Below are 230,686 nucleotides of genomic sequence, written 5' to 3'. Positions count from 1 at the left end.
GTCGTTAAAAGAGAAAAGATAAACGTACTGAATCAAATCTTCAGAGCAGGAATGCTCTGAAGATTTTTATAAAAACATATCGTATGAAACGTAATGAAAATATAGTATTGTTGTCACGCGACCACCATTTTGGACTACTGTGTGCATGGAAGATACGTCAGGGATTAAAAAAAGAAGCTGAAATTGAACGCATAAAGAATTATGTACAATACTTCTGGGCTTCTCATCTTAAGGAACACTTTCGGGAAGAAGAAGAAATTTTGTTTCCTTATGCTAATGATGAAATGGCTGATCAGATCAGAAGAGAGCATCAGTTAATCAAAACTCTTGCTTCTGATATTGAAACAACTGTAAGCACTGAGTTATTAACAGCTTTTGCAGATGCTCTGGAACAGCACATCCGCTTTGAAGAGCGGACGTGGTTTCCTCATTTAGAAGAGATTTTGGATACCCAGACACTGGAAGAAATAGGAAAGGCTTTAGATCTTATTCATGAAACAGAAGCCGATACCTATCATGATGAATTCTGGAAATAATATTTTCAGAATCTGGTATTCCCGGAAGGATCAATATATAAACATTTGCTTCTATGGCATTAGGATTTATTTTTCAGAAAGTTTAACATCAGTTCATTTAGTTTCTCAGGCTGTTCAAACGGAATATAATGTGTAGCATTTGGGATGATAGCCAATTCTGAGTTGCGGATAAGTTTGTGGATAAGTCTGGTATGCTCATCTTTAATTACATCATCACTTCCGGCAACTACCAGGACAGGATTGGTAATAAGGCTGAGTTGATTAGATTTAATATCCGGATGATTCAGCATAAGCTGTATTAGCCGCTGATTGGTTTTAGGATCATTGCCTGCTACTTGTTTTTTGAGTTGCTCAATTAATGTTTCTTTTACACCTGCGGGATTCATATTGGCACCAATAGTAACAATACGGTTAACCATTTCCGGATGTTCATAGTTAAAAATTAAAGCTGTATTACCACCGTCACTCCAACCAATAATATCAACCTGCTCCAGATTAAGACTTTTGATAACCTGATACAAATCTGAAGCGAACTTTTCGTAGCTATAGGCGTCTTGTGTAAGATCTGTACTTCTTCCCTGACCTCTTGTATCTACAGCGATTACGCGATAATTCTTGGCAAAAAAGGGAATTTGTTTAGAGAAATCAGAAATACTTCCATTATTTCCATGCAAAAGGATCAAAGGCTGCCCTTTTCCGTATTCTTCATAATAGATTTTAGCATCTTTCAGATCTATATATTTTCCTTCTTTATTTTTACCATATACTGTTTTCTGTGCAGTTTTTTTATGTTCATAATAACTGATAAGAGCTTTGGTATCTGTATCATTATTGTTATCCGTTTCCTGTTCTTCGGTAATATCTTTTTCTCCTTTAGCTTTATCATAACGAATATCGAGATTGGTAATAAAACTTCCTTCACTAGCTTCCCAATTTCCCTGGCTTTGGTATCTGAAAAGCAGATTTTTTGAAAGAGACTTTTTAGCAGAAACACCAAATACGAAATCTATATCTGGCAACGCTTTATGATCTACCAATTGCAGAGTAACTGCTATTTTGTCCAGATTATTGAAGTTTAATTTATATTCCGACAGGTCAATTTTCTGCCAGCCTGTAGTTGAGGTTTTGTAGATAACATTTTCCTGTAAAAGAGATCGGTCCGGTTCATTGTTTTTTACACTGTAAATATTTAGTTTCATTGTTATCTGTTCAAATTTTGAACTTGGGATAATGTAGAAATTGTAAGCAACTAGCCTTGTCTTTTGGTATACAGCAAAAATATTGCCCTGTTCTATAGTGGGAACATTCTGATTGAACATTTTAGAGAAAGTAAGGAAGGGACGGGATTTTTGACCAATTGTTTTTTCTTTCAACTTCTTAGCGCCCATTACAACAGTTTCAATGTTAGTAACTTTGTAATCCATCACAATATTGCTGTTGGTTTTTAAATCATTTGCAGGAATACTTTTGTCTGAATATCCGGCTGCAGCGAAGATAATTTCCTTATTCTTGGCTTCATCAGGGATCTCAAGTTTGTAATTCCCATTCCCGTCAGTAATAGTTCCGGTTTTGGAATCTTTTATTCCTATTGAACAATAAGGGATTGTTTTGTTGTCCTGATTTTTCACAGTTCCTGTAATAGCGGACTGGGCATGAGCACTGATACTCAATAAAGATAGTAGTGTTATACATCCAAATTTGTACATGTTTCTATGGTATTTTAGATATATGACACCGTATAGTGAAAAAAGTTTCACCAGATTTTAAACTTTAACTATTCTTAACTAAAATGAAATGTATTGTATTTTAAAAAAAAGTATGCAGAATAATTATTCTGTGTAACGTTTGGTTTATTTGGTTACTAACTAAGTAGAAAATTAACCATGGGATTGAAAGAAAAGGAATTTTTAGAAAAAATTGAAAAGCATAAAGGCATGATTTTCAAAATTTCTAAAATGTACCTGGAAAATCAGGAAGATCGTGAAGATCTGTTTCAGGAGATTATTCTTCAGCTTTGGAAATCTTATCAGGCTTTTGAAGGTAAAAGTCAGTTTTCCACATGGCTGTACAGAGTTAGTCTGAATACGGCAATTACATTTTTGAAACGGGATAAAAAAAGGACGGATAAAAATGAACTGCACGAAAATATAGATATAGAAGACGAACAGAATACCGATAAAGAACTGCAAACTGAATTTCTCTATAAGGCAGTACAGGAATTAAATCCTATAGAAAAAGCGCTGATATTTTTGTTTCTGGAAGGACAAAATCATAAACAAATCTCTGAAAATATGGGAATTACAGAAGTAAATGCACGTGTTAAGCTTAACAGAACTAAAGAAAAATTACAACAAATAATTAAAAACTACGGTTATGAATTTTGATAAACTACAGGAACAATGGAAGAGTGAGCCGCAGAATATTCCGGAGATTCCGAAAGAACTAGATAAAATAAAAGAAGCGCATAATCCTATAGATAAGGTACGGAGCAACATGAAGAAAGAGCTGATTGTACAGTCTGTGCTTATTATTGCTGTAGCTTTTTTTCCTTTCCTGAATATTGGGAAATGGGACAGTCAGCTCATAACAATGTTTGTTATTTTCTACGTACTTATGGTGGGGTTTATGCTGTATTACGGACTGAAATTTTACCGTTTTTATAAAGAAAGTTATAACCTGGCTTATGATAGCAGGAAAAACCTGATGTGGTTTTCTTATGAATTGCGATTGTTTATAGAATTATACAGAGCACTTACTTTTATTATGATGTTTTTGGGAATGGCATTTGGGCTTTATTGGGGAACTCATCATAAAGAACCTTCAGAGCATATTCATTTAGATCAGGATAATTATCTGAAGTTGCTGGGAATAGTATTGTTGGTAATGGTGGCTTTACTTGGATTTATCGTAACATTTGCAGAGGTATTTATTCGCATGGCCTATGGAAGATATCTGAAACAAATTAATAAGATTTTGGCCCAGCTGGATGAAATTTAAGACATAAAGAAAGCAGCCTGATAAATTGATCAGGCTGCTTTTTATTTAATCGTCCAGATTTCCGCCAAGTGCTTTGAATAAAAGAACATTGTTTCGGGTATTCTGATGCTGAAATTCCAGTAAATCTAATTCAGCCTGTAGCTTATTCTTCTGAGAGTTGATTAGTTCCAGATAATTGGCATATCCTGTAACATATAAATCGTTGGATACTTCAATTCCTCTTTCCAGGAAGCCTACTTCTTCAGATTTTAATTTTAAAACTTTTTCATAAATCTTAGTTTGCTTTAAAATTGACTGAAGCTCATTATATGCTGTAGTAATACTCTTCTGATAATTAAGGAAAGCGATTTCCTGTTCTTTGTCAGCGACATTGAACTCATGCTTTAGCTGACCTTTGTTGAATATAGGAACAACCAATCCGCCTAAAAGTTGAGCTGCTAATGAACTGGGTTTAAATAATGACTCTGCAGAAAATGAATTAAAACCTATACCTGCACCAATATCTATACGGGGATAAAATGCTGCTTTTGCAGCTTTTGCATCGGCATGTGTCGCTTCCAGTACATAATAATTTGAAGCAACATCCGGTCGGGAATGGATAATATTTTTTACATCTATAGATTTATTGAGAATATCCATATTGCTTGTTATAAGTACTTTGCTACGCTTTACTTCGCCGCCGTAAGATCCGGTAAGTGTCATTACAGCCTGTTCCACTGCTACGATTTCAGCTTTAATGTGCTCTACTTCTGCCAGCCAGTTGTTGTTTTGCGCTCTGAACTGTTGTACAGCCAGTTCGGTTGCTTTTCCTACTGCACGTTGTGCCGTAATAATTTCGAAAGCGCGTTGCTGGAGCTGATAGTTTTGTTTATAAATTGTTAGTTTATGATCCAGCGCTACAAGTTGATAATATAAATTGGCAATATCTGTAAACAATTCTACCTGTAGCAAACGCAAGCCTTCTGTGGAAGCCAGGTATCTTTTCTGTGCTGCTATCTTTTTATTTTTCAGTTTTCCCCATGCATCTATTTCCCAGCTGCTTCTTGCGCCCAGCCAGTAATTGGGGGTAAAATCACGATTGATTTTCTGCTCATCTGTAATATTAGGAGAGAGGTTGGTATCGTAGTTACCAACACCCTCCATTGTATATTTACCATAATGATCTCCGGACACGGATGCACCAATATCCAGAGAAGGCAGTAAATCCATTTTCGATCTTCTGAGGAAACTGTTCGCAATTTCTACACGCTGCTGTGCAATCTGAAAATCGGGATTGGCATTAACAGCCTGATCGAACAACTCAATTAAAGCCTGATCATTGAAATAAGTCTTTATGTTCACCGGCTTAAATTCTGTTTGCTGATCTTTTCCAGTCGGCAGAATATTTACGGGTAATGCCGGTGCTTTTTTTATTTCAGAAACCTGCGGAGTAGTACATGAGTTTAGCCCCAGCACTACAAGAGGAATGTATATAATTTTATGAAACTTTTTGTTCATCTTTCTTCTTGTTTTCTAGTTTGGCAAAAAATATGTAAAGTCCGGGGATAATGACCAATCCAAAGATGGTTCCGATAAGCATACCACCAGCTGCTGCAATACCAATGGAACGGTTTCCTGTGGCACCTGCACCTGTTGCAATACATAGCGGAATAAGTCCGGCTACAAACGCAAAAGACGTCATAAGGATCGGACGAAGACGCTGACGGGCTCCTTCGATGGCTGCAGGAATAATGTCATAACCTTCCTTATTTCGAGCTATAGCGAATTCCACAATCAAAATGGCATTCTTGGCAAGTAATCCAATCAGCATGACGAGTGCAACCTGTGCATAAATATTATTGTCCAAGCCGACCAAAACCAAAGCAATATAAGATCCGAAAATACCTGTTGGTAAACTCAGAAGTACCGGCATGGGGAGAAGGAAACTTTCGTATTGTGCAGCAAGCAGCAGATAAACAAATAACAGACAGATTCCGAATATATATACCGTTTGATTACCGGAGAGAATTTCTTCCCGGGTCATACCAGACCATTCGATATCGAAACCTCTTGGAAGTGTTTCTGCTGCTACACGTTCCACAGCTGCAATAGCATCTCCGGAGCTGTAGCCCTCAGCAGGCTCACCATTGATCATTGCAGACATGTACATATTGTATCGGGTAAGAACTTCTGGTCCGTATACTCGTTCTATCGTAATAAATGTAGAGAACGGAACCATTTCACCTGCATCGTTTTTCAGGTAAAGATTCAGAATACTTTCCGGAGTGTCACGGTGTTCCGGGCTTGCCTGTACCATTACCTTGTACATCTGACTGAAACGAATGAAGTTGGTCGCATAGTATGATCCGAGCATAGTTTGCAGAGTAGACATCGCATTATCAACAGAAACTCCCTTTTTAGCAGCCATATCATAATCGACATGGATCATATATTGTGGAAAAGTAGCGTCGAAACTGGTAAAGCTATTCTGAATTTCAGGAGCTTCATTTAGTTTTTTAATAAATTCCTTAGTGACTTTGTCAGTATTGACAATATCTCCGCCCGAACGATCTAATAATCGAAGTTCAAAACCACTGGTGTTACCAAATCCCGGAACTGTAGGTGGTGCAAAAATTTCGATCTGCGCATCGGAAATACCTTTTGTTTTCTTGGATAGTTCTGCAATGAATTCGTTAACAGAGATATTCCGGTCTTTCCAGTCCTTCAGGTTAATCATGGCCATACCATAAGATGCACCTGCAATTTCCGTAACAATGCTGTATCCGGCAAGAGTTGTTACGTTTTCTACACCCTCAATTTTCTTAGCAATTTCGGTAACTTCATCCAGAACTTTTTCAGTTCTTTCCACTGTTGCGCCTTGTGGGGTTGTTACACTTACATAAGCCATTCCCTGATCCTCCATTGGGATAAATCCGCCTGGTAAAAATTTGGATGTAGCCCACGTAAGACCGATAAACAGGAATAGTAGCCCGAAAGTTACCGTTGTCCTTGTGGCGAATTTGGAAAGTACATTCGTATAGCCTTTGGTTAGTTTATCAAATCCATTGTTAAATTGCTGAAAGAGTTTATCCACAATATTTTTCTTTTTATTGTGGTCGTGTGGTTTCAGGATAATAGCACAAAGTGCCGGTGTTAGTGTTAATGCATTAACTCCTGAGATTACAATGCTAATCGCCAATGTCAAAGAGAACTGTCTGTAGAAAACACCTACGGGACCGTCCAGAAACGCTACAGGAATAAATACTGCGGACATTACAATTGTAATAGCGACTACAGCACCTGCAATTTCCTTTGTTGCAGTAATAGTAGCATCCAGAGGGCTGAGACCTTCTTCCATTTTAACATGGACAGCTTCAACAACGACGATGGCATTATCCACTACAATACCAATGGCCAGAACCAGTGCAAATAATGTTAGTAAGTTGATTGAGAAATCCAGTGTCTGCATAAATGCGAATGTTCCGATTAGGGCAACAGGTACAGCCAGAACCGGTATTAATGTGGAACGCCAGTCCTGCAAAAAGATAAAAACTACAATTCCTACAAGGATGAAGGCTTCAATCAATGTATGCAATACCGAGTCTATGGATGCATCCAAAAATCGGGATACATCGTAAGCCATGTTGTATTCCATACCTGGAGGGAAAGAGGTTTCTTTCAGCTCCGCCATTTTTGCTTTTACGTTTTTAATAACCTCCGAAGCATTGGAGCCCGGACGCTGTTTCATCATAATCGAAGCAGATGGTCTTCCATCTGTTTTGGATACCATTCCGTAGTTCATGGCGCCAAATTCTACTTTGGCAATATCCTTTAATTTTAGGATTGTACCGTTGGCGTCCGAACGGATTGGTACCTCCTCATATTGTTTAGGATCAAAGAATTTTCCGGTATATTTTATAACATACTGCAGCTGACTGGATGTCTTTCCGGATGTTTCTCCTACTTTTCCGGGAGCGGCGGCAATATTCTGTTTTTGCAAAGAAGTAATGACTTCATCTGCGGAAATATGGTAGGCTGCCATTTTCTGAGGGTCCAGCCATACCCGCATGGAGTATTCTTTCTGACCCATGATCTCTGCACGGCCTACACCATCAATACGTTTTAGCTCCTGCAGGATATTGATATCCGTGAAGTTATAAATAAATTGCTCATCCTGACTTTCGTCCTTACTGGTGATGTTAAGGTACATCAGCATACTGTTTACCTCTTTTTCAGTCGTTACCCCTGCACGGATAACTTCCTCCGGTAGTTCATCGAGAACAGTGGTTACCCTGTTCTGTACGTTAACAGCTGCTACATCGGGATCTGTTCCTACTTCAAAGAAAACCTGAATAAGGGTTAATCCGTCATTGGAAGTTACTGTCGACATATACGTCATCCCGGGTACACCATTGATGGCTCTTTCCAATGGAAGGGCAACTGCGTTAGCGGATACTTCGGCATTGGCACCTGTATATCTTGCTGTTACAGTTACAGAAGGAGGGACGATATCCGGAAATTGGGTAATGGGTAATTTTAATAAAGCCATTATACCCAACAGGACAATAATTATAGAGATTACGAGCGAAAGAACCTTTCGCCTGATAAACATTTCTACCATTTCTAGTTGATTTTATAGGTTATGAAAGGATGTTAATAAGTCTTTTTTACGCGGATAGATTCACCATCTCTTAACGACTGTGTACCTTCATAAACGATAATATCACCAGCTTTTAGTCCGCTGTCTACAATATAAGAGTCTCTAAGCGTTGTACCGATGCTGATATTCCTCATTTTGACTTTATTCTGTGAATCAACTATAAAAACATAGGTTTTATCCTGAATAGAAAATGTAGATTTTTGCGGAATAAGTATAGCATCCGGCTGGTCTTCTGAAATAATAAGTTTTCCAGAGGTACCATGTTTGATGAGGTGGTCAGGATTTGGAAAAGATACTTTGTATCTGATAGATCCTGTAGCTTTGTCAATTTCGCCCTCAGCAGTTCTTAGTGTTCCGTTGTATTGGTATTTAATTCCGTTTGGCAGCATTAACTCGATTTTCTGATGAGCTCCTATCTTGTCATTAGCCAGCATCTCGAAATACTTGTTTTCAGGAATAGAAAAATATGCATAGATTTCATTAAGCTGGGATAATGTTGTAAGGAGAGAACCATTTTCTACAAGACTCCCTTCTTTATAAGGAATGACGTCTATAACTCCATCGAAAGGTGCTACAATGTTGGTAAAGCTTATTTTCTGCAAAACAGTTTTACGCTCAGCATCGGCATAAGCTAATTTGGCTCTTGCGGAAGAAAGTTTAGCTTTTACCATTTCCAGTTCATTGCTAGCAACAAACTTTTTGTCGTAAAGGCTCTGAATTTGTTTTACCTCTACTTCGGCAATGCGTACGTCTGCTTCCGCTTGTTTCAGGCTGGCATTAGATTTTAAAAGTTCCATTTGTAATTCGGCATCGTTAATTTTAAACAGACGCTGACCTTGCTTTACAAACTGCCCTTCATTGACAGGTATATATTGCATAATTCCTGCAATCCTGGAATGTATCTCTACATTTTTCTTTGCCTGAATATCGGTTACAAACTGGTTGCTTACTAAGGTGTCTTTTTTGGTGATTCTTAATACGGGTACATTTTTTACTTCTTTGTTTCCAGCGTCTTTGGCTTTACTACATGAAGCAATAAGTAATACTGTAACAATACAGATTATTACATGTTTTAAATACATTGTTAAATATTTTAGTTGAAAAGTGAATTTTATAAAATTGATTATAAGTTACTTATCGCTAAAATAACTGGAGCAAATGTAAAAAGGATTTAACCGAACATTTGATGTGGATCGGAAGATCTGTAACATAAACCTTCTTACCAATTTTAGAAGGAACTAAAAGGCTGTAAAAATAGGAATCGTCATAGAATACTTTTTTCAGAACATGAATTGTTCTGCCAGATACAAGTATACTATTGTCCGTATCCTCACCTATGTCTATGGTGTGAACAACGATACTGTCGTATGTATAGGAGATATTCTTAGCAGTGGAATTTGTCCAGTCATTGCTAAAAATACTTATAAAGGACAGTAAAAATAATAAGATGTATGAATTTATATTCTTCATATTAAATTCACTCAGTCGTATAACTATTAGTTTCAGCAGCAAAAGTAGTGAGTTTATTTTAATTTACCAGAATAAGTAAAAAGCTGTACAGAATTTACTTTGGCTTTTTCTGGCTTATAGAGCATTCTGTCGGGGATTTACAGGAGTGTAATTATTTTATTGAAATATATCATGTTCAAATACAGCATACCAGAATTTAAATAATTGCAAAAAAAATGCACTGTTTTGTTTTTTGAAGTTAAAAGTGAAAATAATTCGCGAAATTTAATAATATATTTAAAATATACTTTGTATTACTGGAGATCCCTGATTGATATATTTACAATTAGAGCTTATCTTAAAATTTGATAATATCAATTTTAGATCATATATGAAATTATTTTGTAAAATAATTTTTCATTTAATTGTTTTATTGTTTTTACTATTTATATTTATTGCTTATGTTGATATTTGAAAAATATGGTTTTTAGCTGTATTTAAACTAAATAAATGAATTTAGGAGTGAAATCAGTAAGTGATAATCGTAAAACTTATGCATAATTGTACAGATTTAGATATATGAAATAGATTTTATACACTTCTGTATTTGCCTGTTATTAGCTATTGTTTAATCTTTTTGCAAAAAAAATGCATTTAATTGCAAAAAAAATGCTTTGTGTGTAAAAAATTTATATACATTTGGTTTTATATTAAAAAACTAAAAAATAGCTATGAAGAAAATATTGTTTTTAACATTTATTGGAGGAATGGCATATATGGTGAAGGCAAATGAACTGGTCGTAAAAAAATATGCAACAGAGCGTGGACTTATCCAAACAGGGGTTACGGGAAGAGTCATTAATCAGGAAAATAATACACCTATAGCAGGTGCAAGTGTTTATGCTAAAAGTAATCCTGAAATAAAGACGCTTACGGATGAAAAAGGAAATTTTGTATTGAACCTGCCTGAGGGTGAAACGCATGTAGTGGTAAGTGCTGATGGATATACGACTTTGGAATACAGGGCTGATGCCGGAAATGAATTACTTGTTAAACTGAAATCATCTGAAAATGTAATAGAGCAGGTTGTAATTACAGCTTTGGGTGTAAAAAAGGTAGGTAAGTCTGTTACTTATGCTATTACAGAGCTTAAAGGAGATCAGTTTGATAAAGCCAAAGAAACAAATGTTGCTAATGCGCTGACTGGTAAGATTGCCGGTGTGAATGTAAGCAGTACAGCGACCGGTCCAAATGGTTCGAGCAGAGTAGTTATAAGAGGTAATGGCTCGCTGAATGGTAACAACCAGCCAATGTATGTAGTGAATGATTTGCCTATTGATAATACCCAGCTCAATCTTCCCGTTATTGGCAATGGTGCAAATCTTACCAGAATAAATGTGGACAGAGGCGACGGTACTGCGGTGATTAATCCGGATGATATACAGAGTATAACAGTTCTGAAAGGAGGTACTGCCGCTGCGTTGTATGGTGCTAATGCTGCAAATGGTGTAATCCTTATCAATACAAAGAGAGGGGCACCACAAAAAGGAATCGGAATAGATTATAATACATCCTTTACACTGGAAAATGTGGCTATTGTACCAGACTGGCAGTACGAATACGGAGCAGGAGATAAAGGTAAAAAACCACTTACGCAGTCTGAAGCTGTTAGTACAGGGCGCTGGTCATGGGGGGCTAAGATGGATGGAAGTGATGTTATTCAGTTTGATGGAGTAAAAAGGCCTTACAGTCCGCAGAAAAATAATATCCGTAATTTCTACAGAACAGGAAATACGTTTACCAATTCGGTTGCTTTGTCTGGTGGAACTGAAAAGGCAGCAGGCCGTCTTTCTCTTTCCAATATGGATAATAAAAGTATTGTTCCGAATGCTGATTTTAACAGAAAGACAATTAATATAGCAGGTAATGTTAATCTTACGAACTGGTTGAAATTTGATGTTGTAGCACAATATAACATCGAAAAGTCTAACAACAGACCTACGGTATCTGATGCAGAAGCTAATCCTAACTGGGGTGCTTACATGATAGCCAATACTGTTGATATAAGAAATTTGGCTCCCGGATACGATGCGAACGGAATGGAAGTAGCCTGGAATCCTGTTCCTATAGCAACCAACCCACAGTATGTGATCAATAAAATAAAAAATAACGATACCAAGAATCGTTTTATCGGGATGTTGAATGTGAAATTGAATTTTACACCTGATTTGTTTTTGGTAGGGCGTGTAGGACAGGACTATACCAATTATAACTTCACGGGATATATTCCCAAAACAACACTGAATAATCCTATAGGTTATTTGCAGAGCTCAAAGATGGCTTTGTCTACACTCAATTCAGAAGCAATACTGAACTATACTAAAAAGAATATTTATAAAGATTTTTCACTGAACGCTTTACTGGGAGTCAATTCCCGTACAACCCTCAGGGATGAAACCCGGATAGAAGGTTCCGGATTTATTCTGGATAATGTTTATTCCCTGACCAATCTGTCCACTGTAAGTTATACATATCCTTATGGTAAAACCAAAACCAATTCTGTGTATGGGGCTTTGGATCTGGATTACAAAAATGTATTCTTCTTAAACTTTACAGGACGTCAGGACTGGTTCTCTACGCTGTCCCCAAAAAATAATTCGGTTTTCTATCCTTCTATAGGAACGAGTTTGATTGTATCGGACATCTTTAGAATGCCGAAATGGATTTCGTATGCGAAGTTCCGGAGTTCGTGGGCGCAGGTAGGTGGTGCTACGCCGGATCCATATGCATTGCAGCCTTCTTTTATTTTGTCACAAGGTGGACACAACGGACAGCAACTTCAGGGATATACCAACTACAGAGTACCTAATGCTACTTTAAGTCCGTTAACATCTACAACCTTCGAAATAGGAACAGATTTAGGGTTTTTTAGAAACAGACTGAATGTTGATTTCGCGTGGTATGACCGCTCTACAACTAATGATATTGTGGAAACAACAATTTCTAATTCGTCGGGGGCAACAACTTCATTATTGAATATTGGTAAAATGAGGAACAGAGGGATAGAATTGTTGATTAACAGTAAGGTTTATAAATCTAAAAATTTCTCATGGGATGTTACGCTAAACAGTTCTTATAATAAAAATACAGTAGAGGCGCTTACGGATCAGTTAAATTCTATTTCTATGGCGACTTCAGTAAATGGTTATGCAATAGTAACAAGTGATGTAGGCAGGCCATATAGTATTATAAAAGGCTACAGACCTCTTACGGATGCTAGCGGGAATATTGTTTATAATGTTAGTGGTGGCTCTGCAACTATAGCCAGGGGACCTCTTGAAGAATTAGGGCTGGGAGTGCATCCATGGGGTATAGGATTAAGTAATGACTTTAAATACAAATCGTTTACACTTAGCTTTTTAATAGATGCTAAATTTGGTGGAAGTCTTTTCTCCGGTACAGATTTATACGGAACCAGAATGGGGCTTACAAAACTTACTCTGGAGGGACGTGAAAATGGATTGCCGATAAAAGGAGTAGATGTAAACGGAAAGCCTGTTGATATGGTTATTGCTCCGGAAAATCTGCGTACTTATTATGATGGAATGAGAAACATTACTTCCATGTTTGTTTATGATGCCAGTTTTATAAAACTAAGGCAAGTTGTTATCGGATATAAATTACCTGCTATAAAAAGACTGCCTGCAATAAGAGAGATATCTGTTTCATTTGTTGCCAGAAATCTATTCATTCTTTACAAGAAGACACCTAATATTGACCCGGAATCAGTATTTAGTGCAGGAAATGCGCAAGGTATAGAGCAATTTGGCGTGCCAAGAACCAGAAGTTTCGGATTAAGCTTAAATGTCAAATTGTAAAATTTTCATCACATCTAAATTACATAATATGAATAAGATAATATTATATACGCTGTTTGTACTGTTATGTGTATCGTCCTGTACAAGAGGTTTTGAAGATATCAATACCAATCCTAATTCAGTAGATACTCCCAATCCGGATTTTGTGTTTAGCAAATCTCAATTGGATGGACTGAATAACAACTATTTTTATACTTCTATCCTTCAATGTGGACAAATGATACAGCATTATGCTTCCTATAAAGAAGCGTCGGGAGTTGGAGATAAATACCTGGATAACGAAGTGTATTATTCGGCTTATTTTTCACAGGCTTATCCAAATGCTATAAATCAGGTAACACTGGTGATAAACGAATTGAAAAAAGATCCGAAGAACATTAATAAGCTGAATACGGCTAGAATATGGAAAGTATACCTGTATCATCGTATTACCGATTTATACGGAGATATTCCTTATACAGAAGCAGCAAAAGCATATTCGGATAAAATATTTCTGCCTAAATACGACAGTCAGGAATTAATTTATAAAGATATGCTGAAGGAGCTTGAAGAAGCTGCAACAGCATTGGATGCATCAAAAACCGGATTTGGTAAGGCAGACTTAATTTATGACGGAGATATAAATAAATGGAAGAAATTTGCCTATTCGCTTATGCTTCGTTTAGGAATGAGGTTAACTAAAGCGGACCAGAATCTTTCCAGAGAATGGGTGACTAAAGCAATTAATGGTGGTGTTATTCTGAATAGTGCTGATAATGCAATAATGAAATATACCGATGGGCCAAATGACTTTAACAGAAATCCCTCTGCATTTGATCCTATAAGATGGGACTTTTCCAGAGGATCGAACGGAAGAACAAACAATGAAGGTGGTAAGCTGGGTAAAACTTTTATAGATTTTCTAAAGTCTACAGCGGATCCCAGAATAAGTGTGTATTCCGGAGTATGGGAAGGTTCGGCACAGAACACAGCTCCGGCAGTACAAAAGGGTTTCCCAAATGGGACAAATGTAGCGCCGAGTCCTGCAGAACAGGCAACTTATTCGGAACCTAATCAAAGTACGGTTCTCCGTATGGATGCACCAATGTTATTATTGGGGAATGTTGAGACCCAACTGTATCTTGCAGAAGCTTCTTTGCGCGGATGGTATGGAGAAGCAGCTAAAACACTGTATGAAAAAGCGGTAAAAGCCTCTTTCCTTAATATGGGAATATACGGTGCTTCTTATGCGATAAGTGATGCTGCTCCTTATCTTACGGCTAATCCGTTTAAAGATGCAGGAACGTTTGAAGAGAAAATGAACCAGATACATACCCAATTATGGGTGGGATTATTTGTGGATGAACAGGAAATTTATGCTAACTGGAGGAGAACAGGTTATCCACAGTTGACACCAGTGAATTTCCCCGGAAATGTAACTAATGGGACAATACCAAGACGTATTAAATACCCTACAAGTGAATATTCTGTCAATTCTTCCAATCTTGCAAAAGCAATAGAGCGCCAGGGTAGAGATGTTTTTACAACAAGAATCTGGTGGGATAAATAATAGACGGATAATGAGTATTCTTATTCTTTCATTATGTATTGTTGCACTGACACTGCAAATTGTCAGGTTAAAAATTAATCCTTTTATTGCATTTATTACAACATCTCTGTTGGCGGGGCTTACGTTGGGAATTCCTGTTGATAAACTGGCTGATACTATTCAGAAGGGTTTTGGGGATATGCTGGGGTCTATTACGCTGATCATTATTTTTGGTACGTGTATTGGGAAGCTAACGGTTTCTTCAGGAGCTGCGTCTGTAATTGCGGATACGGTTATGAAGTGGACGGGAGAGAAATATGTGCGACTGGGGCTTATGATAACAGGGTTTATTGTCGGGATACCTTTGTTTTATAGTGTTGGATTTATATTGCTGGTACCTCTTATTTTCTCAGTTGCATATCAGTTTAAGCTGCCTAAGGTTTATATTGCAATTCCTATGCTGGCCTCCTTGTCTGTCGCACACGGATTTTTGCCGCCTCATCCTTCGCCAATGGCTTTAAACAGTATGCTGGATGCGGATGTAGGATTGGTACTTATATACGGAATTATTATAGCGATACCGACTCTTTTTATTGCGGGTTTATTATTCTCCAATACACTGAAAAATATTAAAACTACTGAGACCAGTGCCTTTAATTCTACAATGAATGCATCTGCTATTCAGTCGGAAAAACCAGGATTCGGGATAAGTATTTTTTCTTCATTGTTTCCTGTTTTTGGTCTTAGTGTTACGACGCTGCTGCCTCTGATATGGAAGAACGAATATGTAAACCTGATATGTAAAACAATAGGGGAGCCTGCTATTATCATGCTGTTGTCACTGGTGATATGTACTTATACTTTGGGTATCAGGACGGGCAAGGATATGAAGACTATTATGAGTGAATTTACAGAGGCCATTAAAGATGTTATTCTGATTATACTCATTATCGGCGGTGCCGGTAGCCTGAAAGAAATAATGATGGTCAGTGGTGTTAGTCAGACTATTGTAGAGAGCCTGAGTCAGATTAATGTTCACCCTTACTTGCTGGCATGGTTAATGGCAGCGTTGATAAGAATATGTGTAGGGTCGGCTACAGCTGCAGGCTTAATGACAGCAGGCGTTTTGTTGCCCATGCTCCAAATGAGCAGTCTGGATCCTAATCTTTTGGTACTCGCTATCGGTGCAGGTAGTCTCATGTGCTCTCACGTAAATGACCCCGGATTCTGGTTGTTCAAAGAATACTTTGGAACCAGTATGAAGGATACTGTGAGATCATGGACTGTTATGGAATCTCTGGTTTCTGTACTTGGAATTGTTTTTATTTTTATACTTAATACTATTATACATTAAAAAAATATGATGAATTTGTTACCGCAGGAAAAATTTGAAACACTCGGATTGTCCTTACCTCCGGCTCCTGCGCCGCTGGGAATATACAAACCTTTTTTAGTAGATGGTAAATATCTGTATCTGTCCGGACATGGTCCGGTGCAGGATGATAAATCACTTATCATCGGAAGAATAGGGGAAGATATGGATATAGAGCAGGGGAAACTTGCCGCAAGACAGGTAGGTTTGACAATGTTATCCACAATTGTTACGAATTTCGATAGTCTGAATGCTGTAAAAAGAGTAGTGAAAGTATTCGGTATGGTTAACTGTAGCCAGGATTTTTTGAGGCACCCCTACATCATCAACGGGTGCAGCGATCTTTTTGCAGAAGTGTGGGGAAAAGAGAATGGTATAGGTGTGAGAAGCGCAGTGGGAATGGGGTCATTACCGGATAATATTCCTGTTGAGGTAGAAGCTGTTTTCGAATTGTATTAAATAATTTTTGAATGAAAGATAGTACCTCTTCCATAAAAATAACAACATTTGGTGAATTGCTTCTGAGGATGCAGGTTTCCGGAGGAAACAGATTTACACAGGCTAAAGAACTACAGGTTTATACAGGTGGTGCTGAAGCCAATGTATGTATCTTACTTTCACAATTGGGACTCAATACTCATTATGTTACGAGGTTGCCGGATAATGATCTTTCAAAACTTGCACTGAGTGAGCTTTATAAATACAAGGTTGATACTTCGGACTGCATATTTGGTGGTGAAAGAATGGGATTGTACTTTGTAGAGTCTGGTAACTATATAAGAGCATCACAGGTAATTTACGATCGTAGTAATTCTGCGTTTTCTACTATTCACGAAGATGAAATTAACTGGGATGCTGTATTGGCAGATTCTACCTTATTTCACTGGTCGGGAATTAGCCCCGGAGTTTCTCTTAATGCAGCATTGATGTGCAAGAAAGCGATATTGTCTGCTCACGATAAGAATATTGGTATATCTTCTGATTTTAATTTTCGTTCCAAATTATGGCAATATGGTAAACATTCTTCCGAGATTATGCCGGGATTGCTTTATTACAGTACAATAACAATAGCCGATTTGGATTCAGCTGAAATATATTTTGGAATTACCACGAGTAAGAATGATTCGCATTCCGACAGGTTCCTTAAGGTATATGAGTCTCTGAAAGAAAAAATGCCATACCTGAAGACGCTGGCTATGAGTTTCAGGAGTTCGGAAGATGCAACACAGGTATATTACGGAATGTTGTTACATGAGGGTCAGTTGTATGAATCTAAAAAAGCAAAGCTGCATGTAATTACAGATCAGATAGGTACCGGTGATGCTTTTTGTGCAGGCCTGCTTTACGGTCTTACCAATAGTTTGTCCGGACAGGAAACAATTGATTGGGCAATAGCCTGCGGAGCACTAAAGCAGAGTGTCCCTGGTGATTTTGCCATTATTACTCCAGCGGAAATACAGCATTTTATTAATCACAATTCCAGTAACCGAATTAACAGATAAAGACTTATGTATGATATTTTAAAAGAACAGGGAGTACTCCCTTTGATTACAAAAATTGGAACTGAAACAGCTAAAATATTAGTACAGTCTGCTGCCGATTCAGAAATTAAAATAATAGAGTTTGCAGCCCGATCCGAAGATTCAAAAGAAGTGTTTGCCCAAATGGTGCAGTTCAGAAATGTACGTAACCTGAATGTTAAATTAGCTGTGGGTTCGGTTCTTAGTGCAAAAGATGCAGCAGAGTATCATAAACTTGGTGCTGATTGTATTGTGTGTCCGCATATTGATCCTCAGATTGCGGCTTATTGTAATGAAAATAATCTGTACTGGATTCCGGGGGCAGCAACGTTAAATGAAATTTTATATGCTAACAAACTGGGGGCTGAAATAGTGAAGCTTTTCCCGGCCGATGCAATAGGTGGCGCGAACTATGTGAAAGCAATAAAATCTCCGTTTCCTCAATTGAAATTGATGCCCACAGGCGGAGTCCGTCTGGATGAAGATAATTTAAATGAATGGTTTTCAGCAGGAGTTGTGTGTGTAGGAATTGGATCGCATTTGTTTTCAGCAGAAACTTTGGCTAATCTGAATTATCAGAAAGCACTTGAAGTATTTAAATATTTAAAAGACACGGTACAAAAAATTAAGAATCAGCATGGAACAAAAATGGTGGGAAATAAATCCTGATATCCTTATAGATACCCCTTTTCTGGCAATATATTCAGATCGTGTCCGGTATAATATAGAAACGCTTATCGCATCTGTGAACGGAGATCTGACAAAGTTAAGGCCACATGTAAAAACGCATAAGCTTGGTGAAATTTTGCAATTGTTCAGAGATTATGGAATTGAAAAAGTGAAATGTGCGACGATTCCAGAGGCAGAATTGTGTGCGCTATATAATGTACCTGATATATTATTGGCTTATCAACCAGCTGGTTTATTAAAACAGCATCGCTGGCTGAAGCTATTACAGAATTATCCTGAAATTAGCTTTTCCACTATTGTGGATAACTTTGAAACGGTATTTGAGCTTTCCAAATTGGGACAAGATAATAATCAGACATTCGGAGTCTATATTGATATCAATACAGGGATGAACAGAACAGGTATTGATTTTAAAAGTAACTGGGATGAAGTGATGTGTAAAATTGCAGAACTTTCCAATATTCAGCTTTTAGGAATTCATATTTACGACGGACATCTACATGGTACGGAAGAAGAGAGAGCATACGCTGCACTTGAAGCGTTTGAGATAATTAAAGATAAACTTTATTCAGTTGAGCAAAAACTGAATTATAAACTTAAGATTGTTGCGGGTGGCTCGGGTACATTTCCGTTTTATGCAATTCAGGAAGGGGTGGAATGTAGTCCCGGAACGTTTGTATTCTGGGATACGAATTATCAAATTAATTTGCCAGAGCAGAAATTTCTACCTGCAGCAATAATAGCTGGGACTATTGTTTCCAAGCCAACAGAAAATACTTTATGTATTGACATTGGTTATAAGGCCGTGGCTTCGGAAAATTCACTGGATAAGCGGTTTACAGTTCTTAATGATGTTAATCTTATTCCTGTATCACAGTCTGAGGAACATTTAGTACTTCAAAACAATGGGGGTAAACAATATAATTTAGGTGAAATAATCTATGCGGTTCCTTATCATATATGCCCGACCTGTGCTTTGTATGAAACAGTTCAGGTAGTCAATGCACAACATGATATCTATGATCAGTGGGTAGTACTGGCGCGTAAAAGAAAAATCAATATTTAAACAGAAAACTTATGTTCATATTCGATGCACATCTGGATCTTAGCATGAATGCTATGGAATGGAACCGAGATATTAGAAATAATGTAAACCTACTTCGTCAGCTGGAACAGGGAATGGATGATAAACCAGACAGAGGCCGGGCAACAGTGTCATTCCCTGATCTGCGAAAAGGAAATATTGGTATTGTAGTCGCAACACAAATTGCAAGATTTGTAAAACCAGACAGCCTTATTCCCGGGTGGAACTCTCCGCAACAGGCATGGGCACAGACTCAAGCCCAGATTGCATGGTATAAGTGCATGGAAGAAGAAGGTGAAATTGTTGCTATTACAGACCGGGCATCCCTGCAGAAACATGTTGCACTGTGGAATGACGGGACACCAAATGATGATAAGCCTATTGGTTATATATTGAGTTTGGAAGGTGCAGATTCTATTGTTGATATCTCTTACTTGGAAAAGGCCCATAATTATGGACTGCGAGCTATTGGACCTGCGCATTATGGACCTGGTCGATACGCTAACGGAACTGATTCTACAGGAAAAATGAATAAAAAAGGAATAGAATTGTTAAAAGAAATGGAGCGTCTTAATATTATCCTAGACGCGACTCATTTATGTGACGATGCATTCTGGCAAGCGTTAGATCATTACAATGGTCCTGTCTGGGCAAGTCATAACAACTGTAGGACTTTGGTGAATCATAACAGGCAATATGATGATGAGCAAATTAAAGAACTTATTGCCAGAGGGGCTGTTATAGGAGGAGCTTTAGATGCCTGGATGCTGGTTCCGGACTGGAAGAGAGGTGTATCAACACCTTTGAATATGCAGTGTAATCTGGAAACTGTTTTTAAGCATATGGATCATATCTGTCAGTTGGCCGGAAATGCACTTCATGTAGGTGTAGGTTCTGATCTGGATGGAGCTTTCGGAACCGAACAATGTCCTTATGATCTGGATACTATTGCCGATCTGCAGAAACTGGTTTCTGTATTCAGAGATCATGGCTACTCAGAGAATGATCTCAAAAATATCTTTCATCAAAACTGGATAAATTTTTTGATGAAGAATTGGAGTTAGATAAATGTGAGATTGGGAACTGCATTCTTATAAGGCTGCAGTTTCTCATTATCGACATTAGCTTCAGTAACAACGTAATCTACTTCAGATAGGTCGGCTATTTTCATTTTTAATACTGTATTTAGTTTTTCAGATATGGTGAGAATAGCTACTTTTTGTGATACTTTGATCATCATTTTTTTTACCTGAACTGTATCCCAGTCTGAATCTGAAAAACCTCCTTCTATGTCAAGTGCATTGGTGCCCAGAATCAATAAATCAGCTTTAATACTTCCTAATGTATTATAAACATCACCGCTAATGCACATCTGGCTGTAGGGAGAGATTGCTCCACCTATCATAATTGTTTTAATATTAGGTTTGTCCAGTAATTCTATAGCTGAGGTTACAGAAACAGTGAATATTGTAAGGTGTAAATCATTTGGGATTAAACGGATAAATTCTCTAACTGTAGTACCCCCACCCATTAACAAGACCATGCCGTCGTGTAATAATTCAAGCGTTTTTTGTGCTATAATCTGTTTAGCTTCTCCGGAATAAACCTGAGTGGTAGCAGAAGAGTGATGGTAAGCCTTTGTCATAGCACCACCTTTTATTTTTATAATTAACGATTCTGCTTCCAGTTCGTTAATGTCCCTTCTTATAGTATCCTCAGAAACAAAAAGCTGATTAGAAAGTGTATCAAAACTAACACGGGTGTGCAGGTTAATTTCTTTTAAAATATGTGCTTTTCTTTCTTCTTTGGTATAATTGGCTAAATGATTATTATCCATGTTTTTTTATTACATACAAATTTAAGTAATTCAGACTTGCTGAAAAACACCGATATAGAATTTTAATCAATATTATTAATGTATAAGAGTGTTATTATATTTCCCTTTTTGGTGGTATTTTGTAAAAATACTTGCGCATGTCATCTGAAAAAATCATATTTGTATACCAACCAAATAAAATATTACATTATGAAAAAGTTACAAAAAGACGAACTTAAAAAGGTTAATGGAGGAATGGCTCCAAAATGCTGTATTGACTGGGACCCTATAAAAAGGAGATGTGAAATGTGGGATGGCGGCTGTCTAAATCCTTAATAAAAAACTGAAGGCAGGTATTTATATCTGCCTTTATTATTCAATTATACGCACAAAGAATATCTGAATACATTACTAGAGTCAGATATAAAATATCCAAAATAAAAAATAAGAGGTAGAGTATAGATTGTTCTTTATTTCTACATTTAGTGAAAAAATGTTCTACTGAATTAATTCTGACTGGTATATTGAAAATTACTTAATATCAACGCACTATCAACGTATTTCCCTTTTTAGTGTTATTTTGTAAAAATACTTGTGCATGTCGTTTGAAAAAATCATATTTGTATACCAACCAAACAAAATATTACATTATGAAAAAGTTAAAAAAAATAGAGTTAAGATCTATTAATGGAGGTCGTCAACAATGTGGAGGTGAGCTACCTCGTTGTCCTGGTGAGTCATGTTGTAATGGATCTTTCTGTATTCCTTTGGATTCCATTCCTAAGTATGGGTATTGTAAAGCAGAACCTGTATTTGATTAATACTTTATAATATTATAATTAAACTTATATTATTTATAATAGTAGGTTTAAAATATAATATGGCTTTGAGAAGTACCAAACTATTATACAAAAGAGTGTCTGATACACTCTTTTTTCTATATTTCGTGAAAAAATATTAGTATTGAAAAAATTTCCATTCTATAAGCAGCCTGATGCCAAGGACTGTGGTCCTACATGTTTGCGGATTGTAAGTAAATATTACGGAAAAAGCATACCATTACAACAGATACGTGGTCTTTCTGAAACCACACGTGAAGGAAGCAGTCTATTGGGACTAAGTGATGCTGCAGAAAATCTCGGATACCGCACACTGGGTGTACAGATTAATTTTGAGGATTTAGCGTCCGAAGTTCCGCTGCCTTGTGTTGTTCACTGGAACAAAAACCACTTTGTCGTGGTTTACAAAATTGAAAAAAAGAAAAACGATTATACAGTATATGTTTCTGATCCAAGTTATGGGCTAATTACTTATACACGGGAAGAGTTTATTAAATTCTGGATCGGAGAAAATGCAGATGAAAAAACAGAAGAAGGTATTGCTCTTATTCTGGAAACTACCCCTGCTTTTTATCAGACCGAGTGGGATGATAAAGAAAGTAAAGCCAGTTTTAAATTTCTTTCAAAATACTTATTGAAGTATAAAAATCTGATTTTGCAGCTGGCAGTCGGGCTTCTGGCCGGAAGTTTACTTTCACTTATTTTTCCTTTTCTTACACAGAGTATTGTCGATGTCGGAATTCAGAATCATGATATAAATTTTATTTATCTGGTTTTGTTAGCACAAATAATGCTTTTCGTTGGGAGAATGGGGATAGAAGTTATCCGCAGCTGGATCTTACTTCATCTTTCTACCCGGATTAATATTTCTATTATTTCCGATTTCTTTATCAAATTAATGAAACTGCCAATTAGTTTCTTTGATACAAGGATGACCGGAGATATCATGCAACGGATAAATGACCACCATCGTATTGAACAGTTGTTAACCAACTCTTCGCTCAATACTTTATTTTCATTGGTCAATCTTATTATATTTAGTATTGTACTATTATTTTATGATTACCGTTTATTTCTGATTTATCTTTTAGGAGCAGTTCTTTATATTGGATGGATTACTTTTTTCCTGAAAAAAAGAAAAGAGCTTGATTATAAAAGGTTTTCACAGATTTCGCAGGAGCAGAGTAAGGTGATAGAGCTTGTTAATGGGATGCAGGAAATAAAAATGCACAATGCTGAGAAACAAAAGCGTTGGGGATGGGAGTTTCTGCAAGTAAAATTATTCAAGCTTCGTATCAAATCACTTTCATTAGAGCAATGGCAATCTGTAGGAGGTAATTTTATCAATCAGATGAAAGATATTCTGGTTAGCTTTTTATCAGCAAAACTTGTATTAGATGGTAATTTGACTCTGGGGATGATGCTTTCCGTACAGTATATCATCGGACAGTTAAACGGCCCGTTGATGCAGCTTATTGATTTTATCCGCCAGACTCAGGATGCAAAAATATCATTAGAACGTTTGGGCGAAATTCATGACAAAGAAGATGAAGAGAATGCAGAAGAACAATATGCAAGTGAGATACCTCAAGAAGATATTGAAGTTAGAGATCTTTCTTTCCGTTATGTGGGTTCTGACGCTTATGTTTTTGAACATCTTAATCTGAGTATTCCTTATCAGAAGACAACTGCAATTGTTGGAGCCAGTGGAAGTGGAAAAACAACCTTGCTAAAATTGTTGATGAAGTTTTATGAACCACAGGAAGGTGAACTAAGAATAGGTAATACACCGCTAAAGAATGTTTCACCTCGTTTTTGGAGGGATCATTGTGGTGTTGTTATGCAGGAAGGTTATGTATTCAATGATACTATAGCCAATAATATTGCAGTCGGAGAAGATTATGTTGATAAGCAAAAACTTCGGAAAGCAGTAGATATTGCTAATATCAAAGAATTTATTGAAGGACTTCCGCTAAGCTATAATACCAAGATCGGAAATGAGGGTATTGGTGTTAGTGGTGGACAAAAACAACGTCTGTTTATTGCGCGTGCAGTTTATAAATCTCCGGAATATATCTTTTTTGATGAGGCTACCAGTGCATTGGATGCCAATAATGAAAAAGTTATTATGGAAAATCTGGAACAGTTCTTTAAAGGAAAAACGGCTATTGTTATTGCTCATAGATTATCGACTGTAAAGCATGCTGATAAAATTATTGTTCTGGATAAAGGAAAAGTAGTAGAGGAGGGGAGTCATACAGAATTGGTTGCACTGAAAGGAGAGTATTACAGATTAGTGAAAAACCAGTTAGAGCTCGGAAACTAAAAATTATTGATAAATAATTTTTCAACATATTGTGAAAAATCTTATATTAGAATTACTAATCAATAAAATATTTATTATGAAAAAACTAGAAAGAAAACAACTAAAAAAATTCTCCGGAAGCGGTCCTAAAGTATGTAACGATCATCTTGTTCCAGGAGATCAACTTCCAGAAGAAGGAGGGTACTATGATTGTCCATGTAATACCCAGGTATTTTGCAGAAATATGGGAGCTTGTATAGCAGTTTCAGCAAATGGTATTCCTGATTTTTGTGAGTTTTAATTAACCACTCCAGATTTATATTATGAAAAAGCTAGAAAAAAAATCTTAAATATTTAAAATCACCAAATTAAAACATTATGAAAAAATTAGTAAGAGACCAATTAAAGGTTATTACAGGAGGATTAGCTTGTAATCCCAGTGCTGGAGTAGATTGTCCTAGAAATTCTAAATGCTGTGCTTTAGGCTTTGATAATCCTTCAGGAATTTGCAGAGGATTGTCATATGAAGGAGCTTGTTGGGCACCTAACCCATAAAAATAAAATATAAACTAAATAAAACAACCAAATTAAAATATTATGAAAAAGATTGAAAGAAAGGGACTTAAAGAAATCGTAGGTGGTGGAGAGCCATTACCTGAAGGATGGGGAATTTGTATTGTGAATAATGAACATATTCTAACACCTTGCGATGAGTTCTGTCCGGATAAAAGGAAAACTCAGCCTATCTGTATGGCTCCCAATCCGGGAAATCCTTTTTAGTATCTATTAATGGATGTTAATAAAGAAAAAGAATAAGTAAAAGTATTCAATCTAAATAATTATGAATCCTTTTCAAGAAAGGATTCATAATTTTATTATATGGAAGTAAAGAGAGATATTTTAGACGAAATAGAATTGCGTTCCGAAGGTGTGCAGGACATTTTAACCCGTCCGCCACACTGGATGATCCGCTGGGGAAATACTATTATTTTTATCATTTTGTTGCTCATACTACTCATGAGTTACATCATTAAATACCCTGAATTTGTACCTTCTCAGGTTGTGATATCTACGCAGAATCCACCAGAGAAATTAGAATCAAGAATTAATAGTAAAATAGAAGCTCTTTTTGTAAAAGATCACCAGGTGGTTAGCAAAGGACAACAATTATTAATCCTACAGTCTACAGCCCGTTATCAGGATGTATTAAAACTCCGGAATATAGTTAATAATTTAGACAACAAGCAGCTGCAGAATTTTCCTTTAGATGAAACTTCCGGCTTTAAATTAGGGGAAGTTCAGGGAGATTATAATGCTTTTGCCAAAGCTTTAACAGATGAGCAGTTATATACACGTCTTCAGCCGTATGCTCCGGATAATGTAGCTGCAGAGCAGAGCCTCTCTGAATCCAGAAACAGGATTCAGGCGTTGCAGCAGCAGAAAAGACTGGAACAGGCTAAGTATGAATTGTCTAAAAAAGAATTTGAAAGATCACAACAATTATATAATCAGGGAGTAATTTCTGCATCGGAGCTGGACCAGGAAAGAATTAAGCTTCTACAAGCTGGTCAAAGTGTGGAAAATGTTAATATGTCAATTTCACAGCTACAGGAAGGTATTTCCGGAATACAGAAGACAAGAAGTGGAGTTTCTATTAATGCACAGAAAGATAAAGTTAATTATTCCTCTCAGACAATACAATTGTTTGAGCAGCTGAGAAAATCTCTTAACAGTTGGGAACAGAACTATTTATTTACTTCATCTGCAGACGGAACAGTTAGCTTTCAGCAATATTTGGGAGAGCATCAGTTTGTGAAAGCTGGAGAAGTATTGATTACAGTGATGCCTAAAGAAAGAGAAACCTTGATAGGCAGACTAACAATTCCTTCAACCAATTCCGGGAAAGTTAAGCCGGGACAAAAAGTTTTAATAAAATTAGATAATTACCAATTTCAGGAGTTTGGAATAGTAGAAGGTCGTGTGCGCAATATGTCTTCAGTACCGGACAAAGATGGTAATTACTATGTTGACGTAAGTCTTCCTAAGGGGCTTATAACTTCTTATAACAAAAAACTGTCTTTTGATAAAGAGTTAAAAGGTAATGCGGAGATCGTGACACAGGATCTCAGACTGATAGAACGTTTCTTCTATCAATTCAGAAAGTTATTAGGCTACCAGAGCTAAATAATACACAACACCAGAAAAACACCAAAAAATTATAAATTAAAAATCACAACAGTATTGATATGAATTTTGATCAGCTAATACACCAGTTAAAACTCGATAAAGAAGAATTTTATTTCCAGTTTAATTCACATCCCGATTATCCGTCGGCTCTAGCCTTGAGTGATACACTGGACTTTTTCAGAATAGAGAATGATGCTTACGAAATAGAAGAAGATATATGGGGAGAACTTCCGGATAAATATGTAGCTATAGTAAAGCAGGACGGACAGAGTAAATTTACACTGGTACAGCGCACAAAAGATGGTTATGATTTGTTCTCGGATAAAAAATACCATTATTCTGAAAAAGAATTTTTAGAAAATGTTGGGAACTTCGTTCTGATTATGAATGATCAGCATCAGGAGAAATCTGATAAAATAGAAAAAAAGAACATATTCTATATACTTATTGGACTGTTTCTGTTAATCAGCTTGCCATTTAATACATTATGGAGCAATGCTTTTAATGTTCTAAGTGTTATAGGTATTATGCTGTCTTATGAGCTCTTCTTTCAGGATCTGGGACAGACTTCGGCTATCATTAGTAATATTTGCGGAGGCGGGGCAGGCCAGGGACCTGATGTGCGCTCTTCCTGTGATAAAGTAATTGGATCCGGTACTTTTAGCTTATTTGGATTAAAGTTACAGGATTACAGTTTTATCTATTTTCTAAGCTTATTTTTCATTGGTATATTAATTCCGTTTTCCGGAACTGTTTTATTTGTATTCAGTACAATATCCTTACTTGTGGTTGTCTATTCTTTGTATATGCAGTCTGTAGTGCTTAAAGCTTTTTGTAAAGTGTGCCTTTTTATAGCGGCAATTCTTATAGGGCAGTTTGTATTAAGCCTTCTGAAATTAAATGGAGGGTACCATATTTATCCGTTCCTGATCTCATTGGTACTTATGGGAGGAATCTTTGGGCTCGTTTATTATCTTAAAAATTTAAATATGAAATATGATGAACTGAAGAAGAATCATATGAAGAATATAAGATTTAAAAGAAATTTCCAGTTGTTTAAACGAGAGTTGGAAGCTGAGGAACCTATTAGTTTTGAAAATCCTAAAGAATTATTTTTTGTGGGTAACCCTGGAGGTAAGCTTCATATGGCAATAATTTCGAATCCTTATTGTGGCTTTTGTAAAGGAGGACATGAAATTATTCAGAAATTATTGGCTAAATCAGAGGATATTTCGGTTCAGATAAGGTTTAATTATCGCGATTTCCGTGCTGACGAGAATTTTAAAAAGCTCTTGTCCAAACTATATGAAATCTATTTAAAAGATCAGAAAGAATTTTTAAATGCATTGCACTTCTGGTTTGAAAAAAGAGACCATGATGAATTCTTTAAGACTTATGGTGAGGCAGAGATTAATCAGCCTTTCCTTCATGCATTGGAAATCCAGACATTGGAGAACGATAAACATTCACTGAATTTCACGCCGATATTTATTGTTAATAAGTATAAATATCCGAGTGTATATGAGCGCGAAGATATTTATTATTTTATCGACGATTTAATGGAAGAACAATAGTTTCTATTTTGGATAATAGACATTAACGATTAACAACCAATTAAATAAATATTATTATGAAAAAGCTAACAAGAAAACAAACGAGTGCCATTGCCGGCGGGCGGGCTTGCGGAAATGACGATTTTTATTGTCCTGGTAATTCTTATTGCTGCTTAAGCAGTATGCGCTGTATGACTTCAAGTCAGACTTGTAAAGATTAAATCTGCTGAAAATATTCAATATTTTTAGATGGGAAAGGAGCCTTAAGGCTCCTTTTTTATTGATTGTTTTCAAAAAATGACTATAATCATTTATCAGAAATTATTCTGGTCATATAGCCAAAATAATTATTTATTTTTCTTAAATTCACAAAAATGGCTTTCAGAGCTTTTATAAATATTGACAAATTAAAATAATATGAAGAAAATTATTTTAGGTATTATAACAGTACTTGTTCTTCTGGTTATAATTGTATTGGTAAAGACTTATACTTATCCGTTTAAGAAAGTAAATGTAAATGCAAAATCAGCAATGAATATTCCGCAGAATGATTCAGCAATATATCGATTTTCTGGAGGATTGAAAATTCCGACTATTTCTACGGGAGAGTTAGGTGATTTTGACTATACCAGTTTTGACCAATTTAAAAAATATTTAAAAGAGACTTACCCTCTTATTTATCAGCATACAGAATACCAGGAAGTAAACGGTTACGGATTGGTTTTTAAGTTGAAGGGAAGTAATTCAGGTTTACAGCCTATTCTGTTTCTTTCCCATATGGATGTTGTGCCACCCGGTGATGCAGATGTTAAAAATAAAGAAGAAAATATTTTCAGACCTCAGGATAAGCCAGCAGCTTCTCCAAAAGAAGTAGCAGAGGACTGGGATTATGCACCTTTTTCGGGGGCTGTTGCAAACGGTCGTATTTATGGCAGAGGAGCATTGGATATGAAGGGGATGCTTTTCTCTTTAATGGAATCTTTAACCACACTTATTAAAGAAAAGCATGTACCACAACGGGATATTTATCTTGCATTCGGTTTTGATGAAGAAGTAGGCGGAAGAAAAGGTGCAGTGAAGATTGCCGAATACTTTAAATCGAAAGGATTGGAGTTTGATGCTGTTTATGATGAAGGCGGAATTATTGTAGAAAAAGGCAGTATATCCGGGATCAACTCTGATGTTGCATTAATAGGATGTGCAGAGAAAGGCTTTCTTTCAGCCAGAATAAAAGTAAAAGGATTGGGAGGACATTCTTCCATGCCGCCTATGGAAAGTGCAATTGGAAAAGCCGCTGTTATTATGCAGCGATTGGAAGATCATCAGATGAAACCAATGATTACTCCGCTGATACAGGAGTTTTTTGATAATGTTGGCGGAGCAATGCCTTTTACTAACCGTATGGCTATTGCAAACCGTTGGCTGCTGAATCCTGTTTTGCTTTCACAGCTTACTAAAAATAATTCTACAAATGCATTAGTGCGCACGACTACAGCTCTTACGATGATGAAAGGGAGTGATGGAACCAATGTGCTCTCTCCTGAAGTAGAATTTGTAGTGAATTTCAGATTACTTCCCGGAAATACTGTGAAAGACGTTAAAGATCATATCGCTAAGGCTACTAAAGGCTTTGATGTGGAAATAGAAGAAGTTGATAATACCAGAGAAGCTTCTGCAGTGTCTTCTACAAAAACAAAAGCTTATAAAGTAATAGAATCCGGAATTAAGGAATTGTATCCGGAAGCTTTAGTTTCCCCTTATCTTACTGTAGGTGGTACAGATGCTTATAAATATCAGATTGTAAGTAAGAATATTTACAGATTTATTCCATTTAAAATAAATCATGCCGAACAGCAAAGTATCCACAGTACAAATGAATATATCAGTATTGAAAACTATATGCGGATGATTCGTTATTTCGAATATGTGATGAAAAATTATGATAAATAACGTATAGTCCTCAATATAGAATATATTACTCTTAAAAAGAATCTTCCGAAGGAAGGTTCTTTTTTTTTAATAAATAAAACTAAATGTTATATTAGAGGTTTGAATTATACTCAAGTTTAAATATTAAAAATAATAAGATTGGAAGATAAAATTATTGATTTTTTTAGAAGAGGTTTGGCTTATATATTTGATATTTATTTTATTACAACATCTCAGATAATTATTTTTTCATTGTATAGATATATTTCTTCAGATCTTTTTCGATTAAGTTTGTTGTATATAATTCAAAATTTTAGATTTTTATTTTTAATTAATGCTTTGTTATATTTCTTTTTGTGTGAATATATTTTTTCAAAAACATTAGGAAAGAAAATTTTTAAACTAAAAATAGTATATAATAAAAATCGGCTTTTATCAGCTATTATTCGCACACTTATAAGATTATTTCCATTTGATTTGTTCTTTATTCTTATTCCTAAATATAAACCTTTACATGATATTCTGGCAAAAACTGAAGTTATTAAACGAGGTTGACAGAGTATTTATGAGAGTATTAATATTAAGTTATCTCCACAGGATATCTTCAAAAACTTTCTTCATGTCATTGCATTGGTCGGCATTGGTGAAAAATACATAACCGAATTCTTTTTCCGGGTTAATCATAAATGATGAGGTAAAGCCAAGGTTATTTCCGCCATGCCAGTAATTAATTGAATTTTTAATTTTGACCACAGCCAGCCCCAGTGTCCAGTTTTGTATTCCAAAGTAGCTTTTTATTGGGTCATTATCATCCAGACGGGATGCTGAGGTGAACATCTCTTTATAATCCTTTTTTTGCTTCATGAGTTTAATAAGGAATTGTGTATAATTTGATGTGTTGGCATAAAGGCCACCAGCGGGGTCAAATATTGCTCGATCTCTGATATCTTTTACTTGTTGTCTATTTTGGTATCCAGTTGCCTGATTGTATTCAGCTTCTTTTGTTATTACAAAATGAAAATTTTCCAAACCAAGTTTTTTGGCAACCTTTTGTTGGAAAACCTGATCGAGATTCTGAAGATTGGTATTGGTAATTTTAGCAATGACTTTGGCCAGGTATACAAACGCTTCACCGGAATACGAGAATTTTTCACCAGGATTGAATAGTAATGGGATTGGTGTGGTTTCACTCCAGTTAGGTAACCCTGTTGTATGGCTCAGAACCATTCTGGCTGTAATTTTTTTATAACGTTCGTCACTGATATTATCAGCCGGTAAATATTTATACAAAGGATCGTCTAAATTTAGTTTTCCCTCATGTACAAGCTTTAAAACAAAATAGCTGAAAATAGGTTTGGATAGAGAAGCGGCTTCAAAAAAGGTGTGATTGGTAACTTGTTTTTTCTGCTTAATGTCTGAAACTCCAAATCCTTTATTGTATACAATTTTACCATTATTAATGATTGCGACAGACATTCCAGGTACTTGCAGGGAATCCATAACCTTTTTAATTCTGTTTTCGAAATATGGTATGCTAAGATTTTTCTCAGTATAAGTTTTTATTTGGGCTGAATAAAATATGTGACTCAGCACAGTTAGAAATAATAGCTTTTTCATATTGGTACTTGGAATATCAAAATTATGAATAAAGCTAATATGCTTGTACACAATGTATAACAAAAGGAGATAAAAATTTATCTCCTTGTAAAAACTATTTTTGTGATAAAATTTATATAAGATTTATTAGTCTCTTACACATTTTGGTTTGCAGTCATCACTTGGATTTACATCAGGATCACAATAAGCTACACTTTCTTCCATATGCATATATTTAGGGCATTTTGGACCGATGCCTCCGCCACCAAGTTCTACGAAGCCAGGCTGGCCTCCCAAAACAGACTTAAGTTCATTTCTTGTGATCTTTTTTAGATTTTTCATATTGAATATTTATTTGGTTGAAAAGTAAATATACTAATTATTCACATGGTTGTGATAAAAAATTAATAAAATATTAGTAGAGAAATAAAAAGCCTTTACTTTCCGGGAATAATAGTCGTATTTTTGCAGAATGGAACTGGAAGAAAAGATTATTGAGATTCTAAAAGCAAAGAAGACTAATACTGGGGGGAACTGCGGGACCTATGCTGCTGCGATGTGTTATGATCTGGATATCCCTTTTCAGGAGGTAAAACCAATTTTGGAAAAGCTGGAGGGCGAAGATAAAATCTTTTACCGCATCGGAGTTGCCGGAAGACTTATTTTCTGGAAATAAATCAGCATTATTCTATAAAAAAATAAAGGAACTTTTTGAGTTCCTTTTATAATGCAATTCTATGCTGTAATAGGCGTATTTGAAGAAGAGTCTTCTTCCTGTAAGCGTGGTAATTCTTTTCTTTTTCTCCAGAAATAGAAAGCTACTATTGAAGTCGCAATAGGCAGACCAATTCCAAATTCATCTATATAATACATCGTTTTTCCATTATCTATTGTAAGTGGTGTAAGTATAGCTTGTATAAATAGATTATGACTGGCATGTAAAATAACACCAGTCCATAGGCTGCCAGATTTCATGCGGAACCAGGTGAAAATAAAGCAGCAGGCAAAGATCATAACCGTGAAACAGATTAATGCCAGCCATTTAGGACCACCTGTATTATAGTTGGAAAAAAGCAGAAGTGGATAATGGTAAAGAGACCAGATAACACCCATCCATAAAGAAGTAGAAGTATAGGAATTCATTTTTGCCAGTTGTGGGGTAAGGAATCCCCGCCAGCCAATTTCTTCACCCAGAGCAGAGCTCATAGACCGGATCATTCCAAAACTACCCATTAACAGAATGTATAAAAAGATTACAAGTCCGTCAGGTAAATTCCATCCCATTCCTTTAGCTGTTTCAGCTACAAACTCATGATTGTAAAAACCACCAACACCACTTATCCAAACCACCAGATAAGGTACGGCTGAATAGAGTAGTGGGATTGCAAAAGCCAATAACTGATATTTTGTGAGCCCCCATTTCCAGCCTAAAGATGCAATAGGAATTTTCCGGATACGACAGGTAAGCAGAGCAGCAATAGCAGGACACCACATTATAATCATAGCGTAAGATATAGCACCGCCACCAAGTTGTCCGGTCCGGATGCACATATAATAAACGGGAATACATAAGAGAAGTGTTAGTCCCAGATAAGTAGTAATATTCTTTCTGATCTCCGGCTTGGAGGTTAAAGTATTTTCCATAAATAGATTTGGTGTGATTAATTTTATTAAAATTACATTTATTTTATTGATTGACTTGTTTTTTATATTAATGTTTTTCTGTTACACATATATCTGTCAGGAATATTGAAAAAACTGTAATTTAGTCTGCAGAAACATTTCTGAATTATGTCCAAATTAAAAACTGCCAGAGAATTGAAAAACCTGACACAGGAAGAGTTGTCGGAGAAATCAAAAATATCTGTCAGAACCATTCAGCGTATTGAAGCCGGAACCGAACCTAAAGGCCATACATTAAGGGCTTTGGCTAGGGCATTAGATGTAGAAGAATATTCACTGCAAGACAAGATGATTGTTTCTGAAACAGAGATTTCTAAAGATGAAATAAGACTAAAAGAAGAGTTTACCGACGTAAACTACACCTCTGTAAAAATTATTAACTTGTCTTCTGTACTTTTTATTTTGTTGCCGCCTCTCAATATTTTAGTTCCTTTATTACTCATGTTTACAATGAAACAAAAAAACAATCTGGTGAAGCAGATTATTTCTGTTCAGATTATGTGGACAGTATTAGCACCTGTTATATTTATATTGGGAGTATTTCTAAAGTTGGGCCGTCAGTTTACATTAGTGTTGATGATTCTCATAGTGCTGTCTAATCTGTTTATTATTTTGCGTAATGCTGCAGAAATAGATAAGAATAAAAAATTATTCTATAAGCTGAATTTCAGCATGATGTAAATTCTGTCAGGGCTTTGTCGGGTTTTTGTCGGGTTTGTTTTCAGCGGAAATTTATCCCAAAATAGAATCTTTGTAAAAAAATAACAATGACAAAATATGCCCGTTTTTTCATTTCTGCCGGTATCGGAATTTTTAGTGTCCTTCATGCGCAGGCAGATCAGAAGAGTACATTGTATAAAGCTATTATGGCTAAAGACAGCCTGCTTTTTTCCGTAGGATTTAATACATGTAACTTAGAACAGACAGAACGTTTGCTAAAGGAGCCTTTTGAGTTTTATCATGATAAAACTGGCTTTGCGGATAAAAAGAAATTTTTAACAGATCTCAGAAATAATTTATGCAGTAAACCGGAAACATTTCGTGCAAGACGTGCTCTGGTTAATGGAAGTACAATTATTTATCCGCTGTATAAAGACGGGAGATTATATGGTGCTGTTCAGAATGGTGATCATTGGTTTTACGAAACAATAAACAAAGAGCCAGAAAGATTAGCGGGAGCAGCTAAATTCACACACTTGTGGCTTCTGGAAAATGGAGAGTGGAAGCTTTCCCGGTCATTAAGCTTTGATCATCAACCCAAAGAAAATATTAATGAGGGATCTGGCTTCGAAAACGATCAGAAGCTCGAATCATGGTTGAAAGAAAACAAAATTCCGGTTTTAGGATTAGGAATTATTGAGGAAGGGGTATTGAAACAAGTAAAAGTTTTTGGAGAAATAAAGAAAGGAATTTCTGCACCTTATAATACTTATTTCAATGTAGCTTCGCTCACAAAGCCTGTAACAGCAATGGTGGCGTTACGTCTCATCAGTCTTGGAAAGTGGAAGCTGGATGAGCCTCTTTATCAGTATTGGACAGATCCGGATATTGCAAATGATCCGAGAAGCAAGATGCTTACCACAAGAATTGTTCTTTCACACCAGACAGGATTCCCGAATTGGAGGTGGAATAATAAAGATAAAAAACTAAATTTTGAATTCACCCCCGGAACTAAATACCAATATTCCGGGGAGGGTATGGAATACCTGAGGAAAGCTCTTGAACATAAATTTGGAAAACCTTTGCCGGTACTGGCTAATGAACTTATTTTTCAGCCTTTGGGAATGAAGGATACAGATTATATTTGGAATAAGAGTTTTGATGAATCAAGGTTTGCTATTGGATATGATAAAGAAGTTAAACCTTACCCGATTGAAAAGAGTACAACTGCCAATGCTGCAGATGACCTGATCACGACGGTAGAAGATTATGGGAACTTTTTAGTGAATGTATTAAAAGGAGGCAATTTAAAACCGGATGTCTATCAGGAAATGATAAAAAAGCAGGTGGAAACAGGGACGGACAAATATTTTGGGTTAGGCTTTGAAATATATGATTTGGGAAATGGCGAATTTGCTCTGTCACATGGCGGATCCGATAACGGGGCACGGTGCCTTGTTTTTGTATTGCCAAAAACAAAGAACGGAATTCTGATATTTACTAACGCTGATGAAGGCTATAAAGTTTACGAAAAATTGATTCTCCAATATTTGGGGAAACAAGGAAGAAGAATTGTAGATATTGAAATGAAGAAATAATGTTATTTTTATCTATAGAAATTACACTGAGATGAATAAGATTATTTCTGTTATCCTGTTTTGTACAAGTCTTTGCTATGCACAGGTTATACCTGCTGTAAAAGAGAGGAATATAATGCACAATTCTAATCACTTACGTCTTTCAGATAGTATACATTATACACCTGGATTTTCTGTATCTATAAAACCTGTTTCAAAGGATAATAGCTGGTTTCCTGAGGGTAAAATGTATAAGGATAATTTTACCGGGCGGACTTATTTTCAAAATGGCTACGACAGAACACAAATCTATCCCAGATATTTAATCATAAAACCTCAGGGAGTAAATAAATAAAAAATAGTTTTCTATAAAATATAAAACAGGCTGTTTAAAATTTAAGCAGCCTGTTTATCGTATGATGAATTAAAAAGTCAAATTAATCCTTGCAAAAAGGAATCTTCCATTCATACCAAACTGAGATACATTTCTGGAGTATACAAACTGATTCTGATTGGAAAGGTCAATTGTTGCAGGTGTTGCCGGGTAAGTGATATTTCCGTTAGCATCAACACCCGATGGTCTTTTTGCATTTACAGGGCCATAATTAAGATCCGGATAAACATCGAAAATATTGTTAGCGCCTACTGTTAATCTTATAGATTTATTGAATTTATAACCAACAGATAGGTCTGTTACGACCCTGCCTCCCCACACCGGATGTTCTGTTTCTACAGCTTGTCCGTTAATTACCTGAGCCTGAATAATACCATCACCATTAACATCAACAGTATTAGGATCTGTCACTTTTCCAAAGTAAACATTTCGCATCAGGAAGCTTAGATTTCCTAAATCTAAAGTATTGTTCAGGGACATCTTCAATCTTGGGATAGCTTCTTCCAGATAGACTCTGCTGGTTTCAGAGTAATATCTGTTGATTTGCCCTGCATTAACTAATATGTCTGAACCCTTAATATCTCCGATTCTGTTTGTTTTGGCAACCATCAAAGCGAAATCTGAATTAAGCATTGTTTTGGCTCCAAATCTTGCTTTATGCGAAATTACAGCTTCAATTCCTTTGGTTTGAGTATTAATAGCATTGGCAAAGAATGTCGCTGCATTGGCGCCTGCCTGTTCAAAAGCATTGTAAAGTTTTTCCTGATTAGATCCCGGTGTACCAGGTGCCGACGGTTTGGAGAACTGATCCGTAAGTACAACTCTATCATTAATGCGGATGTAATAGCCATCTACGGTGAAGGTAAGATTGGCTTGCGGAATTTTAGCCGTAAATCCTACAGAGAAACTTTTAGATTCCTCTTGCTTCAGAGATGGGATTCCGAGAATTTTGGCTGCTTCAGAATCGTTAGAGAAAGTTCCCACTTCATAAGGTACACCGCCAACAAACTGAGTAGAAGTAGAGTTAAAATAAATCTGTTGTAAGGAAGGTGCACGGAATCCGGTAGAATGAGCTGCTCTGAAGTTCAGATTATTTGTTATTTTGTAACGTGTTGCAATTTTATAATTAAAGGTAGAGCCGAAGTCCGAATAATTTTCGAATCTTAGAGCAGCACTTAATAACCATTTGTCAGTAATATCCAATTCTGAGTCTATATAAGCGGCGACTGATTGTCTGCTTTTATTCAAAGCATTTTCCGGGCGAAATCCCGGGAATACCTGTGCGCCGCCAGGTCTGCTGCTGCCGTAAAAATCTGTTGGTTTTAAGGAAGCATCAGTTTTAGGTGTTACCAGATTTCCATTGATATCATAACTCGCCCATGAAGATTCCTCACCCTGAATTATTTTAAAATTTTCAAAACGAGCTTCTGCACCAAATGCGAGATTAAAACCATTCAGCCAATTGAACTTGGTATCAAAATCAGCATTAATTGTGTTCTGGGAGAAACCTAATGATCCAGCTTTAAACTCTGTTTTATCCGAGAAGGACATTGTAGAATTGGTAGTGTTTTTAATCGTATAATCAAATGTGTTTTGTCCAAAAGTATTGCTTATATCATAGTTTACTTTGCCTATTTTTCCTTTAAATCCCGCAGCAAAAGAGATGTCGGTAACTGCGGATGCAATCTCTGGCAAGAATCCGTTAGGAAAAACAGAAGTAAGAGTCCTGCTTTGGTTAGGTCTTCTAAAGAAACCGGCTGCATTCCCGTCTCTATATGAATAACCTCCGAATGCATAACCTCTTATACCGGAAGTAATGTCGAATTCGGAATTGACGAATAGCTGACCGCTTTTCAGTTTAGACTGACCGATTCTCATATTGAAGTCATTTCTTGTAAGTCCTCTGTAGGCCAGTTCGTTTTCGGTAACATCAAAATTAAGAGCTGATTGTAATGCTGATATAGTGTTAGCCGATTGAATAGCCGATTGTTGCGCACTGGTGAAATAACCTACATTTCCGGCATACTGGTGTATGTAATCAATAATACGTTGGGAATTTGGTGTATTGCTGATATTTGAAAACAGAGAATTGATATTTACTCCATTTTGCAAAGCCCTTTGTTCAATAGCGTTATAGGCATTGAAAATAGTTCCGGTAGCAGCATTAGCTCTTCTGGTGTCACCCCGGCTCATTAATGATCCTGTAAAGTTGATAAAGCCATTAGAACCTATTTTTGTTCCATAGTTCAGGTCTAGCTGGTATTTATCTCCATCCCATCCTTTCTGGTGGTCGTTAGATCCTTTGGAATTGAATGCTCCAGCGGTAATAGCTGCTGTAAATTGATTTGTGTTTTTCTTCATCACCACATTAATAACTCCGGCAATTGCATCGGAGCCATATTGTGCAGATGCACCGTCTCTCAGTACTTCAACTCTTTCAATAGCAAAAGAAGGTATGGCATTAAGGTCAGTACCTACAGAGCCTCTTCCGGGAGTACCATTGATGTTCACCAGTGATGAGGTATGCCGCCTTTTACCATTTAATAATACTAATACCTGGTCTGGTCCTAAACCTCTGAGCTGAGCCGGGTCGATGTGATCTGTTCCGTCTGCAACTGTGGAAGAATTAGAAGTGAAAGAAGGTGCTGCATAATTCAGAATCTGCGTTAGATCTGTTTGCGGACTTAAAACTGATTGCTGGCCAATATTAATAACATCAATAGGAACAGGTGTGTCAGTAGCAACTCTGGCTTTGTTTCGGGAGCCAATTGTAATTTTTACTTCCTCAATTGTCTTGCTTTTCAAAGTGTCCTTTTCCTGTGCGTAGATACAGAGGTTTCCGGCGAGAAAGCATACGACCCCCAGGGCCATACTTTTTTTGTGATTTGTGTTCATCTTAGTGTAGTTTTAGAAATAATTATTTATAAAAATATTAAAAAAATAGTAAAATCAAATTTTTAATATCGTTTTGTCAGATTATTTTAGTTTTATTTAATTTTATTATGTTAAATTAATTTAATTGTTATTGATTTATGTTTATCCATTGCATTGTGTTTTTATACATGAAAGAAACAGATAATTGTATTGGTTTGGCCCAATGAAAATATTGCAGACAGATATCGGATTTCTTAGTATTATTGTCCCAAGATAAAAACAGATGATAAAGTAATTTTAATGCCTCAAAGAATATGAGTTTAGAAGAAATTTTTCAGGACAAATCTATAAAAGCTAAGGCTAAAGTTGCACAAATTGGAGAGTGGCTTATTAGTCGGGAACTACCAGTAGATGAATTATTGGCATTTGCAGACACACAATCTTCAACTAATAAGGCAACCTGTATAGAAGCTGTAGAATATGCTACTAAAAAATCTGTGATTACATCGGATGATTCTTTGTTAAGTTATGTTACAAAAACTTTGGCAGAGGAAGAACCGAGAGTTAAATGGGAGAGTGCTAAAGTAATCGGGAATATTTCGAAGCAGTTTGCTGACAAATTAGCCCCGGCAATAGCGGGGCTTTTACAAAATGCTGAAAATAAAGGAACGGTAGTTCGATGGGCTACAGCCTACGCACTGGCTGAAATCCTGAAACTAAAAATGGATTACAATAAAACCTTACTTCCCAAAATCGAAATCTTATCCGAGAAAGAGGAAGACAATGGTGTAAAGAAAAAATATCTTGATGCACTAAAAAAAGTGAAGAAGTAAAAATACAGCTTACCCTGATTAAAATTCTGGAGGAATATTGCGTTGGGAATATACTTACAGACTAAGTTTTTAATCTGTTCAAATTGCTTAATAGTTATATTTTATCAATATAACTGAAGCTTGCCCAAATGGCTCCATAACCGATTTTTCATGTATGGCAAATCCGGATTCTTCAAAAAACGGAATCAACGGATCGTTCTCCAGTGTTTCTATCCAGCAAGCTTCATCAAAAGTACGGGCTATGGAAAGGCATTTTTTCCACAAAGCCTGCCTTGTTTCCATATTGTCATATTCGGGTAAAATATAGAAAGAAGCATAGTTAATCACTCTTTTTCCTTCCAGAACTGCTGGCCGCTGAAAAGAGTTTCGGATAATAGTATAACCTGCAGGTTTATCTTCAACAAACAAGATGAGTAGCTGAGTACTAAGATCGTTTAGTTCATTAATTGTATTGCGATGATTCAGGTGTTCTTTAATATAATCATTGAGTTGTTCAGTATCCACTACATTTTCATATCGTCCTTTTATTTGTGCATTCTGAAGCATTAAAAGTTGATTAACTCCTTCCTCGGAACCTATAGTAAACCTTACCGCTATATCCATTCTTGTTTTAAATTTTGATGTAAAATTAGAGGAAGTTCTGTTTCGGTACAAGGTACAGAATGTTACAAAATAATCGGTACAGCTAGTTAGGTAATAAAGCTCCAATCTTTTGTATCGATTGAAGATCGGAATCAGTTATCCTTTGTGAGAAGATACTCCGGAAATGATGGTCATAAATATTGGTAAAAGAAAATGTTTTTCCCGGAGTGAAATGCAGCCGGTATTTTTCACAATAACTGTAAAATTCTTTCATGTCAACCTTTTCAGGAAGTCTGCTCCATATACTATAGCCGCCTTGCGGAACCGGTGTATAAGAGTCAGTCAAATATTGGTTAAAGGTATTTATCAAGGCTAAAGCCTGCTGTTCCAGTTGAAAACGGAAAGATCTGAGATGCCTGTCATAACCGGGAGAATTGAGAAGCTGATTAATGACTTCCTGATTAAACGGAGACACAGATCTGCCAAGTGAAAATTTTATACGTTCGGCTTTCGGGAAAAATCTGCCGGCAGACATCCAACCTAACCTGATACCGGGCGCCAGACTTTTTGAAAATGAAGAATAAGTAATGACATTGCCTGTAGTATCAAGATTTTTGATATTGGAAGGTCTGGAATTGCTGAAATGCAGATCGCCATATATATCATTTTCTATAATTGGAATATTGTATTGATCAGCAATTATCAGTATCTCTTTCTTCCGGTTATCGGATATTAAAATGCCTGTAGGATTGTGAAAATTAGGGGTCAGTACAATAGCTTTTATGCTATTCTTTTTGCAGGTATTTTCAAGATAATCGATATCGAAACCGTTTTTGTAACTTACCGGAATTTCAATTGTTTTTAGCCGAAGATTTGCGATAACTTCCAGAACGGAAAACACACAGGGGCTTTCAACTGCAACAATATCTCCCGGCTCTGTCGTAGCAGCCAGTGCAATGTACAATGACTGAAGAGCTCCGTCTGTAATGATTATTTCATCGGGGTTAATCATCGCGCCATGTCGGGCAGACCGTCTGGATAGTAGGTCTCTTAATTGTTCCGATCCATTCGCCGGGTAATACCGAAGTAAGGTAGCTCCTTTCTCACGAATAACTTTTTGCATTGTGCTCAGCAGGAGTTTCTGAGGAATCAAAAGATCTGAGGGAGCAGCTGTATTCAGTGACGTAAATTCAGTATGGCGACCAATGTCAGAGGTCAGAGTTATATTTTCATGAAAAACCGGATCTCTGGGAACAGGAGTAGGTATAGGATGTTGTTCATCTGCTGTGGATATATATGCTACTTTATAGCCACGTCGAGGAAGATTAATTATAAGGCCCTTGAATACAAGATAATCATAACCGCTTTGTACAGAGCTTGTACTCAGGCTAAATTCCTGTTTTATATTCCTAACCGAAGGAAGCCTGTCTCCTGGTTTTAATATTCCTTTATTGATATTCTCTTCAATAGCAGATGTAAATATATTATACTTATAATCCTTCATTATACAGGCAAAAACTCCGAAATGTAAATGTAGTAAATATAATTCCGGTTGTATCCGGAAATCTGTTAGAATATAAACAAAAACGACAGCACAAAAGAATACTTGTACTGTCGTTTCTAGGTATAATTTATTTCTATTTTACTTTTTCCAGAAGATACAGTTTTGCTCCTGAGAAAGTTAATTTAGGCATCAGGTTTCCTTCCAGTACCATAGTTTTGTTATTGACATCAATAACCGAAATATAATTGTTGGAATTGTATTCTATATAGTTTTCTTTTTCTTTGGTTACAGGATTTTTCCCAAACTCCATAGCGTATTTCTGCCACTCTTCTTTATCCGAACTGCAGTGCACCGGTTTGAATTTTGATTTTCTGGAATTGAAAATAATCTGATCAAAGCTATCGTTTGTACATTCAGATGTAAAGTTGCTTTCCGGATTCTGATCTTTTGTAAAGTCTTCAAAAGAACCACGGTATACACCCACAACTTTCCAGGTGCCATCTATGCGGTCTTCATCTATCTTTCCTTTTGCTTTGCTTACTGCCCAGCTAATTCCGTTTACGGTTCCTTTTACCGCTTTGTAACTTACATTTACCGCTCCTTTTACCACCTTTGCAGCAGTAGATACAACACAGGAATTCAGTAAAAATGCAGCTGAAATTATGAATACAATCTTTTTCATCTTGTTTGTTTTTTGTTTCCGGTTACGAAGATAATGTTTTATAAAAAACTCAATGCAAATAATTATTTCTGCAACGGATATTAATGTTTTCACTAATATGTGAAGAATAATATATTGATTCGTATTAAATTAGGAATGTACTTTTGGTCTGTTTAAAAACTATTTAACTATATGAAATTCAAGTTGATAGCTGCGTTGGTTGTTGCTGTTTTTGCATCTGCACATCTTTATTCTCAAAACACTTATGTATTTTTTGGTTCCTTCAACTGGGATAAGAATGCTGAAGGTCTTTATGTATATCAGCTGAATACCAATAGCGGAAAACTTTCCAAAGTGACGAGCGTAAGCGGAATTCTGAATCCGTCTTATTTAACCTTATCATCGGACGGAAAATATGTTTTTGCGTGTACCGAAAGTAAAACCGAAGAGGCCGGGAGTGTAAGCAGCTTTGAATTTAATCCGGATAAAAAAACGCTTACCTATATCAACAGTCAGAAAAGCGGCGGTGAAAATCCGGTATATATTACAGTTCATAAAAGTGGAAAATGGCTGATTAATGGTAACTATACGGAAGGTAGTGCTTCTGTATATCCGGTTTCAGAAAATGGGATAATACAGCCTTATGTCCAGAATTTTCAATTTTCTGAGGGTAGTGTGGATCCTGGCAGACAGGATCGCGCTCATATCCATTCAACTGTATTTTCATCAGATCATCGCTATGTTTTTATGCCTGATTTGGGTGCTGATAAAATAAGAGCTTACCGATTCGATCAGAATAAGAAAGAACCATTAACAGAAATTCCTTTTACTCAAACAGTTCCCGGAAGCGGACCACGACATTTTACATTTCATCCGAATGGTAAGTTTGCCTATTGTATTGAAGAAATGGGTGGTGCTGTAAGTGCTTATACTTATGAAGAAGGAAAGTTAAATAACCTGCAGAGAATTAATACCCATTCAGATCAGTATAAAGAAGGTTTTGAAAGCTCCGATATTCATATTTCTCCGGATGGTCGCTATCTCTATGCTTCAAATCGTGGTAAAGAAAATAATATTGCCATATTTTCTGTTCAGGCAAATGGTACACTCAAAACAATAGGCTATCAGCCAACGGGAGGAAAGCACCCGAGAGTATTTACAATTGACCCTACAGGACAATTTTTAATTACCGCGAATACAGGAAGCGGGAATGCTGTCGTATTCAGACGTAATGCTGAAACCGGATTGTTGACAAAAACAGGAAGAGGAGCCAAGATAAAAAATGTATCGACGGTGCAGGTAAGGGAGTATTGATAAGTTTAAGGTTTTGTATCTCGTAAACCTTGTCAAGGTTAATATAAAATTAGTAATGAACCTTGACAAGGTTGAATTATGAAAAAACAAATTCCATGACAAAAGAAGAATTAACTCATGTTATATTAGGAAAACAACTAATATGTGACTTTGATAGCAAGGATTTTGTAGATTGGGCAGTTACTATTATGCAACAAGGCTATGAAAGTGATAATCTATTTATCCTTGCAGGCTTGGATTATGAGAGAACAGAAGTAAGAGAAAAATATTTCTATGATTCGATTCGCGATCTGAAGATTGATATTAATAAGACCAATCAAGAACTTATCGAAATTTATGCGAAATCTGTAGCCGAAAAAGCTGTAAATAATGAAATAGATATTGAATATGCTTTTCGAAAGATGTGTACTATTACATGTGAAACAGATTATGACCGAAGATATATAGGTTTTTATATTATAGAGGAAGATTTGGAATGTTTGGAATATGGCAATAGAACATGCTTTACAACTGATCTGACTTTAGATAATTATAAAGAATATATTAAAAATGAATTTCAGATTTTTTTGGAAATGTTTGAAGTTACGATTCCGGATACTGAAAAAGATAAATGCTATTGTACAGATTGTGAGAGTCTTATTAGAATTAAGGCTGAAGTCAGGTATCAGTTGAAGCAGCCGTTCAAATACGAAACTAATGTTTGTGAAAATTGTGGTTCTGAAAATTTAAAATATCCTGAAGATCAAATAACTAAAAAGAAGTTGATTGAGAAGTACAGATAACTTTATTTTTATTGCCAGTTATTCCAATTCAATAGGATTATACGGCTTTGCTTTTAATTTTACCGAAGTACCATCTTTGTCATAGGCTCCACCGTAGAAAAAACCGGGATTGTCATGGTAACTTTTTTGGACTTTTCTGAAGCGTTTTCTGTCTACATGGAAAATTTTATCCTCATTTCGCAAATAGATTTCTGAAGTCTTTTTATCCATAGCAACGGCTATAAAATGATAATGTTGCTTTTGATCTTCGATTTCCATAATTAATCCCGGTAATCCCTGAAATACATAGGGACCATTATTAATCGGAATGTCTGTGGCGTACCATGCTGTATATTTTCTGCCTCGGTATTGGGTTGTTGCTTTTCTGCAATTGTATCCCAAAATATCTTTAGTGTCATTCTCTATTTTCCATTCAAAAACAGGTTGTTTTTCTTCATACTGATAGTCTTCAGCCATATCCTCCTGATGTATATTCTTTTGCTCAGGAATATTTTTTACCAGAACATTTTCCCAATGATTTCTCAGTCTGAGCATCTTGTTCATATCATCTGCATTTATTTTGTTTTTATGACTAAGCTTTTCCATCAAAGAATCCCTTTTCAGCTTGTTTAAATCGCTGAATTTTGAATAATCTTTTCCAAGCTGTAATACACATATTACCTCTGTTTTTTTATCTGTTTCGCGCGGCTTTTTAACGAAGTTAAGCTTATAATAAATATTCTGAAAGCTTTTATCCAAAACAGCAGTGCTATAAGGATCAGAATTTAGGGTGAAATTACCGGATACTGTTGAAAACTGTGCTTTTAAGTAGATAAAAGAGAATGCAAATAACAATTGAATAAACTTCATAATAATTAGAATGTAAAAGAGTCATTGGGTGACTCCTGGTTTAACATTTTGCAGAATCAAATCTTTTAATCGCTTTAAATAACTGATCTCCGGATTGATAATTATCTGCACATAAATAATACTCTGCTCCACAAGGTGCTGTTACAGGAATCCAGAAGCTGCAGGCAGCAGAACCTTTTACCTTTTTTAAATCTGTTTTGGTAATTTTTTTTAATTTTTTCATAGGAAGCGTGTTTTTTTTAATTTATACATTGCTAATGTATAAAATATTATTAATTAAACAATTTAACATAATTTATTTTCTAAATATACTTTGTTTTTATTTAAAAAATTAATTTAAAATTAACTTTGCTAAATTATACCCAAATCATTTCTTGCCATAAGACAAGACCATAAAATTAGGTTCCTTACTAACTTTACTCAACCAGATGAAGTGATGCGGATCATCTAGAATAGAAACCTAAAATCTCATACAATATGGACAATAAGAGTTACACTACAGAATTCTCTGTCGATCAGACACCCGGCGAATGTTTTAATGCTATAAAAAACTTTAGGGGCTGGTGGTCTGAAGAAATAGAAGGCGAGACGGATAAATTAGGTGAAACATTTCTCTACCATTATAAAGATGTTCACCTTTCGAAACTTAGATTGAGTGGAGAAATTCCGGATAAAAAACTGGTTTATGATGTTTTGGATAACCAGTTTAGTTTTACAGAAAATAAAAACGAATGGCGGGGAACAAAACTGGTTTTTGAAATCTCCGAAAATAATGGTAAAACAACTGTAAAGTTTACCCATGACGGATTGGTGCCGGAAGAGGAATGTTATAATATTTGCACCGATGCCTGGGGTAATTATATCAACAATAGTCTGCATCATTTGATTTCTACAGGAAGGGGAGTACCCAATCCAAAAGAGGCAGAAGGATTCAATGCTGAGATTGTAAAAAAATGGAAACTGAAATAGATGTTGAGGTTATGGCAGATTGTCTAAGTATTAATAGAAAATTATAAAATATGAATCCGGAATTTGAAGCGGGAATCAATATTGCTATAAAAATCCCTAAGAGCAAGTATGAGAAGACAGTAACTTTTTACAGAGATATTCTGAAGCTGGAAGTCGAAGAAAAACCTATTGAAAATCCAACTGTTTCCAGAACTCATCAGGTAAAATTTGGACATAATATTATCTGGTTGGATTGTGTGGATAATTATACCCATTCAGAAACATGGCTGCAACTCACGGTTCCGAATGTAGAAGTAGCTACAGACTATTTACAGGCAAAAGGTATTGATACTTGTGACGAGCTTGAGGAGCTGCCAGAAAATATGCACTGGATCACCGATCCGGCAGGAACAGTTTTCAATCTGCAACAGCAGGAAATAAGGTAAGTATCATAAAGTAAATGATAATTTACCTCCATTCTTTTTTAGAACGCTTTTTGATTATTGAAATATAAAAATAGGTTAACAGGCAAAAGTTGTATTTTTATATCCTGAATTTCTCCTTCTATACAGAGGTGAAAAGAAAATAATTGATAAGATGTATAAACTCCCGATAAAGCTTTTTTGGTGTCTGCTATTGTTAAGCACTTTCTTATTTCCCCAACTGACTAGAGCAAGTGCATACTGGATGGAAGTTCATGGAGCTGGAAAGTTGAACGATCCTGTAAAAATACAGTTATGCTATGGTCATATTGATGATCTTAGCGTGCGGCATCGCACAACAGGTTCTGAATACAAAGAAATTCAGAATTTTCAGGTTTTTATCCTTAATGATAAAGGAGAGAAATTAAATATCAATATAAAGCAGAACGCAGATTGCTGGGAAGGAACTTTTACTCCGAAGAAAGAAGGAAACTATAGAATTTATGGTATAAACGATAAGTTACCGGTTCTGGTGCGTTCCGCAAATTCTCAGGAAAACATCCGGCCTGTAGATTTTTTATGCAGCTCCTATCGTGTTGGCAATATTTCAGATACTCAGATATTACCTACTCAATTTATGGATATTATTTTGCAGGAGCAGAATGGCATTTATAGCATTTTTCCTTATCGTGATAAGAAAGCTGCTGATAAAGGAACGTCGTTACGCATATTTAATCCGGAAAACTGGGAAAAGAATATTCAGGTGGACGATAAACATCCTGCTGTTTTTAAACCAACAATATCCGGACTTTACGTAATACGGCAAGACTGGTACGATAATACACTCGGAACTTTTGGTGGGAAAGCCTATGGTAAAATACGCTATCGCAATAATTATTGTTTGTGGATTAATTAAAGATTCCTTTTACATATAATAAAAACCCGGACTTATAAATCCGGGTTTTATATTGATGTAATTTTAAGATTAGAACTTTAGAGATACACTTCCAAGAAAACGAGCCGGAGCCTGTGGTGTTAAGCGTACCGACCATGCTTTTTCATTCGTGATATTATCGAATTTAAGTCCTACTCTATATTTTGGCTGATCGTAGAAAATACCAATATCAAACATTTTATATGAAGGTATAATTACTTTTGAGGTTTGTGTATTCGTTTGGTAAGAGGAAGAACCCATATTGGCACCGGTACCTATTCCCAATCCCTTCAATTTTCCCTGAGGGATCCGGTAGCTTATCCAGTAATTGAACATATTTGCAGGTCCAGATAATGCAGGCCTAAGTCCGTTAACAGCAGGATTGGCTTTGGAATATTTACTGTCATTATAAGCATAACCGGCAACAATATTTAATCCGTCAAAAGGATTAACTGTTATTTCGGCTTCCATTCCTTTGCTCAGCTGTGTACCATCCTGTATGGAATAATTAATATCATCAGGATTTGTTCTTAGTACGTTGTCCACACGGATGTTATAATAGCTTAGTGTCCCCACAAGTTTGTGGTTGAAAAGATCTGTTTTTACTCCAAATTCCAGCTGATTGGCATACTCAGGTCTGAAAGAATTACCGTTAATATCAACACCACTTACATTATTAAAGCCATTCATATAATTCCCGAAAAGTGAAAGCTTATTTTTAAGTACTTCATAGACAATTCCAAGCTTTGGTGAGAATGCAGTCTGCCCGTATGGACCAGCCTGTACACCGCTATTGCTTAATCCACCTTTTATCTCACCGGTGGTGATGTCATAGACCCCTTTAAACTGAAATCTGTCTACCCGCAAGCTGGCCATTACCATAAGCTGATCGGTAATATTGAACACATCCGATACATAAGCAGCGTAGGTATTGTCACCATTATTCTCTTTCCTGACAGCAGAAGTGGCTGTCAATGCATCGATTGTATTACGGTTTACCCTGAAGTCAGCAGACGGATGAACAAAATTGAATATCTTGGTATTGGTGTGATAGCGGTCAAAGTGATTTGAATTGTTATAATAATCCAATCCTACAACCATTCGGTTTCTGAAGCGTCCGATATGAAAGTCACCAATGAAATTCTGCTGAATATTGGTGGCAATAAAAGAAGTTGTGCCTACCATTACCTGCGCACTTGCAGTAGAGTCTGTTTTTCCGTTAATGGCGGATATGTAACCATTAATAGTGGACCTGGCACGTGATATAATTGTTTGGGAAGTCCATTTATCAGAGATTTTATAATTCAGCTGTGCGAAAATATTCATCATCTGTGTTTCATAGGCAAGATCATCGCTCAGGAAATTTTTATAATATGGAAACTTCATATCGGCAATAGACTGTGTTTTGTTGCTACCTGTATAAGGATTAAAGCGTACTACGGAAGTTCCCTTTGCCTGATTAAATTCAACATCCAAAAGAAGCGACATACGGTCTGTTATCTGGTAAGAGAAACTTGGTGCAATGGCTAAAGAATTGGTAAACCCAAGATCCTGAAAACTCTTTTCGTAGGTGCCGGCAGCATTCAATCGGAAAAGGGCTGTACGGTCTTTGTTAACAGGAGTATTAACATCCAGTGTCAATCGGTTATAATTCCAGCTTCCACCAACATAACCTACTTCACCGCCAAAATCATTGTAAGGTTTTTTGGTGACACGGTTGTATACACCACCATAGCTGCTGGCCACACTTTTCCCGAATAATGTTGCGGAAGGTCCCTTTATGGCTTCTATACGTTCCAGATTTACCGGATCGATTACTGAAAATGCAGCTCCGGCTACACCGTTGCGAGCATTGGGTTCGGTTTCAAATCCTCTTGAACGAAATGTTACTCTTCCCTGATTGGCAATCATAGGAACTCCGGCACCCGGTACATTTTTCGAAATGCTTCCCAGATCTACCGCTACCTGTTCCTGAAATAGCTCCTTTGTAACAGTGTTGTATACCTGTGGATTTTCCATGTTTTTTAGAGGGAGTCTGGCGACATAAACACTTTCCTTTTTAGAAAAGCGGTTGGTGTTTTTCATAATGACCACCTCCTGTATGGCCATAATATTTTCTTTGGTCAGCTGATAGTCCAGTTGTGTATTTTCTCCGGCTTTCACTTCAACAGGAAGACGAACTTCTTTCGAACCTAATATTTGCAGTTTTATGGTATACTGGCCAGCATTCAGATTTCCGAATTTGTATATACCGGCATCATCTGTAAGGGTTTGCCTGTCTGTGCCGAGTAAAGAAACAGAAATAGACGTTAGAGGCTCACCATCCACCATTGTCACTTTTCCGGTTAGTGATCCCTGTGTAGTTTGGGCATCAACTCCTATCAAGCTTAATATAGAAAAAAGTATAATCAAAAACGGCTGTATTCTGTCTGTAATTATATTTTGGATTGTGTTTTTTTTGTGTTGTAATCCTTTTGTATCAAGGGATTTAGTTTGATTTTGAAAGAACAGGTCTTCATTACATTGCATCATTATTAACCTTATTTAAAACTATTATAAATAAAAATGCAAAATAAAGGAAAAGTGAATTATTTTACAATTTTATTTTAAATCATTCTAAATAAATATTGAAATGCTATTGACTGGATAGCGCTACCAGCGCTTAATAACAGCTATTACGGTTATTAAATTTTCTTTCCTGTAAAAATACTGTATTTATTCCCCAGTTTGTCTTTATAAAAGTCACCTTCTTTCTTAAAGCTTGGTGCATCTACTTCTTTTAGAAGTTCGTTTTTATAATAGGCATTTTTTGCATCTTTCCCGAAATTATTATCCATGAGTATAAATGACTTTACATCCGCACCCGGAATGACTTCCTCGTCATAATAAACATTGTTCTTATCTTTTGAATACGGATTGTCTGCATATACACTATTTTTTTTATCAATAGGAAATAGCTGGAATGAACTAACATCAACTTGATCATATTTAAATTTTTTGCCTCTGGATAATATGGTGCTATTGTTTATACCAATAATGTCCTGATTAATGACTCTGATCTTGTCGATCTTATCAAACGAACTGGTCACGACACCTGAGTCTTTTCGAAATGGTGGAAAGTATATAGTGTTCCCAATTCTTATATATTGTTTGTTTATAGCTTCAACATTTCCGTGATTAGGCAGAATTGACTTAAATTGTCCAATATTAGGAGAGACATAAACAGAGTCTTTATCTTTCAGGAAATAATCATTGATGAATGCAAAAGTATTCCGGTCGGCGTTTATCATGCGATCGGCATAGAAGTAATGATCCTTGTCCCGGGCCCAGTTGATATGGTCTTTTACCAGTTCATATGTTTTGGGATCTGCCCCTTTAATAATACCAAAGCCGAGAGTCTGATCAATATAATAAACGTGAAGACGATCTTTCGGAATCTCATTGTCAACATAAAAGGAGTTTCTGTCAACCAGCTTTTGAGTCATATTACGAAAGTATACCGAATCTTTGTCTTTGGCTATATCTTCTGCCAGAACTTCAAATGATTTTGGATCAGCATAATCCATATGCGCGATTCCTACACCAAACCAGCTGCCACCCTGACAATAAACTATTTTTCTTTTGGAGTCGATAAAGTAAGAACCCGATTTCTGTTTATCAACTGGCTTACCCACAAAATACTCTTTACAAGAGATACAAAAACTCAGTAGAACAAAGGCCAGAAAGAAGGTGTATTTTTTCATTTGTATATTGTTTATCAACCAACAGAATAACTAATATACGCATTATCTGGTATTTGAAGTGCTGAAATTTTATATCTACCCAGTGATCTGTTTTGTACTTTTGCACAGCATAAAACGATCAGACACTTTTACTTAAAAACATGGATAACAGATTTTCTGATAACAATCAGGTTGGAGTAGTTTCTACATTTTCTGAATTGGTAAATACCGATTTTCAGGGAAATACCAATGCGCTTTGCTGGCACAGAAATTTAGACGGAGATTTTAAAGAGATTGTAACTCAGATTCAGTTAAAAGAGAATATTACAGAAGTTTCCATTGAAGATCTTTTGGCATTACAATTATCAGAAAAGGGGAGTGCTGCCAGAAAAATTATACTCAATGATCTGCAATTATTAACCGATTTTGGAGCGTCGCCTTCCCTTAATTTGCTGAAACGCTATGAACGTGATGATGAGTTCAATTTTATTTCGACCGATGTCTATTCCTGGCATGTAGATCGATCACCTGTGGGTACAGATACTTTTTTATGCACTTACTATGGTGCCGCTAGCGATATTGTTTCCAATGACCAGGTAATACAAAAAATCCTTATTCCGGAAGTTCGTGAAAAGCTGAAAGAATTACACGACGGACCCGAATCAGAATTTGAAGATTTTTTAAAGGAAAATTATTTTGATCTGCATTATCAGGCTAAACCAAATGCCGAGCCTGTTAATTTAGGATTAGGGCATCTTTGGAGATTGGCTGTAGACCATCCGGATCAACAAGTTTTGCCATGTGTGCACAGGGCTCCTGTGGAAAATAATGAATATCGGTTGTTGTTGATTTGCTGATTATCTGAAAATTAAGGTTTGAATAATTAATTTTAATAAATAAAATAAATTAAAAATATAAATTTAAGGAAAAATATTTGTGTATTTATTTTTTTTGAATAACTTAGCGAAGCAGATGAAAATAAAATTCATCAATCGCTTGTAACATATATGATCTTGACCGTCTGTTATTATCATGTATATCTGAATTTTTCAAATGAATTCAGAATGCCCACTTTTAGGGATTTATGGAAAATTATTCAATATTTAAAACCCAAAAACATGAAAAAATTATTTACTTTAAAACACACAAACACTAAAGTACTAACGCGAAAGCAACTGAGAAGTGTAGTGGGTAGTGGAATACCTATGGCGATGCTTATGTGTAAAAGCTCAGTGGAAGGAGAGGTTCCCATTTTAATTTCTTTTCAGGGTTGTGACGATGCGGGTCAATTCAAAGATCGTAGTGGTATTTTTTGTAAGAGAGGAGATGCAATGTACGTTAAAACATGCTAAGGTTTGCTCTTTTATTTTGTGCTTTTATAGCATTATCAGGACAAAATACCCGTTTTGTTTATAAACATTCCTATTTAAAAGATTCGCTAAAACCGGAAACAAAAACGGAAGATGTTGCTTTTCTGGATGTTTCGCCAAAAGGATCTTTCTATTACAAGTACGAAGAATATAAGCGTGATTCCGTGCTGCAAAAATTCAGAAAAAATAATATGTTTATTTCTCCCAAAACATATTATAAAACTTTTATTGAAAAACAATACGCAAGCCTGGAAACCGATATGTATACAGAATTATTAGATACATATTATAAAATAAAAGAGGAAAGGTCTCTGAAATGGGAGATACTTCAGGAGAAGTCGGTTTATGAGGGCTACAATATTCAAAAAGCTTCCACTGTTTTTGCGGGACGCAAATGGACAGTATGGTTTACAAATGAAATACCTATTTCAGACGGACCTTATAAATTCCGGGGATTGCCGGGATTGATTCTGAAAATCTCTGATGACAAACAACAGCATAAAATGGAGTTGGTAAAGACTTCTGATGTCTTTATTATGTTTGAAAAGCCAGAACCTCGGTATATAGAAATACCGGCTAAGAAGTATAATAAATTATATCAGGATAATGTAAAAGATCCCTTAGCATGGCTTAGAGAAAGGGGAACAGATCCTGACAGAATTAATAAAGTGGTTGTCAATGGTCAGGAAGTCAATGCAAAGGAATTTTTTAAGAGTGGTAAAATGAGTTTTCAAAAAGAAGAAAATCCCATTGAGCTGGTGAAGGAGTAGGATATTCAATTTTGTGAAGTATTTTTTGTAAGATATAGATACTTAGAGTAGCTATTATGAGCAAAGTACTGGTTAACCAATATTTGCACAATGTAGCTACTCTATATAAATTCTTCTTATTTTGACTACATTTCCTTTAAATTCACTTCTTTCTTTTCACCATCTTTATCAATAGTGATCCGTTTCTCGATATTGGCTTTATCTGTATAAGATGATCTGCCGGTACCGTAATTGGTTGTGGAACCTGCATAACCCCAATAGTTGTAATAGTTTGTATAACCGGATACATACGAATAATTGTACGAATTGGTAAAATCAAAGCTGGTCATAATGATATAGTTACCAGGCATTAGGTCTGCAAACTCAAAGTGCCCTTCATCATCATAGATTTTGGTTCGCTTGATGGAATGTACAAAATCTGGATCCAATGGCACCTCAGCAACTTTCTTTTCTTTTCGGATTTTTTTATTGACATTGAGCCATTCATCATAATAAGCAGAATTAGGGAAAAGCAGAATCTCAGTCCCTTTTGGAGCATATTGTTTTTTTGCCGTATTCACCAGGCCTCCTAATTTTTTGCCAGAACGCGACCTTGCAAAGGCGGTGCCGATAACTACACTGTTACCATTGGAGATCTGCCGAATCGCCTGATCCTTGTTGAATTTATTTTTGATTGGTTGATAGTCCAGTTCCTCGTTGACTGTAATCTCCCACATGCCTTTGCTCATAGACATTTCACGCTGCCATAGCCTTCTGTCTTTTTTGTCGATAACAAAATTGTAAATAGCATTAGTGCTTTCTTCCAGTAAGGTGACCAGCCAGGTTGCATGTTTACCTGTTTTTGGAGAATTGTAACTATAGCTTTTTACTTCCTTAATGGTGTAGTATTCTACATGTACATTGGAACCATCATTATAATAGAATTGTGGGATTCGGGCTTTATAGCCAACATCCAAAGGAAGTGTTCCGATCATCAGATCTGTCCAGTTGAAGTCAATAAATGCTTCGGAAGGACGAAAATTTACCTTTTTATCTTTTTTAGTTTCTTTGGAATAGTAATTACCTGTGATGGTCTCACCAAAGTTGAGGTTTAGTTTTGTTTTCCTTTCATCACCAACATAGCTGATAGATTTTAGCGTCTGGGGATCCACAACACTTGTCCGAACATTGACCCTGGAATTGTCTTTGGGGGTGAAGGCATTTTTTAAGGTCAACTCATTACCCGTTGAGGTAACATCATAGATCAATGATCCCTGTTTGTCCCAATTGTTGTCCTTGACATAGTATACAGTATAAAGCGATTTTTCGGGTTTAATGTACTTTGTATTAATGTCCGGACTGCCGGGAGCAACCATTTTTTGGCCCCATACAGCGAAAGGGAATAGGCTGATCCCTAAAAGGATTGGGTTTAATTTCATATTCAGTGCAATAGTGTTAATGCGGAACTAAAAGGAGTTTCCTGCTCGGTTCCGTAGTCGAAGATAAAAAAAATCTTAGTACAATAAAAATTTTGCCATATCAATGATTTTTTGCGGGGTATTCATTAATTTTTGAATTATTAAGAGCCTGTTTAAATTTTGATTAAAAAATATTAGACTTCGACAGGCTCAGCCTGACACTCCTAAAAGGAAGATATATTGGACGAGAAATGTCACTCTGAGTTAAGTCTATAGTGAGCTTGACGAACTATTGAAGAGTATTAACAATAAAATTTAAACAGGCTCTAAAAGTTGGCTAGATATACATTTTCATGTATGGCAGATGTTAAAGAGTATAAAGATATTTATGGTTAGAATTCTAACATCCTGTAATTTATATAATATTATATCTGTTTTAAAAAGAGTTGGATCAAAAATTTCCTTATATTTAATTTTTTCCATTAAAATACATTATCATTTGTTTCATGCTTATTGGCTTATAAATTGATGATAAGAATCTCATTGAATTTTTGATTATTAATGAACAGGTCGATTATAGTTTTAATTTTCTTTTTATGTGTTTTTTTCTCCTTAAAAGCACAGGAAAAAAAAGATTCGCTTTATTATAAAATAGAAGAATTTTCGGATCAGAGAAAAGTTACCAAATTCTTCCATCGTCTAATATTCCGAAGGGAGGCAGATTCTACTTCCGTGAAGTCACGGACAGAAAAGCTGTCTCAGGAAACCTATAACAAAAAATATATCAGAAATATACTAATAGAAACCATAGATCCCTTTGGATATGGCTCAAAAGACAATAAAGAAAAATTGAAATGGTATGATTGGCTGACAAATCATCTTCACTCCACAACAAGAAATTCTACAGTTGATAATTATTTACTTTTTAAAGAAGGCGAAGAATACAATGCTCAGAAGCTCTACGAATCCGAACGTTTGCTGAGAAGGATGCCTTTCATCAACAGAGTTAATATCAGTGTTTCTGATAGTGCTTCCGGTAAAGATTCTATTGATGTAGTTGTTAAAGTTCTTGATTCCTGGAGCCTGAAGCCAAGAATGAGTTATTCCGGGAGTAAAATTGGGTTGGGTGTGACAGAGGAAAATGTGTTGGGATTGGGGCATACATTTGACTTCCTTTATAGAAATGATTCTAAAGAAAGACAGAATTATGTTTTAGGAAGCTATACCACATACAATCTTTTCGGTTCTTATATCAATGCCCAGATTCTGGGCGAACGTGATTTTTCGAGAAATGAAAGAATCAATTTCAATGTCAGAAGAGATTTCTTTTCACCTCTTACAAAATGGGCAGGAGGTTTTAGCTTCGACTATTTTATGAGGAATGTTTTACTTCCCATAGAAACAGATACTACTTATCCGGAGGTTCAGATTAAAGCTTATAGCCAGGATCTGTGGGGAGGCTATCAAATTCCTGTTTCATCGGATACAAGCGAAAAAGTATCGAGTAATATTGCGGTGATAGGAAGGTTTCAGAATTACCAATACAAAGACAGTCCCGAAATTGATAAATACAAATATTTTAATTCTTACAACAGTTTTCTGATGTCTGTAGGATTTATCCGTAGAAATTTCTCGGTGCAGAGGAATATTTTCCAATATGACCTGCCGGAGGATATTGCCTATGGCAATTCAGTGAATTTTACTGGCGGCGCCTTATCGCGAAGTAATGATGTTAAACCTTATGTGGGTATTTCTGCATCTTATGGAAGTTTTACAAAGCTTGGGTATTTCACTCTGAAAGCACAGTTTGGAAGATTTTTTAATGAGAATAGCCGAAACCGCGAGTCTTTCCGTTTGGATGGTACTTATTTTACTAACCTTATAGACTGGAAATTTGCCAAAGTAAGGCATTTCTTTTCTCCAACTTTAGCATTGGGAAACCCACAGCATAATTATTCTTACATTGACAGGATTAATCTTTCATCTCCGGATGAATTTCCTGTGTACAACTCAGATTATATCGGAACTAAAAAACTGGTTTTAAGATATCAGCTTCAGCTATTTATTAATAAGACATGGAAGAATTTCCATTTCAGCCCTTATCTGACGGTGGCAGCCGGATGGCTGGGTATGCCTGATGATAAATTGCTGAGTACAAAAACAAATACTAAGATAGGAATCGGAGTTTTGATTAATAATCCTTTTCTGGTTTTCAACAGGATTCAGATTTCGTTTACCTATTATCCCCGTGTTCCTTTTGATAATAATTCGGTCTTTGATTTTAACAGTAACCGGAATAATCTTTTACCAATGAACAGTTTTGCCACAGAAATTCCACATTTTGTGAATTTTGGAAACTGATAATGAAATAGAGTAGCATGTAAAGAATGTTGATAGAAAATATTGGCTTTTTTATTTTATTGTTGGAAGTTATTGCCCAATGCAGAATCTAAAAAAGTTTTTATTACTAGTGGTTAACATGTTTTGAGGTATACAAAAGTAGTACGATTTTATGCTTCAATTGATCAATTTAGACGATTGATTTCGAATGTTATTTTTTGGCACGTAAGGAGAAGGAATCATGATATGTTTATTTGAATAGTTGGTAATTTTACACCTAATTTATAAACCTTGTGATAAGTAGTGATGGGTCTGCGATTTTCCATGATGGCTTCTAATGTTAGCTTTTCGATTCCATTTTCCATGTCAGGATAGATAATCAAGCAATCTATAGTGCTATCATCTGTGACGTTTAGTTGTTTTCTTACTTTGTTTAAACGCGCATAACCAGCAACTTGCCTAATATCTTGGTGCAAATGACCACCTCCATAAATCAGTTTGTATTTCGCATCAATAACCATTTGGTGACTGGGCTTGGCAACCAAAATGTCTAAAGCATTTCCGTAGGTGCTAAATTGATAATGAATTTCCTTTTTGTATTCCGAATTATGTTCAATCATTTTACTATAAACATAAAGCTCGAATAATCGAGGCATATCAATCCAGAAGGGAGGAGTTGTTATTGATTGTGTTGTAGCATTACTGATGTTATAGGCAAATCTCTTCAGTATATAGCCTCCCATCTCCAAGGCATCCTCGTAATCCTTGTAAAATGGGTTCTTTTTGGTTCTTTTGATTTCTGTGTCAGTACATATATCGCTGATTTGTTCGAAGGCTGGACGGCAATAACAAATAACTTGCTGAAGGATCACATAATTATGGTCAAAGAGGAGCTTGCGGTTTTCTACATAGGTGATCACAAAACGCAAAACTTTTTTTAGGAATCTGTTTTCCACATGATCTTCACCAAATACCTGGTACTCGCAATAAGTGTTTGTTAATTCGTTTTTGAAAACATTTTGCTTGATGTGGCTGCCTACTAAAATTTTCCCCTTAACCTTATTTGACAGATTTTCTGTTGTCTTATAATAATTTTTCTTTAGTCCCTTTTTTACTATTGATTTCAAACTTTGCAAAAACTGTATCACCAAGAAAGGAGTGAGTTTGTCGTCTTTTTGTTCGATCTTGATATGTTTTGCCGTCCAATCGATTTGTAACAGGTTGTTAGCTTCAAGACTACTTTCTTTAATTGCTGTCACCTGAAATAGCATCTTGAGATAATCAAGCTCTAATAATTCGGGTGATTTTTGATCGTCATTAGTTAATGACTCTTCCTCATTTTCACTATTAGTGGCGTCATCAAAGATTCGAGCTGTTGATTTGTTAATTTTTGGCTCTACATAGATATATTCTTCTGTTGATCCTAGCCAATCAATGCCAATACAATAATCTGCTTTAACCTGAAACGTTGATTCCTTCTTGTCAACTACAAATCGATTGCTGCTATTATTAAATACTTTGGTTTTCAGTGACTCCAATTTTTCAAAGAAAGACGAGGGCACAGTCCAGCTTGCCAAAGATCGCAAGATTTCCTCTTGATCGCCAGCATAAAAACTAAAGCTCTGATGTTCGTATAAACGAATCCCCATTAGATGCTTGGTGTAAGACGATTTATTTTCTCTACAATTTCATCACCTATAAGGATGCCATCTTTGACATACTCTTGTAATATTGGTTTGATCTCATAGTCTAATCTTACCTGCATGTTGCCGCCAGTTGCAGACTTGTCAATAAAGTACGAATGTCCCAATTGTATATCCTTTTGTTGGAACTCGGGTGATGTATGCTCGTTGAATAAGTTACTAACCTGTGTAAATAGTGTACTGTCAAATTTTATACCCTGCTCTTGTGACAGGTCTTTCGGTAAGATATCCACAAAGGCAAACCTCCTGCGTATTGCATAGTCAATGTGTCCAACGGAACGGTCAGCGGTGTTCATAGTACCAATTATGTAAAGGTTAGGAGGGAGTATCAAATCTCTTCCGTTAACTTCATACACGCTATCTACAGCTTCACCGCGATATTCTAGCGCATAAATTAACTCTCCAAGAACCGATGAAAGATTTGCACGGTTAATTTCGTCTATTACTAGCATGTATTTTCGGAGCGGAACGTTTTGAGTTTCTTTAGTTTGATTTTTAACTTTGAATTCTTGGAACAATTCTATAAATTTTTGATAATAAGTTGCGTGCTGCCTAGTTAATGCATTCAGATTTTCATTTTTGCTAATTTCCTGTCTTGTAGTGTGTCTAGCGTCTAATATTTTCTGTATTTCAGAAAAGTTCATATTTAGCCCATTAGGATGAGCCGTCCAATTGTCACCCTTGTATTTCAGTCTTTTTTCATCAACATAATAGATGTACACTTTGTCGGTTAATTGGTATTTTTCCTTTTCGTCAATTTCTTCGATTATGATATTTATAAAATCTTTTAGTGTAGGAATAGAAATCGTATCAGAGTTGTTATATGCCTTGTAGTTTTTAAGTGCTTTCTCAGCAAAATCTGCCAAAGTCTTGTTTTCCGCATCGTAAATAATTCCTTCTCCTTCAGGATTAGGCTTGGCAACAATCCCTCTTACAAAATCTTCATACGTATAACTAGGATGAAACTGAATCAGCTTGAATTGCTCTTCTATTTTGCTTTTACGCAATTGTTTTATAATAAAAAGTAATAGTGAACGAATCGCATTTGGTGTATAATCTAGATGGTTTCTATCTAAATACGCTTTACTTTCAAAAAAAGCAAAAACTTCTTTAATTGTAAAGTTTACAGGAGGTTGATTAGGGCTTGCGATATCCAATGTAATCCTTTCTCCAGTTTTGCTAACTATCTTAGCGACAGTAATTGTACTTAATTGGTAATTATAACCGGGGATAAGTAGATTGTTTAAAAATTCTTGATTTATTTCATCTTTTATTTCACTATCAAAAATATCATCAACAATCAATTTCGCTTCTCTAGTTTTTCCTGTTCCTGGAGGGCCTTGTAAGATAATTTGTTTTTTGTATTGAAGTAAGTTTATTTTATTTTGTAAGTTTGAATCCATTTGGTTAAAATTATTTTTTTTATAAATTGATAGGAATAAAGTAGTAGAGTCATTAATTTCTTTGATTTTTAAAAAACCAAAATCATCAGCTATAGTCTTTACGGTACCATACTTTCCTCCTCCAACTGTATTTGCATCTATGCCCCTATAAGAAATTCCAATCTTTGGATTTTGCTGATTATAAAAATGCCATTCTTCAACAAATGCCCAGTGATTCCATCCATCATCGTTAGTAATTTCTTTTTTTATAACCTTTCCGTAAGCTATAAATGTTCCATTATATTTTAAAATTAAAATATCATTTACTCCAATTTGCTTAAAAGTACCTTTTTGTTTGGTGTCTGTATGTAAAACGAAACCTTTATTGTCAATAATTCGATTAAGATTTTCCTCAACATAATCTTCGTTAGGTTTTCCAGCACTACATGTAAAATATTTCATGTTTATATCGTCATTTAATAATAAGGCTATTTTAGAATAACTATTTGCTGTAAATATAACCAAAATCACTACTTCCCCCAATACGGTAAACCGTAAAAGCTATTTTAATGAAAAAAATATAGATTTAATTGTTGGGTTTTAGGGCGTGTTTTTATAGATATTTTTTTATATTTAACCTCATTATAAAAGGTACTTGCCATGGAACACAAAATACATCAGGGTCGCAATGTGAAACGCTTTAGGGAAATGCTAGGCATAAAGCAGGAGGCTTTGGCTTTTGATATTGGTGGCGACTGGAACCAAAAGAAAGTTTCTCTCCTGGAACAGAAAGAAGTAATTGAAAACAGTCTTTTACAACAAATAGCCGAAGTCCTGAAAATTCCCGTGGAAGCCATCCAAAACTTTGATGAAGAACAGGCGGTGAATATTATTTCGAATACGTTTGGCGAACATGCTTTCAGCAATTCTTTTAATTATGGTACAATTAATTTCCATCCTATTGAAAAAATAGTTCAATTGTATGATGAAAAAATTGAACTTTATGAGCGTATACTGAAAGAGAAAGATGAAATGATGGCAAGGCTGGAAAAGTTGATTGATAAGAAATAAATGCGCAATAGTATAAATGAAAAGCTCAACATTGTTGAGCTTTTTTAATTTAGTGCAATGATTTATCCCATTTTCTCTTTAACAAAAGTTGAGACGGTTAGCCTATGAACACCTAAGATACGTCCGATTGCAGAGTAAGAAACTTTCTTTCTTAATAATTCTTGTATTTTTTTTTCTTGACCTGTAAGTTTGGTTTTTATAGATTTACTACCAATAGGTCTTCCTAAAATGACTCCCTCTGCTCTTTTTCTAGCTAAGGCCTCTTTAGTTCGTTGAGAAATTAGATTTCTTTCTATTTCTGCCGATAAACCAAATGCAAATGCTAGTACTTTGGAGTTAATATCGCTTCCTAGTCGATAATTATCTTTTATAGTCCATACTTGTATATCACGATTCATGCATTCATTAAGGATACCCATGATCATCAATAAGTTTCTTCCTAATCTGGAAAGCTCGGAGCAAATAAGAATATCTCCTTTTCTCATTTTTTTTAGAAGCTTACCAAGCTTTCTCTCATCTACATTTTTTGCGCCAGAGATGGTTTCCTCAATCCATTTATTTACCACAATTTCTTGGTATTGGCAAAAATGATTGATTTCAAAACGTTGATTCTCCACTGTTTGTTTGTCCGTACTTACTCTGATGTATCCGTAAATCATTGTATTTTTTGTTTAAAATTATTAAAATTAAATGTAGGATTAAAGTAACATGTATGTTGGATATTACTTTTTTAAGGTATTAATTTGAATGATGATAAATTTTATTATTGGGAGGTTAAAATCTGATAATTTTTGGTATAGATATATATACCCAAAAAATTTAACATTATTTGACCAAGTCAAATTAGTAGCGCCTGAAATTTCATTAGGAGGAAACTTTTCGTATGATGTAAACGGTCATTTTTATTCGACAACAAAGATATATGGCTATATTAAAAAAAGCGAAATTAAAGAAAGCTACTTATTTTGGCTAGGATTATTCAATTCAAAGTTATTCTGGTACTTTATTCAAAAAACTGGATATGTTTTAAGAGGAGGTTATTTTACATTTAAAACTAACTATATTTTACCTTTTCCTATTCCTGAGCATATATCAGAAATAGATTGTTTACAAATAGAAAATTTAGTTCAAAAAATTTTATTAGAAAAGAAAAATAAAAACATTAAAACGGATATTTTTGAAAAAAATATTGATGAAATTATTTATAATATATATAATTTAACAGAAGATGAAATTTCTGAAATTAACACGTAAGAGTCTTATACACTATTGTTTATAAATTGAACTTCTAATTCGTCTAAGTTGTAAAGTGAGTATATTATATTATTAAGTTTTGTATTAAGGACATCGAATTCTTTTTCATTATTTGCATTTTTTAATAAAATTATTTCATTAGTTAACTTCTCAATCTCAGAATTTATTACGAAGGAGATTTCGGGAATAGGAAAAGCAAAGAGGTAATTTGGCTTAAATCTAAAATAACCATTTGTTAAAACGGTTCCAGTGTTTACTAAATACCACCAAAGTAATTTAGAATTCATGAATGCCAGTAATGTTAAATATGATTCAGAAATTGTTTTTTTCTTTATATAACCATACACTGTAGTTGTCGAATAAAAATGACCGTTTTTATCGTAAGAGAAATTGCCCCCGAGAGAAATCTCGGGAGCAACTAGTTTTTCTCTTTGTGCGTAGGCAATTCCTTGTTTTCGCCCATATTGAAACCATGCATTGTCAATATTAAACCTCCCTTTTTCTCTACCTCTTAAAGTATTTTCACATCTTTTTAGATAAGTATATGCAAAAGGGAAATCTTTTTGGATTTCAGTTTCAGTATATAGCTCGACATTATTATTCGAAAACTTATATGGGAATATCACATATTTATCCGAAGATAAATTTTCATATCTATGGACGTCATCGCCTTTTAAAAGAGGTTTTAAAAAATCTTTTTCAATTTGAATTCTTTCTCCAATTTCTTTTGAAAACCCTTCTATAAAATCGTTGTTTAGCTCACAGTTATATAAAAAATATACATCATCTTTACTGGTAGCTAAACCTTGGAATATCTTATCAAATACATCACTAACTCTACGAGGTTGTTTGTTGAGCTTTTCAATTATATTTAGAACTTTAGTATTTGTGAGTATCCAAGGAGTTTCTGAAAGGTTTTCAAGTGGAATAACACTGTACTTTTCATTCTCAATATTGTATAAAAAATCCCCAAGCTCAGTAATATTTGAATAATCTTTGTCTAATTCGTAATAGTTTAACACTTTACTATTGTTTTCAAACCATTGTAGTCCAGTATATGTTGATGCTTCAAACGCTTGGAAAGCTCCAAAGTTTATTATTTTACTTATTGATTGACTACTTAAAGTAAGTTTTCTTAGGCCAATACCAAATGCTGCATTTGTCCATTTTACCGGCATAATATAGTTTATTATACCTTCTTTTTTTATTATTTCTAATCCTTTCTCAACAAAAAGCGAATAGATATCAAAAGAGCCGGTTGCTGTATTGTAGAAATTAACATAAGCTTCGGCAATTGCATTGTCAATATCTCTTAATCCTTGTATTCTAATATATGGGGGATTACCAATAATAACATCAAAACCAGTGAAGTTTCCATCATTATCCAAGACTTCAGGGAACTCAAAACGCCATTCAAAGGCGTGGTGATAAATAACATTGTTTAGAATTTCTTCTTTTTGTTTTTTTGCTTGTTCAGCCTTTTGTTTGAGTCTTTTAAGTTTATCTTTTTCCGCTTTTTTAATAGTCTCTCCAAAAGCAATTAAATTATTTTGTCTTTGTTCTTCGTTCTGATATTCACCTAATGCTTTAGAAACTTTTTCTTTTTCCTTGTTATCAAGACTGGATTTAAGATTGTTTTTGATGGTGCTGATAATATCTTCAATCTCTCTCTTTTTAGTTTTGGAGTTAGTGGTCTTGTAATCTTTTACAGCTTGTTTATAATCTTCAACAGAGAATCTAATTTCCTTACTTTTAAATGCAGTTTTTAAACTGTCATTCAGTGCAAATTTGCTTATGAGTGAGTTTCCGCATTTGATATTAATGTCAATGTTCGGAAGTGTCTGTAGTTCTCCTTCATCTGTATAATAGGCATTTTTAAGAAGTTCAATCCACAGTCTTAGTCTACAAATATTTACTGAGTTAGGATTAATATCTACACCAAATAGACAGTTTTCAATAATAGTTTCCTTTTCATGAAAAATTGCCTTCTGAATTTTTAAGCTTTGTGAGTCTTTACGGTTATAGTTAAATAACTCTCCATCAGCATCAGAAATATAGATTTCGTCATTATCAATTTCTATTGTGCATGGTAGTTTTTTTCCATCTTCATCTCCTAAAATTCCCAATTCACTTTTAATAACAATCATTTCATTAAGAGCAGAAACAAGGAAATGCCCGGAACCAACTGCTGGATCACATATTTTAATAGAATTAACTACTTCATTGAATTTCTTACGATCCTCTTTCTTGAAAAAAGTATTGCAATAATCAATAACATCTTCAAATGTTTCAATAGTATCAGTAATTTCTTCTTTAAATTTTTGAGTTACAGATTTTCTCAGCGTTTCCTTACACATGAACATGGTAATCGTGCCAGGGGTATAGAAAGAACCGTCTTTATAACCATTTATTTTTTCAAAAATTAACCCCAGGACGGAAGCATTAATTAATGTTTTATTTTGCTGCTTGTCATTAATTTCAACAGAAGCATCTGCAGAAAAATCATAGGCATCTAAGAATTTGAATATATATTCTAAAGTATTAAGTTTTCCTGTTTGTTTTTTTCCGCTGGAACTTTTTAATACTGTTGAAGAGAAAACTTCCATTTTCTCATCCATTAATGCTGTAATGTCAAAAGTGAGATCCTCAAGCTCACTCTTTTCAAACAAGCTACTGTTAAGATAAGGGATATATTCAAATTTTTCTGCGTATCGCTGATGGCGTTCTTTTATTGGTTTTGCTAATGCTGAAAAAAATAGTTCATTGAGTGCATCAAAACTAGGAATGAAGCCGGGATTTAAAAATTTATATTCCGGTGAATCATTATTGTAACTTCTCAGTTGAGATTCTAATAATTTTAAGAAAAGAATTCTGTTGATCCATGTCAGACAGAGTTCTAAACCAACGATAAAAGATTTTTCTTCACTATTAGGGATATTTTTAATTTTGATAAGATAATCCTTATCTTCAAGAGTGAAAATTGTATTCTCTAGCAATGGGCCATAATCTCCTTCTTTATTTTTTTTTCTTTGAATGATCTTTTTACCACTTTCTTTTACTTCCTCAAGTCCTATGATATGAAGAAGCTCATTATAAAAAACTTTATTAAGTTGATTACTGTCGTTACCAAAGCTTTTTCCCAATAAATGAACATCAGAGAATAGTTTGTAAATATTAAGGAGCTCTTTATCTTTAAATTTTGAAACTTCTTTATTTCTAAAGTCAAGATGTACAAATGGAAGTGTATCTTCTACCTTTTCTATATATTTCTTTGCTATTTCATTATAGAAAAGCTCATTTTTTGTAGTATCTTTTAGTCCGTCTCTAAATGCTTTGTATTCTTTAATTAATTCACTGTTTTTATAAAATAAATTATAGAAATCACTTGCATTAAAGAAGAACCATTCAAACCCATTGGTTATGATAAGGTGTTTAATATTGTTGTTTTTGTAATCAACCCTTTCTCGAAGGTAATACAATAACATTTCTTGAAACCCTTTTTTATTGAGTTGTTTAACTGTCGGGAACTCAAATTTATTGCTAGGCTTTTTTGCTTCGATCAAAACTCCTATATCAGAAGTAGCATCATTACCTAAATAAATTGCTAGATCAATTTTTTCCTTTGTATTAATTTCATTTTCAGAATAAAAAGTGGACGAAAGAAATTTTGATATTGGAGATTTTAAATGCTCTTCGCTCTCATTTCTACTGTCAACTAAATTGATAGCATTGATACAGTCTTGAAGTTTTAGTGAAAAATCATCAATATCAGCTCTTAAAGGTTTAAATTTTTTGTAAGCAGGATTTAAAGCTTTTTGAGGTTCTAATTTATTGGTTTTCATGAGTTGTTTTTTCTATAAACAAAGGGTTAATATAGAAAAAAGTACTTAAAGTAACAAACTAAAATATTATTTTATAATAATAAACTATATAATTTGGGAGTTTCAATATTTACAATGAAATTATATATTTTGTACCCAATGAGATATAGTTACTTAGAAATTAACTTTTAGTACAAAGTAAATTATAAAAGGTGAATCTTATTTCCCATCAAGTTTTGAATTTGAAAAATAATAATTTCTCCAAATTAAGGGTAGGTAAAACTCATTAGTCTTTTTTAAGGGTGATTTAATAACCATTCTATTTGCTTTTGCTCAATTTTTTTTGTACTTCAATTGCCAAAGGGACAATAAAAGGGACAAAAATCCTGACATTAAAAAATCCAAAATCACATAATGTATCCAAAATCAATGTGTTACGAATATAACCTTAAAAAACTCAACTAACTGTATACCAGTTGTTTATAAATTCTATTTTCCAATACAGTATCTAAGCTTTCCTTATCCATAGTATGTTACAGTAATTAAGGTGTACAAAAGTAGTACACTTTTAAGATGCTGCAACATCTTTTTTTTCTACATTTCGCCAGAATATCGTCTTCTCAAACCCTTATGAATAAATGATTTATCGATTTTATACTAAAATTAGAATACACATTTGTACTATTTCTGTACACCTATTACCTTATAACTAATTGCAGGTCAAAGATTTAATATTTCCCGATTACAACTGTGATAATTGATACATTTTGCCTGTACACCTCATTTTTTACTAACCTAGAACAAATTTAGACTTTATTTTCTGTAAGCTAAATTCTATATTACTTTTCTTCAAAACTTTCCAACTCCTTATTTACTCCATCAGATAATTGTTGTTTACCGTTTCAACAATAATGAAGTCAATCTTATCTTGACTCCAACTCAATTGCGAATACAGTGTATTCGTATTTGGAAAAGTGCGATAAAACTAATGAAATAGTTCTATTTGTATTTCATTATTTGCTGCTAGCTTTGTTTGCTTATTAATTAGTGTAGTTATATCATTTAATATTTTGATACTAAATTGTCTTAAATCATCTTTTGTAAGTGAATTTTCCATTTTTTTATTTAGAAATGAGGAGTTTTGGTTAACTAATTAGTAAAACTGCTTATTAAGGCAGAATATGTCAGTATAAGACATTTCTATAGAACCCAAATTAAGTTTATATAAGATAAATATTTATGTAGACTCATAGGAACAAATCTCGAAGCATTTTGTTGATGATTTGCAAAAATTATACTCACTAATTTAGTAGAATACTTATTAATAGTATAATCAAATTTCCCTTTATTTTTTTAGTCATTAAAGTTTTATATTCTTAAGGTTATAAGAATTCTAGTCAACTTAATTCTTATAACTAATAAATTCTCCGGTAAGGTATTATGAGAATTTACAAAAGCATTTTTCTAGCGCTTTGGAAAGTATTACAAAAATAAGTATAAACATTAATAAAAACAATAAATCAACCTCTGTCTCTAACAGCTTGATAGCCTTACCCATGCTTCCAAAATTTCAAAGCTTTCCCAGATAATGTTTGTAGGTGCCATACCAGATAATTTTAATGAACGCCTAGAACAGAAGATATTTCAGGCAAGAAATATCTTTTTTTATAATATACTTTCCCTCAGTAAATACCCATGTATAGATCCACGTTCAATAAGAAAATCAAGAATCACAACTATTTTGTTCTTTAGCCTTGCTTCTTCTTTAATTTTCTGCTTATTATGGAAAATAAACGTTCTAAGGAATTTTTCTAAATAATGTAATATTTTTATTTCTAAATTTCCCAATTGCAAAGCAGGGTTATTGGAAATTATCTCATAGATCCAATCTAATCCCTGACTGCCAAATGTACTGCCAATAGAATTTAATACTTTTGCGATGCTATATAAAACTGAAGGATTACTTCCTAAATCTCTTACAATATTGTCGTAAAACAGAGTGTTTTCCTTTCTTAAATTGTGCCAATCTTTTACATCTTCTCTCCACCAATCCCAAGCCAGTAAATAGCTTTTTAAAATAGCATGTACATTTGAGTTATTTTTTATGATTCCAATAACAATGATTGTAGAATAAAACTGATTCCAGATATACCAAAATTGCTTCTGCCGATCATTTTTATCAGCAGCCCCTACAATTTCGTCAAAGAATGATGCCATCTCTTTAGAAATCGTAAACTGCTCAACAAAAGGCTTTAAAAGTAAATCGATTTCTGATAGATCTTGTTCTAATATGAGGGGAGCCAGTTTTCTGAAAATATATAATCTAACAAGATAAATATTAGAATGATTAAAACTTCTTCTTTGTCTGGATTCTTTTTTATCTTCTAATAGCTCAGAAATGATGCTGGGTAATGATCTTTTTATGATTTTCAAGTGACCTAGGTCATTAGTTGTTGTTGGAATCAGCTGATATACTATTTCCAGATCATAAATATCTAGTGAATCAATATTCTCTATATTATAAAATATGTTTGAAAAAGAAAAATCTCCCAAAGCCTCATCTAGTTTTTGAAAGACTTGTTTTTTCTGTGTCCTTCCTATAAATATATTATCTTGTTTTTGATTATCACAAATCTCCTTAAAAAGAGGTTTTAACTTAATAAATCCCAGTAGGATATTATTTGCCGTACCAAAATCTTTATCCCATAAACCTGATTCATATACAGCATTGATTACGTAGTCACATATACGAGCATTTCCTATTGATGTGTCATCAAAAAGAGAAAATATCATCAATAAAATTAAGGTTTCTTTTTCTTCAGGATATTCTTCCATTAATGAAGGAATTGCATGTAAAGCAGCTTCAACACCATCACTAATATGATAATGGTAGCCATCTTCAAACAACCGCGAAATGGATAGCAGAATTAGCTCCTTGCAGTATAATTTTTCATCCTCAGAAAGTTGATCCCTATGATAAATCATTAGGTTGGCACAGACAAAGTAAGGAGTATAACTATCCAAGGGCAATAAGTGTACATTGCTACTTAAATCGTTGAGTAATTGTTTGGCTTCTTCTAAAGCTCTTACTGGATTTTCTTCATATTGCGGATAGCTCTGATTTTGTCCAGAATTCCTTTTCCTGAAAATAAAATCCGACCACATTTTTAGTGGTATATATTTATAAGTATCTTCATATTGCTTAACAACTTTTTCGCTATGTTCTTTTAACTCAGCGGGTAATTGTGGATTCAACTCAATACGATATTCCGTTTCGTTAATCTTTTTCATTTCTGGCTTCATGATACGTCGATCCGCACGGGATAACAATATTTCTGCGGTTATTTTACTATCACCCGATAGTAATGCCACCTCTTTTTTATGGCTGTCAATTATTTCGTATAGTTTGGCTATATACATCTCATTTTGATCCTCTGTAAAACCTTTAACTCCAAAAAATTGATAATTCACCAATAATGATTCCAAATAAGTCCCTCTATGCTTATCCTCACAGGTCTTTAATCTTTCATCTGTATAATACGTATCGGTTAGTCCATTGCCAATGGAATATAAACTTTTAGCCTGATATTCGTTAACAGACCGATGCATATCAATACCAAAAAAATCAAGTGTTTTGAATAATACTAAAGCAACATTATATAATTTATCCGGATACGCCAGAACAATACTGCATACAACAGCTGTTATGGATGTAGATTCTGTTTTGGCTATAATTTGTAACATTATTGCTTCTATGATGGGAGTATCTAAATCCTGAACCAATTCTAAAAGCTTTTTTTCAAGTGCCATATGCATAGACTGCAGTAGATAAGGAACTACTGGACTGCTAACACCACGATAAGCCCCCCAAAAAGCCCAGCATAAATACTGCGTAATTTCTTTTTCGCCCATATGTACAATGACTTCTTGGACATCTTCTCCGTAATCAGAATGACGATAGGATTTAGTAGATGTATTGGTAAAATCAATAATAAATTGCAGTGTTTCTTTAAAAGCATAACGTAGCAATACATAAATGGGTGTCTGGTAGGCACTGGGCGGATGGTAATTGAACCTGTGCTCGTCCGTCAAATCATATTTACTTTCTACACTATAGTTATCATGATAATTATCCTGGTCTTTTTTTTGTCTCCAAAATAATCCGCATAATCCTATAACGGATTCTGGCAACACTTTTATCAGCCTGAATGCTAAATAGGGTTTTTCTAATATTTTTGAGCAGATCCCTTCATAAGGATCATTATATGCAGTCCACTGATTTGAAATTACTTTTTCGAATATCTCTTTCAGTTCTACAACCAACTCTTCTGCTGCATTAAATATAATTTTTACCAGTTCCTCCTCCGCTTCGCTATGAATATAAAAATCCTTTTCATTTTCAACTCTTTGGATGATACTGAGCACTAAGAGCCCTGAAACTTTAGTCGTTTCACCCTGCGGATTATTCAAACACCATGGCTTTAATAAGGGAACTACAAGATTAAGATTTTGTTCAAAAAAATCTTTTTTATGACGGTATATAAATGAGATTAAAACCTCCCAACCTTTCCCCTTTGGTATTATGATACCAAATCCCTTGTTTGTAGAGATATCAGCACATGCAGTTCTAATTAAAAATATAATCCTTCTCAGCAGTTCAAAATCATTGGCAATAATTTCTTTTTCAAAGAAAGTAAAGAAGGTTTGAGAGTAATTAGATAAAAGAACGGAGACAAGCAATTCATCTTTCCAGTATTGATCCACATTATGGTTTTTAAAAATCTCCAAAACGAAGCTTTCGATGGCATTTTCATGATGAAACAGCTGTTCTGAAAGCCATAATCTAAAAGCTCTTCTTATAGGTAAAGAACTTCCTATATCTTCAAAAAAGGTTTCTACATCTTTGTAGTTAGCATATCTCCGGGAAATTATCTTGTTTAATGCCCACTCCTCATAAATATCATGGGTAATAAAATATCCATCATGGGCTTCACTATATCCTAAAATTTCATCTTGCTTTAGCCAAGAAAGTGCCACTGGGGATAAATTATTTGTATTGATATAGAATAATCCTGTTTTACACCTTTCTTTAGTAAGCTCAATAATACATTTGTCTCTTTCCAAATGCAGATTGTCTTTTTGTATGCCGCTATTTTGAATTTTCTTTTTCCATAATATATCAATAAAATTTTCAAAGTTCCCCTTCTTATCAATATTGGTATAATGCCGCAGATATTCATTGAGGTAAAAAAGATTATGTAAACGGTCTGAAAAATTGATATTACCTGGTAAAGAAAAATGATATTTCTGTGATAACTTTTCTAATTCATCAGTAGTAAGTAACGGTACATTGAAAACTTGAAAAGGGAGTTGGTAGCTTTCTTGAATGTGAAAAGATAAATCGTTTAAGTAAGAATATCTTGTGGTAAAAATTAAAAACCATCCATTGTTAGTTAATGTACTGATCAGATGGGTCAAAAGATCAGATTGAGTAAGCTCTGCCAATTTTTCCGCAGAGTCAATAATAAATATTTTTTTTTCTTCTAGTTCATACGCCTGTAAAAAATCCATGAACGAGAAATGATGATCAAGATAAAACAGATCATTAACGTTCATTACATTGAGTTCGGAAGCTTTAAAAATACATATGGGAATCTTTTTCTTATTGTTTTCATAAAATTCTTTTAATATCGCTGTTTTGCCTGAGCCTCCTTCCCCTGAAATTATAATGGATTTGTCATGATTCAATGCTTCTATAATTTGACTCTGAAAATAATTTCGGTCAACTTTGATCTGCTGGTTTTCAAAGGTGATTTCACTGGATATTGATCTTAATAACTTATCATTATGGCTTTCAATATCAAGAATAACATGTTCTTGATTGGGCTGTAAATTAAAGAATAGGTCATAGATATATTTATTTTCAGGAAGAGCCACCTGCAGTTCTAAATTACTTGGCACTCTCCATTCAATTTCTAGTTCAAGCTCTATGGCAGCTTTTTCAATCTCTAATTGATATTGTGGCTTCTTTTGATCCGGCTTGCTACTTTCGGACAACTCTTGATTTACATAGAGGTAAACACTATTTAATTCAGGATTCTTTCTTTTTGCTTTTTTTAGAGAACCCATAATATCCTCTTTATTCAGTGAAAGAGATGTAGTATAGTACTTCGCTTGGAATCCATAGTTTTTTGCATCCTTGGTGAAATACTCTGTTTCTATGCCTGCTTGATTCTTATAACGAAATAAGCCAATTCTATTATTAAATTCTGCACAAAAAAGTAAATATGAAAGTTGCTCAAAAGCCCAGGTTTCCCGGCGATCATATTTCAAATTAAAAACATTCCAATTCATTTTTTTTAACCCATTAAAGTTATCGTATGCAATAGTTCATAAAATGTATAAGTCACATTTTATTCAGAGCTTGCTTTTCTATAATTTATTAAATAGGAACCCAATAAACATTATTTTATTTTCTAAATTATACCATACTTTTAAGAATCAGCATCATTAAAATTGTTCCTCTTAGGGGTTCTTGTTTTCCTTGCCTGAATTGACAACGCCATCGATTAAACCACTATATTTAAGTATCATTGTTTGGGGTAAAAAATGATCAAATATCATTTTGCTAAAAAAACCACCCCCTACAAAAATTTCATGACCATCAATTTCTAGCTTGATTCCCTTATTCTCAAATGAAAATATCGTACGCCTATCATGCTTGAAATTCTCTAAATATTTTTGGAGTTCTTTAGCGGAAGACCAGCTTGCTTTAACGCCTAAACCATTGGAAAATTCAATGAAATTATCGTAGTTAACCCCAATAAAAACTTTAATTCTTCCCATGACCATGTCCATTATAATTTCTTCCGGAAAAGGTTTTAAGAAAATCGGTTCACAGATCAGAGTTCTACTGGACATTAGATCTACAAAAGGATAGGGAGCACATAGTTGCTTCATAGAAAATTGCCCGTAGGTTCGCCATTCATTTTTATAAATACCAATGTGTATAATTTCACCGATACAGGTATATGCATAGTCCTCTGTTTTAAGTTCACCCAATAGACCAACCAAATCTGCATGATAGGTTCCCAGAGGAAAATCATTTTCGACGATATGAACCTCCGCGTCTTTATATTTTGGATCAGGACCCTTATGTTCCTTTACAATTTTAACTGCCCTTTCGTTTTTACCTTTCTGTGCGACCACTCTTTTCATTTGCTTAATAAATTTTTCATCAAATTCTGGTGAAAAATCCTTTTCATCGAAAGAATCATCCGTAAGATTCCGGTCCTCAATAACATCAAGAACTCTAAAATTTATTTCGCCTGATTTAATCTCTGAAATCTTAATTCCCTCTTTATCTTTTATAAGACAATCTCCTAATTGTATATTGCTCGTAATATCACTTATCAGACAAAAAGAATCAGGGTCAGTATTGATCTGATCGTTGAAGTCAATGACGTAATTAAATGATTGATCTGACAAATCTTTAGTTCCTTCTTCTCCTGTATATAATCTACGATACAAATAATGTTCTCCATTAAGGAGTTGCCAGGCTATCGTATCAGCAAGGCTCCTGTAGATACTTTTCTGATATTCAAATATTTTAGATCCCTCCATCAAAACTTTGGCTTTCTTTTTGTCTCCTTCCCTCCTGGCCGTTATTAATTCGGTCTGATTGACTTTTGAAAGAGATTGAAGCAACCTTAATTCGGTCAGAATTTTTTTCTGCCCTATTTTAAAATTCTTTATTATCTCACGGAGAATTTCCTTTTTTTCTTCTTCTTTCAGCTTTTGATCTTGATTGAGGCCATTGCTGTCATATCTAACGTTGCAGTAAATATCTCTTACTTTCGCTTCAAAAGATTTTAGCTCATCTTCCAGTTTCATACGGTGTGTTTTTAGTTATTATTTTAAATTTTCCATATCAAATTCAACAAGCCTAATGGTCTTAAAGAAAAAAGTAGAATACAACAAATGCCGATAGACAGGTAGCAAACATTATCCTTTTCTACTACCCCCTGAGCCATTACTTATTTGGAAACTTTCATATTGGTGAGTTCTTTATTTGGCTTTATCTATATGACAAGAATGTACTTCAATTGCAAATCAAAGGATAAAATATTTTTACAATTTAAAAAAAAAAGTAATATCCCAAGTAATATATCTAAGCCTTATAGTTGAAACAATAAACTGTTTAGAACAAAAGCCCCACACTATTGTCATGCTTATCATAGGTAAAGGTAGCATTGTCATTTATTCAAATGTTGTGAATACTATTTAAGTTGTGACATATCCCAACCTATCATTAATCCCGAAAACATTATATCATGAGAATAGATTAAGTAGATGGAAACCTTGAAATCTCTACTACAAAGGGTATTATTTAATTAAGATATCTCAATCCTGAATATTAATCCAGCAGTCTAGCATGCCGGACATCAGCAGGTACATACTGATGGAGTCCCATCAGTATCTCATGACAGAAGGCTTGATAAAAATGTTGTTGTGAAAGGTTTCGTGGATGGACTCTATTTATTGAACTGAAGCATACTTATCAAGGAGGTCTGCTTATTGTCAACTCAACAAATTCACCACAAAAAATTATTGATTACCTGAAAGATTATACTAAAATCAGCCTATTTCTGGATAATAACAAAACAGGCAAGAAATCACCAGCAAAATTCTAAATGTTGATCCTCATGCAAAGGATTTTCTCAATATTTATTCAAATCCACCAGTACCTCATGAAAAGAAATAGCGACAGGCTACACAAACACTGAAAATAGAAGGTATTTCGAAATACAGAAAACGGGTTATCATGTAAGGAGAGAAAAAACAGGGTAAGGAAAGGATTGTGCAGAAGAATGTAGGACTGTACTTTTTACAAACTTCCTGCAGAAGTTAGAGAGTATTCGCAATTTTGAAAGTCGTTCCTCCTAACCAATTTTCAAATAGGCTTTGTGAGGCTTTTCCATGATTATAATTAAACTAGTATTTTACCACTTCCATTTTCAATACAATTATTTAAAATGCAAGAAGTCCGCTAAAAAGCGGACACCTTACATTTTTTATCAAAAGGAAAAAAAGCTAATTTTTACCTAGCATTGCCTCACCCAATGTAGCACCTTTCAATTTTTAATATGAGAAATTGTTTTTCTCAAAATATAATTTGTTTTGAGTTATAGCTGAAATAAATAGTTTCTAACCTATATCCAATGATATGGTTTATCCTTACGGTTAATATAGCAGTGCATATCCTCTTTCTTAAGTTCCGGAAAAAAAAACATTGCTCGGTCAATGGCGTAATTAGGTAAAAAATGAATTTCTTTCAGAATTGTCTCAACAATTTTTTCTCGACCGTAGTATTTTATAATTTCATAGATCTCATTTTGCCCACCCCTCTCAAGAATTCGAGAAATAATAGGGATGTATGCTTTCTCCCAATCAAGTTTCCTAAAATTGGTATCCCAAAAGAATTTTGGATGTATTTTTGGCAAGACTTTTCTCTTTAATACCATAGTTTAAATATAGTGATTTTATCTCGTTGCGACAACAAAATCACCTTCTAAATCCCTTTCCTTTGTTTTTTAGAACAACTTTTTTTTCGACTGAATTTCCAAATTTTACATTAGGATTTAGTACAGCTTCCTTAAGTCTTTCCTGCATTGTTTTCCATTTGTGCTCTTTGCCGTCAACCATTGAAACATCATATTCTTTTCTAATACCATCAAAATAAACTAACGAGTGTGCTGCTAAATTTGAATTTCCGTTGTATTTTGCTTGGTAGCTATTTAAATATGACTGTAGAGGTTTTTCCTCAAGAAGAAAAATACATATCTACGAAATCTTTTAATCTTTTTCCACTTTGAAATATTGCGTGAAGTTTCATAGCACCAATGTCGTCATTAGAAATCATTCTTATATTTTCTGAGATTTTATCCATTGCTATGACAGGATATTTATGAGCTAAAAGATCAACTTTTATATCATTAATATAAGTCATTATGGTATTCTCAAAAACAATTTCGTTAGTTGCTTCGTATTCTTTTTGTAAGTGGTGTCTTAAGGCGCATGAGTCAAAATCCCTTGTAGTAAACAAATCAATATCTACAGATAATCTATGTCCTAATTTTAAGGCTAAAGCGGTACCGCCTACCAAAATAAAATCTTTTAGCATTTCATCTTTCATCAGTCGCTGTAGAAGTTCTCACATCTCCTTAGTGACAGTTTCTTTATATAGCATATTTCATTTTTCAGAAAATTAAATCTGCAAATGAGGTATGCCTTTACAATGGCGTTGTAAGGAACTATTTGGCTTTGATAATTAATGAAAGTCTAAATTATCAGCCTTTCATTGATGGGGATATTAATGATTGAGTTTAAAAAAAAATTCTGTTGTTAGCTACGTAAGTATATACCTATTTTTAGAAATTCACCTTTTAGTTGCAAACCTTAAAATCGGTTCGTACTTTTTAAACCCTTAATCAAAACTAAGGGAGCTTTGTAAAAAGTAATTTACCTGAAATTTTGTTTTAAATAATGGATCTATTGTCTATTAAAAATGTGTGCGATTTTACAACTATGCGGAAAAGTTAGGAGCTTATTTGCAACTTTGAAAGTCCTGACGTCCTAACAAAGTATCTTCTTCGCTCTTCAAGGATTTGGAATTAGACTTATATTTTAAGAAATTTAACTGATTTTATTATTAAACAATATGGTTTACCGTATTTTTTATTACTATTTCATTTTTACTTTTGAAACCTAAAAATTGTTTTTTATAAATGGTAAAAAATTATATAATCTTATTCTCTGGAAACAAATAGTACAATTAGCAAAGTTAGATCAGTTATCAGATGAACGAGTTTTAAATAGTTTGTGAAAAGATTTAAATGTGATGATGCAATACTTATTTATTTAGAAAATAATTTTGAGAATGGTCTTGCACAATGGACAAAATAAGAATGGAATAAATTGGGATAACAATCACAAGGAAAAATCGGGAAAATTTCGTGATTGGCAAATCTAACTGCCAGTTAAAAGAAGTTTAATTACAAAGTATCATGTATTAAATACAAAATTACAATTTCGGATGTCGCAATTTAATATATTTGTTATTGAAAGTTAGCTGCAACATCTTTCGCTAACCAAAAAACTAATTTAACCTCAACAGCAAATATGCATATCCGAACAATCAAAGTGCGTAATTTTAGACGCCTTAAAAATGCACAGATCGACCTAGAAGATAAAACTTCAATATTTGTAGGGGCAAACAACAGTGGCAAAACTTCAGCTACCTATATATTGCAAAAATTCGTTGATCCCAATTCAAAGGCTTTTTCAATACATGACTTTAGTAGTGACTGTTGGAAAAAAATCAATAGCCTAGCAGAAATTGAAGATGATACACCTCCGGATTTCCCAGCAATCAGCTTAGATATTTGGTTTGCAGTAAATTCTACAGATTTACATAGAATTATTGATCTTTTACCAAATTTGGACTGGAAAGGCATTCCAGTCGGCGTTAGAATTGAGTATGCACCTAAAAGCCCAGAACTTTTACTATCAAACTACAGGGAACTGAATGCAAAAGCCGCTGCTAAAGCAAAAGATGATTATCACCCTTGGCCTAGAACTCTTACCGACTATTTAAGCAAAAACATACGAAGCGAATATGAAACAAAATATTACGTCTTAGATCGGGAACAGTTTGATGATGAAATGAATATAATAGGAGATTATGAGCCATTGCAGCTAGGTAATGATTCGGATCGGCCAGGCGCTAAAATCATCAGATCGCTTATAAGGATTGACATGTTAAATGCACAGCGCTTCCTCGATGACCTCAGTTCGGGTGGACGTGCGGAAGACCTTTCAAAACGTATGAACCGCTTTTACGACAGAAATCTTGAGAAAAAAGAGGATGACTTTGATGCTATGCAAGCTCTTGCAACATCAGAGAGCGAATTGACGAAACATTTAAAAACAGTATTTAATCCTACTCTTCAAAGTCTAAATAAATTAGGTTATCCTGGATTTAGTAATCCAAAACTTGAAGTTAGGGCAACACTCAATCACGAAAGTATAATTGGACAGACAAAACTCCATTACTCGCTTGGAGGCGGTAACGATTTCTTGTCCCTACCCGACCGGTACAATGGACTTGGTTTTAAGAACCTTATTTATATGATCCTTGAAATACTGGATTTTCATGCCCGCTGGTCGGAAGAGGAAGATGCTAGGGCACCACTTCACTTAATTATCATCGAAGAGCCCGAAGCCCATCTTCATGCCCAGTTACAGCAGGTTTTTATAAAAAAAGTTTGGGAAATCATAAATCCAACTGAGGCAGAGGACACCTTCAAGAATCAAATGATTGTTACTACACATTCACCACACATTATTTATGAAAGCGGTTTTCAACCGATCCGATATTTCCAGCGACACATTGCAGACACAGGCGTTCAAACAACAAATGTTCTTAATCTCACAACATTCTACAATAAATCACATGAAGAAAGTAGAGAATTTTTACAGCGCTATATGAAGCTGACGCATTGTGACCTCTTTTTCGCAGACGGTGCTATTCTGGTTGAGGGTAATGTCGAAAGACTTTTACTTCCTCCTATGATCAACAAATGTGCTGAAGAGTTGAATTCATGCTACCTCAGTATTATAGAGGTTGGTGGTGCATACGGTCATATTTTTAAGCAATTGATTGAATTTTTAGGTCTTACAACATTAATCATTACCGATCTAGACAGTATAGAGCCGGTTTCTGCTAAACTAGAAGGTGCTGATAAGGATGCAACTAGTTCAACCGAACTCCTTGTAGAAGCTGATTTGACCGTGGCAGCAACAATCGATTCAAATTTGGATGAACAAGAAATTATTGATGAAGATGATGAAGATATATTAAGTAAACCTGGTAAATCATGCATTTCAGATTTTGAAGGTGCCGTCACTTCTAATCAAACACTTATAAAATGGCTTCCAAAAATCAGAGGCATACGAGAATTGCTAGATGCACCAAATGAAAGTAAAATTCAAAATAAAAGTGCAGATAATAATGCTGATGTATTGATTACCTATCAAACAAGAACAGAAGTATCATGGAATGGCGAGTCAGGTGCTTATGCAGGCCGAACCTTAGAAGAAAGTTTTGCATTGACAAATCTGGAATGGACGCAAGATATAGCACAAAGACATTTGGGACTACGAGTTATAACACTTAAAAATAAAAGGACATTGGAAGAAGTCCGAATCAGGTTATACAAAAGAGTTAATGGAGGATCTTTCAATAAAACTGATTTTGCACTGGGTTTAATGTTAAAAGATCCAGAAAGTTGGAACGTGCCAAATTATATTGAAAAAGGTTTAGAATGGCTTAAGGAAAAAATCGCATTTGTTGATGATGAGCTAGATCCTGTAGAAGAACTTGAAATTGCAGAGAGTAAATCCGAAGTAGAACCAAAGAGTGAAATAGCAGATGAGCAGGAGAATAAATAAACCGAATACCGCTGCCGACATCGAGTTACAAAAGTGTCTCAAGGATAAAACAAGCTTCGTTGTAGTAGCGGGAGCCGGCTCGGGAAAAACTACCTCATTAATAAAGGCACTGAAATATATCGATGAAAACGAAGGTAAAATGCTTAGACAACAGGGCAAACGTATTGCATGTATCACCTACACAACAACAGCTGAAAAAGAAATTTTGGATGACGTTGGGCATGATTATTTATATCACATATCGACAATTCATAGTTTCCTGTGGGAACTTATAAGACCATTTCAGATAAATATTAAAAAGTGGGTTATTAATAAAATCCAATCTAAAATTAATGAGCTTGAAGATGCAGCTGAGGCTTTCGGGCCGCGTGTTCAACAGAGAACGAGAGACAGGAACCAAGCTGATACTCAGAGGTACAAAGAAATGGCTGGATTAATACAAAACGTAGATGGCTTTAATTACGAAACAGGAAGTAACTATCTTGAAGGGATCTTAGGACACAATGACATCATTGCAATGGTACCAGAACTTATAAGTTCGTCTTCCTTATTACAAACAGTTCTAGCTGAAAAATACCCTTATTTCTTTATTGACGAGAGTCAAGACACTGTTCCAAACTTCATTGGTGCAATGAAAGCTGTAGATAAAAATATTAAGAAATTCTGCCTCGGTTTTTTTGGTGATCCAATGCAAAAAATTTACATGACTGGTGCTGGTCCTATCACGTTGGAAGACGGATGGATGCAGATTTCCAAGCCGGAAAATTTTAGATGTTCAACAGATGTATTGAATATCATAAATAAGATAAGAATTGGAGGTGATGATTTACAACAAACTGGAGGCAGGCAAGAGAAAATAGACGATGAATGGAAGGCTGTGACGGGGTCAAGCTTATTATTTGTGCTTGAATCAGATGATCATCGTGAAGAGAAAATACGAATGGTAAGGCAGTATCTTGCTATTACAAATAATGATCAGCTCTGGACTTCGGAAGAAAAAGAAGCCGATGTAAAAATTCTCGTCATGGAGCATAGAATGGCTGCTAAGAGATTAAGATTTGGAGACCTATTTGCAGCCTTTAACGACGGATCTACCGAAAACATAAGCGCAGGTTTTAAAGAAGGTACTTTGTGGGCTGTACAGCCCTTTATCAAATTTATCATTCCAGTTGCTATAGCGCATGGGAACAACAAACATTTTGAGGTTATCGAGTTATTACGGATATTTTGTCCTCAGTTGGAAAAAGATAATTTAAAGCACTTAACAATTGAGCCAAGTGAACTGCTTTCCGGGTTAAAAAATCATGTCGAGAGTCTTGTTGGTCTAATGTCGTCAGACACTGCAACTGTAAAACAAGTATTTCAATATCTTACAGACCACAAGTTAATGGAATTGGATGAACGGATATCTAAAAGGCTAGCTGGAAATGAAGTCGAATTATTGACGGAGGTTGATGAGGCTACAGGAATTACTAATGCAGTAATATCTCGTTTCTTTGATGTGCCTGCGAAGCAATTTTTTGGCTACCAGATTTACATAAATGATGAATCCCCTTATTCTACACAGCACAGTATTAAAGGTGCTGAATTTGAGCGCGTACTTGTAATCCTAGACGATGAAGAGGGTAACTCGAATAGTTATTCTTACGAAAAATTGCTCGGAATCGTACCGCTTTCAGATAGGGACAAGGAAAATATAGAGGCAGGAAATGACAGTACGCCAGCCAGGACAAGGAGATTATTTTATGTATGCTGTTCTCGTTCTTTAAAAGATTTAGCTGTAGTATTGTTTGTTTCAGATGTCAATACAGCGGTAGAAAAGATTAAAAAGGTAAGTATTTTTGATGGTAGCGAAGTACGAACAGAAACTGATCTAACACCTTCATCATCATAAAATTTTAATATTTGTTCAGATCTATTATAGTTAGTAGTAAACACAGCAATTTTATATATAATAATTCATAACTTTCTAGTAAATCTAAAAACCTCTCACAATGACTTTGCTTAACAATGCTATAGAAGCAATACAGATTGGACTTGAAGATTTCAAAAGTACAGATCCTCGACGCGCTTCTTCGGCACTGCGGAACATATTTGCAGGAACCTTGCTTTTATTTAAAGAAAAATTAAGCAGATTGTCACCTGATGACAATTCGATATTAATACAACAAACAATAATTCCTTCACTTGATGATGCTGGAGTATTATTCTTTAAGGGAAAAGGGCACAAAACAGTAGACTTTGCTCAGATAAATCTTACGTACAAAATGTTTATGATTTCGTTTTACACTTTCTATGCTATTGATCAACATAAAACGTATTTTATCAAAATTAATTTTGCCTTAAATTTTGTCACAATAATATTTTTATTGCTTGTTTAAATATGTGTGATTTTTTCAACTACTCGAAGAAGTTAGGAGCTCATTCGCAACTTTGAAAGTCGTTCCTCCTAACAAAGTTGCTGCTTCGTCCTGCCGGAGGCTTTAAATAGATTAAAATACGACTTAACTCAGTCTAAAAATATAAACATCTGAATATGAGATAACTAGCGTAATTACGTAAGTACGTACTTACGTAATGATACAATAACATACAATAAAAATTATTCATTTATTAATATACAGATCTACCCCTTTAAATACAAAAATATTAATATCAGTAAATACATTAGTAATTAGTTTTACTTGTACTCAAAGACCTTTATAGGTATATTAAGTAGTCCTTACATAACTTTGGCTGTTGACATATACAGCAATATTTACAATTAATTTTTAAATAAAAAAGAAGCCCACGCCGTTGTATATACTCCTAAAGTATTTAGTGAGTGTTCATGACCTCACCCTATGGGTGTACAAGCACCCTCGTTATTTTTTTTTAGCTATCCAATGATTAATTCGATACCTGCTTTTTCTGCCTTGTATTGTATTTTGGTCTGCAATTCATAATAACTCCAGTTACGAAGTACAAATTCCTGTTCTTTTGCAATACCAATCTTATCTTCCTGGTTTTTAAGAATAAGTGTACCTGCCTGTTGTTGAATGCAGAAATCAATAAGCTTCTTACTGTATACATGAAGCCTGTGACTTACGTACCGGCTCTCCAAATTTTCTGTTCTATAAAGTACCTTTTGTTTGCGTTTGGCTCCTTTTCCTGAGCGTGCATAGCTGATGCCATCCTGAATCCTTCTTTGACTTGCCTGGATTGCGAGCCTACGGTATAAAAACTCTTCTTTCGAACCAATATTGATTCGAATATTACCCGTTTTTGCTACGATAGGATGTTCCAGAGATAGAGAAGCTTCTGCAATGATTTCAGGTTTTAAAACATGCTCGTCTTTTTCAAATTCAAATGCAGCAAGCCAGTATATTTTCCTATCTTTAAGCTGGATCTGGGATGTGCAAAGCTTTATTTCTCCTCTTAAAAGACGCTCCATTATCAGGCGCTTATCAGTGTAATCCCTCCCTAAATAGGTTTTAACAGGAATAGCAAACATGTTGAAACAAAATGCTTTCTTTTCAGGATCATACCTCATTTTGTTGATGCATTTAACTGGAAGTGGAATAGGAATATCTTTCTTAAAATTCTTCAAGGATTTTAAACCCTGCCAGTAGTCTGCTTTTTCCTTAGAAAATACAGCTTGAATAGTATTGTTCAGACATCCCAGAATATCAGTAGGAATTTCTCCTTTGAACCGGTCGAAGACCATGCGCGCCGTTGTGTTTGTTTTCGAACGGTTAAATATTCCCATTGGGTCTTTGTTTACATCAGCCAGCTTATACTGGATTTCTTCTGTCAGATAGAAGAAATCCTTAATCATTTCCTGAACATACAGATGAGAAGCAATTAGATTAGCAGCTCGGAAACATCGGTTCTGATAACAGTAGAGTTTTTCCCATATCTCGTTTTTTTCATTTGAAGGAAGATCAATAAGTAACTGAATTCTTCGGGTAAGAGTAATCGTAGATTTTTCCATGTCAAAGAGGTATTACAGAGATCTTTTGATTTTCAATGTAACTATAAGCCTGTAGAAATTCCAGGTGGACCTGCTTTTCAGAAAGTTTGAGCTCCTGAGCAATAATCTTGAAAGAAGATTTTTCTTCCATCCTTTTTTTTAAAATCTCGAGCTGCTGGCTACTGAGTTCTTCTACTTTCTCCTTATGATCAGAAGCTTTTTCCTTTGCCTTTTCAAAGGAACTTCCTTTAATTATTTTCCGAAGATCATCTATGGCTCTGCTTATCTCATTGCTTATGGCTGTTACACTGCTTCCCATTGCCTCTGCAATGGGTTTATATTGAAAGCCATATTCAAGACAGAGCTTAATGAGATGTTTTCTTTTGGGGCTTATTACATCTAAACCTTTTTGAACTTCATCAAAATTTCTTTGATCAGATTCCTGACTGAGAAGATACTCTTCATCTTTCAAGGGATCGCAACTAACAAGATAATCCTCGTAATTTTCATAGCGTTCAAGGGAATTAATTAACCGAGTGAATTTACTTTTTGGAGAATTAAAATAGGATATGCAATCTCTCTTCAAAACAAAGCGTAAAAAGCCAAGAATATGATTTGGAGTTTCAATGGAATCACGGTGTAACCATAGTTTAAGAAATGTATCCTGTACAAGCGTTTCCACTACAAAATCATCTTCAATCATTCGTCTTGCGAGCCAGAAAAGTAGTCTTTTGTAGCGTAAATGAATATGTTCTAAAGAGGTCGGATTGCCTATCTTCAGTAGTTCATATAGTTGATGATCAGTCAGTTTCCGGGGCAAAGAGTTTGTTCTTTTCATAAGCAGTGTATTTAGCTAGATTATTGCTAGAAGGGTCTTAATTTTATCTTCAGTATTTTCTAAAGCTCTTCCATTTTAGAAGATCCTTTTAGGTAAATACTGCACCATATATTCAGTAAATCCAGAATAATAAGCTTGTTTTTAATTTGAGGTTAGATTTATAAGCATTGTTTGTCATTTTTGCTCTGGAAGGAAAAGGTATTATAGTTATATTTTTCCTTGTTAAGTGCAAAAAAACTGGTTAATAAGATGATAAGGATTTCACGTGAAAGGATTGCTCCCGCAATGGTTGTACAACCCATTGTATCTGTCATACGAAGCGATACAATATTAATTTTGAAAATTTGCTTAAATGTGGAGAATACCGAAAATAAAATGGCATGAGATCCAACATTATCTGTATTAGAGGTACTGCCATACCTGGAAACAAGATAAGTGGACTCATGCCTAGGTCATGAGCCTCTTACTTATCATCTCGTTTCCTTTTGAAAATTGGCAGTTTTCTAATACAAGATTCTAAGCAATAGCTTCTATATTATCGTTGAAGTATCGCAAAGTTACTGCTATTGTAACTTATATAGCAAATATAAGTAAAATACTTTATATTACCGAATTCGGTAATGAATATTTCTTTCATTAGTCCCAATTTGCACTAAACAGTGCGATTATGAATGAATTTAAGACAGCTGAAATCAAAAGAATGGTAGCAGAAAGAATTAAAGAAATAAAAGGACAGACTCCATATTCAAAGATCGCAGAAAAATGTAATACTACTGCGGCTAGAATTAGTGATGTAGCTAATAATAAAATTGATTGTCAACTCAGTACTTTTATTGAAATTGCCACAGGGCTTAGAATACATCCAAAAGAGTTGTTTGAAATCATATTTGATTTTGAAGAATATTATTCCGAACTAGATGAATAAAAGTTTCTGAAGTAATTTTGAGATGAAACTATTTTTAAACTTGTCTTATTTGTTTTAAAAGACAATCAAGAATTTTATTAATAGGTAATTTTAAACTCCTAAACACGACCTGTGATTTCTAGCGAAGAATAAAATTACGAGATACTATCTCGTAATTTCACTTTATATAATTATGGATACTATAAACAAATAGATTTTACGGTTTTCCTTTTTTTTTATTTTCTTCAATTTTTTATATTTGATGTAATTAATAATATATTTTTTTCTAAAAAATAGTATTTATGTATTCAATTTATAAATTATAAGATTGTGATACCAATTACATTTATTAGCCATGCCGGTGATCTTCTAGGTGATACAAACACTGGATTAACCGGACCTAAAATAGCGGAACTTTTCTCAGAATATGCCGTGCAGTATAATGTTAATATACCCTTTGGCGAATATCCGTTTGACAGTCCTAATAAAAGAACGGCTCTAAAAGAAAACTTAAAGGCTTTTTCCCCAGATCAACAGTTTATTATTCTTAAAGACTTATGTGAATTGGAGCATTTTAAATCTAATTCTGATGTGAGGGATTTGAAGATTAAGTTACTATCCCGTTATGGAAATTTGGGACAGGAAATTAATGAAATCCTTATCCATGAAGTAAGACATTGGCTATCGGATTATCCTGAGAGTTTAAAAGTATATACTGAGGCGCTTAAAAAGTTTGATAACCAGATTTTTGAAAGAAATATTCTGGATGATTTACGACTTTCTTTAGAGTTACTTCTGAAAGGAATTTTAAATAATAAAAAATCTCTTGAAAATCAAATTCCTTTAATTAGTGCATATATTAAAGAAAAACAGGTTTCTAAAGAACTTATTAATATGTTTATAAAACTTGTTGATTATTATTGTCAGTACCAAAATACCTACGTAAAACATAATGACGCAGTTGTAGAGAATGAAATTGAAATTATTTTTGAAATGACCAGTTCATTCATGAAGTTTATTTCAAGAATTAAATAGTTATACTGTTAGTAGCAGTGTATAAAAACTAATAATTAGATATGCAAGAAGAAATAATATCAAAACTAGAAGCATCAAGGAAAGAATTACTTGACTTGGGAATGCGTAATACTTTGCTTAATTATAAAATATCCTCAGCCAGAGGACTTCATATTGTACAGGAAAAATCAACTAATATTTTTGATATACTCGTACGAGGTAATAAAGCAATGACTTTTTTAGGGCGTCCGGGTAAAGATGATGATGAAGATACCATTTATGAACTTCCAGAATTATCGGAGCCAGAATTACAAGATGCTTATAATGATACAAAGCTTCAAACCAATGAAAAAGAACAAAAGCTTCAGACTAAAATTCTTAATACTTATTACTTTGCAAGAACAAGTCTTGAGGAGCAGGGGGTTAATATTCTGTATTTGGCTTTAGGAATGCTAAAATGGTATGAAAAAGGGAATACTGAAGAGCCAAGGTATGCACCATTAATTCTTATTCCTGTCTCTCTTGAAAGATCCAGCGCCAGTGAACGCTTTAGCTTACGATATTCAGGAGCTGATATTGGAACAAACCTTTCTCTACAAGCTAAAATGCTTGCAGAGTTTAATATCACAATTCCTAATCTTGAAGAGCATAATGAAATTGATGTTGATGGATATTTTCATGATATTAAGCAGCGTGTTAGTCATCAATCTAATTGGGAAGTAGAGGAGGATATCATTGAGCTCGGTTTTTTCTCATTCGGAAAGTTTATGATTTATCATGACTTAGATGCTTCGAAATGGCCTGGAGATCGAAAACCTTATGATCATGAAGTTATTAAAGCTTTATTTACCAAAGGCTTCGATCAAGAACCTCTTAGAATAGAGAGCCAATCCTTAGATAAAGAACCTAAAATATCGAACCTTTCGATGGTTGTGGATGCCGATAGTTCGCAGGCTATAGCTATGCTGGGGGTTAATGAGGGACGGCATATGGTTATTCAGGGGCCTCCTGGCACTGGAAAATCTCAAACAATCGCCAATATTATTGCAGATGCAATAGGTAAGGGTAAAAAGATACTTTTTGTAGCGGAAAAAATGGCGGCCTTGGAAGTTGTAAAGAGAAGGTTGGATAATATCCACTTAGGCATTGCCTGCCTGGAACTTCATAGCCATAAGGCCAATAAGAAATCTGTGCATGAGGAATTAAAGAAAGTATTGGATCTTGGAAAGCCTACTTTACAGCATCTGGAAAATGAGATTGGGATGCTTACTCCACTTATAGAAGAGCTTAATAATTATTGCGAAGTAATTAATACAGAGATTCAAAATAGTGGGCATTCCCCTCAGGAGATTATTGGTAATTTACTAAAGATTGCTAATGATTATAAGGATTATAAATTTCCTAAGATTCAGCCTGAAGGCTTTCTTTCATGGAGTCCAAGCAAAATAAAAGAAGCTGAAATTTTAGCTGAACAGGTACAAGCTCGGCTTTCTTCCATTGGAGAGCCGGAAAAATTACTTTTCTATGGAACAGAACTCAATCTGCTTATTCCTAGTGAAGAAGAGGTTTTAAAAAGCAAGTTGGAAGAAATTGGACAATTAGATGAGGAATTCCAATTGCTTAGTAAGGAAATCAGCGAGCACGTTTTCACCGATATCCCAAACAATGATGTTGAATTGCAAAAATCTATAGATCTTTTAGATTTAGCTAAGAGGAATCCAGGTCTTTCAGGTTTTTCTGTTGAGGATGATGCATGGGTAGATGATAAGGAAAAGATTACAGATGCCTGTAAAGTTGGAAAAAGACTTAGTGAAATCTATGATAACTATCAGGACCATTTTATTGCTGAAGCTTGGAATTATGATGTTTTACCTATCAGGCAGAATTTAATAGCCCACGGGTCAAAATGGTATAAGTTTTTAATAGGAGATTATAAAAGAAGTGTTAATCAATTAGCTGGGCTCCTGACTTCTCCAATGCCTGGAAACCTGGAGAAAAAGCTGGAATATGTAAATGCAATTATGGAAGCCAAAAGGCTTTCCAATGACTTGGATTCTTCTAAAGATTTACTGAGTAGACTTTTAGGTAGTCATTGGAAAGGAAACTCAACTAATTGGCAGGAGATTGAAACTGTAGCAAATTATCTTTCCACTGTTCATAAAGGACTTCAAACTAACACAGTACCAAATGGATTTATTAGCTACCTTAAAACAAATAGTTCTACAGATATAGCTAAGGATTTTCAAGAGAAGCTTATAAAACTTTATAAAGATAGAAAGGAGAACAATGAGTCATTGCTTGAGAGGATTAAGTTTAAAGGAGAATTTGATACTTTAAACTATGGAGATCAATCCTTAAAGCTACAAGAGTGGAGAAACAGACTTCCGGAACTGCATAAAGTTATTCAGTGGAACGTATTAAAAGAAAATATGGAAGCTCAGAATGCCGGATACTTAATAGAGGCTTCTGTTAACTGGTCTGATGCTAACGCTTACCTTAAAATTGCACTTCAAAAATCATGGTATGATCAGCTTTTAGAAAATATACTTATTAATAGTAGTGAGCTCAGAAAGTTTGAAAGGTCTAGTCATGAAGAAATTATCGCAAAGTTTGGGCATCTGGATGTTCTAAATCAGCACTACAACAGAGCCTTAATAGCCTTAAAGCATTTTGAAAACTTACCTAAAATAGATGGGGGAGGACAGATAAATGTGCTTCGTGGAGAGTTTAATCGTAAGGCCAGACATATGCCAATTCGTAAATTAATGACTGAAGCTGGACTTGCTATTCAAGCTATTAAGCCAGTTATTATGATGAGTCCGATGTCTATTGCCAATTTCTTACCACCAGATAGTATTAATTTTGATTTGGTCATATTTGATGAAGCAAGTCAGGTAAGACCTGTAGATGCTTTGGGGGCTATCTTGAGAGGAAAGCAAATTGTCGTGGTTGGTGATACTAAACAAATGCCACCTACAAGCTTCTTTGATAAACTCAATACAGATCTTGAGGAGGAGGATAATGTAACTGCTGATATGCTAAGCATTTTAGGGATGTGTGATGCTCAGGGAGCCTGTCAAACGATGTTACAATGGCATTACAGAAGCCGTCATGAATCTTTAATTAGTCTGTCTAATCAGGAATTTTATGAGAATAAATTAGTTATTTTCCCAAGTCCAGGTTCTAAGCACCGCATGGGCTTATTCTTCCATCACTTACCAGATACCTATTATGATAAAGGAAAAACAAGAGCAAATATCAAAGAAGCTGAATATGTTGCAGACGCTGTTGTTGAACATGCCAGAAAATATCCAAAACAAAGTTTAGGTGTAGTTGCTTTTAGTACTTCGCAAATGCAAGCTATTAATACAGCAATGGAGATAAGACGACGTTTGAATCCTGATATTGAAGATTTCTTTAGAAATCATTCTAGCGAACCTTTCTTTGTGAAGAACTTAGAAAATGTTCAGGGAGATGAGAGGGATGTCATTTTTATTAGTATTGGTTATGGCAGAACATTGGAAGGTAATCTTACCATGAATTTTGGTCCATTAAATAATGAAGGTGGAGAACGTAGATTAAATGTTCTTATAACAAGAGCTAAGAGTCGCTGTGAGGTCTTCACTAATATTACCTCAGAAGAGATTAATCCCGGTCCAAATGCTAAGTTCGGCATAAGAGCTCTTAAGAGCTTTTTATACTATGCCCAGTATGGTAAATTCGAAATGGATCATCAAAGGATAGAAACGGTACATAGACCTTTTGAGGAGCTTGTGAGTAAAAGCCTTGAGGCTAAGGGATATATTGTTAGACAAAAAGTAGGAAGTGCTGGTTACTATATTGATTTAGCAGTAGTAGACCCAGATCATCCGGGAAGATATATTTTGGGGATCAATTGTGATGGAAAATCTTATGCTTCAGCAAAATCAGCAAGAGATAGGGATAGACTGCGTAAAGAAGTTTTAGAGGCTATGGGGTGGAAACTCCATAATGTATGGAGTATTGACTGGTTTAGAAATCCACAAAAAGAATTAGATCTTATTATCAGTGCTATTGAACATTCTAAAGCACAGTTACAGCAAGACGATATTATAGAAGAAGAAATGAATCAGGAGCTTGAAGAATTAGTTCGAGAGGCTAAGAAAGAAGAGGTTATTTATGAAAAGGCACCTCTGTATCAAATTGCAGAATTACCAACAGATATTGCAAAAATGGAAATGCATTTACATTCACAGGGGAATTTAGGAAAATGGATTTCTGATATTGTTTTTGTGGAAGGTCCTGTTCATTTTGATGAAATGGCAAGAAGAATGGCAGAGGCTAATGGAATTTCAAAAGTAGGAAGTAGGGTCAGAGCATCTCTTGAGCAAGCAACAGATTATGCACAGCAAATAGGTCTTATTGAGAAAAGAGGAGAATTCCTATGGCATAATGAAAAAAAAGAGGTAGTTGTTAGAAACCGTAGTAATCTTCCGGGTAATTCCAGAAAGATTAATTATATAGCCCCTGAAGAAATTTATTCAGGTTTGGAGAAAATTGTAAAAGATGCTATTGCTATTCAACCAGAAAATGCTGTTGCTTTATTAGTAAAACTTTTAGGATTCTCAAGGCTCACTGAAGATCTTAAAAAATCTCTATTAATTAGTGTCCAGGAATCAATTGAGAAAGGAATACTGGTTCAGGATAATGCATTTCTAAAAATAAAAGAAGTATAGAAGTTTAAACAGGTTGTCATTTATATTTATAGTAGTTTTTTATATAAACTAGAAGTTGAAGTAATAATATTTACATTTTATGGGATTGATATTGCCTTAAAACTTACTTCTGGAAATAATAAAAGGGAGCAAAGTAGCTCCCTTTATATTTTGTATAGGAAAATAAAAGATATTTAAACTAATAATTATATAATCTTTAAAAGATTGACAATAATTCCATAAAGTCCCCCTAAGATCATTATTATTATCAATGTCCATCCTGGAATTTTATACGTGACGAGATCATATATATCGTTCTCATCATTTTTATCGTAGATAAGATTATATGGAAATTTATTCTTAATTCTTAAATAAAATAATAAAACTCCTAAAAGAAAGAATATGATTGCTCCTATCATGATTAATCATTTTTATTAATTTACTGCTCTTTGGATAATACTTAATCTGCTTTAAAGTTATTTAATTGGATTATAACTGTCAGATTAAGTGTTAACTAATTCAAATAATATTATTCCACAAATCAACCCAAAAATTAATCTTATCATTATTTTCCATCCGTTTCTTGTCTTTGGTTATATATTCTTATGGCTGAATTGACTTTTAATTTATCGTGGTCTGAAAGCTCCTGTAGATATTCGTGTATATCTATTGTTGAATTTATCATTTCATTTCGAAAACTCGACAAATTATTAACTTCGTAAGTATCTTGTAACAAAAATATTTCATCAACAATTTTGGTAACAATTCCAATTTTATCTATTTTGATTTTGTAATCATCTTGAAAATACTTTCCTATGGTAAATAGAAGCCTAATAACTCTAATAAATGGATGAGGATGTGAATTTTCTTTAAAATATAATTTTTTATTTGCTGCACCAAAAGAAGATAAATAAAAGAACAAATTTGAACACAGAACCGTTGCTATAATTTCTAAAAATTCAATTCCGAATTCAGAAAAATCCTTTTCGTAATACTGTATTAGATGACGTGCTATAAAAATACCACTGAAAGTATCTGCGTCAATCTCTAATGCATGGCGATATAGTGAAAAATCAGATTTTGAATTTTCTTCAAGTCCCAATTCTAAATAATCAGATTTTTGAAGCAAATGAGCAAACTCATGATAAAATGTAAATAATAGATTTATTTGAAATGATAGTTCTTCAAAAGAATAAAACTGAATTCTTTGAAATACATCATAATGTTTTTCATAATACTCTTTTAACTTCTGATTTTCTACAACATTTTTAATTAACCAAATAACTAAGCCACTATTAACTGAAATCAGATTATAATTATTATGTCTACATGCTTTTGCATTTATAGAAGAATTATTTGCGAAAAAAAAATAACTTTCTTTTAAGTTATAATTCCTCGATTCATGGATAAGAATCGACCAAAGAAAGTTTTGAGTTTTATCAAATCTTTCGCTATATGGGGAATATTCATAATCAAACACATCTGCAGCATTAATTATATTATGCTCAATTATTTTTTTTATTTTGTCACTAAACATATATTGTGTTTTGTTTGATTTATTTACTATGTTTTCTAAAGGCAGCTATAGTTTGGTATACTCCATAACCTATGAAAATTTTAAAAAAGAAAAAGACAAATAAGAGAAACCCGTTTGACTCATAATTTTGATAACTTCTTAAATCAAAAGAAAAAGTAAACCTCAACCACTCTTTCAATATTTCTTGAAGTGATGCCCATTTTGAATTTAGGTTAATTTCATATTTATAACCACTATCAATCAAAAATGTATTGACAAATAATAAGACAAAAAAACCAAACAAGCTTACTTTCAAAGTAAACCAAACAGCTTTTAACCAGCTACTTCCAAAATTATTTGATCTTTTATTAAGTTGAAGTAAAATTTTATCATTCAAATTAAGATTTTTATCATTTAATAAAAGGTTTTGTTCAATAACGTTATAATCAATATAATCAATTTTATTTTCAGTTTTATAAAGTTGGTTTTTAATTATTCTAATTGTTCCTATATCAACTAAGTTTTTTAGCAATATTATAAAATCATTAAAAAATGCCACCTTATCAAAATGAACACTTCTAAATTTTATAATGCTTACTGTTGTTGAATTAAAAGACACTATATCTTTGAAAAAAGCCGCTATTATAGATAGTTCATGGAAATGACTTTCATCAAAATAAACACTTTTATCAAACGTACACTCTTTAAAAGTTAATGAGCTTTTACTATTCTTAGGTACACGTTCTAATCTACAGACATCTTTAAATACTACTTGTTCAAATTCAAGTTCAGTTCCATAAATAGTTCCTTTTCCTATAAATTCATTTATTACGGATTTTTTAATTGTTGAAAACTCAGTTAAAATATTTTTCCAAAACTGAAAATAATTATTGCAATTTAATTTATCAAAAGATAGTCGGTTTATCTTGTTTGCATTTATCATAATGGTATTAAAGGCACAATTATGAATAGCAAATGTTTCTATATCATTTAACCTAAAATCCAAATCCGTTATTTCAGTTTCAGAATTTAAGGAGTTCAACATTAATGATTTAATTTCACTATGTTGCTCAGGACTTCCTATAATGCTTATATATTTGATTTCAGCTGTTGTTATATGAAAACTATTAGAAACAACATGAACATTTAGAAATTCAACTCTATAAAGTTTGCAATCTTTTATAAATAAATCATTTGAAATTGCACAATTTATAAATTGTAATGACTGATAATCAGAGGCTTTTTGTTTTGAAATTGAAAAATCAATTCTTTGACCTGTAAATGTGCAATTTTCAAAATAGAAAGATTGATTCCCCATATCGATATGTATAGCAGTATCTAAATGTATATGGGTATCAAAAATTTTAACGGTTTCAAGCTTCTCTATAGCAGCTAAAGACAGAACTCCTCGAAACCCATCATCATAAAGTGTTTTCATTTAATATTTTTTTAATAGACCCAATTATCTAACCCTTTCCATAAGTAATAACCCTTTGATAATATCTTTCTAATCCTTGTTTTTGTAATTCAGATAACCCCTCAAGATTATTTAATTTTTCTCGAAAGTCGTCTTTAACGTTCAGTGTATTCTGTCCTACTCTTACTCCTGTAATATCAGCTTTTCCTTTCGTAAAAAAAGTTTTACTGTGATTTACAAAAAAACCATTTTTAATAATAATATCTCTTAGTTCAATTGATAACTCTTTAAAATCAGTTGATGATGAAAATGTCATATCATCTACATAAACAGTAAAAGTTATTTCTTTTTTATCACATATAGGCATAATTTCTTTTATGGTATTCCATAATGCTAAATAAGCAATATGGGTACTGTTAGCTCCGCCTTGTATCAGTCCTCCCTTATAGGTTGTCAGTTTCGTTAATACACTAGCAACATCAGCTGAAAATCCATAATTTACAAATGCATTGTAAACCATTTTATTATTAATATGAGGATAAAAATTTTTTAAGTCTGTACAAAACTTGTATGGTTTGCCTTTATGAAAATAAGCATTCAAGATATTATCTTTACTTTTCAGTCCACCAATAAAAGGAGGAGAAGGAAATTCAATTTTTGTCAAAATATTTGTCAAAATAAGTTTGTGAACTTTTTTGAGCAGCCCAACAGCCTCTGTAATTTCTCTCCGTTTAATTCTTCCATCAGGCTTCTTTTGTTTTTTGATAAAAACGTTATAGTATTGTTGTGGATTTTGGGCTAAAGCCTTCAAATCCTTTTCTGACATTTTTAAATAATATTCTGATAATTGTTTAAGACTTTGGATCATCTATATATATTTGTGCTATAAGACCTTTTAAGGAGGGCTCTAATATTTTAAATATATCTTTCTTTTGTTCTGGAACATCATCTTCATCCAAACTTAAAAAAAACAATATAGGCAAAGGAATTTCCAATTGCTCGGCAATTGTTTTAAGCAAAGATAAATTAGGTTCTTTCTGATTATTTTCGATAAGAGAAAGGTATGTTTGTGAAACTTGGCATAATTCTGCAAATTCTCCCTGTTTTATACCTTTCTGTTTTCGGAAATCTTTTATTACTTGACCTATATTCATAAGTATAATTTGAAAATTAAGATAGAGATGTTGGATTTAGAGTAAATTCTCAATACCAAATAAATGGAGCAAATCAATTATTACTCTAATTATTGCTATTGTATCGTTTTTGTCAATTATGGTTTTATCAAGTTTCCTTAATTCTACCAGACTTTCTTCGATTAAACGAATATCATCATCCATGAGCAATTCACGGCTCTTTTCAAGGACTGTTTCAAGACTATTGATAACAGCTTCTACACGAGTTGTACGACTGAAAAATGTTTTTTCCATAACTTTTTTTTATTGTTATTAAAATTTTAATGCAATGCTTAGCTTTACATCGCCTGCTTCAATCAATGTATATTAGCAAATGCATACTCGTAAGTTGCTGTCATCTCTATCAGATTCCTGCTTCCATAAATAAAAATTAATCTTCGATTGATTTTCTAATTAAAAATGAACTCATCTAAAAATTAAAAATGGAAAGCATGTAAAAACATCTATTGTTAATCTCGTAACTGCTTCTATTGTAAAATTTCAAATCCCAAAATACCAACCATAAATTGATCTATTGATTCCTAATCACTTGAAAGAACTGCTAGCTGGAAAAAGTAATCATCCATTGAAATTGTCATTGGAAAAAACTTAAAAGCAGCATGTAAGTCCCAGAGGGGTGCCTCTCGGGGAGTAATGTTGCATGAACAATATGTGTCGCTTAAAAATACCTTTCGGCTGTGAAACTTAATTCACTTCAATTCATACATTTGCTAATATACCTCGTGTAATTCAAAGAACTTCTATTGCAAATATAAAACTTATTTTTTAACTCACAATTAAAAAATATTATTTTTTTTTAACTTTAGAATTTAAATATTCAATAAATATTTAAATTAGCGAAGATCATATCTAAACAAATCATCCAAATCTCTCAATAAAGGGTTTCTTTCTATGATTTTCTTTAAAACCTCTAAATTATTATATTTTTTGACAGAAATCTCAGCTCTTAAATCCTTATAATAAGTTTGGATTGTTTTCTTGTTCTTACCTGTCGCCTCACAAAGTTTATTGATCGTTATTTTACCATTAAGGTTATAATCCCAGCCCTGCATACTATTCAGTATTTCTGATATAGTTTTATCTTTACGATAAGCAAACAAGTTTCGCTTTCTACGATTATAAACACTACGATCTATCCTTGATGATAAATGATAAGGTAACTTTATGAATAAATCCCGCTCTAAATCAATACCCATAAATTCTGAAGTTAAGTCTATGCAAATTAACTCTAGATTTGACAATTTGGGCTTACGGATTTAATTCAAAAAATTCATTTTACTTTCTATTTTTATCAGAGTCTCTAATATTCTTTCATAATTTGCAGTGAAGCTGTTCATATTTAATCGTTTGTTAGACAATTAAATTTAGGTATTTAGCTAATAATGGGCAGCTTCTATTTTTTTCCTAAATGCACCACGGGTATTCGTTTGTATTTATTTAATGTTTGTCATATATTTTCTAATAATCGACAGGTAAAATCTAACGCTAAAAGAAAGAGGAAAGGGTTCAGATTCTTCTCCCTTTCTTCCTTTTCTTCTTCATTTCCATATTATTAGTTTCAGAGTAATCGTTTCCATCGTAGCTTCCTGATCTTAATAAAGTGAAGAATTGTCCATTCGTTTCTGAACTACTGAAAATTTCATTAAATACATTGACAGGAATGTTATTAGCAGTAGATAAGCGAAAGCATATATCTCTCATTTCATTTAATACCTCAGCCTTATCAGATCTGTCTTTATTAGGATTTTTAGATCTTTCTGATAAGATGCTTTTTTCAAGCAGATTTTTAATGGAACTATAATACTTTTCCTTTTCAGCCACATGAACCTCAGCAGTAGTGATTAAGGCAATATTCTTCTTTTTAAGAGCTATAATCTCAGCATTTAGACCTTTATTTTTATTTTCTAGTGCAGCTATATTTTTTATAAGAGCTTCCTTTTCTTTTCCATTTTTCAAAAGCTCAGTATCATATATTTTTAGGGCTTTTGTATAGTTCTCAATTGTTTGATCAGTAAGAATTTTCTTATTACCTAAAAAATCCGTCTTCTCAACAATTAAACTTTCAGATTTCTGAGACTTAAGAGTAGATTTCATTTCATCAATTTTTTCTACCAATTCTTTATATTCTTCTTCTTTCTTCTGTATCTTAAAGGCTATAGCTTCTAATCTTCCAACTGAGCCGGATACTCCTCTTTCCATTTCTAAACATTCCGCTGCAATATCCTGCATCTTAGAATAATGAAATGACTGATGCTTTAGTGTTTTTCCGGTTTCTAAGTCCTGCCAATCCGCCACCAGATGAGCATGATAGTTAGGTTTCCATTCATTTGTTTCTTTGTCATAATGCCCTTCATCTTTATGAATAGCAATCTGAAAAATTCTAATTCTTAATTCTTCTTGTAATTTACTCGCTAAGTTTTGAAGATCCAGCATTGTGGTATCTTCTTTTATGACCACTACAGCTTCACGAATAGGCATGGCATTTTTTTGAAGTTTCCTTCCGGATTTTTCTTTACAGTAATTTTCTATTTTTATAAGTCTAACTGCTATTTTCTCTTCCTGCCAGTATTCATTTTTTGAAGAGAGATCCTTTCGGATATAGTCAAAAGTCTTTTTCCTGAAATTATGGACTTCAGAATCTGGTTTAGCTGCTTTAAAATTAATAGAGGTTTTCATAATGACTTATGTATTTACTGATGTCAGTGTGTTTGTATTTGATGTAGCAGATTTGTATATAGCGGTATACAGATTCTTCTTTGTATGTAATTGCGTAACTACATATGGATGTACTTACATAGTTACGTAACTACGTAATTACACTAGTTGGTTTATATTCAGTTATGTATGTTTTTAGGCTGAATTAAGTCGTATTTAATTTATTTTAAAGCCTCCGGCAGGACGAAGCAGCAACTTTGTTAGGAGGAACGACTTTCAAAGTTGCGAATGAGCTCCTAACTTCTCCATGAAGCTTGTCAAAAAACTAGCCTGCTCATCAAATAATAATCTTAGCGCTTAAGTGTACTTTTACCCTTGTGGTCTAGCGATTTACTGGTTTTAATCTGGTGAAATAAAAACTCATTATAATCTTTAAACTCTCTATATTCTTTAGAATGATCTTTTGCCTTTGGATAAGATTTAATAATTTCAGCGGCACATTTTATTCCTGATTTATCATTATCCAAATAGAGATCTATTTCTAAGTAGTCTTTTAGGTAGTCTATTGTTTTCTTTAAGAGTGCAATAGAGTTCATAACGAGTATATTTCCTGAGTAAAATTTATGCAGTTCTATAAATGAAAGAGCATCCATGAATCCTTCAAAAACTGCAATATTTTTACTTTTGGGAATTTTCGTAGGTAAGTTGTTACCAATACCAATAACTGAAATATCTTTTTTTAAGACAGCACCTTTATAAAAAGAATTTCTGAGCTCAAAACCTTCTGAAAGGTTCTGAAAACCTATTGCATAGAGATTTTTATTTCCGATGGTAAAATGAACCTCTTTTAAGTATTTGTAGATATAAGGAGAGAGCCCTCTTTCCTTAAGATACTTCTTAAGATTTAGATTTTGAAGCCCAGAAACCTTAGCAATTCTATAATTAGGCTCGGACTTTTTAAAAAGTGTTTGCTCATGAAAAGAAGAAAAATTCTGTTTTTCAGCCCACTGTAAAACCTCTGTTAAACTATAATTAAAATATTTCTGAATAAAGTCGGTATTGTTTCCGCCTACTGCTTCTGAGAATAGATACCACTTGTTTTTAAATCTATCAAGCTTAAAAGAAGCTGTCTTTTCACCTGAAAATGGATTTATATACCAGGCTTCTTTCTCGTTTTCTTTTGAGGGATGATGTCCTAATAAGTTAAGGATTTCATCCAGAGCTACTGTGTTAAACTGTTTACAATTCATAATTTGGATGTTTTTTTTAATTGTTCTTACCTACTTACCTTTTTTAGGGTTTTGGAGCAGTAAGCCAAAAAATACTTCCTGCCTGTAGTTACCTTTCTTACCTTATAAAAACTCTTTAGGTAGAGTAGGGTAAGAAAGTTTTTTGTTTTCTTACCTGTAAAGAACTTTTGTAGAATAGCCATATCAGCTATACTTAATGGTAAGTAGGTAAGATAGGTAAGAGGATTTTTAAACTTTTCTTTTAATCAAATACCCGTATATCTGAAGTTTTGGATGTTTAATTCTTTGATACTTTAAATAGGTGAGGGCTTTGCCTATTCTTATGTTATTAAGGCGAAGGCTAAGCGCTTCATTCATGGCCAGCATAATATCTGTGGCCGTTAGAAAATCATCAGTGTTATCCGATTTTTCAAAATACTTAAGTAAAACTTCCTGTTCCGTAGAAATCTGAGTAAACTTCTCGTTTCGTTTTTCATTTTCCAGAATATCCTGAAAGCTAAGCTCCGGATTATAGTTTTCTTTTTTATAAGCGTAGTAATAGGCCTGAGACCATACCTTATCCATATCGATCTCTTCTCTGTATTTAAAGTCTATGCTTTGAATCTCAAAAACAAGCCATCGAACACTTCCGGATTCATCAGTTAAGAAATCTGTTCGGTTTGTAGAACCTACAAACGAACAGATCCTTTCCATATATTCGGCTTTCCTGCCATAGGGTAGGCGTACATTTATATTGCTTTTAGATATATACGCCTTAAGCATATTTACATCTGTTTTTGACAAAACTGCCAGCTCATCAGCATTACAAATCAGATTTTTACAGATGGCAATAATTCCGTCCTTATCAACAGAAATGTTTTCTGTATAATAACTGCGAAGAACAGGAGGAATAAGAAACCTTAGGAAACTTGTCTTTCCTGTGTTTTGCTCTGAGCTGGCCAATACCATACATTGTTTATTAACATATCCATTTTCTAAAGCACATAATACAGCTCTTGTAAACCACTTTTCAAAGTGGTAGTTAAACGAGATATTATCAGCTGTCTTTACGTAACTACAAAGTTTTCCTATATAGTCTTGACCATCCCAGGTATCAAGAGTGGAGAAATATTCTTCTATAGGGTTATACCACTGAATCAGATGGCTTTTGATCAGTATTTCAAGTTTATTCATACTAATATCTATTCCGGACTGGATGAGCTCAATATATAGAGAGTTGATATTTAGATCACTCCATTCTTCGCTAGATTTGGCTAATCTGATCTGGTACTCCAGAGAAATAACATTGAATCTTAAGTCATACTTAGTTTCCATGTAACTAAGGGTTCTGTCAAATATGGTTTTACTTTCTGTACCGGATTGGTACAAACCAGAATGTTCCTGCATAAAACGAGATTTTGTGGAAATACAGTGAATGCTTATTTCCTGATGAAACAGAGAATTTATAGGATAGTAAAAGGATTATACTTTTTTAGATTTAAAAGCAAATTCAATGGCTTCTCTTTGTATTTCTTCTTTTGATTTTGAAGGATTATTTAAGAGCCATTCATCAATTACTTTTCTTTCAAAAAAGAGGACTTTACCATTAGGTTTTGAATAGGGGATGATTTTTTCGTGAACCAACTTGTAGATATAGGACTTTTTAAATCCGGTATACTCTGCAAGTTCTTCTACATTTAAAATTGATTTAAGACCGCAAATATGTTTTTCAATTCGGTCAAGCTTGTGTAAGATAATTTCGTTTTCCATTGCTTTACGATTTTTAATTTTCGAAAGCAAAACTCTAGCATAGGAAAGCTCCAAATGGTTACTTAAGTAACCTTGTTACCATAATTTATGTAAAGGTTACCAAAGTTTTTTATTTATTAAATAAATCGTCTAAGTATTTCTGATCTTTTATAAGTATTGGGAGAGTTCGAAAAATAATAATATAAAAATCAAACTAAAATATAATGCGTCAAGTTTTGTCGCTATGCCCGTTTACATTTGCTTCAGAGATATAAAAATTAGTCCGTAAACAAAAAATCAAAAAAAATAAAACTAAAATATAATACGACGAGTTTTGTCGCCACGGCGGATGATCTTTGTTTCAGAAAGTAAAACACTTAGCACAAAATATAAAAGATGATCATCAGAATATAGAAAAACAAGTTTAACCTTTAAAAACAGAAATTATGAAAAAAGCATTGGAAATTTAATAACCTAAAAAAATCTAACACGGCATTTCTGCCATTAATCAATATTAACCTTTATAGTATTCCACTTAATTGACCTTAGAAAGCTCAACAGGGAATGCTATGCCTAAAATTTAAAAAATTATGAAAAATAATTCATCAGTTCTGATAGCGCAATTATCAGAAGTACAATCTTCAGCGACAGAAGACGAGTCTATTATGATCGTTCAATACGATGACGCCGGAAATCAAATTCTTCGTGAAGTGCAGGTACAATAGTAGAAGAACAAAAAAAATAGAATCATGGACTGAGAATAAAAACAATAATAACACTCCAGATTCTAAATAAAAAGTAACGAATAATAAAAATTAATTAAAAATCAAATTATGACAACAATGACAGCACAAGAAAGTGCTAATATAGAAGCAACAGTCTGCACAGAATACTATGGTGCAGGATCAGGTATCATCAAAATGTACGCTACCATAAAAGTACCGGATACTGTAGATATACTGACAGGAAAATACCGATTAATGAATGGTGATACAATTATCAGAGAGTCTAGTTATCATGACTACAGTCGTGTAAACGGAGAAATAGGATTATCATCAATGTTCGATAATGAGCTTACAGAGCAAGAGCTTAGTCAGGCTACTAAATTTGTATGGGAGGCAACAATTGAAAGTGTTTCCAAGCAATTGGTATTAGAGGGCTATAATTCCGTTCGTTGTGCTACAGGTGCATTTACAAACCCTGAAATCACAACTCCGGTAGGAACTATAGGAAACATTCCATTTCATGACACTCAAGGGAAAATTGATGTAAACGGTGGTGGTCAATTACAGTATACTTTACCAATTGCATTACCTCCGGGCATAAAAAGTGTAGCTCCACAAATCAATTTAATTTATACCAGTGGCAGCGGAAATGGAATTGCAGGCTTTGGATGGAACCTTTCTGGTATTACGAGTATTTCCAGAATGGGAAAGACCATTGAGAAAGATGGTGAAATTAAAGGAATAAAACTGGATTACTCTGATTTCTATCAATTTAACGGACAAAGGTTAATCTTAAAGTCTGGAGACTATGGAAAAGATGGTGCAGAATATGTGACAGAGAAATACTCTAACATTAAAATCAAGTCTGTAGGCAAAAATTCTGAACAGAATGGCCCAGAATACTTTGAGGTAACTTTTGAAGACGGTTCTCAGGCATGGTATGGACAGGCTAGCTCAGCGAGAACACCTTTGGAGTATAATATTGTTAAATGGAAAGATGCTCAGGGGAATTATATTTCCTACGAGTATATTCAGAATAGTAATGTCGCTGTCATCTCTAACATAGCGTGGGGAGGGAATGAGACTGCTGGTACTTCTCATTTTAATAATATTACTTTTAACTATACTACAAGAGAAGATATAGAAATCTCTTATGTTAATGGTAAAAAGTTTATCCAAGCCAATATATTGTCTAGTATTACGGTTAATACTAATGGAAGTCTTTTTAAAAAGTATAGGATAGAATACAAAAAAGATGATAAAGGGAACAAATATCAATTTGTAAAAACAATTACCGAAAGTAATTCAAAGGGAGAAGATGCTACCCCTGTTGTATTTGAGTATCAAAAATCAGATTCCGGAGGCTGGAGAATTTCATGGCCTACCCAGGATAGTAATACTGAAGGGCTATACGGAGATTTTGATGGAGATGGGAAATTGGATATTTTAAAGTACCTTGATGCTTTTACGGACTGTGTAGGAGGATTAAAACAAGTTTGGGTTGAAGGTGATGAATTTATGCCAGGGCATTTTACTCCGGTATGCGAGACAGAATCGGTTGGAAGACCTGCTGGACTTTATCTGTTTAGTAGTGTTTTCGATGATAATAGCCCAAAGCCTGTTTTCACTGAAAGTACGGGAATTACTAAAGAGGATCTTCGGAAAGCTATTCCATTTAATTTGAAAAGACTGGACGGAGAAATAGTACCAAGGCAGGGTTTTGTCATCTATAAAACTCTTTATCCTGGAGGACTGGGAGACAAACAGGACTTGGAGATCAAAGCTTACTCTATTGATCCTATATCAAAAAAGCTCAAAGAGGAGTTTACAAAAGTAATTCCGGGAGACAGGTACGATGAATCTGTGTCGAGAGATTTTAATACAGACCCCAGTGAAAGTCAGTATTGGGCAGAAACCTATATCGAAGATGTGAGAGAGATGGATTTGGATGGTGATGGACTTTCGGATTTGGTTTTTAGCCTCAGGGATACCAGTTATAGAGAAATTAATAATACAGGTCCTAATGGCGAGCTGCAAATACCTGAAGTAGTTTCTGAAACACGTTACCGCTATCTTATCGTGCAGCCCGGAGAAACAGATATTGAAAAATTAGCAAGTACTGTTTCATTAGGTCCTTTTTATGATCGAAACTTTTTTGAAAAAGCCAAGAGAGGGGATTTCAATGGAGATGGTATAGTAGATTTTCTGTATTTCGACTCCGGAGGTAGACCTTATTTAACGACGTTTGCAAAGAATAGTTCAGGAACTTTTTCTACAAGTAATACTTCTTTTTCAGATATAATTATTGAAGGTCTTAGGGATGATGCTGTATTAGGCGATTTCACAGGAGACGGCAAAACAGATCTTTTGGTTCCGTATGGAGTTGATGACTGGAGTTGGAGACTTTATATTTCAACAGGTAATGGTTTTGTGGTGCAAACCTTATATAACTTTTCTTTGTTTAAAAGAAGTAACAGCTTTCAAGGGCAAACGCACAATAGGTATATGAATCGAAAGTTTTTCGCCCAAGATCTCAATAAAGACGGAAAAGCGGATTTTATCGAGTGCTACTCCCATGTTCATACAGGTGATTTTGATGAAAGTAGATTCTTTGTTATTTACCATGAGAATAGAGGGGTAGATGCTAATGGAAATGTAATTTTTGAGGAAAAAAATATTGATGGAAGCTGGAAAACACCAAGGGAATCCTATAAATGGGATTGGTACCCTGATGAATATGGTAATGTACAGACTGAAATCAATCGAAGTTATGCCCTTACCAATACTGCTGCGCACTTCTCACCAGTGGTTGGAGATTTCAGAATTAATAATTCCAATGAAAATATTCTGCTATTCCAGAAAGGCAGATTAATCAAGTACTCCCATTATAAAGTATCGGATGAAGCCAGAATTGTTTCAATTACTCAGGGAGGGCTTACTACAAAAATTGATTACAAGGAACTTGATCCGAATATTAATAAGGGCTTCTATGAAAAAGTAAAAGAGGATGAACACTATTCATATCCATATGTAGAAATGGATAAGATTTCAGGCTCTTATGCGGTTTCCCAACTCCGCCAGGAGGGAAGAAAGCAGGATTTCAAATACCGTGGCTTTACGGCCCATCTTCAGGGTAAAGGAATGATTGGTTTTCGTAGAACGGCAAGATCCTCATGGTATGCCGACGGATATGAAAATACCAAAATCTGGAGCGGAGCGGAGATTGATCCATTAAATGAAGGACTTCCAATAAAGGAATGGTCGGTGAGAACGGTTGATGATAATAATCTGATTTTTCCAAATGATATTTCATTAAGTAATACTCAGCTATTGTCATTTAAATCTACGGATTATGATGTAACAACTTCTGCGGAAGGTATTAAAGCTATTGTTCCTAAAAAGACAATTACTAAGGACTTTTTAAAAGATATTACTACAGAAAGTAGTATCGTTTATGGTGATTATTATCTCCCAAGGGAAACGACAACTAAAGTTAATGGAGATTATTCAGTATCCACTATGGTAATGAACTATGTTCATAATCCAACAGGCTTAGCTTCTAATTATTTCATTGGTCGTCCTGAATCTAAAACTGAGACAGTACAAGCCTACGGAGATGTTAAATCTGTTAAAAATGAATATACTTATGAAAACAATCTTTTAAAGACTCTGAAGAATTACAACAGAGATAATACAGGATGGATACACGAGAGTTATAATTATGATGGTTTTGGGAATATTGTAGAGAAGACTGTTTCGAATAGCGTTGATTCTATAATTCAAAATGAAAAATCTCAATATGACTCAAAAGGGAGATTTGTCATAAAGAAAACCGATAATCTGGGACTTGAAACCATAATTGAATACAATGACTGGGGACAGGTGAAAGTACAAACAGATCCTTTGGGTAATAGCTTGATGAATACTTATGATGGCTGGGGTAAGTTATTAATCTCCAAAACCAACTTGTCAGGTGCAACAACCTATACTTATGAAAAATCTTCTCTAAGTGATACCACAGTTAAAGAATATACTCCGGATGGAAATATTAAAGAAACTTTAACCAATAAACTAGGACAGGAACTAGCGACAAGAACAAAGGTTTTTGGAGAGCAAGAGCTTTATACCGTATCAAGTAGTGGATATGACGCATTGGGGAGAAAAACAAGAGAAAGTGAACCTGTTTTAAGTGGGAACCTTCCTACTCAGTGGAACAGTATCAGTTATGATGATAGTGTATTCCCAGCTATTACAACAGCAACAGCATTCAATGGTAAACAAATGAAGACCTCTGTTTTAGGTAATGTTACAACTGTTGAGGAGCTTAATGGTAATAAGAGAATTACTAAAAAGACCACTGATGCTCTGGGTAATGTGATTTCTTCTGAAGACAGAGGAGGAGTTATCAACTTCTCGTATAATGCGGCTGGAGAGCAAATCAAAGCCCAATATGGTGATAATGTTGTTACCACTAAATATGATGTTTGGGGAAGAAAGTCAGAGTTTTTTGATCCTTCCAATGGTCTTTATAAATATGAGTATAATGGCTTTGGGCAAATAAAAAAAGAGATTAGCCCCGGGGGTTATAAAGAGTACTTCTATAATGATAAAGGTCAATTGGTAAATGAGGTTGAAAAATCCAATACTGTTGGACTTACAGATAAAAGTATTGCTTTTACCTATAATTCAAAAGGACAGCTGGGGAGTAAAACGGGTACTTCGAATGGTAAGAGTTATTCCACCACTATTTCTTATGATGCTTTTGGTCGGGTAAAAGAGAATATAGAGCAAAGTAATGGTAAGGTGTTTTCTCAAAAAAATATTGTTTATGATGACAAATCCCGTATTTCTTCTTATGAGAAAGAGTTGGTCTCTAATGGAATAGTAACAAAAGCATCGATAGAGAATTTATATGATACCTGGAGTGGAACATTATTTCAGATGAAAGATAAAGCTTCTGGTAAAGTCTTATGGAATCTTCAGGAAGTTAATGCTAAGGGACTAGTTTTAAAATCCCGTCTGGGAGAAGTAAATATTGCCAATACTTACGATGCGAATAACTTTTTGAGTGAAACTAAACATTCTTCTAAGGATAGTGTAATACTTGAATGTCAGTATGTTTTTGATGCAATTAAGAATGAACTGAAAGAAAGAACCAGACAAGGTGAATTTGACGGTAATGAGGTTTTTATCTATGATGATAACAATCGATTAGTTCAGTGGACAAATCCTAGATTAGGAAGGCTTTCATCCAATAAGTACGACTTGCAAGGGCGAATCATTGAAAATGATCAAATAGGAGCTATACAGTTTGGAAATACCTCCAAGGTATATCAATCTACGAGTGTAAAATTGAATGCAGACGGAAAACAAAATTATCTTAATGCCCAGACTCAAAGAATTATATATAATGAGAATAATGATCCTTTATATATCCAGGGTAAAATTGGAGATGTACGCTTTGAGTATGGATTAACTAATATGCGTCAAATGGCTACTTATGGAGGAGATTCTGCAATTGGAAATATTACTGACCTTGTTAATTCCACTTGGGAAGGTATCTTTACGAAATATTACAGTGAAGATGGTAGCTTTGAAATAACCCGTAATAACTGGACCGGAGAAGAAAAGCATATTTTATATATTGGTGGTACAGCATATGAGAGTAATGTAGTATATTTGAAAGATTACACACAGAGCAGTGGATCTTTTATGTTTTTGCACAAAGACTATTTAGGTAGCATTTTGGCAGTTAGTGATAAAGACGGATATAAAGTGCAGGAAGCTTATTTTGATGCATGGGGAAATCGGCAAACAGGTGGAGACATTAACTATCTTGATAGAGGTTATACGGGCCATGAACATTTTGAGGATATAGGTATTATTCATATGAATGGACGTCTATACGATCCATTACTCAGAAGATTCTTAAATGCAGATGAAAATATTCAGGATCCCAACAATACTCAAAATTATAATAAATATGGGTATGTACTGAATAATCCTCTAATGTATAATGATCCTAGTGGTGAATTTTTCTTTCTCCCATTCCTTATTGGTATTGGATTAGGGCAGTTTTTTGCAGGTGTATTATCAGCAATAATTGTAGGAGCGGCCATTGGAGCAGCAATGTATTCTATACAAGCAGCAATTTCTGGAAATTGGAGCTGGGGAGCATTTGGAATGTCAATATTAGTAGGAGCTGTTACAACTGTAGCCACAGCAGGTCTTGGGAATGTTTTTAGTACTTCAGGCTTTTGGGCAGCAGTTGGAAATGGTGCAATAGCAGGAGGGCTTAGCGGAGGAATTAGTTCGATTATAAATGGTACCAACTTCCTTCAGGGTCTGATTACAGGTGCTGTTGTAGGAGGAGTTATTGGAGGAATTACTTGGGGAATTAATAGATTATTTAGCAACCCTAATGGAAATCAAATTATAAGTGAAGTTAAGGAAAGTGAATTACCTTCTGCAAATAATGGAACATCTGTAGAACAAAGTTCGAAAAGCGTTCGAGATATAATGAATACAGAGTTTAAAGGAAAAGTTCCAGGTAAAGGAAGTATAAGAGTTTTACATAAACCGAGTGATTTACCAGATTATATGGCAAAGGCTGGTTACAAATTTGATGGGAAAGTATTGACAAATGGAGCTGGTGAAAAAGTGGCTGCTACCACAGGGAATTTTTATAATAATAAATATTTTAGATACGTTTTTGCACCTTATGCATTTCGGTCGACTGAAACACTAACTTTAGCAACTGGCCATGAGCTTATTCATGCAAACCTTTTCTATTATGGTATCCCTGCATCAAATGTTGTTGTTCCTAGTGGGGGGCTTTCAAATACCCCAGACACGGATTTACATCATTTATTTATAGCACCGTGGGAAAGGTCATATATACATTTAAAAGGATGGAATATTGTAGCTCCAACTCCATTGTATAACCTAAATGATATACTACAACAACCGCAAAATCAATTTATAAATAAATATATAGAGAGAGTAAATAATGTAATTAATCGATTTTTAAAATAAAGTTTATGGGTAAAGTATTTATAGTTATAATGTTTTTTTTCGTGTTTTCGTGTCAAAAATATAAAGATGCAGATGCTGTTATTTTAAATTCCAAATATGAAAATAATGACAGCATGCTTCGATTGAATTTCTATAATAATACTAAACAAGCATATATAGTTCTTTTTCCTCGCATGTTATATTTGGAGTCTAATAAAAAAAATAAAGATTCTGAAACTAATATGATTAATGAATCAATCAACGATAGATATAGCAATAAAAATGCTCTCTATGCTTTTTTAGTAACACCGCTAAAGTATAAATCAACTGATGATATTAGAAAGGTATGTATGACAATGTATCATATTAGCCCTGAAGAATATAATGAGATTGAAAATTTGCCAACTGCATTTGAAATTAAATCAGGAGGAAATATAGAACTAAAATACCAATTAAAAAGGGCTCCTCAATCTGAAGGGACTTTTAAAGTTGGTATGATAAAGATGCGAGACCTTCTAAATGATCAGCCTTCTTATTTGAAAATTTTAAACAAAATGATTGAAATGCGAGATAATAAAAAGATCAAAGTATATATTGATGATTTTCAGATAGAAGATAGCATCGTTGTAAAAAAGTGATGATTATAAATAATTCCAATACTTTACAAAACATTCCAGCACAGATTAGTCTGTGCTGTTTTTTATTAAAAAGAATTTCTTCTAAAATCCATTATATTGAAATATAAATATTTGAAAAACTTCTGCATATCATTATACAATTAATGTACTAAATTTTTGGGGAGAGGATTATATAGGATTTTTAAATGGTTTTAATAGGTATGGAGGTTATTTTCCTTGTAGTTTTAATTAGGTTTATGCAATTCAGAAAATTGTTAATTTTAAAAAATGGATTATTAGAATATTAATTAGTCTTATATTTTTTATGTTCATTAGTAGTTGTAATAAACATAAAGAAAGTAGTATAAATGAACAGGATATTGTTAAAATACTATATATAGATGTCGGATGTACAACGGATATAATAGATAATACATATACTCTCAACGAAATGTATAAAGAACCTGGAGTCCATAATTTAATGTTAACCTCGTCAGAAATAAATACAATTAAAAAAAATATTATTGAGCTAAAAATATATGAGCTCGAAGATTCTTTGAAGTTTGTTAAAAATGATAAAGATGTTAGACTAGCGGAATTTTGGATTTATTACAAGTCGAGTAGAAAACAACATTTTGTATATGATTCTTCTGAGGATAATTATAAAAATAAATCTTTTCAGAAAATTATGAGTTTGAAAGGTATTATTACAAATATAATGAAAAGGAAAAAGATAGATCCTGAGACAAAAAATGCTTATCTCTAAGATAGTTTTTGTTAAAATTTATAGTGGCACGGCTAGTTCGTGCTACTTTACTTCATTAAATAATTCATCCAGAAATTCTTGGTTTTTGGGATTTTTCTGTCTACTACCTTCTTTTTTTATTGTATTATAGTCGAATGGTTTAGCATTTTTTTGTAAGAAGTACTCTGTAAATTTTCTCAGATCCATTTTATCATCAATTCTAGCTTTATATAAATAATGGAAATAGTACAATTGTGAATAATTGAGATTTACTTTTAATGGGAAGCTTAAAAATGTACTACAAAAATTATCCCGTTCAATATCATCATCAATAATTTCAAATTGTCTGAATTTTTCAAAAATTTTATGTTTCTTTTCCTCCGCTAAAGATTTCTTCTCAGATACTTTTTGTAAACTTTCTTCTACATCAGGAATAAATTTGGAGATGAACTTTTCTGTCCAGGTAAATCCAAGAAATAAGCAACAAATAAAGATCGAAGAATTATATATAAGAAATTGTATTAACTGAGTAAGAAAAGAATCACTAGCATTTATTGTTTTCAGCTGACTAATAATTAAAAATAGTAAAGGTAGAAATATCAAGTAAATAAGTAGTCTGGGCTTTTCAATGTATTTGTTGTAATCATTTAATTTGACGTTAAACATGAACAGAACAAACCATGTTAAATATTTTTTTAGAATTAATATTCCAAAGATTCCGAGTGAAATATACCCGAGAAAAATTGATGTTTTCTGAGTAACGCCAAAATTATAGTTTAATAAAGTATATGTAAGCACATTAATTAGAAACAGACATACATAGATGTAAATATTATTTGTCATAATTCAATGTTTAATTCTGGGATCATTTCTGCTGCTTCTTTCATTTTTTTATCGACAATTTTTGCATAAATTGCTGTAGTTCTTATTTCCCGGTGTCCTAATCTTTTGGAAACTGTGTAAATGTCTACACCGCCTTCGAGTAGAAGTACTGCATTAGTGTGTCTGGCACTATGAAATGTAATATGCTTAAAAATTCCAGCGCGATTGCACCATCTAACGATTTCAGTATTATATGTCATACTGTATTTTAATCCCTTAAAAACTCTTTCTTCTGGAGACTGTCTTTCAGAGAGAAGATCTCTGGCTTGTTTTGATATATATAGATACTCAACTCCGTCAGTTTTCTCTTGACGAAAATTTATCCTGCTATTTTCTCCTTCATCTCTAACCTCAGACCATGTCATAGCATTAATGTCAGACCAACGAATTCCGGTTAAACATGAAAATATAAAAGCACGTTTTAATATTTCATACTTACAAGGAGATTTTGATAGAGATTGAAGCTCTTCAAATGTTAAATATTCTCTTTGACTTTCAGCCTGATCAAATGATTTGATTTTTGTAGCATAATTAATAGACAAATAGCCATCGTCAAATGCGCTTCTTAATGCAGCTTTAAACTTATTGAAATAGGAATATTTAGAATTTTGAGATAAGGGTAAGTCACTTTTACTTCTAGCATCGTAGTCAATATAATTACGAACCTTTTTAATAAAAGTTTCATCTACTTCCTCAAAGGTCATATTTGGAGAAATAATTTTTTTTAAATGCTGAAAAGTTGAAAACCAATTACCATAATTGTTAGAAGAATCTTGTTTTTGTTTTTCTTCCATTATTTCGGCAAAGTAGTTTAAAAAAGTTCTTTTTGACTTTGTTGTGCTTTTAATATCAAATTTTCCCTGAATGTAGTTTGTTTTTCTAATGGCAAGAATATTTTCTGCCAATTCAAGAGTTTCTTTGTTGTCCTTCTTTTCTTTAGCATTTTTAGGCTCAGCATTTAAGTATAATTTCAAATATTCAAACTCACGTAAGTGTATTCTTTTTCCATTAAGATCTATGGTTGAGCCTTTATAATATTCAATGTAAAGGCTGATTTGTCCATCTTTAAGGTTTTTCCTCTTTAGGGTAATTTTCATATTGTTGTAATTAAGGTGTACACTTGTACATCTTTTTAATATGAAGGTGTACAAATGGTGTGACTAATGTACAAATAAACACTTACAAGAGAAAATAAAATTTACATAAATTGCTGTAAATCAATAAAGAGAAAGAAAGGTAATTTAAAGAAAACCAATATTATTTGCCGATACAAAACTTACTAAAGATATTCCCCAGTACCTCGTCGTTTGTAAATTCCCCGGAGATTTCACCAAGGTATTCTATAGCATTTCGGAGTTCGTAGGCGAGGAGTTCGGTGGTAATCTGAGAAGAAACCGCTTCTTTTACCCGATTAACAGCATCCAGAGATCTTTGTAGGGCTTCGAAGTGACGCTGATTGGTAATCACTACATTGCCTTCTTCGGATTTCATTTGCTCTACAAAAGAGGATAATTCATTTTTAAGCTCCTGAATATTGCGGTTTTCTAGCGCGGATATTTTTATAAAATCAAAAGGATGATTAATCTCCTTGCGGAAGAGATTTTCAATGGCCTCAAACTGTGTAGGGACAACTTCATCTATTTTAGTAAGGCAGATTATCAGTTCCAGTTTGTCACGTAGAAGAGATCTCAGCATCTCGAAATCTTCAGAGAAATCGGTTGTCACTGCATCAGCAAGGTAAACCAGTACTTCAGCTTGTGCTACTTTTTCCTTAGCTTTTTGTACACCAATCGCCTCAATTTCATCCACGGTTTCACGTAGGCCAGCGGTATCAATTAGTCGGAAAGCATGACCTTTGATATGTAAAACCTCCTCAATCGTATCACGCGTAGTTCCGGCAATATTGCTGACAATAGCGCGCTCTTCTTTTAGTAAAGCATTCAGTAATGTCGATTTTCCGGCATTGGGTTTACCGATAATAGCTACGGCAGTACCGTTTTTAATGGCATTACCATATTGGAAACTCTCGATAAGAGAACTGAGTTTATATTCTATTTTATTCAGCAGTCCGCTTAGTGCAGTTCTGTCCGCAAATTCCACATCTTCCTCGGCAAAATCAAGTTCCAGTTCAATAAGTGATGTGAAGTTCAGTAAGTCTGTACGCAATAAAGAGATTTCCTGAGAAATACCACCTTTCAGCTGGTTCAAAGCTACCTTTCTTGAAGCTTCATTTTCCGAAGCGATAAGATCGGCAATAGATTCCGCCTGCGAAAGGTCGATTCTGCCATTCATAAAAGCACGAAGCGTAAATTCTCCGGCTTTTGCCATACGGGCACCGTTTTTAATCAGCACTTCCAGTATTCTTTTGGCGATATGTGGCGAACCATGAAAAGAGATTTCCACAGAGTTTTCGGTGGTAAAAGTTTTTGGAGCATGAAATACCGCAACCATTACCTCGTCGATTACTTCATCTGCATCTTTTATAAAGCCATAATGTACGGTATGGGAAGTTGCCTTTTCCAGGTTTTTACCTTCAAATACTTTATTAACAATAAGAAAAGAATCGTCTCCGGAAACCCGGATCACCCCGATAGCACCCATTCCGTTGGCAGTAGCTAAAGCACAGATAGTCTCTTTATTCATAGGTGCAAATTTACGGCTTTTTTCATTGGTATTGTAAATGGCTTACTTTGGAAATACATATCGTCAGTTCGAGTGGAATTATTATTAGTGAAGCGGAGAATAATTCTGTATCGAGAACTCCTTTTAAACATTAAGGAATTTATTTTTAACACGAAGGCACAAAACAGGTTTATGCTTGTTATATTTTTAAGGCACGAATTGCTTCGCAATATTTTATAGGTTAGTGAGGTTTTCTGTTAGGGCTCAGGGTATCTATTTTAAATCTCTGAAAATCTTTGATTTTCCTGTGCCTTAAAAGCAATGACATATCAACAATACTTTTGTGCCTTTGTGGTTAGACCTGTCTTCTCGATACGTTCTACTTCGTTTCGTACTCGAAGTGATGGAATATATAAACCACATAGATACATAGGTTTTTATACAGTGAAGAGTTACATAGATTACTAAAGTTGCACTACAAAAACTTATGGCCAAGGGAATGTAGACGTTAAGAATTGTGGAATTATTTTCGTTAAAATATGGATCGCGAAGAGCGCAAAGATGTTTTACCCATTGTACTGCTATTTAAGGAGCGCGAAGCCGCTAACGCTTAGCAATGAACTTAACAGCCTTAATATCTAAATGATGAAAATAATTTTACCTTTAGGTGAAATCTTTGTGCCCTAAAAGGATTTCTATGTCAATGTTGCTTTTGTGGTTAAGCAACTTCTCAATACAAAATTCTTTCAGAATTTCACTCGAAGTGACGGATATCGTTCCTTTTTATGGTATTGACAAAACAAAAAATCTCATAGCCAGGCTACGAGATTTTGATATTGTTGAAAAGTCCTATTGACTATAATGGACTTACTAATTCCAGGAACCAGTTTTTAACATCTCCTTCAAGATGAGGAGCCAATTTTTCTTCACAAGTTTTATGGTAGCTGTTCAGCCACTGAATTTCATCTGCAGAAAGAATATCCTTTACAATAGTATCTTTAAAGAACGGACATAAAGTTAACGTCTCAAATTCATAGAAAGTATTCCACTCTGTTGTTTCAGCTTCTCTTACTGCAATAAGATTCTCATGACGAATACCATACTGATCCACCACATAATACCCAGGTTCGTTAGATAGCACCATTCCCGGAAGCAATTCCTGAGGATTAAGGTCTTTACGGATACTTTGTGGACCTTCATGAACATTCATGAAACTTCCGACACCATGTCCGGTTCCGTGATTGTAATCTTTACCTGCCATCCATAACGGTAATCTTGCAAAAGCATCCAGCTGTACACCCCTGGTTCCTTTCGGAAACTTAACCATAGAGAGTCTGATCATCCCCTGCAATACCAATGTAGAGTCTTTCTTGAATTCATCGGTCACAGTTCCTAATGCCAAAGTACGGGTAATATCAGTTGTTCCCTCAAGATACTGACCGCCAGAGTCTACAAGAATACTACTGTCATTGGTTACTTCCTTGCTGCCTTCAGCTTTTGCTGAGTAGTGGATAATAGCACCATTACCTTTATAACCGATAATGCTGCTGAAGCTTTCACCTACGAAGTTTGCACCCTCAGCGCGGAAGCTTCTTAGTTTTTCACCAATGCTGTATTCATTCATAGGTTCTTTGCCTGCCTGATGTGTTAGCCAGTACAGGAATTTTACCATAGCAACACCGTCTCTTTCCATTACGGTACGGAAACCATTTAATTCAGCTTCATTTTTCTGAGCTTTCATCAGGTTCCCAGGAACAGCAGCTTTAATAAAAGTGTTAGCATCTTTCAGTGTATCGAAAACTGACTGATTGCTGTTTGGGGAAACAAGAATATTTTGTTGTTTAATTTGTTTCAGGTGATTGAAAAATTCATCGTAAGGCATCATCTTCACACCAGCCTCATCCATTTGTTTGCGCGCGTCGGTATCCAGTTTTTCAAGATCAGTGAAAAGGATAGCATCGTTTTTAGACAATACAATATAACCTAAGAATACAGGATTAGACTGTACGTCGCTTCCTCTGAGGTTCAGTGTCCATGCTACATCATCCAGACTGGAAATAATATGTACATCGGCATGCTGATCTTCCATCTTCTGGCGGATAGCCGCAATCTTATCTTGAACTGACTGTCCGGCTCTTTCTACCGGATGTACATAGATAGGGTTTTTGGCTGCAGTACCACGATCTGTCCAGATTTCTTTTAGTAAAGGCAAATCTGTAAGACTGATATTTTTAGCGCTGAATTTTGAATCCAAAGCTTCCCAGTTGCTGTGAGAAGTAGCCAGTGCATTTACTGCTACTTTACCACCTGCAGGAATTTCAGAAATAATCCAGTCGATATAGTTTGGTGTTCCTTCGATACCATCTTTGAATAAATCGATACCCGAACCTTCCAACTCAATAGGAGCCTGCGTAAAGTATCTTCCGTCTGTCCATAATCCGGCTTTATCTTTAGTGATAACCACAAATCCTGCGGAACCAGTAAATCCTGAAAGCCATGATCTTTCCTGCCATTCCTGAGGTAAATATTCACTCATATGCGGGTCTGCTGAATAGACAATGAAAGCATCTATATTATTGTTATGCATGGCACTACGCAATGCTGCAATTTTTTCTTTTGAAGTCATAACTAAGATTGAATTTTGCGGGGTGAAGTTACGAAATTACGAAAGTATAACAGTGAATAGAAAGGGATAAAATTTAACAATAATTATTTTTTAAGTAACCCAAATCACCATGTTCAGTAAAGACGGATTTTAGCTTTATATAACTGAAGGTATAAATCTCATGTGTCTAAAGTGTTTAAAAAATAATACTCTGGGTAGTTTATGTTTATAATTTAGATTGTAGATATGTATTATCACCGAATTTTGTAATATTTTAATGGCTCTCGGAGTATAATTTTTGTCGTTTTTAGTCTGCAGGGCGGAATAGATATTTTATCTGAGATATTTTAAAAAGTGGCTTTTATGTCGTAAATTTGTGAGAATAAATCTAAAAAATTATGTCAAAAGCAATTTCGCAAGTGCCTTTTGCACAAAACGAACCGGTAAAAACTTACGCTCCAGGCTCTGAAGAAGTAAAAAGCCTGATCGCTACATACAAGAAAATGTATGCTGAAGAACTGGAAATACCAATGGTTATCGGTGGAAAGAACGTTACGACAAAAGAGAAAGTAACTATCCATCCGCCACATGACCACAAACATACTGTAGGCTTTTATCACCAGGGAACTATGAAGCATGTTGATGAGGCTATTAAAGCAGCATTGGCAGCTAAAAAACAATGGAATGACCTTGGATGGGAGCAAAGAGCAGCGATCTTTTTGAAGGCAGCAGACCTTATTGCTGGACCTTACAGAGATAGAATCAATGCAGCAACTATGATCGGACAGTCTAAGAATGTTCATCAGGCTGAGATTGATGCAGCTTGTGAATTAATTGACTTTTTACGTTTCAATGTAGAGTTCATGACTGAGCTTTATGCTGAGCAGCCGGTATCTGATGCAGGAATCTGGAACAGAGCTGAATACAGACCATTAGAAGGTTTCTGTTTTGCAGTAACACCATTCAACTTTACAGCTATTTCTGCTAACTTACCATCTTGTATGGCATTAATGGGTAACGTTGTGGTATGGAAGCCATCTGATAAGCAGGCTTACTCTGCACACGTTATTATGGAAGTATTCAAAGAAGCGGGGGTACCGGACGGTGTAATCAACATGATCTTCACTGATGGTAAAGAAACAGCGGAGAGAGTATTGGCTCACCCTGATTTTGCTGGTCTTCACTTCACAGGTTCTACAAAAGTATTCCAGGGAATGTGGAAAATGATTGGTGACAATATCCACAACTATAAATCTTACCCAAGAATTGTTGGTGAAACTGGTGGTAAAGATTTTGTAATGGCTCACCCTTCTGCTGATGTTGATGCTTTGGCTACAGCATTGGTACGTGGTGCTTACGAATACCAGGGACAGAAATGTTCTGCAGCTTCAAGAGCTTACGTTCCTAAATCTATCTGGAAAGATGTGAAGAAGGTAATGGAAAAACAAATGAAGACTATTAAAGTAGGTACAACTGAAGATCCATCTAACTTTGTAAATGCAGTAATCGACAGAAATTCTTTCGATAAATGTAAAGGTTACATCGACAGAGCTGAGAAAGCTAAAGATGCTGAGGTAGTTATCGGTGGTAAGTGCGATGATAAGAAAGGTTACTTTGTACACCCAACTGTTATCGAAACTACAAACCCTCACTATGAAAGTATCGAGCAGGAGATCTTCGGACCAATCTTAACAATTTATGTATACGAAGATAAAAAATGGGCTGAAACACTTGAATTAGTAGACAGCACTTCTCCATATGCATTAACAGGTTCTATCTTCTCTCAGGATCGTTATGCTATTAATGAAGCTTACAAAGTATTGGAGAATGCAGCAGGTAACTTCTATATCAACGATAAACCAACAGGTGCTGTAGTAGGTCAGCAGCCTTTCGGTGGTAGCCGTGCATCTGGTACTAACGATAAAGCAGGATCTAAAATGAACCTTCTTCGTTGGGTGTCTGCAAGAAGTATTAAAGAAACTTTTGTTCCGGCAAAAGACTACAAGTATCCTTATTTAGGTTAATATTCAACCAGATATATAATGAAAGCCTCGGATGTCCGGGGCTTTTTTTGTTTTAATAAGTAGGTTATAGAGGTTATATATGTTATGAAGTTATAACTGTTAGTCGCAAAAGCGTAAATGTGTTTAATCGGTTTGGGAATTATATTTAACATTAAGGCACAAGTGGTTTTTATTTTTTACTCGTTATTGAAGGAATGAAATTGCTTTGCAATAGTTTATTCTTTATGGCCTTGTCAAGGTTTTAAACCTTGACAAGGCTTGGTCTTTTAAAATCCTGATTATTGGTATAATGATTTGTGCCCTTGTGTTTTAGCTAGCTGTTAGTGTTAGCAATGACCACTAAAAACTTAACTGTCTTAATATCTAAATGGTGAAAATAATTTTACCCTCAGGTGAAATCTTTGTGCCCTAAAAGCAATGATATATCAACAATACTTTTGTGTCTTTTGTGGTTAAGGTTGAGAATATAAAGCTTTAGTATAAATCGCAAAGAGCGCAAAGGTGTTTTACCCGTTGTTCTGCTATTTAAGGAGCGCGAAGCCGCTAACGCTTAGCAATGAAATTAACTGCTTTAATGTCTAAATGGTAGAAATAATTTTACCTTCAGGTGAAATCTTTGAGACCTAAAAACGGTAATCTATTAAATGAACTTTTGTAGTTTATCCCAACTTCTCGATACACGTCACTTCATTCCGCACTCGAAGTGACGTATCTCTCTTTGAAATATAGGCCGTCAGTTCGAGTGAAATTGTTTGTAGTGAAGTGGAGAATAATTTTGTATCGAGAACTCTTTTTAAACATTAAGAAATTAAGATAGTTTAGCATTAATCGCAAATTCGCCAAGGAATTTATTTTTAACACTAAGGCGCAAAACAGGTTTATGCATGTTATATTTTTAAGACACGAATTGCTTCGCAATATTTTATCAGGTTAGTGAGATTTTCGGTTACGACTCAGAGTATCTATTTTGAATATTTGAAAATCTTTGATTTTCCTGTGCCTTAAAAGTAGTGTTATATCGACATCACTTTTGTGCCTTTGTGTTTATAAACTTTTCTAAACGCAAGGTTTTATTTCTTGTTATACTGTTTTAGAGGAGCGCAAAGCTGCTAACGCTTAGCAATGACCACTAAAAACTTAACTGCCTTAATATCTGAATGATGAAAATAATTTTACCTTCAGATGAAATTTTTGTGTCCTATAAATAGTGGCATATCGACATTACTTTTGTGCCTTTTGTGGTTAAATAAACTTATAACCCTCTACCTTCAAAAGGCTGTACGCCATACGTATTCTTTACTTCAGCCATCACAAAAGTACTATGTGTGTTTCCGATACTGGTAAGTGATCCCAGTTTGTTGAAAACAAAATCTTGATAATGCTTCATATCCCGGGCATGAACTTTTAGCAGAAAATCATAATCACCGGAAACATTATAACATTCCACCACTTCGTCAATATTGTGAATATCATCGACAAAAGTATGACCAATGTTACGGTCGTGCTGCTTCAGGCGGATATTACAAAAAACAATCAGTCCCTGATTCAGTTTTTCGGCATCCAGAATAGCAATATACTTCTTGATATATCCTTCTTTTTCCATTCGTCTGATTCTTTCAAAAACCGGAGAAGGTGACAGGTTCACCTGTGCTGCCAGTTCTTTTACGGTAAGTTTCGAGTCATTATGAAGGATTTTCAGCAGACGTAAATCAATATCATCCAGTTGAAGCATAGAATAATTTTTGGTTAAAGGTACAATATTTTACTATTGAAAGAATAATATTCTGTATAAATTATATTTGTAATTTATTATACTGAATTTAACCTGTTGTTATGGAATATAAATTGGCTAAACTAACTTTGTGGAAAATAAAAATAGATCTGTATAAACTGGTTTTACTTAATAGTAAATGAAAAGGGAATCATGTGAAAATCATGAGCTGTCGCGCAACTGTGAATACCTTACAAAGTTTTATCCACGATCCACTGTGTATACGGGAAGGAGGATAAAATGGTATAAGTCAGGAGACCTGCCAATTTCTGAACAGGCAACTACTCTCGCGATTTGGAGTTGTGGTCTTACAGTACTTTAGTTTGTGGATTATCCGCAGGCAATGGACTTATACTGCTGCTTACGGCCTATGGGCGTGTGAGAGTTGTCTGGCTGTAAATACAGGAGATAACTAATAAAATATAATAAAATGCAAACACACAACCTGGGTTACCCGCGTATCGGGAAAAAGCGAGAGCTGAAAAAAGCCTGTGAACAGTATTGGTCCGGAAAGATTATTCAGAAAGAATTACTGGATGTAAGCCGCAGAATTATCAATGAAAACCTGAAATTACAACAGGAAGCAGGTATAGACCTTATTCCGGTTAACGATTTTTCGTTTTACGATCATGTATTGGATATGACGCTTACCTTGGGAGCTATTCCGCAGCGTTACCACGATGTAATCCTGAATAAGGCAAACAACGAGCTGGATCTTTATTTTGCAATGGCACGTGGTTACCAGAAAGATGGTCTGGATATCACAGCTATGGAGATGACAAAATGGTTTGATACCAACTATCATTATATTGTGCCGGAGTTCAGCAAAGGACAGAGTTTTAAATTATTCTCCAACAAGATTATCAATGAGTTTATAGGTGCCAAGCAGATAGGAATAAATGCTAAGCCTGTAATATTAGGACCGGTTTCTTATTTATTATTAGGGAAAGAAAAAGAAGAAGGTTTTGAAAAATTGGACCTCATTGATAATCTGTTGCCGGTATATCTTGAAATACTGAAATCTTTACAGTCTCATGGAGCAGAATATATACAAATCGATGAACCTTTCTTAGCGCTGGATCTTACAGATAAAGCAAAAGAAGCCTATACTGCTGTATATGCTAAAATTCAGAAAGAACTTCCGAACCTGAAAATTATCCTGGCTACTTATTTTGAAGGCCTGGAAGACAATCTGCCTTTAGCATTGTCCTTACCTGTAGATACACTGCATGTGGATTTGGTGAGAAAGCCTGAGCAGTTAGAAAATATATTAGCGGCTATACCGGAGAATCTGAAACTTTCCCTGGGGGTTGTGGACGGAAGAAATATCTGGAAGAATGATTTTGAAAGTTCACTTCAACTAATCAGAAAAGCAAAAGAGCAACTAGGGGAGGAACGTATACTGATTGCACCGTCCAGTTCATTGTTGCATGTGCCATATGATTTGGATCTGGAAACAAAAGAAGAAAGCTTACCGGCAGAAATAAAACAATGGATGGCTTATGCCAAGCAGAAAATAAAAGAAGTTGCGCTATTAAGAGATCTGTCTTCAGAAAATCCTTCTGCTGAAAGTCTGGTTGCTTTCGGAGAGAATAAAAAAGCTATAGAAAATAAAAGAATTTCGACACTGATTCATGATGCAAAAGTACAACAGCAGATGAATGCACTGGATGCTGTACCGGTATCTCGTGAATCTGTCTTTGCACAACGTAAAGTACAACAGCAGGAAATATTAAAACTGCCTTTATTCCCAACTACAACTATTGGTTCTTTCCCACAGACAAAAGAAGTGAGAAGTTGGAGAGCACAGTTTAAGAAAGGTGAAATATCAGCAGAACGTTATACAGATTTGCTGAAAGAAGAAACAAAAAATACCATCCAGCGTCAGGAGAAAATCGGTATCGATGTATTGGTACACGGAGAGTTTGAAAGAAATGACATGGTGGAGTATTTCGGAGAGCAGCTGAAAGGTTTTGCTTTTACTGAAAACGGATGGGTACAGAGCTATGGAAGCCGTTGTGTAAAACCACCGGTAATTTATGGTGATGTTTCGCGTCCGGAGCCTTTAACGGTATTCTGGTCACAATATGCACAATCTTTAACCTCCAAATGGGTAAAAGGAATGCTTACAGGTCCGGTAACTATATTACAATGGAGTTTTGTTAGAAATGACCAATCACGTAAAGATACCGCGAATCAGATTGCATTGGCTATCCGTGATGAGGTGCTGGATCTGGAAAAAGCAGGAATCAGAATTATTCAGATTGACGAGCCTGCAATAAGAGAAGGATTACCATTAAGAAAGAAAGATGCTGCAGAATATCTGAAATGGGCTGTTCTGGCATTCCGTATTTCGGCTTCTTCTGTAAAAGATGATACACAAATTCATACCCACATGTGTTATTCTGAATTCAACGATATTATCAATCATATTGCGGATATGGATGCAGATGTAATTACGATAGAATGTTCACGTTCTCAGATGGAATTACTGGATGCCTTTGCGGATTTTAAATATCCGAATGATATAGGACCTGGTGTTTACGATATTCATGCACCACGTGTGCCATCGAAAGAAGAAATGGTAAAACTTCTGGAAAAGGCAGCTAAAGTTATTCCTTCCAGTCAGCTTTGGGTTAATCCGGATTGTGGTTTAAAAACCAGAGGTTGGGATGAAACTGAAAAAGCGTTGATTGAAATGGTTAATGCAGCGAAAGAAATGCAAAAGGAATTTGCTGCAATAGTTTAATTTTTAAGTTTCAGATAGGGATAATGTCGGAGATGTATGTTACATTTGTTAATGTTTAAAAGAAATATTGAAAAATGAAAAAACTAATCTCTACATTATTCCTGTTTTTAGGGATACTGGCTTTTTCTCAGGCCGGAATAAAATTTGACGAAGGAAATTTTTCCAGTCTGTTAGCGAAGGCTAAAAAAGAAAATAAGCTTATTTTTCTGGATGCTTATGCCAGCTGGTGTGGTCCATGTAAACTGATGGCAAAAAATATTTTCACGTTACAGTCTGTTGGTGACTATTACAACGGTCATTTTGTGAATGCTAAGATGGATATGGAGAAAGGTGAAGGCGTTGAATTGGCTAAGAAATATAATGTAAGAGCTTATCCTACTTATTTATTTATAAACGGAGACGGAGAAATTGTTCATCGTGTACTGGGATATGTTGAAGAAAAACCATTTATTCAGTTTGCTAAAGATGCTGAAGATCCAAAAAGAAATATTGGTGCACTAAAAGCGAGATTTGAAAAAGGAGATGCAGATCCTGAATTCCTTAAGAATCTGGCAATGTTAACTATCTATGAAGATGCTAATTTTTCGGGTAAAGTAACAAAGAAATACTTTGAAGTAAAGTCTGATAAAGCTTTTTCACAAGAAGATGTCCAGTTGCTTTTAACCGGATTAATGAATACTGAAGATCCGAGATATGAAATCTTCAAAAACAAAAAAGAAGAGATTGTAAAAATAGTGCCGGCTGCGCAATATGAAGCATTAGATAAGAATATCAAAATGAATACTATTGTTAAAAAGGCTTACAATCCGGATACTAAAACTTTGAATACTGAGTATTTCCTTACAGAAACAGAAAAGGTCTTTGGAAAAGAGCAGGCAGAAAAAATGCTGGTAAGAGTTAAGACTAGCTATGCATTGAAAAATAAAGATTTTGCTACTTATGAGAAACTAACACTAGAGCAATACAAAGATTTTTCTAAAGCCAATTCAAATGAACTTAATTCTGCTGCATGGAACTTCTTCGAGAATGTTAAGGATAAAAAGTCTTTACAGACAGCAATTCTTTGGGCACAGGAATCTGTGAAGAAAGATGAAAGCTATGCCAATACTGATACTTTAGCTAATCTATATAATAAAGTTGGAGACAAAAAGAATGCTAGGCTGTGGGCTGAAAAGTCGGTTGAGCTGGCAAAAAAATCCGGTGAAGATGCTGCTGAAACTCAGAAATTATTGGATAGCCTAAAAAAATAAGCTTCTGAAGTATTAAAATATATTAAAAAAGCTGCTTTTAGGCAGCTTTTTTTGTGGGCGAAATCTAAAATCGATAATTTCGTAGCGAAAATTTAAATATGAAAAAAATATTGGCGGTTTTTATTCTGATGCTTTCCTTAAGCGGAATGCAGGCACAGGAGTATAAAAATCAGATAAAAGGGAATATGCTTTTTGCACCTCTTGGGATTTTAAATGTAGGATATGAACACGCTTTTAATCAGCACTGGACAGGTCAGGCTGATGTTTTCATTTCTCCGTGGAAATCTTTTGCAGGAAGGCATCTGCAGATTTATATGGGGCATCTTGAGGCTCGTTATTATTTTATAAAAGCTATGGAAAAGTGGTATGTGGGTGCTAATGCAGGTATGGGAGTCTACAATATGCAGAAATGGAATTATTGGAATTCAAATATGTACCAGAAAGGTTTTAATTTTATGTTGGGTGCTACTGTTGGTTACCAATTGAAGCTTAGCGATCACTGGAATATAGATTTCTATGTTGGAGGTGGTACTTCTCAGAGTTTCTATCATGGATGGTATAAAGACAAAAATCCGAGACAACGATATGATTCTGCACAGGCCTGGAATAAGAGCGGTGAATTTATTCCGTTCCGTGGCGGAGCAATGATTTCTTATAAATTTTAATGATGAAAGACTTATTTAATAATTCTAAATACTACGTTATTATCGTATTGACCTTCGTTATTGTTTTCCTGATGAATTATATAGGAAATAATGCGCCGGATAAATTATCCACCGCATTAATGAATGGAGGTGCCGGAGCAGTAGGAATTGCGATTGGGCTTATTATTTATCAGCGTGGGAAAGGCGGCGATAATAAACATGACGATATAGACTAAAAAATAAAAGGCTCCGGAATTCCGGAGCCTTTTTTAATATTCTTATATTCTAGAATATTTTATGCTTCTGGTAGTGTTATGTAAACTGTAAAATCTCAAAACTGTTTATTTGTAATTTTATTACGAATGTTTTGTATACAAGATTTAGCAATAGATATAATGCAATTAACTTCTAACTTCTAACTTCGTAATTAGTTTGGATAAACAACATATTTCTGTCTTGTTTTTTCAAAGTCTTCAAGTCCTTTTTTCCATGAAGCTTTAATCTGTTCCTGTGATTGTCCGTTTATAATCTGCTTTCTTAATTGATCGGATCCGGCAAGTGTATCGAAGAATAAATTTTTCAGAAAGAAATCACCTTTGCCTGCAGGGCTTTTATAATCTTTATAAGCTTTAATTAACCATTCCAGATTAATTCCGGTTAATGATTCCGGGTAATTTCTCAGGTCTTCACCGAAACATTCTTGACCGTTAAGCGGCGGGTTTTTAGATCCATAAGAAGGTTTTGGTGTAAACTTAAAACTGAAATCTTTTGTATAAGGAGACCCGTAAGCCTGAAAAGGAAATTCTGTTCCACGGCCTAAAGAGATATTAGCACCTTCAAAAAAACAAAGACTAGGATAAAGATTAATTGCTTTATCATTTGGCAGATTAGGTGATGGTTTTTCTAATATACCATAACGTTGTTTCTTGTGGTAATTTGCCATTTTGACAACAGTATATTTAGCTTTGATATTATTTTTAAGCCAGCCTTCACCATTTACCATATTGCCATATTCTCCAATGGTTAAACCATATATAACCGGAATTTCGTGCATTCCTACAAAAGAGGTCCATTTCTTATTTAGTACAGGGCCATCTGTGTAACCATCGTGTGGATTTGGTCTGTCCAATACAATAACTTCTTTACCTGCTTCAGCAGCAGCTTCCATTACATAGGTTAGTGTGGATATATAAGTGTAAAACCTGACACCTACATCCTGTAAATCGAATAGGATAATGTCGGAATCACTAATCTGTTCAGGCTTTGGCTTTTTATTGTTTCCATATAAGGAAACAATAGGCAAGCCTGTTTGTTTGTCTGTATCGCTTTTAACATGCTCTCCGGCATCTGCATTTCCCCGGAAGCCATGTTCTGGTGTGAATATTTTGGTAATATTTACTTTTTTAGAAATAAGAAAATCTACAAGGTGAGTATGTTTGCTATCACTAAGTACACCTGTCTGATTGGTTAGTACAATTACTTTTTTATTTTTAAGTAAAGGCAGGTATACCTCCGGCTGATCGGCTCCGGTTTTAAATGTCATGGTGCTCTGGGCATTAAAAAATGACTGAAAACCAAAATAGATTAGGCAGATCAGAACTAAATTTTTAATTTTGAGGCTAAAATTCATACGCTTGAAATTTCCTTTATATTATTCACGCAAGATAGCATTTTCCAAGGATAACAAAAACAACCTTTCCCGAATTATCATATTCATCGGGAGGCTTTCTGTAGCATTGGGGATTATAGTATCTCTTATTACAGTTTGTACCGGATTGGGAGCGAAGAAAGCGATTAAGGAAAGAATGGCAGATTTTTCCGGGCATATTTCTGTAAAGTCAGCACAATCAGATAATTCTTATACTTCTTCTGTACTTAATAAAGCCGGACTGGATTATAATAAAATTCAAAAGACTCCTTCTGTAGCTTCAGTTCAGTCCTATGCTATGGTAAGCGGTATTATGAGGAATGAAAAAAGTTTTGACGGAGTTGTATATAAAGGAGTAGGGAAAGATTTTGACAGAGAGCGCTTTGAAAAATTTATGATTTCCGGAAGTATTCCGAAATATGATGAAAATGGATATAACAATGAGGTTATTGTATCCGGTAAAATTGCTACAGATCTTGGCTTGAAGGTAAAAGACTCTATAGTAGCCATATTTTCTAAAGAAGATCAAAAACCTGTTTACCGAAAATTTGAAGTAGCCGGAATTTATAAAACAGATATCAAACTGATCGATGATCTTTTTGTAATAGGGGATATTAATCAGGTTCGTAAGATTCAGGGAATGGAAAAGTCCGACATTGGCGGACTGGATATTTATCTGAAAGACATTGATAATATAGACAAGGAATATCCTAAAATAGAGGAGCTGATAGGCTATAAAAACTATGCAGAAAAAGCAACAGAAATGTATCCGCAGATTAATGACTGGGTGAATATATTTGATACCAATATCGGATTGATTATCGCAATTATGCTTATCGTAGTTGTGATCAATATTATCATGGTGTTGCTAATCCTTATAATAGAAAGAACAAACTCCATTGGTGTATTGAAAACATTGGGTGCAACCAATTTCCAGATTCGTTCGGTATTTATTAATAACACATTGCTTATTATGATTCCGGGGCTGGTAGTTGGAAATTTAATCGGGTTAGGTTTGCTATTCATACAAAAATACTTTGGGATCATAAAACTGAATCCGGATAATTACTTTATTAGTGTAGTTCCGGTAGATCTTAATATTCTCTATATTCTTGGGATTTCTATAGGAATCCTTCTGATTGCTGCTTTAGCAATGATTGTACCGAGTTACCTTATTAGTAAGATATCGCCTGTAAAGTCCATAAAATACAACTAAATGTTTTATCTGATCGTTTTTGTATGCAGCTTTCTGGCATTTGGCATAAGTGCAATATGCGGAGGAGGTGCAGGACTAATGCTTATTCCTGTTCTTAACCGTTTTTTACCAGTAGTTCAGGTTCCTGCAGCATTATCAATTGGTACTGCCAGTAGTTCTGTATCCCGGATTGCTATTTTTTACAAAGACATTAATTGGAAAGTTGTTCGTTACTTTTTACCAACAGCTTTGCCGGCTGCATGGCTGGGAAGCTGGATGCTAAGCTATATTAATCCGATTTGGATAGAGTTATTAATGGCAATCTTTCTTATCAGTAATCTTCCACAGGTTTTTAAGAATAAAAAGAAAGATTATGAAGCCGAAAAAGGACTGAAGTCATGGTCTTTGCTTATCATTGGTTTTTTTGCAGGATTTATATCCGGAATTACCGGTGCAGTAGGACTATTGTTCAATAGGTTTTACCTGAGATTTGGGATGTCCAATCAGCAGATTGTAGCAACCAGAGCAGCAAACGAAGTAGTATTGCACATTGTGAAGCTTATTATGTATATCTATTTCGGACTATTTACATTAATGGTGCTAAAGGTAGGATTGGTTGTAGCGGCAGCGGCCGTACTTTCTTCCTATGTTATGAAGAAAGTCTTACCAAAGATCAGTATGAAGTGGTTTCATCAGATCGGTTTCTCGGCAATGGTAATATCAGGAATTATTATGCTGGTAGGTTTTTTCACAAAAGCCCAGAAGGATGAGAATGCCAGTTTGTATACAACGTGGGAAAGAAAAGGATTCAGGAGCCATTTAACATGGTCTGAAGATAACTATACTATTGAATTTAAGTGGTCCGAAGGTTTTGAATTTGAGAAAGTCATTACTTACGACCAATTACCTGAAGACAAGAAACGTTTTGTAGATAGTCTTCCTGTTCAGTACAAACACAGAGTTTTTGAGGTTGTTAAAAGCTTTAAAGGAACAAGCTATGAAGTATATTTCCTGGATGAAAACGGAAAACTGATTAAGAAACTCGATTTCTAAAAAAGTGATATATTTCTTTTAAATTAAAAATTACCCTAATAATAAATTAAATTATAAATGGAATACGCAAATAATATTCTGGAGACTATTGGAAATACACCATTAGTAAAGCTAAACAGAGTGTTGGGTGAAGATTTCCCTGCTTTGGTTTTAGCCAAAGTAGAAACCTTTAATCCGGGCAATTCGGTGAAAGACCGTATGGCACTGAAGATGATAGAAGATGCAGAAAAGGACGGAAGACTGAAACCAGGAGGAACCATTATTGAAGGAACATCCGGAAATACAGGAATGGGGCTGGCTTTAGCTGCAATTATCAAAGGATACAAATGTATTTTTGTGACGAATGATAAACAGTCTAAAGAGAAATGTGATATTTTGCGGGCTGTAGGTGCTGAGGTTATTGTATGTCCAACTGACGTACCACCAGAAAGTAAAAGATCTTATTACTCAGTTTCTAAAAGACTGGCTCAGGAAACCCCTAATGGTTGGTATGTAAATCAATACGATAATCCGTCCAACAGACAAGCTCACTATGAAAGTACAGCACCTGAGATCTGGAAGCAGACTGAAGGAAAACTTACTCATTTTGTTGTAGGGGCAGGTACCGGTGGTACTATTACAGGTTGCGGAAGATTCTTCAAAGAACAAAATCCGGATATTCAGGTAATCGGTATAGATACTTATGGTTCTATTCTGAAGCATTTCCATGAAACCGGAGAAATTGATAAGTCTTTAATTCATACTTATATTACAGAAGGTATTGGAGAGGATATTATCCCGGAGAATTATGATATGAGTGTTATCGATCATTTCGAGAAAGTGACTGATAAAGACGGCGCAATCTATGCCAGAAAGCTGGCTCTGGAGGAAGGTATCTTCTGTGGGTATTCTGCGGGCAGTGCTATCGCAGCTATGGTACAAATGAAAGACCGCTTTACAAAAGACGATGTTGTTGTTGTATTATTGCACGATCATGGCAGCCGCTATGTCGGTAAAATATACAATGATGAATGGATGAAAGCACAAGGCTGGTTATAAAATAAAAAAATCCCCGAAGATTATCTTCGGGGATTTTTTATTATGAATATCTGAATCATATTGTAGTTGTGCATAGAAATATTAAGGTTATTTTAATCTGATTTATATTTTCTTTTAAAAAATGGCTTTTTTATTTTGATTATTGTATAATTAAGTTAAATTTGCGTTAAATGTATTGGCGGATGTAGGAGTGGATTAATTTTTTCTTGAACAAAGTATCACCAAAATCAAGTGTGATGAAAGCAAAGATTATACTCTTAATTTGTTTTTTTATAATAACCGAAGGCTTTTCACAATCCGGAGGTTATCCTGCACAATGGACACTGGAAAATTGTATCGATTATGCCAGAAGTAATAATATATCAATTAGTTCATTGCGGCTTTCCGGAAATTCTGCCCGCCAGGATTTACTACAAGCACAACAGGCTAAGTATCCGAATCTGAATGGTTCTGTTTCACAGGGGCTGGCAGGTATAAGTTATAGTAATGGATTACAATTTACCGGAATTCCTTCTCAGAGTATTGGTTTAAACTCATCAATGACCATTTATCATAATGGTTATATCCGAAATAATGAGTCTTCCAAAAATCTGTTGGTACAAATGGCGGATTTGTCTGTACAGGAAGCGGAAAATAATATCACTCTGAGTATTACCCAGGCATTTTTGAATATCATGATGGCTAAAGAAAACATCGTTTCTTTGCAACAGGTACTCTCTACGACTCAGGTATTATTGAAACAGGGGCAGCAGCTATATGATGCCGGAAGTATTTCTAAGCTTAATTTGCTACAGCTGCAATCTCAGGTAGCACAGGATGAATATAACCTTACTCAGGCACAAAATAACCTGCGTACAGATATTGTTAATCTGAAACAGCTGTTACAGTTACCTTCAGCATATGACTTCCAGATTCAGGCGCCAGATAGTATAGGAGTTAGCAACGAAGTAAGAGCACTTCAGGAAGCCGAGAATATGGCTCAGAACCAACGTCCGGAAATCAGATATGGGGAACTGAATATACAAAATGCGAACCTGCAGCTTAAAATGACTCAGGCATCTACTAAGCCAACGCTGAATGTTATAAGCAGTGCTTCTACAAACTATACTAACGGAAACGGAAGCTATACATCACAACTGGGGAATAATTTCTATTTACCAATAGGGCTTAGCCTTGCTATTCCAATATATAATAACCGAATTTATAAAACTGGTGTTGAAAAATCTAAAATTGCGATTGAGCAGGCTAACCTGGATTTATTGAATACAAAAACAATTCTGAATCAACAGGTGGAGCAGTCTTATATAAGTTTTCAGAATTCTCTGGCGCAGTTTACATCAGCCAAAAAACAGATGGACATCAGCAAACAGAGTTTGGATATTGTAGAGGCTCAGTTAAAGCTGGGAGCTATAGATTATGTACAGCTTCAGCAACAGAGATTGCTTTATATACAGGCATTACAAAGTTTTTTACAGGCCAAATATGGTGCTGTTCTCAATAAACAGATTTACGATTTTTATACAGGAACTCCGATAACATTGACTAAGTGATGAAAAAGAATAATAAAAAATGGTTAGTATGGACTATTTTGGGAGTCCTGATAGCCGGTGGACTTTTCTATTGGATTAAAAGAGATACTGCTCCCAAGATTCAGTTGGAAACAACCTACCCTGCAATAGGAGATCTTTCTCAGTCTATTACTGCTACAGGAAAAATAGAACCTGTAGATACAGTAGCTGTGGGTACACAGGTATCCGGAACTATTAAAAATATATATGTAGACTTCAATTCCAAGGTAAAAAAAGGGCAGCTTCTTGCTGTATTGGATCCGGAATTATTGAGAGACCAAATGTTACAAATGAATGCTAATCTCCAGAGTGCTAAAAGTAATCAGGCATATAATCAGATTAATTTCAACAGACAATCTCAACTGTATAAAGTCGGAGCAATAAGTAAGGCGGATTATGATAATGCACACAATGCTTATAATGCTTCAGTAGCTCAGGTTGGAGCGGTGAGTGCACAGTTGGCTGCAGCCAATAAGAATTTGTCTTTAACCAGTATTTATTCCCCTATAGACGGTACTGTCCTAAACCGGAATATCAGCGAAGGGCAGACAGTTGCAGCAAGCTTTAGTACACCAACTCTTTTCAGTATAGCTAAAGATTTGTCGAAAATGCAGGTTCGTGCAACAATCGATGAAGCAGATATAGGCAATGTACAGGCCGGACAGAAAGTAAGTTTTACTGTGGATGCATTCCCCAATGAAAATTTCAACGGAACTGTTTCTGAGGTAAGATTACAACCTACTGTTTCTGCTAATGTTGTAAACTATATTACCATGATCAATGCAGATAATACCAGTCTGAAACTAAAGCCGGGGATGACTGCAAATATCACGGTGACGACAAAAGAGCTTCCTAAAGTGATGAAAATTCCTACACAGGCAATTGCCTTCCATCCGGATAGTTTGGTTGCCAAAGGTTATGTTATAAATGCTCCGGCATTCAAGAATAAAAAACACAAAGGAGCCGGAAAACAAGGGTTTAGTAAAAAAGGAGCTGCAGATGAAGCCGGAGTCTGGATACTGAATAAGGATAATACAATTGTGCATAAAAAAATAAAAACCGGAATAGATAACGATACCGAAATTCAGGTAATATCTGGCCTGGAGAAAGGAGATAATATTATTACAGGCTATAAAGTACTGACAAAAAAATCATCTAAAAGTGCTGCTAAGAGCCCATTTCTCCCACAAAGATCAGGAGGCAGAGGTAATAATGCCGGTGGTGGAGGCCCAAGATAAAAATATACGTCATGTCAAAAATTTTAGAAATAATAGATTTGAAACGGAACTTTGTAATGGGTGAGGAAACTGTCCATGCACTGAAGGGCGTAAGCTTTTCTGTAGATGAGGGTGAGTTTGTAACCATAATGGGAAGTAGTGGTTCGGGTAAATCTACAATGCTGAATATTTTGGGATGTCTTGATAAACCTTCGGAAGGAGACTATATTTTGGATGGTGTAAATATTAAGGAGCTAAGCAGGGATGAGCTGGCAAAGCTAAGAAACAGAAAAATAGGCTTTGTATTTCAGGCTTATAATCTTTTACCCAGAACAACAGCCAAAGAAAATGTAGAACTTCCGCTGTTATACAATCCCGAAGTTTCTGCAGAAGAAAGAAACCAGCGAGCAATAGAGGCACTTACGGCTGTAAAGCTGGAAAGCAGGATCGAGCATTTGCCTAATCAGATGTCGGGGGGGCAGCAACAAAGAGTAGCTATTGCAAGGGCGCTGGTAAATGAACCTGTTATGATTCTGGCAGATGAGGCTACAGGGAATCTTGATACCAGAACATCTTACGAGATTATGGCACTGATGCAGGAACTAAATAAAAATGGCAAGACAATCGTTTTTGTAACCCATGAACCGGATATAGCTTCTTTTAGCAGCAGAACAATAACACTAAGAGACGGGAAGGTAGTTAAAGACACGAAAAATCCGGAGGTGAGATCGGCTAAAGAAGCCCTCGAAAATCTTCCTGTAAATGACGATTATAAATAACAAACGGTAAAATGAACCTTGTAAACCTTTTTAGAATTGCATGGAAGGCCCTTCTCAGAAATAAGCTAAGAGCTTTCCTTACTATGCTGGGTATTATTATCGGTGTAGCTTCGGTTATAGCTATGACGGCTATAGGGGAAGGTTCTAAAAAAAGTATCAGCGATCAGCTGTCCTCCATGGGATCTAATATGATTACAATACGGCCAACCAGTAATGTAAATGTCTCTGGTGGAGCAAGGATTGGTGCTACCGGATTACAGTCCCTGAAACCAGCAGATGTTGATGCTATAGCAAAAGGAGCTTCTGATGTTTCTTATGTATCACCTGCAGTACAGACCAACGGACAATCGATAAGCGGAGCTAATAACTGGCCTACACAGTTACAGGGAGTTAATGCAGATTATTTTAATATAAGAGACTGGAATGTATCAGACGGAATGTTATTTACACCTAAGGATGTAACATCTTCCAATAAAGTTTGTCTTTTGGGACAAACAGTTGTGGGTAATCTTTTTCCTAATGGGGAAAGTCCTGTAGGAAGTATTATCCGTTTTAATAAAGTGCCGATGAAAGTAATTGGTGTGCTAGAAGCTAAAGGAGCAAACGCATTTGGGCAGGATCAGGATGATGTTATTATAGCACCGTTTAATACTGTTCAGAGAAGATTTTTAGGAATTACCTATGTGCAGACCATTTATGCTTCTTCTGCTACAGCAGATGTTTCGCAACAAGCCAGTGACGAAATATCACAAATATTGAGAAAGCAGCATAAACTAAATCCGGATGGCACCAATGATGACTTCAGTATACGTACACAAGCCGAATTAATCTCTACAATGGGGTCTACAAGTCAGTTGCTTACTGTATTGTTATCTGCTATTGCAGGAATTTCTCTTATTGTAGGCGGAATTGGTATTATGAACATTATGTATGTTTCCGTTACAGAGAGAACAAAAGAAATAGGTTTGCGTATGTCTATCGGAGCCAGAGGTAAAGATATATTGCTGCAGTTTCTTATAGAAGCTGTGCTGATAAGCCTTACAGGTGGGATTATTGGTGTAATATTAGGAATTGCAGTCTCAGAGATTGTTACTGTATTTCTTGCATGGCCTACTTATATTACTGAATCTTCAATTCTTATTTCATTCTTTGTATGTGCGGTTACCGGTGTTTTCTTCGGTTATTATCCTGCCCAAAAAGCTTCGCGCCTGGATCCTATAGATGCATTGAGGTACGAATAATAAGATTTTATTTCTTTCTGATGAGGAATAATCCTATAAAGGTTAGCAATCCATTGATAAGCAATAGTTCTAATCCTATTTTAAAATCTCCGAAAATCTGCTCCTGATACTTGTCTATAAAATAACTGATCACAGGTGCTGCAATACATACATAAGGAACCAAATGGTCTTTGACTTTGTATTTTGTGAATATTCCGAAGACGAATAAACCTAATAGTGGTCCGTATGTAAAGCCTGCTAATTTCAAGATTATCCCGATCATGGAACTGTCATTAATCCATTTAAAGACAAGTACCATAATAAGGAAAGATATGGCAACAATAATGTGTACTCTTTTTCTTACTTTTTCCTGCTTTTTTTCTTCCCAGCCTTTGTTTTTAATATTCAGAATGTCAATACAGAAAGAGGAGGTTAGGGCTGTCATAGCACCATCTGCACTTGGAAATAAAGCGGAGATTAAGGCAATAATAAAGATAACAGAAATTACAGGAGACATATGCTCCAGGGCTATAGCCGGAAACAAGCCATCTCCAACAGCTGCAACATTTTCTCTGGCGCCATACAGATGTAATAATCCACCCATATAAAGGAAAAGTCCAATAACCACAAGCATAATAAAACCAAGGCTTACCATATTTTTCTGAGAGTCTTTCAGGTTGGTCACAGAAAGGCTTTTCTGCATCATTTCCTGGTCTATACCCGTCATGGTTATCGTAATAAAAGCGCCGGCAATAATCTGTTTAATAAAGAAATTCTTCTCCATAGGATCTGTACCGAATATTTGAGTATAACCCTTTTCATGCATTGCTGTAAAGCTTTCACCTACACTTAGCCCCATATGAGAAAGCATATAAATTGTGCAGATAATTAATCCGCCCAGCATGCAGGAAGTTTGGAGTGTATCTGTCCATACAATAGTTTTTACACCACCTTCATAGGTGTACAGGATAATCATTCCAAGGATAATAATAGTTGTAGCAATAAAAGGAACACCTAGTTTATCCAGAATTGTCATCTGCAGGATATTAACAACAAGATAAAGCCTCGCAGTAGCACCTACTAAACGGGAAATAATGAAAATTGTAGCTCCGGTTTTTTCGGATAATTTTCCCATTCGCTGTTGCAGGTAACTGTATATAGAGGTGAGTTTTAAACGGTAGTAGAGTGGAAGAAGTACATAAGCGATAATAATATAGCCTATAAGATATCCCAGTGTAATCTGTAAGTAGCCAAAATTATCTTTACCAACGGCACCTGGTACGCTCACAAATGTAACACCGGATAAAGAGGTACCAATCATCCCGAAGGCAACAAGCATCCAGTTGCTGTTACGGTTTCCGATAAAAAAACTTTCATTATTACTTCCCTTTCCGGTTCTGTACGAAACGTAGAGTAAAATAGCGAAATAGGCGAAAACAATTAATAACAGTACAACTGGTGACATTAATGAAATTTTAAATTTCACAAATGTAGTTTTTTTTGAATATACAGACGAAGAACTTTAAAATGAAATAAATAAATGCTCTGGAGTTACCATTAATTCACTTAAAATTGAAATAGTTTAAAAATGTTTATGATATTAATATAAAAAAATATATTTTAGTAAAGTTTTAAAATTGTAGATCTTATATATTTGGATTTATAATAATTAACTCAACAACCAATCTAAAATAAAATATTATGAAAAATTTAAAAAAACTTTCCAGAGAAAATCTGAGATCTGTTGCCGGAGGTTTGCGTAGTTGCATGGATGGCTGTGGACCAGGAGAATGTTGTTCAAATGGGGCTTGCAGACGAGGACCTAATACAGGGCCAAGACCATATCTTTGTGATCCACCAATCCTTGACTAAATCTTTAACTAATAAAATAGCCAGAACTTATTCTGGCTATTTCATTTATGCTAACTGTATATTAAAGTTTTCATCAAGTGACAGAGTACCTTCTTTCAGGTCTGCAGGATGCTCTGAGAAACCTTTTAGTTTAGACGTCTTTCCTTTTGAAACTAAATCTTGTATTTGTTTTTCGGTAATTTTCTTACCAAACAAAATGAAAGGAACTTTGAAACCACAATTTTTAAAATCGGAACAGCCAATAGCAGTTTTGCCTTTCATCAAGTGCTGATCTTTACATTTAGGGCACTTTTCCTGCTCCCATTCAATAACTGTACTTTTTCTCGGAGCTCTTTCTTTTTTCTCTTTAACTTCCGGGATCTGGTGTAGCGATATCACCTTGGCTTTTTCATTAATAACTTTCCGGGTAAGATCTGTAACCATTTGAATCAGTTCTTCCTTGAAATGGTTGGCCTCATATGTTCCGCTTTCTATTTTTCGTAATTTAAATTCCCATTCCCCCGTAAGTTCGGGACTTTTCAGAAGTTCATCCTCAATAGTATCAATAAGTTCTATACCTGTTGTAGTTGCGTATAGGTTCTTTTTCTTTTTGTCAATATATTTTCTTTTGAAGAGCGTTTCAATAATATTCGCACGGGTAGAAGGTCTCCCGATACCATTGTTTTTCATTAATTCGCGTAACTCTTCATCCTCAACCTGCTTTCCTGCAGTTTCCATAGCCCGTAGCAATGTAGCTTCGGTATAGGGTTTTGGAGGTGATGTTTTTCCCTGATGAATCATTGGAATATGCTCTCCACTTTCGCCAACTTTAAACTCAGGAATATTTTGCTCTTCTTCTTTATTTTTTTCAGAGCTTTCCTTTTTATCCTTGGCATAAACAATTCGCCAGCCGGGTTCCAATATCTGCTTTCCGTTTGCTTTGAAAGGTATGGTACCAACTTTTCCTTCTACCAATGTATTGGATATTTTACATTCCGGGTAGAATACCGCAATAAATCTTCGGGCTACCAGATCATAGATAAGTTTCTCTTCCTTACTCAGGTTTTGTGAAGGTGGTACCTCTGTCGGAATAATTGCGTGGTGATCCGTTACCTTGGTATCATCGAATACCGTTTTGGACATAGGTATAGGCTGTGATAGTAAAGATTCTGTATATTCTCTGTAAAAATGCATACTGCGCAGAATACCGCCAATTTTGGGATATAAACTTTCAGATAAGTAGGTGGTATCTACACGTGGATAGGTAGTATGCTTTTTTTCGTATAGACTCTGGATATACTTCAGTGTGCTTTCTGCGGAGAAGCCATATTTTCTATTGGCTTCCACCTGTAATCCGGTAAGGTCAAAAAGACGCGGGTTCTTTTCTTTTCCCTCTTTAATTTCAAATGAAACGATTTCAAAAGGATGCTGCTTCAGATATTCCAGCCCTTTTTCTGCTTTTTCCTGCGTTTTTAAACGATCGATAGCCGCATTAAATAATACTTCCCGATAAGTCGTTTTCAGTTCCCAGTATTCCTCCGTTTGGAAAGCATCTATTTCTTTTTGTCGCTGTACCAGCATAGCCAGTGTTGGAGTTTGTACCCTCCCGATAGAAAGAACAGCCTTGTTTCCACCAAATTTCTTGGTAAATAATCGGGTTGCATTTATGCCCAACAGCCAGTCTCCTATAGCACGGGCATTGCCGGCAAGATATAGGTTTTTATAGTCTTCAGCTGGCTTAAGGCTTGCAAAGCCTTCTTTTATAGCATCTTCGGTAAGTGAAGAAATCCATAATCTTTTTACCGGTTTATTGCATTTTGCTTTTTGTAATACCCATCTTTGTATCAATTCTCCTTCCTGGCCGGCATCACCACAGTTTATTACTTCTTCACAGTCGCCGACTAATTTTTCAATAACCTTAAATTGTTTTTGTACACCGCCATTGGAAATAAGTTTTATACCAAAATTTTGCGGGATGATTGGAAGAAAAATTAAATTCCAGGATTTGTACTGGGGACCGTAATCATGAGGCTCTTTAAGTGTGCATAAATGACCAAAGGTCCAGGTTACCCAGTAGCCATTGCCTTCAAAATAACCCTGCATAGGAGTATTAGCACCTAATACTTTGGCGATATCTTTAGCTACACTTGGTTTTTCGGCAATACACAACTTCATGAGAGTCAATTAAGGGGATGCAAATTTCCGTATTTTTTCCAGAACTTTTAGCTCCATTAGGGCGGAAAAATACGGAAATTTATTTTAACTACTCATTATGAGTTACTCACAAACTGATTTATTTTTGAAAAATAAGATTCCCTTCATGGATTAGAGAATGAACGGGAGCCATCCTGGAAACCGCTTCAGCAGAACAGCTGGCATCTACCAAAACAATATTGGCAGCTGCTCCGGCTTTTGGCCACTGCATATTTCCTTTATCATCCAGAGGGGTAATATTTTGGGTTGCCAGTTTTAGCATTCTGGAAAGATTGTATTCGGTTCCGTAACCATAGAGTTCGGCAGCCAGTTTTGCTTTTTGAAGCATATTGCCTGAACCAAAGGTTCCCCAATGATCCTGTACATTATCATTACCGATTAATAGATTTACACCATGCTTCATTAGGGTAGGAATAGGCATAATAGTATTTTTGAATGGTATAGAAGAGGCGATTCCCACTTGTGCTGCTGCCAGTCGCTCCGCTATTTTCTCTGTTTCAGCAGAAGAAAGATGTCCTAATGCAAAGGCATGACTCACAAATGTCTTGCCTCTCAGTTCCGGATTTTCCAGTGCTTTATTAATCAAAAATTCTATTGTTTTTATTCCCGATTCTCCCGTCTCATGAAGGTGGATGTCTATTCCTTTATGGTTATCCAAAGCCAGTTGTACAATAAAATCCATTTGCTTTTCAATGCTACCGTCTATGCTGAAAGGATCTAAGCCGCCAATAAAATCAACACTTTTTAGCTGAGCGACATCTTTCATTAAAGAGGCTGTATTGGTATAGTATATACCATGTTGAGGAAAGGCCACTAATTCTGCCTGAAAAGAATCTTTTTTGTTCTTTAATGCCAGTTCCAGATGTTCCAGAGATTTTAATCCGGAAGTAGGGTCTACATTAAAATGTGTTCTGGCATAATGAGTGCCATAAGATTGTGTAAACGCTATCAGTTTTTCTGCACGTTCTGTAGAAGTCTTTAGTAATTCAGGGATAATTTTTTGTTCATAGGCAATCATATCCTTTACGGTTCTTCTGGTTTGCGAAACGGCTTTCCATGGTAGTCCGAATAATGTTTTGTCGATATGAATATGCATATCCTTAAATGCAGGAAGCATCAGACGCTTTTTGGCATCTATAGCTTTTGCATGAGGATTGTTGGGGGTAACAGCCTTTATTATATTGTTTTCAATTTCTACGCAGAAAAGATCTGTTTTAGTTCTGATAACCTCTTTCTGATCATATTCAAAGCCGGTTTCTAAAAGAACGTTTTTTAAAGTATAATTATTTGTTTGTGACATAGGAATGTAATTAACAATGACAAAGTTATTACACCCAGCTTTTGCGGAAGGTGTACAGATTATGCTTTGTGGTGTATAATTTATTTCTTCTCCTTGAACTGTGAAGGAGTCATTTCGGTATGCATCTTGAAAAACTTGGAAAAGCTGGCGTGGTCATAAAAACCTAGCTCGTATACAATTTCTTTTACAGATATATCAGTAGACATCAAGAGTCTTTTGGCCTCTAATAAGGTACGGTTCTGGATGATCGATGATGCAGATGTATTCAGGTGCTTTTTGCAGATAATGTTGAGGTAATTAGGGGAGATACTTAGCTTGTCTGCATAAAAGTTAACAGAACGTTCCTGTCTGAAAAACTGATCCGTTAGATCAAGAAATTTTGATAACAGAGGGGAGGAACTGTATATTTTAAAATCATTAAAAATACCCTCAGCAATCCGGCTAAGAATAAGTGCAATAAGTTTGCAACGGGTGCTGATAACATCCCATAGAATAGGTGTTGTTTCCAATTCTTTGCGGATAGCACTGAATTCATAGAGCAGTGTTCTGAATTCTTCTTCTGAAATACTGATAACAGGATGTTTATGGTAATAAGCCAGTGGGAAACGCAGTGAAGGAGACATTCCTTCAAATAAAGTTCGGCCTATCATAAGCTGATAACCTATAGTCTCTGGTTTTATTTTCCATTGGTGTACCTGCTCCGGAAATAAAAGATGAACCTGATAATCTGATAAAGAATAGTCGATAAAATCTATATTGTGAACACCTTCACCATTTTTGAATAACAGAATAATAAAAAAATCGTGTTTATGGGGAGAGTCAATAGATCTCTCTCCATGCAATTCATGGAAGAGTAAATCACAATCGGCAGGAATTCCCTGATTGAACTCCTGAATACCTAATACAGGAAAATGATCGGACTGATCATTCATATGCGCTATTTTATTTTTAAAAATAGTGATTTTTTATAGTATTTAGTGATATTTTTATGTTGAATTGTGATATGTATGAATCTTAAAATCCACGCAGAAACATGATTTATACAATATCAATCTAAACTGTCTCAGTATTTCTGCATGGATGAAAAAAACTTTAGAATATCACATTCAGGAGAATTCTAAGATTCGAGTATTTTAACAATTTCTTTAAAACCTAAAGATTTTGCGTGTTGCAAAGGAGTTCTTCCGTCATGATCCGGAATAGTAAGATCGGCCCCGGCATCTTTTAATATCTGTACTGTCTGCTGATGTTTTATACCACCGTTACCCAAAATCACAGCTTCCATTAAAGCTGTCCAGCCTAATCTGTTGACATGATTTATAGGGAAGTTTTTTGTATTAGCCAATACTCTTACTGTTTCTACATGTCCGCGTTCACTGGCCGGAATAAGTGCTGTTCCGTAGTATCGGTTAAAAATATCAAAACGGGCACCATGAACGAGGTATAATTTTACAAGCTCAGTTTGTCCGGTAGCTCCGGCATACAAAAAAGGGCTGTCTAACTTATCATCCTGCTGATTGACATTCGCACCATACCGAACCAGTAATTTAGCGGTATCTGTTGCTCCGGAAATAGTGGCGATGAGTAGCAAAGAGCGCTTGTTTTGATCTACTGTATTAACGTTAATTCCTTCTTTTAAGGCTTTTTCAAATAGTTCTGGCTGATTATTTTTGACAGCGTCTGTAATATGTATTGATATGCTTTCCACTTTATCTTCTCTTACCTGAGAGTGGCAGTTACTTAGAATGCCAAAAGAAAGCAAAAAAAGAATGACTCTCATATATTTTATTTTACTGATGACTAAAAAACAACATTTCCCTGATGGATTAGAGATTTTACCGGTGATATTCTGGATACAGCTTCTGCGGAGCAGCTGGCGTCTACAAGTACAACATCCGCTGTATCTCCAGCTTTAGGCCATTGTTGTGTACCTTTATCATCCAGAGGTAATATATTGTAAGTTGCCAGTTTTAAACTTCTGGAAAGTAAAAACTCTGTTGAATAGCCATAAAGCTGGGCCATAAGGTTTGCTTTTTGCAAAACGCTTCCGCTTCCCCATGTATTCCAGTGGTCTATGATGCTGTCGTTTCCGGTACCAATGTTTACACCGTATTTATATAATGTAGGTATAGGCATAATCAGTCCTCCGAAAGGAATTGTGGACATAATACCGATCTTTGCATTAGCCAGTTTTTCAGCGATTTCTTCCTGTTTAACTTTGTCCAGTTTTGCCAGAACAAAACAATGACTCAAAAAAGTTTTGCCTTTCAATACAGGATTTTCATTTACCTTGTTAATCAGATATTCCACTGTTTTCAGACCCGATTCTCCTGTTTCATGCAAATGGATGTCAATTCCTTTGTTGTGATCTAAAGCCAGCTGGACTGTAAAGTCCATAGTTTTTTCAATCTGTCCGTCTACATTGTATGGATCAACACCTCCGATATAATCTATATCCATTTGAGCGGCTTCCTTCATCCATGGTGCAGAATCTGTATAGTAAACACCATGTTGTGGAAAAGCAACAAGTTCCGCTCCAAAAGTAGCTTTCTTGTTGTCCAAAGCTTTTTGCAGATTTTTCAGCGATTCAAGTTTGGATGTTGGTTCTATGTTTACATGGCTTCTGGCATAGGATGTACCACAAGATTGAAGCAGTTCAATAAGTTTTTCGGCATGGTACGTAGATGTTTTCAGCATCTCAGGTAAGATCTGCTGTTCCAGAGCAATCATACCCTTTACACCACCTTGTCTCTTTCTTACAGCCTGCCACGAACCTCCATAAAAAGTTTTATCCAGATGGATATGCATATCTTTAAATGCCGGAAGCATAAGAAGACCTTTCGCATCAATAGCTTTTGCAGAAGGATTATTTGGAGTGACAGCTTTTATTTTTCCGTTGGCAATTTCTACACAGAATAATCCGGTTTTAGTTGCTACAACTTCATTTCCATCGTATTCGAATCCGGTTTCCAGTCTTACATTTTTCAGCATTATATTTTTTGCTCCTTTCAATGTTTTGTCATTAGTAAGGCTAAAAGGACTAGCTGCCAATAAGCCCGGGCTTATTGCTAAACCAGCGACAGCTAAAGCTGAACTTTTAATAAAATCTTTACGGGTAATACCGGAAGCATTCATGATACTAAAATTTTAATAGCAAAAATACCAATTGATCTGGCGGTATAGATGTAGTTATTATATGATTGTCTGTATAAATTATAACTTTGGGAGTGTTCCTGTAAAATCAAATTCCTTATAATTCCATAGTCAACAAGATCATGTCTGTACACTCAATGCCATTTTCCCATATTGGTTCGGGATAATTATCCTTAAAGAAATTCTTTTTAATATCTGTAATTCTGAATCCATATTTCTGATACAGGTAAAGTTGTCCTGTACTCGAGTTTCCAGTGCCTATAACGAGCTTTTTGTAGAATTTATTTTTAGCTTTTAGAATGGCATCTTTTAATAACTGTCCTCCGATTCCCTGGTTTTGAAATTTTTTGTGTACTGCTATATTTTTAATTTCTGTAGTTTCAGAATCCCATGGGAGAAGTACATAACATCCGATAATTTCATTATTATCTTTTGCAAGGTAAAGCTGTCCGGATGCAATGTATAGGTCAATTAATTCTTTTGACGGATCAGCAAGTAATAAAAGATCATAGGGAATTGGTGTTCCGGGTGTATATGGATGTATTGTGATGCTTTCTTTCAAGGCTTCTAGATTTAAAAAAATAAAAAACTAAGATAGGAAATAATAAACTCATAAACAGATCATATTCCCAGTGTTTATCCGGTATTCTTACTATTGCGTATTAATTATTTACAATAATGGTTTTATGATATTTATATCGAAAAATATCTATAATTATATGTATCTTGAAGGATAAATAAATACTTTTTGGGAATAATGTTTGCAATGATGTAAATGTTAAAATAGAACATGGGATCCGATAAGGAAAGTTTTTTTAAATATGGGTGTTTAGGCTTTTTTTTGTTATGTTTTGTATTGAGTTGTAATAAGCAGTCGAAACAATTTTCAGAAGAAAGTTTTGATAAAACTTTGCTTAAAAAAAACGAACAACTGCGTATTTCAGGTGATTATAAAAATCTGGTAAAGCTTAATAAGGATTACCTTACCAAAGCAGAAAAAGAACAATATAGAGCGGGAGAAGCTTTATGCTATATCAATATAGCCAATATGTATTCTACAATTGGCAATTACAAAAATGGATTTCAGTATATCCGCAAAGCAGACGATATTATTGCAGATAATAAACATGCTCCGCTTAGTGCTAAATTGTATCAGGAATATGGCCAGCTGAATAAAGTTATTGGGCTTCATGATAATGCCCTGACATATAATGGTAAGGCATTATATTTTTTGAAAAAATCTTCTGTTGAAGATCAGAAAAGTTATTTTTTGGGTAGGGTATATGCAAACAGAGCGGATTTTATGTACGTTAAAGAGCGTCCGGACTCTTCTCTGGTTTATTTCCACCGGGCACTGAATATAGAACGGAGTCCATTATATCTGGCACTTATTGCCAAACATCACTTACAATATACAGGACGCAAAGATTCAGCTGACACTTATCTAAAAGAGGCCCTGATAAAGCTAAATGGAACTCCGGAAAAAACTTCGGAACGGGGAATGGTTTATCAGACTTCAGGGCAATATTATGATGCTATAAGCAATCCTAAAGAAGCTTTAAACTATTATGAAAAAGCTTTGTCAATGTATACAGCTACCAACAGAATTTATCAAATTCCTTTTATCTATCAGTCTATAGCAAAGGTTTATGAAAAGCTTGGTGAAACTGAAAAAGAACATGATTTTATTATTAAATATACAAAGGCCAATGATAGTCTGAATTTAAAACAGAATGAAATACTTAATCAGTCGATAGAAAAAATGCTTACAGATAAAGATAAAGAATTAAAGACTGATAAAAACAGAACATTCTTTTATGTTTTCGGATTAGTGGCGCTAAGTTTTATTGTATCCATGTATATCTATAAACGCAACAGAAAATTATTACTGAAAAAATATGCGGATAAAGATGGTTGGGGAGAATCTAGGAATATAATGGCGGATGGGAATATCTTTGAAGAGCTGGTTGCTTTGGCAAAGCAGAATGATTCTACTTTCCTTACCCGATTTCAGGAAGTATACCCTAAATTTATAGATAATCTGCTTAAAATAGATCCAGGTCTTGTAAGTTCTGAGCTTGCTTTTTGTGCAATGATTAAATTAAATTTCTCCTCCAAGGAAATTGCAAACTATACATTTATTCAGCACAAATCGGTACAACAGAAAAAACACAGACTCAGAAAAAAACTAAATGTACCGACAGATCAGGATCTGTATGTGTTTTTTCAGGATTTGGACTGATGATTTTCAATTTATTGAAAACCATGATGTTGTAAAGTATGAGGTATGTATGTAGTACTCGTTTTTTTGATGATTATTACTAATTATTATAATATTTGCATTCTTGAAAACACATTTGACGAAAGAATAGCTGTCGTATAAAATCTCAAAATAAACATTTTACCAAATTGTAATTTCGGATAAAGACGGCTATTTTTGCAAACGATAAAAACACAAATAATATATTTTAAACAAACAATAATGAAAAAAACAGCATCTGTCTTATTGATAGCAGCCCTTACTGTAATGTCTTGTCAAAGCAAAAAAAAAATTTCGGATAAAGAAATAACGAAAGAAACAGGAATGAATATGAAAGTTCCCTTTACATTAGCTAAAAACTATTTTATCAAAAATACACTGGAAGATAAACCTGCTTTTGTAGAGAAAATTACAAATGAAGAAGGATTTGAGAAGTTTTTTGGTGCAGCGGCAACCATGAGCAACATGCCTACAAAAATTGATTTTTCCAAGCAATATGTTATTGCTGTAATTAATCCTTCTACAGATATGCTGACAAGCCTGAATATGCCAACACTTTCTAAAAGCGGGGATATAATCACATTAGCTTATGAAGAAAAAGTAGAAGGAAAACAAAGCTATTCAATGAGACCTTGTCTTATCCTTGTGGTAGATAACCAATATCAGGGAGAGATTAAAACGGTTAAGAAATAAACCTTCAAACAGAAAACAACATCATAGATCAAATTAAAGCGCAACCTTGTAAGGTTGCGCTTTGGTGTTGATTGAAATATCTGTGATTGTTAGTAACTTACTTCATGTACTTTTACAGCACGTCCACTTGGGTCGTTCATTTTTTTGAAAGCTTCATCCCATTCCAAAGCTACAGGAGTAGAGCAGGCAACAGATGGTACAGATGGTACCGTTTGTGAAGCACTGTCGCTAGGGAATAATTCTGTAAATATACTTCTGTAACGGTATTCTTCCTTGCTCATAGGTGTGTTAATAGGGAAGCGGTATTTTGCGTTTGCCATCATTTCATCACTTACTTCATCCTCTGCAATTTGCTTCAGTGTATCGATCCAGCTATAGCCGACACCATCACTAAATTGCTCTTTTTGTCTCCAGGCAATGCTTTCCGGTAATATATCTTCAAAAGCCTTTCTCAGAACCCATTTTTCCATTCTTTCAGGTGTTATCATTTTGTCCTGAGGGTTAATTGTCATAGCAATATCCATGAATTCTTTATCCAGGAATGGTACACGACCTTCAATACCCCATGCCATTAGGGATTTGTTTGCACGAAGGCAGTCGTAAAGGTGAAGTTTGCCCAGCTTTCTTACGTTTTCTTCATGGAATGCCTGAGCGCTTGGTGCCTTATGGAAATAAAGATAACCACCGAATAGTTCATCAGAACCTTCCCCGGATAATACCATTTTAATTCCCATAGATTTTATAACTCTTGCCAGAAGATACATAGGAGTGGAAGCTCTGATAGTTGTTACGTCATAAGTTTCCAGATGGTAAATAACATCGCGGATTGCATCCAGTCCTTCCTGAATAGTATATTTTACTTCGTGGTGTACTGAACCTATATGATCCGCAGCTTTCCTTGCTGCTGCAAGATCCGGAGATCCTTCTAATCCAACGGCAAAACTGTGTAAGCGTGGGTACCATGCTTCCTGCGTATCGCCACTTTCGATTCTTTTAGAGGCAAATTTAGCTGTTACAGCAGCGATAATTGTGGAATCCAATCCGCCGGATAAAAGAACACCATACGGAACATCGCTCATCAGCTGGCGGTGTACTGCATCCTCTAATCCTTTTCTAAGGGCTGTTATATCCGTAGGATTATCTTTTACTGTATCAAAGCTTTCCCAATCTCTTGAGTACCATAGCTGATATTCTTCACCATCTTCACTATACAACAGGTGTCCCGGTTTAAATTCTTCAATTTTGTTGCAAACGCCTTCCAAAGCTTTAAGCTCCGAAGCTACATAGAAGTTTCCATGTGCATCCCACCCACGGTATAAAGGGATAATTCCCATATGATCGCGGCTGATAAGATAAGTGCCTTTTTCTATATCATATAATGCAAAAGCAAATATACCATTCAGTTTTTCTAAGAAATCTTTTCCGTATTTCTGATAAAGTGCTAAAATTACTTCACAATCAGATTGTGTAAGGAATTCGTACTCCGGAAATTCTTTTCTTAGTTCCAGGTGGTTATAGATCTCGCCGTTTACTGCTAAAACAAGATTTCCGTCTTTAGAGAAAAGAGGCTGTTTCCCTGAAGTAGGATCTACAATTGCCAGTCTTTCATGAGAGAAAATTACTTTTTCGTCCTGAAAAATACCTGACCAGTCTGGCCCACGGTGTCTGATTTTTTTAGACATTTCCAGTACCTGAGGTCTTAATGTTTCTGTTTTTTGTTTTGCATCAAATAAGCATACTATCCCGCACATTTTCTTATGTTTTTAAATTTTAATTCATTTTATTAATGCAAATATGCGATTCGATTATTTTTTAAACAAATAAAAATATTTGATTAAGAAAAATATGCTTAAATTAATTTTATAGTAGGATTTTTTTAAGAATCATAAAAAAGAATCCCATCCTAACCGAAAAAAATTAAGATGGGAAAATGTTAGATTTATATGTCAATGGTCAATGAATGAATGTTCAATTAGGTTAATGTGTCAATGAGTGAATATATAATCTTTTGTAAATTCACCTATTCACCTATTCACCTATTCACCTATTCACCTATTCGCTATTCCTGACCTAAAAGAACGCCTGAGACATTCCAAAAGCTTTGACTGCTTCCTTCCGGAGCTCCCTGCGGAATTTTAACCTGTATCGTATGTTTACCTGCTTTCAGGTTTCCTAAGTTGATATAAACTGGATTGGTTATAGTCCCGGGACACCAGTTGGAACGGCTGAGATCTGAAGAAGAAAGACCGTCCTCGAAGTTACCCGATGCCGGATTGAATAATCTGTAGGATCCACAATCTGTTCTCCATGGTGTAAAAGCATGTGCCAGTTTCCCATCCAGATAAATAGAATTTTCTTTTGGTACAAATTCATCACCTTCTCCCCAGCCACCGTGGCCGGTTGTAATATAACGTAACTGAGCATTTTTAAGATCTTTTGCCAAAATAAACTCAACTTCAACTCCTTTGTCAGAGCTAAACATAGTAGGATAGTCCTGACCAGCCATTTCCATTACATTGGTAGTATTGAAAACAGGCAGCACAAAGTTATTATTCACAATTTTCTGCTGATCCGGATGTATGCTTAATTCTAAACTTATCTGATGTCCGCCTTTATCGTAGTTCCCGATAAATGCTCCTACCAGTACCTCTTTTCCACTTAGTTGCGGACGAAGTTCGGTGATGTCCTGACGGTATGGTGTATTGTTGTGCCAATTTTTTCCTTTTAACTGAATCTTTTCATTGAAATGTCCAATTCCGAAAGGTGTGAAAAACCGCATTAATTCAATAAACGGGAGATAATCCGGAGTTAAGGCAACGCCCTGATAGGACTTACCATTTCCGTTCTGGTATACCGGAAGTGATTTTACACCTTGGGTTAAACCTGTATAATAAGATATAGCTCTTTCCTGTGGAATTATAAATACATCTCCGGTTCGGTCGTACGCATCACCATTAGATTTTTGTTTCAGTTCTACAAAGATTGTATTGCCTTGTTTAATTTCCGGAATTTTTACTTTTTTCAGAATAATTGTTCCGTTACCGAAGCGCTGAATAACCTGATCAGATTTAGAGGCATCGCTAAAATTAATAGTTTCATTTTCAAAAACAGGAATGGTGATAAATCTGCTTTTCCAGATCATGTCTTTGTAAGTAAGCGCATCTTTTTCAGTAATATTCTTCCCATTGAATAAAACCTGATCGTCCAGTGATTTTATTTTTTTTACTGAAGTTGCTTCAACAATTGAACTTCCGTTTCTCACCGTCTTTAATACCAGGCCCAGATCCTGTCCCAGTATACTTGGGCCGCCCTTTACTTTGAGATCATTGGTATACCATACTTCTATAGTATTTGAATTTATGCTTGTTACAGCTTTCTTTACATTATAGCCCAGTATTTTCCCGGTTTCGGAAGTCGGCTTGAACTCCTGTTTAGCAAGAATTGTATTATCGCTTGTTTTTACAACTTCATTATTATTAAGAAAAGCAAACTGGCTAACTTCATTGTTTTTTCTGTTAATTTCATTAACCTCAAAAGGAAAATCAGCTTTTTTATTTTTTATTTTCTCATTGAATAATAGTGTTTTATCACTATTGGTAATGCTGATGATATGATTCTGATTAGGATTTATCTTCCCTTCGAATGAATTCTGATAAGTAATTTCATAAGTCTGGGCGAAAATCATCTGGGCACCTGTAATAAGGCTGCACAGTAAAATTTTTTGCATAAGATTAGTTTTCAACAAAGGTAAAGAAAATGCCCGAAGATGACTATTTACCAATCAGGATATAATAGGTCTTAGGAATATTAACACCATGAAAATGATTAGTGAGGCCATAAAATATGAAAATAGTAATGACAACTCCGGTGAGTAGAATTGTATTGGCCTGTACTAAAGGTTGTATGCCCAATATGTCATATTTCATCTTTTTAAGGTGTACTGCTGCAAGATGAGCAAAGAGAGAGAGAATAGCTAAGCCATAATACGGAACAAAAAATAAACTAAATGGGAGGTTATTAATTCCGGCTACTCCAAAATAAAAATTAGTATCCAGATGTAGTATAAATCTTCCTGTGAGTACTGCACTGACATGAATAATAAGAAATAAAGCCATGTAAATACCACTCCATACATGTATCTTTTCATAAAATGATCCGGCCTTATTCTTCTTAAGGATAAGTCTGATCCCTGAAATGATTTGGAAAATAACTGCAGTTAGTAATAAAACTTCAATCACAGGATTTCTGTAAATATTACGGAGTATATCCATAATTTCAATATGGAGAGAAATACTGAAAATACTACAAAAATGATTAAATAGATGGCCGCTGATGAAGATCAATAGCGTTAGTCCCGAAAAATAGTGAAGATCTTTCATTTATTTTTTCTCAAAAATCGGGAGTAATATCTACAGATTATTTGATTTATATCAAATGATATTCTTAGGATTTCTTATTCTGCTTAAGGTTTCAAGTGTAATCCCCAGATAGGATGCAATATAGGATAGTGGAATGCGGCGGAGAATCCCGGGTTGGGTGTTTATAAGGTTTTCATATTTATGTTGTGCATCTTCAAATTGCAGCGCACTAATGCGCTGCTGAAGTTTTATAAGGGTGTTGGTAATAACCTTTTTTTCAAGTCTTTCAAAAGCCCTGTATTTATCGGATAAATAATTTGCTGTGGCTCTACTGATCTCCAGAAGGACAGCGGGTTCTACAGAACTTATGGAAAATGTACTTGGGATATTCTGAAAAAAGCTATTGACAGAACAGATGAATTCGCCATTAAAGGCGAACCATTCTGTAACTTCTTTGCCGTTTTCTTTTATATAAAAAGCCCTGGCGCTGCCGGCAGCAACATAATAAGTTTTATCTGAATATTGACCGGTTTTTATAATTTCTTCTTCTTTGTCGAGTATAAGAATTTTGCATTTGGTAATCAATTCCTGAATACAATCCTCTGGTAATGCCACATAATGGCGCGTTATTTCATCAACAATTGAAGAAATATCGTGAGCCACTTAGGCTTTTCTTTGAATTAATGCCATATAGAAACCATCGTAACCATGACTAGGCATAATTTTTTCTTCACCGATTAGTTCGTATTCCGGATTCTTTTCAATAAAGTTCTTAGTCTGTAATGTGTTTTCAGAAGGAAGAATAGAACAAGTAGCGTATACCATTTGCCCGCCTTTCTTTATAATTTTAGAATAATCCTGAAGGATATTTTCCTGTTCCTTTTTTATTCTGTCTATAAAATCCTGATCAATTTTCCATTTACTATCCGGATTTCTTTTTAATACTCCTAAACCAGAACAAGGAGCATCTATCAATAATCTGTCTGCAGAGTTATGAAGTCTTTTGATCACTTTATTGTCATCAATAATTCTTGTTTCAATATTATGAGCACCAGCTCTTTTAGCTCTACGCTTAAGTTCAGCCAGTTTCCATTCGAATATATCAAGTGCAATAATCTGTCCTTTGTTTTTCATTAAAGCAGCAATGTGTAATGTTTTACCACCTGCACCTGCGCAGGCATCAACAACACGCATACCTTCTTTTACATCAAGGAATTTTCCGATTAACTGTGAAGAAGCATCCTGTACTTCAAACATTCCCTTTTTGAAGGCCTCAGTAAGGAAAACATTTTTCTTTTCTTCCAGTTCCACAGCATCTTCATAACCACGAACGGCGTGAGATTCTATTTCACTTTTCTGTAATTCTTCGATTAATTTTTCTTTTGTTGTCTTCAGAGTATTTACGCGAAGTACAGTTGGAGCAGGGTCATTTAATGCATCCATTTCTTTTTCCCAGTTGGCGCCTAATTCTTTCTCAAGAGTTTCAGCAAGCCATTCCGGAATTGAATATTGTACAGCTTTTGTAGGTACCGTTCCTTTCTTTAGTTTGTTAAGGATGTCGGCAATTTTAATACCTTCAAATTCTTCAAACTTTTTGTAATGAGTTTTTGTCCACAAAAGATATGCAAGAATCATTCTGTAAATGTTACCTGGTTTTGCACCTTCGCCCATATAATATTCAAGGCGTTTTTTCCAACGGATAATATTATAGAAAATCTCAGAAACAACAGCTCTGTCCTGGCTTCCCCATTTTCTGTGTGCTTTGAGAAGTCTCTCAATAACCTTGTCGGCATATTTATTTTTTTCGAAAAAGGTTTCCTGTAGTGCATCGTGGATGCCAATAAGTAGGTTTCTGTGAATAAGTTCCATAATTAGATCTGCAGTTTTGCACTGCAAAAATACGTTTAAATTAGAGGAAACGCAAAAATGCCGAAATTAAGCTCTGAGAAAGGAAAGATTTGACTTGGGTTTCAGAAATCTTATCTTTGCAAAAAATATAATTATTATGAGCGATACGATACTTTGTCCGAAATGTAATTCGGAATTTACTTATCCGCAGGATAATCTTATGGTGTGTTCCCAGTGTTTTCACGAGTGGGATCCGGCAGATATTTCGGCAGACAGTGATGATAAAGTTTTTGATTCCAACGGGAATGAATTGCAGGATGGAGACTCTGTAGTCGTAGTAAAAGATTTGCCTGTAAAAGGTGCGCCAAAGCCAGTGAAAGCCGGAACCAAGGTTAAAAATATCAGATTAAGACCAGGAAGCGATCATAACATCGATTGTAAAATTGATGGATTCGGATCAATGGCCTTGAAATCCGAATTTGTGAAAAAAGGTTAATCAATAACTCTTATTTAAGCTTAGGGTTTGTTTAATTTTTTAACACTTTAGGAATAGATTATTCATTATAAAAAGTTCACATGAGGGCACATGAGGATTTAAAAATCTTTGATTTTTAATCTTAAGTGAGCTTCTTTATATATGCTAAAGCGATAATCTAAGGTGCCTTAAGTGTTTTTATTTTAAATTTAAACAGTCATTTATAGATATAGACTTTATCCATCAGGATAAAGTCTTTTTTATTATAATTTCTAAGAGGTATACCACAAAATAAAGTTTTCCACTTATTATTGAGTGTAGGACCTAAAATCGTAATTAAATATAATGTGAAATTGAGAAAAAGTAATAGGCAAAAAATAAAAAAGGAAAAATTTGGCAGGGCAACTTTCAAAAAACTTTCATTGCGAACGCTAATTTCAGTTTTACAAGGCAGAAAGAGAATAACCAAAAATTTCCTTGAATATCTTCTTGGGCAAAGATAAAAAAAATGTTTACAAACCAAAAATATTGGGTGTAAATATTTAATATTTAAGTTTTTAAAGCTTATTAAATAAAACTTATTTTTAATTTTCCTGCTTTCTTTTGGGCTGTATATACAATAAATGTATGGCCTTTAACATTGACAAGGTTTCTGTAAAAACCTCCCGAAAAACCAGATTCGATAACTTCTGCATCTGTTCCTTCATTTTCGGTAAATTTTAACTGATGTGGGAAATAAAACCACTTTGGTAAACCGAGTTCCTTTTGTTGTTCGGGTGTTAAAAGATTTACTTCACCCAATAATCTCGCTACATAAGGATTGTATGGTGACTGAAAAAGAGCCTCCGGGGAATCTTTCTGAATAAGACGGCCTTCCTGTAAAACAACTACTTCATCTATCCATGGCAGGATTTCTGTGATGTCGTGTGTGCTGATAATAAGACTAATGTTTTGTTCACGAACGTAAGCAAAGAGTTTATCCCGTAATTGTGTTTTTCTGGAAAAATCGAGATTACTGAAAGGTTCATCCAGAAGCAATAACTTAGGCAGTTGTGACAAAGCCTGTGCAATAGCAACACGTTGTTTCTGCCCGCCGCTTAGGTTTTTAGGATATTCATTGATAAAATCTTCCAGACCAACAATTTCCAGAAGCTGAAAAACTTTATCTCTTTTGGCTTTGAGATCTATATTCGAAAGAAATTTCCCTACATTATCATAGACCGTAGAGTAGGGCATCAGATCATAATGCTGCGCTACTAATTTCATATCTTTCTCTCCCGGAATAATATTGGCTTTGGGGCCATAAATTTCCCTGTTGTCAAAATATATTTTCCCTTTATACCAATCACTTAAACCATATATAATGTTTAGCAATGTTGTCTTTCCACATCCGCTTTCACCTATCAGCGCCATAATCTTTCCCTGCTCTAAACCGAGATGAAGATTGTTGAAGATAAGTTTGTCCTGACTATAGCCAAAGTCTATTCCTTGTATATTGAGTAACATTTTGCAAAAATAACCTTTTGTAGGTTTGTTAGTATTTTTTTATTAAATTTACGAAACTAATTGTTAAAATAAATTACAAAATAATGAAAAAAAGATTTTTATGGGTGTCTGCGTTGGCTCTTATGGGAACTGTTCTGGTAATTTCCTGCGGGAAAGATAAACCAGTAACAAATGAGTCCGGTGCAGTAACTACAACTAAGGAAGGAGCCGTTTTCGCAGTTGATACACTGAATAGTAAAATCGAATGGACAGGTTATAAGATTTTTAAATCAGATAATACCTCTCATTTTGGGACTATTAAGTTTGAAAGTGGAGAAGTTACTGTAAAAGACGGTAAACTGGAGTCCGGTAATTTTGTAGCATCCATGAATACTTTAACTTCCGAAGATTTAAAAGATGATAAAGAAAATCAGGCAAAGCTTGATGGCCACCTTAAGAGTGGTGATTTCTTTGAAGTAGAGAAATTCCCTACAGCATCTTTTGAAATTACTAAAGTTACTCCGAATGAAACCGGAGATTATAATACACTGATCGACGGAAACCTTACATTGAAAGGAGTGTCTAAGCCAATAAGCTTTAATACCAATGTAGTGGTGAAAGATGGTGTGGCAACAATTAAGTCTGAGAAAAAAGACATCAACAGACGTGACTTTGGTGTTAACTTTACTTCACCTGCCAGCAATGGTATTATTAAAGATGAAGTAAGTCTGCAGATTAACGTAAAAGCATTAGAAAAGAGATAGTTTTAAGTAATATGTGATGGAGAAAATCTGCTTTTGGAAACAAGAGTGGATTTTCTTTTTTATAAAAGTCCGATAAAAACCTTAAATTTGTGCTGCAATTTTTATAAGATGCTAGAGAAAATAGAAGAATTACTGGGTCAGGTACAACAATTTCATACCAAAAATAAAGAAGAAATCGAGAAGTTCCGTATTGCCTTTATTGGTAAGAAAGGAAGTGTAACAGAGCTTTTTGAGAAGTTTAAAGATGTTCCGAATGAACAGAAAAAAGAATTCGGACAGAAGATTAATACCCTTAAGCAGGCTGTAAATGCTAAAATTGAAGATCTGAAAGCAGGGATTTCTGAAGAAACGACTACCGAGAAAATAGACCTTACAAAACCTGGATTTCCTGAAGAGTTAGGAAGCAGACATCCTATTAATCTGGTTAAGAACAGAATTATTGAAATCTTTAAATCTATTGGTTTTGCTGTAGCAGACGGACCAGAGATTGAAGACGACTGGCATAATTTTACTGCATTGAACCTACCGGAATATCACCCGGCAAGAGATATGCAGGATACTTTCTTTATAGAGAAAGATCCGGATATTCTTTTAAGAACGCACACTTCTTCTGTACAGATCAGATATATGGAAAATAACGAACCTCCGATGAGAATTTTGTCACCGGGAAGGGTTTTCCGTAACGAGGCTATTTCATCCCGTTCACACTGTATATTCCATCAGATAGAAGGTTTGTATATAGACAAGAATGTATCATTTGCAGATCTTAAACAAACAATTCAGTATTTTACTACAGAATTATTTGGTAAATCCCAAATCAGAATGCGTCCTTCTTATTTTCCATTTACTGAGCCAAGTGCCGAGGTAGATGTATATTGGGGGCTAAACTCTGAAACCGATTACAGAATTACCAAAGGTACGGGTTGGTTAGAGATTATGGGTTGCGGAATGGTAGATCCTGCTGTTCTGAAAAATGTAAACATTAATCCTGACGAGTACAGTGGTTTCGCTTTTGGTATGGGAATTGAGCGTATTGTAATGTTGCTTTACCAAATGTCTGATATCCGTATGTTCTTTGAAAATGATGTACGTATGTTGGAGCAATTCAAACATTTGTAAGATTCAGATTATTCTGATATAAAATAATAAATGGCCGGATATTTCCGGCCATTTTATTTTGTTAGTAATTAATAATGTCAATTATTTATTTAGCAAAACGTAGTGGATACTTTACATTAGAATACTCTATAAGATCAGCCTTTAGAGATCCTACCGCCAGCTCAGCTTTCATTTGGATAGGAATATGATTAGCATCATTTGTTACCCACATAGTCACCCCTTCTTTAGCCTTGAAAACACGTCCACTCATTACTGAAGGGATAATTTTCAGACAGTTGATTTTGCCAAATTTTGTACTCATCATTTCAGTACCTACAACTTTTAGCATAAAAGGATAAATTTCATCATCGATCCATACGTTCAGTTTAACAGAGCTGCCAACTTTTAGCTGATCAGTACTCAGTGTACGCAGATAATAGAATGATGATAACATATCCTGTATATCGCTATTAACATTGAAGTTGCGGGTCTCGTTTTTTATTCTGTCATGTAAACTTACAGTATGGTTACTATGGTTGAATGTAGATGCCAGATTTTTACGGTAGCTTCCTTCACTTACATTTCTTACATAGAAACTTGGTTGGTCAGTTCTTAGATTAATATAGCTTTCATAGATATCATCCACTTTAAAAAATGCCCGTACAGCTCCGGAGCTTCTTCCTTCACCTCTTACGTAGAGATGGGGTGCACCGTTATATGTGGTTTTCTTGGTAGAGAGTGTTGCAAATCCTGCATTTAAAAATCCGTAGTGAATACGGTATTTTAATATTTCCCCTGAATTGACGCTGTCGAACTGAGCATTTATAAATACGACACTAAATACAAATATTGCTGTAAAAAAATTCCTCATACACAATTTTATAACTATATGTTTTCAAAAACTTTGCCAAAGCCTAAAGTACAAATTTCATCGGTATTTACGATGAAAAAATTATTAATGTTTTATGAATTCAATGACGAACATCATGAAAACCAATCAGGCTATTTGCAATGGTATTCCTATCTTTGTTTTTTCTAAATAATAACTGAGCGATATGATTGAAACTGATATCATTATTATAGGAGCAGGTCCTACTGGACTATTTGCCGTTTTCGAGGCAGGATTACTTAAGCTAAGATGCCATATTATAGATGCTTTGCCACAACCTGGAGGTCAGCTGGCTGAATTATACCCTAAGAAACCAATCTTCGATATCCCGGGATTCCCTTCGGTAGATGCAGGTGTATTGGTTAATAATCTTATGGAACAGATTAAGCAATTTGAACCAGGCTTCTCATTAAGCGAAACAGCAGTATCTTATGAAAAAACTGAAGACGGACTTTTTATTGTTGAGACCAGCAGAGGAACTAAAATAAAAGGTAAAGCTATTGCTATCGCCGGAGGTTTAGGAAGTTTTGAACCAAGAAAGCCACAGCTTGATAATATTGAAGCTTTTGAAGAAAAAGGAGTGGAGTACTTCGTAAGAAATCCTGAAATGTACAGAGATAAGAAAATTGTTATTGCTGGAGGAGGAGATTCTGCGTTGGACTGGTCCATTTTCTTAGCAGAAGTAGCTTCTGATGTAACATTAATTCACAGAAGAAATGAATTCCGTGGTGCACTGGACTCTGTCGAAAAAGTACAAAAACTAAAACAGGAAGGTAAAATTAATCTGATTACTCCTGCTGAAGTAGTAGGATTGGAAGGGAACGGAACTCTTTCTGCAATTGAGATTGAAAAAGACGGAGAGCGTGTTTCTATTGAAACTGATTATCTGATTCCTTTATTCGGATTAACTCCTAAATTAGGACCTATCGCAAATTGGGGGCTAGAGATAGAGAAAAACTCTATTAAAGTAAACAATGCACTGGATTACCAAACGAATGTTGAGGGTATCTATGCGATTGGGGATATCAACACTTATCCTGGTAAAATGAAGTTAATTCTTTGTGGTTTCCACGAAGCGACTTTAATGTGTCAGGGAATCTATAACCGTTTAAATCCTGGTAAAAAATTCGTACTGAAGTATACAACCGTGAGTGGGGTAGACGGATTTGACGGTACCAGAAAAGAAGCTGAAAAAGCAGTAGTGAAGTCAATTGACTAATTGATTTTTACATATATAATTGAAGAAGCGCCCGGTTTACCGGGCGCTTCTGTTATGCAGGTAAAAAGTCATTAAAAAAAGAGAGCCTTCCGAACAGAAGGCTCTCCTGAAAAAATAACCTTAGGCTATGTTAAGAGAAAAATAATTAAAATTTAAGGTCTAAACCAATATAGAAATTAGCTCCCATAATTGGTGCATAGACCATTCCGCCATCGAAGTAATTACCAAAAGGATTTTTAGCATCCAGAATAGCATTTTTCTGCTTGTAATTCGTCAGGTTTTCACCACCGGCATATATTCTTACCTTTTCATTCAGATTTTTCGAAATCTGGGCATTTAAAGTCGTATATGCGTTGGAATAATCCGGAAGTCTGAATTCTTGTGGATTACTCTGTGTAAATGGGATTCTTTGTTTTCCAATCCAGTTTAATGTAGCATCGAAACTCCAGAAACCACCTTTGTCATTTTTATTGGTTGCATAAGCAGCGTTGAAAAAACCTCTGTGTTTTGCCATAAAAGGAGCCTTTCTTCTGCCTGAAAGATAATCGGTTTCTACATTGTAATACTTGTAAGCCAATCTCAGGTCCAGGTTTTTAGCAGGAGTAAGATCCCATTGTACTTGTACACTATTGGCAAAAGATTTTCCTTCCAGATTATAAAACAGAATCTTGTTGGTATACTGATCTAAATCTGTAATGACCTGATTCTGAAAATCTGTTCTAAAAACGTCTGCTATGATTGTGGATTTTTTATTGAAAATTTTGAATTCCTGCTGCAGGCTCAATCCATAGTTCCATGCAATCTCAGGTTTTAGTCCATAGATATTTCCGTTGTTGGATAAAATCTCGATACTTCTATTGGACGCAAAATATTGCTGGCTTTCCGCAAAAATATTGGCAGTTCTGAATCCTCTACCTGCAGATAACCTTAAAATAGTTTTGGGAGCGATGTCATATTTGAAGTTAAGCCTCGGTGTGAACTGTGTACCCGCAAGATTATGAAAATCAACACGTGCACCAGCTACCAAAACATATTTAGCTCCTGTTAAAGTGTATTCTGCAAAAAGGCCCGGAACAGTCTCCTGTCGCTTATAATTAGCTGTCAGATAATCTTCATTGTAATCATCTAATAAAAAGCTTGCCCCAACTTTGTACTTGTGGTTGGTATTTCCAATAATACTTTCAAAAATTAAATTGGAATAAAAGGTAGACTGTTTTCCAAAGTAATTACGCAATCCGAAGAAACTATCCTGCTGATGATAAGTAAACTGATTCATCCAGCCTAAACTTTGATATGGTTTTCCTTTGAAAACATAGCCTGTTTTATTCCAAGCCTGAAATCGGGATATATCGATTCCTACACCATATAAATTTTGCTGACTCTGATTAAGTCTTTTGTTATAACCGATCTGGCCGGCAGTTCTTTCATCTTTTACAAAGTTAATCCCGAAATGAGAGCCGAATCCACTATTACTAAGATCATTGTAATTCAGTAGGTAGGCAGCGTTTAGCTGTGTTCCTTTTGGACGATCCAGAAAGCCATCATTGTTCATATCGGTATCGCCGAAAGTTCCGTTACCGTGTAATAATATGCTTTGATTCCATTTTTCGGCAACCTGAGAGGTATGGGTAATATTGGCTTCAGCACGTCCGTTAAAATCAGAGAACAGATTAAGCTCTGTTGTAGGTTTCTCATTTTCAGATTTCAGAAGTTCCGTGTTAATCTGTCCAGTAATACTCTCATATCCATTAACTACAGTGCTTCCACCTTTTGTTAGCTGAATCCCGCCAATCCAGCGTCCTGGTATAAAGTTTAATCCGTATGCTGATGCTAGTCCTCGTATTTCCGGAAGCTGTTCCTTTGTAAGGCTGGTATATTTCTGGTCCAGTCCCAGCATTTTAAGCTGTTTTGTTCCGGTTACAGCGTTGCTGAACGAAACATCTACCGTCGCATTGGTTTCAAAACTTTCAGAAAGATTACAACATGCTGCTTTTAATAATTCTTTTGGATTAATGTTGAAAGTCAATCCAACTTCCTTCTTGTTTAGAGCAGTTGCCTCAGCAGCTTTAGTTATTGTAACCCCACCAATTTGTTTTTCTTTTCCTTTATCACTTTGCTGGTGGTCTTCTTCTTCATTTTTTACTTCGGTATTTATTTTATCCGAATGTACTTTTGTATTTGCTTCTCCAAATGAAGTAGTGCGATCGAAATGGCAGCATGCAGGCAGTTTTGAGTATGTTTTATCGTCTGCTTTAAACTTTTCATTATCATGCCCGGCATCTGCAACTTTCTGCAGAACTTTTTCAGCAGTGGTTTTTGCCGGATCCAGTTCAAGATAGAGCTTTTGCTCATCCGCCTTCCATTCAGCACTTAATGCACCTGCATCTTTAGAAGCTTTTTCTATACGGGCTTTGCACATGTCACAGTTTCCTTTCACATAGAATGAAACTTTGTTTACAGTGTGTTCCTGATTTGGTTTAGTATCCCTGCTATAATGACAGCATGCAGGTAATTTGTTATAAACGGCGTCTTTAGCTGTATATTTTTCATTATCATGCCCAGCATCTGCTACATGCTGAAGGATTACATCGGTATTCGTATTGTCCGGATTATATTCTACAGTTAATATCTGTGTTTCCGGGCTCCATTGTGCAGTTTTTACACCTTTAGTTTTTGCTGCTTTTTCTATTCTGGCTTTACACATTTCACAGGCTCCTTTTACAACATAAGTTTCTTTTTTTAGAGAGCTCTGGGCGTTAATGTTCATAAACAGAAATAGATTCAGGAGCAACAGTCCTGATCTTAAAATTGATTTCATTCTGTAAATTAATTTAGTTCTAATCGATTATGTGCAGTTTTTTTACTGCTTTTAATAATAAAACTAAACGAGTTTAGGCGGTTGCCAGATGTTGAATGTCCTGTTCGGAATAACAGGAAATGAATAGGAGAAATCAGAGGTATCTTTGATAACAGAATTATGCAAAGGAGCCTCTATTGGTTCTAAAATAATATTATTGACGTATCCTGAGCAGGTCTGACAGCTTTTGCAGCTATCTTTACAGGACTTATTTGCATGTCCGGAATTCTGATCACAGCAGTTCTCGTTATGCTCATTTTCATGTTGGCAACAACTTTCTGAAGACTTTTCAGTAGTATGGCAATCCATTTTCTGAGATGCTGTTGCAGAGAACTGTTCCGGATACATAAATGTCCCCAGAAACATCAGAAATATGAGTAAATAGCTTTTTGTTGCCATAATCAGTGGCAAAGATAAAACAAAATCTAATAAGAAATACTTTATAGAAGCTTCTTTGTAGCTGATTTAAATTACCTTTTTGATAGACAAGTATGCTTTTTTCTTTCGTAAATTTGTGGATAATATTTAAATTATTATGTCAGACGTTAAAGTAACCATTATAGATAGAGAAGGTGTTGAACATGAGATTATGGCACCTACAGACATGTCGATGAATCTTATGGAAACCATAAGAGCCTATGAACTTGTAGAAGAAGGAACTTTCGGAATATGTGGCGGGATGCTGATGTGTGCTTCTTGTCAGTGCTATAAATTAAGCGATACAGAAGTACCTGAAATGGGAGATGAGGAAGAATCGTTGTTGTATAGTGATGGTGTTAATGTAAAAGAAAATAGCCGCCTAAGCTGCCAGATTCCAATTACTATGGATATAGAGGGATTGAAAGTAGAAATAGCTCCGGAGCCATAATTAATCCACAGATTATGTTCTAAAAATATAAAACCCGCCAAAGGCGGGTTTTTATTTTATATTATTTCGTTGGAATTTCTTTCAGAATATCCTGAAGGTAACCCCAGAACTTCTGTACAGATGTTATATTTACTTTTTCCTCCGGCGAGTGTGCACCAGTAATGTGAGGACCGAAAGATACCATTTCCATTTCAGGATAATTAGCACCAATAATACCACATTCTAATCCTGCGTGACATGCAACAACACGTGGCTGTTCCCCAAATTTCTGAGTATAAATTCTTTCAAGAACCGATACGATTTCAGAATTAGGATCAGGCTGCCATCCTGGATAAGATCCTGTGAATACTACATCCAGACCTGCCAGTTCAAATGATGCACGCAGCTGATCTGCCACAGCCATTTTAGTTGAATCTACAGAAGAACGGGAAAGGTTAAGTACTCTTAGTTTTCCTTCCTTCAGTTCTACTTTTGCTATATTGTTAGAAGACTCCACAAGACCTTCTACCTCAGGGCTCATTCTGTAAACTCCGTTATGAGCTGCTTTTAGACCTTTGATAAAAGATTCTGAATCTGCTGTGCTGATTCCTGATCCGTTTGTCTGAGCTTTGCTGATTGTAATCGTAAGATCTTTTTCTACTGATTTGAACTCATTAAGAATATCAGCTTTCAAAACTTCCGCAACTTTTAAATATGCATCTGCATTTGCTACACTAAAGTTAGCTCTGGCTTCACGTGGAATAGCATTCCTTAATCCTCCTGCATTAATATCAGATAATTGGATGCTTTGACCGATACCTGCAAATAAGAATCTTCCTAACAGAACATTAGCATTTCCTCTGCCTTTATCAATATCCATTCCGGAATGTCCTCCCGTAAGGCCTTTAATCTCAATAGCGATTCCTTCTCCCTGTACCGCTACGGTATTATACTCTTTTGATGCAGTTACATCAATACCTCCGGCACAACCTATATCGATTTCATCATCTTCCTCTGTATCCAGATTAAGAAGAATATCACCATGTAAAACTCCTGGCTTCAGACCAAAAGCTCCGGTCATTCCTGTTTCCTCATCGATAGTAAACAACGCTTCTATAGCAGGGTGTTCAATATCTGAAGATTCCAGAATGCTCATAATAGTAGCAACACCAATACCGTTGTCAGCTCCCAATGTTGTTCCGTCAGCCTTTACCCAGTCACCATCAACCAGCATGTTGATTCCCTGAGTGTCAAAGTCAAAATCTGTATCATTGTTCTTCTGACATACCATATCCAGGTGCGACTGTAATATTGTCGTTTTTCTGTTCTCCATTCCCGGAGTAGCAGGTTTACGGATGATAACATTTCCTGTTTCGTCTTCCGAAGTTTCCAGACCTAAAGATTCTCCAAAATTTTTGATGAAAGCAATAACTTTCTCTTCCTTTTTAGATGGTCTTGGAATAGCATTAAGCGCTGCAAAGTTTTTCCAAATGGCTTTTGGTTCCAGATGTAATAAATCCATTTTATTGTTTGATTATTTTATAAATTGAAATTAACTCGTTCATGATTTCAGCGGTTGGTATATGCCTGGCATATTTTGCATTTTGTCCCGCCCAGTAATTTGTGAATTGAGTGTCGTTATGTTTTTTTGCAAGGCTTCTCATAGCCTGTGTAAGAACATTCTGAATAGGATATTCAGGTATTGTAAGCTGATTAAGCTCTGTTAGCTTCATGAAATCGTTACAAATACCACGTGCCCATCTTCCGGTATAGCTTCTGGTTAAGACGGTAGACGTATCTGTAGATTCTTTAATTAAATCCCGGTAAACATCAGTAGCAGCACTTTCTGCTGCTGAAATAAAATGACTGCCGATTTGTACTGCATCTGCCCCCATATCGAATGCTGCAGCTATAGTTCTTTTGTCATACAGACCGCCAGAAGCAATCACAGGAATGTTCACGGCATCTTTTATCTGTGCAACAAGAGCTATAAGTCCTATATATGGAAGACATTTCTCGTTGAGGAAGCTACCGCGGTGACCTCCGGCCTCAATTCCCTGTGCAACGATAGCGTCTACACCCGATTTTTCAAGTTCCACGGCTTCTTCAACACAGGTGGCAGTACCGATGGTATAGATATGATGAGCCTTCAGTTTTTTTATATTTCCTTCATCCAGCATTCCAAAGGTAAAACTTACATATTTTATCTTTTCCTCAATAATCAGGTCAATTAAATCCTGATATGGGTAAAACTGATAATTGAATTCAAAATCCTGAGCCCAGTTTTTTTCTTTTAAGATACTCTGAATGAAATGAGCCATCTTTTCCGTTGCAATTTTATTACTATTGATATCCGGAGCTGTATTAGCAAAAAGATTTACTGCAAATTCATTTTTGGTAAGCTGTTTTGTCTCCTGAATCAGCTTGCGGGATGCCTCAGGAGAGAGTCCGCCTAACGGAAGAGAACCCAGTCCGCCCATATCCGAAACATCAGCCACCATCTTAGGTGTTACTACACCCAGCATAGGAGCCAAAATTATGGGATATGGAAGATCAGAAAGAAAAGTAGAGCTCATCATACAGACAAATTTACAAAATAAAAAACCGTCAATATAGAATTGACGGTGTGTATTTTTTATCAAATTAAATTTATCCTCTCGCTCTCTCCAGCAGAACCATCATCATGAATGAAAGAATTAATCTGGATTCATCATTGTCAGGTACATCAGCAAACTTTTGAAGCATAAATTTTCTTCCGAAAAATGAAGGCATCTTCTTTAGCTGAAAGATTTTGTTGCCGTCTTTATCTGTTAGAGTGTAGGATGGGTTTAGTATATATCCTGTAAACATTCCTATAATGGGTAATTCACCGATCATGTTATCCCATACTTTTACCCAGCCATTATCTTCACGTATAGTATAATCTTCACTTCCGTGTTTATCCATTCCGATGTAGGTAGATTTCCATATAGATTTCATCCCTCTGCGGCCAATTTTACCAAGAGATTTTCCGGTTCTGGTTTCAGAAATCGAATAATTCGCATTGAAATCCAGCCAACGGTCTGCCTTAATACGGAAAAGCTCTTCAGCTTTGCTTTCGTTGTTGAAGACAACGACATCTTCCTTTAATTTGAACATTTTCTGACGTACGTAGGCGATTGTATTATCATTTTTGTCTTTTGCAACAAAATCGTTGGCCAGAGTAGTAATTTTGAATTGTAAGAATAGCGGGTATTCAGGATTTTTCATTAATAATATATTATAGTTAGGGGCTGCAAAAATAGCGTAAACGTAAATGGTCAACAAACTTTTTTATAGAAAGAAGGTAAAATGATACCTTTGCAGATATGAATTTTCCAAGTAAAGTTTTAGAAAAGGCCGTTGAAGAAATTTCAGGGCTTCCGGGAATAGGACGAAAATCGGCAACAAGATTGGCTTTGTACCTGTTAAAGCAGCCGCAGTCTCAGGGAATGGCATTGGGAAATGCTATTCAGGCACTGGTAAATGATATTAAGTATTGTAAAATCTGCCATAATTTTTCTGACCACGATATTTGTGAAATTTGTGCTAATAGTAACCGAAATGATAGTCTGCTGTGTGTAGTAGAAGATGTACGGGATGTGATGGCTATAGAGAATACAGGGCAGTATAATGGTAAATATCTTGTTCTGGGTGGAAAACTTTCCCCAATGGAGGGTATAGGCCCTAATCAGTTAAAAACTGAAAGTCTGATCAGTAAAGTGGAAGCCGGAGGTGTAAGTGAGGTTATCTTTGCACTTAGTGCAACTATGGAGGGAGATACAACAGCCTACTATCTATACAAGAAGCTAAAACATTATCCTTTGAATTTCTCCGTCATTGCAAGAGGAATTGCGGTAGGGGATGAACTGGAATATGCAGACGAGGTTTCTTTAGGAAGATCTATTAAATATCGATTACCGTATCAGGAATAAAAATCCGGAATACAGAACTGTGTGATTTCTGAATATACTTGCTTTACACAGATTAAGCTTTTCCTGAGTGTATTTCTGATTTCTCATACCGGAGATACAGAAAATATAGTGTATGATGATTAATAAGGAGCTCCATTAGGAGCTTTATCTTTATAGATTATATTTATAAAGAATTCAGAGCGTTCCGGAGGAACGTTATCTTAATAAGTAAAAAATCAAAAACTTCAAAATTACTATTACAAAAGAAAATGAATTTTCCATATTAGCAGAACCTTTTGCCTAGTCCCCAGCTTCTGTTTCCTTATTCATTATTGTATCAGAATATAGTTTCTATAAAAGAAAAACTGCTTAAAAAAACTCGTAAGAGCCCTAGTAAGCAGTTTCTTCTAAACTAAACTATTAAATCTATCTATTTTGCAGTCTGCGCTGGCGCAGAGGATTGCTGTGTTTGTGGAGCTTGTGCCGTAGGTTTCTGAACCGGGGCCTGTGGGTTGTTTGGAAGCTCCTTTTTTGTTGGTTGTGACTGAGGAATTACTGTTGATGGTTTTCCTGTAAGAATAACACTCAACATAATCAGAACAATGATAAAAATTCCTAATGACCATGTAGCCTTATCCATAAATTCATTGGTTCTCTGTACTCCGAAAGAAGCTGAAGATGTACCTCCAAATGTACCAGAAAGACCGCCTCCTTTTGGATTTTGGGCCATGATAACAATGATCAGAAGCACACATGCAATGATAATAAGAACCATGAAAAGGCTAAATATCGTACTCATTTATTTTAATTTTCAGTTGGCAAATATACAAAAATATTGATTCATTTGAATATAATTTTTGTATGAAAAATTTAAAAACACTATTAAATTTATACATTATGGACCAGAGAAAGTCTGGTCATATATAAAATAGCTGATCTGAACAATTTTATCTGAACAGACTCAGGTTATATTTTTTAACAAGATCAAGGATCATATGATAGCCTGCTAAGGAATTTCCATGCTGATCCAGGGCAGGGCTGTAAACCCCGATTCCCATTTTTCCGGGAACACTTACTGTAATACCGCCACCAACTCCGGATTTGCTTGGTAAGCCTACTGTACGTGCATATTCTCCACTGAATTCATACATTCCGGCAATTAACATCTGGGATTCTACCAGTTGGGCAATATCTGCATTTTTATAAGTAGTGTCACCATCGTAACGTGTGCATTGGTGTGCGAAGAAATAACCTATCTTGGCCAGATCTTCGGCGGTAACCTCTATCGAACATTGCTTGAAATAGTTATTCAGCTTATCTTCATTACCAGTTATCAGTCCACTGTTTTTCATTATATAAAACATTCCACGGTTGCGGTGTCCGGTTTCACGTTCGGAATTATAAACTTCTTTGCTGTAGTTTATATTGCTGTTTTTGGTAATGTATTGTACCATTTCCAGTATTTTTTTGAAAGGTACTTCACCTTCTCCGTCTATTAGAGAAGTTGTTAAAATAGCACCGGCATTCATCATCGGATTTAATGGTTTTCCGCTTGTTTCCAGATTTGAAAAATGATTGAATGGCTTGTCGGTACCAAAGTAGCCCATTTTATCAAAGATATTCTGTTCTCCTTTTTCCCGGACAGCAATCATTAACGATATAATTTTTGAAATACTCTGAATGGTAAATTTTTTATAGGTATCACCTACATTTATAACTTTTCCATTTTCACCAATGACAGATAAAGCAATAGATTTTGCATCTGCTTTACCGAGTTCCGGAATGTAATCCGCAACTTTTCCCTGTTGGTAATAAGAACGGTTTTTTTCCAGAATATCTTTTAAGACTTGTTCTGTAATAGCAGAGCCATCTGTTTTTTGTGAGGCTACAACTTGAGCCTTAATATCTGTACTAAAAGATAATGTGCTTGTAGTAAGCAGAATTCCAAAAACGAAAGTCGAAATATTTTTTTTCATACTGAATTATAAATATTGGGCTGTTTCTGAAATGAAAAATCAGAAGTAGCTTTTTAAAGTATTGTTTCCAATTGTATTTTATTGATAGCGCTGATGCTCTTTTGGTTTGGAAAAACGGTTAATGATTGGCTTGAAAAAGGCTTTATACTTTTCGGCATCGAACAGCTGAGAGTCTGTTAGAGCTTTATAAGTCATCCATACCCCGAACGGAAGTAAGATCATGTTGGGCAGCCATGTAGCCAAATATGGATTCATTTCTCCCTTCCATGCTATGTTTTCTGTCATTAGGTTGATAACATAGAATAAGATGAATATCACAATGGCTATAATTACAGGGAGACCCATTCCTCCTTTTCTGATGATAGATCCAAGGGACGCACCAATCAGGAAGAAAATTACACAGGTGAAAGAATATGAAATAATACGCTGCTGGTACATTACGACCTTGGTATAGTATTTAATAATATCTATAATCTGGTCATTTTTCATCTGATAAGCGCTTTTCGCAGCCTGTAATTTATTATGGGCATAATACAACGCTTCCATTTTTTTATCTCCCTTCAGAGAGTCAAGTTTAAAAGGTTGTTTAATCAGCTTTTTATCTGTCTTAATCTTATCGATATAGGATACATAACCATTTTGCTGACTTACAATATCCTGAGAAATTGTATTGAAAGCATCTTTATCATCCTTTCTTTTCTTTTTTAATGTTTTGGCAATCTGATTATAAGTCTGGAACTGATAATCGTCTGTAATATTTTGCTCTTCCAGGGCTTTATTTAAAAGTAAAGAAACGTCAAAGTGTTGTACAAGTGAATCAAACTTTATGGCTTGATTAGCCTGCTTTTCTCTTTCTTTAAAATCTTTATTGGCAATCTGATCCTGGAAAATATATCCATTATACAAGATAAGCTTTAAATAGTGTTTATCCACGGCCTGAACGAATTTTCCGTTCTTGGCAACTACTGTTTGATTGTCCTCGTATGAATTGGCTACTTTGTGGATAAATACACCGGTTACATTTTCTCCGTTTTCACCCTTTATTTCATCAAATTTTATCGTCATTCCCGGTACCGTATCGATAAACTGCCCGGGCGTAAAGTTTAATGCAGGACGAGACGACGCAATATTATAAAGCATATTTTTTGCTTTACGCTGAAAGTCCGGAATAATATTGTTGGAGAAAAAGTAGAGGAGTACGGAAAGTAAAATAACCATAATGAGCAAAGGTCTCATTACACGGAGTAATGATATCCCTGCAGACTTCATGGCGGCCAGTTCATATCGCTCCCCAAAGTCTCCAAAAGTCATGATAGCTGCAAGCAGAATAGTCAGTGGAAGTACCATTTTTACAACGGTAACCCCCATGTAAAAAAGCAGTTTTGAAATTTCCCAGGCACTTAATCCTTTACCGGCCAACTGCCCCATCTGTGTCCAGATAATGTTTACAATGAAGATGAAACAAAGGACACTGAAGATAAACAGGAAAGGACCGAAAAAGGTCTTTATAATGTATTGGTCAAGCTTTTTTATCATATATTCTATATAAAAAGCCACATCTTTGTGTGACTTTTTTATGCTTTGCTTATTTTATTATAACTACAATTCTGTAATCAGATAATTTTTATAATTGGCTTTATTGAAAGTGAAAACTGAAGGAGAAAGGTTTTGATTTTCTATATATTTTGAAATCTCAATTACCGCAACTTCATTGTTCTCCGAAAACTGTTCTAATTTCACCAATTGTTTCTTAGCTGAATTGACGAACAAATTTACATATTTTATCCCATTATTTGAGACCGGAGTCATTTTTATATAATCAGCATTGGTTCCGCCAACGTTTTTCTTGCCCATGTACTCTACTGTATATCCGTTTTTATAAGAGTCAATATAATTAAGAGGGGAGAACATCGTTTCACTACCTGTAGGTTTTGCAATAGTAACTTCCTTATCATCGCCACTAATACTGTATACTTTATTACCATCAAAGATTTGTTCTGTACCCATAATATTCAGCTTGTACTTATTTCCCGCTGAATAGAAAATACCAGTAACTGCTTTTCCGGCTGTACCACTTCCGTTACGGTAAACAAATTTGAAATAATTATTCTTTTTCGATTTGTAGTTCGTAGAAACGCCGTCTAAAATCGTTTTTGCATTAGCATCTATTTTTTGTCCAAAACCCATAGTAAAGGCCACAGCAAAAATTCCGACAGATAATTTCTTTATAAGGTTTTTCATCTTTTTGTTTTTTTTAGATTATTTGCGCAATTCTTCCAAAAACTGTTCCAAAGAATGCAGATCTGTAATCAATACTTCCCGGGCTTTAGCTCCGTTGAAGCTTCCGACAATACCTGAGGCTTCTAACTGATCCATGATTCTTCCGGCGCGATTATACCCCAGTTTCAGCTGACGCTGCAACATAGATGTTGATCCTTGTTGTGTGGAAACTACAATCTTGGCAGCCTCATCAAAAAGAACATCTTTTTCATTAGGATCAAAACTTCCGACAGAAACAATAGATTCATCTCCTGAATATTCAGGTAGCTGGTATGCTTCCGGATAGCCTTTTTGCTCTCCGATGAATTCTGCGATTTTTTCTACCTCAGGAGTATCCACGAATGCACACTGCAGACGGATAAGATCATTTCCATTAAAGTAAAGCATATCTCCTTTTCCTACTAACTGCTCAGCTCCCGGTGTATCCAGAATTGTTCTGGAGTCAACTCCGGAAATTACTCTGAAGGCAGCGCGGGCAGGGAAGTTGGCTTTGATCATACCTGTAATAACGTTTACCGATGGTCTCTGCGTTGCTACAATAAGATGTATACCAATAGCACGGGCAAGCTGCGCCAGACGGGCAATTGGCATTTCTACCTCTTTTCCGGCAGTCATAATAAGGTCTGCAAATTCATCCACAACCAATACAATATAAGGAAGGTATCGGTGTCCGTTTTCAGGGTTTAATTTTCTTTCCGTAAATTTCTTGTTGTACTCTTTAATATTTTTACAGAAAGCATTCTTCAGCAATTCATAACGATTGTCCATTTCAATACAAAGAGAATTCAGTGTATTGATAACTTTTGCATTATCTGTAATAATAGCATCGCCACCATCTGGTAATTTTGCTAAATAGTGTCTTTCTATTTTTGAGTATAAAGAAAGTTCAACTTTCTTAGGGTCAACCATTACGAACTTTAATTCGCTAGGGTGTTTTTTGTAAATAAGTGATGTAAGAATAGCATTGATACCTACCGATTTACCTTGTCCCGTTGCTCCGGCCATTAGTAAGTGTGGCATTTTTGCCAGATCGGCCATAAAGATCTCGTTGGAAATTGTTTTACCAAATACAACCGGGAGATCCATGTCAGTATTCTGGAATTTTGGTGAAGCTATTACCGAACGCATACTTACCATAGACGGGGTCTGGTTAGGTACTTCGATACCAATAGTACCTTTCCCCGGCATTGGTGCAATAATTCTGATACCTAAGGCAGAAAGATTAAGTGCTATATCGTCCTGAAGTTTTTTAATCTGTGCTACACGAATACCCGCTTCAGGTACAATTTCATAAAGTGTAACAGTAGGACCTATCGTTGCTTTTATTTCGGTAATACCTACGTTGAAGTTTTTAAGAAGCCCGACAATACGGTTTTTATTTTCTTCAAGTTCGTCCTGATTAATGTTAATATTCTCGTTACCATAATCTTTTAAAAGAGAAACAGAAGGCATCTGGAACTTGGCAAGGTCTAATTTATGATCGTAAAGTCCGTGCTGATCTACCAAATTCTGAGATTTTTTATCCGCCTCGTCCAGAACTATAACTTCTTCCTCCTTTTGCTCTACTGTAAAAGCAATGTCAGGTGTGCTTGTCACTTTATGAGCGGGAACTTCATTACTTGTAACAGTTGGTACTGGAGTGGTAGTATGATTAGGGGTCTCTATAATAGGAGGTGGAGTAGGTATATGAACAGGTTCCGCTTTAGGAAGTTCTTCTGTAACTACAATTTTATTTTCTGCCTCTTCAGCTTTTTTATCAAATGGAGAAGGTCTTTTAGACTGTGTAAGGTTTACTTCTTTTGGCGTTTCATCTACAACCGGAAGCTCTTCTTCTTCATTGTTGTCAGAATCATCATCCATTGTCGAAACCTTGTTTTTGAATTTCCCTAAAGTATTTTCATTTAGTTCATCCATTTTAGCTTTGATGTTGGACGGACGCAGATTGAACTCTAAAACGAAATATAGCCCAATACTTAGAAGAAGTATCATCCATAATCCGAATGTTCCAATAATAGCATTTAGGTAATCCATAATCTGGAAACCATATACACCAGATAATACACCCTGACCTTTTGTAATAACACCCATGAAAATTGGCAGCCAACAGATGAAAAACAGACTATGAGAGATGGTTTTCCATGGTTTGAAATAATTCTTTTTCAGAATCAGCGTTCCGAAAACAAATAATAAGAAGGCAACAATGAAACCTGCTATTCCGATAGATTCAAAAATGAAAAAATTGCCCAGCCAGTCACCAATCTTTCCAAATATATTGGAAGATTTAATAGACTTGTCTAGCATTGTCCCTGCCTGGCTTTGGTCGGCTTTCCACTTCATAAGATAAGAAATGAAAGAGAGTGTAAGCACTATGGAAAGGAAAACGAATGTTACGCCGGAGATAATTCTTAATTTCGAAATGGTCTTAGTCTTAGCAACTTCTGGCTTTTGATTCATTCTTTTTCTGTGTTATATAAGGTCTTTGCAAATTTAGAATAAAATAGCAAAAAAACTAATGTTGTTTTGATTGTAAAAAGAGTGCCTTTGGGTAATAGAAAATATAGTGAAAAACGATAGACATGATTTTTCTCCATGTTGGCTTATAATAGTTTTTTTGGTGTAATTTTGCCGGATGTGTTTTTAGAGTACCCATAATGAAGAAATTACAGGATATACTTATTTCTACCAGGACAATGGCCGTATTGTTACTGGTTTATGCCATCTCGATGGCAGTAGCTACGTTTATAGAGAATGATCACGGGACACCCGCAGCTAAGGCTTTGATTTATAATGCCAAATGGTTTGAGCTGGTGATGTTGCTTCTCATCATTAATTTTATCGGAAATATTCAACGATACAGACTTCTCAGAAAAGAGAAGTGGCCACTATTAGTTTTTCACTTAGCTTTTATTCTGATCTTTATCGGTGGAGCTATTACACGTTATATCAGTTTTGAAGGAATGATGCTGATTCGTGAAGGTGAAACTTCTAACCAGATCGTTAGTGAAAAACAATATTTCAAAATACAAATAGAAGATAAAGGTGATATCCTGAATTATGAGGATGTACCTTATATCATGTCTCCATTGCATCATGATTTTAATGCTACCTATGATTTCAGAGGTGAAAAGTTTGCAGTGAAAACGCTGGACTACATCCAGAGAAAGAAAGATTCATTAGTAGTTTCTGAGGGCGGAAAAAATTATCTTCATCTGGTTTCCACAAACGATCAGGGGAGAGAAAATATATTCATCGCACCAGGTGAGGCAAAGAGCGTAAACGGTATGTTGGTTGCCTATAACCGTAAAATTGAGGGTGCTGTAGAGATTCACGATGAAAATGGATTCCTTCAGATCAAATCTCCATCCGATGCTCAGTATATGACGATGGCAACACAGAAAACAGGTGTTGCAAAAAAAGATGCGCTGGACTCCTTAAAGCTAAGAAGTTTATATACAATTGGTGATCTGAAGCTAGTTGTACCTGAAGGCGTGAAAAAAGGGAAGCTTATAGAGTATGAAGGTGATGTGAAAAAAGATGCCGCTACGCCGGATCTTCTGAGATTAATGGTTGAAGGTCCTAAAACAAAGCAGCCTGTAGATATATTAGTTGATAAAAATAATCCTAATATGGCGAAGCAGATTATGGTAGATGGTAAAAACATTATGTTGGGATTTGGTCCTAAAGTTTTACAGACACCATTCTCCATAAAGCTTGAGAAATTTGTAATGGAAACATATCCGGGAAGTAACTCTCCGTCTGCATACGAATCTCATGTGCAGATTATAGAAAACGGAAAACAGACACCATATAAAATCTATATGAATCATGTTCTTAATCATGGAGGTTATCGTTTCTTCCAGGCAGGATTTGATCCTGACAGAAAAGGAACTCACCTTTCTGTAAATCACGATTTCTGGGGAACTAATATTACGTATGTAGGATATACTTTCCTATTCCTTGGACTTTTCGTTTCATTATTCTGGAAAGGAACGCGTTTCTGGCAGTTAAACAAAATGTTGAAAGATATAAGTAAGAAAAAAGCTGTTGTTGTAGCATTTTTATTATTTTCTTTTAGTGCTTTAAATGCACAGACCTATGATGGCAGCAAAGGAGAAATCGATATGCACGGACAAGAGTCCCATGGAGCTCCTAATGTTAAGAGTGTAGAAGGGGGAATGACAGCCGGTCCTATGAAGCCTAAAGTACTGGACCCTGAAACTGTGGTTAAAGAATCCCATATTAATAAAGAGCATGCAGATAAGTTTGGTTATGCATTGGTACAAAATATAGAAGGGCGTATTGTTCCGGTTAATACACTGGCATTAGATGTTCTTAGAAAATTGTACAAAAGAGATTCTTTCCACGGAATGGATGCGAACCAATGGTTCTTGTCTATTACGACTAATCCTTTTATGTGGACACAAGTTCCAATTATCAAAGTAACGACAAAGGGAGGCAGCGAGTTATTAAGAAAGACAAAAGCAAATGAAGACGGCTATACAACATTATTGAACCTTTTCCCAATGGATCCTGCTACAGGACAGCCTCGTTTTGTCTTGGAACAAGATTATAATATTGCTTTCCGTAAGAAACCGGTAGAGCAAAGTATGTATGATAAAGGAGTTATTGAAATGAATGACCTGGTACAGGTTTTCAATGGTATACTTTCAGGTCAGTATATGCGTATAGTTCCCGTGCCAAATGATAATAACCATACATGGCATTCATGGTTGGATAATAAATTCGAACCGGATGAGGCTTCCCAGAAGGTTATGGGGCCATATTTTGCAAGTGTTATAGATGCTACAAAAAATGGTGATTGGGCTACTGCGGATAAAGAATTGGTAAAATTACAGGACTACCAGCATAAATGGGGATCGAAGATTATGCCTTCAGATACTAAGGTAAATGTTGAGGTATTTATGAACGGATTGAATCTGTTCTTTAAGCTCCTTATTAGCTATACAATGATCGGAGGACTATTATTGATATTAGGTTTTATTTATTTGTTTAAACCAAATAAGATTCTGAAAATTGTAATAAATGTAATCATTTGGATTGGAGTTGTAGGATATATAGCACATTTCTTTGGTCTTATTGGTCGTTGGTATGTTTCCGGACATGCACCTTGGAGTAGTGGTTATGAAGCTATTATGTTTATCTCATGGGTTGGAATTACAGCAGGTCTTATCCTCTACAGAAATTCCAATGTACTTATACCAGCAGCAGGTTTCCTTGTAGCTGTTATTATGATGGGATTTGCTCATGGTGGAGCGCAGCTGGATCCACAGATTACCCCTCTGGTACCAGTACTTAAATCTTATTGGTTAATTGTACACGTGGCTATTATTGCTTCCAGTTATGGATTTTTTGCTCTTTCAGCTATTATTGCAATGATTACACTGTTGTTCTATATTGTGGCTAATTCTGATATCTATAAAAAACATAATGATAAAACAATTAAGGAACTGACCATTGTAAGTGAAATGTCTTTAACTATTGGTTTGTTTGCGCTTACAGTAGGAAACTTCCTTGGAGGTATTTGGGCAAATGAAAGCTGGGGACGTTATTGGTCTTGGGATCCTAAAGAAACATGGGCATTTATTTCTATTATTATTTATGCCTTTGTATTACACATGCGTTTAGTACCAGGACTTAGAGGTAGGTATACATTCCATGTTGTTACGATGTTTTCATTCTGTTCTATGATTATGACCTATTTTGGGGTTAATTATTATCTTTCAGGATTACATTCATATGCGGCTGGAGATCCGATTCCGGTTCCGGCATGGGTATATATGAGTTTATCTTTTATGCTTGCTCTGAGTATTGCAGCATGGTTTAAGTATAAAAAATTCCACAATGCTAAATCTTCATCTAATAATAAATCGAAGAAAGCAGAGGAAAGAACAGAGATTGAACCTTAATCAGAATACAATAAAATAAAAAGCCAGGAATTATCCTGGCTTTTTTGTTTGTGTAAATATTCTTACTTGATTTCTTTATAAGAATAACTAAGATTGGCCCATATTAAAAAATCCTGAGCTGAAACCATCTCTGAAGGAGTTTTGAAAGGAGATATTTTTGATACTTCTTGCTGAGAAGTTTTTCCAAAATTAAGACCGCTTCTGCTGTATAAAGAAGAGTTGTCATTTTCTCTCGGAGCTCTGTGATAGACTATAACTCTTTTGTAAATAGTAAGCCCAGTTTTATCAGAGGTATGTAATCCAAAGAATTCTGGTTTAGTCCCCTCAAGAAATATAGAATCTTGTTTTGCTTTAATTTTATAGGCTAGTTTCAATTTACCATTTATAACAAACAGAGAATCTTTTTTGTAATCAACAACAAGCTTATCATCCGAAGTGTCCACTGAAAACCAATATTGGTTTAACATACTTGCATCAACTGATGTTTCTGTTCCTTTGGGGCCTTTTAAAGAAACCCCGTTTTCAATTTTATAGCTGTTATTAAACTGGTAAGTGTATGTTTTTTTTGCTATTGTTATTGGCAGTTTAGTGTTGTCACCACCATCTCGGTTGTCACTGTTGCTACAAGAACTTAAATAGGCAGTAAGGATAATTAGAAAAAGTCGATTTATGCGCATATATAGTAGTTTTAGTGGGTTGTGCTTTCGCATCTAAAATTAGGAATATTCCCAGTAGTAGCATATTAAAATAGCTTAACCTGATTTTATTCATATTTCTAACTGTAGTGACTTTCGTGATAAGAAATAAATTTATTGCTTTTTTATATCATTAATTTCATATCTTTATGATATCAAATTAATATCAATATGGAAAAAAATCTGAAACCAATGTCTGGTTATGTGGCACTACTTATAAGTATTTTATTACTATTTGGTGCTGTTACTCTTTTCTTTACAGGAATGCAGTATAATCCTTTCTTGTCCGTTATAGGGGTATTGTGTTTTATTCTTGCAATATTTTTTATGAAAGGTCTTATGATTATCCAGCCTAATCACTCCAGAGTGCTTAACTTCTTTGGGAAGTATGTAGGAACTGTTAAAGAGAACGGATTGTTCTTTATCAACCCTCTTTATTCTTCACAAAGAATGAGTCTGCGTTCAGAGAATCTTCAGGGACAAACACTGAAAGTAAATGACAAAATGGGAAACCCTATTGAGATAGGAGTTGTTATCGTCTGGAAAGTAGGGGATACCTATAAGGCAGCCTTTGAAGTGGAGCGTTATACTGATTTTGTAAAAATGCAGAGTGAAGCAGCAGTTCGTCATTTGGCGATGAGTTTTCCTTATGATAATCTCGAGGATGATCATGCGCCGATAACCTTAAGAGAAGGCGGAGATAAAATTAATCAGATCCTGGAGCAGGAGCTTACAGACAGACTTTCAAAAGCAGGAATTGTAATTCAGGAGGCCAGAATCAGCCACTTGGCTTACGCGTCTGAAATTGCAGGAGCTATGCTTCAGCGCCAGCAGGCTACAGCAATTGTAGCAGCAAGGGCTAAGATTGTAGAAGGTGCTGTAGGGATGGTAGATATGGCTCTGAAAAAACTATCGGAAGAAAACATAGTAGAGTTGGATGACGAAAGAAAAGCTGCTATGGTAAGCAATCTTATGGTTGTACTTTGTGGGGAAAAGGCTGCACAGCCTATACTAAATGCTGGTACTTTGTATAATTAGAATGTAGACTAAGCGAAAGCTTAACAGAAAAAATAAAAATTTTGAGTACAAAAAAAAGCTTTGTCCTCCGGATTGATGAAGAAACTTATAAGCTTATTGAAAAATGGGCTTCAGATGAATTTCGGAGTGTAAACGGACAGATTGAATTTGTAGTTCATCAGGCTTTAATAAAAGCCGGGCGAAAGAAGGAAAAGGACAATGAAAAGCCGTTAGATAGTAAATAAACTAATGTATAAAAAAGCAGCGGGGAGAAACTCCCCGCTGCTTTTTTATATACTTTTCTTATTGTAATTACAAATATTCATCCGGAACCTGGATGTTATTCTGCTTCAGATAGTCTATAAGACTTTCATGTTTCTGCTGCATATCGTTGGTGCAATTTCCTGAAAGGCTGCAAATTTCGGAGGGGCTAATCTCCAGTATATCTGCAACTTTTAGTAAGGTTGTCATATTCATTTTGACTTTGCAATTTTCTAAATCAGAATATGCTTTTTGGGAGATTCCTAACTCCAGAGCCATATACTCCTGGGTTAAATCTTTATTTCTCCGGATTTGTCTGATACTGTTGCCACATTCTTTCATCGCTTATGCTTTTAGTAGATTTCGGTATACTTTAGTAGTTGGTCTACTGGTACACCACAAAGATAACGAATACCTTTGAAACACAAATAAAACAGGTGGAAAATACTGTTTTCAGCGTAATTCTTTAGCTATTTTTTGCTAATCAGTTAGTGGAATATAACCTTATAAAATAAATACAGTAGAAAAATGGAGGCGCAAAAGTTTCATTATGACAACAATATTGTTCGGGCATTTTTATATGCGACAATAGCGTTCGGTCTCGTAGGCTTTCTTCTTGGGCTTACGGCAGCTTTAATGTTGTTCTACCCTGAATTACCGGAATTCCTCTTCGGTACGGATGATACGACGATTCAGAGTTTAAGAAGCGGAAATATTCAGGGACTAATTAATACACAAGGAGCACTTGGTTTCGGCAGAATAAGAATGCTGCATACCAGTGCAGTGATTTTTGCTTTTGTGTGTAACTCGTTTTTCTGCGGTGCTTATTACAGTATGCAGAGACTACTGAAAACCAGAATGTACAGTGATACACTTTCATGGATACATTTCTGGTCTTGGCAGTTAATGATTGTAAGTGTGGTTATCACTTTCCTTATGGGGATTAATACATCTAAAGAATATGCAGAGCATGAATGGCCTATCGACATTCTAATTACTTTCTCATGGGTTATCTTCGGTATCAATATGTTTGGCACGATTGCTAAGAGAAGAGTAAGACATTTATATGTAGCAATCTGGTTCTTTATTGCAACATGGATTGGGGTAGCTTTACTTCACATTGTAAACAACTTAGAAGTTCCGTTAAACTTCTGGAAATCATATTCAGTATATGCAGGGGTAAAAGATGCATTAGTACAATGGTGGTATGGTCATAATGCGGTAGCGTTCGTACTGACAACACCGGTATTGGGACTTATGTACTACTTTATGCCGAAAGCAGCGGACAGACCAGTATTTTCTTATAAATTATCTATTATCCACTTCTGGTCTCTAATCTTTGTATATCTATGGGCAGGTCCTCACCACCTTCAGTATACTTCTTTACCTGGTTGGGCTCAGGCATTAGGAACAGGTTTCTCCATCATGCTTATCGCACCGTCTTGGGGAGGTATGCTAAATGGACTACTAACACTAAGAGGAGCTTGGGATAAAGTAAGAGAAAATCCGGTACTTAAATTCTTCGTAGTAGCTGTTACATGTTATGGTATGGCAACATTCGAAGGACCGCTTTTAGCAACTAAATCTCTAAATAAAATTGGTCACTATACCGACTGGGTAATTGGTCACGTACACTTAGGTGCACTAGGATGGAATGGTTTTATGGCCTTCGGTATTATATATTTCCTTGTACCATTAATGTGGAAAACGAAACTATGGTCTGTGAAATTAGCTAACTGGCATTTCTGGCTGGGGACTCTGGGAATTATTTTCTATGCAGTACCAATGTATATCTCTGGTTTCACACAAGGTTTGATGTGGAAACAATTTAACCCGGATGGTACTTTGATGTACAAGAACTGGTTGGATACCGTAACAGCGATTATTCCATACTTTAAGTTGAGATTCCTTGGTGGGATATTATACCTGACAGGGGCGATATTAATGGTCGTGAATGTATTCAAGACAGTAAGAAAAGGAGTGTTTGAGAAAAATGTTCCTGCAGAAGCACCAGCGTTAGCAGTTATTGGTAATGACAGAAAAGATGGCGAGCCGGTTCACTTATGGATTGAAAGAATGCCAACAGTATTGTCCATCGGAGCATTTGTTACACTGGCAATAGGAGGTGCGGTTGAAATTATCCCTACTCTGAGTGTGAAGAGTAATGTACCAAATATAGCAGCTGTTAAGCCATATTCACCATTAGAATTAGAAGGTAGAGATTTATATATCCGTGAAGGATGTAACTCTTGCCACTCTCAGATGATAAGACCTTTCCGTGATGAGATTGTGAGATTTGATGGTAAAAATGGACAGTATTCTAAAGCAGGAGAGTTTATATATGACAGACCTTTCTTATGGGGATCTAAGAGAACTGGACCGGATTTACAAAGAGAAGGTAATAAAAACCCAGATTCATGGCACTTTAAACACATGTATAACCCAAGAGTAACATCAGCAGGTTCTATTATGCCACGTTTCCCATGGTTGATTACAAATGAACTGGATCGCTCGGAAATGGTAAACAAAATGAAGCTAATGAAAAATGCATTTGATGTACCATATACCAAAGCACAGATAGATTCTGCAAATGCTTGGGCCGATAATCAGGCTAGTGTAATCGTACAGAAAATTTACTCTGAAGCTGCAGATATTAAAGAGCAGGTAGCACAGGAAAAAATTGCCAAAGGTGACAAATTTATTCCTATAGAGAAGAGAGAAATTGTAGCACTTATCGCTTATCTGCAGAGACTTGGGGTAGACATTAAGACTACAGATGTACAAACAGCCTCTATTAAATAACTTTAAATAATTTAGTTATGAAAGTAAGAACACCGATTTCAGTTTATATAGTGCTTACATTCTGCCTGATAGCTTTAGCTTTCGAGATGTTTGCTCCCGAGGTTCATTACCTTACATCTCCCTATTTCTGGGTTGTAGTGATCATGTCAGCTTTACTATTGTTAATAGTGAGTTCCCTTCAGGATCTTGTAGAGAACGAAAACTTTAAGAAGTTAACGGATGAAGATAAGAAGCTTTATCTGGAGCAAAAAAAGATTCCTTTTTTGCGAAGATTATGGAATTCTGCTGTTAAAAAGCAGTCTCAGAAAGAAGAAACTGATCTTATTATAGACCACGGTTTCGATGGGATTACAGAGCTTGATAATGCTTTGCCCAAATGGTGGATAGGTTTATTCTACTTCGGAAATATCTTCTGTGTGATTTATATGCTGGCTTATGTATTCACAGATTATGCTCATCAGGATGCAGAATACGAAAAAGAACATAAAACAATGCTGGCTTCTATCGAAGAATATGAGAAAACAGCACCAAAAATAACACTTGAAACTGCTAAATATGATCCTTCTAATATTGCTGAAGGAGAGCAGCTATTCAAAACCAATTGCGCAACCTGCCACTCAGAAGGAGGTAAAGGTGGAATAGGACCCAACCTGACAGATAATTATTGGATCAATGTAAAAGAAAAAGATGTATTTCATAATGTATTCTGGATGCTGGAAAATGGATCTCCTAATAATCCAACGATGAGACCATTTATTAAAGATGGTACAATCTCCGGCAGAGATGCAGAAAAGATTGCAGCTTATGTATACCATATTAATCAGGAAACTCCTCCTGTGAAGGTTGAGCAAGGAGGAGCTTCCCCTCAGGGAGAAGAGGTTAAATGGGAAAAATAAATTAAAGAGTTGTCGGTTAGTAGTGAACAGTACCTGCCAAATTAGTATATCCATAAATATCAACTGTATACTGCTAACTGTCAACCAGTAAGATATGTCTCCTGAATTCTATCTCATTTGCATAAAGCATTTTACTGATCAGCAACTTGAGATAGAATTTTTAAAATCCTGATGATAGAATAACTTCATCATCATTTTTTCAATCGTTTTTTTTATAAAACGGACCATCAAAAATCTTTTTTGATGGCCCGTTTGCTTTTTTATTTGAATTTTAATTTATCACGATTTCTTGCTTATAGGTACTTATGTACATCTTATCGGATCTTGTTCAGGATATATTTATTCAAAAAATGATTGAAAATGTTTATTCAAACTCTGTGTAAATAGTTGTTTTAACTTTTACGTAGTAAATCAGAATAAATGCCGTAAGGAAATGAAATATGTTTTTCTTTAGATTGTATAAAGGAAAATATACCTTGCATAAAGAAAGTCAGGATTCATATTGAAGTTTTCGGTTGCACATAAAAGTGTCAGATATGAATAATGAAATTTGTTTTATAATCCCTTCTGCTCCGGTTTCAACCACCTAATGAAGCTCTTTCATTAAATAAAATTATCAGCAATTATCATAACTACCGGAGCAGATTTATAAGGCGTAATTGGAATACTGCAAACAACTTCCTGTCAAATGCCAGGTTTTATTTTTCATAATGTTGTTTATTGTTTGTAGTACTTACAGGCAGATTGTTGGTTAGTGTATTGCATCTGCCTGTTTTGTAAAATCAAAAGAATCATTCGAGCGAATGATTCTTTTGATTTTATATATTGAATTTTAGTAATTCTTCCCGAAGAATTGTTTCCGGAGTCAGATGGATAGTATTAAAGTCCATTGCTTGAGCGGTTCTAATGTTTTCATAATTGTCATCTATAAAAAGGCATTCCGATGCGTTGAGGTTGTACCTGTTCAGTAGGAGTTCGTAGATCCGTTCATCGGGCTTAATAAGCTTTTCTTCTCCGGATACTACTATACCATTAAAAAGACTAAAGAAATCATAATTTTTGTAAGCATAAGGAAAGGACTCAGCCGACCAGTTGGTAAGGCCATAGAGTTGATATCGACCATGCAGATTACGAAGTATATCTACATTTTTTTCAATAGTTCCTTTTAACATTACGGGCCACTGGCTATAGTATAGAGCTATTTCTTTTGAAAATTCCGGATATTGATTTTGTAATATTTCTGTAGCTTCCTGAAAACTGCGCCCACGATCTTGTTCAGCATTCCATTTTAATGTAGCAATATTGTCCAGGAAGTAATCCATTTCTTCCTCGGAGTTGAAGACATTCTGATAGAGATACTTAGGATTCCAGTCCATAAGGACACCGCCGAAGTCGAATATAATGTTCTTAATAATCATTGATAATAGTGATATTGGTGTTGTTATTATTTCCTTTTATTGATTTTATTTTTCCGGTTTTATATGAATCAAATTCATTGAAATATGAAAATGTAATATTACCAATGGACTTTATTTTTCCTTTTTCATAGTTGTTGAAAGAGCCGTAATAACTGAAATTTATGTTTCCAATAGATTTTATATTACCTGTTAAACCATCACTAAGTTCACTGTAATATTGAAGTGTTTCTCCATTAACAGCTTTTATTTTACCTCGATCATTCGAAGTAAAGCTAGTGTAGTACTCAATATTGTTGTTATTTGAACTCTTGATTATAGGATTATCATTATCCTTTGTGTAATCAAAATCTGAGTCTTCAGTTGTGCTAACTGATTGCCCGTTTGGTGTGATTATATTATCGAAATATCCCGGGATTTTACTTTTTTGAAAAAGTGATAACACTTTTCCCTGTGAATCCATCGCAATATAGGTGTTATCTATATTGAAAAAGATAATAAAGTTCTTACTCTTTTGAAACAGTCTGATCTCATGGATATCCTGAGCTTTTGCAAAAGGAAATAGCATCAGAAGTATAAAAATATAATGTTTTTTTGTCATGGTGATTAGTTGTTTCTTAAAAGTGGCATCAATATTTATGCCTCAATCCGGAATCTATGTATCAAAATTACTAAACTGATAACCATTTTGTGTTAAGCTTGCGTAAATATGTTGTAAACCATTACTTAGAATAATTTCTCCTGCCCCTAATACCGAATTATATCGGGCTGTTTGTTCAAAAGTTTTTTCAGAAAGTTTTATTTGTGGTGCTTTACACTCTATAAGGATTTTTGGTTGAGTTTTTTCAGTAACCAATAAATCTATCCTTTTGGTAAGTCCGTTTAATTCTATTTTTTTTTCTGCTATCAGAGCAGAAGGAGCATAAGTTTTCAGACTGAGAAAGTGTTGGATCCAGTGCTGGCGTACCCATTCTTCAGGGGTTAGCAAAAGGTACTTTTTGCGCAGTACATCATAAATAAAAAACTTATCTTTGTCCTGCCTGAATTGAAAATCAAATTGTTTGCTGAAATTAAGTTTAGGCAGTTGCATAGATTATGAAAGATTTAGAAAACATCCTCAAAAATATTAAAAATAAGGCATTTCAGCCTATCTATTTTTTTCATGGTGAAGAACCTTACTTTATAGATGTAGCAATAAAATCACTGGAGAATGATGTGCTGACGGAAGATGAAAAAGCTTTCAATCAAACTGTTGTGTATGGTAAAGATACCTCTTATGGGGAAGTGCTTTCACTAGCGAGGCAGTATCCTATGATGGGGGATAAGCAGCTGATTATTGTAAAAGAAGCCCAGGATCTGAAATTAAACGAAGAGGAGAGTGATATTCTGCTAAAATATATTGAGCAACCAGTAGAATCTACTATTCTGGTGTTTGCTCATAAATATAAAAAAATTGATTCTCGTAAGAAATTTATAAAACAACTTGATAAGAATAACTGGCTGTACTACAGTGAATCTGTTAAAGACTATCAGTTGGCAGCTTGGATTCAACAACAAATTCAGGCTTTTGGCATTAAAACCGCTCCGAATATTTCTCATCTTCTCGCTGAGTATCTGGGGAATGATTTGTCAAGAATATCTAATGAGCTCAATAAGCTGAAATTGATTCTGAAACCCGGAGAAGAACTTGATGGAAAGCTTGTAGAGCTTCATATAGGGATTAGTAAAGATTATAATGTTTTTGAACTTCAAAAGGCTTTAGGAGTAAAAGATGCTGAAAGATCTATGAGGATTGCCTATTATATGGGTAAAAATGTGAAGACTAATCCTTTGCTGCTGATTATAGGCAATTTATTCAATTACTTCAACAATATATTAATGTATCATGCTATGCGCGGACAGCCTGCCGCTGCTATGGCTTCAGCGATGGGTGTAAATCCATATTTTCTGAAAGATTATGAGCAGTCTGCTAAATTTTACCCTATGAAGCATGCTACGCGTATTATTTCTGTTTTGCGGGAAATGGATATGAAGAGTAAAGGATTAGGAGCTCATAATACAGATGATGCAGAGTTACTTACCGAAATGGTTTATAAGATATTAAATGTTGATAAGACGAAGGTAAAAGTATAATTTTAACGATTAATAATAAGGAAATATAATAACGTAGTTATGATGGTGTAGAAACGTACACCTAATAATTTATAAATCCAACAAACTTTATTAATTATTTGCTATAAAAGTTATTGATAAAACTCAATATTAAAATTTGACAAAGTAATATAAGATTACCGAAATTTGTATCCGAACTGAGATTATATGGAAAATATTTTAGATTGTGTGATCGTAGGCTCTGGGCCTGCAGGATTTACAGCAGCTATTTACGCTGCAAGAGCAGACATGAAGCCAGAACTGTTTACCGGACTTGAACCGGGAGGGCAATTAACTACAACAACCGAAGTAGAAAACTTTCCGGGATATCCATCAGGAATTACAGGACCTGAAATGATGATGGATTTGCAAAAACAAGCGGAGCGTTTTGAAACTAAAGTTCACTATGAGATGATTAGCACTGTAGAATTTGCTAAAGAAGCAGGTGGTATACACAAGCTAAGCACAGGTAGTCGTGAAATACTGGCTAAAACTGTAATTATTTCTACAGGAGCAACAGCTAAATATCTTGGATTAGACGACGAGAAAAAATACAGTGGTGGAGGTGTATCTGCATGCGCTACTTGTGATGGTTTCTTTTACAAAGGAAAAGATGTTGTTGTTGTTGGAGCAGGAGATACTGCTGCTGAAGAAGCGACTTATCTGTCCAAGATCTGTAATAAGGTGATTATGTTGGTTCGTAAAGATCATTTCCGTGCTTCTAAAGCTATGGTTCATCGTGTAATGAATACTTCTAATATTGAAGTGAAATTCAATCATGAGCTAGTAGCTATTGAAGGTGAAAATAACCTTGTAGAAAGAGCTGTAGCAATTAATAATGTTACCAATGAGAAATCTACAATAGATGTTCACGGTATTTTCATAGCAATCGGTCACAAGCCTAATACAGAAGTTTTTGGTGGTCAGCTTGATTTAGATGAAAATGGTTATATCCTTACAGAAAAAGGATCTACGAGAACAAACCTTCCTGGTGTATTTGCAGCAGGAGATGTTCAGGATCATATCTATAGACAGGCAATTACAGCTGCGGGAAGTGGTTGTATGGCAGCGATGGATGCTGAGAAATATCTTAGCGGCCTTGAGCATGTTGAGAATTAAGATTCGATTTGAATAAAATTTAATTATAAAAATGCACTAAGTTTTGATTAAGACTTAGTGCATTTTATTTTTACCAATATTGGTAAAAATTGTAAAACGGCCTGAATATAATGGTTTGTAGAGATTGTGTGTTGAAATTTTTGTAATTGATCCCCAGTGTTTTAAAGCTGTAGTAGTAAAATATTAAATAAAATATTTGGAGTGTAACGATAAATCCTCCTATATTTGCACCACTAAAAATTCAGAACAGAATTTGAAAGGAGAGTTGGCAGAGTGGTCGATTGCGGCAGTCTTGAAAACTGTTGACTGTAACAGGTCCGGGGGTTCGAATCCCTCACTCTCCGCAGAATAATTAAAAACCTACTAGTAATAGTAGGTTTTTTGTTTTTATAATTATGAAATAAAATTTGCAGTAATACTCAAATATGTTGTGATGATATCTATTGCAGATTTTACTTGACTCTATTATTTAGCTTTTGTTCGAGTGGGGTATAATTTTCCCAATACCAAGGTGTATATATATTACCAATAGCCTTCTCCATTAAGGATTTAAAAATGCTTTCTCCATTATCACTGTTTGTCATAATAATGATACCAATGCCTTTTTCTGGAAATCCTATTGCATAATGTCCCCAGCCTTCACTATGTCCTTCTTTAAAGAAAGCATAGCCATAAGGTGTTTTAAGTAGACCTACCCCTAATCCATAAAATATTTTGGTATTAGTAATCATTTTGTCATCTACTAAAGCATTAGGACCAAACTGTTGTTTGGAAAGAATAGGAATCTGTGGAGAAAACATTTCATGGATGCTTTTTTTTGAAAGTCCCTTTTTCTGGAATAAGGCTGTAAAGAAATTTGAAAAATCATTTATACTAGTATACATTGATCCTGCTGAATGGGGAGAAGTCCTTTTGTCGAATTCATAAGGCTTTTGTAATGAATCATGTCCAATACAATAGTCTTTATCAAAAGCATCCTGCCATACATAACTGCTATTTTTCATAATTAAAGGACGAAAAGCTTCTTCCTGAGCAATAATCTCAAAATCTTTGCCTGTGATTTGCTCCAGTACAAACTGTAATAAATACATTCCTTCCCCTGAATAACTAAACCTGGTTCCCGGATCATATTTAATTCTTAGTTTTCCATCAGTTTCGAATCCTCTGTAATTAGGTAGACCGGTTGTATGATCCAGACACATTCTTGCCGTGATCTTTTCGTATCTTTTGTCTTCTTTTATATCCTGATATCCTCGGGTTTTCTTTGTAAAGGTGTATTCATATAGTGGCTTCTTTAGGTATTGGACTAATGGAGTGTCAAGATTAATAATACCTTTGTCTACCATTTTTAAAACAATATAGGCAAATACAGCTTTGCTCAAAGAGCAGCTCCAGTAAATGGTGGTGGTATTCATCTTTTTTTGTGCTGAGAGGTCTGCATAACCATAACTTTTAATAAATACTGGTTTGTTCTTGTTGAATACAGCGACAGATAAACCAGTCACTTTTGCAGTATCCATTAATTTTTTTATGGTATGGTCTAATTGGTTGAAATGAATTGAAGAACCATCTAGCCGCTTTATCCTTTGTGCTGAAAGCCTTGAGGAAAACAATAGTAAAACTAAAGAAACACAAGAAAAAAATAAGATTTTTATAGATTTCATAACATGTAATACTTGAGATTAAATTTACATAAATTATGTTATATCTATATGTAAAACAATTGTTTACAAGTGTTATATTGTGCTGAGTAGAATATTTTGAAGCAGAGAAATGCTTTTAAATCACTGTTGGATCAGCATTTTTTGTTTTATTGAGGTTTATTTATAAAATTAGCTTCTGAAAAGAGAAATCTGGTTGCTGCATTAATCTTTCATTTTCGCAGGACTCTGATTGTGCTTTGCTTGCATAGATGAACATTTGTTTTTCATAGTTGCTAATAGCTGCTTGTATAGACTCAAACTTTCCGTTCGTCAGATTCTCGGATAATACAAGAGCATCTATAAGCCCCGTATTCACACCCTGACCTGCAAAAGGAGGCATTAAATGCGCAGCATCTCCAATAAGGGTAATTGGCAGCGGGCGGTTGTTTTTCCATGGTTTTTCGATCGGGAATTTTCTTATAGGTAGGCTTCGGAAAGAAGGAGTAGACTTTAATAGCCGTTTATAAAGTCCACCCCAGTGCATAAATCTTTTTAAAAGAAATTCGCGGATACTTTCTGTATCACGTAGGTTTGGAGTAGTGATATCCTGTGGATCCGGCCTTTTTAAGATTACACCATAAGATAGTTCGTTATTATTATACGGATTTACAACCAATAAATGCCCCTGATATGAAGTCATTGTCCTGTTTCCGTTGCAAAACCGGAAGAACTCAGCTGAATTTAGTTCTGGTTGTGGGATATCACCTTGAATAATCATAGTTCCAGTGTCTTCAACAAGAGTATCTGTTACATACTTTCTTATTTTAGACATCCCACCATTTGCTTCAATTACAAAATCAGCAAGAGCATAGGTTCCGTTTTCAAAATGTAATAACCACTTGTCTTGGCTTGCTTCAATGTCAATACATTTTTGATCCCAAATAATAGTGTTCTCAGCTAGATTATTTAAGAGCATTGTCCTTAGGGTGTTTCGGTTAATTTCGGGATTGTCATGCTGATTATGCAACGTGATCTGTTTTACAGATAGGACGTTTCCTTTCTCATCGGTAATTGTTGCTCCCATTGGTGTTGTCAGGGAAAAGTATTCATCTAATAATCCTGCTTCTTTAAGAGCCTTCTGACCTGAATCTTTATGAATGTCGAGAGTTCCTCCCCAAATCCTTGCATGGGAATCTTTATCTCTTTCATAAACATTTACATCAACTCCTTTTTGTTGTAATAACCTTGCAAAGGTTAGCCCTACCGGACCAGCTCCGATAATGGCTATTTTTTTATTTTTTAGTAACATTATTTTTGTCTTATTTGATTACGATACAAATTTGAAAGTATTATTACGGATAAAATAATTACATTAGACATGAAAATAGTTGTAAAAGACTTTTGTTGAATGGGAGATATTACAGTTCCAAAAATTATTGAGCTTTTTGCCAACTTGTTGGGAGAGGAAGTGACAAATAGAAAGTTAGAAATCCCTGCCAGATTTGGTAGGGGATATTGTCGAGGTTTTGTTTTTAATGAACATATCCGAATGATTATCAGTAATTATGAGCTTTATGAAGATTTGGTTATTGAGAATCCAGATATAGATGCCACTAGAAAGATGATATTTTTTAAATTTCAGAATGTGTTCTCAAAATCAGGAATTCCTTCTGTTATGATTGGAACCAGTCGATTGAACACTGACGATGTTATTTCTATCCATTCTAATACTGCTACCATTAATATAGAAATAGATGCTCATTATCTGAATAGTTTATTTTACTCTTATGAAAAGTCCCCAATTTTAAAAGGTTTACTACAGAACGTTCAGCCTTATCTTTTTGAACAAGTACTTTATCCATCTTTGCTGGAAATCGTTAATGATATAATTTCAGAAAATACTGAAGAGGGCTTTGAGTTATTTTTCTTAAGAATAAAAGCAGAAGAGTTGATTTGCCGGTTATTAATGGAATTGGATAAACGGGATGAAAAACAACTCTATGCTCTAAATGTTCATGATATTGAAACTATCTATAAGATTAGAACATTAATCATTGAAGACTTGGGAAAACCTCCGATTATTATTGAATTGTCTGTTCTTGCTGGTATGAGCCCTACAAAGCTGAAACGTTTATTTAGTCAGATATTTGGTAATAGTATTTTCAGCTACTATCAGGATTTAAGAATGAAAGAAGCTGCCATATTATTGAAAGAAAATAAATATTCGGTTTCGGAAGTTGGGTATAGGTTAGGGTTTACCAATCTGGGACATTTTTCCAGGATATTTAAGCAACATATTGGAATGAGTCCAAAGAAATATACTATGTATAATTGAAGTTGAATTGTATGGTATTAAGATGGTTGACTAATCTCTTAATCTTAAAAATCTATTTGAAAAGTACGTAATAGATATAAACGAAAAAACCTCTTTAACAGAGGTTTTCCAAAAAGTGCTCTCGCAAGTAGGAAAACCCCCATAAAGAAGAAGATTAAAATGTATGATGAATGTGAAATTGGTCTAATTAGTAATGTAGCTTATCTTTACTCCCCTTGTCGGTCTTGCTTTCATCTGTTACTTCTGCTACAGGATTAATTTTTTTCTTGTCTGAATCTTGTTGATCTTTTAAATCTTTAATTATGTTATTGTTTGTTAATTTGGTATCATTTACGTTGGCAGTACTATTTGTAGGTGTAGATCCTCCAATTGTGCCAAGTTCTTCTGCTTCTCTACAACCTATATTAGAAAATAATATGATGGCTGTTGCTGCTAATAAGATTAACTTTTTCATAATTGATTTATTTTATAATTAACCTCGTTTTATAGAGGTCTTTTTTTCCTTTCATTTTCCTTCGACTAAATTATGTGAGAATATTCTTAACTACAAGAATTAGTAGTCCTATATTGGTTAATTTATAGATAAAGACGTCCTAATTTATATATTAGGACGATATTTTTGTATTTAAATTATTGATTTACAATGTTTTAATTGTTTTGTGGATAATGAAATATTATTCTTTAATTTTATAACTTCTGTATTATTATTTGATGTATTTTCATTATTTTTGAAGGAATAAATTGCCCATTATAAACAGCAATGCATATAAAAAAATACATATTTCATTTTTTACTAGTCATTTTTATTTTTCAACATGGAAATTTGAAGGCTCAATCGTATGATGAATTGAAGAAGAAATATGAAGATATTGAAGAAAATAATGAACAAGCACTTACTACAATTAATGTAGTAATTGCAAAGGCTAAAAAAGAAAAGAATTATGAAGAGTTAATGCGTGCTTATGAAGATGCATTTTACTATTCATCAAATGTTGAAAAGAAATTAACATATTCTGATAGTTGTATTGCCGCAGCAAAGAAAACACTAAACAATGATTTAATTGGACGATCATACTTAGGGAAAGGAACTATTTATTATTATAATTTAAAGAAATATAAATCTGCTTTAGATGAATACTTGAAAGCATATGAATATTCTAAAAAAGGAAATGATGACTATCAGAAAAACCAATTAATCTATCATTTGGGGGTTGTTAAAAGTTATTTGGGGTATTACAATGATGCTTTAGTACTTTTTAATGAGTGTATTGCTTACTTCGAACCTAAAACGACCGGGAATCTTACTCCATATGAAATATATAATAATAGTAGGGGATATCTTAATAGTTTACACCTGGCTATTGTTTGTTATATACATTTGGGAAATATTGAAAGAGCAAATTTTTTAACGGATAAAGGATTAGCATTTATTAAAAGAGATAAGAAAAATGAATTTGTACTTGAAAGAGGTTATCTATTAAAATCTAAAGGAGTTTTAGAATTTAAAGAGAAAAAGTTTGCAAAAGCAATCCAAACCTTTAATGAAGCTATTCCTATAATAGATAATAACAGAGATTTTGCTTGGGCCTCAGTTGTGGATTTTTATATTGGAAAAAGTTATTTAGGTCTTCATAAAGAAGATGAGGCTGTACAGCAATTTAAAAAAGTGGACTCAATTTTTCAGAAGCATAATTTTATACTACCAGAATTAAGAGAAAATTATGAACTTCTTATTAATTATTACAGAAAACATGATGATCCAAAACAGGAGCTATATTATACGAAAACATTACTAAAAGCTGATGGAATACTAACTCGGGATTTTACTTATCTTTCTTCTAAAATACATAGAGAATATGATACGCAGAATCTTGTAGATATTCAGAATAAACTGGAGAACCAGAATAAATGGGGATTGGGTATGATTATTCTTTTGTGTATGATAGTGAGTGTATTGGTTTATAATGTCTGGAAATACTATCAGAACGAAAAGAAAATTAAAACAAAGTATAAAAAACTGGAAGACAATCTTCAGCATCATATAGAGCCGGAGCTGTCTTCGGTTCCATATGAGAATATTTCTTCTCAGAGTAAATCTACGATGAGTGAGGAGGTTTATAAAGATCTTCAATATAAATTAGAAAAGTTTGAAAAAGAAAAGCAGTTCCTTGAAAAGGGAGTTACATTAAATAAGCTTGCGGGTACTTTCGAAACAAACAGTACTTATCTTTCTCAATTTATCAATGAGACAAAAGGAATGAACTTTAGTAGGTACCTAGGGATATTGAGAATAAATTATATCACGCAGCTGATGTATGAAAATGAAAAATATCTTAATTATACAATTCAGAGTTTATCCGATGAATGTGGAATAGCTTCAAGACAGAATTTCTCCGATTTATTTCAGGAAATTAATGGACTTCGCCCAACTGAATTTATTAAAAAGAGAAAAAAAGATATAGATGATATGAAATCATCTACAAATGAATAACCTATAATGAAGCCTAGACAGAGATTTAAATTTGTTTAGGCTTTTTTGAAATATAACTTAAGTACCACCATATAAGAAGAGGTAATGCTATTGTCTGAAATACTAAGATTGCTAGTGATATGCCATCTTGTAATTTATTTGCATTTGCTTTTATAAAGAGTTGTGGTCCAAGTGGACCGCTTGAGAAAATAACAATATTAAAGAAATTCCATCCGAAATGTAAGCTAACAGGCAAGAAAAGGGATTGAGTTTTAGTAAAACTATAAGCCAATGCAAAACCTAAGATTGCTGTCATTAAGAATATAATAACCATCTGTACAGGATTACCAAAGGCATTATAGGAAAATAGATGATAGATTCCAAAGGACGTTGCGGATAAAATACATGCCGTTTTTACACTCATTGTCCTTGTTAGCAAATATAAAATAGCACCTCTGAATATTAGTTCTTCAAATAGTACTGATTTAAAAGTCCACCAGGTACTTTTTAATATGATTACAAAAGAAATTTGTTTATTTAATATCCAACTGTTATCTGCGGGATATGTTTTCAATACATGATAGAGTATGCAGCATATTCCGGATAATAATAAGCCGATACCAGCATTAATTAATCTATTTTTTGATGGAAGAAGCCCTAAAGCTTCCAGATTAGTTTTGGCAAACAACCAAAGTAAAAGCCATGAAATAACCAGCTCTGCTATAATACCAATCATATTAATTTTATCTTATGGATTACATGTAAATATAATAAAATCAGTTATTTAAATTTTATTTTTTTAATATAATGCCCGCTTCTTATAAATAAAATAAGCCCCGAGTTTTCTCAGGGCTTTATTTTTATATCCAGGATTTTTGTTCGTAGGCTGCCTGCCAGAAATAGTATTCCATTTGTGTGGCTGTAATGAAAGCTTCTGTCATTTTAGTTCTGATTTCCGGAGTAGTTGTCTCGGCTGCTCTATCACAAATCTCAATAGCTTGTTGGACAGCTACTGCAAAATCTTCACCGCTATAAGTATCAATCCATTTCTTATATGGATTGTTATCTGTTTTATTGTTCTCATATATATAATCACCGACTTTCTGATAAATCCAGAAACATGGTAGAACAGCTGCCATTGCAATTTCCACAGCATCCAATGCAGCAGTACTTTTTAAGAAATGAATATAATGATGGCAAACGGGTTGCATATTCCCTTTTTCGGTAACGTCAAAATCTTTGAAATAAGACTCATGTAATGCATTTTCTACAACGATGGCATTTTCTGCAAAACGCATATAAGATAAAACATCATTAATATTATATGCTCTGGCTCCTATAAGCGAGAGTGCCCGTCCGAAATGTTCAAGGTATAAAGAATCCTGAGCCATATAAAACTGAAATTTCTCTTTTGGAAGGCTTCCTTCCGCCAATTCTTTAACAAAAGGCATGTTTAGTATAGATTGGTAATATTCTTCTATTTGCTTCCAGGTATATTCAGACCATTTCATGTATAATTAATTTTTGAGGGTTGAAAAAATGATTAAGCGGGCCATTTCCTTTGCCTATTTTTAAATCCTTCCCGCTTTTAATGGCTTCAAAAACATATTGTTGTCCCAGCGAAACAGCATCGGACAGATTTTTGCCCTGTGCTAAATAAGCTGCAATGGCTGAGGATAAAGTACATCCGGAGCCGTGAGTATTATTGGTTTGGAATTTTTCAGTTTCAAAAGAAGATATTTTCCCTGATCCATCAAAGTATAACGAAGTTATCATATCTGTTTCCTGATGTCCTCCTTTTAGTAAAACACTTTTACAGCCCAGATTTAATATTTTTTCGCCTGCGGTATACATATCATCTAATGTTTTTACCTGCATATTAGCCAAAATTGATGCTTCATCCATATTCGGGGTTATAACATCAGCTAGGGGAAATAATTTTTGAACAATAGCAGTAATAGTTTCTTCTTCTATAAGTCTATGTCCGCTGGTAGCTACCATTACAGGATCGAATACAACAGGAACTTTATCATATTTATCCAGGGTATTGACAATAACATCTACCAATTGTGGAGTATGCACCATACCTATTTTTATAGCTGAAGGGAAAATGTCATCCAGTATTGCTTCAATCTGATCGGCAACAGCTTCTTCAGGGATTGAATATATTTTTCGTACTCCCTGTGTATTTTGTACCGGGAGAGCGGTCAATACAGACGTTGCAAAACAGCCTAAAGCTGAAAAAGTTTTGATATCTGCCTGAATTCCGGCACCCCCGCTGCCATCAAAACCTGCTATGGTTAAGACAGAGGGACTTGTATATTTTTTCATTTTAAAATTTTGTTTTTGAGTTCATAAGCTGCTTTTTGTGGATCATCAGCAGCGCAAATAGCCGAGACAACAGCGATACAATCTGCACCGGCTTGTACTACATTGTATGCATTTTGTAACGAAATATTTCCGATCGCAACCAATGGTTTAGTGGTTATGGAACGGATTTTTGTAATGCCTTCCAGTCCCCATTCTGTTACGGTATCGGTTTTGGTTGTTGTCGCAAATACAGGACTTATTCCGAGATAATCGGATGTTTGTGTATGTTCATTATAAAGCTGATCTGCATATTCAATGGAATAGCCGATAAATTTATTCTTCCAGAAATCTTGTTGTCTGAGTTCTACAGGAGATATATCGTTGTTCCCGACGTGAATACCGTGAGTATTTAAAGCTTTGGCAACTTCGGAATTATCATTTATAATCAACGGAATATAATACTTATCTGTTATATCCTTTAGCTGCTGTGCTTTTCTCAGGAAATCTGCAGTAATACAGTGTTTTTCACGAAGCTGAATAATATCTACACCGCCCAGAATAGACTGTTCAGCCACTTCAAGAAAATTTTTGCCTTTGCAGGCTTCTTCAGAGATCACTAAATAGAGTTGATAGGGAAATGAAGAATTTATACTCATGACATCGATATTTTTATATGACTTCTGAATTCTTCCTCAGTTATATTGTATAGTTTATCAATGAGGTTCATTTGTAAACTTCCGGGTCCTTTACTTTCTTGTACAGCAATTTCTCCTGAAATGCCCAATAATGCCATTGCGGCAGCGGTCGCTTCAGTTTTATTATCAATACAACCGATAAAAGCTCCTATTAACGCAGATGCGGAGCAGCCTAATCCGGTTACTTTTGTCATTAATGGATGTCCGTTACTAATAAATATAATTTTCTCCCCATCTATAATAATATCTTTCTCTCCGGAAATGCAGATAATAGCCCCGTATTGCTCGTTGAGAATTTTTGCTGAATCCAGAGCTTCAATGCTTTCAGTAGTACTGTCTACACCTTTAGTTGTGGTTTTATTGGCTTTTGCCAGTGCAATAATTTCGGAAGCGTTTCCACGGATTACAGTTGGATGGCAATGCAGTAACTTGCTAAGTATAGCATCTCTAAAAGTTGTTGCTCCAGCACCTACAGGATCTAATATCCATGGTTTTTCAAGTGAAGAGGCTTCTTTCGCAGCAATTAGCATGGATTCTGCCCATGTCTCATCAAGAGTTCCGATATTAATAACTAAAGCTGAAGATATATTGACCATTTCTTTTACTTCAGAGGGGGCATGAGCCATAATAGGAGAAGCACCCACAGCTAATAATGCGTTAGCTGTATTGTTCATGACCACAAAATTGGTTATGTTATGTACGAGAGGGGATATTTGTCTTACCGACAGAATGTGTTTCCAGAGTATTTCTTCCATAGTCATTGATTAAATATGCTTTAGGAAAATATCTGAAACAAAAGCAAAAGCTTTAAAGCTTTCTTTTTGCTTTTCCCTACGTCGGTGTAAGCCGTATCAGGTTCAAAGGGACTCTCTCAATTCTTTTCAGAATACCCCTAAAGCGTACACAAATGTATAAAACTTTTTAGAGATAACAATTTGCAGTATCATTAAAATCAGGCAGATATTTTGTAATGAATTAAGATATATCTTTGCACCATACAAGAAGTGATTTATGAATCATGAAGGAATTGTGCTTTCCGGGAATACTTTAGTTTTTTTATTAATACTCCTGTTATTAGGAGTAACAGGATATCTAATCTATAAGATTAACATATTGCAAAAAGAGAAGAAGGCCTTAACAGAAGATAAAAAAGTACTGAAAAACAGATTGGGAAATATCCGTTTGGATTATATAGAGACAAAGCTGAATCCACATCTTTTTAAAAATATTCTTAATTCTGTTCAGTCTCATGCTTATCAGACGTATGTGTCTCTGGATAAATTGTCAGGAGTGCTGGATTATATTTTATATGAAAGCAGCGAAAAGTTTGTAACGCCTGAAAGTGAATTGGACTTTACAAGCAATCTTATAGAAATCAATAAAATAAAAGTTAATCCTTTATTTGACTTTAGAATAAAATCGCAGATTGATAAACAGGATCCTGTATATAAGGAGAAAGTTTTAGCCCCATTAATTACAGTTGATTTTATTGAAAACGCTTTTAAACATACAGATTTTCTGGTCGATGATTCTTTTATTTTTGTTTTGCTTTCCTTAAAGAGCGGCATTCTGGAAATAAAAGTAGAGAACAGGATTTCTCCAAAATCACCTTTGCAAAAGGGGAATAGTGGATTCGGAGGGGAATCTCTGGAGCAGAGACTTAAGATGCTCTACAAAAAGAAATTTTCTATAAGTAAAGAGATCCACAACAATATATACACAGCATATTTAAAAATTGATCTCAATGACAAATACAATCAGGTGCGTTATACTAGATGATGAGCTTCTGGCTATAAGTTATCTAAAGCTCCTTTGTGAACAGATAGAAGGGGTAGAGGTAGTCCGGGTATTTAATAACCCGAAATATTTCCTCGAAGAGATCAATGATATCGATTGTGATTTGTGTATTCTGGACATAGAAATGCCGGGATTAAATGGGTTGCAGGTTGCGGAACTTATTTCTCATAAAAAGATCATATTTACAACGGCTTATAAAGAATATGCAGCTGAAGCTTTCGATCTTAATGTTGTAGATTATGTAAGAAAACCCATAAAAAAAGAACGGCTTCAGCAGGCATTTGCAAAGGCTAAAGAATTTGTGGAAATACCCAAAAGCAGCTTTATAGAATGGAATACCAATATGGGGAAAAGTCACATTTTTACAGATCAGATTGCTTATATAAAAACTTCCGAAATAGATAGCAGGGATAAAGATTTAATCCTGAATGACCGTACAGTGATTATTCTAAAGAATATTAACTTCAAAACACTTCTGGAGATGCTTCCGGAAAAAGACTTTGTGCAGATTAATAAAAAGGAAATCATAGCACTAAAATCCATAAAAGTAGTTTCTGCAAACGAAATTATCACCAATATTTCTGAAGACGGAGAACATTTTACAAAACTACATATCAGTGAGGTTTATAAGGTTGATCTTATGGAAAAGCTTGGTAATTAATTGTTTGAAATACGGAGAATTATTAGAAATGAAAATCCGGAAAAAAGCTTCAATACCAGAAGCATAAATTTCATTACAAAAAAAAGAGTTTTCACTACATTTTTTAAAAATTAACATTGAAAATTTTAAATTTCTTTTGAATTTTGCAGATAAGAAATAGTAACATAATGCAAAAGTACAGGAATATTATTTTTTATATTACAACCATTATATTCTTCTCCGGATTAATGTATTGGTTCTTTATAGAAGGTAAAACTTTGGAAGCCGGAGAAAACATTATATCTAAAACGAGCGGTGGATCTACCTGGGATAATTTTGTAGATTCTTTTATGGTAAATCTGCATCATCCACTTGCTCTGTTATTGATACAGATTGTCACTATTATATTGGTAGCAAGACTTTTTGGGTGGATATGCATGAAGATGAAGCAGCCCTCCGTAATAGGAGAGATGATCGCAGGTATTGCTCTCGGCCCCTCTCTTTTAGGACTTTATTTTCCTGAATTTTCAGCATTTCTTTTCCCTAAAGAATCATTAGGAAACCTTCAGTTTCTTAGTCAGATAGGACTAATTTTCTTTATGTATATCGTTGGAATGGAACTCGACCTTAGTGTTCTTAGAAAGAAAGCTCACGATGCAGTAGTGATTAGTCATGCCAGTATTATTATTCCTTTTGCTTTAGGAATAGGGCTTTCCTATTTTATTTATAAAGAATTTGCGCCGGATGGTGTGCAGTTTAGCTCGTTTGCACTATTTATAGCCATTGCAATGAGTATTACAGCGTTCCCGGTTTTGGCGAGGATTGTTCAGGAGCGGAATCTGCAGAAAACAAAACTGGGTACTATTGTTATTACCTGTGCAGCAGCCGATGATATTACAGCATGGTGTATTCTGGCAGCAGTTATTGCCATTGTAAAAGCAGGATCATTTGCCAGTTCTATCTATGTCATTATTATGGCAATTGCATATGTATTCTTAATGATTAAAGTCGTACGTCCGTTCCTGAAAAGAATAGCCGACCTGCAGACCGGAAAAGGAATTATGAGCAAATCTGTTGTTGCTATATTCTTCCTCATTCTTATTATTTCTGCATATGCAACTGAAGTTATTGGTATACATGCACTGTTCGGAGCTTTTATGGCGGGTGCTATTATGCCTGAGAATACTAAATTCAGAAATATTTTTATAGAAAAAGTCGAAGATGTAGCATTAGTTGTATTGCTTCCTTTGTTCTTTGTTTTTACCGGATTGAGAACAGAGATTGGGTTGTTAAATCATGGTCATTTATGGATGACGGCCGGACTAATTATCTTAGTTGCCGTTACCGGTAAATTTATAGGAAGCGCACTCACAGCGAAATTTCTCCGTATAGGCTGGAAAGATAGTTTGACTATTGGCGCATTGATGAATACTCGTGGATTGATGGAGCTAATTGTTCTGAATATTGGCTATGACCTTGGTGTACTAAGTCCGGAAATATTTGCGATGATGGTTATTATGGCATTGTTCACAACATTCATGACAGGGCCTTCATTAGACTTTATCAATTATATTTTTAAAGGAAAAAAATCCGAAAACGAAGAAGATGTTGACGATAGTGGTAGAAAATATAAAGTATTGCTCTCTTTCGATGGGCCGGAATCAGGAAGTACTCTGCTAAGGCTTGCTGATAACTTTACCCATAAGATGAATGGAAATAAAAGCATCACAGCAATGAATATTGCTCCGGTACAGGAACTTCATGCTTTTGAAATGCAGGATTTTGAGAATGAACAATTTGTAGATGTTGTACAGACTTCTAATGAACTTAAACTGCAGATTACCACTTTGTTTAAAGCTTCTAATGATGCTGAAAATGATTTGGTGAATATTACCAACAAAGGAAATTATGATTTGCTGCTCATTATGCTCCGAAGATCGATTTATGAAGGAAGCTTACTGGGCAGATTGTTAGGTTTTACAACCAAGATTATTAATCCGGAAAGACTGTTGAATACCGTAAAGGGTAAATCATATATGTTCAATAATTCGCCATTTGACGATTTCACTCTGGGGATATTAGATAAATCCAATATTCCTGTGGGAATAATGGTAGATAAGAATTTCGATAATGCAGGAAAGGTATTTGTACCAATCTTCGACCTGAATGATTTCTACCTTGTTGAATATGCAAAAAGGCTTATTAATAACAACGACTCACAGATTATTATTTTGGATGTGGTAGGGCAAATTCGTAGGAATACAGAAATCCGTGAGCTGATAAGAAGTATTGAGCAGATAGCTCCTAATCATATTACATTATACAACGAAAGAACTATAGAAAAAGAATTTCTGGAGTCTCAGGATCTTATGCTGATCAGCAGTAAAAGCTGGAGAAGCCTTATCGATTCAAAGAGCCTTTGGTTATCCGATATTCCGTCTACTTTAATTATTTCTAATCCGTAATACAGCTTCAAGCTCTATAAATGTGGAATTTGTTGGAGAATAGGGTATATTTATGCTCCAACAAATAATGCAAAGCATGGAAGTTAATGCAGAGAACGGAAATATAATACTCAAAGAGCATTATTTACAGATAGAAAAAGGTATGCTGTTAAAAGATCTTCAGCAGACAGAATTTTACAAAAACTATAATAACGGAATGCGTGATGTTAAAACAGGCTATTTCTGGTATTATTTTGATGCCGTTGATGTTAAGGGCTATAAACTTTCATTTGATCTTTGTTTTCTGGGAGATACACTGGATAAGATTTTCATGAATACTTATGAAGAATCAGATGCAAAAACATGGGATGATTGGAGTGAGGCAAAGGAAATGAAAGTCTTTGAGCGAAATAATCAATTTTTATCAATGATATTAGGAATAAGGCCTACAAAAAAGAAAAAGACGCCATACCCTACCTGTACGTTTAATTTTCCGTGGGGAAATGCATGGTCGGTTTACGATCCCAGAAGTGCTACAAGCTTTATGGGAATACATTACGATTAATAATCTTATTTATTCCGGATCAATTTCAGAAGCTTGCTATACTCGCTTAAAATACTTTTCTGCTCTTCAGCGATATAGTCACTACTGAACGGAGCTCCGCAATCTTCACTGTTTAAGATGTGAATAAGCTTTCCGTTTACAAAATAACTTCTGTTCTCAGTAATTTCAGACTTATCAAAGTCGAAAGCTTCGGTATCATTATTTTCCTTCATGGCTTTCGTGTCATAATATAAAGGTCTGTTGTATTTATAGTCTTTTTCATATACAAAAGACAATTGCCCGTTTAAAAGATAATATTCAGTCAATGTTTGTCCGCTTTCCCCAAAGATTCGGGTAATTATCTTTTCGAGTTTATTTTTCTGATAATAATATTTTGCCTCTCCACCTTCAGTAGATTGAAAAAGATCCCGCTGTTTTATTGAATGCCATTTCTCTATGGAATTTATTCTTTTGAAATTGTCCCGAATAGGTTTTAGCTGGTCTGTAAGGTATTCATTAACCGGAAGATCTTCTTTATTGAAGCTAACCCTGGCTTTTATAATATCATATCTGGTAGCGCCTTGCTTCTCTTTAGAGTTATTTACCTTTATGTTTTGCGAATATCCCGGATTAAAAGTGGATAAAAAAATAAGTATATAACTGTAGGATAATATTTTTTTCATAGATCATGTTTTAATGGTGTTTTCTTAGAGAGTGAAGATACTAAAATTTACCATTTTACTTTTGGATTATAACGCAGCAGAGATTCTGTTACAACTTACCTTAATTAAGATACTCTTATGTTTTCCTTTCTGTCGAACTTTGCTATACAAAAAATCACATAGTATAAACACACTGAAAATATAGACGTTATGCAAACAATATTAGGTGCCAACGGCCAGATTGGTGAAGAACTGGCAAGAGAGCTGAAAAGAAATTTTACTTCAGATATACGTATTGTCAGCAGGCATGCTAAAAAGGTAAATGACACAGATGAAATATTCTCGGCAGATTTATCTGTTCGTGAAAAGGCTATTGAAGCAGTTAGAGGCAGCGAGATTGCTTATTTTACATTAGGACTTCCGATAAGCTCTGATCTTTGGGAAAAACAATTTCCGGTTATTCTCCGCAATGTAATTGACGCTTGTAAAGTTAACGGTACCAAACTCGTTTTCTTCGATAATACCTATATGTATCCACAAGACGACCGGATTTTGACTGAAAATACAGCATTTGCTCCGGTGGGAAGAAAGGGTAGGGTAAGAAGAGAAATGGCAGAAATGGTATTGAAGGAAATTCAGTCCGGTGAACTGGAAGCTGTTATTTGCCGTGCTCCCGAATTTTATGGACCGGCTAAAACACAAAGTATTACCAATACTTTAATTTTTAATAATATAAAAGAAGGTAAAACACTAAAGGTACCACTGAGTGACAAGAAAAAAAGGAGTTTGATATGGACGCCCGATGCCAGCCGTGCAACAGCATTGATCGGAAATACACCCGATGCATTTGGCCAAACGTGGCATCTTCCTGTGGATAAGAGTCATCCTACATACCGTGAATTCATCAGAACAGCTTCAGGAATTTATGATAAGGATCTGAAATATTCTTTAGTTCCTAAATTTGTTTTCAGTATTGGCGCTTTGTTCAATAAGAAAATGAAAGAACTGCTGGAACTTCTTCCAAGATACGAACACAATAATATTTTTGATGATTCGAAGTTCAGAAACAGATTTCCTGAATTTAAGGTTACCAGTTACAAGCAAGGAATAGAGCAGATTAAAAAAGAGCAGTTTCAACAACAAAATAAATCAGTAATTTAGTGATGATTAAATCTGAATATCAATTTATATAGATATGAAAACTCCGGCAAAAGTTTCATCAATTAGTGCAATGCACCAATTTTTAGGACTTAAAAAACCTGCAAATCCATTAATTAGTGTATTCAATTTTGATGAGGTAAAACTGGAGCCTGAAACTATCCTCAGTGCAGTAACAACAGATTTTTATGTAATTGCTCTAAAGAAGGACTGTGCAGGCGGAAAATGTAAATATGGGCAGCAATATTATGATTTTGACGACGGAATTATGTATTTTATTGCACCCCATCAGGTTTTACAGTTTGAAGATGTACTGCTGAATAGTGTGAGAGGTTTTGTATTGGTTGTACATCAGGATTTCTTACATGGATATGCACTAGCCTCCCAAATCAGGGAATATGGCTATTTCTCTTACACAGCAAATGAAGCGCTGCATCTTTCCGAAAAAGAAGAAAAATCCATTATGGACATTATCCATAATATAGAGCAGGAGATAGATGCTAATATGGATTCTTTTACACAGGATCTTTTGGTTTCCAATCTGGATCTTTTGCTAAAATATTGCGACCGTTTTTATAACCGTCAGTTTTTAACCAGAAAAAAAGCCAACAACGATTTACTTTCAAAGCTGGAAGCTTTACTAGATGATTATTTTAAAAATGACAGACAGATTGTTAATGGTATTCCTACAGTTCATTTTATTGCGGAGCAGTTACACCTTAGTGCCAATTATCTTAGCGATATGCTTCGGGTGCAAACGGGGCAGACTACGCAGCAGCATATTCAGAACAGATTGATAGAAAAAGCAAAAGAACTGCTGTCTGCTACTGAAATGTCTGTTTCCGAAATTGCCTATCATTTGGGTTTTGAACATCCACAATCTTTTCATCGATTATTTAAAAATCGTACCTCTGTTTCCCCATTGGAGTTTAGGGCGTCGTTTAATTAATTTCTGTAAACAAAAATTATCTTCCGAATAATTAGAATAAAATTTATGAATTGAATATTTCCCTGACATGGCTTGCTGGGAATTTTTTACATAAGAATCAATGAATCTCTGCCGGTGCGAGCGTCCCGCTCGTATCAAGTTAGATATCACGAGCCAGAGGCTCGCGCTTGCTACTGTATTTTAACCATCTTTCTCCATAATCGGCAGATATTGTGAGTATGTATTTTAGTAAATTAAATTACTAAATACCCCGCATAATTGTATATTTATGAAGTATTAGAAATTTGTTAAAATGAAGTATATTTTTTCTTTCATCTCTTTTTTTACCTTTTTATTTTATTATGCACAGGAATTTAGATTTGCAGATAATGCTACTTTCAAACCGTTTCCTTATAGTGTGGAAAGTTTAGATACAAGTTATCAGAATATTTATTACCAGCTATCTTTTGCCAATAACTCTGAAAAGCCTGATTCTAAAAAGCAGGCTGTCTGTATTCTGGAGTTAGGAAAAACTAAATCTAAATTTTTTGATTTTAACAGTCTTAAAAGTGATTCTCTGACGAAGAAATACAGTGTTGAAAAAGAAATTACCGGAAAGGAATTGACTGCTATGCTTGCCTATAAAACCAATTGGGAAAATGTATTGATAAGAGATATTCAGACTAAGAATATTATTTTTCAGGATCATGCGAGTAAAACTTTTCAATATGAAGGAACTCAGCCTGAATTAAAATGGAATTTAGAAAAAGAAAGCAAAACTATTTTGGGCTATACTTGCAATAAAGCAACAACGGAATATAGAGGAAGAAAATATACAGCTTGGTATACGACGGATATTCCAATTAGTAGTGGACCTTATGTTTTTGAAGGCCTTCCGGGACTTATTTTAGCCATTTCGGATTCCAAAGATCATTTTAACTTTACAGCAATTGCTATGGATAAAAATCCAAGAGAAATTTACCTCAATAATGGGAAGCATATTATAAAAGTGAGCCGCGATCAATTTCGAAAAGTTCAGAAAAATTACCATAGCAATCCCGGTTTTTATATAAATGGTGGAGCCTATAATGCAGACGGAACTGAAGTAAAAGTGGATCCAAGATATAGTAAGCCGTATAATCCAATTGAACTAGAGTAAAAATAAAAACTTTGTGCTATTTAAATTGAGGGACAAAAAAGCGATCCCAGTTATAAATACGGGCAACACTATTGCAAATTTCAAGCATTAATTCCTGATTATTGCTATTGGTCATAACCACAACGCCGTAACCCTTGTCCAGACTCCCATACGAAGCACAGGTAAAGCCTTCGTTGCCACCGTTATGATTAAAGTAGTAAGCTCCGTTTTTATACCGGAGGAAAATACCCAAAGCGGCCTTGCTCTCATCATAGTTTACAACCGGTGCAAAGCGTTCTTTCATATATTTCTGTGACAGTATTTTTTGAGATTTCCCCTGTAATGTCAGCTGACATTCAATTATATATTTAGCCAGATCTTCAGGTGTAGTCCAAAGTCCGGCGGCGGCATATTCCGGATACAAATGATATTTTCCTTTTACCTTCTTCCCATCTGTATAATATCCTGAAGCAATATTCAAGGTGTCATTTTTTACTGAATATGTACTATGGGTCATTTGTAACGGAATAAAAATATCTCTTTTTATAAAATCTGTATAGCTTTTCTTAGCTACATCTGTAAGGATTAGTTGGGAAATCATAGTGCCTCCTCCTGAATAGTCGAATGCAATTCCTGGTTCTTTTACAGAACGTACAGGTTTGGAATTGGCGGGGGAAGTTCCGTTTAAGATTTGTATAATATTGGGTATAGCTGCTGTTCTTTCATAACCTCCGAATCCTGAAACATCTAAACCTCCGGAATGGCTCAAAAGGTTTCTGGAGGTAATTATTTTATTTTTGGAAATGCAGTCATAGGGAAAACGCCAGCTTTTTAGGTAATGGTTGATATCCTGATCAAGATCTATTTTGCCAAGCTGTACCAGTTTCATAAAAGCCAGGCTGTTGATGGTTTTACTTATCGAAGCTGCCTGAAATAAAGTATTGACGTTGGTTTTTCTGTTCTCTTCCTCATCTGCATATCCGTATGCTTTCACCCATTCTATTTTATAGTTATTGATAACCGCAATACTTACTCCCTTAACGTTGAGTTGCTTCATTCTCTCAATAATGTTAAAATCAGGTACTTTATTACTGCCTGAAATAACAGATGGACTTAGAGAGTTTTCTACTTTTTCAATTTTGTTTTTAATTTCATTATTCAACTTCTGAGCAGATGAGTAGCCGGAAAATATTATAGAAAATAGTACTAAAATAATTTGTAATGTTTTCATAATAAGTGAATTGGTTTGTTTTGCAATTTAATCATTTAGCCAATTCGTTGTTAGTGAAAAGTGATAATGTTAAGGATAAACCTCTGTGAAAATAAAAAAACCTTACCTGACTAAGTAAGACTTTAAAATAATTCTTTTGAACCTAATTAAAAGTAAGCTATAAACTTTCCTTGTTGCTCTTGGGATTGAGTTGTTAATAATAGAGCTTAGGTTACTCTATCCACAAATGTCCCATAGAATAGGTTCTGGCTTTACCCGCTACGATCACTCTTTCATTTTTGTTTTCACAATAAAGCTGGCCGCCTCTTTCTGATAGCTGGCGGGCGAAAAGTTTATCCTTTCCTAATCTCGATGACCAGAACGGAATAAGTGAGCAATGCGAAGAACCGGTTACAGGATCTTCAAGAATCGAAGACTGTGGTGTAAAATATCTTGAAACAAAATCACTGTCGGTACCTGCTGCTGTCACAACAATACCGCCCGGATCCAGATTGATAAGGTCGAAAATAGATCTTTCAATTTCAATTTTTTTTATGTCTTCCTCAGATTCATATACCAGTACATAGTCTCGTGATTTGAAGACTTCCTTAGGTTGTATATTGAGAGATCTGGTTATAATATCCGGAAGAGTAGAGGATTCAGGCATCCTTGACGGGAAGTCCATATAATAAAATCCATCTTTTACATCCACTGTTAATTCACCACTTTTGGTTTGAAAAATGATTCTGTCGTTCTGATAGTTTAAGATGGAAGCTAAACAATGAGCTGTAGCAAGAGTAGCATGCCCACACAAATCCATTTCTATTTCAGGTGTAAACCATCTTAGATGAATAGTATCGCCATTGTCGATAAAAAAGGCCGTTTCTGCTACAGCATTTTCACGGGCTATTTTTAAGAGTATCTCATCGGGTAACCAATTTTTTAACGGAACAACACATGCAGGATTTCCATGGAAAATATCTTCTGTAAAAGAATCTATTTGATATAATTCTAGCTTCATAATTGATAAAATTTCGGTTAATAACAAAGATAAGCTATTCTCCGGACAGGCCTTGGTCTTAATGATATTCTAACGATATATTTTGCTCGTATTTTGTACAGCATATTGTACGGCTTATAGCTTTTTGTATATTAGTTTCATATAAGTAATTATGAGCAAGATAGATATGAATTCAGCAGTTTTCCCAATTTTGAAAACTGAAAGATTAACGCTCAGGCAATTATCAATTGATGATCATCAAGATATTTTTGCTTTGCGTTCCGACTCGGAAATTAACGAGTTTCTTGGCAGGCAAATATGTGAAACAAATGAAGAGGCAATAAGTTTCATTAATAAGGTTAATAATAATATTAAAGAAGGTAATTCTTTTTATTGGGCAATTACTTTAACAGAAACTAATACACTTGTCGGTACAATATGTTTATTTGACTTTTCAACCGAAGATGATAGCTGTGAAATTGGATATGAATTAATGACAAAATTTCAAGGACAGGGTATAATGACAGAAGCTGCTCAAACAGTGATTGATTATGTATTTCACACTTTAAAACTCAAAAAAATACTTGCAGTTACACACTACAAAAATCAGAGTTCAACCAATCTTCTGTTAAAATTCAATTTTGAAAAATCAATAGAAACGTGCAAAGAAGATTCTAACTTAAATATTTTCACTTTGAGTAAGGAGTGTAAATGATGTGAAGTGAAAAATAAGTAGAGAACTACAGTTTTTATATTATATTATTTTTGTATTCTGATGATTTTCTAAAGCAATGTTAAACTTTCAAATATTTGAGAATTAGCTACAACCATATCAAAAATTGAAAATGAAAAAAAATATCATTTACCTTTTATTGCTTTTGTCTTTGTTAAGTTGCCAAAAGTCCTATAAACGCTCTACTGATTATTCATACACAAAACCTATTCAACTATCCGATAGTATTAAAGTAGATTACCTATATAATACTGGAATGGATACCGTTCAAATAATAAATCTTACAAAACTCATATTGTCAGATACTATTCCGAATATACACAGCCTACTCATACTTAAAGATAATAAGCTGGTTTATGAAAACTATTTTGCGGGAGATGATGAAATTGTGGGAAAGAAACTAGGCTATGTAGAACACGGTATTGAGGATTTGCATGACTGCCGGAGTATGTCAAAAAGTGTTACATCTGCCTGTATAGGAATTGCTGTAAAAAAAGGACTTATTAAAAATATTGATGAATCTATTTTTCCCTATTTTAAGCAATATCAGAATGATTTCGATGAGCAAAAGAAAAAAATCACCATTCGTCATTTATTGACTATGACAAGTGGTCTTAAATGGAATGAAGATATTTCTTATAGAGATCCAAGAAACACAGAACTTAAAATGGATATGAGTTCTGATCCAATTGATTTTATTTTGAGCAGACCAATGGTTTCAGAGCCCGGTGCTACATGGAATTACAATGGCGGTAATACACAATTATTGGCAGAAATAATAAAATCAGTCAGTGGTTTACCCATAGATAAATTTGCTGAACAAGAATTATTTACCCCTCTAGGTATCAATAAATATGAATGGCTTCCGTTGGTCAAAAATATGCCTGCCGCAGCATCAGGAGTTCGATTACGTTCAAGAGATCTGCTTAAATTCGGGATGTTGTATATGAATGACGGAAAATGGAAAGATAAAGACATTTTAAATACCGATTGGACAGAGCAATCTCTGAGTTCAGCCATAACAAGACCTTCTACAAAAGATAAAAATGCAGGATATGGTTTCCAATTTTGGACATTCAAGGAAACAATAAAAGATAAAGAAATAGAAATTCAGGAAGCTAAAGGAAATGGTGGGCAAAGGATATTTTTTTGTAAGCCGTTAAATTTATTAGTTGTGATAACAGCAGGAAATTACAATAACTGGGAAATAAAAAATGATTCGAAAGCGGTCTTATTGAAATATATAATTCCTGCGATAAAATAAGCATCTGTTGTTGGAGTATGAAAGGAGGATAGCAAGCAGAATTAAAAAGTTCTGATGATTATGAAGCGAGCGCGACAGGATTTGAACCTGTGACCGTTCCGATTGAAATCGGAGTGCTCTATCCAGTCGAGCTTTTTATAAGTTGTTCAATTTTCTTTTTACTTTTCCATGCTTTTATTTCGCGTTCTCTTTTATATGCAGAGCTCTTATCGTTGAAAGTTTCAGAATATACAATAATCCAATCCTTAGCACGGGAAGTAAAACCTTTATGATTAGAAAGGTGTTTTCTCAATCTTTCAATGAGCTCTTCTGAGCAATGACCAATATAAAATTGATCGAGAGTAGAGGAGTGTAATATATAGCAGAAACACATAGCTAAATATAAACAAAAAAGCCTTTACATTTCTGTAAAGGCTTTAGTGAGCGCGACAGGATTATTTTCGAACTCTTTGGTTGCTAATCTTAATTAGATTTCACAAGTATTTTATTGAGTTATGATGCTTTATTTTTAATTGAAACAATCTAAATACTAGGTATAGAGTTGGTTTTAACTAACTCTATGCTTGATTTATGTCTACATTGACTTAATTTTCTAAAAATAAGTTGTATACTTTAAAAAGCTATAATAATTATTGTTTTATGGTGTTTAAGGTGAGGTGTTTATAAAAAAGTAAATAGAAAATATATCAAAAAACGAGATATAATTAGAAAATAGATTAAATTAGTGACTTTAATTTATACGGACATGAACCGAATAAAGGAGGTACTTGAAGAAAAAGGAATCAAACAGACTTGGTTGGCAGATAAACTTAGAAAAAGCTATAATATGGTAAATGCTTATGTACAAAATAGGCAACAACCTAGACTAGAGATTTTAAATGAAATTGCTAACATATTAGAAGTCGATATAAGAGAATTAATTGTTTCTAGTAAAGAAAAATAATGAACGAAGCAACCACAAGAAAAGATATCATCAATAAGCACTTGCAATTAGCAGGATGGAATGTAAATGACTTAACTCAAGTGTTACTCGAGTTTGATATTAATGTGGAGTTACCTGAAGGCCTGCGTGAACCTCGAGAGCCTTATCATACTCATCAATTTTCTGACTATGTTCTACTTGGCAAAGACGGCAAACCATTAGCGGTAGTAGAAGCTAAAAAGTCCATTTTGGATGCCACTCTTGGTAGGGAACAAGCAAAACAATATTGTCATCATATACAAAAACAATCTGGGGGCGAATTGCCATTTTGTTTTTATACCAACGGACATGAAATATACTTTTGGGATTTAGGCAATTATCCGCCAAAAAGAGTTTATGGTTTCCCGACCCGTGATGATCTGGAGCGTTATGCTTATCTAAGAAAACATCGTAAAAGCTTATCACAAGAATTTATCAATACTAAGATTGCGGGGCGAGAGTATCAAATTCGTGCTATTCGTTCTGTAATGGAATCTTTAGAAAAAAAACGTTCTAAGTTCCTTCTTGTTATGGCGACAGGTACAGGTAAAACCCGAACGGTAATCTCACTTATTGATGCTTTAATGAGAGGCGGTTGGATCGAAAAAGTGTTATTTTTGGTGGATAGAATTGCACTACAGGGACAAACCTTAGATGATTTTAAAGAACATCTACCCAATGAACCACGTTGGCCTCAATATCAAGAGACCAATTTTGCTACGGATAGAAGAATTTACGTTTCTACTTACCCCACTATTTTGAATGTTATACGAAATGAAAATATCAAAATAAGTCCACATTTTTTTGATTTAATTGTAGTTGACGAGAGTCATAGAAGTATTTATAACACTTACCAAGAAGTATTACAATATTTCAATACCCTTACATTGGGTTTGACTGCCACACCAACCGATGTGATAGACCACAATACCTTTGAGCTTTTTGATTGTGAAGATGGCTTGCCTACGTTTGCCTATTCGTACGAAGAAGCAGTAAATCATATACCGCCTTACCTTAGCGATTTTCAGGTAATTAAAATAAAAACCAAATTTCAAATAGAAGGGATTAATAAGAGAACCATTTCGCTTGAAGACCAAAAGAAGCTGATTTTGGAGGGTAAGGAAGTAGCAGAAATCAATTATGAAGGAACTGAATTAGAAAAAAGGGTAATCAATAAAGGCACCAATACATTGATTGTACGTGAATTTATGGAGGAATCCCTCAAAGACCATAATGGTGTATTACCCGGTAAAACTATTTTCTTTTGTATCAGCAAAGCGCACGCAAGGCGTATCGAAGAAATATTTAACTCACTTTATCCTGAATATACTGGAGAGTTAGCGAAAGTGATTGTTTCCGATGATCCTCGTGTATATGGTAAAGGTGGATTGCTCGACCAATTCAAAAATCAAGATTTCCCCAGAATTGCCATCAGTGTAGATATGTTGGACACGGGTATTGATGTACGGGAAATTACAAATTTGGTGTTTGCAAAACCTGTTTATTCATATACCAAATTTTGGCAAATGATAGGAAGAGGTACCCGTTTGCTAGAGCCTACCAAAATAAAACCTTGGTGTACCGAAAAAGACAGCTTTTTGATTTTAGATTGCTGGGATAATTTTGAATATTTCAAACTCAACCCTAAAGGGAAAAATCTCAATAGTCAAATTCCTTTACCCGTGCGTTTATTTGGCTTGTATGTAGATAAGTTAGCGATAGGTTTAGCATTAGCTAGTGCGGAAATAGTAGAACCAACATTAGATAAAGTCAAAAAAGCGATTGCCGATTTACCCTTGCAATCTATCGTCATACGAGACGCTATTACTTTGGTAGAACAGGTAAAAGAGGATCCCTTTTTTAACGAATTGACCTCGGAGAAATTAGACTTTTTGCAAAAACAGATTCGTCCTTTGTTTCGCACTATTAGCGGAGTAGATTTTAAAGCCATGCGTTTTGAAAAAGACATTGTTGAAATTTCTATTGCACATTGGCAAGAAGATAAAGAAAAATTTGAAGCCTTGAAAAATGCTATTATTGAAGAGATTTCAGAATTACCTTTAAGTGTCAATACAGTTGCCAAACATAAGGACTTGATACAACAAGCTCAAACCGATTATTACTGGAATACCATAACAGAAAAGAAATTAGCAAATTTAGTGGAGCAATTAGCTCCTTTGATGATATATCGTGAGGGTACGATGAGAATGTTACCTGCCCAATACAATTTTGTAGATGTACTCTTAGAAAAAGAAAGAGTAGTTTTTGGCCCACAACAAGAAGCCGTAAGCATAGAACGCTATAAAGAAATGGTAGAAGAAAAGATAAAAATACTCCTTAGTGATCTGCCAATTCTGCAAAAAATAAAAAACAATGAGCCTATCTCCGACATCGAAATCGAGGAATTAACGTGGCTACTATCGCACGAAAGTCCACATATTACGGTAGATTTGCTCAGAAAAGTGTACAACAACAGAAACGCTGCTTTGGTACAGTTTATCAAACATATTTTGGGCATTGAGATTTTGGAAGATTTCCCAACAACCATCACCACGGCCTTTGATAATTTCATAGCCAATCAATCTGATTTGAGTGTAAAACAGTTGGATTTTTTAAGACTGCTACAAACCTTTCTGATAGAAAAAGGCAGTGTAGAACGCAAAGATTTAATCTCTGCCCCCTTTACGCGAATTCATCCCAATGGAATCCGTGGGGTTTTTGACGGAAAAAGGATGGAAGAAATATTACAATTTATAAATGCCCTAGCGGCATAATTTTTAAAAATGGATAATCAAGAAATTAAAAGTAAAGTAAACGAGCTCTGGGATAAATTTTGGTCAGGTGGATTAACCAATCCAATCGATGCTATACAACAAATCACATATTTGTTGTTTATGAAGCAACTCGATGAAAATGACCAAAAAAGACAAGGAGATGCAGAATATTTAAAAACAACATATAAGTCTATTTTTGAGGGTAAATTTTTCTTGCCTGGTGAGGAAGAGGAGAAAGGCATAGAAAAAGAAGAATTGCGTTGGAAAAATTTCTCCAGTAAACCTTCGGATGAAATGTATCAATTGATGCAAACCCGTATATTTCCTTTTATCAAAACATTAGGTGAAACTGATTCTCCTTTTGCTAAGCATATGGACAATGCGGTCTTCATTATACCCAAACCCAGTTTACTGACGGAAGCAGTAAAAAAGATAAATGAAATCTACGAAGTTTTACATGCTCAAGATCGTTTTGTAGATGCTCAGGGAGACATTTACGAATATCTTTTACAGCAACTCAGCACCGCAGGTAAAAATGGACAGTTCCGTACACCTACGCATATTATAGAAATGCTGGTAGAAATGGTAAAACCACAATTGGGAAATAAAATAGCCGATCCTGCTTGTGGTACAGCTGGTTTTTTATTGGCGGCTTACCAATATATCTTAACACAGTTTACTTCTTCAGAGCACCAAGTAATAGATAATTATGGTTTCACTCGAGGTACCTTAGCAGACCGATTGGTCGATGATGCTTCCAAAGAAGTGTTGAACAAAAAGACATTCTATGGCTTTGATATCGACCAGAATATGATTCGTATTGGGCTGATGAACCTGATGATGCACGGTATCGAGCACCCCAATATCGACTACACAGATACGCTGAGTAAGTTTTACAATGAGGATAACGAATATCACGTAGTGCTCGCCAATCCACCATTTACTGGAAGTTTGGACAAAGCTGAAATCAACGAGAGCTTTACGACTGATACGAAAAAGACCGAACTCTTGTTTTTGGAGCGTATCTACAAGATGCTTCGTATTGGTGGTACGGCAGGTGTGATTATTCCGCAAGGTGTGCTGTTTGGCTCGAGTAAAGCATTTCAGAATGTGCGTAGTATCTTGATGGACAAATGTGAGCTCAAAGCGGTGGTCAACCTACCTTCTGGCATCTTCAAACCCTATGCAGGAGTAGCTACGGCTATTTTGATATTTACCAAAGGTGGCGAAACGGAACGTGTATGGTTTTATGATATGGAACACGATGGTAAAACTTTAGACGACAAACGTAATGACCGTTTTGATAGAGAAGGAAACCGTGATTTTGGCGATATCCATAAGATTATACAACATTTTAACCAACGTGAACAAGAAAATCCAACCGATCGTACTAACCGATATTTCTATGTACCCAAACAAGAACTGGTAGACAAAGGCTACGATTTGAGTTTTAACCGCTACCGTGAAGAAGTGTATACTCGAATTGAATATAGACCCACAGCGGATATTATGACTGACCTAAAAACAAAGCAAGATACCATTGCAACATTGATTAATGAACTTGAAAATATGTTATAATGGAAAAGTACAATTTTGGTATTATAATAGAGGATATAACTTCAAGGTATACAAAAATAAAGCAGAATGACTATTTGGATGAGGGTCTCTATCCTATAATTGATCAAGGAAAAAATTTTATTGCTGGTTTTTCGAATGAAATACTAAACGAAAATGATGACTATCTACCAAATATTATTTTCGGAGATCATACGAAATCTATAAAATATATTGACTTTTCTTTTAATATTGGAGCTGATGGAGTTAAAGTGTTAAATGTAGATAGATCAATTGCTTATACTAAATACGTTTACTATTATTTAAAAAGTGTAATTTTACCAGACGCTGGATATAGTCGACACTTTAAATTTCTAAAAGAAATCCAAATTCCACTTCCTTCCTACGAAAATCAAATTCGTATAGCTAATCTATTAGAGAAAATAGAAACCACCATTGCCGAACGAAAAAACGCCATTGATTTATTGGATGAATTGGTAAAAGCTACTTTTTATCAAATGTTTGGGGACAATAATAGTAGAAATTTGAAACCTTTGTCTCAGCACTTGAGAATTCAACAAGGTTTTGCTTTCAAAAGTAATGAATTCTCGAAAACAGGAATACCGATAATCAAAATTGGGACAGTTAATAAGGGCTATTTTGATACAACATCGTTTTCATATATAAATGAATCAAACGATGAAAAACTTGAAAAATTTAAAGTTTATAAGAATGACCTTCTAATTAGCATGACTGGAACTGTTGGCAAAGATGATTATGGAAATACTTGTTTAGCTACTAACTTTTCTGATTATTATTATTTGAATCAGAGAGTTGCAAAACTAATACCAGATGAGATTGGTTTAAATAGATTGTTTTTGATGTATTTTTTGAGATCTCCTTCAATCAAAAGTGAAATCATTAAATCTAATCGTGGAGTACGACAAGCGAATATAAGTAATGAAGATATCTTATCGATTCAAATCAACTTCCCTTCAATTGCACTACAAAACAAATTTGCAGACATTGCTCAAAAAATAGAAAGCATCAAAACAGAGCAAGAAGGTCAATTAAAATATTTGGAAGAATTGTATACCTCGGTAAGTCACAAGGTTTTTGAGGGAGATATAGACCTTTCCAAAGTGCCTTTTGATGCGAGTTTAATATCCAATGCTATTGAAGTTCCTAAGAAAGAACCTATAGAGAAACCTGAAGTTATTTTACAACAAGAAGCCTCAAAAGAGGAAATAAAAAAAGTAGTAAAACCTACACAAGGTAAATTCACCTGGGAAAATGTAAGCTTTAAAGAAGTAGCGGATTATATTCAAGATGAATTTGAAGGGCATTATTTCAATGCAGAAATGCTGCTTCGCTTTCTGAGAGAAGACATGGGAATGTTTGTTAATTATTTTTCCTCTGCGGAGCAAAAGAAAAATCCGCAGTACGAAAATGCAGATGATTTTTACCGCTTTATTGCAACAGCCCTTACTGGAGAAAACCATTTTTTGACATTAGAACAAGTATTTTATAACGCCGAAACAGAGAATATATCTAATATTAGCTTTACTGAAATAGATGTAGAATACCTTAGTAAAAAAGATAAAAAAGAACGCTCTGGCATATATTTCCGTATCAAAGATGAAACTACTACGCCTTAAAATATTAGGAGAAAACTTTCGTAGTCTGCCAGCAAATATCGATTACGAATTTAACGATACAGTTTATGATAATAAACTGTCTACAAAAATTTTTGCCGGTTTGAATGGTAGCGGTAAATCCAATTTTCTAGAACTCTTGGCAGAGATTTTTTATTATTTGGAAAGAACAAAACTTCAAGACACCCCAAAATCCTACATAGAAAATAAAAACTTTGGTTTTGAGTTGGAATATATTTTACCAAAAACGAAGAAAGGTTTTGATTATATAGAGAGAACAGAATCGAGAGAAGTTTTGCATTTGGATAAACCATTTGAGGAAGATGTTCATGTGCGTATTAAAAAAGATTTGGAAGGTTTTTTGGAGATGTCTTATTCTTTAGTAGGAGAAGATAAGTTCACAGTAGTAAATGATAATTTCTCACAATTTTTACCTTCAAAAATCATCGCCTACACTTCGGGTCAAAACGAGTTGTTGAGTAATCCGTTTATTCGTTTGCGGTATCATTACTTTACCGACATGATGAAAAGTGAATATAAACGAGCCAATCGTCGCATGTATTTTTTAGATGCCGAAAGCAATTACAGCATTTTTGTAGCCAATATGCTTTTGGGCAAATCGGTACCATTAAATTACCTAAAAAGTATTTTTCGTATAGAAGATTTGCATTCGTTTCGAATCACGTTCAATTACAAGTACAATACCCAAGAAGCCTTAACAATACTAAAAGAAAAACAATCTTTATGGAATCCGCTAAAAGCCTGTGCTACAACTTGGCGAGATGATATTGAAGCTAAATGTTTGGTCTTAGACTTTGTGATCAATGAAGCTACCCATCAAGTATTTCAGTACCACTACAAATCTGCTTTTCAATTATTTCAGGCCTTTTACGAATTGCAAAGTTTGAATCTATTAATCGAAAAACAAGCCACTAGAAAGTTTGTAACGAATGCTCACAAAACTATTAATATTACCGATGAATTATCCAAGTCAGACCCTTCGGATTTGATATTCAGAATTGAAAAAATTAGGATAAAAAGGCAAAAGTCTGATGATAATAAAAAAGATATTCTGTACTACAAATCACTTTCTGACGGTGAGCATCAACTAAACGAAGTCATTGGCTCTGTGATGATGATGGAAGAAGACGGTTGCTTGTTTTTGATGGACGAACCCGATACGCATTTCAATCCAAAATGGCGTGCTAAAATGGTGACTATGCTCAATAAGGTTTCTGGCAAAGAATATGATGCCGATGGAAATCCTGAAAACATCCACCAACAAGAATTGATTATGACCACACATTCACCTTTTATCATCAGCGATAATCATAAAGGAAATGTGTATAAGTTTGTAAGAGATGGTAAGAAATTGAAGTTGGAGAATCCAGAATTTGAAACTTTTGGGGCATCAGTAAGCCTCATTTTAGAAACAATATTTAATAGAGATATTACAATCTCAGATTTTTCAAATAAGGAATTAAATAACTTAAAAAAGAGTATCAACACGTTGGATGACATAAGAAGAGTCAAAAAGGAATTGCTTTCATTTGGTGAATCGATCGAAAAGTTTGATACTTACAGTTATGTTAGGGCTAAAGAAAACGAACTAAAATCAGATAATCATGTTGACTAGTTTTAAAGAGATAGATCATCCCATTTATCTGTTTCACGAACACATTTATTATATATTCAAAAATATTTTTCATTACGATTTGGAAGAGTATGATGAAGAAAAACTAGTTCATCCAGATTTCAGAACCATTATCAATGCTTCGAAAGTAAGGTTATTGAATCCATTAAAAGAAATCGTGAAAATCTACCATAAATTATCTTATGGGGAAAAAATAACGGTTCAAGAAGCTTTAGTACAAAATAATTGTATTTCGGTATTTGATAATCTTTCCCATAACTTAATTACTTATGAACAACTTCATTCAAGTATATCTAGTAAATTGAAAAAATACTTTGAAGATTTATGGGATGATTATCCTCAAACTGTAATAATGGAAAATGAGTGGAATACTGTTAAGCATCATTACGACTTATTAACTGATGAGACTAATTGTGATTTTATTATTTGTCCTTTTTGTGGTATTTATCCATTTAATCCTTCAGAAGGAAAATATAGAGAAGAATATGATCATATAATTGCAAAAGCAACTTATCCTTTTGTTTCAATAAATTTTAAATTGCTTTTTCCTTGTTGTCAATATTGCAATAAACAGGAAAAGCGTTCCAAAGAATTATTATACAATGCTAGCTCAGCTCGAAGGCTTTCATTTTATCCTTATGATTCGAATATAACATTAGATAGGCTTTCTATCAATGTCTCTTTAAATGAAGCATATAATAATCAAAGTTTAGAAACTCTCTTGAAAAGTATTGATTGGGAATTTGAAATATTGAGGAATGGAGTAGTAGATATTCGAGATGAGTCTTGGGATGAAGTTTATGGTATAAAACGTAGATTTTCGGAAAATATCAAACGATTAGAAGCAGAATGGTTTAGAGAATTAATTAGAATATTCAAACGTAATGCTAAGTCTTTTGCTGATTTTCTAGATGAAACAATAGAAGAACTAAAATATCAGATACCAATAGCACCTATGGGTATCATTAAGTATATTTATTTTAATTTCATCTTTAATATACCAGATATTGAAAATAGATTAGGACGAGTTGTAATACCTTAAGAAACTATTGAAAGAAAATTAATTTCCTTTTTGATTTGACTTTTCATTGTGGCAAATTTTGAACTTGAGATTGCTTTGATGGGAATCAGAATATCCCATTCTACGAAATTTTCTAAAGCAAAAAACTCTACATTTCTGTAAAGGCTTTAGTGAGCGCGACAGGATTCGAACCTGTGCCGTTCCGATTGAAATCGGAATGCTTTATCCAGCAGAGCTTTTAATAAGTTCTTCAATTTTCTTTTTACTCTTCCAAGCCTTTATTTCACGTTCTCTTTTATATGCATAGCTTTTGTCATCAAAAGTTTCAGAATATACAATAACCCAATCCTTAGCACGGGAAGTAAAACCTTTATGATTAGAAATGTGTTTTCTCAATCTTTCATTGAGCTCTTCTGAGCAATGACCAATATAAAATTGATCGAGAGTATAAGAGTGTAATATATAGCAGAAACACATAGCTAAATATAAACAAAAAGCCTCAACATTTCTGTAAAGGCTTTAGTGAGCGCGACAGGATTCGAACCTGTGACCGTCTGCTTAGAAGGCAGATGCTCTATCCAGCTGAGCTACGCACCCTTCGTGTATAAAAAAAGCTTTTTAAACCAAAAAGCTTTTTAAGTCGGGATGGCAGGATTCGAACCTGCGACCTCCTGGTCCCAAACCAGGCGCGATGACCGGACTACGCTACATCCCGAGTATTTTTAAAATCTGTAAAGATTTTTACAAATGCAGAAAAAAATATAAAAAAATAAAAGCCTTATTAGATAAGGCTTTTGTGAGCGCGACAGGATTCGAACCTGTGACCGTCTGCTTAGAAGGCAGATGCTCTATCCAGCTGAGCTACGCACCCATTTTGGTAAAAAAAAGCTTTTTGAACCAAAAAGCTTTTTTTAAGTCGGGATGGCAGGATTCGAACCTGCGACCTCCTGGTCCCAAACCAGGCGCGATGACCGGACTACGCTACATCCCGAATATTTTTTATACTGCGGAGGGTAAGGGATTCGAACCCTTGCGACCCTTGCGAGTCGACAGTTTAGCAAACTGCTCCGTTAACCACTCCGGCAACCCTCCTTATTTTTTAATGATCTTTTGTTCTGCGTTTGCGAGTGCAAATATAGAACGGATTTTTGAATTTACCAAAACTTTTTTGCATTTATTTTTTGTATTTTTGACAAAATAAAAACCTTTAAAACACCTATTGATGCGTAATACATTATATTTCATCGGATTAAGTGCAGTGCTTTTTTCCTGCGGTTCTTCTAAAAATGTTACACCTCAGAAAAAAAACTTACCAGTAAATAAAAATAATACCAGTAATGTTACTGCAAAACCACAAACGCCGTCTGTACAGACCCCGGTAAAACCGGCTATACAGAAAGACCATGGCGTAGAGTTTTATACAACAAATATTGCTGACATTACCAAAAATGATAACACAGCAAGTTATGGTAGTATTGTAACAGCCAAACCAATGGGTTACCAGATTACGAAAAACTATTTCCCGGCTATAGGACAGAATTTCAGACAGCGCTATCTTATTCTTCACTATACAGCGTTGGATAATGATCGATCCATTACGGCATTAACACAAAGAGGTGTAAGTGCCCATTATTTGGTAAGTGATATCAACGATCAGGAAATCTACCAGATTGTAGACGAAAATAAAAGATCCTATCATGCAGGGGTAAGCAACTGGAGAAAAGACTCTAACCTAAATGATACTTCCATTGGTATTGAAATTGTGAATAGCGGATTTACAACAAATGCTTCAGGTCAGAGGATTTTTGCAGATTTCCCGGATTATCAGATCAGAAAAGTAGCGGCGTTGGCTAAAGATATCGTACAGCGTTATAATATTCCGCCAACGAATGTTTTGGCACACTCAGATATAGCCCCTGGCAGAAAGCAGGATCCAGGGCCAAAATTCCCGTGGAAAAAACTATATGACGAATACCAGATTGGAATGTGGTATGATGAAGGTGTACGTGCAGGGTTCCTTAATCAGTTAGAGACAGGAACTTTTGAATCCGATAAAAATACACCGCCATTCATTTATAAAGTACAGAGCCAGCTTCAGTCATTAGGATACCAGGTTGATTTATCCGGGCAATGGGATAATCAGACTAAACTAGTTGTTCAGTCATTCCAGTATCATTTCTGGCCGCAATTAGGAGACGGAGTTCTGGATATGGGAACTTATGCTACTTTATTGGCATTATTGCAAAAGTATCCGTCAAAATAATGGATTGAAAAATATTTCTTTTAAGAAATATTTGATTAATATTTTTCTTAATTCCTGCTCCTGAACATAAGGGGTAGGAATTTTTTTTCGTAATTGATTTATTATAAATGATTTTTTTCTAATCCAATATATTTGGTTTAACTTTAGAGTTTAAAATTTTTAAATAATGAATGATTACAGAATTGAAAGTGATCTGATAGGTGAACTAAAGGTTCCGGTAAATGCATACTATGGAGTACAGACGCAGAGAGCGATAGATAATTTTAAAATTTCCAATGATCACTTATCGGATCATCCGGAGTTTATTAAAGCTTTTGCTTTCGTCAAAAAGGCAGCTGCTCAGACTAATTTTGAATTAGGACTTTTAGATGAGATCATCAATAAAAATATAGCAACAGCCTGTGATGAAATTATCGCAGGGAAAATGCATGAAGAGTTTCCAACGGATATGATCCAGGGCGGAGCAGGAACTTCAATGAATATGAATGCTAATGAAGTGATTGCGAATAGAGCTTTGGAGCTTATGGGGCATGAGAAAGGTGAATACCAGTTCTGTTCTCCAAACGATCATGTAAACCTTTCTCAGTCTACTAACGATGCTTATCCTACTGCAATTCGTATAGCATTATACAACCTGAATAAAACACTTGTAGAGCGTCTGGAATTACTGATTCAATCATTCAAAAAGAAAGCGGATGATCTGAAAGATGTTATCAAAATGGGGCGTACGCAGCTGCAGGATGCAGTGCCTATGACAATGGGGCAGGAGTTTAATGCTTTCGCCAATACTCTTCAGGAGGAAATAGCCCGTTTGAATACGAATGCAGATCTGTTCCTTGAAACCAATATGGGAGCAACGGCAATTGGTACAGGGCTTAATGCGCATCCGGATTATGCAGTAAAATGTACAGAAAATCTGGCTAAGATTTCAGGAGCAGATGTAGTGTTGGCTTCAGACCTTGTAGAGGCAACACCTGATACCGGAGCTTATGTTATTTATTCTTCTGCAATGAAGAGAATGGCTGTAAAGCTTTCCAAAATTTGTAATGACTTAAGACTTTTGGCTTCAGGGCCAAGAGCTGGTTTATATGAAATTAACCTGCCGAAAATGCAGCCTGGATCCTCTATTATGCCAGGAAAAGTAAATCCGGTAATTCCGGAAGTGGTAAACCAGGTTTGCTTTAAAGTTATTGGGAATGATCTTACTGTAACTTTTGCAGCAGAGGCTGGTCAGTTACAGCTTAATGTTATGGAACCCGTTCTTACGCAATCAATCATGGAGTCTATCCGTTTTCTGAAAAACGCGATGGATACGCTTCGTGAAAAATGTATAGATGGTATTACAGCCAACAAAGAAGTTTGCCTGAATATGGTGAAAAACAGTATAGGTATTGTTACAGCACTTAATCCATATATTGGATATAAAAATAGTACTAAGATTGCTAAAGAAGCTCTAGATACTGGTAAGAGTGTATATGATCTGGTATTAGAGCATGAATTATTAAGCAAAGAAAAACTGGATGAGATTCTGGCACCTGAAAACATGCTGAATCCACATGCAAAATTCTAAAAGAAAATGATATTAACAAATAGAGAGGAGTTTTTTACTCCTCTTTTATTCTAAATATATGCTCTTTTATAAAAATATATAATATGAGAAAAATAGTATCTACACTTTCCTTAGTTTTGTTGATGAATATGATGAACGCACAAGATTTTAAAATACAGACATTAAAAGATAATAATGGTTATACTTATGAAACGGTAAATAATGATCCGGATCATGTAAGAGTATATACCCTGAAGAACGGTCTGAAGGTATTTCTGGCTAAGAATACAGATGCACCGAGAATTCAAACCTATATTCCTGTACGTACAGGTTCCAATAATGACCCTGCAGACAATACTGGTTTAGCCCATTATTTAGAGCATATGGTGTTTAAGGGAACGTCAAAACTAGGAACTAAAGACTGGACTAAAGAAAAAGCTTTGATTCAGCAGATATCAGATCTTTATGAAGCGCATAAAGTTGAAAAGGATCCTGCCAAAAAGAAAGAAATCTATAAAAAAATAGATGCTGTTTCTCAGGAAGCATCCAAATATGCCATTGCCAACGAATATGATAAGGCAACATCTTCTATAGGAGCCACTGGTACCAATGCACATACCTGGTTGGATGAAACTGTTTATAAAAATAACATTCCAAATAACGAGCTGGAGAAGTGGTTTAAAATAGAAAAAGAACGTTTCTCTGAATTAGTGCTTAGATTATTCCATACTGAACTGGAAGCTGTTTACGAAGAATATAACCGTGCACAGGATAATGACGGAAGACTTGTAAACTACGAATTGATGAATGCTTTGTTCCCGAAGCATCCAAACGGTCAACAAACAACTATAGGAACAGCAGAACACCTGAAGAATCCTTCCATGGTGGCGATCAATAAATATTTTGATACTTATTATGTTCCTAACAATATGGCGGTTGTATTAGTCGGAGATTTGGATTTTGATAAAACGATTGCACTGGCAGATAAATACTTTGGAACTTTCCAGTATAAAGAGTTGCCAATGAAGAAAATGGTGTCGGAAGAACCAATGACTAAAATTGTTGAGAAAATAGTAAAAAGTCCTACTACACCAAGATTGCAGATGGCATGGAGAACAGATAGCTATGGCTCTAATGAATCCCATCTGGCAGAAATAACAGCACAGATTCTTAGTAATAGTGGGGAAGCAGGACTTTTGGATACCAATGTCAATCAGCAGCAGAAAGCACTGCGTGCAGTTGCTTATAACTCTCCGCTGAAAACCTATGGATACTTTACTATGGTTATTGTCCCTAAAGAAGGGCAAAGCATGCAGGATGCAAAGCAATTATTACTGCAACAGATAGATCTTGTTAAAAAAGGAGAATTTCCGGATTGGATGATTCCGTCAATTATAGAAGATATGAAACTTTCCAGAATGAGACAGCTGGAAACAGCTGACGGACTTGCAACCAACCTTTATGATACTTATATCAAAGGTAGAAGCTGGGACCAGGAGCTTAATGAGATCAACGAATATTCTAAAATTACAAAGGCAGATATTGTAAAGTTTGCCAACGATTTCTTTAAAGACAACTATGTTGTTGTTTACAAAGAGAAAGGTGTAAATGATAAGTTGGTCAGAGTGGAGAATCCGGGAATTACACCGATTCAGCTAAATAAAGATGCACAGTCACCTTTCCTTAAAGAAATCATTTCCGAAAAAGTTTCAGATATTACTCCTGTATTTGTGGACTTCAAAAAAGAAATAAAAGAAACCGCAGTTAAAGGTGTAAAACTGAGTTATATTCAGAATAAAACGAATGATATAGCACAGATGAACTATATCTTCAACTTTGGTACTGACAATGATAAGGAATTGGGATTAGCACTAAGTGTATTGGAATACCTGGGAACAGATAAATATACTCCGGAGCAATTAAAGGCTGAATTCTACAAGATAGGTATCTCTTACAATCTTCAGATTGGCGCAGACAGAATCAATGTTTCACTTTCGGGACCTGAGAAGAATATAGGAAAAGGTCTCGCTTTGGTAAATCACTGGATTCAGAATGTGAAGCCAGATCAGGAGATCTATAATAAAACAGTCAAAACTATTCTGGAGGGGCGTGAAATAGCAAAAAAAGACAAAGCCCGTATCATGGCTGCGTTGAGTAATTATGCTAAGTTTGGAAAAGATTCGAGATTCAGGGATGTTATTTCCAAAGAGCGTCTTACAGCTATAAAAGCGGATGAAATCACGAATAAAATAAAATCTCTTGCAAAATACCCGTATGAATTGTTCTTCTATGGTAAAGACCTTGGTGCTTTTGAGAAGGAAGTAAGCGGATATGTACAAAAAGCAAGTCTGAAATATCCTGCGGCTAAAGTATATCCTGAATTGCCAACCGGTGGACAGGTGTATTTTACAAACTACGATATGGTACAAATGGAGATGAGTAAAATTGGCCGTGGAGAAGAAATTAAGCCCGCTAATTTTGGGAAAATCAATGTATTCAATGAATACTTTGGTAGAGGTTTGTCATCTATTGTTTTTCAGGAAATCCGTGAATCGCGCTCACTGGCATATTCTGCATACGTAAATTATGCTTATCCGGATGAACTCAAGAAGCATGATTATGTAACAACTTATATCGGAACACAATCTAATAAGTTGCCACAGGCTGTTTCCGCAATGAATGAGCTGATGGCAGAGCTTCCACAAATTCAGGTACAGTTTGACAATGCTAAAGGATCTGCACTAAAACAAATTGCTTCTAACAGGATTACCAAACGTAATATCTATTTCAACTACCTTAGAATGAAGAAATTGGGGATTGATTATGATGTTCGTAAAGATATCTACAATGAAGTGAAAGAACTTACTTTACCTCAGTTATCCAATTTCTATAATACAGAAGTTAAGCCTGTTAACTATAATACAGCTATTATCGGTAAGAAAGAAAATCTGGATATGAATGCAATAAATAAATTGGGGACATTCCAGGAAGTAAGCTTAGAAGAAATCTTTGGTTATTAAAAATATTAAAAATGAAAATCCGGAAACTTTCCGGATTTTTTATTTAAAATTAAACACAACTTTCGGTATTTATAAACCTCACGGACTATTACAGGCTGTGAGGCTTTTTATATCTGTCCGGTTTACTATAAGTTATCATGTCTGTATTACTTTTGAAATGGAGATTATATGAAGTTGAAATAGTTTAAACACAGGTTTTACAGCTTTAAAACCTTAATTTTTTCTTAAAATTAGACCCCGTATTTTTTTGAAAATGGCTATATTCGGGACCATAAAAAAACGATATGCAAATATACGAAGCGATTTCTGTGGGGCTGTATCTGTTGTTAATGATAGGTATCGGCGTATATTCTTATAAAAAATCAACAAGCAATTCCGAGGAATTTTTAATAGGCGGAAGGAAAATGGGGGCGGCCGTAACAGCGCTTTCGGCCGGAGCAGCCGACATGAGTGGCTGGCTACTGATGGGTGTGCCAGGCGCTATGTATTTATCGGGAATTTCCAGTTCCTGGATTGCAATAGGGCTTACTACCGGAGCATTTCTTAATTATATTATTGTAGCACCGCGGCTGAGAATTTATACCGAAGTTGCTCAGAATGCAATTACATTACCTGTATTTTTTGAAAACAGATTTAAAAATAAAAATCACCTTCTGAAGGTTACTTCTTCCATTTTTATTCTCGTATTCTTCACATTGTATACTTCTGCAGGTATGGTTTCCGGAGGTAAGCTATTTGAATCAGCCTTTGGAATTGACTATACGGTGGGATTATTACTGACCAGTTTGGTAGTTGTCTTATATACATTTTTGGGAGGTTTCCTTGCAGTAAGTCTTACCGATTTTGTACAGGGGACTATTATGGTATTAGCCTTAGTTATCGTGCCTATTGTAGCAATTTCACAAATCGGAAGTATTGGGGAGACTTTTTCCCTTATCAAAGCCAAGGATCCTAAGTATTTGGATTTGTTCCGAGGGACAACCACTATCAGCATTGTTTCTCTTTTAGCATGGGGGCTTGGATATTGCGGGCAGCCACATATTCTGGTGCGTTTTATGGCTATAGATAAGCCAAAAGACCTTGTTAAAGCTAGGAGAATAGGAATTACATGGATGATTTTTACTGTTGCCGGAGCATTAGCGATTGGTTTAATCGGGATTGCTTACCTTCAAAAGTTTGATCTTGAAACGATGATGAAGTTTGATGGTTCTAAAACAGAGGCGGAAACTATTTTCATTTATTTCTCCCGTATTCTGTTCCATCCGCTTATTGCAGGATTTCTATTAACAGCAATTCTTGCAGCAGTTATGAGTACTATTTCCTCCCAATTGTTAGTAACATCCAGTTCATTAACTGAAGATATTTATAAAGCTTTCCTGAATAAAAATGCAACGCCAAAACAACTCTTGCTTACCAGCAGGCTTTCAGTTCTGTTAGTGGCTGTGGTAGCTGTACTTTTGTCCCTTAATCCTAAAGATAGTATTCTTAATCTTGTAGGGAATGCATGGGCCGGCTTTGGTTCCGCATTTGGACCTTTAATTCTGTTATCTCTTCTCTGGAAAAAAACAACTTGGCAGGGAGGTCTTGCCGGTATGCTGGTTGGAGGAATTACAGTATTGGCCTGGGTATATATCCAACACCCGTTTAAAGACTGGTATGAAATGATTCCAGGTTTCATATTGTCCTTATTAACCAATCTGGTAGTTTCTACATTAACTTACAAGCCAGATGAGGTTATTGAAAGTGAATTTGAAGAAGTAAATAAAATTATGCAGGAATAATAAATAACTGTAGAATAAGATAAAATAACCAGAGGGAAATAGTAATTTTAAGACGAATCCCCCTGGTTATTTTATTTTTGTACCATATTTTTATTATCTCATTTTGAGACAATTTAAAAATTTATTACATTTACATTATTAATAATTATAAAGTAAAAACGATAGCTATGCTGAAGAGAATTATCTTAGCCTCATTGATATCTTTGCTGGCTCCCGGATTACAGGCACAGAATAAACAAGTTCCTGCCTATCTGGATGCATCAAAACCTGTAGAGCAGCGCATTGAAGATGCACTTTCCAGAATGACTCTGGAAGAGAAAGTAGCCATGCTTCATGCCCAATCCAAATTTAGTTCTCCCGGAGTTCCACGTTTGGGAATACCAGAATTCTGGACTACAGATGGCCCGCACGGCGTACGTCCGGAAGTATTATGGGATGAATGGGATCAGGCAGGCTGGAGTAACGATTCTATTGTAGCGTATCCGGCTCTTACAGCTTTATCAGCTACCTGGAACAAAAAAATGTCATGGAATTATGGTAAGGCATTGGGAGAAGAAGCCCGCTATCGTAAAAAAGATATTCTGTTAGGCCCCGGTGTAAATATTTACAGAACACCACTAAACGGGCGTAATTTTGAATATATGGGAGAAGACCCATATCTCACTTCCAAGATGGTTGTTCCATATATCAAAGGAGTACAATCCAATGGTGTTGCAACCAGTGTAAAGCATTTTGCACTTAATAACCAGGAGGAATTCCGCCATACCAGTAATGTAATTGTAGACGACCGTACTTTATACGAAATATATTTACCACCATTTAAAGCGGCAGTTCAGGAAGGAGATTCCTGGACAATTATGGGAGCTTATGATAAATACAAGAACCAGTATGCAAGCCAGAATGAATATTTGCTGAACAAAATTCTGAAAGGGGAGTGGGGGTATAAAGGTGTAGTAGTATCCGACTGGGGAGCAGTGAACAATACTGAACAGGCTATTCACAACGGACTGGATATGGAATTCGGTAGCTGGACAAACGGATTGTCGGCTGGTACCAGGAATGCATATGATAACTATTATCTGGCAAAACCCTATCTGGATCTTATAAAATCTGGAAAGGTAGGCACAACAGAGCTGGATGATAAGGTAAGAAGGATTCTGCGTCTGGCCTATAATACAACAATGAATCCCAATAAACCTCTTGGTAATATAGCTTCGGAAGATCATATGGCTGTTGCCAAAGAGATTGGAGAAGAAGGAATTGTGTTGCTTCAGAACAATAACAGTGTTTTGCCAATAAATACGGATAAAGTTCGAAAGATTGCAGTAATTGGAGAGAATGCAATAAAGATGATGACTGTTGGCGGAGGTTCTTCGTCACTAAAAGTAAAATATGAAACACTTCCTTTAGAAGGGATCAAATCAAGATTTGGTAAAAAAGCGGATGTGCAGTTTGCACGTGGTTATGTAGGAGATGTTGGTGGAGAATATAATGGCGTGAAGTCTGGTCAGAATCTGAAAGATGACCGTCCGGCTTCAGAGTTGCTGAATGAGGCAGTAGCTTTGGCTAAGAAATCGGATGTTGTAATCTTTGTTGGCGGGCTTAATAAAAGTGATTATCAGGATAGCGAGGGGCATGACAGAAAAGGATTGGGATTGCCATACAACCAGGATCAGCTTATCTCTGCATTGGCAAAAGCCAATAAAAATCTTGCTGTAGTACTAGTTTCCGGTAATGCTGTAGCAATGCCGTGGATAAAGGAAGTACCTGCAATTGTTCAGGGATGGTACTTGGGTTCTGAAGCAGGAAATGCCTTGGCTGCTGTATTATCAGGCGATGTCAATCCTTCAGGAAAATTACCGTTTACTTTCCCTGTAAAACTGGAAGATAACGCAGCTCATCAGATGGGTGAGTATCCGGGAAACAAAGAAGAACTGGCTGCCGGAAAAGGAAAGGATCAGAAAAATCCAATTAATATCACATACAACGAAGGGATTTTTGTCGGCTATCGTTGGCATGATACTAAAAATATAAAACCATTGTTCAGCTTTGGTCATGGTCTTAGCTATACAACTTTTGAATATGGAAAAGTTCGTGCGGATAAAACTCAGATGGCACAAGACGGAAAAATTACATTTACAGTAAGTATTAAAAATACAGGAAAAAGAGAAGGTGCCGAGGTAGCACAGCTTTATATAAGTGATCTTAAATCATCTGTGCCACGTCCTGTAAAAGAGCTGAAGGGGTTTGAAAAAATAAATTTAAAACCGGGTGAGCAAAAAGAAGTAAGCTTTACGATTGATAAATCGGCATTAAGTTTCTTTGATGCAGCTACACATCAGTGGATAGCTGAACCCGGAGAATTTGAAGCATTAGTTGGAGCTTCTTCTTCAGATATTAAAACAAAAGTGAAGTTTACACTTCAGTAATATTAGGTTAATTACAAATAGAAAATGCCGGAGAATTCCGGCATTTCTTATTTTAGTTACAACGAAGATTATTTTACAATCTTCATTTCGTTGATTAACCATTTAGCATCAGCGAATTTATCAATGATAAACAGAATATATTTTGTATCCACCATAATGTTTCTGCTGAATCTAGGGTCGAAGTTGATATCACTCATTGTTCCTTCCCATTGTCTGTCGAAGTTAAGCCCCACAAGGTTTCCGTTAGCGTCTAACGCAGGACTTCCGGAATTACCACCTGTAGTGTGGTTAGTCGCTGTAAAGTTTACAGGAACATCACCCGTCTGGTCTTTGTACATTCCGTAATCTTTACTGTTATATAAATCAATAAGTCTTTTAGGAACATCAAATTCATAATCTCCAGGTACATATTTTTCCATTACACCTGCAAGATGAGTTTTGTATCCATAGGTTACAGCATCTCTTGGA

At 35.0% G+C, this 230,686-nt stretch carries 182 protein-coding genes, 6 tRNA genes, 1 pseudogene and 2 riboswitches (2 of these 191 only partly in view); of the genes and pseudogenes, 97 read left to right on the top strand and 92 right to left on the bottom strand.

Going from position 1 to position 230,686, the window contains the following annotated elements:
* Together ATE49_RS02525 and ATE49_RS02520 are read left to right on the top strand one after the other, a co-directional pair.
* Positions 1–22 carry the final stretch of a nitric-oxide reductase large subunit gene (locus tag ATE49_RS02525; protein WP_065080952.1) on the top strand. The gene continues 2,222 nt to the left of window position 1, outside the view, so the window shows 22 of its 2,244 coding nt (coding positions 2,223–2,244); the start codon falls outside the window, past its left edge; it ends in the stop codon at positions 20–22.
* A 61-nt stretch (positions 23–83) separates the two neighbouring features.
* The gene (locus ATE49_RS02520) at positions 84–536 is read left to right on the top strand and encodes a hemerythrin domain-containing protein (RefSeq protein WP_021346268.1); all 453 of its coding nucleotides are present in this window, start codon (positions 84–86) and stop codon (positions 534–536) included.
* Between the two features lie 59 nt (positions 537–595).
* On the opposite strand, the gene ATE49_RS02515 is transcribed toward ATE49_RS02520, so the two are convergent.
* Positions 596–2,242, bottom strand: a complete 1,647-nt coding sequence (locus ATE49_RS02515; RefSeq protein ID WP_065080951.1) for an alpha/beta fold hydrolase — start codon at positions 2,240–2,242, stop codon at positions 596–598.
* Positions 2,243–2,419: 177 nt separating this feature from the next.
* On the opposite strand from ATE49_RS02515, the gene ATE49_RS02510 reads away from it, so the two are divergent.
* Together ATE49_RS02510 and ATE49_RS02505 are read left to right on the top strand one after the other, a co-directional pair.
* A complete protein-coding gene (locus tag ATE49_RS02510; protein WP_009088782.1) occupies positions 2,420–2,920 on the top strand; it encodes an RNA polymerase sigma factor in 501 nt (166 codons plus the stop codon).
* Positions 2,910–3,533 carry a hypothetical protein gene (locus tag ATE49_RS02505; protein WP_065080950.1) on the top strand — a complete coding sequence of 208 codons (624 nt, stop codon included), beginning with the start codon at positions 2,910–2,912 and terminating at the stop codon, positions 3,531–3,533. Before ATE49_RS02510 ends, ATE49_RS02505 begins: the two co-directional genes overlap by 11 nt.
* A 45-nt stretch (positions 3,534–3,578) precedes the next feature.
* Here ATE49_RS02505 and ATE49_RS02500 read toward each other — a convergent pair whose 3' ends face one another.
* Genes ATE49_RS02500 through ATE49_RS02485 form a run of 4 tightly spaced genes read right to left on the bottom strand, consistent with a single transcriptional unit; the run spans position 3,579 to position 9,642 of the window.
* Positions 3,579–5,030: a TolC family protein gene (locus ATE49_RS02500; RefSeq protein WP_065080949.1), complete on the bottom strand. Its 1,452-nt coding sequence runs from the start codon at positions 5,028–5,030 to the stop codon at positions 3,579–3,581.
* Positions 5,011–8,133 (bottom strand): efflux RND transporter permease subunit, encoded by a 3,123-nt coding sequence (locus tag ATE49_RS02495; RefSeq protein ID WP_065080948.1) that lies wholly within the window; start codon positions 8,131–8,133, stop codon positions 5,011–5,013. The genes ATE49_RS02500 and ATE49_RS02495 overlap by 20 nt, the downstream gene beginning before the upstream one ends.
* Before the next feature lie 32 nt (positions 8,134–8,165).
* Positions 8,166–9,254: an efflux RND transporter periplasmic adaptor subunit gene (locus ATE49_RS02490; RefSeq protein ID WP_065080947.1), complete on the bottom strand. Its 1,089-nt coding sequence runs from the start codon at positions 9,252–9,254 to the stop codon at positions 8,166–8,168.
* A gap of 58 nt (positions 9,255–9,312) precedes the next feature.
* Entirely contained in the window at positions 9,313–9,642 is a 330-nt protein-coding gene (locus ATE49_RS02485) for a hypothetical protein (protein WP_065080946.1), read from the bottom strand.
* Positions 9,643–10,352: 710 nt separating this feature from the next.
* On the opposite strand from ATE49_RS02485, the gene ATE49_RS02480 reads away from it, so the two are divergent.
* From ATE49_RS02480 to ATE49_RS02445, 8 genes are read left to right on the top strand one after another with little or no spacing between them, the layout of a single operon-like run.
* Positions 10,353–13,499 (top strand): SusC/RagA family TonB-linked outer membrane protein, encoded by a 3,147-nt coding sequence (locus ATE49_RS02480; protein WP_065080945.1) that lies wholly within the window; start codon positions 10,353–10,355, stop codon positions 13,497–13,499.
* A 28-nt stretch (positions 13,500–13,527) separates the two neighbouring features.
* Positions 13,528–15,048, top strand: coding sequence for a SusD/RagB family nutrient-binding outer membrane lipoprotein (locus ATE49_RS02475; RefSeq protein ID WP_065080944.1), 1,521 nt, complete (start codon positions 13,528–13,530; stop codon positions 15,046–15,048).
* 10 nt (positions 15,049–15,058) lie between these two features.
* On the top strand, positions 15,059–16,381 hold the full coding sequence (locus tag ATE49_RS02470; RefSeq protein WP_065080943.1) for a GntP family permease: 1,323 nt from the start codon (positions 15,059–15,061) through the stop codon (positions 16,379–16,381).
* A gap of 9 nt (positions 16,382–16,390) precedes the next feature.
* Entirely contained in the window at positions 16,391–16,858 is a 468-nt protein-coding gene (locus ATE49_RS02465; protein ID WP_059154767.1) for a RidA family protein, read from the top strand.
* 11 nt (positions 16,859–16,869) lie between these two features.
* A complete protein-coding gene (locus ATE49_RS02460; protein ID WP_065080942.1) occupies positions 16,870–17,901 on the top strand; it encodes a sugar kinase in 1,032 nt (343 codons plus the stop codon).
* A gap of 6 nt (positions 17,902–17,907) precedes the next feature.
* Entirely contained in the window at positions 17,908–18,588 is a 681-nt protein-coding gene (locus ATE49_RS02455) for a bifunctional 4-hydroxy-2-oxoglutarate aldolase/2-dehydro-3-deoxy-phosphogluconate aldolase (RefSeq protein ID WP_065080941.1), read from the top strand.
* Complete coding sequence (locus ATE49_RS02450) at positions 18,557–19,675, top strand: D-TA family PLP-dependent enzyme (RefSeq protein ID WP_065080940.1); 1,119 nt, start codon at positions 18,557–18,559, stop codon at positions 19,673–19,675. Before ATE49_RS02455 ends, ATE49_RS02450 begins: the two co-directional genes overlap by 32 nt.
* 11 nt (positions 19,676–19,686) lie before the next feature.
* On the top strand, positions 19,687–20,757 hold the full coding sequence (locus ATE49_RS02445) for a dipeptidase (RefSeq protein WP_065080939.1): 1,071 nt from the start codon (positions 19,687–19,689) through the stop codon (positions 20,755–20,757).
* Here the strand turns inward: ATE49_RS02445 and ATE49_RS02440 are convergent.
* Positions 20,754–21,530 carry a DeoR/GlpR family DNA-binding transcription regulator gene (locus ATE49_RS02440; RefSeq protein WP_065080938.1) on the bottom strand — a complete coding sequence of 259 codons (777 nt, stop codon included), beginning with the start codon at positions 21,528–21,530 and terminating at the stop codon, positions 20,754–20,756. The two genes, ATE49_RS02445 and ATE49_RS02440, sit on opposite strands and share 4 nt — an antisense overlap.
* A 189-nt stretch (positions 21,531–21,719) precedes the next feature.
* On the opposite strand from ATE49_RS02440, the gene ATE49_RS20480 reads away from it, so the two are divergent.
* The 10 genes from ATE49_RS20480 to ATE49_RS02405 all read left to right on the top strand — a co-directional run bounded on the left by ATE49_RS20480 (position 21,720) and on the right by ATE49_RS02405 (position 30,877).
* Positions 21,720–21,845 (top strand): hypothetical protein, encoded by a 126-nt coding sequence (locus ATE49_RS20480; RefSeq protein WP_255025533.1) that lies wholly within the window; start codon positions 21,720–21,722, stop codon positions 21,843–21,845.
* Positions 21,846–22,196: 351 nt separating this feature from the next.
* The gene (locus tag ATE49_RS20100; RefSeq protein ID WP_155759288.1) at positions 22,197–22,340 is read left to right on the top strand and encodes a hypothetical protein; all 144 of its coding nucleotides are present in this window, start codon (positions 22,197–22,199) and stop codon (positions 22,338–22,340) included.
* 132 nt (positions 22,341–22,472) lie between these two features.
* Positions 22,473–24,674: a peptidase domain-containing ABC transporter gene (locus ATE49_RS02435; protein ID WP_065080937.1), complete on the top strand. Its 2,202-nt coding sequence runs from the start codon at positions 22,473–22,475 to the stop codon at positions 24,672–24,674.
* Positions 24,675–24,750: 76 nt separating this feature from the next.
* On the top strand, positions 24,751–24,954 hold the full coding sequence (locus tag ATE49_RS02430) for a hypothetical protein (RefSeq protein ID WP_185154905.1): 204 nt from the start codon (positions 24,751–24,753) through the stop codon (positions 24,952–24,954).
* A 77-nt stretch (positions 24,955–25,031) separates the two neighbouring features.
* On the top strand, positions 25,032–25,208 hold the full coding sequence (locus ATE49_RS20095; RefSeq protein ID WP_155759287.1) for a hypothetical protein: 177 nt from the start codon (positions 25,032–25,034) through the stop codon (positions 25,206–25,208).
* A 42-nt stretch (positions 25,209–25,250) separates the two neighbouring features.
* Positions 25,251–25,433: a hypothetical protein gene (locus ATE49_RS02425; RefSeq protein WP_065080935.1), complete on the top strand. Its 183-nt coding sequence runs from the start codon at positions 25,251–25,253 to the stop codon at positions 25,431–25,433.
* Positions 25,434–25,532: 99 nt separating this feature from the next.
* A complete protein-coding gene (locus ATE49_RS02420) occupies positions 25,533–26,837 on the top strand; it encodes an HlyD family secretion protein (RefSeq protein ID WP_065080934.1) in 1,305 nt (434 codons plus the stop codon).
* A 62-nt stretch (positions 26,838–26,899) separates the two neighbouring features.
* Entirely contained in the window at positions 26,900–28,414 is a 1,515-nt protein-coding gene (locus ATE49_RS02415; RefSeq protein ID WP_065080933.1) for a vitamin K epoxide reductase family protein, read from the top strand.
* 396 nt (positions 28,415–28,810) lie between these two features.
* Positions 28,811–30,343: a M20/M25/M40 family metallo-hydrolase gene (locus tag ATE49_RS02410; protein WP_065080932.1), complete on the top strand. Its 1,533-nt coding sequence runs from the start codon at positions 28,811–28,813 to the stop codon at positions 30,341–30,343.
* 138 nt (positions 30,344–30,481) lie between these two features.
* Positions 30,482–30,877: an RDD family protein gene (locus tag ATE49_RS02405; protein ID WP_065080931.1), complete on the top strand. Its 396-nt coding sequence runs from the start codon at positions 30,482–30,484 to the stop codon at positions 30,875–30,877.
* Between the two features lie 30 nt (positions 30,878–30,907).
* Here the strand turns inward: ATE49_RS02405 and ATE49_RS02400 are convergent, their stop codons facing one another.
* Complete coding sequence (locus tag ATE49_RS02400) at positions 30,908–31,939, bottom strand: serine hydrolase domain-containing protein (protein ID WP_065080930.1); 1,032 nt, start codon at positions 31,937–31,939, stop codon at positions 30,908–30,910.
* Positions 31,940–32,065: 126 nt separating this feature from the next.
* The gene (locus ATE49_RS02395) at positions 32,066–32,260 is read right to left on the bottom strand and encodes a bacteriocin-like protein (protein WP_065080929.1); all 195 of its coding nucleotides are present in this window, start codon (positions 32,258–32,260) and stop codon (positions 32,066–32,068) included.
* 130 nt (positions 32,261–32,390) lie between these two features.
* On the opposite strand from ATE49_RS02395, the gene ATE49_RS02390 reads away from it, so the two are divergent.
* Entirely contained in the window at positions 32,391–32,594 is a 204-nt protein-coding gene (locus ATE49_RS02390; protein WP_065080928.1) for a hypothetical protein, read from the top strand.
* A 59-nt stretch (positions 32,595–32,653) separates the two neighbouring features.
* On the opposite strand, the gene ATE49_RS02385 is transcribed toward ATE49_RS02390, so the two are convergent.
* Complete coding sequence (locus tag ATE49_RS02385) at positions 32,654–33,562, bottom strand: type II CAAX endopeptidase family protein (protein ID WP_065080927.1); 909 nt, start codon at positions 33,560–33,562, stop codon at positions 32,654–32,656.
* Between the two features lie 147 nt (positions 33,563–33,709).
* Between ATE49_RS02385 and ATE49_RS02380 the strand changes: the two genes are divergently transcribed.
* The 3 genes from ATE49_RS02380 to ATE49_RS02370 all read left to right on the top strand — a co-directional run bounded on the left by ATE49_RS02380 (position 33,710) and on the right by ATE49_RS02370 (position 36,193).
* Positions 33,710–34,282: a helix-turn-helix domain-containing protein gene (locus ATE49_RS02380; RefSeq protein ID WP_065080926.1), complete on the top strand. Its 573-nt coding sequence runs from the start codon at positions 33,710–33,712 to the stop codon at positions 34,280–34,282.
* Positions 34,283–34,368: 86 nt separating this feature from the next.
* Positions 34,369–35,859, top strand: a complete 1,491-nt coding sequence (locus ATE49_RS02375; RefSeq protein WP_065080925.1) for a serine hydrolase — start codon at positions 34,369–34,371, stop codon at positions 35,857–35,859.
* A 31-nt stretch (positions 35,860–35,890) separates the two neighbouring features.
* Positions 35,891–36,193, top strand: coding sequence for a hypothetical protein (locus ATE49_RS02370; RefSeq protein ID WP_065080924.1), 303 nt, complete (start codon positions 35,891–35,893; stop codon positions 36,191–36,193).
* Between the two features lie 69 nt (positions 36,194–36,262).
* Here the strand turns inward: ATE49_RS02370 and ATE49_RS02365 are convergent, their stop codons facing one another.
* Positions 36,263–39,127, bottom strand: a complete 2,865-nt coding sequence (locus tag ATE49_RS02365; protein WP_065080923.1) for a TonB-dependent receptor plug domain-containing protein — start codon at positions 39,125–39,127, stop codon at positions 36,263–36,265.
* A 293-nt stretch (positions 39,128–39,420) separates the two neighbouring features.
* Between ATE49_RS02365 and ATE49_RS02360 the strand changes: the two genes are divergently transcribed.
* Positions 39,421–39,939, top strand: coding sequence for a HEAT repeat domain-containing protein (locus ATE49_RS02360; RefSeq protein WP_059154554.1), 519 nt, complete (start codon positions 39,421–39,423; stop codon positions 39,937–39,939).
* Positions 39,940–40,026: 87 nt separating this feature from the next.
* Here the strand turns inward: ATE49_RS02360 and ATE49_RS02355 are convergent, their stop codons facing one another.
* From ATE49_RS02355 to ATE49_RS02345, 3 genes are all read right to left on the bottom strand, one after another.
* Positions 40,027–40,542, bottom strand: coding sequence for a GNAT family N-acetyltransferase (locus ATE49_RS02355; RefSeq protein ID WP_065081010.1), 516 nt, complete (start codon positions 40,540–40,542; stop codon positions 40,027–40,029).
* 82 nt (positions 40,543–40,624) lie between these two features.
* The gene (locus tag ATE49_RS02350; protein ID WP_065080922.1) at positions 40,625–42,025 is read right to left on the bottom strand and encodes an aminotransferase-like domain-containing protein; all 1,401 of its coding nucleotides are present in this window, start codon (positions 42,023–42,025) and stop codon (positions 40,625–40,627) included.
* Positions 42,026–42,158: 133 nt separating this feature from the next.
* Entirely contained in the window at positions 42,159–42,707 is a 549-nt protein-coding gene (locus tag ATE49_RS02345; RefSeq protein ID WP_065080921.1) for a hypothetical protein, read from the bottom strand.
* A gap of 171 nt (positions 42,708–42,878) precedes the next feature.
* On the opposite strand from ATE49_RS02345, the gene ATE49_RS02340 reads away from it, so the two are divergent.
* Positions 42,879–44,000, top strand: coding sequence for a lactonase family protein (locus tag ATE49_RS02340; protein ID WP_065080920.1), 1,122 nt, complete (start codon positions 42,879–42,881; stop codon positions 43,998–44,000).
* Between the two features lie 95 nt (positions 44,001–44,095).
* Positions 44,096–44,782, top strand: coding sequence for a hypothetical protein (locus tag ATE49_RS02335; RefSeq protein ID WP_143349702.1), 687 nt, complete (start codon positions 44,096–44,098; stop codon positions 44,780–44,782).
* 18 nt (positions 44,783–44,800) lie between these two features.
* Here the strand turns inward: ATE49_RS02335 and ATE49_RS02330 are convergent, their stop codons facing one another.
* Together ATE49_RS02330 and ATE49_RS02325 are read right to left on the bottom strand one after the other, a co-directional pair.
* Positions 44,801–45,631 carry a GLPGLI family protein gene (locus ATE49_RS02330; RefSeq protein ID WP_065080918.1) on the bottom strand — a complete coding sequence of 277 codons (831 nt, stop codon included), beginning with the start codon at positions 45,629–45,631 and terminating at the stop codon, positions 44,801–44,803.
* Between the two features lie 40 nt (positions 45,632–45,671).
* Complete coding sequence (locus ATE49_RS02325; RefSeq protein ID WP_065080917.1) at positions 45,672–45,854, bottom strand: hypothetical protein; 183 nt, start codon at positions 45,852–45,854, stop codon at positions 45,672–45,674.
* A 254-nt stretch (positions 45,855–46,108) separates the two neighbouring features.
* On the opposite strand from ATE49_RS02325, the gene ATE49_RS02320 reads away from it, so the two are divergent.
* The 3 genes from ATE49_RS02320 to ATE49_RS02310 all read left to right on the top strand — a co-directional run bounded on the left by ATE49_RS02320 (position 46,109) and on the right by ATE49_RS02310 (position 47,917).
* Positions 46,109–46,600 (top strand): SRPBCC family protein, encoded by a 492-nt coding sequence (locus tag ATE49_RS02320; protein WP_065080916.1) that lies wholly within the window; start codon positions 46,109–46,111, stop codon positions 46,598–46,600.
* Between the two features lie 50 nt (positions 46,601–46,650).
* The gene (locus ATE49_RS02315; protein WP_065080915.1) at positions 46,651–47,025 is read left to right on the top strand and encodes a VOC family protein; all 375 of its coding nucleotides are present in this window, start codon (positions 46,651–46,653) and stop codon (positions 47,023–47,025) included.
* Between the two features lie 151 nt (positions 47,026–47,176).
* Positions 47,177–47,917: a hypothetical protein gene (locus tag ATE49_RS02310; RefSeq protein ID WP_143349703.1), complete on the top strand. Its 741-nt coding sequence runs from the start codon at positions 47,177–47,179 to the stop codon at positions 47,915–47,917.
* 69 nt (positions 47,918–47,986) lie between these two features.
* On the opposite strand, the gene ATE49_RS02305 is transcribed toward ATE49_RS02310, so the two are convergent.
* Both ATE49_RS02305 and ATE49_RS02300 read right to left on the bottom strand, forming a co-directional pair.
* Positions 47,987–50,347: a TonB-dependent receptor gene (locus ATE49_RS02305; RefSeq protein WP_260255539.1), complete on the bottom strand. Its 2,361-nt coding sequence runs from the start codon at positions 50,345–50,347 to the stop codon at positions 47,987–47,989.
* 272 nt (positions 50,348–50,619) lie between these two features.
* Positions 50,620–51,678 (bottom strand): DKNYY domain-containing protein, encoded by a 1,059-nt coding sequence (locus ATE49_RS02300; RefSeq protein WP_065080913.1) that lies wholly within the window; start codon positions 51,676–51,678, stop codon positions 50,620–50,622.
* 140 nt (positions 51,679–51,818) lie between these two features.
* Here ATE49_RS02300 and ATE49_RS02295 point away from each other — a divergent pair, with 140 nt between their 5' ends.
* Positions 51,819–52,514, top strand: coding sequence for a DUF1826 domain-containing protein (locus ATE49_RS02295; protein WP_065080912.1), 696 nt, complete (start codon positions 51,819–51,821; stop codon positions 52,512–52,514).
* Between the two features lie 488 nt (positions 52,515–53,002).
* Complete coding sequence (locus ATE49_RS02285) at positions 53,003–53,797, top strand: GLPGLI family protein (RefSeq protein ID WP_065080910.1); 795 nt, start codon at positions 53,003–53,005, stop codon at positions 53,795–53,797.
* 125 nt (positions 53,798–53,922) lie between these two features.
* Here ATE49_RS02285 and ATE49_RS02280 read toward each other — a convergent pair whose 3' ends face one another.
* Entirely contained in the window at positions 53,923–55,215 is a 1,293-nt protein-coding gene (locus ATE49_RS02280) for a DUF3108 domain-containing protein (RefSeq protein ID WP_065080909.1), read from the bottom strand.
* A 711-nt stretch (positions 55,216–55,926) separates the two neighbouring features.
* On the opposite strand from ATE49_RS02280, the gene ATE49_RS02275 reads away from it, so the two are divergent.
* A complete protein-coding gene (locus tag ATE49_RS02275) occupies positions 55,927–57,555 on the top strand; it encodes a POTRA domain-containing protein (protein WP_260255538.1) in 1,629 nt (542 codons plus the stop codon).
* Positions 57,556–57,773: 218 nt separating this feature from the next.
* Here ATE49_RS02275 and ATE49_RS02270 read toward each other — a convergent pair whose 3' ends face one another.
* Entirely contained in the window at positions 57,774–59,183 is a 1,410-nt protein-coding gene (locus ATE49_RS02270; protein ID WP_065080907.1) for a 5-methylcytosine restriction system specificity protein McrC, read from the bottom strand.
* Positions 59,183–61,081, bottom strand: coding sequence for an AAA family ATPase (locus tag ATE49_RS02265; protein ID WP_260255537.1), 1,899 nt, complete (start codon positions 61,079–61,081; stop codon positions 59,183–59,185). Before ATE49_RS02265 ends, ATE49_RS02270 begins: the two co-directional genes overlap by 1 nt.
* Before the next feature lie 198 nt (positions 61,082–61,279).
* Here ATE49_RS02265 and ATE49_RS02260 point away from each other — a divergent pair, with 198 nt between their 5' ends.
* On the top strand, positions 61,280–61,690 hold the full coding sequence (locus ATE49_RS02260; RefSeq protein ID WP_065080906.1) for a helix-turn-helix domain-containing protein: 411 nt from the start codon (positions 61,280–61,282) through the stop codon (positions 61,688–61,690).
* 62 nt (positions 61,691–61,752) lie between these two features.
* Here ATE49_RS02260 and ATE49_RS02255 read toward each other — a convergent pair whose 3' ends face one another.
* Positions 61,753–62,349, bottom strand: a complete 597-nt coding sequence (locus ATE49_RS02255) for a master DNA invertase Mpi family serine-type recombinase (RefSeq protein WP_065080905.1) — start codon at positions 62,347–62,349, stop codon at positions 61,753–61,755.
* Between the two features lie 88 nt (positions 62,350–62,437).
* On the opposite strand from ATE49_RS02255, the gene ATE49_RS02250 reads away from it, so the two are divergent.
* Complete coding sequence (locus tag ATE49_RS02250) at positions 62,438–62,944, top strand: TaqI-like C-terminal specificity domain-containing protein (protein WP_221407060.1); 507 nt, start codon at positions 62,438–62,440, stop codon at positions 62,942–62,944.
* Between the two features lie 5 nt (positions 62,945–62,949).
* Here the strand turns inward: ATE49_RS02250 and ATE49_RS02245 are convergent, their stop codons facing one another.
* The 5 genes from ATE49_RS02245 to ATE49_RS20475 form a co-directional block, all read right to left on the bottom strand.
* Positions 62,950–66,786 carry a type IIG restriction enzyme/methyltransferase gene (locus ATE49_RS02245; RefSeq protein ID WP_065080904.1) on the bottom strand — a complete coding sequence of 1,279 codons (3,837 nt, stop codon included), beginning with the start codon at positions 66,784–66,786 and terminating at the stop codon, positions 62,950–62,952.
* 1,644 nt (positions 66,787–68,430) lie between these two features.
* Positions 68,431–73,119: an AVAST type 4 anti-phage nuclease Avs4 gene (avs4, locus tag ATE49_RS02240; RefSeq protein WP_065080903.1), complete on the bottom strand. Its 4,689-nt coding sequence runs from the start codon at positions 73,117–73,119 to the stop codon at positions 68,431–68,433.
* A gap of 171 nt (positions 73,120–73,290) precedes the next feature.
* Positions 73,291–74,658, bottom strand: coding sequence for a hypothetical protein (locus ATE49_RS02235; protein WP_065080902.1), 1,368 nt, complete (start codon positions 74,656–74,658; stop codon positions 73,291–73,293).
* Positions 74,659–75,977: 1,319 nt separating this feature from the next.
* The gene (locus tag ATE49_RS02230) at positions 75,978–76,289 is read right to left on the bottom strand and encodes a DUF6922 domain-containing protein (RefSeq protein ID WP_065080901.1); all 312 of its coding nucleotides are present in this window, start codon (positions 76,287–76,289) and stop codon (positions 75,978–75,980) included.
* 299 nt (positions 76,290–76,588) lie between these two features.
* A complete protein-coding gene (locus ATE49_RS20475) occupies positions 76,589–76,960 on the bottom strand; it encodes a nucleotidyl transferase AbiEii/AbiGii toxin family protein (RefSeq protein WP_260255536.1) in 372 nt (123 codons plus the stop codon).
* A gap of 986 nt (positions 76,961–77,946) precedes the next feature.
* On the opposite strand from ATE49_RS20475, the gene ATE49_RS02220 reads away from it, so the two are divergent.
* The 3 genes from ATE49_RS02220 (at position 77,947) to ATE49_RS02210 (ending at position 82,658) form a co-directional block, all read left to right on the top strand.
* Entirely contained in the window at positions 77,947–80,277 is a 2,331-nt protein-coding gene (locus ATE49_RS02220; RefSeq protein WP_065080900.1) for an ATP-dependent nuclease, read from the top strand.
* Positions 80,258–82,171 (top strand): UvrD-helicase domain-containing protein, encoded by a 1,914-nt coding sequence (locus tag ATE49_RS02215; RefSeq protein ID WP_065080899.1) that lies wholly within the window; start codon positions 80,258–80,260, stop codon positions 82,169–82,171. Before ATE49_RS02220 ends, ATE49_RS02215 begins: the two co-directional genes overlap by 20 nt.
* 100 nt (positions 82,172–82,271) lie before the next feature.
* Positions 82,272–82,658, top strand: a complete 387-nt coding sequence (locus ATE49_RS02210; protein WP_065080898.1) for a hypothetical protein — start codon at positions 82,272–82,274, stop codon at positions 82,656–82,658.
* 497 nt (positions 82,659–83,155) lie between these two features.
* Here ATE49_RS02210 and ATE49_RS02205 read toward each other — a convergent pair whose 3' ends face one another.
* Together ATE49_RS02205 and ATE49_RS02200 are read right to left on the bottom strand one after the other, a co-directional pair.
* A complete protein-coding gene (locus ATE49_RS02205) occupies positions 83,156–84,250 on the bottom strand; it encodes a hypothetical protein (RefSeq protein WP_065080897.1) in 1,095 nt (364 codons plus the stop codon).
* A gap of 1 nt (position 84,251) precedes the next feature.
* Positions 84,252–85,067: an RNA polymerase sigma factor gene (locus ATE49_RS02200; RefSeq protein ID WP_065080896.1), complete on the bottom strand. Its 816-nt coding sequence runs from the start codon at positions 85,065–85,067 to the stop codon at positions 84,252–84,254.
* A 667-nt stretch (positions 85,068–85,734) separates the two neighbouring features.
* Between ATE49_RS02200 and ATE49_RS02195 the strand changes: the two genes are divergently transcribed.
* The 3 genes from ATE49_RS02195 (at position 85,735) to ATE49_RS02185 (ending at position 91,700) form a co-directional block, all read left to right on the top strand.
* Positions 85,735–85,992, top strand: a complete 258-nt coding sequence (locus ATE49_RS02195; protein WP_065080895.1) for a hypothetical protein — start codon at positions 85,735–85,737, stop codon at positions 85,990–85,992.
* Between the two features lie 309 nt (positions 85,993–86,301).
* Positions 86,302–87,006, top strand: a complete 705-nt coding sequence (locus tag ATE49_RS02190) for a hypothetical protein (protein WP_065080894.1) — start codon at positions 86,302–86,304, stop codon at positions 87,004–87,006.
* 41 nt (positions 87,007–87,047) lie between these two features.
* Entirely contained in the window at positions 87,048–91,700 is a 4,653-nt protein-coding gene (locus tag ATE49_RS02185; RefSeq protein ID WP_065080893.1) for a DUF3320 domain-containing protein, read from the top strand.
* Positions 91,701–92,244: 544 nt separating this feature from the next.
* On the opposite strand, the gene ATE49_RS02175 is transcribed toward ATE49_RS02185, so the two are convergent.
* From ATE49_RS02175 to ATE49_RS02130, 10 genes and pseudogenes are all read right to left on the bottom strand, one after another.
* Complete coding sequence (locus ATE49_RS02175; protein WP_065080891.1) at positions 92,245–93,216, bottom strand: hypothetical protein; 972 nt, start codon at positions 93,214–93,216, stop codon at positions 92,245–92,247.
* A gap of 19 nt (positions 93,217–93,235) precedes the next feature.
* The gene (locus ATE49_RS02170) at positions 93,236–94,633 is read right to left on the bottom strand and encodes a pentapeptide repeat-containing protein (RefSeq protein ID WP_065080890.1); all 1,398 of its coding nucleotides are present in this window, start codon (positions 94,631–94,633) and stop codon (positions 93,236–93,238) included.
* A 28-nt stretch (positions 94,634–94,661) separates the two neighbouring features.
* Complete coding sequence (locus tag ATE49_RS02165; protein ID WP_081278399.1) at positions 94,662–95,480, bottom strand: reverse transcriptase family protein; 819 nt, start codon at positions 95,478–95,480, stop codon at positions 94,662–94,664.
* Positions 95,464–95,766, bottom strand: coding sequence for a helix-turn-helix domain-containing protein (locus ATE49_RS02160; protein ID WP_065080888.1), 303 nt, complete (start codon positions 95,764–95,766; stop codon positions 95,464–95,466). Before ATE49_RS02160 ends, ATE49_RS02165 begins: the two co-directional genes overlap by 17 nt.
* A 36-nt stretch (positions 95,767–95,802) precedes the next feature.
* Positions 95,803–96,039, bottom strand: a complete 237-nt coding sequence (locus ATE49_RS02155) for a hypothetical protein (RefSeq protein ID WP_065080887.1) — start codon at positions 96,037–96,039, stop codon at positions 95,803–95,805.
* Positions 96,040–96,902: 863 nt separating this feature from the next.
* Positions 96,903–97,142, bottom strand: a pseudogene (locus ATE49_RS20675) (IS982 family transposase); the annotation flags it as partial.
* 169 nt (positions 97,143–97,311) lie between these two features.
* Entirely contained in the window at positions 97,312–98,481 is a 1,170-nt protein-coding gene (locus ATE49_RS02145; RefSeq protein ID WP_065080885.1) for a hypothetical protein, read from the bottom strand.
* Positions 98,482–98,810: 329 nt separating this feature from the next.
* The gene (locus ATE49_RS02140; protein ID WP_065080884.1) at positions 98,811–99,710 is read right to left on the bottom strand and encodes a toprim domain-containing protein; all 900 of its coding nucleotides are present in this window, start codon (positions 99,708–99,710) and stop codon (positions 98,811–98,813) included.
* 228 nt (positions 99,711–99,938) lie between these two features.
* A complete protein-coding gene (locus ATE49_RS02135; RefSeq protein ID WP_065080883.1) occupies positions 99,939–101,096 on the bottom strand; it encodes a VapE domain-containing protein in 1,158 nt (385 codons plus the stop codon).
* A gap of 75 nt (positions 101,097–101,171) precedes the next feature.
* The gene (locus ATE49_RS02130; protein ID WP_059323311.1) at positions 101,172–101,459 is read right to left on the bottom strand and encodes a helix-turn-helix transcriptional regulator; all 288 of its coding nucleotides are present in this window, start codon (positions 101,457–101,459) and stop codon (positions 101,172–101,174) included.
* Between the two features lie 812 nt (positions 101,460–102,271).
* Between ATE49_RS02130 and ATE49_RS02125 the strand changes: the two genes are divergently transcribed.
* The 3 genes from ATE49_RS02125 (at position 102,272) to ATE49_RS02115 (ending at position 110,560) form a co-directional block, all read left to right on the top strand.
* Entirely contained in the window at positions 102,272–109,198 is a 6,927-nt protein-coding gene (locus ATE49_RS02125; RefSeq protein WP_260255535.1) for an RHS repeat-associated core domain-containing protein, read from the top strand.
* Between the two features lie 5 nt (positions 109,199–109,203).
* A complete protein-coding gene (locus ATE49_RS02120) occupies positions 109,204–109,815 on the top strand; it encodes a hypothetical protein (RefSeq protein WP_065080882.1) in 612 nt (203 codons plus the stop codon).
* A 430-nt stretch (positions 109,816–110,245) separates the two neighbouring features.
* Positions 110,246–110,560: a hypothetical protein gene (locus ATE49_RS02115; protein ID WP_143349704.1), complete on the top strand. Its 315-nt coding sequence runs from the start codon at positions 110,246–110,248 to the stop codon at positions 110,558–110,560.
* Positions 110,561–110,602: 42 nt separating this feature from the next.
* Here ATE49_RS02115 and ATE49_RS02110 read toward each other — a convergent pair whose 3' ends face one another.
* The 4 genes from ATE49_RS02110 to ATE49_RS02095 form a co-directional block, all read right to left on the bottom strand.
* Positions 110,603–111,382, bottom strand: a complete 780-nt coding sequence (locus ATE49_RS02110) for a hypothetical protein (protein WP_065080880.1) — start codon at positions 111,380–111,382, stop codon at positions 110,603–110,605.
* Positions 111,379–112,518: a site-specific integrase gene (locus tag ATE49_RS02105; RefSeq protein ID WP_065080879.1), complete on the bottom strand. Its 1,140-nt coding sequence runs from the start codon at positions 112,516–112,518 to the stop codon at positions 111,379–111,381. The genes ATE49_RS02110 and ATE49_RS02105 overlap by 4 nt, the downstream gene beginning before the upstream one ends.
* A gap of 160 nt (positions 112,519–112,678) precedes the next feature.
* Positions 112,679–114,064 (bottom strand): tRNA uridine-5-carboxymethylaminomethyl(34) synthesis GTPase MnmE, encoded by a 1,386-nt coding sequence (mnmE, locus tag ATE49_RS02100; protein ID WP_065080878.1) that lies wholly within the window; start codon positions 114,062–114,064, stop codon positions 112,679–112,681.
* An 835-nt stretch (positions 114,065–114,899) separates the two neighbouring features.
* Positions 114,900–116,669: an aminopeptidase P family protein gene (locus ATE49_RS02095; RefSeq protein ID WP_065080877.1), complete on the bottom strand. Its 1,770-nt coding sequence runs from the start codon at positions 116,667–116,669 to the stop codon at positions 114,900–114,902.
* A gap of 377 nt (positions 116,670–117,046) precedes the next feature.
* On the opposite strand from ATE49_RS02095, the gene pruA reads away from it, so the two are divergent.
* Positions 117,047–118,672 carry an L-glutamate gamma-semialdehyde dehydrogenase gene (gene pruA / locus ATE49_RS02090; RefSeq protein ID WP_065080876.1) on the top strand — a complete coding sequence of 542 codons (1,626 nt, stop codon included), beginning with the start codon at positions 117,047–117,049 and terminating at the stop codon, positions 118,670–118,672.
* 1,252 nt (positions 118,673–119,924) lie between these two features.
* On the opposite strand, the gene ATE49_RS02085 is transcribed toward pruA, so the two are convergent.
* Complete coding sequence (locus ATE49_RS02085) at positions 119,925–120,404, bottom strand: Lrp/AsnC family transcriptional regulator (RefSeq protein WP_065080875.1); 480 nt, start codon at positions 120,402–120,404, stop codon at positions 119,925–119,927.
* A gap of 142 nt (positions 120,405–120,546) precedes the next feature.
* Positions 120,547–120,724: riboswitch (cobalamin riboswitch) on the top strand.
* Between the two features lie 149 nt (positions 120,725–120,873).
* On the opposite strand from ATE49_RS02085, the gene metE reads away from it, so the two are divergent.
* From metE to ATE49_RS02065, 4 genes are all read left to right on the top strand, one after another.
* Positions 120,874–123,192 carry a 5-methyltetrahydropteroyltriglutamate--homocysteine S-methyltransferase gene (gene metE, locus ATE49_RS02080; protein WP_065080874.1) on the top strand — a complete coding sequence of 773 codons (2,319 nt, stop codon included), beginning with the start codon at positions 120,874–120,876 and terminating at the stop codon, positions 123,190–123,192.
* Between the two features lie 74 nt (positions 123,193–123,266).
* Positions 123,267–124,442: a thioredoxin family protein gene (locus tag ATE49_RS02075; RefSeq protein ID WP_065080873.1), complete on the top strand. Its 1,176-nt coding sequence runs from the start codon at positions 123,267–123,269 to the stop codon at positions 124,440–124,442.
* 98 nt (positions 124,443–124,540) lie between these two features.
* Positions 124,541–125,107 (top strand): DUF3575 domain-containing protein, encoded by a 567-nt coding sequence (locus ATE49_RS02070; protein WP_065080872.1) that lies wholly within the window; start codon positions 124,541–124,543, stop codon positions 125,105–125,107.
* 2 nt (positions 125,108–125,109) lie between these two features.
* Complete coding sequence (locus tag ATE49_RS02065) at positions 125,110–125,322, top strand: hypothetical protein (RefSeq protein ID WP_059154579.1); 213 nt, start codon at positions 125,110–125,112, stop codon at positions 125,320–125,322.
* 191 nt (positions 125,323–125,513) lie between these two features.
* On the opposite strand, the gene ATE49_RS02060 is transcribed toward ATE49_RS02065, so the two are convergent.
* The gene (locus tag ATE49_RS02060) at positions 125,514–126,716 is read right to left on the bottom strand and encodes an exo-beta-N-acetylmuramidase NamZ family protein (RefSeq protein WP_065080871.1); all 1,203 of its coding nucleotides are present in this window, start codon (positions 126,714–126,716) and stop codon (positions 125,514–125,516) included.
* A 4-nt stretch (positions 126,717–126,720) separates the two neighbouring features.
* On the opposite strand from ATE49_RS02060, the gene ATE49_RS02055 reads away from it, so the two are divergent.
* The 7 genes from ATE49_RS02055 to ATE49_RS02025 all read left to right on the top strand — a co-directional run bounded on the left by ATE49_RS02055 (position 126,721) and on the right by ATE49_RS02025 (position 134,825).
* Complete coding sequence (locus tag ATE49_RS02055; protein ID WP_065080870.1) at positions 126,721–127,950, top strand: ABC transporter permease; 1,230 nt, start codon at positions 126,721–126,723, stop codon at positions 127,948–127,950.
* Positions 127,951–128,982, top strand: a complete 1,032-nt coding sequence (locus tag ATE49_RS02050; RefSeq protein WP_065080869.1) for a sulfite exporter TauE/SafE family protein — start codon at positions 127,951–127,953, stop codon at positions 128,980–128,982.
* A gap of 57 nt (positions 128,983–129,039) precedes the next feature.
* The gene (locus ATE49_RS02045) at positions 129,040–130,020 is read left to right on the top strand and encodes a PLP-dependent cysteine synthase family protein (RefSeq protein ID WP_009092061.1); all 981 of its coding nucleotides are present in this window, start codon (positions 129,040–129,042) and stop codon (positions 130,018–130,020) included.
* A gap of 236 nt (positions 130,021–130,256) precedes the next feature.
* Positions 130,257–131,570: a TolC family protein gene (locus tag ATE49_RS02040; protein ID WP_065080868.1), complete on the top strand. Its 1,314-nt coding sequence runs from the start codon at positions 130,257–130,259 to the stop codon at positions 131,568–131,570.
* The gene (locus ATE49_RS02035) at positions 131,570–132,826 is read left to right on the top strand and encodes an efflux RND transporter periplasmic adaptor subunit (RefSeq protein WP_065080867.1); all 1,257 of its coding nucleotides are present in this window, start codon (positions 131,570–131,572) and stop codon (positions 132,824–132,826) included. The genes ATE49_RS02040 and ATE49_RS02035 overlap by 1 nt, the downstream gene beginning before the upstream one ends.
* A gap of 11 nt (positions 132,827–132,837) precedes the next feature.
* Positions 132,838–133,584: an ABC transporter ATP-binding protein gene (locus ATE49_RS02030; RefSeq protein ID WP_065080866.1), complete on the top strand. Its 747-nt coding sequence runs from the start codon at positions 132,838–132,840 to the stop codon at positions 133,582–133,584.
* Between the two features lie 11 nt (positions 133,585–133,595).
* Positions 133,596–134,825 (top strand): ABC transporter permease, encoded by a 1,230-nt coding sequence (locus ATE49_RS02025; RefSeq protein WP_065080865.1) that lies wholly within the window; start codon positions 133,596–133,598, stop codon positions 134,823–134,825.
* Positions 134,826–134,832: 7 nt separating this feature from the next.
* Here ATE49_RS02025 and ATE49_RS02020 read toward each other — a convergent pair whose 3' ends face one another.
* On the bottom strand, positions 134,833–136,269 hold the full coding sequence (locus ATE49_RS02020; RefSeq protein WP_065080864.1) for a sodium:solute symporter: 1,437 nt from the start codon (positions 136,267–136,269) through the stop codon (positions 134,833–134,835).
* Positions 136,270–136,505: 236 nt separating this feature from the next.
* Here ATE49_RS02020 and ATE49_RS20090 point away from each other — a divergent pair, with 236 nt between their 5' ends.
* Positions 136,506–136,676 carry a bacteriocin-like protein gene (locus ATE49_RS20090; RefSeq protein WP_155759286.1) on the top strand — a complete coding sequence of 57 codons (171 nt, stop codon included), beginning with the start codon at positions 136,506–136,508 and terminating at the stop codon, positions 136,674–136,676.
* A gap of 45 nt (positions 136,677–136,721) precedes the next feature.
* Here ATE49_RS20090 and ATE49_RS02015 read toward each other — a convergent pair whose 3' ends face one another.
* The 6 genes from ATE49_RS02015 to ATE49_RS01990 form a co-directional block, all read right to left on the bottom strand.
* Positions 136,722–138,830, bottom strand: a complete 2,109-nt coding sequence (locus ATE49_RS02015; protein WP_065080863.1) for a type IA DNA topoisomerase — start codon at positions 138,828–138,830, stop codon at positions 136,722–136,724.
* Positions 138,831–138,948: 118 nt separating this feature from the next.
* Positions 138,949–140,169: an amidohydrolase gene (locus tag ATE49_RS02010; protein WP_065080862.1), complete on the bottom strand. Its 1,221-nt coding sequence runs from the start codon at positions 140,167–140,169 to the stop codon at positions 138,949–138,951.
* Between the two features lie 80 nt (positions 140,170–140,249).
* Positions 140,250–141,101, bottom strand: coding sequence for a helix-turn-helix domain-containing protein (locus ATE49_RS02005; protein ID WP_065080861.1), 852 nt, complete (start codon positions 141,099–141,101; stop codon positions 140,250–140,252).
* Between the two features lie 185 nt (positions 141,102–141,286).
* Entirely contained in the window at positions 141,287–141,949 is a 663-nt protein-coding gene (locus ATE49_RS02000; protein WP_065080860.1) for an ankyrin repeat domain-containing protein, read from the bottom strand.
* A gap of 20 nt (positions 141,950–141,969) precedes the next feature.
* Positions 141,970–143,304: an amidohydrolase family protein gene (locus tag ATE49_RS01995; protein WP_065080859.1), complete on the bottom strand. Its 1,335-nt coding sequence runs from the start codon at positions 143,302–143,304 to the stop codon at positions 141,970–141,972.
* A gap of 115 nt (positions 143,305–143,419) precedes the next feature.
* Positions 143,420–143,884 (bottom strand): GNAT family N-acetyltransferase, encoded by a 465-nt coding sequence (locus tag ATE49_RS01990; protein ID WP_065080858.1) that lies wholly within the window; start codon positions 143,882–143,884, stop codon positions 143,420–143,422.
* A 348-nt stretch (positions 143,885–144,232) separates the two neighbouring features.
* Between ATE49_RS01990 and ATE49_RS01985 the strand changes: the two genes are divergently transcribed.
* Entirely contained in the window at positions 144,233–145,564 is a 1,332-nt protein-coding gene (locus ATE49_RS01985; protein ID WP_233174292.1) for a helix-turn-helix domain-containing protein, read from the top strand.
* Between the two features lie 240 nt (positions 145,565–145,804).
* On the top strand, positions 145,805–146,275 hold the full coding sequence (locus tag ATE49_RS01980) for a hypothetical protein (RefSeq protein ID WP_065080856.1): 471 nt from the start codon (positions 145,805–145,807) through the stop codon (positions 146,273–146,275).
* 89 nt (positions 146,276–146,364) lie between these two features.
* Here ATE49_RS01980 and asnB read toward each other — a convergent pair whose 3' ends face one another.
* The 5 genes from asnB to ATE49_RS01955 form a co-directional block, all read right to left on the bottom strand.
* Positions 146,365–148,026 carry an asparagine synthase B gene (gene asnB / locus ATE49_RS01975; protein WP_065080855.1) on the bottom strand — a complete coding sequence of 554 codons (1,662 nt, stop codon included), beginning with the start codon at positions 148,024–148,026 and terminating at the stop codon, positions 146,365–146,367.
* A gap of 308 nt (positions 148,027–148,334) precedes the next feature.
* On the bottom strand, positions 148,335–150,002 hold the full coding sequence (locus ATE49_RS01970) for a PNGase F N-terminal domain-containing protein (protein WP_065080854.1): 1,668 nt from the start codon (positions 150,000–150,002) through the stop codon (positions 148,335–148,337).
* Positions 150,003–150,045: 43 nt separating this feature from the next.
* Positions 150,046–150,546 carry a hypothetical protein gene (locus ATE49_RS01965; RefSeq protein ID WP_221407059.1) on the bottom strand — a complete coding sequence of 167 codons (501 nt, stop codon included), beginning with the start codon at positions 150,544–150,546 and terminating at the stop codon, positions 150,046–150,048.
* 159 nt (positions 150,547–150,705) lie between these two features.
* Complete coding sequence (locus ATE49_RS01960) at positions 150,706–151,296, bottom strand: Crp/Fnr family transcriptional regulator (protein ID WP_065080852.1); 591 nt, start codon at positions 151,294–151,296, stop codon at positions 150,706–150,708.
* Positions 151,297–152,502, bottom strand: a complete 1,206-nt coding sequence (locus ATE49_RS01955; protein WP_034866040.1) for an RsmB/NOP family class I SAM-dependent RNA methyltransferase — start codon at positions 152,500–152,502, stop codon at positions 151,297–151,299.
* Positions 152,503–152,638: 136 nt separating this feature from the next.
* On the opposite strand from ATE49_RS01955, the gene ATE49_RS01950 reads away from it, so the two are divergent.
* A complete protein-coding gene (locus tag ATE49_RS01950) occupies positions 152,639–152,977 on the top strand; it encodes a zinc ribbon domain-containing protein YjdM (protein ID WP_059154597.1) in 339 nt (112 codons plus the stop codon).
* Between the two features lie 546 nt (positions 152,978–153,523).
* On the opposite strand, the gene ATE49_RS01945 is transcribed toward ATE49_RS01950, so the two are convergent.
* Positions 153,524–154,462, bottom strand: coding sequence for a sulfate/molybdate ABC transporter ATP-binding protein (locus tag ATE49_RS01945; protein ID WP_065080851.1), 939 nt, complete (start codon positions 154,460–154,462; stop codon positions 153,524–153,526).
* An 83-nt stretch (positions 154,463–154,545) separates the two neighbouring features.
* Here ATE49_RS01945 and ATE49_RS01940 point away from each other — a divergent pair, with 83 nt between their 5' ends.
* Together ATE49_RS01940 and pheS are read left to right on the top strand one after the other, a co-directional pair.
* A complete protein-coding gene (locus ATE49_RS01940) occupies positions 154,546–155,205 on the top strand; it encodes a YceI family protein (RefSeq protein WP_065080850.1) in 660 nt (219 codons plus the stop codon).
* Between the two features lie 108 nt (positions 155,206–155,313).
* Positions 155,314–156,324, top strand: a complete 1,011-nt coding sequence (gene pheS, locus ATE49_RS01935) for a phenylalanine--tRNA ligase subunit alpha (protein WP_034866047.1) — start codon at positions 155,314–155,316, stop codon at positions 156,322–156,324.
* Between the two features lie 85 nt (positions 156,325–156,409).
* Here the strand turns inward: pheS and ATE49_RS01930 are convergent, their stop codons facing one another.
* On the bottom strand, positions 156,410–157,174 hold the full coding sequence (locus tag ATE49_RS01930) for a DUF3108 domain-containing protein (RefSeq protein ID WP_059154600.1): 765 nt from the start codon (positions 157,172–157,174) through the stop codon (positions 156,410–156,412).
* Positions 157,175–157,358: 184 nt separating this feature from the next.
* Here ATE49_RS01930 and ATE49_RS01925 point away from each other — a divergent pair, with 184 nt between their 5' ends.
* On the top strand, positions 157,359–158,411 hold the full coding sequence (locus ATE49_RS01925) for an NAD(P)/FAD-dependent oxidoreductase (protein ID WP_059343925.1): 1,053 nt from the start codon (positions 157,359–157,361) through the stop codon (positions 158,409–158,411).
* 145 nt (positions 158,412–158,556) lie between these two features.
* On the opposite strand, the gene ATE49_RS01920 is transcribed toward ATE49_RS01925, so the two are convergent.
* Both ATE49_RS01920 and ATE49_RS01915 read right to left on the bottom strand, forming a co-directional pair.
* Positions 158,557–161,229 carry a TonB-dependent receptor domain-containing protein gene (locus ATE49_RS01920; RefSeq protein WP_065080849.1) on the bottom strand — a complete coding sequence of 891 codons (2,673 nt, stop codon included), beginning with the start codon at positions 161,227–161,229 and terminating at the stop codon, positions 158,557–158,559.
* A gap of 63 nt (positions 161,230–161,292) precedes the next feature.
* Complete coding sequence (locus tag ATE49_RS01915; RefSeq protein ID WP_065080848.1) at positions 161,293–161,667, bottom strand: hypothetical protein; 375 nt, start codon at positions 161,665–161,667, stop codon at positions 161,293–161,295.
* 136 nt (positions 161,668–161,803) lie between these two features.
* Here ATE49_RS01915 and ATE49_RS01910 point away from each other — a divergent pair, with 136 nt between their 5' ends.
* Positions 161,804–162,136 carry a 2Fe-2S iron-sulfur cluster-binding family protein gene (locus ATE49_RS01910; RefSeq protein ID WP_009092021.1) on the top strand — a complete coding sequence of 111 codons (333 nt, stop codon included), beginning with the start codon at positions 161,804–161,806 and terminating at the stop codon, positions 162,134–162,136.
* A 61-nt stretch (positions 162,137–162,197) separates the two neighbouring features.
* Here the strand turns inward: ATE49_RS01910 and ATE49_RS01905 are convergent, their stop codons facing one another.
* From ATE49_RS01905 to ATE49_RS01895, 3 genes are all read right to left on the bottom strand, one after another.
* Entirely contained in the window at positions 162,198–163,637 is a 1,440-nt protein-coding gene (locus ATE49_RS01905; RefSeq protein WP_065080847.1) for an aminoacyl-histidine dipeptidase, read from the bottom strand.
* Position 163,638: 1 nt separating this feature from the next.
* The gene (locus ATE49_RS01900; protein ID WP_260255534.1) at positions 163,639–164,694 is read right to left on the bottom strand and encodes an NAD(P)H-dependent flavin oxidoreductase; all 1,056 of its coding nucleotides are present in this window, start codon (positions 164,692–164,694) and stop codon (positions 163,639–163,641) included.
* A gap of 70 nt (positions 164,695–164,764) precedes the next feature.
* Positions 164,765–165,364: an LURP-one-related/scramblase family protein gene (locus ATE49_RS01895; RefSeq protein ID WP_065080845.1), complete on the bottom strand. Its 600-nt coding sequence runs from the start codon at positions 165,362–165,364 to the stop codon at positions 164,765–164,767.
* Positions 165,365–165,462: 98 nt separating this feature from the next.
* Between ATE49_RS01895 and recR the strand changes: the two genes are divergently transcribed.
* Complete coding sequence (recR, locus tag ATE49_RS01890) at positions 165,463–166,068, top strand: recombination mediator RecR (RefSeq protein ID WP_065080844.1); 606 nt, start codon at positions 165,463–165,465, stop codon at positions 166,066–166,068.
* Between the two features lie 409 nt (positions 166,069–166,477).
* Here recR and secG read toward each other — a convergent pair whose 3' ends face one another.
* From secG to ATE49_RS01865, 5 genes are all read right to left on the bottom strand, one after another.
* On the bottom strand, positions 166,478–166,846 hold the full coding sequence (secG, locus tag ATE49_RS01885) for a preprotein translocase subunit SecG (RefSeq protein ID WP_009092010.1): 369 nt from the start codon (positions 166,844–166,846) through the stop codon (positions 166,478–166,480).
* 148 nt (positions 166,847–166,994) lie between these two features.
* Entirely contained in the window at positions 166,995–168,023 is a 1,029-nt protein-coding gene (gene glsA, locus ATE49_RS01880) for a glutaminase A (RefSeq protein ID WP_065080843.1), read from the bottom strand.
* Positions 168,024–168,101: 78 nt separating this feature from the next.
* Positions 168,102–169,559, bottom strand: coding sequence for an LptF/LptG family permease (locus tag ATE49_RS01875; protein WP_065080842.1), 1,458 nt, complete (start codon positions 169,557–169,559; stop codon positions 168,102–168,104).
* A 63-nt stretch (positions 169,560–169,622) separates the two neighbouring features.
* Positions 169,623–170,264 carry a LolA family protein gene (locus tag ATE49_RS01870; protein WP_065080841.1) on the bottom strand — a complete coding sequence of 214 codons (642 nt, stop codon included), beginning with the start codon at positions 170,262–170,264 and terminating at the stop codon, positions 169,623–169,625.
* Positions 170,265–170,282: 18 nt separating this feature from the next.
* Positions 170,283–172,757 (bottom strand): FtsK/SpoIIIE family DNA translocase, encoded by a 2,475-nt coding sequence (locus tag ATE49_RS01865; RefSeq protein ID WP_065080840.1) that lies wholly within the window; start codon positions 172,755–172,757, stop codon positions 170,283–170,285.
* Positions 172,758–172,954: 197 nt separating this feature from the next.
* On the opposite strand from ATE49_RS01865, the gene ccsB reads away from it, so the two are divergent.
* Positions 172,955–176,230 carry a c-type cytochrome biogenesis protein CcsB gene (gene ccsB, locus ATE49_RS01860; protein WP_065080839.1) on the top strand — a complete coding sequence of 1,092 codons (3,276 nt, stop codon included), beginning with the start codon at positions 172,955–172,957 and terminating at the stop codon, positions 176,228–176,230.
* A 62-nt stretch (positions 176,231–176,292) separates the two neighbouring features.
* Here ccsB and ATE49_RS01855 read toward each other — a convergent pair whose 3' ends face one another.
* A complete protein-coding gene (locus ATE49_RS01855) occupies positions 176,293–176,907 on the bottom strand; it encodes a hypothetical protein (RefSeq protein WP_065080838.1) in 615 nt (204 codons plus the stop codon).
* A 189-nt stretch (positions 176,908–177,096) separates the two neighbouring features.
* Between ATE49_RS01855 and ATE49_RS01850 the strand changes: the two genes are divergently transcribed.
* Positions 177,097–177,963, top strand: a complete 867-nt coding sequence (locus tag ATE49_RS01850; protein WP_059154612.1) for an SPFH domain-containing protein — start codon at positions 177,097–177,099, stop codon at positions 177,961–177,963.
* 41 nt (positions 177,964–178,004) lie between these two features.
* Positions 178,005–178,187, top strand: coding sequence for a type II toxin-antitoxin system antitoxin (locus tag ATE49_RS01845; RefSeq protein WP_059154613.1), 183 nt, complete (start codon positions 178,005–178,007; stop codon positions 178,185–178,187).
* A gap of 67 nt (positions 178,188–178,254) precedes the next feature.
* Here the strand turns inward: ATE49_RS01845 and ATE49_RS01840 are convergent, their stop codons facing one another.
* Positions 178,255–178,545, bottom strand: coding sequence for a helix-turn-helix transcriptional regulator (locus ATE49_RS01840; RefSeq protein WP_021346350.1), 291 nt, complete (start codon positions 178,543–178,545; stop codon positions 178,255–178,257).
* Between the two features lie 186 nt (positions 178,546–178,731).
* Here ATE49_RS01840 and ccoN point away from each other — a divergent pair, with 186 nt between their 5' ends.
* Together ccoN and ATE49_RS01830 are read left to right on the top strand one after the other, a co-directional pair.
* Positions 178,732–181,005 carry a cytochrome-c oxidase, cbb3-type subunit I gene (gene ccoN / locus ATE49_RS01835; protein WP_059154614.1) on the top strand — a complete coding sequence of 758 codons (2,274 nt, stop codon included), beginning with the start codon at positions 178,732–178,734 and terminating at the stop codon, positions 181,003–181,005.
* 17 nt (positions 181,006–181,022) lie between these two features.
* On the top strand, positions 181,023–181,901 hold the full coding sequence (locus tag ATE49_RS01830; RefSeq protein WP_059154615.1) for a cytochrome c: 879 nt from the start codon (positions 181,023–181,025) through the stop codon (positions 181,899–181,901).
* An 818-nt stretch (positions 181,902–182,719) separates the two neighbouring features.
* On the opposite strand, the gene ATE49_RS01825 is transcribed toward ATE49_RS01830, so the two are convergent.
* Genes ATE49_RS01825 through ATE49_RS01815 form a run of 3 tightly spaced genes read right to left on the bottom strand, consistent with a single transcriptional unit; the run spans position 182,720 to position 184,406 of the window.
* A complete protein-coding gene (locus tag ATE49_RS01825; protein ID WP_065080837.1) occupies positions 182,720–183,319 on the bottom strand; it encodes an HAD family hydrolase in 600 nt (199 codons plus the stop codon).
* Positions 183,309–183,917 carry a hypothetical protein gene (locus tag ATE49_RS01820; protein ID WP_065080836.1) on the bottom strand — a complete coding sequence of 203 codons (609 nt, stop codon included), beginning with the start codon at positions 183,915–183,917 and terminating at the stop codon, positions 183,309–183,311. The genes ATE49_RS01825 and ATE49_RS01820 overlap by 11 nt, the downstream gene beginning before the upstream one ends.
* 54 nt (positions 183,918–183,971) lie before the next feature.
* Entirely contained in the window at positions 183,972–184,406 is a 435-nt protein-coding gene (locus ATE49_RS01815; protein WP_065080835.1) for a type I restriction enzyme HsdR N-terminal domain-containing protein, read from the bottom strand.
* A 5-nt stretch (positions 184,407–184,411) separates the two neighbouring features.
* On the opposite strand from ATE49_RS01815, the gene holA reads away from it, so the two are divergent.
* The 3 genes from holA to ATE49_RS01800 all read left to right on the top strand — a co-directional run bounded on the left by holA (position 184,412) and on the right by ATE49_RS01800 (position 186,930).
* Positions 184,412–185,449 carry a DNA polymerase III subunit delta gene (gene holA / locus ATE49_RS01810; RefSeq protein WP_065080834.1) on the top strand — a complete coding sequence of 346 codons (1,038 nt, stop codon included), beginning with the start codon at positions 184,412–184,414 and terminating at the stop codon, positions 185,447–185,449.
* A 186-nt stretch (positions 185,450–185,635) separates the two neighbouring features.
* Positions 185,636–186,586: a thioredoxin-disulfide reductase gene (gene trxB / locus ATE49_RS01805; protein WP_065080833.1), complete on the top strand. Its 951-nt coding sequence runs from the start codon at positions 185,636–185,638 to the stop codon at positions 186,584–186,586.
* A 259-nt stretch (positions 186,587–186,845) separates the two neighbouring features.
* Positions 186,846–186,930: transfer RNA gene (locus tag ATE49_RS01800), tRNA-Ser, on the top strand.
* 108 nt (positions 186,931–187,038) lie between these two features.
* Here ATE49_RS01800 and ATE49_RS01795 read toward each other — a convergent pair.
* The gene (locus ATE49_RS01795; RefSeq protein WP_081278397.1) at positions 187,039–188,250 is read right to left on the bottom strand and encodes a serine hydrolase domain-containing protein; all 1,212 of its coding nucleotides are present in this window, start codon (positions 188,248–188,250) and stop codon (positions 187,039–187,041) included.
* A 160-nt stretch (positions 188,251–188,410) separates the two neighbouring features.
* Positions 188,411–189,538, bottom strand: a complete 1,128-nt coding sequence (locus ATE49_RS01790; protein ID WP_065080832.1) for an FAD-dependent oxidoreductase — start codon at positions 189,536–189,538, stop codon at positions 188,411–188,413.
* A 99-nt stretch (positions 189,539–189,637) separates the two neighbouring features.
* Between ATE49_RS01790 and ATE49_RS01785 the strand changes: the two genes are divergently transcribed.
* A complete protein-coding gene (locus ATE49_RS01785; RefSeq protein WP_065080831.1) occupies positions 189,638–190,564 on the top strand; it encodes a helix-turn-helix transcriptional regulator in 927 nt (308 codons plus the stop codon).
* A 187-nt stretch (positions 190,565–190,751) separates the two neighbouring features.
* On the opposite strand, the gene ATE49_RS01780 is transcribed toward ATE49_RS01785, so the two are convergent.
* Complete coding sequence (locus ATE49_RS01780; RefSeq protein ID WP_065080830.1) at positions 190,752–191,018, bottom strand: hypothetical protein; 267 nt, start codon at positions 191,016–191,018, stop codon at positions 190,752–190,754.
* A gap of 369 nt (positions 191,019–191,387) precedes the next feature.
* On the opposite strand from ATE49_RS01780, the gene ATE49_RS01775 reads away from it, so the two are divergent.
* The gene (locus ATE49_RS01775) at positions 191,388–193,055 is read left to right on the top strand and encodes a helix-turn-helix domain-containing protein (protein ID WP_233174333.1); all 1,668 of its coding nucleotides are present in this window, start codon (positions 191,388–191,390) and stop codon (positions 193,053–193,055) included.
* Positions 193,056–193,080: 25 nt separating this feature from the next.
* On the opposite strand, the gene ATE49_RS01770 is transcribed toward ATE49_RS01775, so the two are convergent.
* From ATE49_RS01770 to thiM, 5 genes are all read right to left on the bottom strand, one after another.
* Entirely contained in the window at positions 193,081–193,770 is a 690-nt protein-coding gene (locus ATE49_RS01770) for a type II CAAX endopeptidase family protein (RefSeq protein ID WP_065080828.1), read from the bottom strand.
* A gap of 124 nt (positions 193,771–193,894) precedes the next feature.
* On the bottom strand, positions 193,895–194,545 hold the full coding sequence (gene tenA, locus ATE49_RS01765) for a thiaminase II (protein ID WP_065080827.1): 651 nt from the start codon (positions 194,543–194,545) through the stop codon (positions 193,895–193,897).
* Complete coding sequence (thiD, locus tag ATE49_RS01760; RefSeq protein ID WP_065080826.1) at positions 194,532–195,365, bottom strand: bifunctional hydroxymethylpyrimidine kinase/phosphomethylpyrimidine kinase; 834 nt, start codon at positions 195,363–195,365, stop codon at positions 194,532–194,534. The genes tenA and thiD overlap by 14 nt, the downstream gene beginning before the upstream one ends.
* The gene (gene thiE, locus ATE49_RS01755) at positions 195,362–196,000 is read right to left on the bottom strand and encodes a thiamine phosphate synthase (protein ID WP_065080825.1); all 639 of its coding nucleotides are present in this window, start codon (positions 195,998–196,000) and stop codon (positions 195,362–195,364) included. Before thiE ends, thiD begins: the two co-directional genes overlap by 4 nt.
* Complete coding sequence (thiM, locus tag ATE49_RS01750; RefSeq protein ID WP_065080824.1) at positions 195,997–196,800, bottom strand: hydroxyethylthiazole kinase; 804 nt, start codon at positions 196,798–196,800, stop codon at positions 195,997–195,999. The genes thiE and thiM overlap by 4 nt, the downstream gene beginning before the upstream one ends.
* Before the next feature lie 50 nt (positions 196,801–196,850).
* Positions 196,851–196,943, bottom strand: a riboswitch (TPP riboswitch).
* Positions 196,944–197,050: 107 nt separating this feature from the next.
* On the opposite strand from thiM, the gene ATE49_RS01745 reads away from it, so the two are divergent.
* The 4 genes from ATE49_RS01745 (at position 197,051) to ATE49_RS01730 (ending at position 201,485) form a co-directional block, all read left to right on the top strand.
* Positions 197,051–197,818, top strand: a complete 768-nt coding sequence (locus tag ATE49_RS01745) for a histidine kinase (RefSeq protein ID WP_065080823.1) — start codon at positions 197,051–197,053, stop codon at positions 197,816–197,818.
* A complete protein-coding gene (locus ATE49_RS01740) occupies positions 197,784–198,497 on the top strand; it encodes a LytR/AlgR family response regulator transcription factor (protein WP_035589505.1) in 714 nt (237 codons plus the stop codon). Before ATE49_RS01745 ends, ATE49_RS01740 begins: the two co-directional genes overlap by 35 nt.
* A 167-nt stretch (positions 198,498–198,664) precedes the next feature.
* On the top strand, positions 198,665–200,941 hold the full coding sequence (locus tag ATE49_RS01735) for a cation:proton antiporter (protein ID WP_065080822.1): 2,277 nt from the start codon (positions 198,665–198,667) through the stop codon (positions 200,939–200,941).
* A 76-nt stretch (positions 200,942–201,017) separates the two neighbouring features.
* Positions 201,018–201,485: a hypothetical protein gene (locus ATE49_RS01730; protein ID WP_065081006.1), complete on the top strand. Its 468-nt coding sequence runs from the start codon at positions 201,018–201,020 to the stop codon at positions 201,483–201,485.
* Positions 201,486–201,490: 5 nt separating this feature from the next.
* Here ATE49_RS01730 and ATE49_RS01725 read toward each other — a convergent pair whose 3' ends face one another.
* On the bottom strand, positions 201,491–202,147 hold the full coding sequence (locus ATE49_RS01725; RefSeq protein ID WP_065080821.1) for a hypothetical protein: 657 nt from the start codon (positions 202,145–202,147) through the stop codon (positions 201,491–201,493).
* A 189-nt stretch (positions 202,148–202,336) separates the two neighbouring features.
* Here ATE49_RS01725 and ATE49_RS01720 point away from each other — a divergent pair, with 189 nt between their 5' ends.
* The 3 genes from ATE49_RS01720 (at position 202,337) to ATE49_RS01710 (ending at position 205,371) form a co-directional block, all read left to right on the top strand.
* Positions 202,337–203,287, top strand: coding sequence for an NAD-dependent epimerase/dehydratase family protein (locus ATE49_RS01720; RefSeq protein ID WP_065080820.1), 951 nt, complete (start codon positions 202,337–202,339; stop codon positions 203,285–203,287).
* Between the two features lie 34 nt (positions 203,288–203,321).
* Positions 203,322–204,233, top strand: a complete 912-nt coding sequence (locus ATE49_RS01715) for a helix-turn-helix domain-containing protein (protein ID WP_065080819.1) — start codon at positions 203,322–203,324, stop codon at positions 204,231–204,233.
* A 292-nt stretch (positions 204,234–204,525) separates the two neighbouring features.
* The gene (locus ATE49_RS01710; protein WP_065080818.1) at positions 204,526–205,371 is read left to right on the top strand and encodes a GLPGLI family protein; all 846 of its coding nucleotides are present in this window, start codon (positions 204,526–204,528) and stop codon (positions 205,369–205,371) included.
* A gap of 16 nt (positions 205,372–205,387) precedes the next feature.
* Here ATE49_RS01710 and ATE49_RS01705 read toward each other — a convergent pair whose 3' ends face one another.
* Both ATE49_RS01705 and ATE49_RS01700 read right to left on the bottom strand, forming a co-directional pair.
* Positions 205,388–206,581 (bottom strand): serine hydrolase domain-containing protein, encoded by a 1,194-nt coding sequence (locus ATE49_RS01705; protein WP_065080817.1) that lies wholly within the window; start codon positions 206,579–206,581, stop codon positions 205,388–205,390.
* Positions 206,582–206,792: 211 nt separating this feature from the next.
* Positions 206,793–207,581: a PhzF family phenazine biosynthesis protein gene (locus ATE49_RS01700; RefSeq protein WP_065080816.1), complete on the bottom strand. Its 789-nt coding sequence runs from the start codon at positions 207,579–207,581 to the stop codon at positions 206,793–206,795.
* A 151-nt stretch (positions 207,582–207,732) separates the two neighbouring features.
* Here ATE49_RS01700 and ATE49_RS01695 point away from each other — a divergent pair, with 151 nt between their 5' ends.
* Both ATE49_RS01695 and ATE49_RS01690 read left to right on the top strand, forming a co-directional pair.
* Positions 207,733–208,275, top strand: a complete 543-nt coding sequence (locus tag ATE49_RS01695) for a GNAT family N-acetyltransferase (RefSeq protein WP_065080815.1) — start codon at positions 207,733–207,735, stop codon at positions 208,273–208,275.
* Between the two features lie 130 nt (positions 208,276–208,405).
* On the top strand, positions 208,406–209,557 hold the full coding sequence (locus ATE49_RS01690) for a serine hydrolase domain-containing protein (RefSeq protein ID WP_065080814.1): 1,152 nt from the start codon (positions 208,406–208,408) through the stop codon (positions 209,555–209,557).
* Between the two features lie 118 nt (positions 209,558–209,675).
* Here ATE49_RS01690 and ATE49_RS01685 read toward each other — a convergent pair whose 3' ends face one another.
* Positions 209,676–209,930 (bottom strand): GIY-YIG nuclease family protein, encoded by a 255-nt coding sequence (locus ATE49_RS01685; protein WP_065080813.1) that lies wholly within the window; start codon positions 209,928–209,930, stop codon positions 209,676–209,678.
* Positions 209,931–210,302: 372 nt separating this feature from the next.
* Here ATE49_RS01685 and ATE49_RS01680 point away from each other — a divergent pair, with 372 nt between their 5' ends.
* From ATE49_RS01680 to ATE49_RS01655, 6 genes are read left to right on the top strand one after another with little or no spacing between them, the layout of a single operon-like run.
* The gene (locus tag ATE49_RS01680; RefSeq protein WP_078764484.1) at positions 210,303–210,500 is read left to right on the top strand and encodes a helix-turn-helix transcriptional regulator; all 198 of its coding nucleotides are present in this window, start codon (positions 210,303–210,305) and stop codon (positions 210,498–210,500) included.
* Positions 210,500–213,292 carry a type I restriction endonuclease subunit R gene (locus tag ATE49_RS01675; RefSeq protein WP_059343960.1) on the top strand — a complete coding sequence of 931 codons (2,793 nt, stop codon included), beginning with the start codon at positions 210,500–210,502 and terminating at the stop codon, positions 213,290–213,292. Before ATE49_RS01680 ends, ATE49_RS01675 begins: the two co-directional genes overlap by 1 nt.
* Before the next feature lie 9 nt (positions 213,293–213,301).
* Positions 213,302–214,870 (top strand): class I SAM-dependent DNA methyltransferase, encoded by a 1,569-nt coding sequence (locus ATE49_RS01670; protein WP_065080812.1) that lies wholly within the window; start codon positions 213,302–213,304, stop codon positions 214,868–214,870.
* Positions 214,870–216,504: a restriction endonuclease subunit S gene (locus ATE49_RS01665; protein ID WP_059343962.1), complete on the top strand. Its 1,635-nt coding sequence runs from the start codon at positions 214,870–214,872 to the stop codon at positions 216,502–216,504. Before ATE49_RS01670 ends, ATE49_RS01665 begins: the two co-directional genes overlap by 1 nt.
* On the top strand, positions 216,485–218,137 hold the full coding sequence (locus ATE49_RS01660) for a restriction system-associated AAA family ATPase (protein WP_059343963.1): 1,653 nt from the start codon (positions 216,485–216,487) through the stop codon (positions 218,135–218,137). Before ATE49_RS01665 ends, ATE49_RS01660 begins: the two co-directional genes overlap by 20 nt.
* A complete protein-coding gene (locus ATE49_RS01655) occupies positions 218,127–219,197 on the top strand; it encodes a hypothetical protein (protein WP_059343964.1) in 1,071 nt (356 codons plus the stop codon). The genes ATE49_RS01660 and ATE49_RS01655 overlap by 11 nt, the downstream gene beginning before the upstream one ends.
* Before the next feature lie 201 nt (positions 219,198–219,398).
* Here the strand turns inward: ATE49_RS01655 and ATE49_RS01650 are convergent, their stop codons facing one another.
* The 6 genes from ATE49_RS01650 to ATE49_RS01625 all read right to left on the bottom strand — a co-directional run bounded on the left by ATE49_RS01650 (position 219,399) and on the right by ATE49_RS01625 (position 220,268).
* Entirely contained in the window at positions 219,399–219,653 is a 255-nt protein-coding gene (locus tag ATE49_RS01650; RefSeq protein ID WP_065080811.1) for a GIY-YIG nuclease family protein, read from the bottom strand.
* A gap of 46 nt (positions 219,654–219,699) precedes the next feature.
* A tRNA-Arg gene (locus ATE49_RS01645) sits at positions 219,700–219,773 on the bottom strand.
* A 43-nt stretch (positions 219,774–219,816) separates the two neighbouring features.
* A tRNA-Pro gene (locus ATE49_RS01640) sits at positions 219,817–219,891 on the bottom strand.
* Between the two features lie 82 nt (positions 219,892–219,973).
* A tRNA-Arg gene (locus ATE49_RS01635) sits at positions 219,974–220,047 on the bottom strand.
* Positions 220,048–220,092: 45 nt separating this feature from the next.
* Positions 220,093–220,167: transfer RNA gene (locus ATE49_RS01630), tRNA-Pro, on the bottom strand.
* A gap of 16 nt (positions 220,168–220,183) precedes the next feature.
* Positions 220,184–220,268: transfer RNA gene (locus ATE49_RS01625), tRNA-Ser, on the bottom strand.
* A 130-nt stretch (positions 220,269–220,398) separates the two neighbouring features.
* Between ATE49_RS01625 and ATE49_RS01620 the strand changes: the two genes are divergently transcribed.
* The 5 genes from ATE49_RS01620 to ATE49_RS01595 all read left to right on the top strand — a co-directional run bounded on the left by ATE49_RS01620 (position 220,399) and on the right by ATE49_RS01595 (position 230,218).
* Positions 220,399–221,439 (top strand): N-acetylmuramoyl-L-alanine amidase, encoded by a 1,041-nt coding sequence (locus ATE49_RS01620; RefSeq protein WP_059154670.1) that lies wholly within the window; start codon positions 220,399–220,401, stop codon positions 221,437–221,439.
* 166 nt (positions 221,440–221,605) lie between these two features.
* Complete coding sequence (gene aspA, locus ATE49_RS01615) at positions 221,606–223,009, top strand: aspartate ammonia-lyase (RefSeq protein ID WP_065080810.1); 1,404 nt, start codon at positions 221,606–221,608, stop codon at positions 223,007–223,009.
* Between the two features lie 83 nt (positions 223,010–223,092).
* On the top strand, positions 223,093–226,008 hold the full coding sequence (locus tag ATE49_RS01610; RefSeq protein ID WP_081278396.1) for a M16 family metallopeptidase: 2,916 nt from the start codon (positions 223,093–223,095) through the stop codon (positions 226,006–226,008).
* Between the two features lie 284 nt (positions 226,009–226,292).
* Positions 226,293–227,789: a sodium/proline symporter PutP gene (gene putP, locus ATE49_RS01600; RefSeq protein ID WP_034871166.1), complete on the top strand. Its 1,497-nt coding sequence runs from the start codon at positions 226,293–226,295 to the stop codon at positions 227,787–227,789.
* Positions 227,790–227,956: 167 nt separating this feature from the next.
* Positions 227,957–230,218, top strand: coding sequence for a glycoside hydrolase family 3 C-terminal domain-containing protein (locus ATE49_RS01595; RefSeq protein WP_065080808.1), 2,262 nt, complete (start codon positions 227,957–227,959; stop codon positions 230,216–230,218).
* A gap of 68 nt (positions 230,219–230,286) precedes the next feature.
* Here ATE49_RS01595 and ATE49_RS01590 read toward each other — a convergent pair whose 3' ends face one another.
* A protein-coding gene (locus tag ATE49_RS01590) for a S46 family peptidase (RefSeq protein WP_065080807.1) crosses the window boundary here: on the bottom strand, positions 230,287–230,686 show its end. Its footprint extends 1,736 nt past the window's final position; only the last 400 of its 2,136 coding nucleotides appear in the window; the start codon falls outside the window, past its right edge — the gene reads right to left on this strand; the stop codon is at positions 230,287–230,289.

Source organism: Elizabethkingia miricola (assembly GCF_001675285.1).
Lineage (GTDB): Bacteria > Bacteroidota > Bacteroidia > Flavobacteriales > Weeksellaceae > Elizabethkingia > Elizabethkingia miricola.
The sequence above is the reverse complement of the archived record's forward strand: the minus strand, read 5'-3'. Positions and strand labels throughout refer to the sequence as shown.

Excerpts from the sequence above, each read along its gene's own strand:
- ATE49_RS02520 (WP_021346268.1), top strand. The coding sequence starts at position 84 with ATGAAACGTAATGAAAATATAGTATTGTTGTCACGCGACCACCATTTT.
- ATE49_RS02515 (WP_065080951.1), bottom strand. The coding sequence starts at position 2,242 with ATGTACAAATTTGGATGTATAACACTACTATCTTTATTGAGTATCAGT.
- ATE49_RS02510 (WP_009088782.1), top strand. The coding sequence starts at position 2,420 with ATGGGATTGAAAGAAAAGGAATTTTTAGAAAAAATTGAAAAGCATAAA.
- ATE49_RS02505 (WP_065080950.1), top strand. The coding sequence starts at position 2,910 with ATGAATTTTGATAAACTACAGGAACAATGGAAGAGTGAGCCGCAGAAT.
- ATE49_RS02500 (WP_065080949.1), bottom strand. The coding sequence starts at position 5,030 with ATGAACAAAAAGTTTCATAAAATTATATACATTCCTCTTGTAGTGCTG.
- ATE49_RS02495 (WP_065080948.1), bottom strand. The coding sequence starts at position 8,133 with ATGGTAGAAATGTTTATCAGGCGAAAGGTTCTTTCGCTCGTAATCTCT.
- ATE49_RS02490 (WP_065080947.1), bottom strand. The coding sequence starts at position 9,254 with ATGTATTTAAAACATGTAATAATCTGTATTGTTACAGTATTACTTATT.
- ATE49_RS02485 (WP_065080946.1), bottom strand. The coding sequence starts at position 9,642 with ATGAAGAATATAAATTCATACATCTTATTATTTTTACTGTCCTTTATA.
- ATE49_RS02480 (WP_065080945.1), top strand. The coding sequence starts at position 10,353 with ATGAAGAAAATATTGTTTTTAACATTTATTGGAGGAATGGCATATATG.
- ATE49_RS02475 (WP_065080944.1), top strand. The coding sequence starts at position 13,528 with ATGAATAAGATAATATTATATACGCTGTTTGTACTGTTATGTGTATCG.
- ATE49_RS02470 (WP_065080943.1), top strand. The coding sequence starts at position 15,059 with ATGAGTATTCTTATTCTTTCATTATGTATTGTTGCACTGACACTGCAA.
- ATE49_RS02465 (WP_059154767.1), top strand. The coding sequence starts at position 16,391 with ATGAATTTGTTACCGCAGGAAAAATTTGAAACACTCGGATTGTCCTTA.
- ATE49_RS02460 (WP_065080942.1), top strand. The coding sequence starts at position 16,870 with ATGAAAGATAGTACCTCTTCCATAAAAATAACAACATTTGGTGAATTG.
- ATE49_RS02455 (WP_065080941.1), top strand. The coding sequence starts at position 17,908 with ATGTATGATATTTTAAAAGAACAGGGAGTACTCCCTTTGATTACAAAA.
- ATE49_RS02450 (WP_065080940.1), top strand. The coding sequence starts at position 18,557 with ATGGAACAAAAATGGTGGGAAATAAATCCTGATATCCTTATAGATACC.
- ATE49_RS02445 (WP_065080939.1), top strand. The coding sequence starts at position 19,687 with ATGTTCATATTCGATGCACATCTGGATCTTAGCATGAATGCTATGGAA.
- ATE49_RS02440 (WP_065080938.1), bottom strand. The coding sequence starts at position 21,530 with ATGGATAATAATCATTTAGCCAATTATACCAAAGAAGAAAGAAAAGCA.
- ATE49_RS20480 (WP_255025533.1), top strand. The coding sequence starts at position 21,720 with ATGAAAAAGTTACAAAAAGACGAACTTAAAAAGGTTAATGGAGGAATG.
- ATE49_RS20100 (WP_155759288.1), top strand. The coding sequence starts at position 22,197 with ATGGAGGTCGTCAACAATGTGGAGGTGAGCTACCTCGTTGTCCTGGTG.
- ATE49_RS02430 (WP_185154905.1), top strand. The coding sequence starts at position 24,751 with ATGAAAAAACTAGAAAGAAAACAACTAAAAAAATTCTCCGGAAGCGGT.
- ATE49_RS20095 (WP_155759287.1), top strand. The coding sequence starts at position 25,032 with ATGAAAAAATTAGTAAGAGACCAATTAAAGGTTATTACAGGAGGATTA.
- ATE49_RS02425 (WP_065080935.1), top strand. The coding sequence starts at position 25,251 with ATGAAAAAGATTGAAAGAAAGGGACTTAAAGAAATCGTAGGTGGTGGA.
- ATE49_RS02420 (WP_065080934.1), top strand. The coding sequence starts at position 25,533 with ATGGAAGTAAAGAGAGATATTTTAGACGAAATAGAATTGCGTTCCGAA.
- ATE49_RS02415 (WP_065080933.1), top strand. The coding sequence starts at position 26,900 with ATGAATTTTGATCAGCTAATACACCAGTTAAAACTCGATAAAGAAGAA.
- ATE49_RS02410 (WP_065080932.1), top strand. The coding sequence starts at position 28,811 with ATGAAGAAAATTATTTTAGGTATTATAACAGTACTTGTTCTTCTGGTT.
- ATE49_RS02400 (WP_065080930.1), bottom strand. The coding sequence starts at position 31,939 with ATGAAAAAGCTATTATTTCTAACTGTGCTGAGTCACATATTTTATTCA.
- ATE49_RS02395 (WP_065080929.1), bottom strand. The coding sequence starts at position 32,260 with ATGAAAAATCTAAAAAAGATCACAAGAAATGAACTTAAGTCTGTTTTG.
- ATE49_RS02390 (WP_065080928.1), top strand. The coding sequence starts at position 32,391 with ATGGAACTGGAAGAAAAGATTATTGAGATTCTAAAAGCAAAGAAGACT.
- ATE49_RS02385 (WP_065080927.1), bottom strand. The coding sequence starts at position 33,562 with ATGGAAAATACTTTAACCTCCAAGCCGGAGATCAGAAAGAATATTACT.
- ATE49_RS02380 (WP_065080926.1), top strand. The coding sequence starts at position 33,710 with ATGTCCAAATTAAAAACTGCCAGAGAATTGAAAAACCTGACACAGGAA.
- ATE49_RS02375 (WP_065080925.1), top strand. The coding sequence starts at position 34,369 with ATGACAAAATATGCCCGTTTTTTCATTTCTGCCGGTATCGGAATTTTT.
- ATE49_RS02370 (WP_065080924.1), top strand. The coding sequence starts at position 35,891 with ATGAATAAGATTATTTCTGTTATCCTGTTTTGTACAAGTCTTTGCTAT.
- ATE49_RS02365 (WP_065080923.1), bottom strand. The coding sequence starts at position 39,127 with ATGAACACAAATCACAAAAAAAGTATGGCCCTGGGGGTCGTATGCTTT.
- ATE49_RS02360 (WP_059154554.1), top strand. The coding sequence starts at position 39,421 with ATGAGTTTAGAAGAAATTTTTCAGGACAAATCTATAAAAGCTAAGGCT.
- ATE49_RS02355 (WP_065081010.1), bottom strand. The coding sequence starts at position 40,542 with ATGGATATAGCGGTAAGGTTTACTATAGGTTCCGAGGAAGGAGTTAAT.
- ATE49_RS02350 (WP_065080922.1), bottom strand. The coding sequence starts at position 42,025 with ATGAAGGATTATAAGTATAATATATTTACATCTGCTATTGAAGAGAAT.
- ATE49_RS02345 (WP_065080921.1), bottom strand. The coding sequence starts at position 42,707 with ATGAAAAAGATTGTATTCATAATTTCAGCTGCATTTTTACTGAATTCC.
- ATE49_RS02340 (WP_065080920.1), top strand. The coding sequence starts at position 42,879 with ATGAAATTCAAGTTGATAGCTGCGTTGGTTGTTGCTGTTTTTGCATCT.
- ATE49_RS02335 (WP_143349702.1), top strand. The coding sequence starts at position 44,096 with ATGACAAAAGAAGAATTAACTCATGTTATATTAGGAAAACAACTAATA.
- ATE49_RS02330 (WP_065080918.1), bottom strand. The coding sequence starts at position 45,631 with ATGAAGTTTATTCAATTGTTATTTGCATTCTCTTTTATCTACTTAAAA.
- ATE49_RS02325 (WP_065080917.1), bottom strand. The coding sequence starts at position 45,854 with ATGAAAAAATTAAAAAAAATTACCAAAACAGATTTAAAAAAGGTAAAA.
- ATE49_RS02320 (WP_065080916.1), top strand. The coding sequence starts at position 46,109 with ATGGACAATAAGAGTTACACTACAGAATTCTCTGTCGATCAGACACCC.
- ATE49_RS02315 (WP_065080915.1), top strand. The coding sequence starts at position 46,651 with ATGAATCCGGAATTTGAAGCGGGAATCAATATTGCTATAAAAATCCCT.
- ATE49_RS02310 (WP_143349703.1), top strand. The coding sequence starts at position 47,177 with ATGTATAAACTCCCGATAAAGCTTTTTTGGTGTCTGCTATTGTTAAGC.
- ATE49_RS02300 (WP_065080913.1), bottom strand. The coding sequence starts at position 51,678 with ATGAAAAAATACACCTTCTTTCTGGCCTTTGTTCTACTGAGTTTTTGT.
- ATE49_RS02295 (WP_065080912.1), top strand. The coding sequence starts at position 51,819 with ATGGATAACAGATTTTCTGATAACAATCAGGTTGGAGTAGTTTCTACA.
- ATE49_RS02285 (WP_065080910.1), top strand. The coding sequence starts at position 53,003 with ATGCTAAGGTTTGCTCTTTTATTTTGTGCTTTTATAGCATTATCAGGA.
- ATE49_RS02280 (WP_065080909.1), bottom strand. The coding sequence starts at position 55,215 with ATGAAATTAAACCCAATCCTTTTAGGGATCAGCCTATTCCCTTTCGCT.
- ATE49_RS02270 (WP_065080907.1), bottom strand. The coding sequence starts at position 59,183 with ATGGGGATTCGTTTATACGAACATCAGAGCTTTAGTTTTTATGCTGGC.
- ATE49_RS02265 (WP_260255537.1), bottom strand. The coding sequence starts at position 61,081 with ATGAAATATTTTACATGTAGTGCTGGAAAACCTAACGAAGATTATGTT.
- ATE49_RS02260 (WP_065080906.1), top strand. The coding sequence starts at position 61,280 with ATGGAACACAAAATACATCAGGGTCGCAATGTGAAACGCTTTAGGGAA.
- ATE49_RS02255 (WP_065080905.1), bottom strand. The coding sequence starts at position 62,349 with ATGATTTACGGATACATCAGAGTAAGTACGGACAAACAAACAGTGGAG.
- ATE49_RS02250 (WP_221407060.1), top strand. The coding sequence starts at position 62,438 with ATGATGATAAATTTTATTATTGGGAGGTTAAAATCTGATAATTTTTGG.
- ATE49_RS02245 (WP_065080904.1), bottom strand. The coding sequence starts at position 66,786 with ATGAAAACCAATAAATTAGAACCTCAAAAAGCTTTAAATCCTGCTTAC.
- avs4 (WP_065080903.1), bottom strand. The coding sequence starts at position 73,119 with ATGAATTGGAATGTTTTTAATTTGAAATATGATCGCCGGGAAACCTGG.
- ATE49_RS02235 (WP_065080902.1), bottom strand. The coding sequence starts at position 74,658 with ATGAAACTGGAAGATGAGCTAAAATCTTTTGAAGCGAAAGTAAGAGAT.
- ATE49_RS02230 (WP_065080901.1), bottom strand. The coding sequence starts at position 76,289 with ATGGTATTAAAGAGAAAAGTCTTGCCAAAAATACATCCAAAATTCTTT.
- ATE49_RS20475 (WP_260255536.1), bottom strand. The coding sequence starts at position 76,960 with ATGAAAGATGAAATGCTAAAAGATTTTATTTTGGTAGGCGGTACCGCT.
- ATE49_RS02220 (WP_065080900.1), top strand. The coding sequence starts at position 77,947 with ATGCATATCCGAACAATCAAAGTGCGTAATTTTAGACGCCTTAAAAAT.
- ATE49_RS02215 (WP_065080899.1), top strand. The coding sequence starts at position 80,258 with ATGAGCAGGAGAATAAATAAACCGAATACCGCTGCCGACATCGAGTTA.
- ATE49_RS02210 (WP_065080898.1), top strand. The coding sequence starts at position 82,272 with ATGACTTTGCTTAACAATGCTATAGAAGCAATACAGATTGGACTTGAA.
- ATE49_RS02205 (WP_065080897.1), bottom strand. The coding sequence starts at position 84,250 with ATGGAAAAATCTACGATTACTCTTACCCGAAGAATTCAGTTACTTATT.
- ATE49_RS02200 (WP_065080896.1), bottom strand. The coding sequence starts at position 85,067 with ATGAAAAGAACAAACTCTTTGCCCCGGAAACTGACTGATCATCAACTA.
- ATE49_RS02195 (WP_065080895.1), top strand. The coding sequence starts at position 85,735 with ATGAATGAATTTAAGACAGCTGAAATCAAAAGAATGGTAGCAGAAAGA.
- ATE49_RS02185 (WP_065080893.1), top strand. The coding sequence starts at position 87,048 with ATGCAAGAAGAAATAATATCAAAACTAGAAGCATCAAGGAAAGAATTA.
- ATE49_RS02175 (WP_065080891.1), bottom strand. The coding sequence starts at position 93,216 with ATGTTTAGTGACAAAATAAAAAAAATAATTGAGCATAATATAATTAAT.
- ATE49_RS02170 (WP_065080890.1), bottom strand. The coding sequence starts at position 94,633 with ATGAAAACACTTTATGATGATGGGTTTCGAGGAGTTCTGTCTTTAGCT.
- ATE49_RS02165 (WP_081278399.1), bottom strand. The coding sequence starts at position 95,480 with ATGATCCAAAGTCTTAAACAATTATCAGAATATTATTTAAAAATGTCA.
- ATE49_RS02160 (WP_065080888.1), bottom strand. The coding sequence starts at position 95,766 with ATGAATATAGGTCAAGTAATAAAAGATTTCCGAAAACAGAAAGGTATA.
- ATE49_RS02155 (WP_065080887.1), bottom strand. The coding sequence starts at position 96,039 with ATGGAAAAAACATTTTTCAGTCGTACAACTCGTGTAGAAGCTGTTATC.
- ATE49_RS02145 (WP_065080885.1), bottom strand. The coding sequence starts at position 98,481 with ATGAAAACCTCTATTAATTTTAAAGCAGCTAAACCAGATTCTGAAGTC.
- ATE49_RS02140 (WP_065080884.1), bottom strand. The coding sequence starts at position 99,710 with ATGAATTGTAAACAGTTTAACACAGTAGCTCTGGATGAAATCCTTAAC.
- ATE49_RS02135 (WP_065080883.1), bottom strand. The coding sequence starts at position 101,096 with ATGCAGGAACATTCTGGTTTGTACCAATCCGGTACAGAAAGTAAAACC.
- ATE49_RS02130 (WP_059323311.1), bottom strand. The coding sequence starts at position 101,459 with ATGGAAAACGAAATTATCTTACACAAGCTTGACCGAATTGAAAAACAT.
- ATE49_RS02125 (WP_260255535.1), top strand. The coding sequence starts at position 102,272 with ATGACAACAATGACAGCACAAGAAAGTGCTAATATAGAAGCAACAGTC.
- ATE49_RS02120 (WP_065080882.1), top strand. The coding sequence starts at position 109,204 with ATGGGTAAAGTATTTATAGTTATAATGTTTTTTTTCGTGTTTTCGTGT.
- ATE49_RS02115 (WP_143349704.1), top strand. The coding sequence starts at position 110,246 with ATGTATAAAGAACCTGGAGTCCATAATTTAATGTTAACCTCGTCAGAA.
- ATE49_RS02110 (WP_065080880.1), bottom strand. The coding sequence starts at position 111,382 with ATGACAAATAATATTTACATCTATGTATGTCTGTTTCTAATTAATGTG.
- ATE49_RS02105 (WP_065080879.1), bottom strand. The coding sequence starts at position 112,518 with ATGAAAATTACCCTAAAGAGGAAAAACCTTAAAGATGGACAAATCAGC.
- mnmE (WP_065080878.1), bottom strand. The coding sequence starts at position 114,064 with ATGAATAAAGAGACTATCTGTGCTTTAGCTACTGCCAACGGAATGGGT.
- ATE49_RS02095 (WP_065080877.1), bottom strand. The coding sequence starts at position 116,669 with ATGACTTCAAAAGAAAAAATTGCAGCATTGCGTAGTGCCATGCATAAC.
- pruA (WP_065080876.1), top strand. The coding sequence starts at position 117,047 with ATGTCAAAAGCAATTTCGCAAGTGCCTTTTGCACAAAACGAACCGGTA.
- ATE49_RS02085 (WP_065080875.1), bottom strand. The coding sequence starts at position 120,404 with ATGCTTCAACTGGATGATATTGATTTACGTCTGCTGAAAATCCTTCAT.
- metE (WP_065080874.1), top strand. The coding sequence starts at position 120,874 with ATGCAAACACACAACCTGGGTTACCCGCGTATCGGGAAAAAGCGAGAG.
- ATE49_RS02075 (WP_065080873.1), top strand. The coding sequence starts at position 123,267 with ATGAAAAAACTAATCTCTACATTATTCCTGTTTTTAGGGATACTGGCT.
- ATE49_RS02070 (WP_065080872.1), top strand. The coding sequence starts at position 124,541 with ATGAAAAAAATATTGGCGGTTTTTATTCTGATGCTTTCCTTAAGCGGA.
- ATE49_RS02065 (WP_059154579.1), top strand. The coding sequence starts at position 125,110 with ATGAAAGACTTATTTAATAATTCTAAATACTACGTTATTATCGTATTG.
- ATE49_RS02060 (WP_065080871.1), bottom strand. The coding sequence starts at position 126,716 with ATGAATTTTAGCCTCAAAATTAAAAATTTAGTTCTGATCTGCCTAATC.
- ATE49_RS02050 (WP_065080869.1), top strand. The coding sequence starts at position 127,951 with ATGTTTTATCTGATCGTTTTTGTATGCAGCTTTCTGGCATTTGGCATA.
- ATE49_RS02045 (WP_009092061.1), top strand. The coding sequence starts at position 129,040 with ATGGAATACGCAAATAATATTCTGGAGACTATTGGAAATACACCATTA.
- ATE49_RS02040 (WP_065080868.1), top strand. The coding sequence starts at position 130,257 with ATGAAAGCAAAGATTATACTCTTAATTTGTTTTTTTATAATAACCGAA.
- ATE49_RS02035 (WP_065080867.1), top strand. The coding sequence starts at position 131,570 with ATGAAAAAGAATAATAAAAAATGGTTAGTATGGACTATTTTGGGAGTC.
- ATE49_RS02030 (WP_065080866.1), top strand. The coding sequence starts at position 132,838 with ATGTCAAAAATTTTAGAAATAATAGATTTGAAACGGAACTTTGTAATG.
- ATE49_RS02025 (WP_065080865.1), top strand. The coding sequence starts at position 133,596 with ATGAACCTTGTAAACCTTTTTAGAATTGCATGGAAGGCCCTTCTCAGA.
- ATE49_RS02020 (WP_065080864.1), bottom strand. The coding sequence starts at position 136,269 with ATGTCACCAGTTGTACTGTTATTAATTGTTTTCGCCTATTTCGCTATT.
- ATE49_RS20090 (WP_155759286.1), top strand. The coding sequence starts at position 136,506 with ATGAAAAATTTAAAAAAACTTTCCAGAGAAAATCTGAGATCTGTTGCC.
- ATE49_RS02015 (WP_065080863.1), bottom strand. The coding sequence starts at position 138,830 with ATGAAGTTGTGTATTGCCGAAAAACCAAGTGTAGCTAAAGATATCGCC.
- ATE49_RS02010 (WP_065080862.1), bottom strand. The coding sequence starts at position 140,169 with ATGTCACAAACAAATAATTATACTTTAAAAAACGTTCTTTTAGAAACC.
- ATE49_RS02005 (WP_065080861.1), bottom strand. The coding sequence starts at position 141,101 with ATGAATGATCAGTCCGATCATTTTCCTGTATTAGGTATTCAGGAGTTC.
- ATE49_RS02000 (WP_065080860.1), bottom strand. The coding sequence starts at position 141,949 with ATGAGAGTCATTCTTTTTTTGCTTTCTTTTGGCATTCTAAGTAACTGC.
- ATE49_RS01995 (WP_065080859.1), bottom strand. The coding sequence starts at position 143,304 with ATGAATGCTTCCGGTATTACCCGTAAAGATTTTATTAAAAGTTCAGCT.
- ATE49_RS01980 (WP_065080856.1), top strand. The coding sequence starts at position 145,805 with ATGAAAAAAACAGCATCTGTCTTATTGATAGCAGCCCTTACTGTAATG.
- asnB (WP_065080855.1), bottom strand. The coding sequence starts at position 148,026 with ATGTGCGGGATAGTATGCTTATTTGATGCAAAACAAAAAACAGAAACA.
- ATE49_RS01970 (WP_065080854.1), bottom strand. The coding sequence starts at position 150,002 with ATGCAAAAAATTTTACTGTGCAGCCTTATTACAGGTGCCCAGATGATT.
- ATE49_RS01965 (WP_221407059.1), bottom strand. The coding sequence starts at position 150,546 with ATGGATATACTCCGTAATATTTACAGAAATCCTGTGATTGAAGTTTTA.
- ATE49_RS01955 (WP_034866040.1), bottom strand. The coding sequence starts at position 152,502 with ATGGAACTTATTCACAGAAACCTACTTATTGGCATCCACGATGCACTA.
- ATE49_RS01950 (WP_059154597.1), top strand. The coding sequence starts at position 152,639 with ATGAGCGATACGATACTTTGTCCGAAATGTAATTCGGAATTTACTTAT.
- ATE49_RS01945 (WP_065080851.1), bottom strand. The coding sequence starts at position 154,462 with ATGTTACTCAATATACAAGGAATAGACTTTGGCTATAGTCAGGACAAA.
- ATE49_RS01940 (WP_065080850.1), top strand. The coding sequence starts at position 154,546 with ATGAAAAAAAGATTTTTATGGGTGTCTGCGTTGGCTCTTATGGGAACT.
- pheS (WP_034866047.1), top strand. The coding sequence starts at position 155,314 with ATGCTAGAGAAAATAGAAGAATTACTGGGTCAGGTACAACAATTTCAT.
- ATE49_RS01930 (WP_059154600.1), bottom strand. The coding sequence starts at position 157,174 with ATGAGGAATTTTTTTACAGCAATATTTGTATTTAGTGTCGTATTTATA.
- ATE49_RS01925 (WP_059343925.1), top strand. The coding sequence starts at position 157,359 with ATGATTGAAACTGATATCATTATTATAGGAGCAGGTCCTACTGGACTA.
- ATE49_RS01920 (WP_065080849.1), bottom strand. The coding sequence starts at position 161,229 with ATGAAATCAATTTTAAGATCAGGACTGTTGCTCCTGAATCTATTTCTG.
- ATE49_RS01915 (WP_065080848.1), bottom strand. The coding sequence starts at position 161,667 with ATGGCAACAAAAAGCTATTTACTCATATTTCTGATGTTTCTGGGGACA.
- ATE49_RS01910 (WP_009092021.1), top strand. The coding sequence starts at position 161,804 with ATGTCAGACGTTAAAGTAACCATTATAGATAGAGAAGGTGTTGAACAT.
- ATE49_RS01905 (WP_065080847.1), bottom strand. The coding sequence starts at position 163,637 with ATGGATTTATTACATCTGGAACCAAAAGCCATTTGGAAAAACTTTGCA.
- ATE49_RS01900 (WP_260255534.1), bottom strand. The coding sequence starts at position 164,694 with ATGATGAGCTCTACTTTTCTTTCTGATCTTCCATATCCCATAATTTTG.
- ATE49_RS01895 (WP_065080845.1), bottom strand. The coding sequence starts at position 165,364 with ATGAAAAATCCTGAATACCCGCTATTCTTACAATTCAAAATTACTACT.
- recR (WP_065080844.1), top strand. The coding sequence starts at position 165,463 with ATGAATTTTCCAAGTAAAGTTTTAGAAAAGGCCGTTGAAGAAATTTCA.
- secG (WP_009092010.1), bottom strand. The coding sequence starts at position 166,846 with ATGAGTACGATATTTAGCCTTTTCATGGTTCTTATTATCATTGCATGT.
- glsA (WP_065080843.1), bottom strand. The coding sequence starts at position 168,023 with ATGAAAAAAAATATTTCGACTTTCGTTTTTGGAATTCTGCTTACTACA.
- ATE49_RS01875 (WP_065080842.1), bottom strand. The coding sequence starts at position 169,559 with ATGATAAAAAAGCTTGACCAATACATTATAAAGACCTTTTTCGGTCCT.
- ATE49_RS01870 (WP_065080841.1), bottom strand. The coding sequence starts at position 170,264 with ATGAAAAACCTTATAAAGAAATTATCTGTCGGAATTTTTGCTGTGGCC.
- ATE49_RS01865 (WP_065080840.1), bottom strand. The coding sequence starts at position 172,757 with ATGAATCAAAAGCCAGAAGTTGCTAAGACTAAGACCATTTCGAAATTA.
- ccsB (WP_065080839.1), top strand. The coding sequence starts at position 172,955 with ATGAAGAAATTACAGGATATACTTATTTCTACCAGGACAATGGCCGTA.
- ATE49_RS01855 (WP_065080838.1), bottom strand. The coding sequence starts at position 176,907 with ATGCGCATAAATCGACTTTTTCTAATTATCCTTACTGCCTATTTAAGT.
- ATE49_RS01850 (WP_059154612.1), top strand. The coding sequence starts at position 177,097 with ATGGAAAAAAATCTGAAACCAATGTCTGGTTATGTGGCACTACTTATA.
- ATE49_RS01840 (WP_021346350.1), bottom strand. The coding sequence starts at position 178,545 with ATGAAAGAATGTGGCAACAGTATCAGACAAATCCGGAGAAATAAAGAT.
- ccoN (WP_059154614.1), top strand. The coding sequence starts at position 178,732 with ATGGAGGCGCAAAAGTTTCATTATGACAACAATATTGTTCGGGCATTT.
- ATE49_RS01830 (WP_059154615.1), top strand. The coding sequence starts at position 181,023 with ATGAAAGTAAGAACACCGATTTCAGTTTATATAGTGCTTACATTCTGC.
- ATE49_RS01825 (WP_065080837.1), bottom strand. The coding sequence starts at position 183,319 with ATGATTATTAAGAACATTATATTCGACTTCGGCGGTGTCCTTATGGAC.
- ATE49_RS01820 (WP_065080836.1), bottom strand. The coding sequence starts at position 183,917 with ATGACAAAAAAACATTATATTTTTATACTTCTGATGCTATTTCCTTTT.
- ATE49_RS01815 (WP_065080835.1), bottom strand. The coding sequence starts at position 184,406 with ATGCAACTGCCTAAACTTAATTTCAGCAAACAATTTGATTTTCAATTC.
- holA (WP_065080834.1), top strand. The coding sequence starts at position 184,412 with ATGAAAGATTTAGAAAACATCCTCAAAAATATTAAAAATAAGGCATTT.
- trxB (WP_065080833.1), top strand. The coding sequence starts at position 185,636 with ATGGAAAATATTTTAGATTGTGTGATCGTAGGCTCTGGGCCTGCAGGA.
- ATE49_RS01795 (WP_081278397.1), bottom strand. The coding sequence starts at position 188,250 with ATGAAATCTATAAAAATCTTATTTTTTTCTTGTGTTTCTTTAGTTTTA.
- ATE49_RS01790 (WP_065080832.1), bottom strand. The coding sequence starts at position 189,538 with ATGTTACTAAAAAATAAAAAAATAGCCATTATCGGAGCTGGTCCGGTA.
- ATE49_RS01785 (WP_065080831.1), top strand. The coding sequence starts at position 189,638 with ATGGGAGATATTACAGTTCCAAAAATTATTGAGCTTTTTGCCAACTTG.
- ATE49_RS01780 (WP_065080830.1), bottom strand. The coding sequence starts at position 191,018 with ATGAAAAAGTTAATCTTATTAGCAGCAACAGCCATCATATTATTTTCT.
- ATE49_RS01770 (WP_065080828.1), bottom strand. The coding sequence starts at position 193,770 with ATGATTGGTATTATAGCAGAGCTGGTTATTTCATGGCTTTTACTTTGG.
- tenA (WP_065080827.1), bottom strand. The coding sequence starts at position 194,545 with ATGAAATGGTCTGAATATACCTGGAAGCAAATAGAAGAATATTACCAA.
- thiD (WP_065080826.1), bottom strand. The coding sequence starts at position 195,365 with ATGAAAAAATATACAAGTCCCTCTGTCTTAACCATAGCAGGTTTTGAT.
- thiE (WP_065080825.1), bottom strand. The coding sequence starts at position 196,000 with ATGAGTATAAATTCTTCATTTCCCTATCAACTCTATTTAGTGATCTCT.
- thiM (WP_065080824.1), bottom strand. The coding sequence starts at position 196,800 with ATGACTATGGAAGAAATACTCTGGAAACACATTCTGTCGGTAAGACAA.
- ATE49_RS01745 (WP_065080823.1), top strand. The coding sequence starts at position 197,051 with ATGAATCATGAAGGAATTGTGCTTTCCGGGAATACTTTAGTTTTTTTA.
- ATE49_RS01740 (WP_035589505.1), top strand. The coding sequence starts at position 197,784 with ATGACAAATACAATCAGGTGCGTTATACTAGATGATGAGCTTCTGGCT.
- ATE49_RS01735 (WP_065080822.1), top strand. The coding sequence starts at position 198,665 with ATGCAAAAGTACAGGAATATTATTTTTTATATTACAACCATTATATTC.
- ATE49_RS01730 (WP_065081006.1), top strand. The coding sequence starts at position 201,018 with ATGGAAGTTAATGCAGAGAACGGAAATATAATACTCAAAGAGCATTAT.
- ATE49_RS01725 (WP_065080821.1), bottom strand. The coding sequence starts at position 202,147 with ATGAAAAAAATATTATCCTACAGTTATATACTTATTTTTTTATCCACT.
- ATE49_RS01720 (WP_065080820.1), top strand. The coding sequence starts at position 202,337 with ATGCAAACAATATTAGGTGCCAACGGCCAGATTGGTGAAGAACTGGCA.
- ATE49_RS01715 (WP_065080819.1), top strand. The coding sequence starts at position 203,322 with ATGAAAACTCCGGCAAAAGTTTCATCAATTAGTGCAATGCACCAATTT.
- ATE49_RS01710 (WP_065080818.1), top strand. The coding sequence starts at position 204,526 with ATGAAGTATATTTTTTCTTTCATCTCTTTTTTTACCTTTTTATTTTAT.
- ATE49_RS01705 (WP_065080817.1), bottom strand. The coding sequence starts at position 206,581 with ATGAAAACATTACAAATTATTTTAGTACTATTTTCTATAATATTTTCC.
- ATE49_RS01700 (WP_065080816.1), bottom strand. The coding sequence starts at position 207,581 with ATGAAGCTAGAATTATATCAAATAGATTCTTTTACAGAAGATATTTTC.
- ATE49_RS01695 (WP_065080815.1), top strand. The coding sequence starts at position 207,733 with ATGAGCAAGATAGATATGAATTCAGCAGTTTTCCCAATTTTGAAAACT.
- ATE49_RS01690 (WP_065080814.1), top strand. The coding sequence starts at position 208,406 with ATGAAAAAAAATATCATTTACCTTTTATTGCTTTTGTCTTTGTTAAGT.
- ATE49_RS01685 (WP_065080813.1), bottom strand. The coding sequence starts at position 209,930 with ATGTGTTTCTGCTATATATTACACTCCTCTACTCTCGATCAATTTTAT.
- ATE49_RS01680 (WP_078764484.1), top strand. The coding sequence starts at position 210,303 with ATGAACCGAATAAAGGAGGTACTTGAAGAAAAAGGAATCAAACAGACT.
- ATE49_RS01675 (WP_059343960.1), top strand. The coding sequence starts at position 210,500 with ATGAACGAAGCAACCACAAGAAAAGATATCATCAATAAGCACTTGCAA.
- ATE49_RS01670 (WP_065080812.1), top strand. The coding sequence starts at position 213,302 with ATGGATAATCAAGAAATTAAAAGTAAAGTAAACGAGCTCTGGGATAAA.
- ATE49_RS01665 (WP_059343962.1), top strand. The coding sequence starts at position 214,870 with ATGGAAAAGTACAATTTTGGTATTATAATAGAGGATATAACTTCAAGG.
- ATE49_RS01660 (WP_059343963.1), top strand. The coding sequence starts at position 216,485 with ATGAAACTACTACGCCTTAAAATATTAGGAGAAAACTTTCGTAGTCTG.
- ATE49_RS01655 (WP_059343964.1), top strand. The coding sequence starts at position 218,127 with ATGTTGACTAGTTTTAAAGAGATAGATCATCCCATTTATCTGTTTCAC.
- ATE49_RS01650 (WP_065080811.1), bottom strand. The coding sequence starts at position 219,653 with ATGTGTTTCTGCTATATATTACACTCTTATACTCTCGATCAATTTTAT.
- ATE49_RS01620 (WP_059154670.1), top strand. The coding sequence starts at position 220,399 with ATGCGTAATACATTATATTTCATCGGATTAAGTGCAGTGCTTTTTTCC.
- aspA (WP_065080810.1), top strand. The coding sequence starts at position 221,606 with ATGAATGATTACAGAATTGAAAGTGATCTGATAGGTGAACTAAAGGTT.
- ATE49_RS01610 (WP_081278396.1), top strand. The coding sequence starts at position 223,093 with ATGAGAAAAATAGTATCTACACTTTCCTTAGTTTTGTTGATGAATATG.
- putP (WP_034871166.1), top strand. The coding sequence starts at position 226,293 with ATGCAAATATACGAAGCGATTTCTGTGGGGCTGTATCTGTTGTTAATG.
- ATE49_RS01595 (WP_065080808.1), top strand. The coding sequence starts at position 227,957 with ATGCTGAAGAGAATTATCTTAGCCTCATTGATATCTTTGCTGGCTCCC.